General features: G+C 60.0%; 204 protein-coding genes, 2 tRNA genes and 1 riboswitch (1 of these 207 only partly in view). Of the genes, 103 read left to right on the top strand and 103 right to left on the bottom strand.

Translation table 11 applies throughout. The features are described from left to right. Positions 1-17 precede the first annotated feature (17 nt). Positions 18-434: a malonate transporter subunit MadL gene (gene madL / locus J4D25_RS23595; protein WP_057712937.1), complete on the top strand. Its 417-nt coding sequence runs from the start codon at positions 18-20 to the stop codon at positions 432-434. 1 nt (position 435) lies between these two features. Then, the gene (madM, locus tag J4D25_RS23590; protein ID WP_057712938.1) at positions 436-1,200 is read left to right on the top strand and encodes a malonate transporter subunit MadM; all 765 of its coding nucleotides are present in this window, start codon (positions 436-438) and stop codon (positions 1,198-1,200) included. A gap of 111 nt (positions 1,201-1,311) precedes the next feature. Here madM and J4D25_RS23585 read toward each other — a convergent pair whose 3' ends face one another. Then, positions 1,312-2,226 (bottom strand): LysR substrate-binding domain-containing protein, encoded by a 915-nt coding sequence (locus tag J4D25_RS23585; protein WP_057712939.1) that lies wholly within the window; start codon positions 2,224-2,226, stop codon positions 1,312-1,314. A gap of 131 nt (positions 2,227-2,357) precedes the next feature. Between J4D25_RS23585 and J4D25_RS23580 the strand changes: the two genes are divergently transcribed. Beyond that, the gene (locus J4D25_RS23580) at positions 2,358-2,975 is read left to right on the top strand and encodes a hemolysin III family protein (RefSeq protein ID WP_057712940.1); all 618 of its coding nucleotides are present in this window, start codon (positions 2,358-2,360) and stop codon (positions 2,973-2,975) included. On the opposite strand, the gene J4D25_RS23575 is transcribed toward J4D25_RS23580, so the two are convergent. Next, a complete protein-coding gene (locus J4D25_RS23575) occupies positions 2,972-3,889 on the bottom strand; it encodes a LysR family transcriptional regulator (RefSeq protein WP_057712941.1) in 918 nt (305 codons plus the stop codon). The two genes, J4D25_RS23580 and J4D25_RS23575, sit on opposite strands and share 4 nt — an antisense overlap. 109 nt (positions 3,890-3,998) lie before the next feature. On the opposite strand from J4D25_RS23575, the gene J4D25_RS23570 reads away from it, so the two are divergent. The 3 genes from J4D25_RS23570 to J4D25_RS23560 are packed head-to-tail and all read left to right on the top strand — an operon-like array spanning position 3,999 to position 6,550. Further along, complete coding sequence (locus tag J4D25_RS23570) at positions 3,999-5,240, top strand: D-amino acid dehydrogenase (RefSeq protein ID WP_057712942.1); 1,242 nt, start codon at positions 3,999-4,001, stop codon at positions 5,238-5,240. 27 nt (positions 5,241-5,267) lie between these two features. Next, complete coding sequence (locus J4D25_RS23565; RefSeq protein WP_057712943.1) at positions 5,268-5,618, top strand: RidA family protein; 351 nt, start codon at positions 5,268-5,270, stop codon at positions 5,616-5,618. A gap of 29 nt (positions 5,619-5,647) precedes the next feature. Beyond that, entirely contained in the window at positions 5,648-6,550 is a 903-nt protein-coding gene (locus tag J4D25_RS23560; protein ID WP_057712944.1) for a transporter substrate-binding domain-containing protein, read from the top strand. 1 nt (position 6,551) lies between these two features. On the opposite strand, the gene J4D25_RS23555 is transcribed toward J4D25_RS23560, so the two are convergent. Beyond that, positions 6,552-7,271, bottom strand: coding sequence for a 16S rRNA (uracil(1498)-N(3))-methyltransferase (locus J4D25_RS23555; RefSeq protein WP_057712945.1), 720 nt, complete (start codon positions 7,269-7,271; stop codon positions 6,552-6,554). A gap of 149 nt (positions 7,272-7,420) precedes the next feature. Next, a complete protein-coding gene (locus tag J4D25_RS23550; protein WP_057712946.1) occupies positions 7,421-8,827 on the bottom strand; it encodes an adenosylmethionine--8-amino-7-oxononanoate transaminase in 1,407 nt (468 codons plus the stop codon). A 223-nt stretch (positions 8,828-9,050) separates the two neighbouring features. On the opposite strand from J4D25_RS23550, the gene J4D25_RS23545 reads away from it, so the two are divergent. From J4D25_RS23545 to J4D25_RS23535, 3 genes are all read left to right on the top strand, one after another. Beyond that, positions 9,051-10,799 (top strand): flavin monoamine oxidase family protein, encoded by a 1,749-nt coding sequence (locus J4D25_RS23545; protein WP_057712947.1) that lies wholly within the window; start codon positions 9,051-9,053, stop codon positions 10,797-10,799. A 512-nt stretch (positions 10,800-11,311) separates the two neighbouring features. Beyond that, complete coding sequence (locus tag J4D25_RS23540) at positions 11,312-11,863, top strand: cytochrome b (protein ID WP_057712948.1); 552 nt, start codon at positions 11,312-11,314, stop codon at positions 11,861-11,863. Between the two features lie 32 nt (positions 11,864-11,895). Next, entirely contained in the window at positions 11,896-12,483 is a 588-nt protein-coding gene (locus tag J4D25_RS23535) for a YceI family protein (protein WP_057712949.1), read from the top strand. 178 nt (positions 12,484-12,661) lie between these two features. Here J4D25_RS23535 and J4D25_RS23530 read toward each other — a convergent pair whose 3' ends face one another. The 4 genes from J4D25_RS23530 to ahcY form a co-directional block, all read right to left on the bottom strand. After that, complete coding sequence (locus J4D25_RS23530; protein ID WP_057712950.1) at positions 12,662-14,530, bottom strand: DEAD/DEAH box helicase; 1,869 nt, start codon at positions 14,528-14,530, stop codon at positions 12,662-12,664. A 222-nt stretch (positions 14,531-14,752) separates the two neighbouring features. Further along, entirely contained in the window at positions 14,753-15,568 is an 816-nt protein-coding gene (locus J4D25_RS23525) for an ABC transporter substrate-binding protein (protein ID WP_057712951.1), read from the bottom strand. Positions 15,569-15,761: 193 nt separating this feature from the next. Further along, entirely contained in the window at positions 15,762-16,607 is an 846-nt protein-coding gene (gene metF / locus J4D25_RS23520) for a methylenetetrahydrofolate reductase [NAD(P)H] (RefSeq protein WP_057712952.1), read from the bottom strand. Positions 16,608-16,765: 158 nt separating this feature from the next. Beyond that, positions 16,766-18,175 (bottom strand): adenosylhomocysteinase, encoded by a 1,410-nt coding sequence (gene ahcY / locus J4D25_RS23515; protein WP_057712953.1) that lies wholly within the window; start codon positions 18,173-18,175, stop codon positions 16,766-16,768. 23 nt (positions 18,176-18,198) lie between these two features. Then, a riboswitch (S-adenosyl-L-homocysteine riboswitch) is annotated at positions 18,199-18,301 on the bottom strand. A 197-nt stretch (positions 18,302-18,498) separates the two neighbouring features. Here ahcY and J4D25_RS23510 point away from each other — a divergent pair. After that, positions 18,499-18,900: an acyl-CoA thioesterase gene (locus J4D25_RS23510; protein ID WP_008019918.1), complete on the top strand. Its 402-nt coding sequence runs from the start codon at positions 18,499-18,501 to the stop codon at positions 18,898-18,900. Positions 18,901-19,054: 154 nt separating this feature from the next. Further along, positions 19,055-19,951, top strand: coding sequence for a formate/nitrite transporter family protein (locus tag J4D25_RS23505; RefSeq protein WP_057712954.1), 897 nt, complete (start codon positions 19,055-19,057; stop codon positions 19,949-19,951). Positions 19,952-19,954: 3 nt separating this feature from the next. Here J4D25_RS23505 and J4D25_RS23500 read toward each other — a convergent pair whose 3' ends face one another. Next, the gene (locus J4D25_RS23500) at positions 19,955-21,124 is read right to left on the bottom strand and encodes an MFS transporter (RefSeq protein ID WP_057712955.1); all 1,170 of its coding nucleotides are present in this window, start codon (positions 21,122-21,124) and stop codon (positions 19,955-19,957) included. 317 nt (positions 21,125-21,441) lie between these two features. On the opposite strand from J4D25_RS23500, the gene J4D25_RS23495 reads away from it, so the two are divergent. Both J4D25_RS23495 and J4D25_RS23490 read left to right on the top strand, forming a co-directional pair. Next, on the top strand, positions 21,442-22,275 hold the full coding sequence (locus J4D25_RS23495) for an EamA family transporter (protein ID WP_057712956.1): 834 nt from the start codon (positions 21,442-21,444) through the stop codon (positions 22,273-22,275). 31 nt (positions 22,276-22,306) lie between these two features. Next, on the top strand, positions 22,307-22,690 hold the full coding sequence (locus J4D25_RS23490) for an MAPEG family protein (RefSeq protein ID WP_057712957.1): 384 nt from the start codon (positions 22,307-22,309) through the stop codon (positions 22,688-22,690). A 116-nt stretch (positions 22,691-22,806) separates the two neighbouring features. On the opposite strand, the gene J4D25_RS23485 is transcribed toward J4D25_RS23490, so the two are convergent. Further along, positions 22,807-23,991 (bottom strand): murein transglycosylase A, encoded by a 1,185-nt coding sequence (locus tag J4D25_RS23485; RefSeq protein WP_057712958.1) that lies wholly within the window; start codon positions 23,989-23,991, stop codon positions 22,807-22,809. A 128-nt stretch (positions 23,992-24,119) separates the two neighbouring features. Here J4D25_RS23485 and J4D25_RS23480 point away from each other — a divergent pair, with 128 nt between their 5' ends. Then, positions 24,120-24,569 (top strand): cytochrome c, encoded by a 450-nt coding sequence (locus J4D25_RS23480; RefSeq protein WP_057712959.1) that lies wholly within the window; start codon positions 24,120-24,122, stop codon positions 24,567-24,569. Between the two features lie 168 nt (positions 24,570-24,737). Here the strand turns inward: J4D25_RS23480 and J4D25_RS23475 are convergent, their stop codons facing one another. The 4 genes from J4D25_RS23475 to J4D25_RS23460 form a co-directional block, all read right to left on the bottom strand. Further along, entirely contained in the window at positions 24,738-25,133 is a 396-nt protein-coding gene (locus J4D25_RS23475) for a DUF1090 domain-containing protein (RefSeq protein ID WP_057712960.1), read from the bottom strand. Between the two features lie 95 nt (positions 25,134-25,228). After that, complete coding sequence (ligB, locus tag J4D25_RS23470; RefSeq protein ID WP_057712961.1) at positions 25,229-26,908, bottom strand: NAD-dependent DNA ligase LigB; 1,680 nt, start codon at positions 26,906-26,908, stop codon at positions 25,229-25,231. A 281-nt stretch (positions 26,909-27,189) separates the two neighbouring features. Continuing rightward, the gene (gene metK / locus J4D25_RS23465) at positions 27,190-28,380 is read right to left on the bottom strand and encodes a methionine adenosyltransferase (protein WP_008050251.1); all 1,191 of its coding nucleotides are present in this window, start codon (positions 28,378-28,380) and stop codon (positions 27,190-27,192) included. Between the two features lie 18 nt (positions 28,381-28,398). Then, a complete protein-coding gene (locus J4D25_RS23460) occupies positions 28,399-29,394 on the bottom strand; it encodes a metalloregulator ArsR/SmtB family transcription factor (RefSeq protein ID WP_057712962.1) in 996 nt (331 codons plus the stop codon). A 261-nt stretch (positions 29,395-29,655) separates the two neighbouring features. Here J4D25_RS23460 and tkt point away from each other — a divergent pair, with 261 nt between their 5' ends. From tkt to fba, 6 genes are all read left to right on the top strand, one after another. After that, positions 29,656-31,653 (top strand): transketolase, encoded by a 1,998-nt coding sequence (gene tkt, locus J4D25_RS23455; RefSeq protein WP_057712963.1) that lies wholly within the window; start codon positions 29,656-29,658, stop codon positions 31,651-31,653. Positions 31,654-31,840: 187 nt separating this feature from the next. Then, the gene (epd, locus tag J4D25_RS23450; RefSeq protein ID WP_057716543.1) at positions 31,841-32,893 is read left to right on the top strand and encodes an erythrose-4-phosphate dehydrogenase; all 1,053 of its coding nucleotides are present in this window, start codon (positions 31,841-31,843) and stop codon (positions 32,891-32,893) included. A 12-nt stretch (positions 32,894-32,905) separates the two neighbouring features. Further along, entirely contained in the window at positions 32,906-34,069 is a 1,164-nt protein-coding gene (locus J4D25_RS23445; protein ID WP_057712964.1) for a phosphoglycerate kinase, read from the top strand. A gap of 35 nt (positions 34,070-34,104) precedes the next feature. Continuing rightward, complete coding sequence (locus J4D25_RS23440) at positions 34,105-34,326, top strand: hypothetical protein (protein ID WP_057712965.1); 222 nt, start codon at positions 34,105-34,107, stop codon at positions 34,324-34,326. Between the two features lie 56 nt (positions 34,327-34,382). After that, on the top strand, positions 34,383-34,712 hold the full coding sequence (locus J4D25_RS23435) for an MliC family protein (RefSeq protein ID WP_057712966.1): 330 nt from the start codon (positions 34,383-34,385) through the stop codon (positions 34,710-34,712). Between the two features lie 220 nt (positions 34,713-34,932). Beyond that, positions 34,933-35,997 carry a class II fructose-bisphosphate aldolase gene (gene fba, locus J4D25_RS23430; RefSeq protein ID WP_007981624.1) on the top strand — a complete coding sequence of 355 codons (1,065 nt, stop codon included), beginning with the start codon at positions 34,933-34,935 and terminating at the stop codon, positions 35,995-35,997. Positions 35,998-36,190: 193 nt separating this feature from the next. On the opposite strand, the gene J4D25_RS23425 is transcribed toward fba, so the two are convergent. Further along, positions 36,191-36,859 carry a polysaccharide lyase family 7 protein gene (locus tag J4D25_RS23425; RefSeq protein ID WP_057712967.1) on the bottom strand — a complete coding sequence of 223 codons (669 nt, stop codon included), beginning with the start codon at positions 36,857-36,859 and terminating at the stop codon, positions 36,191-36,193. A 323-nt stretch (positions 36,860-37,182) separates the two neighbouring features. Here J4D25_RS23425 and J4D25_RS23420 point away from each other — a divergent pair, with 323 nt between their 5' ends. Genes J4D25_RS23420 through J4D25_RS23410 form a run of 3 tightly spaced genes read left to right on the top strand, consistent with a single transcriptional unit; the run spans position 37,183 to position 40,174 of the window. Further along, entirely contained in the window at positions 37,183-39,306 is a 2,124-nt protein-coding gene (locus tag J4D25_RS23420; RefSeq protein WP_057712968.1) for a bifunctional diguanylate cyclase/phosphodiesterase, read from the top strand. A 45-nt stretch (positions 39,307-39,351) separates the two neighbouring features. Beyond that, positions 39,352-39,840: a YgjP-like metallopeptidase domain-containing protein gene (locus tag J4D25_RS23415; RefSeq protein WP_057712969.1), complete on the top strand. Its 489-nt coding sequence runs from the start codon at positions 39,352-39,354 to the stop codon at positions 39,838-39,840. 37 nt (positions 39,841-39,877) lie between these two features. Further along, positions 39,878-40,174 (top strand): helix-turn-helix domain-containing protein, encoded by a 297-nt coding sequence (locus tag J4D25_RS23410; RefSeq protein WP_007894945.1) that lies wholly within the window; start codon positions 39,878-39,880, stop codon positions 40,172-40,174. A gap of 108 nt (positions 40,175-40,282) precedes the next feature. On the opposite strand, the gene J4D25_RS23405 is transcribed toward J4D25_RS23410, so the two are convergent. Next, positions 40,283-40,735: a GNAT family N-acetyltransferase gene (locus J4D25_RS23405; protein ID WP_057712970.1), complete on the bottom strand. Its 453-nt coding sequence runs from the start codon at positions 40,733-40,735 to the stop codon at positions 40,283-40,285. A gap of 258 nt (positions 40,736-40,993) precedes the next feature. Here J4D25_RS23405 and J4D25_RS23400 point away from each other — a divergent pair, with 258 nt between their 5' ends. Beyond that, positions 40,994-41,731: an ABC transporter substrate-binding protein gene (locus J4D25_RS23400; RefSeq protein WP_057712971.1), complete on the top strand. Its 738-nt coding sequence runs from the start codon at positions 40,994-40,996 to the stop codon at positions 41,729-41,731. A 156-nt stretch (positions 41,732-41,887) separates the two neighbouring features. Here the strand turns inward: J4D25_RS23400 and yccS are convergent, their stop codons facing one another. The 9 genes from yccS to betI form a co-directional block, all read right to left on the bottom strand. Beyond that, positions 41,888-44,071, bottom strand: a complete 2,184-nt coding sequence (gene yccS / locus J4D25_RS23395; protein WP_057712972.1) for a YccS family putative transporter — start codon at positions 44,069-44,071, stop codon at positions 41,888-41,890. Positions 44,072-44,299: 228 nt separating this feature from the next. After that, complete coding sequence (locus J4D25_RS23390) at positions 44,300-45,478, bottom strand: NAD(P)/FAD-dependent oxidoreductase (RefSeq protein ID WP_057712973.1); 1,179 nt, start codon at positions 45,476-45,478, stop codon at positions 44,300-44,302. 150 nt (positions 45,479-45,628) lie between these two features. Further along, positions 45,629-46,966 (bottom strand): ATP-dependent RNA helicase DbpA, encoded by a 1,338-nt coding sequence (gene dbpA, locus J4D25_RS23385; RefSeq protein ID WP_235863953.1) that lies wholly within the window; start codon positions 46,964-46,966, stop codon positions 45,629-45,631. A 105-nt stretch (positions 46,967-47,071) separates the two neighbouring features. Next, on the bottom strand, positions 47,072-48,499 hold the full coding sequence (gene mdtD / locus J4D25_RS23380; protein ID WP_057712975.1) for a multidrug transporter subunit MdtD: 1,428 nt from the start codon (positions 48,497-48,499) through the stop codon (positions 47,072-47,074). Between the two features lie 169 nt (positions 48,500-48,668). Then, positions 48,669-50,006 carry a TldD/PmbA family protein gene (locus J4D25_RS23375; protein WP_057712976.1) on the bottom strand — a complete coding sequence of 446 codons (1,338 nt, stop codon included), beginning with the start codon at positions 50,004-50,006 and terminating at the stop codon, positions 48,669-48,671. Continuing rightward, positions 50,006-51,448: a TldD/PmbA family protein gene (locus tag J4D25_RS23370; RefSeq protein ID WP_057712977.1), complete on the bottom strand. Its 1,443-nt coding sequence runs from the start codon at positions 51,446-51,448 to the stop codon at positions 50,006-50,008. The genes J4D25_RS23375 and J4D25_RS23370 overlap by 1 nt, the downstream gene beginning before the upstream one ends. A gap of 284 nt (positions 51,449-51,732) precedes the next feature. After that, entirely contained in the window at positions 51,733-53,433 is a 1,701-nt protein-coding gene (betA, locus tag J4D25_RS23365) for a choline dehydrogenase (protein ID WP_057712978.1), read from the bottom strand. A 204-nt stretch (positions 53,434-53,637) separates the two neighbouring features. Continuing rightward, entirely contained in the window at positions 53,638-55,110 is a 1,473-nt protein-coding gene (gene betB, locus J4D25_RS23360; RefSeq protein ID WP_057712979.1) for a betaine-aldehyde dehydrogenase, read from the bottom strand. A 62-nt stretch (positions 55,111-55,172) separates the two neighbouring features. Beyond that, the gene (gene betI / locus J4D25_RS23355) at positions 55,173-55,766 is read right to left on the bottom strand and encodes a transcriptional regulator BetI (protein WP_007985937.1); all 594 of its coding nucleotides are present in this window, start codon (positions 55,764-55,766) and stop codon (positions 55,173-55,175) included. A 381-nt stretch (positions 55,767-56,147) separates the two neighbouring features. Here betI and J4D25_RS23350 point away from each other — a divergent pair, with 381 nt between their 5' ends. Next, on the top strand, positions 56,148-58,088 hold the full coding sequence (locus J4D25_RS23350; protein ID WP_241781147.1) for a BCCT family transporter: 1,941 nt from the start codon (positions 56,148-56,150) through the stop codon (positions 58,086-58,088). Positions 58,089-58,297: 209 nt separating this feature from the next. On the opposite strand, the gene choV is transcribed toward J4D25_RS23350, so the two are convergent. The 3 genes from choV to J4D25_RS23335 form a co-directional block, all read right to left on the bottom strand. Continuing rightward, positions 58,298-59,476 (bottom strand): choline ABC transporter ATP-binding protein, encoded by a 1,179-nt coding sequence (gene choV, locus J4D25_RS23345; protein WP_047534342.1) that lies wholly within the window; start codon positions 59,474-59,476, stop codon positions 58,298-58,300. Then, a complete protein-coding gene (gene choW / locus J4D25_RS23340) occupies positions 59,473-60,318 on the bottom strand; it encodes a choline ABC transporter permease subunit (RefSeq protein WP_057716544.1) in 846 nt (281 codons plus the stop codon). Before choW ends, choV begins: the two co-directional genes overlap by 4 nt. Positions 60,319-60,384: 66 nt before the next feature. Further along, positions 60,385-61,332, bottom strand: coding sequence for a choline ABC transporter substrate-binding protein (locus J4D25_RS23335; protein ID WP_057712981.1), 948 nt, complete (start codon positions 61,330-61,332; stop codon positions 60,385-60,387). A 435-nt stretch (positions 61,333-61,767) separates the two neighbouring features. Between J4D25_RS23335 and J4D25_RS23330 the strand changes: the two genes are divergently transcribed. After that, positions 61,768-63,144, top strand: a complete 1,377-nt coding sequence (locus tag J4D25_RS23330; RefSeq protein ID WP_057712982.1) for an L-serine ammonia-lyase — start codon at positions 61,768-61,770, stop codon at positions 63,142-63,144. A 539-nt stretch (positions 63,145-63,683) separates the two neighbouring features. Then, positions 63,684-64,787: a GlxA family transcriptional regulator gene (locus J4D25_RS23325; protein WP_007975492.1), complete on the top strand. Its 1,104-nt coding sequence runs from the start codon at positions 63,684-63,686 to the stop codon at positions 64,785-64,787. An 84-nt stretch (positions 64,788-64,871) separates the two neighbouring features. On the opposite strand, the gene J4D25_RS23320 is transcribed toward J4D25_RS23325, so the two are convergent. From J4D25_RS23320 to J4D25_RS23295, 6 genes are all read right to left on the bottom strand, one after another. After that, a complete protein-coding gene (locus J4D25_RS23320; RefSeq protein ID WP_007995656.1) occupies positions 64,872-65,138 on the bottom strand; it encodes a hypothetical protein in 267 nt (88 codons plus the stop codon). A 394-nt stretch (positions 65,139-65,532) separates the two neighbouring features. Continuing rightward, a complete protein-coding gene (locus J4D25_RS23315) occupies positions 65,533-66,696 on the bottom strand; it encodes a gamma-butyrobetaine dioxygenase (protein WP_057712983.1) in 1,164 nt (387 codons plus the stop codon). A gap of 13 nt (positions 66,697-66,709) precedes the next feature. Then, entirely contained in the window at positions 66,710-67,186 is a 477-nt protein-coding gene (locus tag J4D25_RS23310) for a thioesterase family protein (protein WP_057712984.1), read from the bottom strand. Between the two features lie 154 nt (positions 67,187-67,340). Continuing rightward, positions 67,341-68,306 (bottom strand): L-carnitine dehydrogenase, encoded by a 966-nt coding sequence (locus tag J4D25_RS23305; RefSeq protein WP_057712985.1) that lies wholly within the window; start codon positions 68,304-68,306, stop codon positions 67,341-67,343. Between the two features lie 144 nt (positions 68,307-68,450). After that, a complete protein-coding gene (locus J4D25_RS23300; protein ID WP_057712986.1) occupies positions 68,451-69,338 on the bottom strand; it encodes a 3-keto-5-aminohexanoate cleavage protein in 888 nt (295 codons plus the stop codon). Positions 69,339-69,434: 96 nt separating this feature from the next. Continuing rightward, a complete protein-coding gene (locus tag J4D25_RS23295) occupies positions 69,435-70,379 on the bottom strand; it encodes a choline ABC transporter substrate-binding protein (RefSeq protein WP_057712987.1) in 945 nt (314 codons plus the stop codon). A gap of 208 nt (positions 70,380-70,587) precedes the next feature. On the opposite strand from J4D25_RS23295, the gene J4D25_RS23290 reads away from it, so the two are divergent. Continuing rightward, on the top strand, positions 70,588-71,532 hold the full coding sequence (locus J4D25_RS23290) for a GlxA family transcriptional regulator (protein ID WP_057712988.1): 945 nt from the start codon (positions 70,588-70,590) through the stop codon (positions 71,530-71,532). A gap of 129 nt (positions 71,533-71,661) precedes the next feature. On the opposite strand, the gene J4D25_RS23285 is transcribed toward J4D25_RS23290, so the two are convergent. Then, entirely contained in the window at positions 71,662-72,078 is a 417-nt protein-coding gene (locus J4D25_RS23285) for a DUF3010 family protein (RefSeq protein WP_057716545.1), read from the bottom strand. A gap of 61 nt (positions 72,079-72,139) precedes the next feature. Further along, positions 72,140-72,541, bottom strand: coding sequence for a lysozyme inhibitor LprI family protein (locus tag J4D25_RS23280; RefSeq protein ID WP_057712989.1), 402 nt, complete (start codon positions 72,539-72,541; stop codon positions 72,140-72,142). A 236-nt stretch (positions 72,542-72,777) separates the two neighbouring features. Here J4D25_RS23280 and J4D25_RS23275 point away from each other — a divergent pair, with 236 nt between their 5' ends. The 8 genes from J4D25_RS23275 (at position 72,778) to J4D25_RS23240 (ending at position 82,714) form a co-directional block, all read left to right on the top strand. Continuing rightward, positions 72,778-73,755, top strand: coding sequence for a dipeptidase (locus J4D25_RS23275; RefSeq protein ID WP_032829497.1), 978 nt, complete (start codon positions 72,778-72,780; stop codon positions 73,753-73,755). A gap of 78 nt (positions 73,756-73,833) precedes the next feature. Further along, on the top strand, positions 73,834-74,364 hold the full coding sequence (locus J4D25_RS23270; RefSeq protein ID WP_008048169.1) for a DUF5943 domain-containing protein: 531 nt from the start codon (positions 73,834-73,836) through the stop codon (positions 74,362-74,364). A 15-nt stretch (positions 74,365-74,379) separates the two neighbouring features. Beyond that, positions 74,380-76,440 carry a dimethylglycine demethylation protein DgcA gene (gene dgcA, locus J4D25_RS23265; protein WP_057712990.1) on the top strand — a complete coding sequence of 687 codons (2,061 nt, stop codon included), beginning with the start codon at positions 74,380-74,382 and terminating at the stop codon, positions 76,438-76,440. A 174-nt stretch (positions 76,441-76,614) separates the two neighbouring features. Next, positions 76,615-78,564: a dimethylglycine demethylation protein DgcB gene (gene dgcB / locus J4D25_RS23260; protein ID WP_057712991.1), complete on the top strand. Its 1,950-nt coding sequence runs from the start codon at positions 76,615-76,617 to the stop codon at positions 78,562-78,564. Then, complete coding sequence (locus J4D25_RS23255; protein ID WP_057712992.1) at positions 78,564-79,784, top strand: electron transfer flavoprotein subunit alpha/FixB family protein; 1,221 nt, start codon at positions 78,564-78,566, stop codon at positions 79,782-79,784. Before dgcB ends, J4D25_RS23255 begins: the two co-directional genes overlap by 1 nt. Positions 79,785-79,799: 15 nt before the next feature. Continuing rightward, a complete protein-coding gene (locus J4D25_RS23250; protein WP_057712993.1) occupies positions 79,800-80,570 on the top strand; it encodes an electron transfer flavoprotein subunit beta in 771 nt (256 codons plus the stop codon). 193 nt (positions 80,571-80,763) lie between these two features. Continuing rightward, positions 80,764-81,330: a GNAT family N-acetyltransferase gene (locus J4D25_RS23245; protein WP_057712994.1), complete on the top strand. Its 567-nt coding sequence runs from the start codon at positions 80,764-80,766 to the stop codon at positions 81,328-81,330. A gap of 178 nt (positions 81,331-81,508) precedes the next feature. Next, entirely contained in the window at positions 81,509-82,714 is a 1,206-nt protein-coding gene (locus J4D25_RS23240) for a retropepsin-like aspartic protease (protein WP_241781124.1), read from the top strand. A gap of 807 nt (positions 82,715-83,521) precedes the next feature. Here the strand turns inward: J4D25_RS23240 and gbcA are convergent. After that, positions 83,522-84,817, bottom strand: coding sequence for a glycine-betaine demethylase subunit GbcA (gene gbcA / locus J4D25_RS23235; RefSeq protein ID WP_057712996.1), 1,296 nt, complete (start codon positions 84,815-84,817; stop codon positions 83,522-83,524). Positions 84,818-85,099: 282 nt separating this feature from the next. Between gbcA and gbcB the strand changes: the two genes are divergently transcribed. Next, on the top strand, positions 85,100-86,200 hold the full coding sequence (gene gbcB, locus J4D25_RS23230) for a glycine-betaine demethylase subunit GbcB (RefSeq protein WP_057716546.1): 1,101 nt from the start codon (positions 85,100-85,102) through the stop codon (positions 86,198-86,200). Positions 86,201-86,329: 129 nt separating this feature from the next. Here gbcB and J4D25_RS23225 read toward each other — a convergent pair whose 3' ends face one another. Both J4D25_RS23225 and J4D25_RS23220 read right to left on the bottom strand, forming a co-directional pair. Then, positions 86,330-87,154 (bottom strand): NAD(P)-dependent oxidoreductase, encoded by an 825-nt coding sequence (locus tag J4D25_RS23225; RefSeq protein WP_057712997.1) that lies wholly within the window; start codon positions 87,152-87,154, stop codon positions 86,330-86,332. 193 nt (positions 87,155-87,347) lie between these two features. Beyond that, on the bottom strand, positions 87,348-88,388 hold the full coding sequence (locus J4D25_RS23220; protein WP_057712998.1) for a low specificity L-threonine aldolase: 1,041 nt from the start codon (positions 88,386-88,388) through the stop codon (positions 87,348-87,350). 156 nt (positions 88,389-88,544) lie between these two features. Between J4D25_RS23220 and J4D25_RS23215 the strand changes: the two genes are divergently transcribed. From J4D25_RS23215 to fdhA, 8 genes are all read left to right on the top strand, one after another. Then, positions 88,545-89,261: a TraX family protein gene (locus tag J4D25_RS23215; RefSeq protein ID WP_057716547.1), complete on the top strand. Its 717-nt coding sequence runs from the start codon at positions 88,545-88,547 to the stop codon at positions 89,259-89,261. Between the two features lie 314 nt (positions 89,262-89,575). Then, positions 89,576-90,829, top strand: a complete 1,254-nt coding sequence (glyA, locus tag J4D25_RS23210) for a serine hydroxymethyltransferase (protein WP_057712999.1) — start codon at positions 89,576-89,578, stop codon at positions 90,827-90,829. 23 nt (positions 90,830-90,852) lie between these two features. Continuing rightward, positions 90,853-92,103, top strand: coding sequence for a sarcosine oxidase subunit beta (locus tag J4D25_RS23205; RefSeq protein WP_007907561.1), 1,251 nt, complete (start codon positions 90,853-90,855; stop codon positions 92,101-92,103). A 14-nt stretch (positions 92,104-92,117) separates the two neighbouring features. Then, positions 92,118-92,447, top strand: a complete 330-nt coding sequence (locus J4D25_RS23200) for a sarcosine oxidase subunit delta (RefSeq protein WP_057713000.1) — start codon at positions 92,118-92,120, stop codon at positions 92,445-92,447. Further along, positions 92,444-95,461 carry a sarcosine oxidase subunit alpha gene (locus J4D25_RS23195; protein ID WP_057713001.1) on the top strand — a complete coding sequence of 1,006 codons (3,018 nt, stop codon included), beginning with the start codon at positions 92,444-92,446 and terminating at the stop codon, positions 95,459-95,461. Before J4D25_RS23200 ends, J4D25_RS23195 begins: the two co-directional genes overlap by 4 nt. Before the next feature lie 156 nt (positions 95,462-95,617). Further along, positions 95,618-96,250, top strand: coding sequence for a sarcosine oxidase subunit gamma (locus J4D25_RS23190; RefSeq protein WP_007994422.1), 633 nt, complete (start codon positions 95,618-95,620; stop codon positions 96,248-96,250). A gap of 156 nt (positions 96,251-96,406) precedes the next feature. Continuing rightward, complete coding sequence (gene purU, locus J4D25_RS23185) at positions 96,407-97,264, top strand: formyltetrahydrofolate deformylase (RefSeq protein WP_007981374.1); 858 nt, start codon at positions 96,407-96,409, stop codon at positions 97,262-97,264. A 175-nt stretch (positions 97,265-97,439) separates the two neighbouring features. Continuing rightward, complete coding sequence (gene fdhA / locus J4D25_RS23180; RefSeq protein WP_057713002.1) at positions 97,440-98,639, top strand: formaldehyde dehydrogenase, glutathione-independent; 1,200 nt, start codon at positions 97,440-97,442, stop codon at positions 98,637-98,639. A 34-nt stretch (positions 98,640-98,673) separates the two neighbouring features. Here the strand turns inward: fdhA and J4D25_RS23175 are convergent, their stop codons facing one another. Further along, positions 98,674-99,687, bottom strand: a complete 1,014-nt coding sequence (locus J4D25_RS23175; protein ID WP_079246703.1) for an RHS repeat-associated core domain-containing protein — start codon at positions 99,685-99,687, stop codon at positions 98,674-98,676. Between the two features lie 224 nt (positions 99,688-99,911). Between J4D25_RS23175 and J4D25_RS23170 the strand changes: the two genes are divergently transcribed. Then, on the top strand, positions 99,912-100,466 hold the full coding sequence (locus J4D25_RS23170; protein WP_057713004.1) for a DUF2780 domain-containing protein: 555 nt from the start codon (positions 99,912-99,914) through the stop codon (positions 100,464-100,466). A 1-nt stretch (position 100,467) separates the two neighbouring features. Here the strand turns inward: J4D25_RS23170 and J4D25_RS23165 are convergent, their stop codons facing one another. Next, on the bottom strand, positions 100,468-101,355 hold the full coding sequence (locus tag J4D25_RS23165) for an acyltransferase (RefSeq protein ID WP_057713005.1): 888 nt from the start codon (positions 101,353-101,355) through the stop codon (positions 100,468-100,470). A gap of 313 nt (positions 101,356-101,668) precedes the next feature. Between J4D25_RS23165 and J4D25_RS23160 the strand changes: the two genes are divergently transcribed. Further along, positions 101,669-102,175, top strand: coding sequence for an ATP-dependent zinc protease (locus J4D25_RS23160; RefSeq protein ID WP_057713006.1), 507 nt, complete (start codon positions 101,669-101,671; stop codon positions 102,173-102,175). Positions 102,176-102,202: 27 nt separating this feature from the next. On the opposite strand, the gene J4D25_RS23155 is transcribed toward J4D25_RS23160, so the two are convergent. Beyond that, positions 102,203-103,195, bottom strand: a complete 993-nt coding sequence (locus J4D25_RS23155) for an RHS repeat-associated core domain-containing protein (RefSeq protein ID WP_079246704.1) — start codon at positions 103,193-103,195, stop codon at positions 102,203-102,205. 180 nt (positions 103,196-103,375) lie between these two features. On the opposite strand from J4D25_RS23155, the gene creB reads away from it, so the two are divergent. From creB to creD, 3 genes are all read left to right on the top strand, one after another. After that, positions 103,376-104,056 carry a two-component system response regulator CreB gene (gene creB / locus J4D25_RS23150; protein ID WP_057713008.1) on the top strand — a complete coding sequence of 227 codons (681 nt, stop codon included), beginning with the start codon at positions 103,376-103,378 and terminating at the stop codon, positions 104,054-104,056. Then, positions 104,056-105,474, top strand: a complete 1,419-nt coding sequence (gene creC / locus J4D25_RS23145) for a two-component system sensor histidine kinase CreC (RefSeq protein ID WP_057713009.1) — start codon at positions 104,056-104,058, stop codon at positions 105,472-105,474. Before creB ends, creC begins: the two co-directional genes overlap by 1 nt. Positions 105,475-105,590: 116 nt before the next feature. Continuing rightward, positions 105,591-106,961: a cell envelope integrity protein CreD gene (gene creD / locus J4D25_RS23140; protein WP_057713010.1), complete on the top strand. Its 1,371-nt coding sequence runs from the start codon at positions 105,591-105,593 to the stop codon at positions 106,959-106,961. Positions 106,962-107,142: 181 nt separating this feature from the next. Here creD and J4D25_RS23135 read toward each other — a convergent pair whose 3' ends face one another. The 8 genes from J4D25_RS23135 to J4D25_RS23100 all read right to left on the bottom strand — a co-directional run bounded on the left by J4D25_RS23135 (position 107,143) and on the right by J4D25_RS23100 (position 116,412). Beyond that, on the bottom strand, positions 107,143-107,772 hold the full coding sequence (locus tag J4D25_RS23135; RefSeq protein WP_057716548.1) for a glutathione S-transferase family protein: 630 nt from the start codon (positions 107,770-107,772) through the stop codon (positions 107,143-107,145). A 192-nt stretch (positions 107,773-107,964) separates the two neighbouring features. After that, positions 107,965-108,144, bottom strand: a complete 180-nt coding sequence (locus J4D25_RS23130; protein WP_057713012.1) for a hypothetical protein — start codon at positions 108,142-108,144, stop codon at positions 107,965-107,967. After that, a complete protein-coding gene (locus tag J4D25_RS23125) occupies positions 108,141-109,271 on the bottom strand; it encodes a PepSY domain-containing protein (protein WP_057716549.1) in 1,131 nt (376 codons plus the stop codon). The genes J4D25_RS23130 and J4D25_RS23125 overlap by 4 nt, the downstream gene beginning before the upstream one ends. Before the next feature lie 72 nt (positions 109,272-109,343). After that, entirely contained in the window at positions 109,344-111,779 is a 2,436-nt protein-coding gene (locus J4D25_RS23120) for a TonB-dependent siderophore receptor (RefSeq protein WP_057713013.1), read from the bottom strand. Between the two features lie 272 nt (positions 111,780-112,051). Continuing rightward, the gene (locus J4D25_RS23115; RefSeq protein WP_057713014.1) at positions 112,052-113,026 is read right to left on the bottom strand and encodes a FecR domain-containing protein; all 975 of its coding nucleotides are present in this window, start codon (positions 113,024-113,026) and stop codon (positions 112,052-112,054) included. Further along, complete coding sequence (locus J4D25_RS23110) at positions 113,023-113,541, bottom strand: RNA polymerase sigma factor (RefSeq protein WP_057713015.1); 519 nt, start codon at positions 113,539-113,541, stop codon at positions 113,023-113,025. The genes J4D25_RS23115 and J4D25_RS23110 overlap by 4 nt, the downstream gene beginning before the upstream one ends. Before the next feature lie 226 nt (positions 113,542-113,767). Next, positions 113,768-114,475, bottom strand: a complete 708-nt coding sequence (locus J4D25_RS23105) for a PolC-type DNA polymerase III (protein WP_057713016.1) — start codon at positions 114,473-114,475, stop codon at positions 113,768-113,770. After that, positions 114,472-116,412, bottom strand: coding sequence for a putative nucleotidyltransferase substrate binding domain-containing protein (locus tag J4D25_RS23100; RefSeq protein ID WP_057713017.1), 1,941 nt, complete (start codon positions 116,410-116,412; stop codon positions 114,472-114,474). Before J4D25_RS23100 ends, J4D25_RS23105 begins: the two co-directional genes overlap by 4 nt. Before the next feature lie 253 nt (positions 116,413-116,665). Here J4D25_RS23100 and J4D25_RS23095 point away from each other — a divergent pair, with 253 nt between their 5' ends. After that, positions 116,666-117,112 carry a response regulator gene (locus tag J4D25_RS23095; protein WP_057713018.1) on the top strand — a complete coding sequence of 149 codons (447 nt, stop codon included), beginning with the start codon at positions 116,666-116,668 and terminating at the stop codon, positions 117,110-117,112. 110 nt (positions 117,113-117,222) lie between these two features. On the opposite strand, the gene J4D25_RS23090 is transcribed toward J4D25_RS23095, so the two are convergent. Next, positions 117,223-119,400 (bottom strand): malate synthase G, encoded by a 2,178-nt coding sequence (locus J4D25_RS23090; RefSeq protein ID WP_057713019.1) that lies wholly within the window; start codon positions 119,398-119,400, stop codon positions 117,223-117,225. Between the two features lie 579 nt (positions 119,401-119,979). Here J4D25_RS23090 and J4D25_RS23085 point away from each other — a divergent pair. Then, on the top strand, positions 119,980-120,498 hold the full coding sequence (locus J4D25_RS23085; RefSeq protein WP_057713020.1) for a glycine cleavage system protein R: 519 nt from the start codon (positions 119,980-119,982) through the stop codon (positions 120,496-120,498). 215 nt (positions 120,499-120,713) lie between these two features. On the opposite strand, the gene rarD is transcribed toward J4D25_RS23085, so the two are convergent. The 5 genes from rarD to J4D25_RS23060 form a co-directional block, all read right to left on the bottom strand. Further along, on the bottom strand, positions 120,714-121,601 hold the full coding sequence (rarD, locus tag J4D25_RS23080) for an EamA family transporter RarD (RefSeq protein ID WP_057713021.1): 888 nt from the start codon (positions 121,599-121,601) through the stop codon (positions 120,714-120,716). A gap of 217 nt (positions 121,602-121,818) precedes the next feature. After that, positions 121,819-122,793, bottom strand: coding sequence for a serine/threonine protein kinase (locus tag J4D25_RS23075; RefSeq protein ID WP_057713022.1), 975 nt, complete (start codon positions 122,791-122,793; stop codon positions 121,819-121,821). Between the two features lie 185 nt (positions 122,794-122,978). Then, a complete protein-coding gene (locus tag J4D25_RS23070; protein ID WP_057713023.1) occupies positions 122,979-124,880 on the bottom strand; it encodes a PhoX family phosphatase in 1,902 nt (633 codons plus the stop codon). A gap of 67 nt (positions 124,881-124,947) precedes the next feature. Further along, the gene (locus J4D25_RS23065; RefSeq protein ID WP_057713024.1) at positions 124,948-125,712 is read right to left on the bottom strand and encodes a TOBE domain-containing protein; all 765 of its coding nucleotides are present in this window, start codon (positions 125,710-125,712) and stop codon (positions 124,948-124,950) included. A 63-nt stretch (positions 125,713-125,775) separates the two neighbouring features. Beyond that, a complete protein-coding gene (locus J4D25_RS23060) occupies positions 125,776-126,516 on the bottom strand; it encodes a ComF family protein (protein WP_057713025.1) in 741 nt (246 codons plus the stop codon). A gap of 93 nt (positions 126,517-126,609) precedes the next feature. Here J4D25_RS23060 and bioB point away from each other — a divergent pair, with 93 nt between their 5' ends. From bioB to J4D25_RS23010, 10 genes are all read left to right on the top strand, one after another. After that, a complete protein-coding gene (bioB, locus tag J4D25_RS23055) occupies positions 126,610-127,665 on the top strand; it encodes a biotin synthase BioB (RefSeq protein WP_057713026.1) in 1,056 nt (351 codons plus the stop codon). A 174-nt stretch (positions 127,666-127,839) separates the two neighbouring features. Next, positions 127,840-129,018 carry an 8-amino-7-oxononanoate synthase gene (gene bioF, locus J4D25_RS23050; RefSeq protein WP_057713027.1) on the top strand — a complete coding sequence of 393 codons (1,179 nt, stop codon included), beginning with the start codon at positions 127,840-127,842 and terminating at the stop codon, positions 129,016-129,018. Next, the gene (locus tag J4D25_RS23045; protein WP_057713028.1) at positions 129,011-129,742 is read left to right on the top strand and encodes an alpha/beta fold hydrolase; all 732 of its coding nucleotides are present in this window, start codon (positions 129,011-129,013) and stop codon (positions 129,740-129,742) included. The genes bioF and J4D25_RS23045 overlap by 8 nt, the downstream gene beginning before the upstream one ends. Continuing rightward, positions 129,735-130,547, top strand: a complete 813-nt coding sequence (gene bioC / locus J4D25_RS23040; RefSeq protein ID WP_057713029.1) for a malonyl-ACP O-methyltransferase BioC — start codon at positions 129,735-129,737, stop codon at positions 130,545-130,547. Before J4D25_RS23045 ends, bioC begins: the two co-directional genes overlap by 8 nt. Then, positions 130,544-131,224, top strand: a complete 681-nt coding sequence (bioD, locus tag J4D25_RS23035) for a dethiobiotin synthase (protein ID WP_057713030.1) — start codon at positions 130,544-130,546, stop codon at positions 131,222-131,224. The genes bioC and bioD overlap by 4 nt, the downstream gene beginning before the upstream one ends. A gap of 123 nt (positions 131,225-131,347) precedes the next feature. Further along, a complete protein-coding gene (locus J4D25_RS23030) occupies positions 131,348-131,644 on the top strand; it encodes a hypothetical protein (RefSeq protein ID WP_057713031.1) in 297 nt (98 codons plus the stop codon). Positions 131,645-131,920: 276 nt separating this feature from the next. Continuing rightward, positions 131,921-133,726, top strand: coding sequence for a phenylacyl-CoA dehydrogenase (locus J4D25_RS23025; RefSeq protein ID WP_057713032.1), 1,806 nt, complete (start codon positions 131,921-131,923; stop codon positions 133,724-133,726). A 195-nt stretch (positions 133,727-133,921) separates the two neighbouring features. Then, a complete protein-coding gene (locus J4D25_RS23020) occupies positions 133,922-135,214 on the top strand; it encodes a GGDEF domain-containing protein (RefSeq protein ID WP_057713033.1) in 1,293 nt (430 codons plus the stop codon). An 85-nt stretch (positions 135,215-135,299) separates the two neighbouring features. Beyond that, a complete protein-coding gene (locus J4D25_RS23015; protein WP_057713034.1) occupies positions 135,300-137,096 on the top strand; it encodes an acyl-CoA dehydrogenase C-terminal domain-containing protein in 1,797 nt (598 codons plus the stop codon). A 263-nt stretch (positions 137,097-137,359) separates the two neighbouring features. Further along, positions 137,360-139,138, top strand: a complete 1,779-nt coding sequence (locus J4D25_RS23010; RefSeq protein ID WP_057713035.1) for an acyl-CoA dehydrogenase C-terminal domain-containing protein — start codon at positions 137,360-137,362, stop codon at positions 139,136-139,138. Positions 139,139-139,365: 227 nt separating this feature from the next. On the opposite strand, the gene J4D25_RS23005 is transcribed toward J4D25_RS23010, so the two are convergent. Continuing rightward, positions 139,366-140,295 carry a LysR family transcriptional regulator gene (locus J4D25_RS23005; RefSeq protein ID WP_057713036.1) on the bottom strand — a complete coding sequence of 310 codons (930 nt, stop codon included), beginning with the start codon at positions 140,293-140,295 and terminating at the stop codon, positions 139,366-139,368. A gap of 169 nt (positions 140,296-140,464) precedes the next feature. Here J4D25_RS23005 and J4D25_RS23000 point away from each other — a divergent pair, with 169 nt between their 5' ends. The 4 genes from J4D25_RS23000 (at position 140,465) to J4D25_RS22985 (ending at position 142,911) form a co-directional block, all read left to right on the top strand. Beyond that, a complete protein-coding gene (locus J4D25_RS23000) occupies positions 140,465-141,748 on the top strand; it encodes an aspartate aminotransferase family protein (RefSeq protein ID WP_057713037.1) in 1,284 nt (427 codons plus the stop codon). Between the two features lie 251 nt (positions 141,749-141,999). Then, positions 142,000-142,356, top strand: a complete 357-nt coding sequence (locus tag J4D25_RS22995) for a type II toxin-antitoxin system RelE/ParE family toxin (RefSeq protein ID WP_057713038.1) — start codon at positions 142,000-142,002, stop codon at positions 142,354-142,356. Beyond that, positions 142,349-142,669: a DNA-binding transcriptional regulator gene (locus J4D25_RS22990; RefSeq protein WP_046039442.1), complete on the top strand. Its 321-nt coding sequence runs from the start codon at positions 142,349-142,351 to the stop codon at positions 142,667-142,669. Before J4D25_RS22995 ends, J4D25_RS22990 begins: the two co-directional genes overlap by 8 nt. An 83-nt stretch (positions 142,670-142,752) precedes the next feature. Continuing rightward, entirely contained in the window at positions 142,753-142,911 is a 159-nt protein-coding gene (locus tag J4D25_RS22985; RefSeq protein WP_003228885.1) for a YqaE/Pmp3 family membrane protein, read from the top strand. Positions 142,912-142,988: 77 nt separating this feature from the next. Here J4D25_RS22985 and J4D25_RS22980 read toward each other — a convergent pair whose 3' ends face one another. The 12 genes from J4D25_RS22980 to J4D25_RS22925 all read right to left on the bottom strand — a co-directional run bounded on the left by J4D25_RS22980 (position 142,989) and on the right by J4D25_RS22925 (position 155,301). Further along, positions 142,989-143,615 (bottom strand): integrase core domain-containing protein, encoded by a 627-nt coding sequence (locus tag J4D25_RS22980; RefSeq protein ID WP_207253309.1) that lies wholly within the window; start codon positions 143,613-143,615, stop codon positions 142,989-142,991. A gap of 354 nt (positions 143,616-143,969) precedes the next feature. Beyond that, positions 143,970-144,188 (bottom strand): transposase, encoded by a 219-nt coding sequence (locus J4D25_RS22975; protein WP_207253308.1) that lies wholly within the window; start codon positions 144,186-144,188, stop codon positions 143,970-143,972. Between the two features lie 160 nt (positions 144,189-144,348). Beyond that, entirely contained in the window at positions 144,349-146,175 is a 1,827-nt protein-coding gene (locus J4D25_RS22970) for a S9 family peptidase (RefSeq protein ID WP_057713041.1), read from the bottom strand. Next, complete coding sequence (gene pqqE, locus J4D25_RS22965) at positions 146,141-147,313, bottom strand: pyrroloquinoline quinone biosynthesis protein PqqE (protein WP_057713042.1); 1,173 nt, start codon at positions 147,311-147,313, stop codon at positions 146,141-146,143. The genes J4D25_RS22970 and pqqE overlap by 35 nt, the downstream gene beginning before the upstream one ends. Further along, on the bottom strand, positions 147,285-147,560 hold the full coding sequence (pqqD, locus tag J4D25_RS22960; RefSeq protein ID WP_015097086.1) for a pyrroloquinoline quinone biosynthesis peptide chaperone PqqD: 276 nt from the start codon (positions 147,558-147,560) through the stop codon (positions 147,285-147,287). The genes pqqE and pqqD overlap by 29 nt, the downstream gene beginning before the upstream one ends. After that, the gene (gene pqqC, locus J4D25_RS22955; protein ID WP_007993179.1) at positions 147,557-148,309 is read right to left on the bottom strand and encodes a pyrroloquinoline-quinone synthase PqqC; all 753 of its coding nucleotides are present in this window, start codon (positions 148,307-148,309) and stop codon (positions 147,557-147,559) included. Before pqqC ends, pqqD begins: the two co-directional genes overlap by 4 nt. A 124-nt stretch (positions 148,310-148,433) precedes the next feature. Continuing rightward, the gene (pqqB, locus tag J4D25_RS22950; RefSeq protein WP_057713043.1) at positions 148,434-149,345 is read right to left on the bottom strand and encodes a pyrroloquinoline quinone biosynthesis protein PqqB; all 912 of its coding nucleotides are present in this window, start codon (positions 149,343-149,345) and stop codon (positions 148,434-148,436) included. An 81-nt stretch (positions 149,346-149,426) separates the two neighbouring features. Continuing rightward, positions 149,427-149,501 (bottom strand): pyrroloquinoline quinone precursor peptide PqqA, encoded by a 75-nt coding sequence (gene pqqA, locus J4D25_RS22945; RefSeq protein ID WP_003444522.1) that lies wholly within the window; start codon positions 149,499-149,501, stop codon positions 149,427-149,429. Between the two features lie 158 nt (positions 149,502-149,659). Next, a complete protein-coding gene (pqqF, locus tag J4D25_RS22940) occupies positions 149,660-152,089 on the bottom strand; it encodes a pyrroloquinoline quinone biosynthesis protein PqqF (RefSeq protein WP_057713044.1) in 2,430 nt (809 codons plus the stop codon). A 38-nt stretch (positions 152,090-152,127) separates the two neighbouring features. Next, entirely contained in the window at positions 152,128-152,922 is a 795-nt protein-coding gene (locus tag J4D25_RS22935) for a carbon-nitrogen hydrolase family protein (protein WP_057713045.1), read from the bottom strand. 12 nt (positions 152,923-152,934) lie between these two features. After that, the gene (locus J4D25_RS22930) at positions 152,935-154,617 is read right to left on the bottom strand and encodes an NAD(P)/FAD-dependent oxidoreductase (protein ID WP_057713046.1); all 1,683 of its coding nucleotides are present in this window, start codon (positions 154,615-154,617) and stop codon (positions 152,935-152,937) included. A 222-nt stretch (positions 154,618-154,839) separates the two neighbouring features. Next, positions 154,840-155,301: an Lrp/AsnC family transcriptional regulator gene (locus J4D25_RS22925; RefSeq protein WP_046039454.1), complete on the bottom strand. Its 462-nt coding sequence runs from the start codon at positions 155,299-155,301 to the stop codon at positions 154,840-154,842. A 185-nt stretch (positions 155,302-155,486) separates the two neighbouring features. Here J4D25_RS22925 and J4D25_RS22920 point away from each other — a divergent pair, with 185 nt between their 5' ends. Together J4D25_RS22920 and J4D25_RS22915 are read left to right on the top strand one after the other, a co-directional pair. Then, entirely contained in the window at positions 155,487-157,841 is a 2,355-nt protein-coding gene (locus J4D25_RS22920; protein WP_057713047.1) for a glucose/quinate/shikimate family membrane-bound PQQ-dependent dehydrogenase, read from the top strand. Between the two features lie 181 nt (positions 157,842-158,022). After that, positions 158,023-158,703: a hypothetical protein gene (locus J4D25_RS22915; protein WP_057716550.1), complete on the top strand. Its 681-nt coding sequence runs from the start codon at positions 158,023-158,025 to the stop codon at positions 158,701-158,703. 15 nt (positions 158,704-158,718) lie between these two features. Here J4D25_RS22915 and J4D25_RS22910 read toward each other — a convergent pair whose 3' ends face one another. The 4 genes from J4D25_RS22910 to J4D25_RS22895 all read right to left on the bottom strand — a co-directional run bounded on the left by J4D25_RS22910 (position 158,719) and on the right by J4D25_RS22895 (position 160,630). Next, entirely contained in the window at positions 158,719-159,147 is a 429-nt protein-coding gene (locus tag J4D25_RS22910; RefSeq protein WP_057713048.1) for a hypothetical protein, read from the bottom strand. Then, positions 159,137-159,739, bottom strand: coding sequence for a nucleotidyltransferase domain-containing protein (locus J4D25_RS22905; protein ID WP_057713049.1), 603 nt, complete (start codon positions 159,737-159,739; stop codon positions 159,137-159,139). The genes J4D25_RS22910 and J4D25_RS22905 overlap by 11 nt, the downstream gene beginning before the upstream one ends. A gap of 68 nt (positions 159,740-159,807) precedes the next feature. Further along, positions 159,808-160,128: a DUF3077 domain-containing protein gene (locus tag J4D25_RS22900; RefSeq protein ID WP_057713050.1), complete on the bottom strand. Its 321-nt coding sequence runs from the start codon at positions 160,126-160,128 to the stop codon at positions 159,808-159,810. A 397-nt stretch (positions 160,129-160,525) separates the two neighbouring features. Continuing rightward, positions 160,526-160,630 (bottom strand) — tRNA-Ile (locus J4D25_RS22895). Between the two features lie 97 nt (positions 160,631-160,727). On the opposite strand from J4D25_RS22895, the gene J4D25_RS22890 reads away from it, so the two are divergent. The 10 genes from J4D25_RS22890 to J4D25_RS22845 all read left to right on the top strand — a co-directional run bounded on the left by J4D25_RS22890 (position 160,728) and on the right by J4D25_RS22845 (position 167,717). Beyond that, positions 160,728-162,041 carry an integrase family protein gene (locus J4D25_RS22890; protein WP_057713051.1) on the top strand — a complete coding sequence of 438 codons (1,314 nt, stop codon included), beginning with the start codon at positions 160,728-160,730 and terminating at the stop codon, positions 162,039-162,041. A 26-nt stretch (positions 162,042-162,067) separates the two neighbouring features. Continuing rightward, entirely contained in the window at positions 162,068-162,466 is a 399-nt protein-coding gene (locus J4D25_RS22885; RefSeq protein ID WP_131726843.1) for a hypothetical protein, read from the top strand. Between the two features lie 99 nt (positions 162,467-162,565). Continuing rightward, positions 162,566-162,793, top strand: a complete 228-nt coding sequence (locus J4D25_RS22880; RefSeq protein WP_079246707.1) for a helix-turn-helix domain-containing protein — start codon at positions 162,566-162,568, stop codon at positions 162,791-162,793. 333 nt (positions 162,794-163,126) lie between these two features. Next, positions 163,127-163,711: a hypothetical protein gene (locus tag J4D25_RS22875; protein WP_057713054.1), complete on the top strand. Its 585-nt coding sequence runs from the start codon at positions 163,127-163,129 to the stop codon at positions 163,709-163,711. 56 nt (positions 163,712-163,767) lie between these two features. Next, positions 163,768-164,322, top strand: coding sequence for a hypothetical protein (locus J4D25_RS22870; protein WP_057713055.1), 555 nt, complete (start codon positions 163,768-163,770; stop codon positions 164,320-164,322). A 126-nt stretch (positions 164,323-164,448) separates the two neighbouring features. Further along, positions 164,449-165,669, top strand: a complete 1,221-nt coding sequence (locus J4D25_RS22865) for a tyrosine-type recombinase/integrase (RefSeq protein WP_057713056.1) — start codon at positions 164,449-164,451, stop codon at positions 165,667-165,669. A gap of 575 nt (positions 165,670-166,244) precedes the next feature. Further along, complete coding sequence (locus tag J4D25_RS22860) at positions 166,245-166,571, top strand: hypothetical protein (RefSeq protein WP_131726844.1); 327 nt, start codon at positions 166,245-166,247, stop codon at positions 166,569-166,571. A gap of 179 nt (positions 166,572-166,750) precedes the next feature. Further along, complete coding sequence (locus J4D25_RS22855) at positions 166,751-167,158, top strand: hypothetical protein (protein ID WP_057713057.1); 408 nt, start codon at positions 166,751-166,753, stop codon at positions 167,156-167,158. Beyond that, complete coding sequence (locus J4D25_RS22850; protein WP_157858917.1) at positions 167,155-167,313, top strand: hypothetical protein; 159 nt, start codon at positions 167,155-167,157, stop codon at positions 167,311-167,313. Before J4D25_RS22855 ends, J4D25_RS22850 begins: the two co-directional genes overlap by 4 nt. Then, positions 167,310-167,717 (top strand): hypothetical protein, encoded by a 408-nt coding sequence (locus J4D25_RS22845; RefSeq protein WP_131726845.1) that lies wholly within the window; start codon positions 167,310-167,312, stop codon positions 167,715-167,717. Before J4D25_RS22850 ends, J4D25_RS22845 begins: the two co-directional genes overlap by 4 nt. A gap of 166 nt (positions 167,718-167,883) precedes the next feature. Here the strand turns inward: J4D25_RS22845 and J4D25_RS22840 are convergent, their stop codons facing one another. The 7 genes from J4D25_RS22840 to rpsU all read right to left on the bottom strand — a co-directional run bounded on the left by J4D25_RS22840 (position 167,884) and on the right by rpsU (position 178,714). Then, a complete protein-coding gene (locus J4D25_RS22840) occupies positions 167,884-168,612 on the bottom strand; it encodes a hypothetical protein (protein WP_057713059.1) in 729 nt (242 codons plus the stop codon). Beyond that, positions 168,612-169,730: an ATP/GTP-binding protein gene (locus tag J4D25_RS22835; protein ID WP_057713060.1), complete on the bottom strand. Its 1,119-nt coding sequence runs from the start codon at positions 169,728-169,730 to the stop codon at positions 168,612-168,614. The genes J4D25_RS22840 and J4D25_RS22835 overlap by 1 nt, the downstream gene beginning before the upstream one ends. Positions 169,731-170,173: 443 nt before the next feature. Beyond that, positions 170,174-170,250 (bottom strand) — tRNA-Ile (locus J4D25_RS22830). A gap of 15 nt (positions 170,251-170,265) precedes the next feature. After that, positions 170,266-174,012, bottom strand: a complete 3,747-nt coding sequence (locus tag J4D25_RS22825; RefSeq protein ID WP_057713061.1) for a bifunctional diguanylate cyclase/phosphodiesterase — start codon at positions 174,010-174,012, stop codon at positions 170,266-170,268. Between the two features lie 122 nt (positions 174,013-174,134). Further along, the gene (gene rpoD / locus J4D25_RS22820) at positions 174,135-175,982 is read right to left on the bottom strand and encodes an RNA polymerase sigma factor RpoD (protein WP_057713062.1); all 1,848 of its coding nucleotides are present in this window, start codon (positions 175,980-175,982) and stop codon (positions 174,135-174,137) included. Between the two features lie 67 nt (positions 175,983-176,049). Further along, on the bottom strand, positions 176,050-178,017 hold the full coding sequence (gene dnaG / locus J4D25_RS22815) for a DNA primase (RefSeq protein ID WP_008051597.1): 1,968 nt from the start codon (positions 178,015-178,017) through the stop codon (positions 176,050-176,052). A 481-nt stretch (positions 178,018-178,498) separates the two neighbouring features. After that, positions 178,499-178,714 carry a 30S ribosomal protein S21 gene (gene rpsU / locus J4D25_RS22810; protein WP_002551877.1) on the bottom strand — a complete coding sequence of 72 codons (216 nt, stop codon included), beginning with the start codon at positions 178,712-178,714 and terminating at the stop codon, positions 178,499-178,501. 199 nt (positions 178,715-178,913) lie between these two features. Here rpsU and tsaD point away from each other — a divergent pair, with 199 nt between their 5' ends. Continuing rightward, the gene (gene tsaD, locus J4D25_RS22805) at positions 178,914-179,939 is read left to right on the top strand and encodes a tRNA (adenosine(37)-N6)-threonylcarbamoyltransferase complex transferase subunit TsaD (protein WP_057713063.1); all 1,026 of its coding nucleotides are present in this window, start codon (positions 178,914-178,916) and stop codon (positions 179,937-179,939) included. A gap of 23 nt (positions 179,940-179,962) precedes the next feature. Here tsaD and plsY read toward each other — a convergent pair whose 3' ends face one another. Continuing rightward, on the bottom strand, positions 179,963-180,532 hold the full coding sequence (plsY, locus tag J4D25_RS22800; RefSeq protein ID WP_057713064.1) for a glycerol-3-phosphate 1-O-acyltransferase PlsY: 570 nt from the start codon (positions 180,530-180,532) through the stop codon (positions 179,963-179,965). Positions 180,533-180,606: 74 nt separating this feature from the next. Between plsY and folB the strand changes: the two genes are divergently transcribed. After that, positions 180,607-180,963 (top strand): dihydroneopterin aldolase, encoded by a 357-nt coding sequence (gene folB / locus J4D25_RS22795; protein ID WP_008051601.1) that lies wholly within the window; start codon positions 180,607-180,609, stop codon positions 180,961-180,963. After that, a complete protein-coding gene (gene folK, locus J4D25_RS22790) occupies positions 180,954-181,472 on the top strand; it encodes a 2-amino-4-hydroxy-6-hydroxymethyldihydropteridine diphosphokinase (protein WP_057713065.1) in 519 nt (172 codons plus the stop codon). Before folB ends, folK begins: the two co-directional genes overlap by 10 nt. 81 nt (positions 181,473-181,553) lie before the next feature. Here folK and J4D25_RS22785 read toward each other — a convergent pair whose 3' ends face one another. From J4D25_RS22785 to J4D25_RS22735, 11 genes are all read right to left on the bottom strand, one after another. Continuing rightward, on the bottom strand, positions 181,554-182,783 hold the full coding sequence (locus J4D25_RS22785) for a multifunctional CCA addition/repair protein (protein ID WP_057713066.1): 1,230 nt from the start codon (positions 182,781-182,783) through the stop codon (positions 181,554-181,556). Positions 182,784-182,846: 63 nt separating this feature from the next. After that, a complete protein-coding gene (locus tag J4D25_RS22780; RefSeq protein ID WP_057713067.1) occupies positions 182,847-184,409 on the bottom strand; it encodes a SpoVR family protein in 1,563 nt (520 codons plus the stop codon). Then, entirely contained in the window at positions 184,406-185,677 is a 1,272-nt protein-coding gene (locus J4D25_RS22775; RefSeq protein ID WP_057713068.1) for a YeaH/YhbH family protein, read from the bottom strand. The genes J4D25_RS22780 and J4D25_RS22775 overlap by 4 nt, the downstream gene beginning before the upstream one ends. A gap of 204 nt (positions 185,678-185,881) precedes the next feature. After that, on the bottom strand, positions 185,882-187,804 hold the full coding sequence (locus tag J4D25_RS22770; protein WP_057713069.1) for a PrkA family serine protein kinase: 1,923 nt from the start codon (positions 187,802-187,804) through the stop codon (positions 185,882-185,884). Positions 187,805-188,101: 297 nt separating this feature from the next. Further along, positions 188,102-188,431 carry a thiosulfate sulfurtransferase GlpE gene (gene glpE, locus J4D25_RS22765; RefSeq protein ID WP_057713070.1) on the bottom strand — a complete coding sequence of 110 codons (330 nt, stop codon included), beginning with the start codon at positions 188,429-188,431 and terminating at the stop codon, positions 188,102-188,104. A 33-nt stretch (positions 188,432-188,464) separates the two neighbouring features. After that, positions 188,465-189,346: a symmetrical bis(5'-nucleosyl)-tetraphosphatase gene (locus J4D25_RS22760; RefSeq protein WP_057713071.1), complete on the bottom strand. Its 882-nt coding sequence runs from the start codon at positions 189,344-189,346 to the stop codon at positions 188,465-188,467. Continuing rightward, positions 189,346-189,726 (bottom strand): Co2+/Mg2+ efflux protein ApaG, encoded by a 381-nt coding sequence (gene apaG, locus J4D25_RS22755; protein WP_007980214.1) that lies wholly within the window; start codon positions 189,724-189,726, stop codon positions 189,346-189,348. The genes J4D25_RS22760 and apaG overlap by 1 nt, the downstream gene beginning before the upstream one ends. A gap of 115 nt (positions 189,727-189,841) precedes the next feature. Beyond that, positions 189,842-190,651 carry a 16S rRNA (adenine(1518)-N(6)/adenine(1519)-N(6))-dimethyltransferase RsmA gene (gene rsmA, locus J4D25_RS22750; RefSeq protein WP_057713072.1) on the bottom strand — a complete coding sequence of 270 codons (810 nt, stop codon included), beginning with the start codon at positions 190,649-190,651 and terminating at the stop codon, positions 189,842-189,844. After that, positions 190,648-191,637, bottom strand: a complete 990-nt coding sequence (gene pdxA, locus J4D25_RS22745) for a 4-hydroxythreonine-4-phosphate dehydrogenase PdxA (protein ID WP_057713073.1) — start codon at positions 191,635-191,637, stop codon at positions 190,648-190,650. The genes rsmA and pdxA overlap by 4 nt, the downstream gene beginning before the upstream one ends. Continuing rightward, a complete protein-coding gene (surA, locus tag J4D25_RS22740) occupies positions 191,634-192,950 on the bottom strand; it encodes a peptidylprolyl isomerase SurA (protein WP_157858918.1) in 1,317 nt (438 codons plus the stop codon). The genes pdxA and surA overlap by 4 nt, the downstream gene beginning before the upstream one ends. Continuing rightward, entirely contained in the window at positions 192,931-195,729 is a 2,799-nt protein-coding gene (locus J4D25_RS22735) for an LPS-assembly protein LptD (protein WP_057713074.1), read from the bottom strand. Before J4D25_RS22735 ends, surA begins: the two co-directional genes overlap by 20 nt. A gap of 130 nt (positions 195,730-195,859) precedes the next feature. On the opposite strand from J4D25_RS22735, the gene J4D25_RS22730 reads away from it, so the two are divergent. From J4D25_RS22730 to J4D25_RS22720, 3 genes are read left to right on the top strand one after another with little or no spacing between them, the layout of a single operon-like run. Further along, positions 195,860-196,879: an aminoglycoside phosphotransferase family protein gene (locus J4D25_RS22730; RefSeq protein ID WP_057713075.1), complete on the top strand. Its 1,020-nt coding sequence runs from the start codon at positions 195,860-195,862 to the stop codon at positions 196,877-196,879. Continuing rightward, complete coding sequence (gene murU / locus J4D25_RS22725; RefSeq protein ID WP_057713076.1) at positions 196,876-197,547, top strand: N-acetylmuramate alpha-1-phosphate uridylyltransferase MurU; 672 nt, start codon at positions 196,876-196,878, stop codon at positions 197,545-197,547. Before J4D25_RS22730 ends, murU begins: the two co-directional genes overlap by 4 nt. Before the next feature lies 1 nt (position 197,548). Beyond that, positions 197,549-198,316 (top strand): TerB family tellurite resistance protein, encoded by a 768-nt coding sequence (locus J4D25_RS22720; RefSeq protein ID WP_057713077.1) that lies wholly within the window; start codon positions 197,549-197,551, stop codon positions 198,314-198,316. A gap of 137 nt (positions 198,317-198,453) precedes the next feature. On the opposite strand, the gene J4D25_RS22715 is transcribed toward J4D25_RS22720, so the two are convergent. Further along, a complete protein-coding gene (locus J4D25_RS22715) occupies positions 198,454-199,443 on the bottom strand; it encodes an alpha/beta hydrolase family protein (RefSeq protein WP_057713078.1) in 990 nt (329 codons plus the stop codon). A 73-nt stretch (positions 199,444-199,516) separates the two neighbouring features. Between J4D25_RS22715 and J4D25_RS22710 the strand changes: the two genes are divergently transcribed. The 10 genes from J4D25_RS22710 to trpE all read left to right on the top strand — a co-directional run bounded on the left by J4D25_RS22710 (position 199,517) and on the right by trpE (position 212,076). Further along, a complete protein-coding gene (locus tag J4D25_RS22710) occupies positions 199,517-201,913 on the top strand; it encodes a PAS domain S-box protein (protein WP_057713079.1) in 2,397 nt (798 codons plus the stop codon). Between the two features lie 92 nt (positions 201,914-202,005). Continuing rightward, on the top strand, positions 202,006-202,659 hold the full coding sequence (locus J4D25_RS22705; protein ID WP_191622237.1) for a response regulator transcription factor: 654 nt from the start codon (positions 202,006-202,008) through the stop codon (positions 202,657-202,659). 358 nt (positions 202,660-203,017) lie between these two features. Beyond that, complete coding sequence (locus J4D25_RS22700) at positions 203,018-204,142, top strand: ABC transporter ATP-binding protein (protein WP_046039490.1); 1,125 nt, start codon at positions 203,018-203,020, stop codon at positions 204,140-204,142. Positions 204,143-204,190: 48 nt separating this feature from the next. After that, positions 204,191-205,234, top strand: coding sequence for an ABC transporter substrate-binding protein (locus tag J4D25_RS22695; RefSeq protein WP_057713080.1), 1,044 nt, complete (start codon positions 204,191-204,193; stop codon positions 205,232-205,234). 214 nt (positions 205,235-205,448) lie between these two features. Next, positions 205,449-206,696, top strand: coding sequence for an ABC transporter permease (locus J4D25_RS22690; RefSeq protein ID WP_007980201.1), 1,248 nt, complete (start codon positions 205,449-205,451; stop codon positions 206,694-206,696). 12 nt (positions 206,697-206,708) lie between these two features. Further along, positions 206,709-207,533, top strand: a complete 825-nt coding sequence (locus J4D25_RS22685; protein WP_007980200.1) for an ABC transporter permease — start codon at positions 206,709-206,711, stop codon at positions 207,531-207,533. 238 nt (positions 207,534-207,771) lie between these two features. Next, on the top strand, positions 207,772-208,920 hold the full coding sequence (locus J4D25_RS22680; RefSeq protein WP_057713081.1) for an iron-containing alcohol dehydrogenase: 1,149 nt from the start codon (positions 207,772-207,774) through the stop codon (positions 208,918-208,920). Positions 208,921-209,035: 115 nt separating this feature from the next. After that, a complete protein-coding gene (gene rpe, locus J4D25_RS22675) occupies positions 209,036-209,710 on the top strand; it encodes a ribulose-phosphate 3-epimerase (protein ID WP_007980198.1) in 675 nt (224 codons plus the stop codon). Next, positions 209,707-210,525, top strand: a complete 819-nt coding sequence (locus tag J4D25_RS22670) for a phosphoglycolate phosphatase (protein ID WP_057713082.1) — start codon at positions 209,707-209,709, stop codon at positions 210,523-210,525. The genes rpe and J4D25_RS22670 overlap by 4 nt, the downstream gene beginning before the upstream one ends. Before the next feature lie 69 nt (positions 210,526-210,594). Further along, positions 210,595-212,076 carry an anthranilate synthase component I gene (gene trpE / locus J4D25_RS22665; RefSeq protein ID WP_057713083.1) on the top strand — a complete coding sequence of 494 codons (1,482 nt, stop codon included), beginning with the start codon at positions 210,595-210,597 and terminating at the stop codon, positions 212,074-212,076. 164 nt (positions 212,077-212,240) lie between these two features. Here trpE and estP read toward each other — a convergent pair whose 3' ends face one another. Continuing rightward, positions 212,241-214,151 carry an esterase EstP gene (gene estP, locus J4D25_RS22660; protein WP_057713084.1) on the bottom strand — a complete coding sequence of 637 codons (1,911 nt, stop codon included), beginning with the start codon at positions 214,149-214,151 and terminating at the stop codon, positions 212,241-212,243. Between the two features lie 408 nt (positions 214,152-214,559). Here estP and J4D25_RS22655 point away from each other — a divergent pair, with 408 nt between their 5' ends. The 4 genes from J4D25_RS22655 (at position 214,560) to J4D25_RS22640 (ending at position 217,890) form a co-directional block, all read left to right on the top strand. After that, complete coding sequence (locus tag J4D25_RS22655) at positions 214,560-215,153, top strand: aminodeoxychorismate/anthranilate synthase component II (RefSeq protein ID WP_007906885.1); 594 nt, start codon at positions 214,560-214,562, stop codon at positions 215,151-215,153. 9 nt (positions 215,154-215,162) lie between these two features. Further along, positions 215,163-216,212: an anthranilate phosphoribosyltransferase gene (gene trpD / locus J4D25_RS22650; protein ID WP_057713085.1), complete on the top strand. Its 1,050-nt coding sequence runs from the start codon at positions 215,163-215,165 to the stop codon at positions 216,210-216,212. Next, the gene (gene trpC / locus J4D25_RS22645) at positions 216,209-217,045 is read left to right on the top strand and encodes an indole-3-glycerol phosphate synthase TrpC (protein WP_057713086.1); all 837 of its coding nucleotides are present in this window, start codon (positions 216,209-216,211) and stop codon (positions 217,043-217,045) included. Before trpD ends, trpC begins: the two co-directional genes overlap by 4 nt. Before the next feature lie 143 nt (positions 217,046-217,188). Beyond that, entirely contained in the window at positions 217,189-217,890 is a 702-nt protein-coding gene (locus tag J4D25_RS22640; protein WP_057713087.1) for a lipoate--protein ligase family protein, read from the top strand. Positions 217,891-217,900: 10 nt separating this feature from the next. On the opposite strand, the gene crp is transcribed toward J4D25_RS22640, so the two are convergent. Then, complete coding sequence (gene crp / locus J4D25_RS22635; RefSeq protein ID WP_057713088.1) at positions 217,901-218,545, bottom strand: cAMP-activated global transcriptional regulator CRP; 645 nt, start codon at positions 218,543-218,545, stop codon at positions 217,901-217,903. Positions 218,546-218,792: 247 nt separating this feature from the next. On the opposite strand from crp, the gene J4D25_RS22630 reads away from it, so the two are divergent. Together J4D25_RS22630 and speD are read left to right on the top strand one after the other, a co-directional pair. After that, complete coding sequence (locus J4D25_RS22630) at positions 218,793-219,215, top strand: OsmC family protein (RefSeq protein WP_008061600.1); 423 nt, start codon at positions 218,793-218,795, stop codon at positions 219,213-219,215. A gap of 239 nt (positions 219,216-219,454) precedes the next feature. After that, on the top strand, positions 219,455-220,246 hold the full coding sequence (gene speD / locus J4D25_RS22625; RefSeq protein ID WP_057713089.1) for an adenosylmethionine decarboxylase: 792 nt from the start codon (positions 219,455-219,457) through the stop codon (positions 220,244-220,246). 178 nt (positions 220,247-220,424) lie between these two features. Here speD and coq7 read toward each other — a convergent pair whose 3' ends face one another. The 6 genes from coq7 to hemJ form a co-directional block, all read right to left on the bottom strand. Beyond that, positions 220,425-221,072 carry a 2-polyprenyl-3-methyl-6-methoxy-1,4-benzoquinone monooxygenase gene (gene coq7 / locus J4D25_RS22620; protein WP_008051652.1) on the bottom strand — a complete coding sequence of 216 codons (648 nt, stop codon included), beginning with the start codon at positions 221,070-221,072 and terminating at the stop codon, positions 220,425-220,427. A 210-nt stretch (positions 221,073-221,282) separates the two neighbouring features. Further along, positions 221,283-221,621, bottom strand: coding sequence for a histidine triad nucleotide-binding protein (locus J4D25_RS22615; RefSeq protein WP_057713090.1), 339 nt, complete (start codon positions 221,619-221,621; stop codon positions 221,283-221,285). Positions 221,622-221,701: 80 nt separating this feature from the next. After that, positions 221,702-222,490, bottom strand: coding sequence for an SDR family oxidoreductase (locus J4D25_RS22610; RefSeq protein WP_032829767.1), 789 nt, complete (start codon positions 222,488-222,490; stop codon positions 221,702-221,704). Between the two features lie 61 nt (positions 222,491-222,551). Next, entirely contained in the window at positions 222,552-223,517 is a 966-nt protein-coding gene (locus J4D25_RS22605) for a DUF805 domain-containing protein (protein ID WP_057713091.1), read from the bottom strand. 93 nt (positions 223,518-223,610) lie between these two features. Next, complete coding sequence (locus J4D25_RS22600) at positions 223,611-224,579, bottom strand: nitronate monooxygenase family protein (protein WP_057713092.1); 969 nt, start codon at positions 224,577-224,579, stop codon at positions 223,611-223,613. 33 nt (positions 224,580-224,612) lie between these two features. Continuing rightward, the gene (gene hemJ, locus J4D25_RS22595) at positions 224,613-225,041 is read right to left on the bottom strand and encodes a protoporphyrinogen oxidase HemJ (protein WP_046039521.1); all 429 of its coding nucleotides are present in this window, start codon (positions 225,039-225,041) and stop codon (positions 224,613-224,615) included. Between the two features lie 135 nt (positions 225,042-225,176). On the opposite strand from hemJ, the gene argC reads away from it, so the two are divergent. Then, positions 225,177-226,211, top strand: coding sequence for an N-acetyl-gamma-glutamyl-phosphate reductase (gene argC / locus J4D25_RS22590; protein ID WP_007980174.1), 1,035 nt, complete (start codon positions 225,177-225,179; stop codon positions 226,209-226,211). A 166-nt stretch (positions 226,212-226,377) separates the two neighbouring features. Then, complete coding sequence (gene erpA, locus J4D25_RS22585; protein WP_007906865.1) at positions 226,378-226,728, top strand: iron-sulfur cluster insertion protein ErpA; 351 nt, start codon at positions 226,378-226,380, stop codon at positions 226,726-226,728. A 68-nt stretch (positions 226,729-226,796) separates the two neighbouring features. Here the strand turns inward: erpA and J4D25_RS22580 are convergent, their stop codons facing one another. Both J4D25_RS22580 and J4D25_RS22575 read right to left on the bottom strand, forming a co-directional pair. Further along, complete coding sequence (locus J4D25_RS22580) at positions 226,797-227,888, bottom strand: anhydro-N-acetylmuramic acid kinase (RefSeq protein WP_057713093.1); 1,092 nt, start codon at positions 227,886-227,888, stop codon at positions 226,797-226,799. Positions 227,889-227,891: 3 nt separating this feature from the next. Then, positions 227,892-229,316 carry a peptidoglycan DD-metalloendopeptidase family protein gene (locus J4D25_RS22575; RefSeq protein ID WP_057713094.1) on the bottom strand — a complete coding sequence of 475 codons (1,425 nt, stop codon included), beginning with the start codon at positions 229,314-229,316 and terminating at the stop codon, positions 227,892-227,894. Between the two features lie 211 nt (positions 229,317-229,527). Between J4D25_RS22575 and tyrS the strand changes: the two genes are divergently transcribed. Then, positions 229,528-230,686, top strand: partial view of a tyrosine--tRNA ligase gene (tyrS, locus tag J4D25_RS22570; RefSeq protein ID WP_057713095.1) — the 5' portion only. The gene runs 41 nt beyond the window's last position; 1,159 of the gene's 1,200 nt are visible here — the first part of the coding sequence; the start codon lies at positions 229,528-229,530; its stop codon lies off the right edge, out of view.

The following is a 230,686-nucleotide window of genomic DNA, read 5'->3' as shown; positions in this document are numbered from 1 at the left end:
CTTTGAGGACTACAGCAATGATTATTTACGGTGTGGCGCTGTTGGCGATCTGTACGCTGGCAGGGGTGATCATGGGGGACATGCTCGGGGTGTTGCTGGGTGTGAAGTCAAACGTCGGCGGTGTCGGGATCGCGATGATCCTGCTGATTTGCGCACGGTTGTGGATGCACAAGCGTGGCGGCATGACCAAGGATTGCGAGATGGGCGTCGGCTTCTGGGGCGCGATGTACATCCCGGTGGTGGTGGCGATGGCGGCGCAACAAAACGTGGTCACGGCGCTGCATGGTGGTCCGGTGGCGGTGTTGGCAGCGATCGGTTCGGTGGTGATCTGCGGCTGCACCATTGCCCTGATCAGCCGGACCCATAGAGGCGAACCCTTGCCCGATGAACCGGTGGATGTAACGCCGGTTGGCGCACCGGCAGGAGGTCGCTGATATGTGGGAACTCATCAAGAACGGTCTGGAACACAACGGTCTGGTCACCGCATTCGCCTTTGTCGGCGTGATCATGTGGGTGTCAGTAGTGATCTCCAAACGCCTGACCTTCGGGCGTATCCACGGCTCGGCGATTGCCATCGTCATCGGCCTGGTGCTGGCCTGGGTCGGCGGCACGATGACCGGCGGGCAAAAAGGCCTGGCGGACCTGACCCTGTTTTCCGGCATCGGGCTGATGGGCGGCGCCATGCTGCGGGACTTCGCCATCGTCGCCACGGCCTTCGAGGTGCAGGCCACTGAAGCGAAAAAAGCCGGCTTGATCGGCGTGATCGCGCTGCTGTTGGGCACGGTGCTGCCGTTTATTGTCGGCGCGTGCATGGCCTGGGCATTCGGTTACCGCGATGCGGTGAGCATGACCACTATTGGCGCCGGTGCGGTGACTTACATTGTCGGGCCGGTGACCGGCGCGGCCATTGGCGCCAGTTCCGATGTGGTGGCGCTGTCGATTGCCACCGGTCTGATCAAGGCGATTCTGGTGATGGTCGGCACGCCGATGGCAGCGCGCTGGATGGGCCTGGACAATCCGCGCTCGGCGATGGTGTTCGGTGGGCTGGCCGGGACGGTCAGTGGCGTGACTGCCGGTTTGGCGGCGACGGATCGGCGCCTGGTGCCTTATGGCGCGCTGACCGCGACCTTCCACACCGGGCTTGGGTGCTTGCTGGGGCCTTCGTTGTTGTACTTCATTGTTCGCGGGATTGTCGGGTAGTCCGCTGCATCGTCATTGAATGTTCAGACGTCATCGCGAGCAAGTTCGCTCCCACAGGGAATAGCATTCCTATGTGGGAGCGAGCTTGCTCGCGATGGGGTCGATAAGGTCTCAAGCCTGCCGATTGGCATACATCCGACACTCCGCCAGCAACGCCAGCAGATTCGGATCACGCTCCTTGGCTTTCAGGAACACCACGCCAATGTGCTGCTGCAACCGGTACTTTTCCTGCAACGGGATCAGCTTCACCCGGTTCTCGTACACCGCCGCAATCCGCCCCGGCAGCAACGCATAACCCACGCCCGAACTGACCATGCTCAGCAGGGTGAAGATGTCGTTGACCTGCATCGCCACCTTCGGTTCGAACCCTGCCTGCTCGAATACCCGCTTGCCGTCCTGATGGGTGGCGAAGCCCTGGGTCAGGGTGATGAAGGTTTCGTCGCGGACCTCGGCCAGGTCGACTTCGGTTCGCTGGGCAAACTTCGAGTCGGCGGGGGTGGCGAGGAAGATGTCGTCGGAAAACAGCGGGATCTGCTCGCAATCCGGGTCGTTGACACTGTCGTCCAGCGACACCAGGGCCGCATCGACTTCCATGTTCTTGAGCTTGTAGAGCAGGTCGATGTTGGAGCCCAGAATCAGGTCGATGTTGAGCTCGCTGCGGCGGATCTTCAAACCCATGATCAGTTGCGGCACGGTCTTGACCGTCAGTGAATACAGCGAGCCCAGCTTGAAACGTTCGGCGGAGAACCCGGCGGCTTCGCGGGTCAGGCGCACGCTTTCGACGACATCCTGAATCAGCTTCTGCGCCCGCTCTTCCAGCACATAGGCGCTTTCCAGCGGCGTCAGGCTGCGGCCCTCGTGCTTGAACAGGGGGCAGCGCAGGGCGCTTTCCAGGGAATGGATCGCCCGATGCACGCTGACGTTACTGGTCTGCAATTCGGCAGCGGCCCGCGCCAGGTTGCCGGTGCGCATGAAAGCCAAGAACACCTCGAGTTTTTTCAGGGTCAACTCTTCATCGATCAGCATGGGGCGGACTCTTTTTGGAATGACTCGATTGTGCCCAATTACTCCGGGCCCGTCGTACAGAAACATTGCGCTTTTACGCTTCAAGCCTGAGCCTTGCGCTTTGCGGTAACGAATTTCGAGGTGAGCAACGCATGTATCACGGGGAAAGACTGAACGCCTGGACGCATCTTGTTGGGGCCGTGGCGGCGTTTATCGGCGGGGTGTGGCTGATTGTGCTGGCCAGTCTCGACGGCAGTCCGTGGAAGATTGTCAGCATGGCGATCTACGCCTTTACCCTGATGGTGCTTTACAGCGCGTCGACCGTGTACCACAGCGTGCGTGGGCGCAAGAAAGCGATCATGCAGAAGGTCGATCACTTTTCGATCTACCTGTTGATCGCCGGCAGCTACACGCCGTTCTGCCTGGTGACCCTGCGCGGGCCGTGGGGCTGGACGTTGTTCGGGATTGTCTGGGGACTGGCGCTGATCGGCATCCTGCAAGAGATAAAGCCGCGTTCGGAAGCGCGGATTCTGTCGATCGTGATTTATGCGGTGATGGGCTGGATTGTACTGGTGGCGGTCAAGCCGCTGCTCGCGGCGCTGGGCGGCGCCGGGTTTGCGTGGCTGGCATCGGGCGGGGTGTTGTACACCGTGGGGATTATCTTTTTTGCCCTCGATCATCGCCTGCGCCATGCCCACGGGATCTGGCATCTGTTCGTGATCGCCGGGAGTTTGCTGCACTTTGTGGCGATTTTGTTTTATGTCCTTTAAGGCTGCACCGGGACCAGGCGATCCAACTGCTCCCGGGCTCGACGGCTGAATACCTGCAACAGATTGTTCAAGGTGTGGGGCGGTGGTTCGGCGGCGCGGGTCACTGCGTACAGGGTGATGGGTAACGGCGGTGCCAGAGGGCGGATCGTTGTGGTGGCGGGAGAGGCGCCAAGGGCGGTGAACGGATCGATCACCGCCAGGCCCGCGCCAGATTCCACCATCGCCCGTGCCAATGAGTAGGTTTGCACGGCGATGCGTACCCGGGGCGGCGGTTCTACCGCTTCCAGGTAACTGTCGAGCCGCGCGGCCAGCGGATCGGCGCTGGATAAACCGATCAGCGGCGCATCCGCCAACGCCATCAGTGGCAACGGTTTACCCACCTCTTCCTGAGGCCAGTAACCACTCGGCGCCAGCGCCACCAGCACGCCGGACGCCAGCGCCTGGGCCTTGAGCCCCGGGTGATCCGGGCGTTGCAGGGTCAGGGCGACATCCACTTCGCGCATCAACAGGTTCTGCACCAGTTCGCGACTGTGGGCGCTGGAGAGTTCGCAAACGATGTCCGGGTAACGCCCGGTCCATTCGTGAATGGCCGGTGGCAGCAATGACAGGGCCAGCGCCGGGGTGGCACCGATGCGCAGGCTGTGGCCAGGTTCGCGGCGCAGGCTCTGCGCCAGGCGCCGCACGCCTTGCAGGCTTTCGCTGACCTTGTCCACTTCGCGCTCCAGCTCCAGCGCTTCCGGGGTCGCTTGCAACTTGCCGCGCACCCGCAGGAACAACGAGAAGCCCAATTGTTGCTCGGCGTGTTGCAACACCTTGCTCACCGCCGGCTGCGAGACATGCAGCAATTGCGCGGCGGCGCTGATTGAGCCGGTCTGGCGGATGGCCTGGAAAATCTCGATATGGCGAAGGCGCATGGCAAGTCCATAACCTTTGTTTATGGGTTTGCCATCTTTATGCATTGTTCAACGTCTGTCACCTGGCTCTAACCTCGGTGTCGTCTTCACTACGGTTTTAAGGACGGACATGGCTCAGCGTGTGTGCATCATCGGTGGCGGCGTGATTGGCCTGGCAACGGCCTATGCGCTGGTGCGCGACGGCTTCGAGGTGACGGTGGTCGAGGCACGGGACTCGCTGGGCAGCGAAACCAGCTTCGCCAACGGCGGCCAGTTGTCCTATCGCTATGTCGCGCCGCTGGCCGACGCCGGTGTGCCTTTGCAGGCCATCGGCTGGATGCTGCGCGGCGATTCACCGCTGAAGTTGCGCCCGCGCTTCGACCCGGCCCAGTGGCGCTGGATGGCATCGTTCCTCGGCGCCTGCCGCCGCTCGGTCAACCGCGAGAACGCCGCGCACTTGCTGCGCCTGGCGTTGTTCAGCCAGGACACATTGAAGTCCTGGCGCGAGGATGATGGACTGGCGGGATTCCAGTGGCGGCGCAATGGCAAACTGGTGACTTTCCGCCAGAACAGCAGCTTCGAGCATGCGCGCCAAGGCCTGGCCGACCCGCAGCAACAGCAAGTGTTGTCGCCGGCCGAATGCGCGCAACTGGAACCGGCGCTGATCGATGCGCCCTTTGTCGGGGCAATCTACACCCCGGACGAAGAGGTCGGCGACTGCCACGGCTTCTGCCAGCAACTGGCCGCGCGGCTGCAAGCATCCGGCCGTTGCGAGTTTCGTCTCGGGCAAGCGGTGACCGGCATTCGCCACAGCAACGGTAGTGTCAACGCCATCGAACTGGGCGGGCAATTGCTGTCGGTCGATCAACTGGTGATCGCTGCCGGTCACCGCAGTCCGTTGTTGGCGCTACCCGGGCTGCAACTGCCGCTTTATCCGCTCAAGGGCTACAGTCTGACCGTGCCGATCGGCGCCGGTCACCGGGCACCGGACGTGAGCATCACCGACTACGACCGCAAGATCGTCTACGCCCGCATCGGTAAGCAATTGCGAGTGGCGGCGATGGTCGACATCGTCGGCTTCGACCCTGCTTTGGACCCCAAGCGTCTGGCGCTGATCAAGCGTCAGGCCCGTGACACCTTTCCAAATGCCGGCGCCTATGACGAAGCCGTCGAGTGGGCCGGCATGCGCCCGGCCACCCCCAGCGGCGTGCCGTTGCTGGGCGCGACGGCGTATCGCAACCTGTGGCTCAACCTCGGCCACGGCGCGCTGGGTTTCACCCTGGCATGCGGCAGCGGGCGCTTGCTCAGCGAGCTGATCGGCGAGCGCCGGCTTTCCATTGACCTTCAGGGTTTCAGCCACCGGGCTGCCTGAATACTGATTTCTGAAAAGGACACTGCAATGACCATTACCCGACTGCACAGCAACCCGCGCCTGTCTGGCGCCGTGACCTTTGGCGACCTGGTGTTTCTCTCCGGGCAGGTGCCGGGCGATGCCCTGGATGCCACCGGCCAGACCCGCGAAGTGCTGGCGAAAATCGATACCTTGCTGGCCGAGGCGGGCAGCGACAAGGATCATCTGCTCAGCGCGACCATTTACCTGAAGAACATCACCGAGGATTTCGCCGCGATGAATGAGGTCTGGTCGGCCTGGCTATCGCCGGGGCAGGCACCGAGCCGCACCACCGTGCAGGCCGAACTGGCCCGCCCGCAGGTGCTGGTGGAAATCACCGTCATCGCTGCACGCGTCTGATAAACCAACACCCACAACGGAGAATAACAATGCAAAAAAACACGTTGCTCGCTTGTACGCTTGGCCTGTTGCTCGGCAGTCAGGTTCAGGCCAATGAAGCGCCGCTGACCGGCACCCTGAGCAAGATCGCCAGCGCCAACAGCATCACCCTGGGCTATCGCGATGCTTCGGTGCCGTTCTCCTACGTGGGTGATCACAGCGGCAAGCCGATGGGTTACTCGGTGGATCTGGCGGGCAAGATCGTCGAGCGCATCCAGCAGCAACTGGCGCTGCCGGACCTGAAGGTGAAGTACAACCTGGTGACCTCGCAGACCCGCATTCCACTGGTGCAGAACGGCACCGTGGACCTGGAGTGCGGCTCCACCGGCGTGACCGCCGAACGGCAGAAGCAGGTGGCGTTCTCCTATGGCTTCATCTATGTCAAAGGCCAGTTGCTGACCGCGAAGGACAGCGGGATCAAGAATTTCGCTGACCTGCGCGGCAAGAACGTGGTGACTACCGCCGGCACCACCAACGAGCGCTTCCTGAAAAGCTACAACGTCGATCACAAGATCGACATGTTCGTGATCAGCGCCAAGGACCACGGCGAAGCCTTCCAGATGCTGCAGTCGGGCCGGGCGGCGGCGTTCTACATGGACGACGCGCTGCTCTACGGTGAGCGCGCCAAGGCCAATGACCCGCACAAGTGGGTGGTGGTCGGGGAGGAGCAATCGCGGGAGATCTACAGCTGCATGGTGCGCAAGGACGATCCGCAGTTCCTGGCGCTGGTCAACGGCGCGTTGGCGGATCTGTACAGCTCGGGCGAGATCAATGGCATCTACAAACGCTGGTTCGAGCAGCCGATCCCGCCGAAGGGTTTGAACCTTGAGTTCCCGATGACCAGCGAACTCAAGGCGATCATTGCCAAACCGGTGAGTGATCCGGTGCAGTAGCCTAGAAATCACCCCAGAGTTGCTGGGCCACCGCCAGTGCAACAACCGGCGCGGTTTCGGTACGCAGCACCCGTGGACCGAGGCGGGCGGCGTGGAAGCCGCCGGCCTTGGCCTGATCGACTTCGGCATCGGACAAACCACCCTCCGGACCGATCAGGAATGCCAGATTTGAAGGTTTGGCGTGGCTCACCAACGGTTCTGCCACCGGGTGCAGCACCAGTTTCAACTCGGCTTGTGCCTGCTTCAACCAGTCAGTCAGCAACAGCGGCGGATGAATCACCGGCACCCTTGAACGCCCGCACTGTTCGCTTGCGCTGATCGCCACCTGGCGCCAGTGCAGCAGGCGTTTGTCGGCGCGCTCGTCCTTGAGTCGGACTTCGCAGCGCTCTGTGAAGATCGGGGTGATTTCAGTGACGCCCAGTTCCGTGGCTTTCTGGATCGCCCAGTCCATGCGTTCACCCCGGGACAGGCCCTGGCCGAGATGGATTTGCAGCGGTGACTCGATCTGCCCGGCGAAGCATTCATCGACCTGCACCACGACGCGCTTTTTGCCGACGTCGACCAGCCTGGCGCGAAACTCCTGGCCCGAACCGTCGAACAACTGCAACGCATCGCCCTCGGCCATGCGCAGCACTCGGCTGATGTAGTGGGCCTGGGCTTCGGGCAACTCGTGCTCGCCGATGCTCAGGGGGGCGTCGATGAAGAAGCGGGACAGTCTCATGCTGGGTCTCTGAAAAAGGGTGTTGGTCATGGAACGGTGGGGACTTCTGTGGGAGCGAGCTTGCTCGCGATGACGATCTGACATTCACCATTGATGGTGGCTGGAAGACCGCTATCGCGAGCAAGCTCGCTCCCACATTGACCGCATCATCAGCCCGGATCACGGAACCCCGGGTGGAAGTCCTTCGGCACCGCCACGCTGACGCTGTCACGGGTCGCGATGTCGATCCCTTCGCTGGCCACTTCGGCAAGGAAGTCGATCTGCTCCGGGGTGATCACATACGGCGGCAGGAAATACACCACGCTGCCCAATGGACGCAGTAAGGCACCGCGCTCCAGGGCGTGCTGGAACACCTTCAAACCACGGCGTTCCTGCCACGGCCAAGCCTCTTTGCTGGCCTTGTCCTTGACCATCTCGATGGCCAGCACCATGCCCGTCTGGCGCACTTCGGACACGTTCGGGTGGTCGACCAGATGCGCCGTCGACGTAGCCATGCGCTGCGCCAGGGCCTTGTTGTTCTCGATGACGTTGTCTTCTTCGAAGATGTCCAGGGTCGCCAGGGCCGCCGCGCACGCCAGCGGGTTGCCGGTGTAGCTGTGGGAGTGCAGGAAGGCGCGCAGGGTCGGGTAGTCGTCGTAGAAGGCGCTGTAGACCTCGTCGGTGGTCATGCACGCCGCCAGCGGCAGATAGCCGCCGGTCAGGGCTTTGGAAAGGCACAGGAAATCAGGGCGGATGCCAGCCTGTTCGCAGGCGAACATCGTCCCGGTGCGGCCGAAGCCGACGGCGATTTCGTCGTGGATCAGGTGCACGCCGTAGCGGTCGCAGGCTTCTCGCAGCAATTTGAGGTACACCGGGTGGTACATGCGCATGCCACCGGCGCCCTGGATCAGCGGCTCGACGATCACCGCCGCGACCGTGTCGTGGTTTTCGGCCAGGGTCTGCTCCATGGCGGCGAACATGTTGCGCGAGTGTTCTTCCCAGCTCATGCCTTCGGGGCGCAGGTAGCAATCCGGGCTCGGCACCTTGATGGTGTCCATCAACAGCGCTTTGTAGGTCTCGGTGAACAGCGGCACGTCACCCACCGACATCGCCGCCATGGTTTCGCCGTGGTAGCTGTTGGTCAGGGTGACGAAGCGCTTCTTGTTCGGCTGACCGCGATTGAGCCAGTAGTGAAAGCTCATTTTCAGCGCGACTTCGATGCAGGACGAGCCGTTATCGGCGTAGAAGCACCGGGTCAGGCCTTCCGGCGTCATCTTCACCAGGCGCTCGGACAACTCGATCACCGGTTGATGACTGAAGCCGGCCAGGATCACATGTTCGAGCTGGTCGACCTGGTCCTTGATGCGCTGGTTGATCCGCGGGTTGGCGTGTCCGAACACATTGACCCACCAGGAGCTGACCGCATCGAGGTAGCGTTTGCCTTCGAAGTCTTCCAGCCACACGCCTTCCCCGCGCTTGATCGGGATCAGCGGCAGTTGCTCGTGATCTTTCATCTGGGTGCAGGGATGCCACAGCACGGCGAGATCGCGTTGCATCCACTGATTATTCAGGCCCATTTTCACTCTCCTGGAGGCGGTCCGTTACCTGCGCGGACAAACAATCGCGCAAGCCTATGCAATGCGTGCCGCGGGGACAACCCATTGTGTCGAATGAGCTACTTTGTACAGGCCGATAGACGTTGCTGGCGGGCGTCTGAAGGCTGACGTATCCTTCGCGGCTCTTGAGCCGTCTGGCTCGCAAAAACTACTGTTTTCCTCGTGTGATTCCGGAGTTCGCTGAATGTCTGTCGGTTGGCTGCGCGCCTGTGCGCTGGTGATGTTGGGGCTGTTCAGCGTGTCTGCGCTGGCCAAGGATAAAACCGCGATCGTGATCGGCGGCGGCCTGTCGGGCCTGACTGCCGCGTACGAGCTGCAGAACAAGGGCTGGCAGGTCACGCTGCTGGAAGCCAAGTCGAGCCTGGGCGGCCGTTCCGGCATGGCCACCAGCGAATGGATCGGCAATGACAAGGCCCAGCCGGTGCTGAACAAGTACGTCTCGAACTTCAAGCTGAGCACCACGCCGGCCCCTGAATTCGTGCGGACCCCAAGCTACCTGATCGATGGGGAGTATTTCTCCGCCGCCGATCTGGCGACCAAGCAGCCAGCCACCGCCGAGGCGCTCAAGCGTTTCGACAAGACCGTGGACGATCTGGCGCGCTCGATCGACGACCCGCTGAACCCGGCCGCCAACAACACCCTGCACGCGCTGGATCAGATCAACGTGTCGAGCTGGCTCGACAAGCAGAACCTGCCGGCCACCGCCCGCCAGTTGATCAACCAGCAGATCCGTACCCGCTACGACGAACCTTCGCGCTTGTCGCTGCTGTACTTCGCGCAGCAGAGCCGCGTCTACCGTGGCGTCTCCGATCGTGATCTGCGTGCTTCGCGCCTGGTTGGTGGCAGCCCGGTGCTGGCCCAGGCCTTCGTCAAGCAGCTGAAAACCATTAAGACCGCTTCCCCGGTCTCGGCCATCAGCCAGGACAAGGACGGCGTCACCGTCAAGGTCGGCAGCGTCGGCTACCAGGCCGACTACGTGGTGCTGGCTGTGCCGTTGCGCGCCCTGAACAAGATCCAGATGACCCCGGCGCTGGACGCACAGCACCTGGCGGCGATCAAGGGCACCAACTACGGTTGGCGCGACCAGATCATGCTCAAGTTCAAGACGCCGGTGTGGGAAAGCAAGGCGCGTATGTCCGGCGAGATCTACAGCAACACCGGCCTGGGGATGTTGTGGGTCGAGCCTGCCCTGAAGGGCGGTGCCAACGTGGTGATCAACCTGTCCGGCGACAACGCCCGCGTCATGCAGGCGTTCGGCGACAAGCAGATGGCCGATCAGGTACTGATTCGCCTGCACGCTTTTTATCCACAGGCCCGTGGTTCGTTCACCGGTTATGAAATCCGTCGCTACAGCACCGACCCGTCGACTGGCGGTGCCTACCTGGCCTTCGGCCCGGGCCAGATCAGCAAGTTCTGGCGCCTGTGGGAGCGCCCGATTCAGCGCGTAGCCTTCGCTGGCGAACACACCGACACCCTGTACCCGGGCACCCTGGAAGGCGCGCTGCGTACTGGCCAGCGTGCGGCCAGCCAGGTTGAAGACCTGGCGGCAGGCAAGTCGTTCGAACCGGCGAAAGTGGGTCCGGCCGCCGCAGCGGCGGGCGCTGGTGCGGTGGTGGCGAAGAAAGGCAATTTCTTCAGCAACCTGTTCGGCGGCTCGGATGACGAGAAGAAACCAGAGCCAGTCAAGGCACCTGAGCCGGTAGCACCGGCAACTCCGGCACCTGCTCCAGCACCGGTTGCTGCACCGGCACCGGTCGAACCACCGAAGCCTGCGGCACCGGTGAAAACCGAGCCTGCGAAGAAGGCACCGGCCAAGGCCCCAGCCAAGACCGAAACGAAAAAGGCCCCGGCCAAGGCTCCGGTTAAGAAAGCCGAGACGGCGAAGAAGCCAGCGGCCAAACCTGCGACGGACACTGTGACCAAGGCTCAGTAACGTTCAGGTGTAAAAAAGCGCGGCCCCAGGGTCGCGCTTTTTTTTGCCATCAAATATCAACCATCCGGTTTGGCTGTGCGGTCCTACATGCTGCTGCGATGCATCAGAAGCTTCTCACAAAAGATTCGGAGCTAAATGACAAGCGGCAGCCATCAGGTGTCTGGATCGGGGAGGGCGGAGCCTGCCAGGACGGCACCGGTCAAAAATGTTGAATCGGAGAGCAGTGGGGCCACTGACACCAAGGCTCAGCAACGCTCAGGCGAAAAAAACGCGGCTCAAGGGCCGCGTTTTTTTTGCCTGGAGAAAAACCTGGACCAGAATCGAATAAACCTTTTGATACAGGTGTTCTCCGGTTTGTATTCACTTTTTCTCACAATTTCGCGTTTAATCTTTCCTTAACTCGCAGGCTTCAGACTCTTGATCGCATTTTTCGATATTTCAAAGCAAATTTTTCCGCTTTAATTCGATAGATAACTCGATAGTCTTGGGCCAGCACTTACAGGATCTAGGCAATGCAGCTACGTAACTCTACCTCCCGCTATGGCTGGGTCAGTATCGTCATTCACTGGGTTGTGGCACTGGCGGTCTTCGGTCTGTTCGCGCTTGGGCTGTGGATGGTCGGGCTCGACTACTACAGCACCTGGCGCAAAGACGCGCCGGACCTGCACAAGAGTATCGGCCTGGTGTTGCTGGGTGTGATGCTGCTGCGGGTGCTGTGGCGCTTCATCAGCCCACCGCCGCCAACCCTGGCCAGCTACAGCCGCATGACGCGCTTGGGCGCCCATTTCGGCCATGGCTTTCTGTACCTCAGTCTGTTCGCTGTGATGATTGCCGGTTACCTGATTTCCACCGCCGAAGGTGTCGGTATCCCGGTGTTTGGCTTGTTTGAAGTCCCTGCGCTGGTATCCGGACTGCCGGACCAGGCAGATACCGCTGGCGTGATTCACCTCTACCTGGCGTGGGTGCTGGTAATTTTTTCCGGCCTCCATGCGTTGGCAGCATTGAAGCACCACTTTATCGACCGTGATGTGACCCTCAAGCGAATGCTGGGTCGCAAAGCCTGAAGTTCAACCTCGACTCCAAAGGAAAACAAAGCATGTTGAAAAAGACTCTGGCCGCTCTGGCAATCAGTTCCGCCCTGTTGTCCGCCGGTAACGCCATGGCCGCTGACTACGTGGTCGACAAAGAAGGCCAGCACGCCTTCGTTGACTTCAAGATCAGCCACCTGGGCTACAGCTTCATCACCGGTACTTTCAAGGACATCGACGGCAAGTTCAGCTTCGACGCTGCCAAGCCTGAAGACAGCAAGATCGAGTTCAACGTGAACACCGCCAGCGTTTTCACCAACAACGCCGAGCGTGACAAGCACATCTCCAGCAAAGACTTCCTGAACGCCAGCAAAGCCACGTTCGTTTCCACCAGCGTCAAACCCACCGGCAAAAACGCCGCTGGCAAGGACACTGCCGATGTAGCTGGCGACCTGACTATCCTCGGTGTAACCAAACCAATCGTGGTCAAGGCTACTTTCCTGGGTGAAGGCAAGGATCCATGGGGCGGCTACCGTGCAGGCTTCGAGGGTACTTTCAGCCTCAAGCGTTCCGACTTCGGCAAGCAGAAAGACCTGGGCCCATCGTCCGATGCGGTTGAGATGTACGTGACCTTTGAAGGTGTAAAAGCGAAGTAATGCTGAGACTGTAGGAGCGAGCCTGCTCGCGATAGACCTGAGAGCGCCGCGGAGCATCAGGCTTCCAGCGTTATCGTTGACGAACATCGCGAGCAAGCTCGCTCCCACAGGTTTTTGCACTGATCAAAAAAATGCCCCGGCTCTTTCGAACCGGGGCATTTTTCATTGCAGCGATAACTCAGCGATTGCGGGTCAGCAGCGCTGGCTTCTCACCACGAGGACGGCTTGGCAGTTGATCCAGCTGCTCAGGTGTCGGGAAGCGATCCGCCTTCGACTCCTTGTGCATGATCTTCGGCGCCGGGCCGCGCGGGTTCTGTACGGCAGGTTCCGAACGTGGCTGGTCGTCACGGGCCGGCCGGCGATTGCGCGAATCTTCGCGACGGGCCTGGCCGTCGCGCGGTGCGCCACTGCGAGGGCCGTTACGCTTGGCTGGCGGGGTGCCGGTGCTGGCGCCATCGCTGTTGCGCGGACCGCTCTGGCGACCTTGTGGCTTGCCGGAACGTGGAGCGCCCGAACCTGCCGCGGTGCCTTGCGCCGGAGCACCCGGGCGACGGCCACGGCCTTGCGTAGGCTTCTGTTGCGGCACGTAGTCGACGCGGTTGCCGAAGTTATCGATATCGTCGTCCAGGAACTCGTCCGGGGCGCGGTCAGCGGCGGCACGAGGAGGCTGCGACGGACGCTGTTCGCGAGCCGGAGTGCCTTCACGTGGTTTCTGCTGACGGGCCGGGCGCTCGCCGCGTTCGCCGGCCGGTTTTTCCTTGCCCTTGTCCTTGCCTTTGTCCTTGCGACCACCGCCGCCACCGCTGCCGTTCGGACCGTCGCCGCGCGGGCCACGTGGATTGCGCGGGTTGCGCATGTCCGGACGCTCGCGCACTTCAGGCTTTTCCGCCTCGATGGTGCTTGCATCGAAGCCCATCAGGTCGCCGTCGGCGATTTTCTGCTTGGTCATGCGTTCGATGCTTTTCAGCAGTTTTTCTTCGTCCGGGGCTACCAGCGAAATCGCCTCGCCCGAACGACCGGCACGGCCGGTACGGCCGATACGGTGTACGTAGTCTTCATCGACATTCGGCAGTTCGAAGTTGACCACATGTGGCAACTGGTCGATGTCCAGGCCGCGGGCGGCGATGTCGGTGGCCACCAGGATGCGCACAGTGCCGGCCTTGAAGTCGGCCAGGGCTTTGGTGCGGGCGTTTTGGCTCTTGTTGCCGTGGATCGCGACGGCGCTCAGGCCGTGCTTGTCCAGGTACTCGGCCAGGCGGTTGGCACCGTGCTTGGTGCGGGTGAACACCAGTACCTGTTCCCAGGCGCCAGCGGTGATCAGGTGGGCCAGCAGAGCGCGCTTGTGGCTGGCCGGCAGGCGGAATACGCGCTGTTCGATACGCTCGACCGTGGTGTTTGGCGGCGTGACTTCGATGCGTTCCGGGTTGTGCAGCAGCTTGCCGGCGAGGTCGGTGATGTCCTTGGAGAAGGTCGCCGAGAACAGCAGGTTCTGGCGTTTGGCCGGCAGACGGGCCAAGACCTTTTTCACGTCATGGACGAAGCCCATGTCGAGCATGCGGTCGGCTTCGTCCAGCACGAGGATTTCCACGTGGGACAGATCGACGCTGCCTTGGCCGGCCAGGTCGAGCAGGCGGCCAGGGCAGGCCACCAGCACGTCTACGCCGCGGGACATGGCCTGAACCTGCGGGTTCATGCCGACACCGCCGAAGATGCAGGCGCTGACGAACTTCAGGTCACGGGCATAGACCTTGAAGCTTTCATGCACTTGCGCGGCGAGTTCGCGAGTCGGGGTCAGGACCAGTACGCGCGGTTGGCGCGGGCCGTGACGCTGGGACTTGTCCGGATGACCGTTGGGGAACAACCGCTCCAGGATCGGAAGGGCGAAACCGCCGGTTTTACCAGTACCTGTCTGTGCCGCGACCATCAGGTCGCGACCTTGCAACACGGCGGGAATGGCCCGCTGTTGCACCGGAGTAGGCTCGGTATAGCCCGCCGCCTCGATGGCGCGGACTAAAGCCTCGGAGAGACCGAGGGAAGCAAAGGACATGAGTAATCCTGTTCTAGTTAGGGCTTGGCCCAATGGGAGTCTTGCCTGGCGCGAATGGCGTTTAAGAGGACGCAATCCCGTCCGGTCCTGCTGGGTTTCGAAGGCTCGTCTGCAAGCGCTCGCGCGGGCTGAAAGCTGCGCAGTAGCGGGGTTGAGATGCCTTTAACGATTCCGAGCGTCCGGGCGTGAGCCTGGCGGGAAGGCCGGAGTATAACAGAGCTATCACTGCGCGCCGCTTTCCTGCTGCTCAACGGTTTTTTCCGTGGCGGCCGTGGCCTTTTCAGACTTCACGCTGGCTGCCGGTTCCGCGCCGTAGCGGGCGCTCAGTTCAGCGTAGGCGGGCTCGCGTTTGAAGCGCTTGAGTTCGGCGCCGAAACGCTGCACCAGCAGATCCATGCCCGCATTGCGCCGCACCGCGAGAAACTGGCTTTGCTGGCTGATGACCGTGGGGTTTTCGGTGATCTTGTCGCGGATGCCCAGTTCGTCGAGCAAATGCTGGCCGACCCGGCGGTCGGTGATCAGCAGGTCAATTCGCCCGCGTACCAGTTTGCCGAAGTTGGCTTCATGGGTGGGGGCCGGCTCGCGGGTGAACTGCGTCGAATCGCTGAAGTCCTTGCTGTACAGGTAACCCGGCGAGGTGCCGATGGTCAGGCCGCGCAAGTCTTCGAGGCTGCGAAACGGGTGGGGCCGGTCATTGGCGTAGAACATCACGAACTGGACTTCCGAGAGCGGTTCGCTGGGGTAGAGCAGCGTCGCTTCGCGTTCGTCGCTGTGAAAGATGTCCAGGGCGCCGTCGGCCTGGCCTGTTTCAAGCATCGACAAGCAGCGTTTCCATGGCAGGAATTGCCACTCCACTTCGATGCCCAGGCGCTTGAAGACAATGGCGGTGGTTTCGTAGTCCAGGCCCAGGGATTTGCCGTTGTCTTCGTACACATAGGGCGCCCAAGGCTCCGTGACAATGCGCAGCTTCTCGCCCCGGGCGGCGAAGCTCAGGCAAGTGAAGACAAGCACGGCGATTAACTGCGTGATCAAAGGCATAGGCTGAGATTACGACGAGAAACCGGAAAGAGCCAGAAACTGACCGCAGATGCTCTAACTCCGTGGATTGCCGCACATTAATAGTGCGTTGAAAGCAAAAAGATCGCAGCCTGCGACAGCGCCTACGGGATTTGACATTCCGTTGTAGGCGCTGCCGCAGGCTGCGATCTTTTAATCGTGCTTCAACGACTTTTTAACGCGGCAACTTCAGGTTGTTCCACACCGCCAGGCTCGCTTCAGCCTGGTTCAGCGTGTAGAAGTGCAGCCCTGGAGCGCCACCCTGCAGCAGTTGTTCGCACATCTCGGTGATGACCTGTTCGCCAAAGCGCTGAATGCTCTGGGTGTCGTCGCCATAGGCTTCCAGTTGCTTGCGGATCCAGCGCGGGATTTCCGCACCGCAGGCATCGGAGAAGCGCGCCAGCTTGCTGTAGTTGGTGATCGGCATGATGCCCGGCACGATCGGGATGTTCACGCCCAGCGCCCGCACGCGTTCGACGAAGTAGAAATAGCAGTCGGCGTTGAAGAAGTACTGGGTGATCGCACTGTCGGCGCCAGCGTTGGCCTTGCGCACGAAGTTGGCCACATCGTCTTCGAAATTGCGCGCTTGCGGATGCATTTCCGGGTAAGCGGCGACTTCGATGTGGAAATGATCACCGGTTTCTTCACGAATGAATTCAACCAGGTCATTGGCGTGGCGCAACTCACCGCTGGCCATGCCCATGCCCGAAGGCAGGTCACCGCGCAGGGCGACGATACGCTTGATGCCGGCAGCCTTGTACTGGGCCAGCAGGCCGCGCAAGTCGTCCTTGCTATCGCCCACGCAGGACAGGTGCGGAGCGGCAGGGATTTTGACTTCGCTTTCGAGCTGCAGCACGGTGTTCAGCGTGCGATCGCGGGTCGAACCGCCGGCGCCGTAGGTGCAGGAGAAGAAATCGGGGTTGTAGATGGCCAGCTGGCGAGCAGTGGCGAGCAGCTTTTCATGCCCAGCATCGGTCTTCGTAGGGAAGAACTCGAAGCTGTAGCGACGTTCTTGGGACATGGTCATATCCTTGGAAACTCATAAGGCGGACGCTGGCCCCCTGTAGGAGCGAGCTTGCTCGCGAAAAACATCAAGGCAACGCGTTCATCCAGACAGCACGCGTTATCGTTGACGTCCATCGCGAGCGAGCTCGCTCCTACACAGGAAAAGCCGGTCTATCAGTAGCGGTAGGCGTGCGGCTTGAACGGACCTTCAACGGTCACGCCGATGTAGTCGGCCTGGGTCTTGGTCAGTTGAGTCACTACGCCGCCGAAGCCACGGACCATTTCCAGGGCCACTTCTTCGTCGAGTTTTTTCGGCAGTACTTCAACGGTCAGGCGCTCGGCTTTCTGGGCTGGCGACAGGTCGGCGTACTTCTGGCCGAACAGGAAGATCTGGGCCAGAACCTGGTTGGCGAACGAACCGTCCATGATGCGGCTCGGGTGGCCGGTGGCGTTACCCAGGTTAACCAGACGGCCTTCGGCCAGCAGGATCAGGTAGTCGTCGTTCTGTGGGTCGAAATCGCCAGCGCCGGTACGGTGGATCTTGTGTACCTGCGGCTTCACTTCTTCCCATGCCCAGTTCTTGCGCATGAAAGCGGTGTCGATTTCGTTGTCGAAGTGGCCGATGTTGCAGACAACGGCACGCTTCTTCAGGGCCTTGAGCATGTTCGAGTCGCAAACATTGACGTTACCGGTGGTGGTCACGATCAGGTCGATCTTGCCCAGCAATGCCTTGTCGATGCTTGCTTCAGTTCCGTTGTTGATACCGTCGATGAACGGCGAAACCACTTCGAAACCGTCCATGCAGGCTTGCATGGCGCAGATCGGGTCGACTTCGGAAACCTTGACGATCATGCCTTCCTGACGCAGGGACTGGGCCGAACCCTTGCCCACGTCGCCGTAGCCGATGACCAGCGCTTGCTTGCCGGACAGAAGGTGGTCGGTGCCGCGCTTGATCGCATCGTTCAGGCTGTGACGGCAGCCGTACTTGTTGTCGTTCTTGCTCTTGGTCACCGAGTCGTTGACGTTGATGGCCGGGATTCTCAGCTCGCCCTTGGCCAGCATGTCCAGCAGGCGGTGAACGCCGGTGGTGGTTTCTTCGGTCACGCCGTGGACGCGGTCCAGAACCTGTGGGTACTTCTTGTGCAGCAGCTCGGTCAGGTCACCGCCGTCGTCGAGGATCATGTTGGCATCCCAAGGCGCGCCATCTTTGAGGATGGTCTGCTCCAGGCACCACTCGTACTCTTGTTCGGTTTCACCTTTCCAGGCGAAAACCGGGATGCCGGCAGCGGCGATGGCAGCAGCAGCCTGGTCCTGAGTCGAGAAAATGTTGCAGGACGACCAGCGTACTTCGGCACCCAGGGCAACCAGGGTTTCGATCAGCACGGCAGTCTGAATGGTCATGTGGATGCAGCCGAGGATCTTCGCGCCCTTGAGCGGTTGCTCGGCGGAATACTTGTTGCGCAGACCCATCAGGGCTGGCATTTCGGATTCGGCGATGATGGTTTCGCGACGGCCCCAGGCAGCCAGGGACATGTCGGCAACTTTGTAATCGTTAAAATCTGCAGGCGTGATAACAGCGCTCATGAAGAGCCTCCATTCGTAATGTATGCGAATGGGCGCCGTTGTGCGTTTAGTGTCCAGCCAGTGAAGGCCAGGCAACGCCCCATCCGAGCCTGACAGGTCAAACCTGCTGCAGCGCCCCTCGGACAGGTGGCGGGAAACGGTAGCAATTGAAGATGACCGTTTTGAAACGGTGGCGATTATAGCGGGCTATGCCGATCTTCCAAAGCGTTTCTGTCGGTCAATGTCCGAACGGTAATCGAGACCATAGACGATGCTCAATAGAGCTCTAGGTCGGGCTCTGCCATGATGGTCGGCATCATTCGGCAAGACGCTCAGGAGTGAACATGAATTTCCACACCCGCAAATGGGTAAAACCCGAAGACCTCAACCCTAACGGCACGCTGTTCGGCGGTAGCCTGCTGCGCTGGATCGACGAAGAGGCGGCGATCTACGCCATCGTTCAGTTGGGCAACCAGCGTGTGGTCACCAAGTACATTTCAGAAATCAATTTCGTCAGCGCCTCGCGCCAGGGCGACATCATCGAACTGGGCATCACGGCGACCGAGTTCGGCCGCACTTCGATCACCCTGACGTGCGAGGTGCGCAACAAGATCACCCGCAAGAGCATCCTCACCGTTGAAAAAATGGTGTTCGTGAACCTCGGTGAAGACGGCTTGCCGGCGCCTCACGGCCGGACCGAGATCAAGTACGTCAAGGACCAGTTCAAGGACGACGCCAGCGTGTAGGAGCGAGCCTGCTCGCGATGGTCGTTAACGATAACACTGGGTACCTGACACCCAGTGGTGCTCTCAAGTCCATCGCGAGCAGGCTCGCTCCTACAGAACGGAATCCCCGCTGCACAGGTCATAGCTGAATAGCCCGCCACCGGTTGCGCATCCCATGAACTCGGCACAAGACGGCAAGACCCCGAACCTTTCGGCGCAAGAAGAACACGAAGTCGAAAAGAGCCAGCCACCCCGTGCCGCGGTGCTGCACGAGATCATCCGTACCCAGGGCGACCAGGAACTGGAGCGCAGCATTGCCGCGTTGTGGTGGTCGGCGCTCGCGGCGGGGTTGACCATGGGGCTGTCGCTGATGGGCATGGGCTTGCTCAATTCACGTCTTCCGGATGGCGAAGGATTCAAGGTGATCGCGAGTTTCGGTTATTGCGCCGGTTTCCTCGCGGTGATCCTCGCTCGCCAGCAACTGTTCACCGAAAACACCCTGACCGCCGTGTTGCCGGTAATGACCAAACCGACGCTGGCCAACTTCGGCCGGCTGCTACGGCTGTGGACGGTGGTGCTGGTCGGCAACCTCTGTGGCACCTTGCTGGTGGCGTACGTGATGCTGGAACTGCCGATTTTCGACAGCAAGACCGATGTCGCCTTCCTCGATATCGGCCGCAAGGTCATGGAAAACCACGCCAGCCAGATGTTCGCCAAGGGCATCATTTCCGGATGGATGATCGCCACCATGGTCTGGATGATCCCGTCCATGGAGAGCGCCAAGATGTGGATCATCATCCTCATCACCTACCTCATGGCGCTGGGGGATTTCACCCACATCGTGGTCGGTTCGCTGGAGGTTTCGTATCTGGTATTTGCCGGCGAGTTGCCGTGGAGTGATTTCTGGCTGGTGTTCGCCGGGCCGACGCTGGCGGGGAACATCATCGGTGGCAGTTTTATTTTCGCGCTGATCAGCCATGCGCAGATTCGCAGCGAAAGCGGGCCGCCGAAAAAATCTACGGATCAGAGCGAAGCGCCCGATCCGCAGAAAATCAAAAAACCATCAAGCTGATCCTCAGCCCACCGCATCAAGCGCAGCCGCACCGCGACGCTGGCGATAGATGAAAAACAGTGCGGTCAGCACGGTCAGTCCGCTGACCAGTGCACCGGTCCAGGGCAAGTCCGCCAGATCGGCACCGCTGGCCACAACCAGCCCGCCAATCCATGCCCCGGCGGCGTTGCCGAGGTTGAAGGCGCTCTGGTTCAAGGTCGAACCCAGGTTTGGTGCCTCAAAGGCCTGATCGATGATCAGCAGTTGCAGGATCGGGCACAAGGCAAAGGCAAACGTCCCCCACAACACCAGTGTGATGGCCGCCGGGATGACCGAGTGACTGGTTTGCGTGAATGCCGCCAGTACCACCAGCACCGCCAGCGCCATGCCCACCAGCGAAGGCAGCAAGCGGCTGTCCGCCAGACGACCACCGAGCATGCTGCCGGCGGTCAAGCCCACACCGAACAACAGCAGCATGATGGTGACGCCGTGGGGGCTGACACCGGTGATGTCCTGCAGGATCGGCGCAATGTAAGTGAACACACTGAACAGGCTGGTCGAGGCCAGTACACTCATGCCCAGGGCCAGCAGTACGTTGGCCTTGCCCAGTACCTTGAACTCGCTGGCCAGGTTGGCTTTATCCATCGCGATGTTTTTCGGCAGCCAGACCCATTGCGCAATCGCCGCCAGCACCCCGATCACCGACACAGCCCAGAAGGTCGAGCGCCAGCCTGCGTATTGCCCGAGTGCGGTACCCAGTGGCACGCCGAGCACGTTGGCCAGGGTCAGGCCGGTGAACATCATGGCAATCGCCTGAGCCCTTTTGTTGGGGGCCACCAGCCCGGCGGCCACCACCGAACCAATGCCGAAAAATGCGCCGTGGCACAGTGCCGTGATCACGCGCGCGGCCATCAGCGTGGCGTAGTTTGGCGCCAGCGCGCAGAGCATGTTGCCGAGGATGAACATCAGCGTCATGCCCAACAACGTGGCCTTGCGCGGCATGTTGGCGGTGCCGACCGCGAGGATCGGTGCACCGAACACCACGCCCAGGGCGTAGCCGGTGATCAGTAATCCGGCGTCGGGAATGCTCACGCCGAGGTCGCGGGCGACATCGGGCAAAAGACCCATGATGACGAATTCGGTGGTGCCGATGCCGAAGGCGGCAACGGCGAGGGCAAGCAAAGCGAGTGGCATGCGCAAGGTCTCTGTCGGTAGTCTTGACGCTGTGATCAGGCATACGCAGGCCGACGACCGTTCTCGACGAGAGCGGGCCGGGCAGGATTTTTATTGGAATTAGTTTGTGCGCAACTGAGTGCGGCGTGGTCGCTTGCAGTATAAACAGACAGTGAAATATGGCGAATCAATTCTCTACCCGGCCCCTGTAGGAGCGAGCTCGCTCGCGATGAACGTGAACGAAGACGTGTATTCACCGGTTGGCTGCGGTGCCCTCACATTTTTCGCGAGCAAGCTCGCTCCTACGGGGATCGTGGAGACAACAAAAGGAGTAGGCCGTGCTTGCGACGGCGTTGGTGTTGGTGGCGGCGCTGTTGCATGCGGCGTGGAATACCCTGATCAAGTTCAGTGCGGAGCGGCTGTTGGTAGTGGCCTGCATGGACAGCGTGGCGCTGCTCTTTGTCGTGCTGATGCTGCCGTTCCTGAGCGTGCCGCCACTGGAGATCTGGCCGTGGATCCTGGCGTCGGCGGCGTTCGAGTTGCTCTATCGCTATTTGCTGATCCAGGCCTATCGGGTCGGCGACCTCGGGCTGGTCTATCCATTGATGCGCGGCCTGTCACCGTTGGTGGTGCTGGCGCTGACGCTGATCTTTGCCGGGGAAGTGCTGACCCATCAGCAGATTTTCGGAATCCTGTTGATCCCGTTCGGCATGCTGTGCCTGCTCTGGCAGGGCGGCGGTGGTGCGCGTTTGCCCTGGTCGATGTTGCCGGTGGTGGCGCTGATCGGCCTGTGCATCGGTTGCTACACCTACATTGACGGGCAGGCATTGCGGCGCTGGTCCCATCCACTGGACTATCTGGTCTGGGTCACCTTGCTCAGTGCCTGGCCGTTTCCGCTGTTGGCGTTGGTGCGCAAACGACCCGCGTTCATGTTGTTCTGGCGCGAGCAGTGGCGACTGGGCCTGGCCGTCGGGTTCTGCGTGTTGTTCAGCTACGCTCTGGTGCTGTGGGCGATGCAGCTGGGCTCGATTGCAGAAGCGGCGGCGTTGCGCGAGATCAGCGTAATTCTGGTAGTGCTGTTTGGCATGCGTTACCTGAAAGAGCCTTTTGGCGGGCCGCGCCTCTTGGCCTGTGGGCTGGTGCTGATCGGTATATTGGTCATGAAATTTTGACTGTTCTGAAACGTGAAGAAGGGACTGCTTTATGACGGTTGCTCTGTGGTGCATTTTGATCGCGATTTTCCTGCCGTATGTGTGTGTGGGCGTGGCCAAGATCAGTGGCGGGTTCAGGTTGAGAGACAACCATGATCCCCGGGACTTTCTCGATTCGCTGGAAGGCTTGGGCAGGCGCGCGAATGCGGCGCAACTGAACAGTTTTGAAGTGACCCCGGCGTTCGCTGCGGCGGTGATCGTGGCGCATCTGGCCGGTAATGCCGAACTGGTGACGATCAATGTGCTGGCCGTGCTGTTCATTACCAGCCGGCTGCTCTACATCATTTGCTATCTGGCGGACTGGGCGACGCTGCGGTCGTTGATGTGGTTCGTGGGGATGGGGTTGATCGTGAGTTTCTTTGTGGTGTCAGCCTGACAGATCTTCAGGGTTTTTGCCGGCCTCATCGCGAGCAAGCTCGCTCCCACAGGAGTGTGCGTTCCAGTGTAGGAGCGGGCCTGCTCGCGAAAGCTATCTAACGGTCAACACTCGCCTCAGGGCTTGGTCTTCTCGGCATCCGCCACCTGCGGCACTTGCGGCAACGTCGCGCCTTTGGGCCAGAGCATCCAGATCTGCCCCTGCTGTTTCATGTCCCCGGCCAGTTGCCCGGCCGCATCCCCGGTGCCCCAGAACAGATCCGCCCGAACCTCGCCGGCAATGGCGCCGCCGGTGTCCTGTGCTGCCACGGGGCGAACCAGGGCCGTGCCGTCCGGTCTGGTGGTGGACAGCCACAACAGGCTGCCCAGCGGAATCACCTTGCGATCCACCGCCGCGCTGTAACCGGCGGTCAACGGTACGTTCAGCGAGCCGCGCGGACCTTCGTTGCTGTCCGGGTTGCGGGTGAAGAACACATAACTGGGGTTGCTGCCGAGCAGTTCGGGAATCCGCGATGGATTGGCCTTGGCCCAGGTGCTGATGGCGCCCATGGTCACGTCTTCTTTTTTCAATTCGCCCTGTTCCACCAGCCAGCGGCCGATCGGTCGATACGGGTGGCCGTTCTGATCGGCGTAGGCAATGCGCAACTGGCGACCATTGTCGAGCTGGATACGACCCGAACCCTGGATTTGCAGGAACTGCAGGTTCATCGGATCGGTCAGCCAGGCCACGACCGGCGCATTGACCCCTTTGCTTTCGATGGCTGCCGCATCGTCGTATGGCTTGAGCACGCGACCTTCGAGTCGACCGCGCAGGCGTTTGCCCTTGAGTTCCGGGTAAATGCTGTCGAGGGCGACGATGATCATGTCCTCGGGGACGCCATAGACCGGGACATTGGCAGCGCCGGTCTGGGTCAGGCTCCCGGGATAGACCGGTTCGTAGTAGCCGGTTATCAGGCCGTTGGGGTTGTCGTTGGCGGCGCGCAGGCCATAGACATCGAGGTTCTGTTTGAGAAAGCCGCGAATGTCGCTGGCGGTTTGCGGCACGTTGACAGCCGCTGCGCACGTGCCACCCCAGACCGGATCGGCCTTGAGTCGGGTACAGGCGCTGCGCCAGGAACCGAAACCGGCGACCAGGTCGCTGTCGGACACCGCCGGCAGCGCTTCCCATGTGGCGCTGGAGTAGGTGGCCAGGGCGTGGGTTTTCGGTTGTTGGTTGTCGCCACCGGTGCAGCCTGCGAGCAGGGCCACCATCGGCAGGGTCCAGGCCAGGCGGTGACGCCACGCGTTGAAACGGCTGTTCATGGAGTGATTCCTTTGCCGGTTGCCTGAGCGCTCCATGCGCTCAAGCAACCCTTATTGATAATAGGGCTATTGGTCTTTGCCGATGACGCGAGGATACTGGCCGCCGTTTCCCGTGACCTGAAGCCACCATGACTCTTAAAAGACTTTCTGTTGTATTGCTGGCCTGCCTGACGCTGTCCGCTTGTGGCGGTATCGACCCCAACTCGCCGCTCGGCCAGCGCAAGGCCATTTTCAAGCAGATGCTCAAGACTGGCGAAGACCTGGGCGGCATGTTGCGTGGGCGCATTGCCTTCGATGGCCCGAAGTTCGCCGAAGGTGCGGTGAAACTCGATGCGTTGTCCCGTGAGCCGTGGCAGCATTTTCCGCAAGTGCGCGAGGAGGATCACACCAGCGCCAAGAGCGATGTCTGGGAGCAACAGACACGCTTTCAGGCAATGGCCCGCGACCTTGAAAGCGCCACCGGTGAATTGGTGATCGCCAGCCAGGTCCAACCCTACAAGGCCAGCAACCTGGGGCCGGCGGTACAGAAAGTCGAAGATGCTTGCAGTGCTTGTCATAAGGCGTTTCGGGATCATTGATTCGGCGCTACGCATGACCTGTGGCGAGGGGGCTTGCCCCCGTTCGACGGCGTAGCCGTCGTTTGTTTGAACTGTCAGGTATATCTGACTGAGTTCGGTTCAGCGATTTTGGGACTGCTTCGCAGTCCAACGGGGGCAAGCCCCCCTCGCCACAAAAAAACTGCTGCGTTACTTATCCAACTCATCGAGTGCGTTCTGCAATTCCTTGCGGGCATCGGCGAGTTTGTCTTTGCGCTTGTTGATCTTGTCGGGATCGCCTTTGCTCATGGCCTTGTCGAGGTCTGCCTGACGCTTGCTGACTTCGTGCTTGGCGTCGAGCACCTTGTTTTCCCGTTCCTTCTTCAGCGAGGCGTCGGTGCAGTTCGCTTCGACTTCGCTCAAGGCCTTTTCCAGGCCTGCCTGCTGGTCGGCGTTGCCGTGGACCTTGGCCAATTCGATCTGGTTGACGATGCCTTGCTTCTTGGCGGCGCAACCGGTCAGCCCCGGCGCTTCCTCATCCGCCATCAACGGGGTGGCCAGCACGCTGCAAAGGGTCAACAGGGCGAGCGGTGAAAGAAATTTCATAAAAGCTCCATGTAGGAAAGCAAGCAGACCACTGTGGCAATGGCTGTTGGAGCCCAGCGGTCCCTTGTGGTTCCCGCTGGGCGCAGGGCCGACAACTAAAAGCCGTCAATCCCCGCATCACGTAACGTTTCACTCAAGCCCAGTACCTGCGGATCGCGGAAAAAAGCGCTCAGTTGCGCCGCGCGCCCTGGCCCGATATCGGCCTCGGCCCGCCATTGTTCGATGTCTCGCTGCGCCAGTACCAGCCATGAATCGCCGAGATGCGCCTGACCTGTCGGCGGTAATCCCAAGGCTTTCAGCCAGTGCGCGAACGGGCGTTGCCGGGCTCGGTTGAAGCTGTCTGCAAGACGAGCCGCGCTGCGCTCGCCGAAACCGTCAATGGTAGCAAGCTCTTGGGCATCGAGGGTCAACCAATCCAACAGACCGTTCAGCCGACCTGTTGCAAGAAGTTTTTCCCAGGTGCCCGGACCCACATTGGGCAGCGCCAGGCCTTGTTTGCTGCTGAGCCAGGTCAGGCGCGCAAGAAACTGGCTCTCACAGCCCGGAGTCGGTTGCCAGCAACTCAATGAATGAAAGTCCTCTGCCCGCGGCGCGTTCAATTCGGCGCGTTCGCTGCTGCGCAATACAACCCTATCGAGCCTGGGAATGGTCAGCCCGGCCAGGCTGATGGCGACCTGGTCACCCGGGCGGATGTCCAGCGTCTGCCAGCGTTGCAACGAACCGACGCTGACGTGCTTGATCTGCCGGTCATCGAGCTTTACCGGGGTCAGTTCAAGAACCGGAGTGATCCGCCCGGTCCGGCCGATTTTGAAGTGAACCTGGCGGACTTCGGCCAGTGCCTGGGCGAAGGGGTATTTCCAGGCGATGGCCCAGTAGGGTGACCTGGCCTGCCAGCGTTCGGCGGCTGGGCGCTGATTCTGGCGCAGGACGATGCCGTCGCTGGCAAAGGGCAAGGGGGAACGATACCAGTGCTCGCGCCAGCGTTCGGCATCAATGACGGAGGCGATGGGCTGGCTGTATGCAGTGGTACTCGGGAAGCCCAGCGCAGTCAGCACCGCGGCACGCTCGGGTACGCTCGCCGGTCCTTGGGGCCAGTCCCAGACAAACAGGTCGATGCCGGCGGCCTGTTCGGCGCTCAAGACCTTGCGTGCCATCAGACCGGCCACCGAGCCACGAGCATTGAGGCTACCGGCCCGGGCCTGCACGTGATCGGTCAGGCGCCAATACAGTTCGCCTTGCACGATCAAGTCCCGGGCCTGAGATAGCCGTTGCGGGATGGCCGGAATCTGCCGCGCAGGAACCGTCCAGTCCTGGCCGCTTTCGCCGTCGCCGCGGCTGATTGCCTGGGCCAACAGGCCGCTGCGATAAACCAGGGTCACCGCCACGCCATCGATTTTAGGCTGGACCCAGACGTCGACCCGGTCACGCAGCCATTTTTCCACGGCGGGCTGATCGTGCAGTTTGTCCAGGCCGGTGTGGGCGATGGGGTGGGGCAGCGTGCCGCGCGCAGTGCGCAAGGGGGCTGCGGGCGGGCTCAGGTTAAAGCAGTGGCGCCATTGGGTGAGTCGCGCGCGGGACTGGTCGTAGAGTTCATCGGCGACCAGTGAGCGGCCCTGGCGGTGATAGCTGTCGTCCCAGAGGTCGATTTGTTGTTGCAGTTTGCCGACTTCGTTCCGGGCGCGTTCTGGTGGCCAGTCCGGGCACTCGGCGGCGCTGGCGGTCAGGTAGGCAAAGGTCAGTAGAGCGGCGAAAAACAGGCGCAGGTCGGGAAGCATCTTGAGCGTCCTTGCTCGGTGAGGTGCGTGAAGGCTAGGTCAGTATCAGTTGGCGCAGCGAGGGGGTGTTTTGCCGGGTATTTCTGGTGGTTGTGCTGGCCTCATCGCGAGCAAGCTCGCTCCCACAGGGAATTGCGTTTGCCCATGGATCTTTGTCACACCAAAGATCAACTCTGGGAGCGAGCCTGCTCGCGAAGGCGGCCACGCGGTCTCAAGCGCAAGGCAATAAAAAACCCCGCAGGGCGCGAACCGTGCGGGGCTTCGGGTGTTGCGGGGGAATCTTACAGGCCGGCAGCAGAACGCAGGGCGTCGGCGCGGTCGGTTTTTTCCCAGGTGAACGTGGTGAAGGTGTCGTCACCAACGGTCTTGGTCGCCGGGGTGCGACCGAAGTGGCCGTACGCAGCGGTTTCCTGATACATCGGGTGCAGCAGGTCGAGCATGGTGGTGATCGCGTATGGACGCAGGTCGAACACTTCGCGGACCAGTTTGACGATCTTGTCATCGCTGATCTTGCCGGTACCGAAGGTATTCAGCGAGATCGAAGTCGGCTGGGCAACGCCGATGGCGTAGGACACCTGAATCTCGCAACGCTCGGCCAGGCCGGCGGCAACGATGTTCTTGGCCACGTAACGACCGGCGTAGGCCGCCGAACGGTCAACCTTCGATGGATCTTTACCGGAGAACGCGCCACCGCCGTGACGGGCCATGCCGCCGTAGCTGTCGACGATGATCTTGCGACCGGTCAGACCGCAGTCACCCACTGGGCCGCCGATGATGAACTGGCCGGTCGGGTTGATGTGGAACTGGGTGTCCTTGCTCAGCAGTTCGGCAGGCAGCACGTGCTTGACGATCAGCTCCATCACGCCTTCGCGCAGGTCGTTGTACGACACTTCCGGGTTGTGCTGGGTCGACAGAACGACGGCATCGATACCGACAACCTTGCCGTTTTCGTAACGGCAGGTCACTTGCGACTTGGCGTCCGGGCGCAGCCAAGGCAGCAGGCCGGATTTACGGGCTTCGGCCTGGCGCTGTACCAGCTGGTGCGAGAAGGTGATCGGTGCAGGCATCAGCACGTCGGTTTCATTGCTGGCGTAGCCGAACATCAGGCCCTGGTCGCCGGCGCCCTGATCTTCAGGCTTGGCACGGTCGACACCCTGGTTGATGTCAGGGGACTGCTTGCCGATGATGTTCATCACGCCGCAGGTCGCGCCGTCGAAGCCGACGTCGGAGCTGGTGTAGCCGATGTTGGTGATCACGTCACGAACGATCTGCTCCAGGTCAACCCAGGCGGAAGTGGTGACTTCGCCTGCGATGATCGCCACGCCCGTTTTCACCAGAGTCTCGCACGCCACACGGGCGAACTTGTCTTCAGCAATGATGGCGTCCAGCACCGCATCAGAAATCTGGTCGGCGATTTTGTCCGGATGCCCTTCAGACACGGACTCGGAGGTGAAAAGGGAGTATTCGCTCATCTCGATGTTTTCCTGAAATTACCGATGGTGAGTGTCGCCAGCCGGTCGCTGAAAATGGCGGACCTGGATCTGGAAACCATTACGTAAGCCTACATAGAGGCTTTCCCCGGGAACGAGTCCCGCAGCGGTGGCCCAACGGGCCAGATCGTCCTGTTCAAACCCCAGCCAGAGATCACCGCAGGCCTCCTTGGCCCAACTCTGGTTGTGGCTACATAACTCTGTCACTAACAGGCTACCGCCTGGTTGCAGCAAATGGGCCATGTGCTTGAGCGCATCGGCCGGTGCGGCAAAATGGTGCAGCACCATGTTCAGTACCACGCAATCGGCCTTGAGGCTGACGCCGTTCAATGCATCGGCCAGTTGCAGGCTAACGTTAGTCAGCTTGTCGCGTTCGCAGACCTGGCGCGCCAGTTCAAGCATCGCGCTGCTGTTATCCAGCGCCGTGACTTGCGCGAAGCGGCGCGCCAGGTCCGGCAGGAATGCGCCATCGCCGGGGCCGACTTCAATGGCCGTGGCGTCTTTGTCGAAGCTCAGCTTGTCGAGCAGGGCCACCACGCTTTCGCGGTATTGCGGCAGGCCGGCGATCAAGTCTTGCTGGGCGCGAAACTTCTCCGCAACCCTTGAGAAAAAATCCTGGCTGGCCGCCGCACGTTGCCCATGGACCTGGGTGATGCGCGACTGTACGTCGGTCGGCAGCGTCAGGTTGTCCACTTCTTCGAGCAATGCTGCGTGCAGTTTGCCGCCCAGCAGTTCGGTGTGGGGCAGCGCGCGACGGTAGAAAATCGCGTTGCCTTCGCGGCGCGTTGCCACCAGGTCGGCCTGTGCCAGTACCTTGAGGTGGTGGCTCATGCCTGACTGGCCGATGCCGAAGATCTGCGCCAGTTCCAGTACGCCGAACGAGTCATTGGCCAGTGCGCGCAAGACATTCAACCGCAGGGGATCGCCGCCAGCCTTGCACAAGGCCGCCAGCTCATCGCAATCGTCATGTTGAATGGAGGGCACGCGTAAATTCATAAGGCCGGCAGTCTAGTCACGGGTCGAAGGTATCGCAAGAGCAATATCAAAAAGTTTTGATATTGCTCGATAGATGGCACTTCTCGACGTTAGCTTTTGTCAACAATCGGACGGCGGAAAGGTTTCACCAGGCGAATACGTCGTTATCCATTGGAAAAACGCCTTCAGATGACTATCTGTCATTGCCCCGAGGCGGCCCGGTGAGGGAAAATGCTCGCCTTTTTTCCGTTTCGTTTTAATCAAGCCCCCAGGAGAACAGCGATGCCTAGCCGTCGTGAGCGTGCCAACGCCATTCGTGCCCTCAGCATGGATGCCGTGCAAAAAGCCAACAGCGGCCATCCCGGTGCCCCTATGGGTATGGCAGATATCGCCGAAGTACTTTGGCGCGACTACCTCAAGCACAACCCGAGCAATCCATCGTTTGCCGACCGTGACCGCTTCGTGCTGTCCAACGGCCACGGCTCGATGCTGATCTACTCGCTGCTGCACCTGACCGGCTACGACCTGTCGATCGATGACCTCAAGCAGTTCCGTCAACTGCACAGCCGCACCCCGGGCCACCCGGAACTCGGCTACACCCCGGGCGTAGAAACCACCACCGGTCCACTGGGCCAGGGCCTGGCCAACGCCGTGGGTTTTGCCCTGGCTGAAAAAGTCATGGCTGCGCAGTTCAACCGTCCTGGCCACAACATCGTCGATCACCACACCTATGTGTTCCTGGGTGATGGCTGCATGATGGAAGGCATTTCCCACGAAGTCGCTTCCCTGGCCGGTACCCTGGGCCTGGGCAAGCTGATCGCCTTCTACGATGACAACGGCATCTCCATCGATGGCGAAGTCGAAGGCTGGTTCACCGACGACACCCCGAAGCGTTTTGAGTCCTACAACTGGCAAGTGATCCGCAATGTCGACGGTCACGACCCGGAAGAGATCAAGACGGCGATCGACACTGCACGTAAAAGCGAGCAGCCAACCCTGATCTGCTGCAAGACCACCATCGGTTTCGGTTCTCCGAACAAGCAAGGCAAGGAAGATTGCCATGGCGCCCCGCTGGGTGACGCGGAAATCGCCCTGACCCGTGCGGCGCTGAAATGGAATCACGGTCCGTTCGAAATCCCGGCCGATATCTATGCCGAGTGGGACGCCAAGGAAGCCGGTCGCGCTGTTGAAGCCGAGTGGGACCAGCGTTTCTCTGCTTACTCCGCCGCGTTCCCGACTGAAGCCAACGAACTGGTGCGTCGTCTGAGCGGTGACCTGCCAGCTGACTTCAGCGAAAAAGCCTCGGCCTATATCGCCGAAGTGGCGGCCAAGGGCGAAACCATCGCCAGCCGTAAAGCCAGTCAGAACGCCCTGAATGCGTTCGGCCCGTTGCTGCCTGAGTTCCTCGGCGGTTCGGCTGACCTGGCCGGTTCCAACCTGACCCTGTGGAAAGGTTGCAAAGGTGTTACCGCCGAAGATGCCAGCGGCAACTACATGTACTACGGCGTGCGTGAATTCGGCATGACCGCGATCATGAACGGCGTTGCCCTGCACGGCGGCCTGGTGCCTTACGGCGCGACCTTCCTGATGTTCATGGAATACGCGCGTAACGCGGTGCGCATGTCGGCCCTGATGAAGCAGCGGGTGATCCACGTCTACACCCACGACTCCATCGGTCTGGGCGAAGACGGCCCGACTCACCAGCCAATCGAGCAACTGGCCAGCCTGCGCTGCACGCCGAACCTCGATACCTGGCGCCCAGCCGACGCCGTTGAGTCGGCGGTGAGCTGGAAGTGCGCATTGGAGCGCAAGGACGGTCCTTCGGCCCTGATCTTCTCGCGTCAGAACCTGCAGCACCAAACCCGCAATGCGATTCAGATCGAAGAGATCGCGCGTGGCGGTTACGTGTTGAAGGACTGCGCAGGCGAGCCTGAGCTGATCCTGATCGCCACCGGCTCGGAAGTCGGCCTGGCCGTTCAGGCTTTCGACAAACTGACCGAGCAGGGCCGCAAGGTGCGTGTGGTTTCCATGCCGTGCACCAGCGTGTTCGATGCCCAGGACGCCGGCTACAAGCAATCGGTACTGCCGTTGCAGGTCAGCGCCCGTATCGCCATCGAAGCTTCCCACGCGGACTACTGGTACAAGTACGTGGGCCTGGAAGGCCGCGTGATCGGCATGACCACCTACGGCGAGTCGGCGCCTGCGCCGGCCTTGTTCGAAGAGTTCGGCTTCACCCTGGAGAACATCCTGGGTCAGGCTGAAGAGCTGCTGGAAGACTAAGCACAACGCGGTGGTTTCTGACCACCGCGTACCCTGTAGGAGCGAGCCTGCTCGCGATGGTCGTTAACGATAACGCTGGATGCCTGAATGCCCGCGTTGTCTGGGCCACCATCGCGAGCAAGCTCGCTCCTACAAGGGTTGCGATGCACACAAGAATTTCGTCTGGCTGCGTATTATCGAGAACCCCATGCCTCAACCGCGTCCCTACAAAGTTGCACTCAACGGCTACGGCCGGATTGGTCGTTGCGTCTTGCGTGCGTTGTTCGAGCGAGGCGAAAAGGCCGGGTTCGAGATTGTCGCGATCAACGATCTGGCGGACATGGCCAGTATCGAATACCTGACACGCTTTGACTCCACCCATGGCCGGTTCCCCGGTGAAGTGAAGGTCGAAGGCGATTGTCTGCATATAAATGGCGACTGCGTGAAGGTCCTGCGCAGTGCCACCCCCGAAGGCATCGATTGGGCGTCCCTGGGCGTCGATCTGGTGCTGGAGTGCTCCGGCGCTTATCACACTCGCGAAGACGGCCAGCGTTTCCTCGACGCCGGCGCCCCGCGTGTGTTGTTTTCCCAGCCGATGGCCAGCGAGACGGACGTTGACGCGACCATCGTCTACGGCGTGAACCAGGACTGCCTGACCGGCGACGAATTGCTGGTGTCCAACGCGTCCTGCACCACCAACTGCGGCGTGCCGCTGTTGCGCCTGCTGAATCAGGCCATTGGCCTGGACTACGTGTCGATCACCACCATTCACTCGGCGATGAACGATCAGCCGGTCATCGATGCCTATCACCACGAAGACCTGCGTCGTACCCGTTCGGCGTTCCAGTCGGTGATTCCGGTGTCCACCGGTCTGGCGCGAGGTATCGAACGCCTGCTGCCGGAACTTGCCGGACGAATTCAGGCCAAAGCCGTGCGGGTGCCGACGGTCAACGTGTCCTGCCTCGATATCACGATGCAGACCGCCACCGCGACCGACGCCACCGAGGTCAACCGGATCCTGCGCGAAGCCGCCACCAGCGGCCCGCTCAAAGGCCTGCTGGCCTACACCGAGCTACCCCACGCAAGCTGTGATTTCAACCATGACCCACATTCGGCGATCGTCGATGCCAGTCAGACCCGCGTTTCCGGCCCTCGGCTGGTGAACATCCTGGCCTGGTTCGACAATGAATGGGGTTTTGCCAACCGAATGCTGGACGTTGCAGAACACTATCTGCAAACAGCAACTTCAAAAAAACCGTAGGAAGTGCGACCCATGACCGTGTTGAAGATGTCCGACCTCGATCTGCAAGGTAAGCGCGTATTGATCCGCGAAGACCTCAACGTTCCAGTCAAGGACGGTGTTGTCACCAGCGATGCGCGTATCCTGGCCTCGCTGCCGACCATCAAGCTGGCCCTGGAAAAAGGCGCGGCCGTGATGGTCTGCTCGCACCTTGGCCGTCCGACCGAAGGCGAGTTCTCGGCCGAGAACAGCCTCAAGCCAGTCGCCGACTACCTGAGCCGTGCTCTGGGTCGTGAGGTGCCGTTGGTGGCCGATTACCTGGGCGGTGTTGATGTGAAAGCGGGCGACATCGTGCTGTTCGAAAACGTGCGCTTCAACAAAGGCGAGAAAAAGAACGCTGACGAACTGGCCCAGCAATACGCCGCCCTGTGCGACGTGTTCGTGATGGACGCCTTCGGCACCGCTCACCGTGCCGAGGGTTCGACCCACGGCGTGGCCAAGTTCGCCAAAGTCGCTGCTGCCGGCCCGCTGCTGGCCGCTGAACTGGACGCTCTGGGCAAAGCCCTGGGTGCCCCGGCCCAGCCGATGGCGGCTATTGTTGCCGGCTCCAAGGTGTCGACCAAACTCGACGTGCTGAACAGCCTGAGCCAGATCTGCAACCAGTTGATCGTTGGTGGCGGCATCGCCAACACCTTCCTGGCCGCTGCCGGTCACCCGGTCGGTAAATCCCTGTATGAGCCGGACCTGCTGGACACCGCTCGCGCCATCGCCGCCAAGGTCAGCGTACCGCTGCCAGTGGACGTAGTGGTTGCCAAGGAATTCGCGGAAAGCGCCGCTGCGACCGTCAAGCTGATCGCTGATGTCGCTGCCGACGACATGATCCTGGACATCGGTCCGCAGACCGCGGCGAATTTCGCCGAGCTGCTGAAGTCGTCCAAGACTATCCTGTGGAACGGTCCGGTCGGCGTGTTCGAATTCGATCAGTTCGGTAATGGCACCAAGGTGCTGGCCCAGGCCATCGCGGACAGCGCGGCGTTCTCCATTGCCGGCGGTGGCGACACCCTGGCGGCCATCGACAAGTATGGCGTGGCAGAGCAGATCTCCTACATTTCTACCGGTGGCGGTGCGTTCCTCGAATTCGTCGAAGGCAAGGTCCTGCCAGCCGTGGAAGTCCTGGAAAGCCGGGCCAAGGCCTGAGGGTCGCCCGTTTGACCTGGCAAGGGAGTGTTGACATGGTCAAGACGTTAGCGCTGTTGATCGTCGCGGGTTCACTGGCGGCTTGCGGGAGCAGCCCGAAAGCCACGCCGGAACCCGAGGCGCCTGCGTCGCGCAACGGCTGTTATCAGGCCGACTGGCAGGCGGAAACCAACCCGGTGCTCAACAAGCGCTCCGGGCCCGAGGGCCTGGACAAATACGAGACCCGGGCACCCGTCAAGGAACATGGCTGCCCTTGACGGGTCTGACTCTTTACTCAGGGCTGATGGCGTGCGCCGTCAGTCGAGGGACATGGATGAAAGGATTTATCGCCGTTACGGCGCTGGCGCTTTTGGCTGGTTGTGCTCAGTTGAACCTGTTCCAGTCGTCCGCACCTGTGGATAACTGGACCACCTGGACTTGCGACAGCCAGGCCAAAGTGCTGTGGCGCTACACCGACGACAGCCTTAGGGAAGTCGACGTGCGTCTGGGCGGTGCCGATCAGGTCTACCGCTTGAAACAGGAGCCGGGTGCATCGGGTTCGCTGTACAGCAATGACATGCTGGCGTTTCACATAAAAGGTGAGGAAGGCCTGGTTTACTGGGTCGCCACCAATGATTTGATTGGGCGTGGCTGTCACCTGTAGGAGCGAGCCTGCTCGCGATGGTCGTTAACGATGACGCGGGGTACTTGAATGCCCGCGTTGTCTGGGCCTCCATCGCGAGCAGGCTCGCTCCTACAGGAGGCGTGCGTAACACCGAATTCGCAGCCCGGGCTCAACCCCTGATCTGCAATAACTTGAATAGCCGCCGCCGCTACGGCAGGCTGGCACGATTAACGACCCTCAACCGGGAGAGATATACACAATGGCACTTATCAGCATGCGCCAGATGCTGGACCACGCAGCCGAGTTCGGCTACGGCGTTCCAGCCTTCAACGTCAACAACCTTGAGCAGATGCGCGCCATCATGGAAGCCGCTGACAAGACTGACTCCCCGGTGATCGTCCAGGCTTCGGCCGGTGCTCGCAAATACGCCGGTGCACCGTTCCTGCGTCACCTGATCCTGGCAGCCATCGAAGAATTCCCGCACATCCCGGTGTGCATGCACCAGGACCACGGCACCAGCCCTGACGTCTGCCAGCGCTCCATCCAGCTGGGCTTCAGCTCGGTGATGATGGACGGCTCCCTGGGTGAAGACGGCAAGACCCCGACCGACTACGACTACAACGTGCGTGTGACCCAACAAACCGTAGCCATGGCTCACGCCTGTGGCGTTTCGGTAGAAGGCGAGCTGGGCTGCCTGGGTTCGCTGGAAACCGGCATGGCCGGTGAAGAAGACGGCATCGGCGCCGAAGGCGTCCTGGATCACAGCCAGATGCTGACCGACCCGGAAGAAGCCGCTGACTTCGTAAAACGCACTCAGGTTGATGCCCTGGCCATCGCCATCGGCACCAGCCACGGCGCCTACAAGTTCACCAAGCCGCCTACCGGCGACGTGCTGGCGATCGACCGCATCAAAGAAATCCACAAGCGCATTCCGAACACTCACCTGGTGATGCACGGTTCGTCTTCGGTTCCGCAAGAGTGGCTGGCGATCATCAACCAGTACGGCGGCGACATCAAGGAAACCTACGGTGTACCGGTTGAAGAAATCGTCGAAGGCATCAAGCACGGCGTGCGCAAGGTCAACATCGACACCGACCTGCGCCTGGCGTCCACTGGCGCAATGCGTCGCCTGATGGCCACCAACCCGAGCGAGTTCGACCCACGTAAATTCTTCGGCGCCACCGTCACCGCCATGCGTGACGTGTGTATCGCTCGCTACGAAGCCTTCGGTACTGCCGGCAACGCTTCGAAGATCAAGGCGATCTCGCTGGAAGGCATGTATCAGCGTTACCTGAAAGGTGAGTTGAACGCCAAGGTCAACTAAGCCTGAGCGTTAAACTGCCTTGATGAAAAACCCGCCGAGAGGCGGGTTTTTTGTGGGCGATGATCCAGGATCGACGCGGTCAGTGTGGGAGCGGGCTTGCTCGCGAAAGCGGTGTGTCATTCAACATTAATGTCGTCTGACATTACGCCTTCGCGAGCAAGCCCGCTCCCACAAGATCAACAGTGCCTCGATATCAATTGTTGTGATCGATATCCAGCTTGCTGAAGGTCACTTTGCCGCCTTCAGTGGTGTACCCGGTGTTGTCCTGTACATAGACCCCGGCCTTGAAATACAGCGGTTTGTCACGCCAGGTCGTGCTGATTTGCGTATCCCATTGATAACCTGCCGCACTGATGCCCAAGGCGCCACCGGGGCTGAGGTGAATGAGGTAGTTGAACTCCTGGTCGAGTTTCACCCCCGTCGCAACGATGATCACCCGGCCTGTATCGTCATCGGGATGCATCCGGACCTTGGCGACGATATTGCCGGTGCCTGTGCTGGTTTTGTATTGGTATTCAACCTTCACCAGAGGTTTCTGGCTTTGATAGGCATGGATCTGGCCGATGACGACTTTCCCGGAACTCGGTACCTGGTTCACTGCCAGAGTGGCATACAACAAATTGTCGGCTTCCGGGTAATACCAGTTTTTCAACGTACCGTTGCTGTAGGTTTCACGCAATTCGGTACGTGGATAAATTGCGTTTTCGGTACGGGAGCCGGTCACGGGCGTCCAGAAAAACAATGTGCCTGTGTCTGAATGGAAGTATTGATCCTTGAAACCGTCCACCAGCTTGGCGGTTTCGACGGTGTACGGCGGGCTGCCAACGGGGACGCTGAGGTTCCAGGTTGCAAGATCGATCATGTCGGTTCTTCCACTTGATTCATGCTGCACGGACGTGCCAGAAGCTCTAGCCCGCACCTTCGGGGGCGGCCTTTATAAGCGTAGCGGGAGATTTTGTTAATGCCCGTCTGACGGGTGGCTGACGTCAACATCCTGTCGAAGCGACATCTTTCCCGGTTTCCATCGCCTGAACCATCGACCGTTAGTCGGTAAAAAGACACTATGATTAAATGATGGCTTACTGACACCTTCTGCTTTTGCAGAACCGGGTCTAGAGTGAAGACGCAGTATTTGTCCGGTTTTCACGAGAAACCGGCCTGACACCCCGCAATTAGAGAAGCAGCATGGAATGCGCGCAACCCACGCCAGTAGAAGGCAGCTCAACCCTTTTAGTCGTCGACGATTACCCCGAAAACCTGATCAGCATGCGCGCGTTGTTACAGCGCCAGGGCTGGCGGGTCATTACTGCCACCTCGGGTTTCGAGGCCCTCGGCTTGTTACTTGAACACGATATCGACCTGGTGCTGCTGGACGTGCAGATGCCGGACATGGACGGTTATGAAGTGGCGCGCCTGATGCGCGGTAGCCAGCGGACCCGTCTGACGCCGATCATTTTCCTGACCGCCAACGAACAGTCCCAGGATGCCGTGATCAAGGGCTATGCCAGTGGTGCGGTGGATTATCTGTTCAAGCCGTTCGACCCACAGGTCTTTACGCCCAAGGTCCAGGCGTTGCTCGAGCACCAGCGTAACCGCCGGGCCTTGCAGCGCCTGAGTCATGATCTGGAAGCGGCTCGTGCCTTTAATGCGTCGGTGCTGGAAAACGCAGCCGAAGGCATTCTGGTATTGGGTGAGGACGGTCTGATTCGTTTTGCCAATCCGGCGATTTCACGGTTGCTCAATGCCCCGGTGCAGGAACTGCAAGGCAAGGAGTTTCTGGACTACCTGCAAAAACCGCATATCCCGATCTGGGCCGACTCCGAGTTGCTGGCCGGATACAAACGAGGCGAAACCTTGCGCCTGCACGATGCCCTGCTACGTACGGCACCCGGGCAGCAAGTGCCGGTGGCCTTGTCCTGCGCGCCATTGCCCGCCGAGCAACATGCGATGGTCGTGACCGTGCTGGACATGTCGGTGGTGCGCCATCTGCATCAGCAACTGGAGTTTCAGGCGGTCACCGATCCGCTGAGCGGATTGCTCAACCGCCGGGGTTTCTACCAGACCGTAGAGAACCTGCTGTTGCGCGGTGAGCGTTCCGACAGCTCCTGGGTCCTGATGTATCTGGACCTCGACGGCTTCAAGCGAGTCAATGATTCGCTCGGGCACGATGCCGGCGATCGGGTGCTGCGCTGGGTCTCCGAACAGTTGAAGGCTTGCCTGCGGCCCTTCGACATTCTGGCGCGGATGGGCGGCGACGAGTTCACCGCGCTGCTGGATCTGGAGTTCCCCGAGCAGGCGGCGAAGATTGCCGAGAAGCTCATCGAGCGAGTGTCGATCTGTCAGCAGATCGACGGCCTCGATATCGCTCTGGGTGCCAGCATCGGCATTGCCACGTTCCCTGATTGTGGCGCCAATCTCGACGGGATGATGCGGGCGGCCGACATTGCCATGTACGAAGCCAAGCGTGCCGGCCGCCAGCAATATCGCTTCTACGATCATGAAATGAACGGCCGGGCGCGCACGCGGCTGATGCTGGAAGAAAGTGTGCGCACGGCCATCGAGAAGCGGGATTTCAATCTGGTGTATCAGCCTCAGGTTGCGATTGCCGACGGGCGGATTCGTGGCTTCGAGGCCTTGTTGCGCTGGCAGCATCCGAGCGTTGGCGATGTCCCCCCGGGGCTGTTTTTGCCATTGCTGGAGGAGGCGCGGTTGATCAGTCGCCTTGGCAGCTGGATTTACCATCGCGGCGCCGGGCAACGCAAAGCCTGGGAGTCCCTGTTTGCCGAGGACCTGGTGCTCGGCGTCAGCTTGAGCAGTACGCAGTTCGGCATGCCCAACCTGGTCACCGAGTTGCGCCAGGTGCTGGAGCGCCATGGCCTGCAACCGCGTCACCTGGAAGTCGAGGTCACGGAAGAGGCCTTGATGCGCAACCCTGAAGAAACCCGCAAGCAATTGCGTCTGCTGCACAACCTGGGCGTACGCGTGGCATTGGATGACTTCGGGGTCGGACCCTGCTCCCTGACGCACTTGCGCGACCTGGCGCTGGATACTCTGAAGATCGACCGCCATTTGATCGCCCGGTTGCCGGATTCGGCAAGGGATGCGGCGCTGGTGCGCAGTGTGATCGACCTGTGCAAGCAGTTCGGAATATTGGTGATTGCCGAAGGGGTGGAAACCGTCGCTCAGTATGAATGGCTGCAAGCCAACAGCTGTGAGTATGTGCAAGGTTTTCTGGTGGCCCGGCCGATGATGGCCGAAGACACCGGGGTCTTTGTCCAGCCGTTTGACTGGAGCGCGCTGCCCCGCTGAATTCGCTACACTGGCGACCTTTTAGTGACCTGTATTGCCGCCCCGATGACCGTGTTGAAATATCTCCAGGCCTATCCCGCCACCTTGCAGGACCAGGTACGCCAGCTGATCGCCGACGGTCGGCTGGGCGATTACCTGAACCAGCGTTACCCGCAAAAGCACGGGGTGCAGAGCGACAAGGCGCTGTACACCTATGCTCTGGACCTCAAGCAGGAGTACTTGCGTAACGCTCCGGCCATCGACAAGGTGCTGTTCGACAACCGTCTGGACCTGACCCACCGTGCCCTTGGCCTGCACACCACGATTTCACGGGTGCAGGGTGGCAAGCTCAAGGCCAAGAAGGAAATCCGCATCGCTTCGCTGTTCAAGGAAGCGCCTTGCGAGTTCCTGAAAATGATCGTGGTGCATGAGCTGGCGCACTTCAAGGAATCGGACCACAACAAGGCATTCTACAAACTGTGCGAACACATGCTGCCGGGTTATCACCAGGTGGAATTTGATGTGCGGGTGTACCTGACGTGGCGGGATCTGTAGGAGCTGCCGCAGGCTGCGACCTTTTAAGGAGCATTGGATGGACGTGAGCAAGACCAAGAGCAGCTTCTATCGCCGGTTGTACGTGGCGTACCTGATCGACAGCGGGCTGGCCAGCAGCGTCCCGGCGCTGACCGAAGTCACCGGCATGCCCAGGCGCACGGCACAGGACACCATCGCGGCTTTGGCGGATCTGGATATTGTGTGTGAGTTCGAGCAGGAAGAGGGCGCGCGCAACCATGCGGGGCGCTATCGGATTCGCGAGTGGGGTGCGATCGATCGCGGGTGGATCGAGCGTAACCTGCGGCAGATCAAGGCGGTGCTGGAGTATCCCTGAGATTTGCGGCGCCTGAGCTGACGCCATCGCGAGCAGGCTCGCTCCCACATCTGATCTGAGTTGTGAACCCAATCCAGTGTGGGAGCGAGCTTGCTCGCGATAAGGCCTTCAAGGGCGACGCATCCCGATGTGTGGAATGCCATCCTCGACATATTCCTCTCCCGCCACGACAAACCCGTACCGCCCGTAATACCCCTGCAAATGCGCCTGGGCCGAGAGGTAGACCGGCAGACCGGGCCAGTATTTTTCGATCTGTTTGAGTGCCTGTTCCATCAGCTCATGCCCCAGCCCGGCACCGCGTGCCTGGGGTGCAATGATCACCCGTCCGATCACCACGTCGCCGCCCTGTGATTGCGGGTCAAGCAGCCGCAGGTAAGCCACCAGCCGGTTACCGTCCCAGGCCATCACGTGGAGGGTGTCACCTTCCAGATCCTGGCCATCGATATCCTGGTAAACGCATTTCTGTTCAACGACGAACACTTCTGCACGCAGCTGCAAAATGGCGTACAGCTGCTCCTTGCCCAGGTCGCTGTGGTGTTTGCAGATCCAGTCGACTGTCATGTTTTGATTCCCTGAAAACGTCGTTTCGATACTAAGCGCACTCACGCCAGAAGTCTTTATGGCGGAAGAATCTGTGACATAGGCCAAAATGCCATCATTCATTTTTCGCGCGGATGTCTTCTTTGTGTAATCTGGACCGAAGCGCTGTGCTGTGGCTTCGATGAGCGAATGTTGAGTACCCGGGCCTTGCCGGTACAGGGGCCTTGGGGTTTTGGCTGAAAACACGTCGGGCAAGCCGCCCGCTAAGGATTTTCTGGCATGCCGCGATTGCATCGAGCTTTGGCCTTGATTGGATTGCTGTTGCTGGTTCAGGGAGCGGCGGCAGAAAAACTGCGGCTGGTCGCTGATGCCTGGCCCCCCTTTACCGATTCCACGCTCGTCAACGGTGGTCTGGCGACGGATATTGTCAGTACCGCGCTCGCCAGGGCCGGCTATGCCAGTGAATTCGAGCAAGTGCCCTGGGCACGGGCCTTGATGGGATTGGGCGAGGGCCGATACGACGTGTTGGTCAACGCTTGGTACAACGACGAGCGTACAAGACTCGGCCAGTTTTCCGGCGAGTACTTGCTCAATCGCGTCCGTTTTCTCAAGCGCAAAGACGCGCCCGTCGAGTTCAACACCTTGCAGCAATTGCACACGTATCCGATTGCCATCGTGCGCGGTTACGCCTATTTGCCAGAGTTCGACAAGGATGACTCATTGCAGAAAGTCCCTGTGCACAGCTTCGCCATGGCCGTGCGCATGGTCGCGGCCGACCGGGTCAAGCTGACGCTGGAAGATGAGTACGTTGCCCGCTACTACCTGGCCCGCGAGTCACCCAAGGTACGCAACGCCGTGGAATTCCTGCCCAAGGCTTTGAGCGAGAACAGCCTGCACATTCTGGTCAGCCTGAAGAATCCGCAGCATGAGCAGATCGTCGCCGGTTTCGACCGCGAGATCGCGGCCATGAAGGCGGACGGGAGTTATGACAAGTTGATGAAACAGCACGGGATGTGAGTGGGTTGAGCCAGTCTCTGTGTTGTTGCTGATGGCCTCATCGCGAGCAAGCTCGCTCCCACAGTAGATCTTCAGTCGACACAAGTTTTGTGAACACCAGAGCCCCCTGTGGGAGCGAGCTTGCTCGCGATGAGGCCCGCCCAGACACCACAGATCTCAATCCTCACTGGTGTCCTTGATCAGATGCGCCGCCAACGTCCTCAGCGGCCCCAACTGCCGGCAGATCAGCGCCAGTTGCGTCTGCACCAGCCGCTGCCCCTCATCGATTTCATCAGGCATCTGTTCCAGTTCATTGGCCAGTGCTTCTTCTTCATCGCTCTGAATTTCAATCGAAGACTTGCTCGCCAGCCCTTGGGCGATCTCGTCGATGCTGGCGGCCAGTTTCACTCCGGCCCCTTCGATCAAATGTTCACGCACGTCCGTCGGCAGTTGGATTTCCCGGTGCGCGCCCAGGCCCGACAGGTAACTGAGTAGCGTGTGTGACAGCACCAGGAAGCGGAAGCCCACATCCGCCTCCTTTCGGAAATGTCCCGGCTCCATCAGCATGTTGGCCAGAGTGGTCGACAGTGCCGCGTCGGCGTTGTGCGCGTTGCGGCGGGCCAGGCGGTAAGCCAGGTCGTCGCTTTTACCCGCAGCGTATTGCTGCATGATCTGGCGCAGGTAAATGCTGTTGCAGGCCAGGGTGTTGGCCAGCACTTTGTTCAGGCGTCGGCCCTGCCAGTCCGGCAGGAACAGGAACACCGCCAGCCCGGCAATCAGGCTGCCGAGCAAGGTATCGAACAAGCGTGGCAGGAACAGTCCGTAACCGTCACCTACCTGGTTGAAGCAGAACAGCACCATCAGGGTGATTGCCGCCGTCGCCAGGGTGTAGCGGGTGGTGCGGTTGGTAAAGAACACCACCCCGGCGGCGATGGCGAAGCATGACTGGATCAGCGGGTTCGGGAACAGGTCGAACAGCGCCCAGGCCAGTGTCAGGCCAATGGCGGTGCCGATGATCCGTTGACCGAGTTTGCGGCGAGTGGCGCCGTAGTTCGGTTGGCAGACGAACAGCGTAGTGAGGATGATCCAGTAGCCTTGGGACGGGTGAATCAAATGCACCATGGCGTAGCCGATGCTCAAGGCCAGGGGCAATCGCAGGGCATGGCGGAACAGCAGCGAGGTCGGCGTCAGCTGCGTGCGCAAGCGAAGCCACACGTCCTTGAGGCTGCGCGGCGAACGGTCGAGCAGGCTGCTGTCGGTGGCGTCGGCCAGGGCGTCGGGGTTACTGGCATCGCTGAGCAGGCGGTCGAGGGTGCCGAGGTTGGCCGCCAGTGCCCGCAGTGAACGCAGCAAGCCGCGCCAGGCCGGGTTGCTCTGGATGCGCAGGTGTTCGAGAGAGGCATCCAGGTCGCTCAGTGCCTCGGCGAAACTGGCGTCATAGGTGAACGGCTGGCGCATCTGGATCGATTCGGCCAAGGCCCGGCAGGCCTTGCCTTGCTGGCGCAACAGGCGCTGGCAGCGGAACAGTACGTCGCTGTGGAAGAAGGCGTCGGCCAGGGCGTTGTACGGGTAGTGCGACGAACTGGCACGCTCGTGGATGTCCTGGGCGAGGAAGTACAGTTTGAGGTAGCGGCTGACTTTCGACCCCGGGCGCCCGTTGCCGACCCGGTGCAGGATGATCTCCTTGGCGGCGTTGAGTGCCGCCACCACCCGGCCGTTCTGTTGAGCCAACTCCAGGCGCCGCGCCTCCACGTCCATCTGTCGGATCGGCTCGAACAGCGAGGATTTGAGCTTCAGGTAAAAGCCCAGCTCGCGGAACAGCCGCGCCAGGCTCTGCTGCACCGGCTGATTGGAAAACAGCGCCTGCCACAACACCGACAGCAAGCCGTACCAGGCAGCACCGGCCACCAGCAGCATCGGCTCGTGCCAGACGTCGGTGACCGCACCGCCACGCTGGTCCACGCCGATCATGGTGTAGACCGACAGGATCAACGTCGCCGAGGCAATCGCACCATAACGCTCGCCGAGGGCGCCGAGCATGGTCAGGCAGAACGCGGCCAGGGCGAAGGCGATGATAAACAGCGGGGGGTAGGGGAAGAGCAGTTCGACGGAGAGGGCGGCGACCGCGAAACACACCAGCGTCACCGCCAGTGCGTTGAGACGGCCCTGCCAGCTGTCGTCGGTCTCGGCCAGGGCACTGGCGATGATCCCCAGGAACAACGGGATCAGAAGGCCCATTTCATCCTGATACCAACACAGCGCCATGGTGCCGGTCAGGGCAATGAATACCCGCACGCTGTAGCTGAACTTATCCAGCGCCCAAAGGCGACGCAGAGACTGGCGGAACGAAGTCGATGACATGAAATGCGAAGGCCTTCCGAGGCAATGACGCTAAATTGAGCCACTAATGACGCCGACGCAATGGCGTCGATCACATCAGACAGCAAAATCTGTTCCTTGTCAGGCACTTCAAACCACTGTGGGAGCGAGCTTGCTCGCGATGGCAGCCTGTCAGTCAACATCTCTGTTGAATGTTATGGCCTCATCGCGAGCAAGCTCGCTCCCACAGGGGTTGTATTGATTTTTGAATCAGACGTACTGCGCAGCCGCGTAGCCCGATGCCCACGCCCACTGGAAGTTGAACCCGCCCAGATGCCCGGTCACGTCGAGCACTTCGCCGATGAAGTACAGCCCCGGGCTCTTCAGCGATTCCATGGTCTTGGACGACACTTCATTAGTGTTGACGCCGCCCAGGGTCACCTCGGCGGTGCGATAGCCTTCGGTGCCCGCCGGCACGACTTTCCAGCTCGCCAGTTTTTCCGCGATATCGGCCAGTTCCGCGTGGGTGTACTGCTTCATCGGTTTGGAGACGAACCAGTTGTCCGCCAGCAGATTGGCCATCTTCTTGGTGAAGATTTCACCGAGCAGGGTTTTCAGCTCGCTGTTGGGGCGTTCGGCCTGTTGCTGTTGCAGCCAGCTCGGTACGTCGTGATCCGGCAGAAGGTTGATCTCGACGGTATCGCCGGATTCCCAGAACGACGAGATCTGCAAAATCGCCGGGCCGCTGAGGCCGCGGTGGGTGAACAGGATGTTCTCGCGGAAGCTCTGGTCGTTGCAGCTCACCAGGCAATCCACCGACGTACCGGACAACTCGGTGCACAAGGCTTTGAGCTGATCGGTAATGGTGAACGGCACCAGGCCGGCGCGGGTCGGCAGCAGTTCGTGGCCGAACTGCTTGGCCACTTGATAGCCGAAACCGGTGGCGCCCAGGGTCGGGATCGACAGGCCACCGGTGGCGATCACCAGGGATTCGCAGGTGATTTGGTCAAGCGTCGTGTCGAGCAAGTAGCCTTTTTCAAGCCTCTCGATGGTCTGGATCGAGGTGTCCAGGTGCAGGCTGACGCCGACCTGATTGCACTCGTTGAGCAGCATTTCGAGAATGTCACTGGATTTGTTATCGCAGAACAACTGGCCGAGTTTTTTCTCGTGGTACGGCACGCCGTGCTTGGCCACCATGCCGATGAAATCCCACTGGGTATAGCGGGCCAGGGCGGATTTGCAGAAGTGCGCGTTCTGCGAGAGGAAATTGCTCGGTTCAGTGTACATGTTGGTGAAATTGCAGCGGCCACCGCCCGACATCAGGATTTTCTTGCCAGCCTTGTTGGCGTGGTCGAGCAGCAACACCTTGCGCCCGCGCCCGGCGGCGGTCAGTGCACACATCAACCCTGCGGCGCCAGCGCCAATGATCACGACTTCGGTAGAGCGCAAAACGGTGTCCTCACAAAAAACTATTGCGGTCCCTGTAGGAGCGAGCTTGCTCGCGATGGGCGTGAACGATAACGCTGGCAGTCTGGCTCACCGCGGTGAGCTCAGGTTTTTCGCGAGCAGGCTCGCTCCTACAGGGGGAAGTGCGTGTTGTTACAGGATGCGAACGCGCAACGAACGGCCCTTGATCTTGCCGTCGTTCAAACGCTGCAAGGCCTGCTTGGCGACGCCGCGCTCCACGGCCACATAGGCCTGGAAGTCGAAAATCGCGATCTTGCCGACCTGGGCACCGGGGATGCCGGCGTCACCGGTCAGTGCGCCAAGAATGTCGCCCGGACGAACCTTGTCCTTACGGCCGCCAGCGATGCACAGGGTGCTCATCTGCGGCAACAGCGGACCACCACCCTTGGAGGTGAGGTTGTCCACCTGATCCCAGGTCAATGGTGTCTTCTGCAATTGCTCGATAGCCTGGGCGCGCTGTGCTTCGGACGGCGCCACCAGGCTGATCGCGAGGCCTTTCTCACCGGCGCGGCCAGTACGGCCGACGCGGTGAATGTGGATTTCCGAATCACGGGCCAGTTCGACGTTGATCACCATGTCCAGGGAATCGATATCGAGGCCGCGCGCTGCGACGTCGGTTGCCACCAGCACCGAAGTGCTGCGGTTGGCGAACATCGCCAGCACCTGGTCGCGGTCACGTTGTTCCAGATCGCCGTGCAGGCCGACGGCGGAGATGCCCTTGGCGGTCAGGTGATCGACGGTTTCCTGAACTTGCTGCTTGGTGAAGCAGAAGGCCACGCAGGAGGCCGGACGGAAGTGGCCGAGCACCTTGGTCACCGCACTCATGCGGTCATCCGGGGAAATCTCGTAGAAGCGCTGCTCGATCTGCGTGTCGTCGTGGAACGCCTCGGCCTTGACCTGCTGCGGGTTGCGCATGAACTTCGAGGCCAACTGCTTGATGCCTACCGGGTAGGTAGCGGAGAACAGCAAGGTCTGGCGACGTTCCGGAGCCTGCATGATGATTTCTTCGATGGAATCGTAGAAACCCATGTCGAGCATGCGGTCGGCTTCGTCGAGGATCAGGGTGTTCAGGCCGTGGAGCACCAGCGAGCCCTTGCGCAGGTGCTGCTGGATGCGCCCCGGCGTGCCGACGATGATGTGCGCGCCGTGTTCCAGCGAAGCGATCTGCGGGCCGAGGGACACGCCGCCGCACAGGGTCAGGACCTTGATGTTGTCTTCGGCACGGGCCAGGCGGCGGATTTCCTTGGCGACCTGGTCGGCCAGCTCGCGGGTCGGGCACAGGATCAGCGCCTGGCAACCGAAGTAACGCGGATTGATCGGGTTCAGCAGGCCGATGCCGAACGCGGCGGTCTTGCCGCTGCCGGTCTTGGCCTGGGCGATCAGGTCCATCCCCTTGAGGATCACCGGCAAGCTTTGCGCCTGGATCGGCGTCATCTGGGCATAACCGAGGGAGTCGAGGTTAGCCAGCATGGCGGCGGACAGCGGCAAAGTATTAAATTCGGTGGCGATGGTGGTCACGGGACTGGCCTGCAAAACAAAATGTCGCGCAGTGTACCAGCCCGGTGGCCATTCGCCCTAAGGCTCTATGTGTTCTTCCGGACGTTTGACTCGCCGTCCGTCATTCCGTGACAGCTGGGAAAAGATCGTCGCGGCCAGCATTGCCATGATTCCAACCGTCACAAACGTCAGTTGAAAGGCGCCCAAAACCGTGTCCACGCCGTCATTTCCGATCTCGGCCGTGAACCCGCCGAGCAATGCACCGGCGCAGGCTACCCCCAGACTCAGTGACAATTGCGCGACCACCGACAGCAGGCTGTTGCCGCTGCTGGCGCTGGCATCGTCGAGGTCGATCAGGGTCACGGTGTTCATTGCGGTGAACTGCAAGGAGTTGATCGCGCCAAGGATCGCCAGCTGGCACAGCAGCAGCCAGTACGGCGTCTGCTCGCTGACCAGGCCCATGCTCGCCAGCATGATCCCCAGCGCCAGGGTGTTGCCGGTGAGCACGATGCGGTAACCCAGATGTTCGATCAGCGGCCGCGCCACCCACTTGGCGATCATCGCCGCCGCCGCCAGCGGCAGCATGCTCATCCCGGCCTGGGACGGCGAATAGCCCAGCGCCACTTGCAGCAGCAACGGCACCAGAAAGGGCAGGGCGCCGCTGCCGAGGCGGGCGAACAGGTTGCCGAGAATGCCCACGGCAAAGGTCCGGGTCTTGAACAACGACGGCGCGAACAGCGGGTTTTCGATATGCCCGGCACGTAGCCAGTACGCTGCCAGGCACGCCATGCCGCCGAACAGCAGCAACATCACCCGCAGGTGCGGCAGGTGCAGTTCGCCCAGGCCTTCCATGGCGATGGTGATCAGAATCATCGCCGCGCCGAACAGCACGAAGCCCAGGCTATCGAAACGGGTGCGCTCGGTGCCGCGCAGGTCCGGGATGAACTTCCACACGGCGTAGCAACCAACCAGCCCCACCGGCAGGTTGATCAGGAAGATCCAGTGCCATGTCAGGTATTGCACCATCCAGCCGCCCATGGTCGGGCCGATCAACGGGCCGAGCAGCCCGGGAATGGTGATGAAACCCATGATCCGCACCAGCTCCGAGCGCGGGTAGGCGCGCAACACCACCAGCCGCCCGACCGGCAGCATCAACGCGCCGCCCAAGCCCTGGATCACCCGGGAGCCGATCAACTGGGTCAGGCTGGTCGACAATGCGCAGAGCAGCGAGCCGAGGCTGAACAGCAAAATCGCACTGAAGAAGATTTTTCTGGTGCCGAAGCGATCGGCGATCCAGCCGGACGCGGGAATCAGCAAGGCGACCGTGAGCATGTAGGCGATGATCACACCTTGCATGCGCAGCGGATCTTCGGCCAGGTCCCGGGCCATGGCGGGCAGGGCGGTGTTGAGGATCGTCCCGTCGAGGGACTGCATGAAGAAGGCAATGGCGACGACCCAGGGTATCCAGCGGGCAGTCACCGCGTCGAGAGGCGGGCGGTTGGGCATGGGACCTCTTGTGGATGAAGTCAATGCTAAATGATTTGTGATCACAGTCATTGTGGGAGCGAGCTTGCTCGCGATAGCGGTAGATCAGTCGACAATGATGTTGAATGAAATGGCCTCATCGCGAGCAAGCTCGCTCCCACAAGGTTCCCGGTGTTCTGGGAGTTTGTGGTTACAGCGTTAATGTGAGCCGGTTTACGAGCGCCCCCGGCAATAACGCCGACGCCGTCGCCCGCTGGCTGTACGTACTCGCCGACAGCAACAGTTCCCGCTCCTGGGTCAATGCTTCCAGCTGCGAACCGAGCAGGCTGAAGGCGCTGTCATCAAATCGCATGGTGTTGACCGGTGCTTGAATCTCGCCGTTTTCGACCCAGAACGTGGCAAACCGGGTCATGCCGGTCAGGCGGGCGGCCGGTTGATCCGAGAAGTTCAGGTACCACAGGTTGCTGATGTACAACCCGGTGCCCAGTTGCTTGAGGATGTCCGCGTCAGGCAATGCCCCGGCTTTCATGTTCAGCGCGCTCGGTGATTCACCGCCGCTGGCGCCATTGGCGGTCAAGCCGTATTCCGCGGCGCTGCGCGAGCTGACCAGTTGTGCCCCGGCCTTGCCGTCGACGATCAAGCCCAGGTCGCTGCGTGGATAACCTTCATCGGAAAACGCCGGGCTCAGCGAGCCGCTGACTTTTTCATCCAGCGAGACCAGCGGGCTGAACGTGCTGTCGCCACCGTAGAGCTTTTGCAGCGGGCTGCTTTTGCTGGCAATCGACTGTGCAGAGAATCCCCCCCAGCACAGCATGCCCATGATTTCTTCCAGCGCCGCCGGTGCCAGGTAGGCGCGGTATTGGCCGGGCGCCAAAGTGCGCAGTGGCCGGCCCAGAAACTCAAGCTGCTCGCGGGCTTGCTGGAAGCGTTTGGCAAAGCCTTCGCTGTTCCAGTCGTGCCCGGCGTAGCTGGCTTTCACGGCCTGGCCATTCTCGTGGAACAGGCTGAAGTCGAAATTGAAGCTGTTGGCCTGATGCCAGCCGAAGGCACCCGAAGAACTGGCAAAGCCGCGACTGATCGGTCCGGCAGCGTAGAAACCGACAAGATCCAGGCCTTCGGCGGCCTGGGTGATTTGCGCGACCACCTGTTCGGTGTCCGGCAGTGGATGCGACTGCACGTTGTTGCTCTGCCAGCCATTGTGGTTGAGCAGTAAATAAGGATCCGGAGGCAGCAGCGGCAAGGTTTCCCGCAGCTGTTGCAGGCCTTCGGTCAAACGTCGCAGATCAACCTGGGGATCGCCGGCCAGGGTGATGTTCAGATCGGCATGGCGGCCTTCGTTGATCAGCTTCAAGCCGATACTCGCCTGCTGCACCTGACCGGCCTGACGCACCTTGGCGTGGTTGAAACGCACGAAGGCCGACGACTCGGCGGCGTAGCTGAGGGTGAACTGCTCGGGCTCGTGCAGGGCTGCACGCAGGCTGTTGACCAGCGCCTTGAACGACGCGGACTGGCTGTTTGAAGGATTCATCAGGCGTCTCCTCCGAATACATCAACGTTGCTGAACACGCAGGCCGGTGACGCGTGGCCGACGCGGATCACCTGGTTCGGTTCGCCCTTGCCGCAGTTCGGAGTGCCGAGGACCTTGAGGGTACCGGCATCGCCGACGGCGCTGAGGCTTTTCCAGAACTGCGCGGAGATGCCCCTATAGTTGGGATTCTTCACCACGCCCTTGAGTTCGCCGTTTTCGATCAGTTGGCCCCATTCGCAGCCGAACTGGAATTTGTTGCGTGCATCGTCGATCGACCATGAGCGGTTGGTCGACATCAGCACGCCGTGTTCGATGCCAGCGATCAGTTGTTCGATGGACTGATCGCCGGGCTCGATATTGAGGTTGGCCATGCGGTCGATGGGTGGGCGGTTCCAGCCGCAGGCGCGGCTGTTGGCGACGCCGTCCATGCCGGCACGGAATTGCGACAACGCACCACCCAGCGGGCGCAACAACAGGCCTTCGCGGATCAGGAACTGTTTGCTGGCGGGCGTACCGTCGTCGTCATGACCGTAACTGGCGAGCTCCTCGGGGATGTCGGGATCGAAGGTCACGTTGAGCAGGCCGGAACCGTATTGCAGGTGGCCGAAATCGCTGGCTTTGACGAAACTGGTACCGGCGTAATTGCGCTCGTCGCCGAGGATGCGGTCCAGTTCCAGCGGATGGCCGATGGACTCGTGGATTTGCAACATCATCTGGTCGGGCATCAGCAGCAGGTCGCGCTTGCCTTGCGGGGTGTTTGGCGCCAGGAGCAATTGCAGGGCCTGATCGGCCACCTGGGCACCGGCACCGATCAGGCCGCAGCGGCTGATGACGTCCGCGGCGCCTTGCTGGCCGAAGTTCTCGCGGCCAAGGCTGCGGGTCTGGCTGTCGTTGCCGTCGTAGGCCGTGACGTCCAGGCCGGGGTACACAAAGCGTTGGGCCTGGCGCAGTTCGGCACCGGCGCTGTTGAGGTAGATCTGCTCGACGTGGGTGATACCGAGGCTGACCTGCCAGTTCACCAGGCGCTCGTCCTTGGGCACGGCGGCCGACTCGGTGCCAAGCAGTTGGAAGCAGTCGCTCAGGGACGGGAAGGCCTGGTCGAGGTTGGGTGAAAAGTAATCGGCGCGGTCGCTGGAAACAGCCTGCTCGCGCAGGTCCAGCAAGGCGTGGGGCTTGAGTCGACGGGCCTGGAATTCGGCGCGTTCGAGGGCGGCTTGCAGGCCCTGTTGCGACAGGTCGTTGGTGGCTGCATAGGCCTCGACGCCATTGACCCGCACGGTCAGCATCGCCCCTTCGTCGCGGCTCAGGCTCGGTGGTTCGGCGACGTTCTTGCGCACCGACAGGTACTGCCCGGATTCGCGCACATAACGCAGGGAAAAGAATTCAGCACCCGTGCGCAAGGCAGCGAAGCGCTGCTTGAGCTGGGGGTAGAAATCGAACATTCGTGAACCTCCTGGGTATGGAGTGGCGATGGAGCGGTGCTGCGAGGGGAGAGGTGAAACGATTGCGTGGCGCTAGATTAGGCCTGCGAGGGGGGAGGATCAAGGGTGAAACGGTGTAGAGAGGGATTATCGGGTTCGGCCGGAAGATGTGTGTTGGTTGTCAGGGCCCCATCGCGAGCAAGCTCGCTCCCACAGTAGTCCGGGCTGGATCACAAATCTGCAATCCAACCCGAAACCTGTGGGAGCGAGCTTGCTCGCGATTGGCCGTGACGCGGTGTAGCGACTTATGCAGTCTGGCTCACTTCCCGCACCGGCTTGCCCTTCACCGGCGCTTCACCCGCCACATAGTAAGTGGCGGTGCTGCGTGGCAATGGCTTGCGACCACGGATCTTGTCGGCAATTTTCTCGGCCATCATGATCGTCGGTGCATTGAGGTTGCCGGTGGTGATGATCGGCATGATCGACGCATCGACCACACGCAGGCCTTGCATGCCATGCACGCGACCTTCGCTATCGACCACGGCCATTTCGTCGGTGCCCATCTTGCACGAGCAGGACGGGTGGAACGCGGTTTCGGCGTGTTCGCGGATGAACTTGTCCAGTTGCTCGTCGGTTTGCACCTCGATGCCCGGGCTGATCTCGCGACCGCGGAAGGCGTCCAGTGCAGGTTGCTGCATGATTTCCCGGGTCAGGCGGATGCCGTCGCGGAACTCTTGCCAGTCCTGCTCGGTGGCCATGTAGTTGAACAGGATGCTCGGGTGCTGGCGCGGATCCTTGGACTTGGCCTGGATGCGCCCGCGGCTTGGCGAACGCATGGAGCCCATGTGCGCCTGGAAGCCGTGCTCTTTCACACCGTTGCTGCCGTTGTAGTTAATCGCTACCGGCAGGAAGTGGTACTGGATGTTCGGCCATTCGAACTCCGGACGGGTACGGATGAAACCGCCGGCTTCGAACTGGTTGCTGGCGCCGATCCCGGTGCCGTTGAACAGCCACTCGGCACCGATGGCCGGCTGGTTGTACCAGAGCAGCGACGGGTACAGCGAGACCGGTTGGGTGCAAGCGTATTGCAGGTACAGCTCAAGGTGATCCTGCAGGTTTTCACCAACGCCCGGCAGGTCGTGGACCACCGGAATGTCGAGTTTGTTCAGCAGTTCGGCAGGGCCGACGCCGGAGCGTTGAAGGATCTGCGGCGAAGCGATGGCGCCGGAGCACAGCAGCACTTCCTTGCGCGCCTTGACTTCAACGCGCTCCTCGGCGGCGCCGACCAGGTAACGCACGCCGACCGCACGCTTGCCTTCGAACAGGATCTTGTCGGTCAGGGCGTGGGTGACGATGGTCAGGGTCGAACGCTTCTTGGCGACGTCCAGGTAGCCGCGGGCGGTGGAGGCACGACGACCTTTCGGCGTCACGGTGCGGTCCATCGGGCCGAAGCCTTCCTGCTGGTAGCCGTTCAAGTCTTCTGTGCGCGGGTAACCGGCCTGCACGCCGGCTTCAACCATGGCGTGGAACAGCGGGTTGTTGCCGGCTTTCGGCGTGGTCACGCTGACCGGGCCGTCGCCACCGTGGTAGTCGTTAGGGCCGATGTCGCGGGTTTCCGCTTTACGGAAATACGGCAGGCAGTCCAGGTACGACCAGTCCTCAAGGCCTGGCAATTTTGCCCAGCCGTCGTAGTCCATGGCGTTGCCGCGGATGTAGCACATGCCGTTGATCAGCGAGGAACCGCCCAGGCCCTTGCCGCGACCGCACTCCATGCGACGACCGTCCATGTGTGGCTCCGGATCGGTTTCGTAGGCCCAGTTGTAGCGACGGCCTTGCAGCGGGAACGCCAGGGCGGCCGGCATCTGTGTGCGGAAATCGGAACGGTAGTCCGGGCCGCCCGCTTCGAGCAGCAGGACGGTGACGCCTGCGTCTTCGGTCAGACGGGTCGCCAGGGTGTTACCGGCAGAGCCGGCACCGATGATGATGTAGTCGAATTCTTGGGACATTGAATGCACCCTCTTTGAAGTTGGTCAGGTCGCGGTCGCTGGGACACTGCACAACCTGTGGCGAGGGGGCTTGCCCCCGTTCGGCTGCGCAGCAGTCGTAAAATCAGCGACTGCTTTCTATCTGAAGACTTGCGGTGTCTGGAGAGGGGGCTGCTTCGCAGCCCAACGGGGGCAAGCCCCCTCGCCACAGAGACCTCGCAGTACTTAGAACACCGAGACGTAATCGCCCAGCTCGACCTGTACCGATTTGATGCGGGTGAAGTTGTTCAGCGAACTGATGCCGTTCTCACGGCCGACACCCGACTGCTTGTAGCCACCGACCGGCATCTTCGCGTCGGATTCGCCCCAGGCGTTGATCCAGCAGATACCGGCTTCCAGCTGATGAATCACACGGTGGGCGCGGTTCAGGTCCTTGGTGACGATACCGGCGGCCAGGCCGAAGTCGGTGTCGTTGGCGCGGCGGATCACTTCTTCTTCGGTTTCGTAGGAGAGGATCGCCATCACCGGGCCAAAGATTTCTTCACGGACGATGGTCATGTCGTCGGTGCAGTCGGTGAACACGGTCGGCGCCACGAACGCACCCTTGGCGAATTCACCGTCGGTCAGGCGCTCACCGCCGCACAGCAGGCGGGCACCTTCTTCCTTGCCCTTGGCGATGTAGCCCAGCACGCTTTCCATGTGCGCAAAGCTGACCAGCGGACCGAAGTTGGTGTTTTCGTCTTCCGGGTTGCCGATGCGGATGCGCGCAACGCGCTCAGCGATCTTGGCTTCGAAAGCGGCCTTCAGGTGAGCCGGTACGAACACGCGAGTGCCGTTGGTGCAAACCTGGCCGGAGCTGTAGAAGTTGGCCATCATCGCGGTGTCGGCGGCGCGATCGAGGTCGGCGTCGTCGCAGATGATCAGCGGCGACTTGCCACCCAGTTCCATGGTCACGTCCTTGAGCGAAGAGCTCGAAGCGCTGGCCATGACTTTCTTGCCGGTATCGGTGCCGCCGGTGAACGAGACTTTCTCGATGCGCGGGTGTTCGGTCAGCCAGGTGCCGACTTCACGGCCACTGCCGGTCAGGACGTTGAACACGCCGTTTGGCACGCCGGCTTCGGTGTAGATCTCGGCCAGTTTCAGGGTGGTCAGCGAGGTGACTTCGCTTGGCTTGAAGATCATCGCGTTACCGGCCGCCAGGGCTGGTGCGGATTTCCACAGGGCGATCTGGATCGGGTAGTTCCACGCGCCGATACCGGCCACGACGCCCAGCGGCTCGCGACGGGTGTAGACGAACGAAGTGGTGCGCAGCGGAATCTGCTCGCCTTCGATGGCCGGTACCAGGCCTGCGTAGTACTCCAGCACGTCAGCGCCGGTGACGATGTCGACGTAGCGGGTTTCGGAGTAGGCCTTGCCGGTGTCCAGGGTTTCCAGGGCGGCCAGTTCGTCGTTGCGCTCGCGCAGGATTTCCACGGCGCGACGCAGGATGCGCGAACGCTCCATGGCGGTCATGGCGGCCCAGATCTTCTGGCCCTTTTCGGCGCTGACGACGGCGCGTTCGACGTCTTCCTTGGTAGCACGTTGCACTTTTGCGAGGACTTCACCGTTAGCCGGGTTGATGGCTTCGAAAGTGGCGTCGCTGCTGGCGTCGCTGTACGCGCCATCGATGTAGAGTTTTTGCAGTTCGAAACGGGCCATAAAGTCCTCGCAAGAGCATTAAGTGGCTGGCGCGGTTCGGTGGTTGAGCGTTTATGTGTGCTCTAACTCACCCGCTTGGCCAGTTGGGTATCCATGTATTCGTAAGCAATCTGTTGCGCCTGCTCGGTGTCGAAAGCATCTCCCGACAACGCGCCGCGCAACCACAGGCCGTCGATCAACGCTGCCAGGCCTCGGGCGGCACTGCGTGCATCATTGAGCGGCAGCACGCGGCGAAACTGGCAGCACAGGTTGGAATACAGACGGTGATCGTTGATCCGCTGCAACCTGTGCAAAGACGGCTGGTGCATGCTGGTGGCCCAGAAGGCCAGCCAGGTTTTCATTGCCGGGCCATTGACCTGGCTGGCGTCGAAGTTGCCTTCGATGATCACCTGCAGATGAGCCCTCGGGCTGTCATCTGTCAGCGCCTGTCGGCGCAGGGTGACGTTCTCGCTCAGGACGGTCATCAGGTACCCCATGGTGGCGGCGATCAGGCCATTCTTGTCCTGAAAGTAGTGACTGATGATGCCATTCGAGACACCGGCCAAACGGGCGATCAGCGCAATGCTGGCGTCCCCCATTCCGACCTGATCGACGGCCTGCAAAGTGGCTTCGATCAATTGCTGGCGGCGGATGGGTTGCATACCGACCTTGGGCATCTTGCACATCTCCTTAGGCCTTCCCGCAGACGCAGAACGTCCATCGGCTTGAGGGCCAGTCTATTTTGTTTTGATTGAACGTTCAATCAACAAAGAATAAGATCTGCGACAAATCGTCGCTGCTTACAGATTTTTCCTACATGTAAATGGCGGCAAACCGACATCCGAAATAGCTCGAAGCCTATACGCCACGGCGTCTCAAGGGCTTCGGGCTTTTTTCGGGCTGTCTTTATATCACCCGCCGGTCGGCTGCCCACTAACCGATTGGTCGGGTAACTCGTTTGTCTTGCGTTCTTCTCTCGCACTGCCCGGAGCATCTGTGCCATGAGTTCTGCCTCGCTAATAAAGACCCCACCCGAGAAGGTGACGGTCAACGGTTGGGTGTTCTACACCTCTACCGCGTTGATTCTGTTGTTGACCGCCATTCTGATCATCGCCCCGCAAGAGGCCGGCAGAATGCTGGGTACGGCGCAAGCCTGGTTGTCCCGCAGCTTCGGCTGGTACTACATGGTGGTGATCGCCGCCTACCTGATTTTTGTCGTTGGTCTGGCGTTTTCGTCCTACGGCAAATTGAAACTGGGCAGCAAAGACGACACCCCGGACTTCAGCTATGGCGCCTGGGCGGGGATGCTGTTCTCCTCGGGTATCGGTATTTCGCTGCTGTACTTCGGCGCGTCCGAGCCGCTGGACCACTACTTCAACCCGCCGGAAGGCGTGGCTGGCAGCAACCTGGCGGCCCGTCAGGCGGTGCAGTTGACCTTCCTGCACTGGGGCTTGCATGGCTGGGCGATCTACGCGCTGGTCGGCCTGGCCGTGGCGTACTTTGCCTACCGGCACAACCAGCCGCTGGCGTTGCGTTCGGCGTTGTATCCGCTGGTGGGAGAGCGTTGGGTCAAGGGCGCGGCCGGGCACGCGGTGGACGGTTTCGGCATGTTCGTGACCCTGCTGGGGCTGGTGACGAACCTGGGGATCGGTTCGCTGCAAGTGTCGTCGGGTCTGGAAAACCTGTTCGGCATGGAGCACAGCAACACCAACCTGCTGATCGTGATCATCGTGATGAGCACCGTGGCGACCATCGCTGCCGTGTCGGGCGTGGAAAACGGCATCCGCCGTCTGTCCAACCTCAACATCGTGCTGTTCAGCGGCCTGCTGATTTTCGTCCTGTTGTTCGGCCCGACCTTGCACCTGCTCAACGGCTTCGTACAGAACGTCGGTGACTACCTGAACGGCGTGGTGCTGAAGACTTTCGATCTGTATGTGTACGAAGGCGACAGTGAGAAGTCCGACCGCTGGCTGGGCCTGTGGACCCTGTTCTACTGGGCTTGGTGGATTTCCTGGGCGCCATTCGTGGGCATGTTCATCGCGCGTATTTCCCGTGGTCGCACCGTGCGCGAACTGGTAGCCGGCGTGCTGCTGATTCCGCTGGGCTTCACCCTGGCGTGGCTGTCGATCTTCGGTAACTCGGCCCTGGACCTGGTGATGAACCATGGGGCGGTGGAGCTCGGGAAGACGGCGCTGGAACAGCCGTCCATGGCGATCTACCAGTTGCTTGAGCACTACCCGGCGTCGAAGGTGGTGATCGGCGTGTCGATCTTTGTCGGTTTCGTGCTGTTCCTGACCCCGGCGGACTCCGGCGCGGTGATGATGGCCAACCTTTCGTGCAAGGGCGGCAATGTCGACGAAGACGCGCCGCACTGGCTGCGGATCTTCTGGTCGGCGGTGATCACCCTGGTGACCATCGGCCTGCTGTTCGCCGGCAACTTCGAAGCCATGCAAACCATGGTGGTGCTGGCCGGTCTGCCGTTCTCGGTGGTGCTGGTGTTCTTCATGTTCGGCTTGCACAAGGCCATGCGCCAGGACGTGCAGATCGAACAGGAGCAAGCGGAACTGGCGGCACGTGGTCGCCGTGGTTTCAGCGAGCGCTTGACCCAACTGGACCTGCAACCGAGCCAGTCGGTGGTGCAGCGCTTCATGGACAAGCACGTGACTCCGGCGCTGGACGATGCGGCTGTGCAGCTGCGTACGCAAGGCCTGGAAGTGCAGACGCTGCTGGGCAAGTCCAAGCGTTGCATGGGCGTACGGGTCGAGATGGAAGAGGGCAACCCGTTTGTCTACGAAGTCAGCCTGGATGGCTACCTGGCCACGCCAACCGAATCGGCTCAGTCCGATGAGGCGCGTCAGCGTTACTATCGTGCCGAGGTGTATCTGCACAACGGTAGCCAGGACTACGACTTGATGGGCTTCACCCAGGATCAGATCACCCGTGACGTGCTCGATCAGTTTGAAAGCCATCGGCAGCTCCTTGGCCGCGTCTATAGCTGAGTTGTGAAGTGATGCGGTGTTTCTGTCTGAGGCACCGCATCGCATTCTTCGCGAGCAAGCCCGCTCCCACATTGGATTTGTGAACACCGCAGATCAAATGTGGGAGCGGGCTTGCTCGCGAAGGGGCAATCAGCCGCAAAGCTGAATATCCCTATACCCCACAAACAAAAACGCCGCGATACTCTCGCGGCGTTTTTGTGTCTGTTGCCTTACCCCAGGTTCTTGCCGAGCAGTGCGTGATACAGCTCGCTGTCGCCAAGAATCCCCACTACATGGTTGTTATCGTGCAGCACCAGTTTGTTGCCGGTCTGATAACGAATCTGCAGCGCATCGCGCATGCCGATGTTCGAGTCCACCAGGGTTGGTCGACGACCCAGGCCTTCAACAGCCTGACCCGGTACCCAGTTCTGCAGATCCAGAGCAGAACCGTTTTGACGCGCACCTTTGATAGTGTTGCCTTCCGCCAGGTCCAGCCACGAATCGCCGCCCGGATCGAGGCACACCGAACCGTTGATGCGTTTGCAGTTGTCCAGGGTGCGCATCAGGCTGCGGCCGCACAGTACGTTCAGCGGGTTGGTGTGGGCCACGAAGGTCCGCACGTAGTCGTCCGCCGGGTTCAGCACGATCTCTTCCGGCACACTGTACTGGATGATCCGGCCGTCTTTCATGATCGCGATACGGCTGCCCAGTTTCAGGGCTTCATCGAGGTCGTGGCTTACGAATACGATGGTCTTGCTCAGCTTGCGTTGCAGTTCCAACAGCTCGTCTTGCAGACCCTGGCGGATCAGTGGGTCGAGCGCCGAGAACGGTTCGTCCATCAACAGAATGTCGGCGTCCATCGCCAAGGCACGGGCCAGGCCCACGCGTTGTTGCATACCACCGGACAGCTCGTTGGGTTTCTTGTTGCGCCACTGGGTCAGGCCCACCAGCTCTAGCTTGTCGTCCACCAGCTTGCGGCGTTCCTTCTCGGGACGACCCTGCATCTCCAGACCGAAGCTGATGTTCTCGCGAACGGTCAGCCAGGGCATCAGGGCGAACTTCTGGAACACCATCGCAATGCGCTTGGTGCGCATCATTTTCAGTTCTGCCGGGGTGCAGGAGGCAATGTCGATCTGCTTGCCTTCGTGCTCGACGAACAGCTTGCCGCGGCTGACGGTGTTGAGGCCGTTGATGCAACGCAGCAGGCTGGATTTACCGGAGCCGGACAGGCCCATCAGTACGCAGATCTCACCTTTTTCAATGTCCAGGCTGGCTTTTTCAACACCAACAATCTGCCCGGTCTTTTTCAGGATCTCGTTACGGGTCATGCCTTGATCCAGCAGCTTGAGTGCCTCGCGTGGATCCTTGGAGAAGATAACGTCAACGTTATCGAAGCGAATAATGCTCATGCGTCACCCCCTACTTTGGCGTCGGGTTGTTTGCAGATACGGTCGAGCATGATCGCCAGCAGTACGATCGCCAGACCTGCTTCGAAGCCCAGGGCGATATCAGCGGTATTCAGTGCGTTGACCACGGGTTTGCCCAAGCCGTCGGCGCCAACCAGTGCCGCGATCACCACCATCGACAACGACAGCATGATGCACTGGGTGATGCCGGCCGCGATGCTTGGCATGGCATGAGGCAGTTCAATTCGCGAGAGCAGTTGACGGCGCGAGCAGCCAAAGGCCTTGCCGGCGTCCATCAATTCTTCCGGGACATCGCGGATACCCAGGTAGGTCAGGCGGATGGGCGCGGCAATCGCGAACACCACCGTGGAGATCAGACCCGGGACCACACCCAGCCCGAAGAGGGTCAGGGTAGGAATGAGGTACACGAACGTCGGTACGGTCTGCATCAGATCGAGTACCGGACGCATTAAAGTATAGAACATCGGCTTGTGCGCGGCGACGATGCCCAGCGGCACGCCGATGATCACGCAGACCAGGGTGGCGAACAACACCTGGGCGAGGGTTTCCATGGTCTCCTGCCAGTACCCCAGATTGAGGATCAGCAGAAAGGAGGCAACGACAAACGCTGTCAGGCCCCATTTACGTTGAATGAAGTGTGCCAGTAGTGCGATTACGCCGATCAGTACCAGCGGGTTGAACCAGGTCAGCGCAAACGTCACGCCGTGGATCATCGTTTCCAGTGACACGGCGATGGCGTCGAAGGTGTTGGCGCCATGTTGCGTCAACCATTCAACGAAGCCCGCGATGTACTGGCCTAAGGGGATTTTCTGATCAATCAGCATGGTAGTGAACGTCCGCATGCAAGGAAATAAACAGCCCGGACGGCCGAGGCCGCCCGGCATAAGCGATTACTTGGCCAGTTTGGCTTTCACGGCCTCCAGGCCTGGTTTACCGTCAATGGTGGTCACGCCAGCGAGCCAGGTATCGAGCACCTGTGGATTGTTTTTCAGCCAGGCCTTGGCGGCCGCGTCAGGCTTCATCTTGTCGTCCAGGATGTTGCCCATCAGTTCGCTTTCCATGTCGACGGTGAACTCCAGGTTCTTCAACAACTGACCAACGTTGCTGCACTCCTGCGCGTAACCCTTGCGGGTGTTGGTCGCCACGGTGGCGGCACCGAAGTCGGGGCCGAAGAAGTCATCGCCACCGGTCAGGTATTGAATTTTGAAGCGCTTGTTCATCGGGTGCGGCGCCCAGCCGAGGAACACCACGGCGGTGTCGCGTTTCTGTGCGCGGTCGACCTGCGACAGCATGCCTGCTTCGGAGGATTCGACGACTTTGAAACCGGCGGTCTTCAGGCCGAAGGCATCCTTGTCGATCATGCTCTGGATCAGACGGTTACCGTCGTTGCCAGGCTCGATGCCGTAGATTTTGCCGTCGAGCTCTTTCTTGAATTTGGCGATGTCGGCGAAGTCATGCAGGCCCTTGTCGTACAGCGCCTGAGGGACGGCGAGGGTGTACTTGGCTCCCTTGAGGTTGGTGCGTACGGTTTCCACGGTGCCGGCATCGCGGTAGGCCTTGATGTCGTTTTCCATGGTCGGCATCCAGTTGCCCAGAAACACGTCCATGTTCTTGCCGTCGGCCAGGGACTTGTAGGTCACGGGCACGGAAATCATGGTGGTCTTGGTCTTGTAGCCGAGGGCGTTGAGCACGACGCTGGTGGTCGCGGTAGTCGCGGTGATGTCGGTCCAGCCGACATCGGAGAAGTTTACGGTACTGCACTGCGCCGGTTCTGCGGCTTGCGCCAGAACCGGCAGACTAAGCATGGCGGCCAACAACAACGACGGGGAACCTTTCATGGATGGACTCCTTGGTGTTTTTTTTGGCAGTGTTCCGACTGGACCACCGCACTTATAGGTTGCGGTTGGATGGCGTTCTGGAGACAGCTCTACCACGGCGCCTTGCAATCGAGTCGATATGATCATGTACCAGTGAAAATCTGACGCCTACAGGGTGCGTCGTATCCAGTACAGGGATGGTCGCATCCAGTGTCGGTGACGTCGTTTACAGATTTTTTCAGGCCCTTTTTCCCTTCTGAACCGCAAAAAAACAGCGAAAACACGGCGTAAAAGACACGCGGCGCTGGTGGGCATGAGTGCGTCGGTTAGAGACGTCGAACAACACGATAAAAGCTTGATGATGCGGTCATCTCGGCGGATTGCAGCTTGAGCGTAGCAGCTCCGTCACCGTGCGTTTTTGCGTACGCAGTGGGCCCATCCAGGAGTTCGGCAGTAATGGCTATCAGTGTTTTCGACCTGTTCAAAATCGGCATCGGCCCATCCAGTTCGCACACCGTGGGGCCCATGCGGGCGGCGGCGTTGTTTGTGCAGGGCCTGCGCGAGCGTGGGTTGCTTGAGCAGGTGCGGCGTGTCGAAGTCCAGCTGTTCGGCTCGTTGTCGGCCACCGGTATCGGCCACGGCAGCGACAATGCAGTGATCATGGGGCTGATGGGCGAGTGGCCGGATGCGATTGATCCGTCGCAAATCGGCATCTGTATCGCCAACCTGCGCGAGACCGACACGCTGCTGCTCGACGGTCGCTTGCCGGTGCCCTTCATCTGGGGCCGGGACATGCGCCTGATCGACGAGAACCTGCCATTCCATCCCAACGCCATGACCCTGATTGTCGAGGGTGATGACGGCGAGTTGCATCGCGACACCTACTATTCGGTCGGCGGCGGTTTTGTCGTCGATGAAGCGCAGGCCTCCAGCGGTGTCGTCGACCTCGACAGCACGGTGTTGCCTTATGATTTTTCCAGCGCCGCCGAGCTGCTGGAACTGTGTAAAAAACACAACCTGCGCGTGGCTGAGTTAATGATGGCCAACGAGAGGGTGTGGCGCAGCGAGGATGAAATCCGCAGCGGCCTGATGAAGCTCTGGCGCGCCATGCAGGATTGCGTTGAACAGGGCCTCAAACACGAAGGCATCCTGCCCGGAGGGTTGAACGTGCGCCGCCGCGCGGCCAAGCTGCATCGCAGCCTGCAGGAACTGAACAAACCCAACGTGATCGGCTCGACCTTGAGCGCCATGGAATGGGTCAACCTGTTCGCCCTGGCGGTCAACGAAGAAAACGCCGCCGGCGGGCGCATGGTCACGGCACCGACCAACGGCGCGGCGGGGATCATTCCGGCAGTGCTGCACTACTTCATGAAATTCAGCGAGGCCGTGACCGACGCCAATGTCGTCGACTACTTCCTCGGCGCGGCGGCAGTGGGAATCCTGTGCAAGAAGAACGCCTCGATCTCCGGTGCCGAAGTCGGTTGCCAGGGCGAAGTCGGTTCGGCCTGCGCCATGGCGGCGGCGGGGCTGGCGGAAATCCTTGGCGCCACGCCAGAGCAACTGTGCAACGCGGCGGAGATCGGTCTGGAGCACAACCTCGGCCTGACCTGCGACCCGGTGGGTGGGCTGGTCCAGGTGCCGTGCATCGAACGCAACGCAATTGCCGCGGTGAAGGCGATCAACGCTGCGCAAATGGCATTGCGCGGTGATGGCCAGCACTTCATTTCGCTGGATCGGGTGATCCGCACCATGCGCGATACCGGTGCCGACATGCATGACAAATATAAGGAGACATCGCGGGGTGGGTTGGCGGTGAGTGCGGTGGAGTGTTGAGACCGCGTTGACCCTGTGGCGAGGGGGCTTGCCCCCGTTGGGTCGCGAAGCGGCCCTAAAACTTTTACGACTGCTACGCAGCCGAACGGGGGCAAGCCCCCTCGCCACAGTAGACCAGTCAAAACTGCGCGCCAAGTGAACACCCGCTCGAAGTCGCGCCATCTTTTAGTGCGTCGCTTACAGATAAATCGTCTTGCCAGTGGTCGGGGTCATTCAAGGCTTCGACCATTCGTCACCCGTGCTTGCGGTGACACTCCTCTGCGATGCGGCGAAACGCCGTTCCCACAAGTGCTACCGAATTGCTCACAGCTTGTGGGCCAGGGCGCTTGCCAGCCCTGATGGCCATTTAAATCCCCACTCCCTGCGCGTCACATATAGACACATTCCGACGTCGTTTTTAGGAGTTATTGAACGCGCATTCAAATTTAGGCATGGCAATTGCTCTGTCATTACAAAGCCCGTCTCCCACGCGAGAACGATGGCAATAAAAAGAGCCTCCGCCTGAGGCCATCACCCGCTTTGTGTGAGGAGATACCGCGATGACGACGTTCAACTCCGGGGCCCAACCCCAGAACCGTGCGCCTCAATCCATCGGCTTTCTGCTGCTGGACAATTTCACGCTGATTTCTCTGGCCTCCGCAGTGGAACCGCTGCGCATGGCCAACCAGTTGTCCGGTCGCGAGCTTTATCGCTGGACCACCCTCACCGTCGATGGTGGCCAGGTCTGGGCCAGTGACGGCCTGCAAATCACCCCCGACGCTTCCATGCACAAAGCCCCGCCGATGGACACCGTCATCGTGTGCGGCGGCATCGGCATCCAGCGCACCGTTACCCGGGAACACGTGTCATGGCTGCAAAGCCAGGCTCGCCAGTCCCGCCGCCTCGGCGCGGTGTGCACCGGCAGCTGGGCCCTGGCCTGCGCCGGCCTGCTCGATGGTTTTGATTGCAGCGTGCACTGGGAATGCCTGGCGGCGATGCAGGAAGCTTTCCCGCGCGTAGCGATGAGCACCCGCTTGTTCACCCTCGACCGTAACCGCTTCACCAGCTCCGGCGGCACCGCGCCGCTGGACATGATGCTGCACCTGATCAGTCGCGATCACGGACGTGAACTGTCGGCGGCCATTTCGGAAATGTTCGTTTACGAGCGCATCCGCAACGAGCAGGATCACCAGCGTGTACCGCTCAAGCACATGCTCGGCACCAACCAGCCGAAGTTGCAGGAAATCGTCGCGTTGATGGAGGCCAATCTTGAAGAGCCGATCGACCTGGACGAACTGGCGGTGTATGTCGCGGTGTCCCGTCGTCAGCTCGAACGGCTGTTCCAGAAGTACCTGCACTGCTCGCCGTCGCGTTACTACCTCAAGCTGCGCCTGATCCGCGCGCGCCAGCTGCTCAAGCAAACGCCGATGTCGATCATCGAAGTGGCTTCGGTGTGCGGGTTTGTGTCCACGCCGCACTTCTCCAAGTGCTACCGCGAATACTTCGGCATTCCGCCACGTGACGAGCGCGTAGGGTCCAACACCACCCAGCAAGTGGCGATGATGCCGTTGCCTCAAGCGCTGGTGCTGTCGCCGTTGTCCGGGCCGTTGTCGGCGCTGAGCCAGGCGCGTAATGAGTCGACGTTTGCCAGTGTAAGGCTTTAAACCGAGGCGCTCCCTTCGCGAGCAAGCCCGCTCCCACATTGGAATGCATTTCAATGTGGGAGCGGGCTTGCTCGCGAAGGCTGTTTATCGGCCTGTGTGGCTCTGCTGATACTCCGCCAGCGCCGGCAACAACTGCTTGTCGATCGCCTGGCGCACCGCCGGCAGGATGGTCGCGCTGCTGGTGTACATCTGTTTGACCATGGTCCGCAGGGTCATCGCCCGTACATCGTTCAAACCCCGTACCGCACACTCGCAGGCTTGCTCGGCGGTGGCGCCGGTGGGCACCTCGAAGCCCAACGACTTGAGTTGGCCCAACAGGTCTTCCTGGTCTATCAAATCGGCGTGCATCATGACGCAATCCTTCTTCAGGGAACGGTGTCTTGGTTCGATTCTGGTAGGGGTGCCGGGTGTCGGCAAGGGCGAATTGTCGCAATGGCAGCATTGGCTATGAACAGGTCGTTTTCGGGCAACTTGCCGGCCAAAGGAGGGGGCACACTGGACTCAGCTCGCTTCACGAAGGTTTGGTCACCCTCGCACGGCAGCTCCTCAACAGTACCCTCTGCCTCGATCCTGTCACGGCTTGATCGGGGTTTTTTTTTACTTGTGAATCCGGGAAATATTCGGTGTCTGGACTGGCGCCATCGCGGGCAAGCCACGCTCCCACAGGATCGGGGTTACCACAGATTTGGTGAACGACGCCAAACCTGTGGGAGCGTGGCTTGCCCGCGATGAACGATGACGCGGTCTAGCGCTGTAACACGAGGATGCGCGACAACAATTCATCCCGGTCGACATAGCAACCCTGGAAATGCCGCGCCCCAGTGGCGGGATCGAAGGCATTGCGCGCATGCAAGGTGCGGCGGTTGTCGAAGCACCACAGCTCACCGGGATTGAGCCTCTGCATCAGCCTGAAGCGGGGCTCGCGGGTCATCGCGATAAAGCGCCGGTAGGCCTGATACAACTTGGGCATCTGCTCCACCGACGCATCGAACGGACCGCGCAGAAAGTTGGCCATGCGGATTTCCGACACCTGCCCCAACGTATCCAGGGCAATGATCGGTGCCAGGCAGCGGTAGTCGCTGTGACGGTCCTTGTTGCGAAACTCCACGGGGATTTCGCAGAGGCTTTTGAAAGATTCGGGGTCTTCCCGGCGCAAGGCGTCGGCAATGGCAAAGCCGTCGACAAAAATGCTCTCGCCACCCTCGGCGTCATTGACCAGGCAATGCAGGAATTGCAGCCCCGGTTGCAACTCCCGGGTTGGCAAATCGCTGTGCAGCGGCAGGTTGAACGCGGTGTAGGCGTTGCTGTCGGCGTCGGCCTTGGATTGCACGTTGAACAGCACGCCGAAATTGCTCTCGCGGATGAAGGAAATCCGTTGGGCGATCAGCTTCAGAGAGCCGGGTTCGGTGAGCACGCCACGGACTTGGGTCAATCCGACATCCCGTACCGCCAACAACCATTGCAACAAGGCGTCGGAGTCGTTCATCAGCGCCTGATACTCGAATACCGGCAACTGCAAATTACTGTGCCAAAGCCTGGCTTTTGGCTTGCGTGCCTGGCGCTCGGCGCGGGACTCGTCGTCATAGGCGTGGGCGCGCAGCCAGCCGGGGTCGAAGCGGCTGCTGTGGCCGTCCTGCCAATCAACCGACAGGCAACCTTCGGTGTCGATGTGCACTTGGTCAGGGATCAAGTCTTGAGCTGTATCGACGATTTCCAGCACTTGCTCGCGGGTCACGGTGTACACGCACTGGGGGCACGGGCAATTGTCTCTCAGCCATTGATGGTGGAAGGGGCTGACGCGATTGTCGGCCCACTTCACCAGAACACGGTCCGCCAGGGTCTGCACGGCAGTCAGCGCGCTGATCAACGGATAGGTACGAAAGTCGGCAAAGGCAGCGGCGGTGTTCATGGCGATCTCCTTGTTATTTTTTTGGGGGTAATGCGATCACTCGGCCAATGTACTCGGGCGCTGGCAGGTCCGCCTGTTCGGCGACGATGGCTTGCAGCTGGCTCAAGGACTGCTCGCTGAACGGCGCCGAACGCGGCCCGGCGAGGTCCACGTGCAGCAGCATCTGTTCATTGCCAGCCAGTTCCCGGGCATCACCCACCAGATGCAGGCTGTGATAGAGGTGCACGCGCTTGTTGTCGTGGGCGATGATTTGGGTGTGCACTTCGACCTGGGCGTCGAGCTTCACCTCGTGCAGGTAATTGAGGTGCAGTTCGAGGGTGAACAGCGAGTTGCCGCTGGCCTCGCGGCTGTTGCTGTCCAGGCCCAGGCGATCCATCAGGGCATCGGTGGCGTAGCTGAAAATCAGCAGGTAGAAGGCGTCGCGCAGGTGGCCGTTGTAGTCGACCCAGTCGGGGATGATGGTGGTTTGGTAGGTGGTGAGGGTGGGCATGGTTTCTGATCCAATTTGTGTGGTGACCGGACTGCCGCTATCGCGAGCAAGCTCGCTCCCACAGGTGACCGAGTTGTATCAGACACCTGCGATCAAATGTGGGAGCGAGCTTGCTCGCGATGGGGCCAGTGCTGCTGGCCCCAAAGCTAGAGGCTTACTCGCTGAAGGCCATCCCATGCTTCTCTTTGGTGGTCTTCACCGCCTCCAGCACCGCCAGCAAGCAGTCATCACGATAGCGCTCCAGCGCCGAAATGCTGTGTTTACCCAGTTGATCGCTGGTGCCATCGACCACATCATCGATCAGTTTGTCGGTCAGCTCCGGCGCCGGCAGGTAGGTCCACGGCAATTGCAACGCCGGGCCGAACTGCGCCATGAAGTGACGCATGCCGGCATCGCCGCCGGCCAGGGTGTAGGTCAGGAAGGTGCCCATGAACGACCAGCGCAAGCCCGCGCCGAAGCGGATGGCGTCGTCGATTTCGCCGGTGGTCGCCACGCCGTCGTTGACCAGGTGCAGCGCCTCACGCCACAGTGCTTCGAGCAGGCGGTCGGCGATGAAACCCGGCACTTCCTTGCGCACGTGCAACGGGCGCATCCCCAGGGATTCATAGACCTTCATGGCCGCTTGCACCGCTTCAGGGGCGGTGTTTTTACCGCCGACCACTTCCACCAGTGGCAGCAGGTAAACCGGGTTGAACGGGTGACCGACCACACAGCGTTCCGGGTGCGTCGAACTCTCGTAGAACTCGCTCGGCAACAGGCCAGAGGTGCTGGAGCCGATCAACGCATTGGGCTTGGCTGCCGCACTGATTTTGCTGTGCAGGTCCAGTTTCAGCTCCAGCCGTTCTGGGGCGCTCTCCTGGATGAAATCGGCATCGCGCACGCACTCTTCGATGGTTGCGACAAAACGCAGGCGATCCTGCGATGCACCCGGTACCAAACCTTGTTTTTCCAGCGCGCCCCAAGCGTTGGCGACACGCTTGCGCAGGGCCGCTTCGGCACCGGGGGCCGGGTCCCAGGCCACTACATCCAGGCCATGGGCGAGGGCGCGGGATACCCAACCGCTGCCAATGACACCGCTGCCTAACGCTGCGAAGGTTTTGATTTCGGTGATAAAGCTCATGGCGATTTCCTGAATTTGGCTCGGAAAAAAAACTGTGGGAGCGAGCCTGCTCGCGATGGCGGTATTCCTGCCGCAGATGATGCTTCGGATGTACCGACGTCATCGCGAGCAGGCTCGCTCCCACAGGGGGAAAGTGTGTAAGGGTCAACCGCGCTTGGTCAGGCCCATTTTTGCTCGGCCTTCAGCCGGGGTCAGGACGCGGGCGCCGAGACGGCTGAGGATTTCCGAGGCGCGCTCGACCAGTTGGCCGTTGGTCGCCAGTACGCCCTTGTCCAGCCACAGGTTGTCTTCCAGCCCGACTCGCACGTTGCCGCCGAGCAACACTGCTTGTGCCGCCATCGGCATCTGCATGCGACCGATACCGAAACCGGCCCAGACCGCGTCGGCCGGCAGGTTGTCGACCATGGCTTTCATGGTGGTGGTGTCCGCCGGTGCGCCCCAAGGGATGCCCAGGCACAGCTGGAACAACGGGTTGTCGAGCAGGCCTTCCTTGATCATCTGCTTGGCGAACCACAGGTGGCCGGTGTCGAAGATCTCCAGCTCGGCTTTAACGCCCAGTTCCTGGATGCGTTTGGCGCCAGCGCGCAGTTGGGCCGGGGTGGAGACGTAAATGGTGTCGCCGTCGCCGAAGTTCAGGGTGCCGCAGTCGAGGGTGCAGATTTCCGGCAGCAGTTCTTCGACGTGGGCCAGGCGGGTCAGCGGGCCGACCAGGTCGGTATTCGGGCCGAATTCCATCGGGTTCTCGCCAGCGCCGATTTCCAGGTCGCCGCCCATGCCGGCGGTGAGGTTGACGATGATGTCCACGTCCGCCTCGCGGATGCGCTCCATCACTTCGCGATACAGCGCCACGTCACGGCTGAACTTGCCGGTTTGCGGGTCGCGCACATGGCAGTGAACCACAGTGGCACCGGCCTTGGCAGCTTCCACGGCGGCAGCCGCGATTTGTTTCGGGGTGACCGGCACGTGTGGGCTTTTGGCGGTCGTGTCGCCAGCACCGGTGAGTGCGCAGGTGATGATGACGTCGTGGTTCATTTGGCGGTTCCTTACAGGCGAGTTTTTGGTTTTGGCCGGGCGTGGTGATCCCGTTCGCAGCCCGTTGGGGGCTGCGAGCCGGTGGTTCTATCGGGTTTATTTACTGGTCAGTTGCAGGTTTTCAGCCGCCGGTTTGCCATCGAAGGTGGTGACGCCTTCAAGCCAGCGCTTTTTGTCCTGCGGGTGATCCTTGATCCATTGTTTGGCCGACTCGAAAGCGTCCTTGTGATCCAGCAGCGGCTGCATCATCCGACTCTCGTCTTCGGCGGTGAACGTCAGGTTGCTCAGCAGGCGACCGATGTTCGGGCATTGTTCGGCGTATGTCGGTGCGGTGACGGTCCACACGGTGGCCTTGCCTTCGTCCGGCCCAAGGGCGTTTTCACTGCCGGTGAGGTAGGTCATTTTCACGTTGACGTTCATCGGATGCGGCGCCCAGCCGAAGAACACCACGGCTTCGTTGCGACGCACGGCGCGATCCACGGCGGCGAGCATGCCGGCTTCGCTGGATTCGACCAGCTGGAACTTGCCGAGGCCGAACTGGTTCTTGGAGATCATCGCCTTGATCTGGGTGTTGGCGCCCGAGCCAGGCTCGATGCCGTAGATTTTGCCGCCCAGTTCTTTTTCGAATTTGGCGATGTCAGCGAAGGTTTTCAGGCCCTTGTCGGCGAGGTAGGTCGGCACGGCGAGGGTTGCGCGGGCGTCCTGCAGGCTTGGCGCATCAAGCACCTTGACCTGTTTGGCGTCGACGAACGGGGTGATGGTCTGGGTCATCAGCGGGTTCCAGTAGCCGAGGAACAGGTCCAGACGCTGGTCGCGGATCCCGGCGAAGATGATTTGCTGGGAGGCGCTGGTTTGTTTGGTGCTGTAGCCGAGGCCGTCGAGCAATACCTGGGTCATGGCACTGGTGGCGATCACGTCGGTCCAGTTCACTACACCCATGCGCACGTTCTGGCATGCGGCGGGTTCGGCGGCCATGACACTGGCGCTCAGTAACGCGGTACCACTGAGTGCAAGAACACAGCTGCTGATCAGTCGTTTCATCTCAGGTTCCTCGGCAGTTCGTTATTGTGAGTTCCGGTGTCTGATGCGCCGGTGATGCCAAGTTACGCAGCAAAGCACCGATGAAAGCGCACTGCGGCGACCAGCTCTTGCACTGCAGCGACCTGTGCTCTTGAATGCCGCGAGCAACAGGCGTATCAACGTCCTCACGCTCCTCGCCCTCTCGCTACCTGCCAATCGAGTGCGCTCCATGTCCCAGGATTTCTACTTCTTGTTGATGCCGGGTTTCTCGGCCATCGGATTTATCTCGGCCATCGAGCCGTTGCGGGTGGCCAATCGCTTTCGTGGCGAGCTGTATCGCTGGCATGTGCTGAGCGCCGATGGCGGGGCGGTGCTGGCGAGCAACGGCATGTCGGTCAACGCCGATGCGGCGCTGGAACCGTTGAAAAAAGGCGTGACCCTGCTGGTGGTCGCCGGGTTCGAGCCCCTGAAGTTCACCACCCCGGCGCTGGAACACTGGCTGCGCCGCCTGGACCACGAAGGCGTGACTCTCGGCGGCATCGACACCGGCAGCTTCATCCTCGCCGAGGCGGGTTTGCTCGACGGCCATCGCCTGACCCTGCACTGGGAAGCCATCGACGCGTTCAAGGAATCTTATCCACAGCTCAGCGTCACCCAGGAACTGTTCGAGATCGACCGCCGTCGTATCACCTCTGCTGGCGGCACCGCCTCTATTGATTTAATGCTGGATCTGATCGCCCAGGCCCATGGCCCGGAGCTTGCGATCCAGGTCAGCGAGCAATTCGTGCTTGGCCGCATCCGCCCGCGCAAAGACCATCAGCGCATGGAAGTCGCCACCCGTTATGGCATCAGCAACAAGAAGCTGGTTCACGTGATCGGTGAGATGGAGCAGCACAGCGAGCCGCCGCTGAGCACGCTGGAACTGGCGGAATCGATCAAGGTGACGCGGCGGCAGCTGGAGCGCCTGTTTCGCCTGCATCTGAACGACACGCCGAGCAATTTCTATCTGCGGTTAAGGCTGGAAAAGGCCCGGCAGTTGCTACGCCAGACCGACATGAGCGTGCTGGAAGTGAGCATTGCCTGCGGGTTTGAATCGCCGTCGTATTTCACTCGCAGTTATCGGGCGAAGTATGAGCGGTGCCCTCGGGAGGATCGACGCACCGCCAAGGCATAAACCCCCGAGAAACCTGTGGGAGCGAGCTTGCTCGCGATGAGGTCGGCACATTCAACATAGATGTCGACTGCCTTACCGCCATCGCGAGCAAGCTCGCTCCCACAGGTTATTGGTGTTCCGGAAGTTTATTTACTTCTTCACCAATGCCGAACATGCCGCCTTATACGCCTCATGCTGATACTTGTTCAGCGTTCCCGGCAGCTCGAAATTGTGCTTTTTGGCTTGGGCATTGATGGTCTGCGGCGACAGCAAGGTCACCTCGCAATTCTCCAGCAACTGGAAAACTCCCTCGATCTTGAACGTGGTCGGCCCGCCAGCGAACTCGCCTTTCTTGCTGCGTTTCTTGATCGCAATGCGGTCGATGGAATTCTCACGGACAAACGAAGCGACCTGAGCGGCGAATACTTTGACGTTGGCGGCCTCGTCGTCATCGTCCAGGGCAATTTTCTTGGTGGCGAGCGCGACATGGCTCAGCGCCTGACTGTCCAGCGTGGCCACGGCGATGATCGCTTCGCTGCCTTTGATTTCGATGCCGCAGACTTTCATGTTCAATCCCATTAGTGACAGAGGGTGTGCAGCTTACAGCTCAAGCTGGCTGGGGAACGGATCACTCCTGCCCAATCGACTCCAAAAACTCCGACCGCTCGTCGCTCATCCGTGCAATGCAATCGTTCTGGGCAATGGTGAGCGCCTTGCTGCCACTGGTGGCCGGGAAGGCTTCGACGGCGCAGTCTGCGTCGCGGGTCTTCAGCCATTGCTGTTGGGCGGCTTTGATCTTGGCGGTGATGTCGGCCAGTTGCGACGGGTTTTTGCCATACTGCGACTGCATGCGCTCGGTCAGGCCCTGGAGGTTTTCCTTGAGCAGGTCTTCGGCGGAGGTTTTGCTGAAGGCCGAGCACTCGAGGGTCTGGATGTCGTTTTCGACTTTGTCGCAGGGATTGTCGTCGGCCACCTCCGCTGCGTGTACGCCGGTCGCAATCAGTGCCATTGCCAGAATGATCGATTTCATTATCGTCGCCGCTCTTGTCCAGTGAAGCATCCAGTGATGCGGCGAATTCTGGCCCAAGCCAGGGGCCTTGAACAGGTCGATGATTGTGCCTGGCGACGACCCTTTGTCGCGGATTGACGCTTTCGGCAAACCCCCTGTCGTTTTTGCACCCGGCTGCCCCTGCACCGAGGCATATGCTGGCCCCAAAGCGCCGGCACACGATTCGGCGCATGAATCGCTAACAAGGGGACAGCCTGATGAGCCCAGCCGAATTGCACGCCGACAGCATCGTTATCGACGGGCTGATTATCGCCAAGTGGAACCGTGAACTGTTCGAAGACATGCGCAAGGGCGGTCTGACGGCGGCTAACTGCACCGTGTCGGTGTGGGAGGGCTTTCAGGCCACCGTCAACAACATCGCCGCGAGCCAGAAGCTGATTCGCGAGAACAGCGACCTGGTGATCCCGGTGCGCACCACCGCCGACATCCGTAAAGCCAAGGAGCAGGGCAAGACCGGCATCCTGTTCGGCTTCCAGAACGCTCACGCCTTCGAAGACCAGATCGGCTATGTCGAGGTGTTCAAGCAACTGGGCGTCGGCATTGTGCAGATGTGCTACAACACCCAGAACCTGGTGGGCACCGGTTGCTACGAGCGTGACGGCGGCCTGTCGGGTTTCGGTCGCGAAATCGTCGCCGAGATGAACCGCGTTGGTGTGATGTGCGACCTGTCCCACGTCGGTTCCAAGACTTCCGAAGAGGTCATCCTCGAGTCGAAGAAACCGGTCTGCTACTCCCACTGCCTGCCATCGGGGCTCAAAGAGCACCCGCGCAACAAGTCCGATGAAGAACTGAAGTTCATCGCCGACCACGGCGGCTTTGTCGGCGTGACCATGTTCGCGCCGTTCCTGGCCAAGGGCATCGATTCGACCATCGACGACTACGCCGAAGCCATCGAGTACGTGATGAACATCGTCGGCGAAGACGCCATCGGCATCGGCACCGACTTCACCCAGGGCCATGGCCAGGACTTCTTCGAATACCTGACCCACGACAAGGGCTACGCCCGCCGCCTGACCAGCTTCGGCAAGATCATCAACCCGCTGGGCATCCGCACCGTGGGCGAGTTCCCGAATCTGACCGAGACCCTGCTCAAGCGCGGCCACTCCGAGCGCGTGGTACGCAAGATCATGGGCGAGAACTGGGTCAACGTCTTGAAAGATGTCTGGGGCGAATAAGCCGCTGCACCTCTGAATCCTTTCCCCCGGCCGCCCGCGCCGGGGGCAACACCAAAATTTTTCTGGAGTTAAGTTTCCATGGCCAAGATCGCCCCGCAATTGCCAATCGAAGTCGACAGCGAAACCGGTGTCTGGACCTCCGACGCCCTGCCGATGCTGTACGTGCCGCGCCATTTCTTCGTCAACAACCACATGGGCATCGAGGAAGTGCTGGGCGCTGAAGCCTATGCCGAAATCCTCTACAAGGCCGGCTACAAGTCCGCCTGGCACTGGTGTGAAAAAGAAGCCGAATGCCACGGCCTGGAAGGTGTCGCGGTGTTCGAGCACTACATGAAGCGCCTGTCGCAGCGTGGCTGGGGCCTGTTCAAGATCCAGGACATCGACCTCGACAAAGGCACCGCCAGCGTCAAGCTCGAACACTCGGCATTCGTCTACGTGTACGGCAAGGTCGGGCGCAAGGTCGACTACATGTTCACTGGCTGGTTTGCAGGGGCTATGGATCAGATCCTCGCCGCTCGCGGCAGCAAGATCCGCACCGTGGCCGAACAAGTCTACGGTGGCTCCGAAGAGGGCCACGAAGACGGCTTGTTCACCGTCAAGCCGTTGTAAGTCGAGGAACCCGCCATGGCTTTCGAAGCAATGTTCCAGCCGATCCAGATCGGCAAACTGACCATCCGCAACCGCGTGCTCAGCACCGCGCACGCCGAGGTCTATGCCACCGACGGCGGCATGACCACCGACCGGTACGTCAAGTATTACGAAGAGAAAGCCAAGGGCGGTATCGGCCTGGCGATTTGCGGCGGTTCGTCCGTGGTGGCCATCGACAGCCCGCAGGAATGGTGGAGTTCGGTGAACCTGTCCACCGACCGCATCATTCCGCACTTCCAGAATCTTGCCGACGCCATGCACAAGCACGGCGCCAAGATCATGATCCAGATTACCCACATGGGCCGTCGCTCGCGTTGGGACGGTTTCAACTGGCCGACGCTGATGTCGCCGTCAGGCGTGCGCGAGCCGGTGCACCGTGCCACTTGCAAAACCATCGAGCCGGAAGAGATCTGGCGGGTGATCGGCAACTACGCTCAAGCGGCCCGCCGCGCCAAGGCCGGTGGCCTGGACGGTGTCGAACTGTCGGCGGTGCATCAGCACATGATCGACCAGTTCTGGAGCCCACGGGTCAACAAGCGTACCGACGAATGGGGCGGCACCTTCGAAGGCCGCATGAAGTTCGGTCTGGAAGTGCTCAAGGCCGTGCGCGCCGAGGTTGGTGACGATTTCTGCGTGGGCATGCGCATCTGCGGTGACGAGTTCCACCCGGATGGTCTTTCCCACGAAGACATGAAGCAGATCGCCAAGTATTACGACGATACCGGCATGCTCGACTTCATTGGCGTCGTGGGTTCGGGTTGCGACACCCACAACACCCTGGCCAACGTGATTCCGAACATGAGTTATCCGCCGGAGCCGTTCCTGCATCTGGCTGCCGGCATCAAGGAAGTGGTCAAGGTTCCAGTGCTGCACGCGCAGAACATCAAGGACCCTAACCAGGCCACACGTATCCTGGAAGGCGGTTACGTCGACATGGTCGGCATGACCCGCGCGCACATCGCCGACCCGCACCTGATCGCCAAGATCAAAATGGGCCAGATCGACCAGATCAAACAATGCGTCGGTGCCAACTACTGCATCGACCGTCAGTATCAGGGTCTGGATGTGCTGTGCATTCAGAACGCCGCGACTTCTCGTGAATACATGGGCTTGCCGCACATCATCGAAAAAACCACTGGCGTGAAACGCAAGGTGGTGGTGGTCGGCGCCGGTCCCGCCGGGATGGAAGCCGCCCGCGTGGCCGCCGAGCGTGGCCACGACGTGACCCTGTTCGAGAAAAAGGAATTCATCGGCGGGCAGATCACCACCGCATCGAAAGCCCCGCAACGGGACCAGATCGCCGGTATCACCCGCTGGTATCAACTGGAACTGGCGCGGTTGAAAGTCGACCTGCGCCTGGGCACCGCGGCTGACGCGCCAACCATCATGGACCTGCGTCCGGACGTGGTGGTGCTGGCCGTCGGCGGTCATCCGTTCATCGAGCAGAACGAACACTGGGGCGCGGCTGAAGGCCTGGTGGTCAGCAGCTGGGACATCCTCGACGGCAAGGTGGCACCGGGCAAGAACGTGCTGGTCTACGACACCATTTGCGAGTTCACCGGCATGTCGACCGCCGACTTCCTCGCCGACAAGGGCAGTCAGGTCGAGATCGTCACCGACGACATCAAGCCTGGTGTGGCGATTGGCGGTACGTCGTTCCCGACTTACTACCGCAGCATGTACCCGAAAGAAGTGATCATGACCGGCGACATGATGCTGGAGAAGGTCTACCGCGAAGGCGACAAGCTCGTAGCGGTACTGGAAAACGAATACACCGGCGCCAAAGAGGAGCGGGTGGTTGACCAGGTGGTCGTGGAAAACGGCGTGCGTCCGGACGAAGAAATCTACTACGCGCTGAAGGAAGGCTCGCGCAACAAAGGCCAGATCGACGTCGAAGCCTTGTTCGCGATCAAGCCGCAACCTTGCCTGGAACAGAGCGGCGACGGCTACCTTCTGTTCCGCATCGGCGACTGCGTGGCCCAGCGTAACGTGCACGCGGCGATCTACGACGCGCTGCGGCTGTGCAAGGATTTCTAACGGCTTGCACATAACCCTGTGTAGGAGCGAGCTCGCTCGCGATGAATTTGAAGGCGCCGCGTTCTTCCAGACCGCACGCGTCATCGTTAACGCCCATCGCGAGCAAGCTCGCTCCTACAGGGAGTCGAGCAAGGTATCCAGGTAGTTAAGCCCGAGGTCTTTGGGAGCTTCACCATGTTGAACACCCTTCTTCCAATCCTGTTGTTCGCCGCCCTGGGCCTTGGTGTCCTGGGCGCGTTGCGGCGGGTGGCCATGTGGCGCCGGGGCCGAGCCTCCAAGGTCGACCTGATCGGCGGCCTGTTCGCCATGCCCAAGCGCTACATGGTCGACTTGCACCATGTGGTAGCGCGGGACAAATACATTGCCAACACCCACGTCGCCACGGCTGGCGGTGCGGTGGCGTCCATCGTGCTGGCGATTCTGGTGCATGGTTTCGGCCTGCATAACCGCTTCCTCGGCTATGCGTTGCTGCTGATGTCGGCGGTGATGTTCGTTGGTGCGATCTTCGTTTACCTGCGTCGGCGCAATCCGCCGTCGCGCCTGTCGAAAGGCCCGTGGATGCGCCTACCGAAAAGCCTGCTGGCGTTTTCGGCCTCGTTCTTCCTGTTGACCCTGCCGGTGGCGGGCATCCTGCCGGAAAATTTCGGTGGCTGGCTGTTGGCGGCGATTCTCGGGGTTGGCGTGTTGTGGGGCGTGTCGGAACTGTTCTTCGGCATGACCTGGGGCGGGCCGATGAAACACGCCTTTGCCGGTGCCTTGCACCTGGCTTGGCACCGCCGCGCCGAACGCTTTGGTGGTGGTCGTTCCACAGGGTTGAAACCGCTGGATCTTAGCGACTTGACCGCGCCACTGGGTGTGGAAAAACCCAAGGATTTCACCTGGAACCAGTTGCTCGGCTTCGACGCCTGCGTGCAGTGCGGTAAATGCGAAGCAGCGTGCCCGGCCTTCGCCGCCGGTCAGCCGCTGAACCCGAAAAAACTGATTCAGGACATGGTCGTCGGCCTGGCCGGTGGCACCGATGCCAAGTTCGCCGGCAGCCCGTATCCAGGCAAAGCCATTGGCGAACACGCGGGCAATCCGCATCAGCCAATCGTCAACGGTCTGGTAGATGCCGAGACGCTGTGGTCGTGCACCACCTGCCGCGCTTGCGTCGAGGAATGCCCGATGATGATCGAGCACGTCGATGCCATCGTCGACATGCGCCGTCATCTGACCCTGGAAAAAGGCGCGACCCCGAACAAGGGTGCCGAAGTCCTGGAAAACCTGATTGCCACCGACAACCCTGGCGGTTTCGCGCCGGGCGGGCGGATGAACTGGGCAGCGGACCTGAACCTCAACCTGCTCAGCGAAAAGAAATCCACCGACGTGCTGTTCTGGGTCGGCGACGGCGCCTTCGACATGCGTAACCAGCGCACCCTGCGCGCCTTCGTCAAAGTGCTCAAGGCGGCGAAAATCGACTTCGCCGTGCTCGGCCTCGAAGAGCGCGACAGCGGTGACGTGGCCCGGCGCCTGGGCGACGAAGCAACCTTCCAGCTGTTGGCCAAGCGCAACATCCAGACTCTGGCCAAATACAGTTTCAACCGTATCGTCACTTGCGATCCGCACAGTTTCCACGTGCTGAAAAACGAGTACGGCGCCTTCGATGGTAACTACCTGGTGCAGCACCACAGCACCTACATGGCGGAAATCATCGATGCTGGCGCGCTCAATCTTGGCCAGCACAAAGGCGACAGCGTGACCTATCACGATCCGTGCTACCTCGGCCGTTACAACGGCGAATACGAGGCACCGCGCCAGGTTCTGCGCGCGCTCGGGATTGAAGTAAAAGAAATGCAGCGCTCCGGCTTCCGCTCCCGCTGCTGCGGCGGTGGTGGCGGCGCGCCGATCACCGACATTCCCGGCAAGCAGCGCATTCCCGACATGCGCATGGAAGACATCCGCGAAACCGGCGCCGAACTGGTGGCCGTGGGTTGTCCACAGTGCACCGCGATGCTTGAAGGCGTGGTCGAACCACGTCCGCTGATCAAGGACATCGCCGAACTGGTGGCTGATGCGTTGCTCGAAGACGCCGCGCCGGGAAAGCCTTCGGCACCGGCCAAACGTGAACCTGCGGAGGTGCATTGATGAGTGACATTATCCGCCGCGACCCTCGCGCCGAATGGATCGCCCGCAACCGTCTGCACCCGCTGCACGCGGCCATGCAGCCAGCGCAACACAGCTGGATGGGGCCTAACGGCGTCATCCGCAAGAATCCCCATGGTGTCGGTTTCATTGGCCCCAACGGCATCAAGCGCATTGACCGTAGTGGCGCACAGCAGGGCGGGGCGACCAAACGCTCGGCTGCCGTCGAAGTGCAATTGCCGCTGCATCAGGTGGCCGCGCCAGCGTTTTACATCAGCGTGGTGCCGGACATGGTCGGCGGCCGCTTGAGCAGCCACGACCGCGACCTGCTGGGCCTGGCTCATCAACTGGCCGGCAAGGACGGTGCAGTGCTGGCCGTGGTGTTCGGCGAACACAAGGAAAACGCTTTCGCCACGGCGGGCGTCGACCGCCTGCTGGTGCTGGACGGCGAAGAATTCAGCGGTTATGCACCGGAACAACGGGTCCAGGGCCTGCGGGCTGTGGATAACCAGTTCAGCCCGCATCACTGGTTGCTGCCGGATAGCCGCAGTGGCGGTGGCGAACTCGGCCGACGTTTTGCCGCAGCACTGGGCGAGCGCCCGGCCACGCGGGTCTGGCAAGTCAAGGATCAGGAGTGCATCGGCCGCGCCGGTGCCGGCCTGCAAGACCTTGCCCGTCCGCTGGCGCGACTGATTCTGGCGGCTGCCGAGTGCGCCGAGCCGGTCAGCGAAACCCGTCACGAAGCGCTGCCCGTGGAGTTATCCACAACCGTGGCACGCAGCCTGTCGCGGATCGAAGATCTGGGCGCAGTGGCCGTCGATCCGGCGGCCATCCCCATGGCCGAAGCCGAGTTCATTTTCTCCGGCGGCAACGGGGTCAAGGACTGGGGACTTTTCCACAGGACCGCCGAAGCCCTCGGCGCGACCGAAGGTGCATCGCGGGTGGCGGTGGACGACGGCTTCATGGCCCGCGACCGTCAGGTCGGGGCATCCGGCACCTGGGTTACCGCACGGGTCTATGTGGCGGTGGGGATTTCCGGGGCGATCCAGCACCTGCAAGGTATTGGTGCCTGCGACAAGGTGGTGGCGATCAACCTCGACCCTGGCTGCGACATGATCAAACGGGCCGACCTGTCGGTGATTGGCGAAAGTGCCGAGATTCTTCAAGCCTTGATCGATGCGGTAGCGGCTTACCGCAACGACGCCAAGCGCGATGCGGCTTAAGGGAAGGAAAGGGTTATGAGCACGAAAATCATCAGCCTGGTGTCCATCGGCGCCCACCCGACGTCCGGTCGGCCGCGTCGCGCGGAACAGGATGCGCGGGCGGTGGAACTGGGCCTGCAATTGGCTGGGGATAACTTGCAGGTGCTGCATGCCGGCGACATCACCGAGCCTGCATTGCGCGCGTATCTGGGCATGGGCCTGGAACAACTGCACGTGCTGGAACAACCACAAGGCGCCGACGCGCTGCCGGCGCTGACCGATTATCTGCGCGATGCCGGGGCCCAGGTGGTGTTGACCGGCAGTCAGGCGGAAACCGGCGAAGGATCGGGCATGTTGCCGTTCCTCCTCGCTGAAAGCCTGGGCTGGCCGCTGGTGGTGGGGTTGGCGCAAGTCGAGTCCATCGATGGCGGTTCGGCGCTGGTGCTGCAAGCGTTGCCGCGTGGTCAGCGTCGTCGCTTGAAGGTTCGCTTGCCGTTCCTGGCAACTGTGGATAACGCCGCACCCAAGCCTCGCCAGAGCGCCTACGGCCCGGCCCGACGCGGCGTGCTGCAGGCACAGGACGTCGAGGTCATCGACGATGAACTGCTCGCGGTCGCCACCCTGCAGCCGGCCAAGCCACGGCCCAAGCGCCTTAAGGTGATCAAGGCCAAGAGCGGCGCCGATCGCATGAAAGCCGCGACGGCCAAGGCCAGCGGTGGTGGTGGGCAAGTGCTCAAGGGCGTTACGGCGCAAGCGGGGGCAGAAGCGATCCTCAAGCTGCTGATTGAGGAAGGTGTGGTCCGCTAACCCGGTTTCAGCACAGATCTCCTGTAGGAGCGAGCCTGCTCGCGATGGTGGTTAACGATGACGCGGGATGCCTGAATGACTGTGGTGTCCTCAGGTTTTTCGCGAGCAGGCTCGCTCCTACAACTTTGATCTTCGGTGAACGCTAACACTGGTCCCACCGGATGCCTGCATTACCAGAATTCACGGGGAAACAATGACAGTTGAATTTCGTTCGGCAGTCCGCGCGGATGCGCGTGAGATTGCGCGGTTGTTCCAGATTTCATCCGAAGGCGCTTCAGACTACATCTGGAGCCAGATCGCAGAGCCCGGCCAGGATCTGTTGGACGTCGGCACCATTCGGTATGCCCGGGACGACGTGGATTTCTCCTACCAGAACTGCCTGATTGCCGAGGCCGGTGGCCAGGTCATTGGCATGATGCACAGCTACGTGATGCGCCACGATCCACTGGCGGTGCCGACGACCGACCCGGTACTGGCGCCTTACGCCGACATGGAAGTGCCCGACACGCTCTATATCTCCAGCCTTGCCCTGCACGAGGGCTGGCGCAACAGGGGCCTGGGCGTGCAGTTTCTCGCCCATGCTCAAGAACGTGCCGACCAACTGGGGCTCAATGGCCTGAGCCTGATCGACTATGCCGCCAACACTGGCGCCCGGCGCTTTTACGAGCGGCACGGATTCGAGATCATCAAAACCTGCCAGGTCACCCCTCATCCCATGATCCGCGTCACCGGTGACGCCTATCTTATGCACAGGCCCTGAGTCTGCGGGGGTTCTAACCAGCGAAGGTTATCCACAACGCCACGCGCCCTCGTTCCACGTTGACGAGGCCGATGAGCTACAGTTTTCTATGCGCTGATCAAGGGTGCGACACGCTTTAGGGAGTTTTCAGACGTTCAGCGCTGACTCATGAAATCCGGTTTTTATGACTGGCTTGAACATGAAGACTTTCGCTCTTCCGGCGCTTTTTGCATCGACCCTGTGGATATCCACCGGCTTGCTGTCTGCTGTCCCGGCAAACGTGCCCGTGGCTGATCAGGACTTTTATCAATGGCTGGAGACCGGGCAGGGGCGCGACGCGTCCCTGGCGCAGCTACGGCAGCAGTGCGACAAGGTACTGGATGCCGATAAGCACCTCAGCTGTTCAGTGACGGTCCTGGCCAGAATGCTCGAAGCCAAGGCCGCCAACCAAATCCCCGAATACTATCTGGCCATCAAGGGCAAGCATGCCCGGGCGATTGCGGCCGATGCCGACCTGAATGCCCTGTTCTCCATGTTTGGCAGCGAATCACTGGCTATTCTGACGAGGGCTGGCAATTTCTCGGTCAAGGGATCTGCGCGACATGAAGTGCTGCAGCTCCATCCGTATGCCAATGACTTCTACATCGCTGAACAATCGCTGCCATTTATCGAGGTCGGAACGGCCAACGGTGTCTCGGCGCGTTTTGTACTGGACACGGGGGCACCGCAAACCCGGGTCAACATTGAAACTGCGAAACAGATGGGGATCAGGATGTTGCCCGATGCTCATTATCGCTACAGCACATTTTATGGCGAAAGGGGCCTGGCCGCGAGGTTGGGAATTCTCGGGTCATTGAGAGTCGGCACCCGTGAGTTCAGGAACGTCCTGGTCTTTGTCAGCGCCCGGGATAATTTGTTGGGGCTGGATCTGATCAGCAAGCTGGGGCGCTTGAAGATAACCAGGAGAACACTGGAGCTTAATCCGCCACCTGCCCGGCGCTGTGATGCGCCAATTGTCTTGAGCCGCCTGGATCTCAACCAACGGCTGGTAGTTGCCGCACAGCTGGATCGTCGGACAACGCAAGCCATCATCGATACGGGAAATGTCGACTACCTGACGGCCGCGTCGCCCGGCGGGCAGGAGAATGCCGTGCAGGCACTGACACCGGGAAGCTCGAACGTGTACACCGGCGACAAAAAGCACTTTCAGCGTTTCGACGGCGTATTGGTCATGCAAGGCAACATCATGGCAGTCACCTACAAATACTACCCGGGCTTCACAATCCCGCCATCGCTCATGGGCGGGCAATACGTCCCGACGATATTACTCGGATGGCGCGCCTTCAAAGACTTTGAATTGAACCTGGATCTCGATTCAGGCCGCTCGTGCCTCAATAGAGTCTGAACAGCTTCGGCGGTTACCCACAATCCCTGTTGGTGGTTCTGTGGATAACATGTTCGCCCCTCGCTAGACCCCATACAAATCAAGCCTTGCATGGTGTCGATCAAAAAACACCCAGCCTGGTTCGTGGTTTTTCCATGCTTTTTCAAGGGGATATGTGCTGCTGTTGATGCAGATTTGCCCCCAATCTCTGTTGGCGCTTCTGTGGATAAGATGTTTGCTATCGGCTGCAAGCCTTATAAGCAGCGGTGTGTAGGCTTTTGATCATAAAATGATCAAAAGCGCCGTTTGGCGCCGTGAGCCTCCGCGCAAACGCCGAGTTCCTGCGGGTTTTAGCGGTTTTCCACAGCCCCTGCGAAGTTAACCCCAAAGTCTGTTGGCGCTTCTGTGGATAAGGTGTTTGCCATCCTCTGAAAGCCTTGCATTACGTGTCTTTCAGGCTTCTGGTTAAAAAGTGACCAGTGCACCCGTGGAAGCGTGCTTCTGGATAAGTCACGTTTTTTCTTTGGTTTTTGTGGAGAGATTTTGCAGCCTTTCCACAGTTGTCCCCAATAGCTGTGGGTGGAGATGTGGATAACTTGTTTGCGGAAGGCTGGGAGGCGCGCGCAGTATAGCTCTGAACGAAATAGATCATATTTCGTACAGTTCTAAAGATAGAGGAATGTGTAGCGGGGAGAAAACCTGTTGCGAGCAAGCCCCTTGTGGGAGCGAGCTTGCTCGCGATGGTCGTGAACGATGACGCGAAAAGACAGATGACCCGCGGTGCCCCTGGATTTTTCGCGAGCAAGCTCGCTCCTACAGGGGCATGCTTCAGCCTTGAACCGGAACCCCTTTGAGGTAAGGCGCAGGCTCGGCACCCAAGTTGCTCAGCAGGCGCTCGCTGTACCAGTCCACAAAGTTCACCACACCGAACTCATAGGTCTTGGAGTACGGGCCAGGCTGGTACGCGGTGGAGTTGATGCCGCGCTGGTTTTCTTCGGCCAGGCGACGGTCCTGGTCGTTGGTGGCGTCCCAGACCTGGCGCATGCGCTCCACGTCGTAGTCCACGCCTTCGACCGCGTCCTTGTGCACGATCCACTTGGTGGTGACCATGGTTTCCTGGGCGCTGATCGGCCACACGGTGAACACGATGATGTGGTCGCCCATGCAGTGGTTCCAGGAGTGCGGCAGGTGCAGGATGCGCATCGAGCCCAGGTCCGGGTTTTTGATGCGGCCCATCAGCTTGGCGCAGCCCTGTTTGCCGTCCATGGTCATCGACACGGTGCCCTTGAGCAGCGGCATGCGCACGATGCGGTTGCGCAGGCCGAAGCTGGCGTGGGCGTAAGGGATCTTCTCGGCTTCCCAGGCAGCGGCGGAGGCAGCTACGTGGTCCTTGAAGGCCTGGTCGGCGCGCGGGTCGGTGACGTCGTCCCACTCCAGCAGGGTTTTCAGCAGTTCCGGGTGCGACGCGTTGCAGTGGTAGCACTCGCGGTTGTTTTCCAGCACCAGTTTCCAGTTGGCCTTTTCCATCAAGGTGGTTTGCACCGCCACCTTGGTGTTCTCCATGTCGTACGGTTCCATGTAGTGGTTGAGCGTCGACAGGAAGTCATCGATGGCCGGCGGGTTCTCCGCCAGGCTGATGAAGATGTAGCCGCCGGCGGTCTTCACGTTCACCGGCTTGAGGCCGTACTGGTTCATGTCGAAGTCGGCGCCCATTTCGGTGCCGGCGAACAGCAGGCGGCCGTCGAGTTCGTAGGTCCACTGGTGATAGTGGCAAACCAGCTTGGCAACCTTGCCCTTGTCGCTGGTGCACAGGCGCGAGCCACGGTGGCGGCAGACGTTATGGAACGCGTGCACCACGCCTTCGGCGCCACGGATCACGATGATCGGGTTCTTGCCGATCTGCAGGGTCAGGTAGTTGCCCTTGGTAGGGATCTCGCAGGTCATGCCGGCGATCAACCACTCTTTCTGAAAGATTTCCTGCATGTCGATATCAAACAGGCGCTCGTCGGAGTAAAACGGCTGCGGCAGCGAGAACGTGCGCTCGCGCTCTTGCAGCATCTGCGCGGTGGCCTTGCGTGCGGGTTCCAGCGGATCGCCCAGGCTCAGGGTAGTAGTGACGTCCATCGTGTATTTCCTCAAGGCCATCTGCGTGGCCGCGAAAGTGGCTGATCAGGGTTGCTACGCAAGGTGTAAAGAATGTGTCTTGGTATGGGGCGAGTGTGGGGCCGGCGCAGGCCAGAACCTTATCCATGGGCGACATGGTGCAATCTGTTCCCGACGCGCAAGCCCCAGTCGTTGGGGGCTGGTCGCGATAAGCATGTCAATGTCGCAGATAGGTAAATGGGTGATCTGCGCTATACGCAGAATCGCCAACATGAAGGCCGGCAGTCGGCCGTGGAGATCAGCATGTCCAATAGTTTCCTGAATCCGGTAACCACCCAGACCTGGGCCAATGGTCGGCACATCGTCCGTTGCGTCAAAGTCATCCAGGAAACCTGGGATGTGCGCACCTTCTGCTTCATGGCCGATCAGCCGATCATGTTCTTCTTCAAACCGGGGCAGTTTGTCACCCTGGAGCTGGAGATTGAAGGCCAGCCGATCATGCGTTCGTACACCATTTCCAGCTCGCCATCGGTGCCGTACAGCTTTTCGGTGACCATCAAGCGCGTACCGGGCGGCAAGGTCTCCAACTGGCTGCACGACACCCTGCACGAAGGCCAGGAGCTGGCGGTGCACGGCCCGGTCGGGCTGTTCAATGCCATGGACTTCACCGCGCCAAAGGTGCTTTACCTCAGCGGCGGCGTCGGTATCACGCCAGTCATGTCCATGGCGCGCTGGTTCTACGACACCAACGGCAATGTCGACATGGTGTTTATCCACAGCGCCCGTTCGCCCAAGGACATCATTTACCACCGTGAGCTGGAACACATGGCGTCGCGGATCGACAACTTCAGCCTGCACCTGATCTGCGAGAAGCACGGTATGGGTGAGCCCTGGGCCGGTTATCGCGGTTACCTGAACCACAGAATGCTTGAATTGATGGCGCCGGACTTCCTTGAGCGCGAAGTGTTCTGCTGCGGCCCGACACCGTATATGAATGCGGTCAAGCGCTTGCTGGAAGCCGCTGGCTTCGACATGTCGCGTTATCACGAAGAATCCTTCGGTGCGACCCCGCCAGAGGCGCGCGCTGATGCCGTGGAACACGCCGAGCAAGCGGCCGACGCACCGGAAGTCGACGTGGCGGATCTGCACCAGGTGGAGTTCACGGCGTCCGGCAAGAGCATTCGTGTGGCCCCGGGCGAGACCGTGCATGCGGCGGCGGCCAAGGTCGGCCTGATGATTCCGAAAGCGTGCGGCATGGGTATCTGCGGCACCTGCAAGGTGTTGAAGCTGGGTGGTGAAGTGGAAATGGACCACAACGGCGGGATCACCGAGGAAGACGAAGCAGAAGGGTTCATTCTTTCGTGCTGCAGTGTGCCTAAAGGCGATGTGCGCATCGAGTTCTAATGGTTGCGCAATAGTCCCTGTAGGAGCGAGCCTGCTCGCGATGGACGTCAACGATAACGCTGGCAACCTGACCCCCCGCGGTGTTCTCAGGTTCATCGCGAGCAGGCTCGCTCCTACAGGGGAGGGTGTTTAGTCGATAAACAAGTCGGTCATGAGCTTGTCGTTGCTGTCCGGCGCGAATCGATAGTGTTCGAACTCCGTCACACCGCTTTCCCGCAGAATCTCCTCATCAATCAGCAAACGCCCGGTCAGGCTGCGGTTTGCGCTGCTCAGAATCACATGCGCCGCATCCGCCATGATCGCAGGCAGGCGCGCATGCTTGAACGATTCCCTCGACCCCAACTGAAACTCGATGGCAGCGGTGGCGATCATCGTCTGTGGCCATAGCGAGTTGACGCTGATCCCGTAATTCCTGAATTCCTCGCTCATGCCCAGGGTCAGCATGCTCATGCCGTACTTGGTCACGGTATAGGGGCTGTATTGCGCGAACCACTTGGCGGCCAGGTTCAGCGGCGGCGAGAGGTTGAGGATATGGCCGCTGGATTTCTTCAGGTACGGCAACGCAGCCTGGCTGCACAGCAATACGGCGCGGGTGTTGATCTGGTGCATCAGGTCAAAACGCTTGAGTTCGAGGTGTTGAACCCCGGTGAGCTTGATCGCCCCGGCATTGTTGATCAGTGCATCTATGCCACCGAAATGTTCGTTGGCCTGGGCCAGGGCCTGATGCACGGCATCTTCATCGCGCACATCCACTTGCAGGGCCAGTGCCTTGCCGCCTGCGGCTTCGACTTCCTGGGCCACGCTGAAAATCGTGCCCGGCAGCTTGGGGTGGGGGGCGGCGCTTTTGGCGGCGATCACAATGTTGGCCCCGTCGCGTGCGGCGCGCAGCGCGATCTCGCGACCAATGCCGCGGCTGGCGCCGGTGATGAACAGGGTTTTGCCTTGCAATGACATGCGTACGCTCCTGATTATTGTTATTTGAGCAAAGGCTCGACAAACAATGTAGACGAAGTCTTCAGGTGCGGACGTAGAGGTGGGTACCCCCTGTGGGAGCGAGCTTGCTCGCGATAGCGGAGTGTCAGTCGACATCAATGCTGGATGTGCTGACCTCATCGCGAGCAAGCTCGCTCCCACAGGGTTTAGAGTGTTAGTGAGACATCACTTCGCGAATGTCCTTCGCCAATTCACGCACGCGCTCTTGCTCGGTGTCCCACGAGCACATGAAGCGTGCGCCGCCGTTGCCGATGAAGGTGTAGAAACGCCAGCCCTTGGCAGTCAGTGCGGCGATGGCCGGTTCCGACAGTTGCAGGAACACGCCGTTGGCCTGTACCGGGAACATCAGCTCCACGCCGGGGATGTCGCTGACCAGTTCGGCCAACAATTGCGCGCAGTGGTTGGCGTGGTTGGCGTATTTGAGCCAGGCGTCGTTTTCCAGGATCCCGACCCACGGTGCCGACAGGAAGCGCATTTTTGAAGCAAGCTGCCCGGCCTGTTTGCAGCGGTAATCGAAGTCTTCGGCCAGTTTGTGGTTGAAGAACAGAATCGCCTCGCCCACGGCCATGCCGTTTTTCGTGCCGCCGAAGCACAGCACGTCGACGCCGGCCTTCCAGGTCAGGTCAGCCGGGGTGCAGCCGAGGAAGGCGCAGGCGTTGGAGAATCGTGCGCCGTCCATGTGCAGGTTCAGGCCCAGTTCCTTGCAGGTGGCGCTGATGGCGCGGATTTCGTCCGGGGTGTAGACGCTGCCGACTTCGGTGGCCTGGGTCAGGGTCACCACACGGGGTTTCGGGTAGTGGATGTCCTGGCGCTTGAGCGCGACCTCGCGGATCGAGTCCGGGGTCAACTTGCCGTTTTCAGTGCGGGCGATCAGCAGTTTGGAACCGTTGGAGAAGAATTCCGGGGCGCCGCATTCGTCGGTTTCGACGTGGGCGGTTTCCGAGCAGATCACGCTGTGGTAACTCTGGCACAACGACGACAGCGCCAGCGAGTTGGCGGCGGTGCCGTTGAAGGCAAAAAACACTTCGCAGTCGGTTTCGAACAGTTTGCGGAATCCGTCGGAGGCGCGGGCGGTCCACTCGTCGTCGCCGTATGCGCGCTGGTGGCCGTGGTTGGCCTGCTCCATGGCGGCCCAGGCTTCAGGGCAGATGCCGGAATAGTTGTCGCTGGCGAATTGTTGGCTCTTGTCGGTCATGGCCTGCTTCCGTGGTCGAGATGCCTATGGTGAAGCGTCCCGTGGTCAATGAGGGTGCGCACTGTACCCAAGATCGTCAGGTGGAGTGCACAGGATGTCGCTGTCGGGAACATACACAGTCGAAGGGCAATTATGCACGTGACGATGCACAAGGCCATGCACTTAAAGCAGCGCGACGGGGCACTGGATCTGCTCAAGTGGCTGGCGCTTTTAAGCATGGTGCTCGATCACCTGCGATATGTCGGTTATTCCGCCGATCTGTTGTATGTGCCGGGGCGGCTGGCATTCCCTTGGTTCTGCCTGGCGATGGCGGCCAATCTGTCACGAAAGCCTGTTGTGGTGAACGGTGGGCAATGGCGCTATCTGGGTTGGTTGTTGCTGTTTAGCGCGGTGAGTGAAATTCCTTACCGGATGTACATTCACAATCCCGACACCTTGAACGTGCTGCCCACCCTTGCCCTGGGCTTGCTGGTGATTCGTGGCTGGCAGCAGCCGGTGCTTGCGTCGCGCCTGCTGGCCGTCGGCGCGTTGCTGCTGGCAGGGTTTTTCTCCCAGCGATTGATGTTCGGTTTCTTTGGCGTTCTGTTGCCGCTGGCGATGCTGCTGGTATTGCAACGGCCCTGGTATTTCGCGCTGTTGGCGGGGTTGGTATGCCTGGCGGCCAATCAGTGGCAGGTGCTGTATTACGCCACTCGCTTGGGCAATGTCGCGGCGATTCCGGCCATCGTCACGTGCCTGATTGCGCCATGGCTCGGGCTGTTCTTGTTGCGACATGCAAAGGGCGTAAAACCACCACCGATGCGGCGCTGGGCGTATGCGCTCTATCCCTTGCATTTCCTGCTGTTGCTCGCAGTGCGACAGGTTATCGCCTGACCCTGCTTTTGTGGCGAGGGGGCTTGCCCCCGTTGGGCTGCGTAGCGGCCCCAAACGCTTAAGAGGCAGTTTTTCAGATAAACCGCACCTGCTGAAACTGCGACTGCTTCGCAGCCGAACGGGGGCAAGCCCCCTCGCCACAGAGATATCCTCAGGCCAGCCTTTTCTTCCCATGTCGTAAACGCACCTTTGCGTGGCGCCCGTAGGCATTTGACGACTCCAAGCCAGTCATACCATCGCTACCAAAGGGCACTGCCGAAAAGCCAGTGCCTCACCGAGACGAATGGCGCACCGCCGCCGCTGGGAGAGACGCGATGTTCAGCAAGCAAGACCAGATCCAGGGTTACGACGATGCACTGCTGGCGGCGATGAATGCCGAGGAGCAACGCCAGGAAGATCACATCGAGCTGATCGCGTCAGAGAACTACACCAGCAAACGCGTCATGGAAGCGCAAGGCAGTGGCCTGACCAACAAATACGCCGAAGGCTATCCGGGCAAGCGCTACTACGGTGGCTGCGAACACGTCGACAAGGTTGAAGCCCTGGCCATCGAGCGCGCCAAGCAACTGTTCGGCGCCGATTACGCCAACGTCCAGCCGCACTCCGGCTCCTCGGCCAACAGCGCCGTATACCTGGCCCTGCTGCAAGCCGGTGACACCATTCTCGGCATGAGCCTGGCCCACGGCGGTCACCTGACCCACGGCGCCAAAGTGTCGTCCTCGGGCAAGTTGTACAACGCCGTGCAGTACGGCATCGACACCAACACCGGCCTGATCGATTACGACGAAGTCGAGCGTCTGGCCGTCGAGCACAAGCCGAAGATGATCGTCGCCGGCTTCTCGGCTTACTCCAAGACCCTCGACTTCCCGCGCTTCCGCCAGATCGCCGACAAGGTCGGTGCACTGCTGTTCGTCGACATGGCCCACGTGGCCGGTCTGGTTGCCGCTGGTCTGTACCCGAACCCGCTGCCTTACGCCGATGTGGTCACCACCACTACCCACAAGACCCTGCGCGGTCCACGTGGCGGCCTGATCCTGGCCAAGTCCAACGAAGAAATCGAGAAGAAGCTCAACGCAGCAGTTTTCCCCGGTGCCCAGGGCGGCCCGCTGATGCACGTGATCGCCGGTAAGGCGGTGTGCTTCAAGGAAGCGCTGGAGCCTGGCTTCAAGGCTTATCAGCAGCAAGTGATCGACAACGCCCAGGCCATGGCCGGCGTGTTTATCAAACGCGGCTACGATGTAGTGTCCGGCGGTACCGACAACCACCTGTTCCTGGTCAGCCTGATCCGTCAGGGCCTCACCGGCAAAGAGGCGGATGCAGCACTCGGTCGCGCCCACATCACTGTGAACAAGAACGCTGTCCCGAACGATCCACAGTCGCCGTTCGTGACCTCCGGCCTGCGCATCGGCACCCCGGCGGTCACCACTCGCGGCTTCAAGGTGACCCAGTGCGTCACGCTGGCCGGCTGGATCTGCGACATCCTCGACAACCTCGGCGACGCCGATGTCGAGGCCAATGTCGCCGAGCAAGTGGCAGCCCTGTGCGCGGACTTCCCGGTTTATCGCTGAGTGCGGTTTTGGAGTAAATGACTATGCAACGCTACTCGGGCTTCGGCCTCTTCAAACACTCTCTCAGCCATCATGAAAACTGGCAGAAAATGTGGCGCACGCCGACCCCTAAAAAGGTCTACGACGTGGTCATCGTCGGTGGTGGCGGGCATGGTCTGGCCACGGCTTACTACCTGGCCAAGGAACACGGCATCACCAACGTGGCCGTGGTCGAGAAAGGCTGGCTGGGCGGCGGTAACACCGCGCGCAACACCACCATCGTTCGCTCCAACTACCTGTGGGACGAGTCGGCGCACCTGTACGAACACGCGATGAAACTGTGGGAAGGCCTGTCCCAGGACCTCAACTACAACGTGATGTTCTCCCAGCGTGGCGTCTACAACCTGTGCCACACCCTGCAGGACATTCGTGATTCCGAGCGTCGGGTCAGCGCCAACCGCCTCAACGGCGTGGACGGTGAGCTGCTCGATGCCAAACAGGTTGCCGACGAGATCCCGTATCTCGACTGCTCGAAGAACACCCGCTACCCGGTAATGGGCGCCACCGTCCAGCGCCGCGGCGGCGTGGCCCGTCACGATGCCGTGGCCTGGGGCTTTGCCCGGGCCGCCGACGCCCTCGGCGTGGACCTGATCCAGCAGACCGAAGTGATCGGTTTCCGCAAGGAAAACGGCGTGTGCATCGGCGTTGAAACCAACAAGGGCTTCATCGGCGCCAAGCGCGTCGGCGTAGTGACCGCCGGTAACTCCGGGCACATGGCCAAGCTCGCCGGTTTCCGCCTGCCGATCGAATCCCACCCGCTGCAAGCGCTGGTGTCCGAGCCGATCAAGCCGATTATCGACAGCGTGATCATGTCCAACGCCGTACACGGTTACATCAGCCAGTCCGACAAGGGCGACCTGGTGATCGGCGCCGGTATCGACGGCTACAACGGCTACGGCCAGCGTGGTTCGTACCCGGTGATCGAACACACCATCCAGGCCATCGTCGAGATGTTCCCGGTGCTGTCGCGGGTACGCATGAACCGTCAGTGGGGCGGCATCGTCGACACCACGCCGGATGCCTGCCCGATCATTTCGAAAACCCCGGTACCGAACATGTTCTTCAACTGCGGTTGGGGCACCGGCGGCTTCAAGGCAACACCTGGCTCGGGCAACGTATTTGCCGCAAGCCTGGCCAAGGGTGAAATGCACCCACTGGCCGCACCTTTCTCCATCGACCGTTTCCACAGCGGTGCGTTGATCGACGAACACGGCGCTGCAGCAGTCGCCCACTAACAGGAGAAATCCCTATGTTGCATATCTTCTGTCCTCACTGCGGCGAACTGCGCTCCGAAGAGGAATTCCATGCATCCGGCCAGGCGCACATCCCGCGCCCACTGGACCCGAGCAGCTGCACCGACGAGGAGTGGGGCGACTACATGTTCTTCCGCGACAACCCTCGTGGTCTGCACCACGAGCTGTGGGATCACGTCGCCGGTTGCCGTCAGTACTTCAACGTCACCCGCGACACCGTGACCTACGAGATTCTCGAAACCTACAAGATCGGCACCAAGCCACAATTCACCGACAAGACCGATAGCCCGAAAGCGGCCAGCACGGCTCTGGGAGAGAAGGTATGAGCCAGATCAATCGCCTGTCCAATGGCGGACGGATCGACCGCAACAAAGTCTTGACCTTCACCTTCAACGGCCAGAACTACAAAGGCTTCGAAGGCGATTCCCTGGCCGCTGCACTGCTGGCCAACGGCGTCGATATCATCGGTCGCAGCTTCAAGTATTCCCGTCCGCGCGGCATCTTCGCCGCCGGTGCCGAAGAGCCGAACGCGGTACTGCAGATCGGCGCCACCGAAGCCACGCAGATCCCGAACGTGCGTGCTACGCAACAGGCGCTGTATCAAGGCCTGGTCGCCACCAGCACCAACGGCTGGCCGAGCGTGAACAACGACATGATGGGGATTCTCGGCAAGGTCGGCGGCAAGCTGATGCCGCCGGGCTTCTACTACAAAACCTTCATGTACCCGCAATCGTTCTGGATGACTTACGAGAAGTACATCCGCAAGGCTGCCGGCCTGGGCCGCTCGCCGACCGAGAACGATCCGGACACCTACGACTACATGAACCAGCACTGCGACGTGCTGATCGTCGGTGCCGGCCCTGCTGGCCTGGCTGCTGCCCTGGCGGCTGCGCGCAGCGGTGCGCGGGTGATCCTCGCTGATGAACAGGAAGAGTTCGGCGGCAGCCTGCTCGATTCCCGCGAAAGCCTCGACGGCAAGCCTGCGATGGAGTGGGTGGCCAGTGTCATCGACGAGCTGAAGAACACCCCGGACGTGCTGCTGTTGCCGCGCGCCACCGTCAACGGCTACCACGATCACAACTTCCTGACCATTCACGAGCGCCTGACCGATCACCTCGGCGACCGCGCACCGATTGGCCAGGTGCGTCAGCGCATTCACCGGGTCCGCGCCAATCGCGTGGTACTGGCAACCGGCGCTCATGAGCGTCCATTGGTCTACGGCAACAACGACGTGCCGGGCAACATGCTCGCCGGCGCCATCTCGACCTACGTGCGTCGTTACGGCGTGGCACCGGGCAAGAAGCTGGTGCTGTCGACCAACAACGACCACGCCTACCGCGTTGCCCTGGATTGGCTCGATGCCAGCCTGCAAGTGGTGGCCATCGCCGACGCCCGCAGCAATCCGCGTGGTGCGCTGGTGGAAGAAGCCCGCGCCAAAGGCATCCGCATCCTCACCGGCAGTGCCGTGATCGAGGCTCGTGGCAGCAAGCACGTGACCGCTGCCCGTGTGGCCGCCATCGATGTCAAAGCCCACACCGTGACCAGCCCTGGCGAATGGCTCGACTGCGACGTGGTCGCCAGCTCCGGTGGCTACAGCCCGGTGGTTCACTTGGCTTCGCACCTGGGTGGCAAGCCGATCTGGCGCGAAGACATCCTCGGTTTCGTACCGGGCGAAGCACCGCAGAAGCGCGTGTGCGTCGGTGGCATCAACGGCGTCTACGGCCTCGGCGATTCCCTGGCCGACGGTTTTGAAGGTGGCGTTCGCGCTGCTGCCGAAGCTGGCTTCCAGTCGGTTGAAGGTGTGTTGCCAAAAGCCTTGAGCCGTCTCGAAGAGCCGACCCTGGCGCTGTTCCAGGTGCCCCATGAAAAGAATACCGCCCGGGCGCCGAAGCAATTCGTCGACCTGCAAAACGACGTCACCGCCGCCGCCATCGAACTGGCGACCCGCGAGGGCTTCGAGTCGGTCGAGCACGTCAAGCGCTACACCGCGCTGGGCTTCGGCACCGATCAGGGCAAGCTCGGCAACGTCAACGGCCTGGCCATCGCTGCCCGCTCGCTGAACGTGACCATCCCGCAGATGGGCACCACCATGTTCCGTCCGAACTACACGCCGGTGACTTTCGGCGCCGTGGCCGGTCGTCACTGTGGGCACATCTTCGAGCCGGTGCGTTACACCGCACTGCATCAATGGCACCTGAAAAACGGCGCCGAGTTCGAAGACGTCGGCCAGTGGAAGCGTCCTTGGTACTTCCCGAAATCCGGTGAAGACCTGCATGCCGCGGTGAAGCGCGAATGCAAAGCCGTGCGCGACAGCGTCGGCCTGCTCGATGCTTCGACCCTGGGCAAGATCGACATCCAGGGCCCGGATGCGCGTGAGTTCCTCAACCGCGTCTACACCAACGCCTGGACCAAGCTCGATGTGGGCAAGGCCCGTTACGGCCTGATGTGCAAAGAAGACGGCATGGTCTTCGACGACGGCGTGACGGCTTGCCTGGCCGACAACCATTTCGTCATGACCACCACCACCGGCGGCGCGGCTCGTGTGCTGCAGTGGCTGGAGCTGTACCACCAGACCGAATGGCCGGACATGAAGGTGTACTTCACCTCCGTCACCGACCACTGGGCGACCATGACCCTGTCCGGGCCGAACAGCCGCAAGCTGCTCGCTGAAGTCACCGACATCGACCTGAGCAGCGAAGCCTTCCCGTTCATGACCTGGAAAGAAGGTCTGGTCGGTGGTGTGCCGGCGCGGGTGTTCCGGATTTCGTTTACCGGTGAACTGTCGTACGAAGTCAACGTGCAAGCCGACTACGCCATGGGCGCGCTGGAAAAAATCGTCGACGCCGGCAAGAAGTACAACCTGACGCCGTACGGCACAGAAACCATGCACGTACTGCGGGCCGAGAAGGGCTTCATCATCGTCGGTCAGGACACTGACAGCTCGATGACCCCGGACGACCTGAACATGGGCTGGTGTGTCGGTCGCACCAAACCGTTCTCGTGGATCGGCTGGCGTGGCATGAACCGTGAAGACTGCGTGCGTGATCAGCGCAAGCAACTGGTTGGCCTGAAACCGATCGATCCGAACAAATGGCTGCCGGAAGGTGCGCAACTGGTGTTCAACACCAAGCAAGCCATCCCGATGACCATGGTGGGTCACGTGACTTCCAGTTACCTGCACAACTCCCTGGGCTATTCGTTCGCCATGGGCGTAGTCAAGGGCGGCCTGAACCGCATGGGCGAGCGTGTCTTCGCGCCATTGGCGGACGGCAGCGTGATCGAGGCGGAAATCGTTTCTTCGGTGTTCTTCGATCCGAAGGGTGAGCGCCAGAACGTGTAAAGGCTTCGGGTCCTGTCGGGTGTGAGCTGCCGCCATCGCGAGCAAGCTCGCTCCCACAGGAGATCGCCTAACCCCTGTGGGAGCGAGCTTGCTCGCGATGGCGGTAGAACAGCCACCACAAGGGCCAGAACCAACAGAATTCAAAACAGGTGCTTTATGACCGCAGCCAATGTTTACCAACAACGCCCAACCTCCGGGGCCAAGGCCGAGTCGTCGCTGCATCACGCCGACCTCGCCAGCCTGGTGGGCAAGGGTCGCAAGAACGCCGGCGTGACCGTGCGTGAGAAAAAACTCCTCGGCCACCTGACCATCCGCGGCGATGGCCACGATGCCGCGTTTGCCGCGGGCGTGCACAAGGCCCTGGGCATCGAGTTGCCGGGCGCGCTGAGCGTCATCGTCAAAGGCGAAACCAGTTTGCAATGGATGGGGCCGGATGAGTGGCTGCTGATCGTGCCGACCGGTGAAGAACTTGCCGCCGAGCAAAAACTGCGCGCAGCACTGGGCGATTTGCACATTGCAATCGTCAATGTCAGCGGCGGCCAGCAACTCCTCGAACTGAGCGGCCCGAACGTGCGCCAGGTGCTGATGAAGTCCACCAGCTACGACGTGCACCCGAACAACTTCCCGGTGGGCAAAGCCGTCGGCACGGTGTTCGCCAAGTCGCAACTGATGATCCGTCACACCGCCGAAGACACCTGGGAACTGCTGATTCGTCGCAGCTTCTCGGATTACTGGTGGCTGTGGTTGCAGGATGCTTCTGCCGAGTACGGCCTGAGCGTGCAGGCCTGATCACCACCGTCACTGTAGGAGCGAGCCTGCTCGCGATGGACTTGAGAGCGACGCGTTAAATCAGGAAGTACGCGTCATCGTTGACGTCCATCGCGAGCAGGCTCGCTCCTACAGGAAGGCTGTTCCGTTTACAGATATCACAGGAGTCACCGCACCATGAGCCGCGCCCCAGACACATGGATTCTGACCGCCGACTGCCCCAGCGTCCTCGGCACCGTGGACGCGGTGACCCGCTTTCTGTTCGAGCAGGGCTGCTACGTCACCGAGCACCATTCCTTCGATGACCGACTCTCGGGCCGTTTCTTCATTCGTGTGGAATTCCGCCAGCCTGACGGTTTCGACGAGCAGTCCTTCCGCGCGGGCCTCGCCGAGCGCGGTGAAGCCTTCGGCATGATCTTCGAACTGACCGCGCCGAACTACCGGCCGAAAGTGGTGATCATGGTTTCCAAGGCCGATCACTGCCTCAACGATTTGCTCTATCGCCAGCGCATCGGCCAGTTGTCGATGGACGTGGCCGCCGTGGTCTCCAACCACCCGGACCTCAAGCCACTGGCTGACTGGCACCAGATTCCGTACTACCACTTCCCGCTGGATCCGAACGACAAGCCGTCCCAGGAACGTCAGGTTTGGCAGGTCATTGAAGAGTCCGGTGCGGAACTGGTGATCCTTGCGCGCTACATGCAAGTGCTGTCGCCGGAACTGTGCCGCAAGCTCGATGGCAAGGCGATCAACATCCACCACTCCCTGCTGCCCGGTTTCAAGGGCGCCAAGCCCTACCACCAGGCCTACAACAAGGGCGTGAAACTGGTGGGCGCCACCGCGCATTACATCAACAACGACCTGGATGAAGGCCCGATCATTGCCCAGGGTGTGGAGGCGGTGGACCACAGCCATTATCCGGAAGACCTGATCGCCAAGGGGCGGGATATCGAAGGGCTGACACTGGCGCGGGCGGTTGGGTATCACATTGAGAGAAGGGTGTTTTTGAACGCCAATCGTACGGTCGTTCTCTAGATCGCTATCGCGAGCAGGCTCACTCCTACATTGGAATGCGTACCCTCTGTAGGAGCGAGCTTGCTCGCGATGAGGCCCTTACAAGCAACACAAGTAACAGCATCTGTACCCGAGCATTTAACGCGCTGCCTGCCTTGGCAGCGTGGTTCCATAAAAACAACAGCGAGGTGAAAGCATGTCTGGCAATCGTGGTGTGGTGTATCTCGGCGCTGGCAAGGTCGAAGTGCAGAAGATTGATTATCCGAAAATGCAGGACCCGCGTGGCAGGAAAATTAACCACGCCGTCATCCTGCGCGTGGTTTCCACCAATATCTGTGGTTCCGACCAGCACATGGTGCGCGGCCGTACCACCGCTCAAACCGGTCTGGTCCTGGGTCACGAGATCACCGGTGAAGTGATCGAAAAGGGCAGCGACGTCGAGAACCTGCAGATCGGTGACCTGGTGTCTGTTCCGTTCAACGTGGCTTGCGGGCGCTGCCGTTCCTGCAAAGAAATGCACACAGGCGTCTGCCTGAGCGTCAACCCGGCGCGTCCGGGCGGTGCTTATGGTTACGTCGACATGGGCGACTGGACCGGTGGTCAGGCCGAATACGCCATGGTGCCGTACGCCGACTTCAACCTGCTGAAACTACCGGATCGCGACCGGGCGATGGAAAAAATCCGCGACCTGACCTGCCTCTCCGACATCCTGCCGACCGGCTATCACGGTGCCGTGACCGCTGGCGTCGGCCCGGGCAGCACCGTGTACATCGCCGGTGCCGGTCCGGTCGGTTTGGCGGCGGCTGCTTCGGCTCGTCTGTTGGGCGCGGCGGTGGTGATCATCGGTGACGTCAACACCGTGCGCCTGGCCCACGCCAAGGCTCAGGGCTTCGAGATCGCCGACTTGTCCCTGGACACGCCGCTGCACGAACAGATCGCTGCACTGCTGGGCGAGCCGGAAGTGGATTGCGCCATCGACGCCGTTGGTTTCGAAGCCCGTGGCCATGGCCATGACGGCGTGAAACACGAAGCCCCGGCCACCGTGCTCAACTCGCTGATGGGCGTGGTGCGTGTGGCAGGCAAGATCGGCATCCCCGGCCTCTACGTGACCGAAGACCCGGGCGCTGTCGACGCTGCCGCGAAAATGGGCAGCCTGAGCATCCGCTTCGGCCTGGGCTGGGCCAAGTCCCACAGCTTCCACACCGGCCAGACCCCGGTGATGAAGTACAACCGCGCGCTCATGCAAGCGATCATGTGGGACCGCATCAACATCGCCGAAGTGGTGGGCGTTCAGGTGATCAGCCTGGATCAGGCTCCGCAGGGTTATGGCGAGTTTGACGCGGGTGTGCCGAAGAAGTTTGTGATTGATCCGCATAAGATGTTTAGTGCGGCGTAAGGGTTTTTAAGAAAAGGAAAAGGGTGACTTAATGTCACCCTTTTTCGTTGCGAATAATGTCTCTTGTTTGGGCGGATATCTGGGGTCTGGGAGTGGTCCTTAAAGTGTGTTCTAGTTTCAATATTCTCTGGTCTATTACGCCGATTGCAATGAGATTAAGTTCTGATTGATTGACGTTTTTTGAGGCTGTATTCGAGCTGATCAGCTGTTTAATTGCTCTTTGTTCACTTGTTATTAATTCTTGAACGGCCGATTTGAAGGAGGCATCAGCCTGATCGGTTGCTGAAGAGGTGTGAAGGGTAGTTGAACTTGTATCATCGAAGAGATCGTTGATGCTTTTTGATGTACGTTGTTTATCGAGTCGCAGATGCGCTGGGCTCCTTCGAACGGCTGTGATTCGTTCGGTTTTTTTATACGTCCCTACAAGCGAGTCTACCGTCGCAGGTGTATTTCTGGATTTTTTGATCGTCCGAGCCGACTTCCAGAACTTAAGCTTATGAATGGAAAATAAATTAAATGCATGCCCGCTCGGATCGTTTCTGTTTACCGGATCTCCCGCGCAATACCCATACGCATTCAACCCCCCCTCCCCAAAGGGGCTCCAACTATCCGGGATGGTAAACCGCGTCATCACCGGGTTAAACGCCCGATAACCATTCCCCAACAAATAGCACCCCGTCACCGGATCCCGTCTTTCACCATTGAAGCCGAGCAGGCTGAGTAAGCCGTTCCCCGCCGGGCGATGGCCATAAGGTGAGTAGGCGAGGGGATGTGGCCGAACTACATCAAGTACATTCAAAACCGAACGCTGTTGATCAGTGGCAAGCAAATGCGCCGCCACTGCCCCACTCTGACGCTGTTGCTGCGCCAGCAGTTGATCCTCATGCTGCATGATCGAACGCTGCACCGCGTCTTGAATCTCGGTGGCCAGACGATCTTTCAGGTAAAAGCGTCGGGTGGGGGGCTGCGCAGAGGGAGTGCAATCAACCAGACGATCCAGCGGGTCGTAGAGGTAACTGCAGAGCAGCGTTTCTCGATTGGGGAGCATGGCCGGTTCCTGAATGAGTTTGTCGATCCAGGGTTTTACTGTGGTGCATTCGAACAGAGCCGCCTACTAGCAGATCTGATAGTACCGCAGGCTCCAGGGCTGCTTTGTGACGAGCGGATGGTAAATGGATGGAAACCTGAGGAACATGCCCGCGTCTGCCCGGTCAAATCGGCAGCTTTGCGCCCGTAAGCCGGGCGTTTTTCATGAAACAAGAGGATGTCTGAATGAAGATTTCACGCGGTTTTGCACTGGCATCACTCCTGACCCTGACAGCCAGCCCGGTCTTCGCACAGTTCAATCTGGGTGATGCGGTCAATGCCATTGCCGGCATGAAGGGCGATGACGCGGCCGCGACTGCTGCACCGACACCGCAGACCGCCAACCTGCTGAGCACCCTCAGTGAATTGGACATCACCCCAGAGCAAGCCGTTGGCGGCGCCGGGGCGATGCTGGGGCTGGCGAAGAACCAGTTGAGCTCGACCGACTACTCGGAACTGGCCAAAAGCGTGCCAGGCATCGACATGCTCTCGGGCGGCGGGGAGTTGGGTGCACTCGCCGGTCTGCTCGGCTCCAGCGGCAAAGCTGCAGGGCTGGACAACGCCTTGGGCAACGTCAAGGACACCAACGACCTGAACAACGCCTTCAGCGCCCTGGGTATGGACAGCGGCATGATCGGCCAGTTTGCCCCGGTGCTCCTGCAATACTTCGGTCAGCAGGGCGTCGGCGGTTCGCTGCTGAGCAGCCTGGGCAGCATCTGGGGCACCGGCACCGGTAGCTGATTCAGCGGCGCCCGGCGCGTAATGCGTCGATGCGCCGGTCCTTCTCGATCCAGAGCTGGTTGACCCAGTTCTGGACCTTCTCGCGAAACGCAGGGTCGTTTTCGTAATCGCCCTGCCACAGTGCCGGGTCGAGTTCGCGAGTCTTGATGTCGATGATGACCCGCGGAACGTTGCCGCTGATCAAGTCCCAGAACCCCGGAATCGTCTGCTGCGGGTAAACCACTGTCACATCGAGAATCGCGTCGAGCTGCTCACCCATCGCCGCCAGCACAAAGGCCACCCCGCCGGCCTTGGGCTTGAGCAGGTGATTGAACGGCGACTGTTGCTGGTCACATTTAGCCGCCGTGAAGCGGGTGCCTTCGAGGTAGTTGACCACCGTCACTGGCTGGCGCTTGAACAATTCACAGGCCTGTCTGGTGATTTCCAGATCCTTGCCGGCCAGTTCCGGGTATTTGGCCAGGAACGCCTTGCTGTAGCGCTTCATGAACGGGTAATCCAGCGCCCACCACGCCAGGCCCAGGAAGGGCACCCAGATCAGCTCTTTCTTGAGGAAGAATTTGAAGAACGGCGTGCGCCGGTTCAGCGTCTGGATCAGCGCCGGGATGTCGACCCAGGATTGATGGTTGCTGATCACCAGATATGAAGTGTCGCGACGCAGATCGTCACCGCCACGGATGTCCCATTGGGTAGGGATGCAGACACGGAAGATCAGCTTGTCGATCTCGGACCAGGTCTCGGCGATCCACATCACCGACCATGAGGCGTAATCGCGAAAACGGCCGGGCAGGATCAGTTTGAGCAGGGCAAACACCATCAACGGTCCGATCAGGATCAGGGTGTTGAGCAGGAGCAGCAGGGTCACGAAACAGCCGGTGAGCAGGCGGCGCATAAGTCACTCGTGGAAGCGGTTGGGCGCGCAATGATAAGCAGCTTCGGGCGACAGGCCAAATCGGTGCTGACGAATGTTTCACCATTGGATGGGTAGGCTGGGTTGGAGTATCCGGTCACATTACTGTGGCGATTGTACCGGCCTCTTCGCGGGCAAGCCCGCTCCCACAGTGGATTGGGGGTGTACACAAGATGTGTGAACGACACAAAACCCTGTGGGAGCGTGGCTTGCCCGCGAAGCGATTCCAAGAACGAACGAATTGCCAACTGACGGTCTAAAATTCCGCTGCCCATTGCTCAAGGAAGCCCCATACGTGAAATCGCTCCTCGCACTGCTTTCTCTTCTGGCCCTGCCGGTCATGGCCGCCGAGCCGACCCTCTATGGTCGTTACGAATACATCGCCCTGCCGGAAATCGGCGGGCAGGTCCTCAAGGCGAAAATGGACACCGGTGCCCTGACCGCGTCGCTGTCGGCCAAGGACATCGAAACCTTCAAGCGAGACGGTGAAGACTGGGTGCGTTTCCGCCTCGGCACCAAGGACGCGAACAACAAGGTCTACGAGCACAAGATCGCGCGCATCAGCAAGATCAAGACCCGCTCCGAAGAGGAAGAGGAGGATAGCGACATGAACGCACCCACCAAGCGCCCGGTGGTCGACCTGGAACTGTGCCTGGGCAACGTCAAGCGCACGGTCGAGGTCAACCTGACTGACCGCAGCAGCTTTAATTATCCGCTGCTGATCGGCGCCAAGGCCTTGCGTGAGTTTGGCGCGGCGGTGAATCCGGCTCGGCGGTTTACGGCGGACAAGCCGGATTGTTAGTTGAGCGCTCTCGTTCTGTTGTGAGAGTTATATGGATATTTCTTGATGTTGGTTGCGTATGTGTTTTACGTCTGTGGTGAGTCCGGCAATTTCAGTGTTTATATTGTCGAGCAGGTATAGACGTCTTGCTCTTGTCTGAGGACTGTCGGAGATGATTCTTTTTGATACGCTTTCTCTTGCGGATAAAAGATTGGCCAATTTTTCTTTGGGGTCTTTTATATACGTGACAGGAATTTTATTTGCCAGAGTTTCATTGGGCTTTCGCCTGTAGTTTAAGTCCATTTCGGCAAGGGATAAAGTATTCACATCAAAGTCCTTGGCGTTTTTCAAGGAATTGCCTTGATGGCTTTTCGGTACCGGGGGGGGTGTTATTAGGTTATTAGTTTTGACGACTCCGGATGCAGGCATTGCGACTTTATATTTGCTTGGGGTTCTCATTCCAGTAAGGTTTTTAAAGCCTTTCCAAAAGCTCCTAAGTAGTGAACTAGCGTGCCCCTCCACCTCGATTCTGTTTATTGGGTCCCCCAAGCAATAAGCATAAGCATTCAACCCACCCTCCCCAAACGGACTCCAACTATCCGGGCTATTAAACCGCATAAACACCGGATTGAACTGCCGATACCCATTGCCCAAATGATAATGCCCGGTCACCGGGTCCCGCCGTTCGCCATTGAAGCCGAGCAGGCTGAGCAAACCGTTTTCCGCCGGACGATGGCCGTAAGGTGTGTAGGCGAGGGGATTAGGTTGAGTGGTGTCCAGGGCATTGAGTATCGAGCGTTGTTGGTCGGTAGCCAGCAGGGTGGTGCCTACTTTGGCGTCGAGGCGACTTTGCTGGGCCAGCAACTGGTCGTCGTGCTGAAGGATGCTCCACCGAGCGGCGCCCTGAATCTCAGTGGTCAGTCGGCTTTTGCAATGAAAACGCTGGATGGCGGGTTGCAGAAGTACTGTGCAGCCATTTTGGCGATCCAGTGGATCGTAGTGATAGCGACACAGTACAGTGTCACGGGATGTGTTAGACATGGGTTGAACTCCGTTCAAGGTCCGGATCGCATAAACTTAAGCATCGGAGTTTTTTCAGAAGCTGCCTACTAGCAGAACTGCTAGGTACTACAGACCCTGAGCGACAATCAGCTCAGCCTGATTGACGCCGATTCCCCCTTGAGTCACCGTTCGCCCACATCACTGCCGGGCTCGGACGCCATGCCTCATATCCTGATTGTCGAAGACGAAGCGGCCATTGCCGACACCCTGGTTTTCGCCCTGCAAGGCGAGGGCTTCACCACCACATGGCTGAGCCTAGGCGCGGCGGCGCTGGAGCACCAGCGCCAGACCCCAGCGGATCTGATCATTCTCGATATCGGCCTGCCGGACATCAGCGGCTTCGAAACCTGCAAGCAACTGCGGCGCTTCAGCGAAGTGCCGGTGATGTTCCTCAGCGCCCGGGATGGCGAAATCGATCGCGTCGTGGGCCTGGAAATCGGCGCCGACGATTACGTGGTCAAACCTTTCAGTCCTCGGGAGGTGGCGGCGCGGGTCCGGGTGATTCTCAAGCGCATGGCGCCCCGCACGGTCAGCGAACCGTCGGCGACGCTGTTTCGCATCGATAGTGAACGTGTGCAAATCAGTTATCGCGGTCAACTGCTGACCTTGACCCGCCATGAATACCGTCTGCTGCAATGCCTGCTGGAGCATCCCGAGCGAGTCTTCAGCCGCGAACAGTTGCTCGATGCCCTGGGCGTGGCCGCCGACGCCGGTTACGAGCGCAGCATCGACAGCCACATCAAGAGCGTGCGCGCCAAGTTGCGATTGGTGAAGGCTGACGCCGAACCGATCCAGACCCACCGCGGCCTCGGCTACAGCTACAACCCGGGACAAAGCTGATGCCGCTGGGAATCCGGATTTTCCTGGTCTACGCACTATTCATCGGCCTGACCGGCTACTTTGTGCTCAACACGGTCATGCAGGAGATCCGCCCCGGCGTGCGCCAGTCCACTGAAGAAACCCTGGTCGATACTGCCAACCTGATGGCCGAGATCCTGCGCGACGACTTCAAGGCCGGCAGCCTCAACCAGAACCGCTGGCCGGAACTGCTCAAGGCCTATGGTGAGCGACAGCCCGGAGCGAAAATCTGGGGCTTGCCAAAGAATCAGGTCAACCACCGCATCTACGTCACCGACGCCAAGGGCTTCGTCGTGCTGGACTCCAGCGGGACGGCGGTGGGGCAGGATTACTCGCGCTGGAACGACGTCTACCTGACCCTGCGTGGCGAATACGGTGCACGCTCCACGCGCAATGACCCGAACGATCCGGGGTCTTCGGTGATGCACGTCGGCGCGCCGATTCGCGACAACGGCCAGATCATCGGCGTGGTCACTGTGGCCAAGCCCAACAGTTCTTTGCAGCCTTATGTGGATCGCACGGAACGCCGGTTGCTGGCGTACGGCGCCGGGCTGATCGGCCTCGGTCTGCTGTTCGGTGCGTTGTTGTCCTGGTGGCTGAGCCGCGCCCTGCGAAGATTGACGGCGTACGCTCAAGGCGTCAGTGAAGGCCGGCGGGTTGAAGTGCCGCATTATCGCGGCGGTGAGCTGGAGCAATTGGCCACGGCAGTGGAGCAGATGCGCACGCAGCTTGAAGGCAAGGCCTACGTCGAACGTTACGTGCACACCTTGACCCATGAGTTGAAGAGTCCGTTGGCGGCGATTCGTGGCGCGGCGGAACTGTTGCAGGGCGAAATGCCTCTGGCACAGCGGCAACGTTTCGTCGGCAATATCGACAGTGAAAGTGCGCGCATGCAGCAGTTGATCGAGCGGCTTTTGAACCTGGCGCAGGTCGAGCAACGCCAAGGGCTGGAACAGCGGGTGGCGGTGCCATTGGCGGCTTTGGTGGATGGCCTGCTGAACGCGCAATCTGCGCGAATCGCAGGTAAGCAGTTGCGCGTAGAGCAAACGATTTCATCGGACCTGATGCTGATCGGCGAGCCATTTCTGCTGCGTCAGGCGTTGGGTAATCTGCTGGACAATGCGCTGGATTTCACCCCTGTTGAAGGTGTGCTGCGATTCACCGCCGAACGGACAGGCGAGCAGGTCGAGTTCAAGCTTTTCAATCAGGCAGAGTCGATTCCCGACTACGCGCTGCCGCGTTTGAGCGAGCGTTTTTACTCGTTGCCGCGTCCCGACAGTGGGCGCAAAAGCACCGGGCTCGGGCTCAACTTTGTCGAGGAAGTGGTCAAGCTGCATGGCGGTACGATGAGTATTGGTAATGTCGACGGCGGTGTGGAGGTGAAGTTACACCTGCCTTAAGACCGAGTTACGGCCAATCGCGAGCAGGCTGAATCTCCACACAATCTCCACATTCCCCCCATGGCCCCACCACATACCGAATCCAGACTCTCCCCATCCAAAACAGGGAGAGTCCCATGAACCGTAGCCTGACCCTAAAACTCGGGGCAATTGCCCTGTTGATTCTGTTGTTGCTGATTCCACTGCTGATGATCAACGGCGTGATCCAGGAGCGCCAGCAACTGCGCGACGGTGTGCTCGAAGACATTGCCCGCAGCTCCAGTTACAGCCAGCAATTGAGCGGCCCGCTGATGGTGGTGCCGTATCGTAAAGTCGTGCGCACCTGGAAGACCCACGAAAAAACCAACGAGCGTTATCAGGAGATCGGTGAAGAGCGCGGTCGTTTGTATTTTCTGCCGGAGCGCTTCGAACTCGACGCAGACGTTCAGACCGAACTGCGTTCCCGAGGTATTTACCAGGCACGGTTGTTCCATGCAGACAACCGCATCAGCGGCCACTTTTCCCTGCCGGTTCAACTGGGCATCAAGGAAGATTTCGCCGATTACCGGTTCGACCAGCCGTTCCTCGCTGTTGGCATCAGCGACATTCGTGGTATCGAAAACGCTTTGAAGCTTGAACTCAACGGCCAGAACCTGGACTTCATTCCGGGCAGCCAAGTGAGCTGGCTGGGTGAAGGCGTCCACGTGACCCTGCCGGCGTTGGAGACAAAGCAGGCCACGGAGTTGGCCTTCGGTTTTGACCTGAAGCTGCAAGGCACCGGCCAGTTACAAATCCTGCCGGTGGGCAAGACCAGCAAAGTTTCGCTGAGTGCCAACTGGCCGCATCCAAGCTTCATCGGCAACTACCTGCCTGCCCAGCGCGAGATCACTGATCAAGGTTTTACCGCCCATTGGCAGACCTCGTTTTTCTCCACCAACCTGCAAGAAACGCTGAACAGCTGCGTGTCCCGCGGTGGCTGTGAGGCGTTGTTCGGTCGCAGCTTCGGCGTGAGCTTCATCGAACCCGTGGACCAGTACCTGAAAAGCGACCGGGCGATCAAATATGCGCTGCTGTTCATCGTCCTGACCTTTGCCGGTTTCTTCCTGTTCGAAGTGCTGAAAAGCCTAGCGGTGCACCCGGTGCAATATGCGTTGGTAGGTGTGGCGCTGGCGTTCTTCTACCTGTTGTTGCTGTCGTTGTCCGAGCACATCGGCTTTGCTCTGGCGTACCTGTTGTCCGCCAGCGGTTGTGTGTTGTTGATCGGGTTCTACGTTTGCCACGTGTTGCGCAGCGTGCGCCACGGCTTGAGTTTTTCTGTGGGATTGGCGGCGTTGTATGGGCTGCTCTACGGGCTGTTGAGTGCAGAGGATTACGCGCTGTTGATGGGCTCGCTGCTGCTGTTCGGTTTGCTGGGCGTGTTTATGGTGCTGACGCGCAAGCTGGATTGGTATGGGGTTGGGCAGAAAACGGGGAAACCGCTGAACTTCGATATTGGAGCGGTGCAATGAGCCGGTCGGTGGGGTTGCGGGAAGATCAGCGGGAGGGGAGGGTGTTGGCGACGCTGATTGCCGAGTTGTTTGCGTTAGATCCGTTGTGGTGCCATCGCGAGCAGGCTCGCTCCCACATGGGACCGCAGTCAAAGGTGGGAGCGAGCCTGCTCGCGAAGAGGTCAGTACAGCCGGCGAAGTTCTAAACCTTCGGCATCGTTGCAATCATCGAAGGCCGCTGGCTCACCTCGAAATACCACGCCGCAAGTTGCGGATTCGCTGTGCGCCAGTCCAGATCCGGATGGCGCAGGTCCAGGTAACCCAGTGCACAGGCTACGCTGATCGCCGCCACGTCGAAGTGGCAGGTCAATTCGGCAATCGCGTCCTTTTCCAGCAAGGCCAGGGCGCGACGAATCTTGTCGCGCTGGCCGTCGAGCCATTCGTCCCAGTGTTTCTCCGGGGCGCGCAGGGCGACTTCGTAGCGCACCAGCACGGCCGCGTCCATGATCCCGTCGGCCAGCGAAGCGAGGGTCAGGCGTCGCCAGCGGGCCGAACCTTCGCGGGGGATCAGCGGGTTACCGACGTGCTGGTGGTCGAGGTAGTCGAGGATGACCCGGCTGTCATGGATGATGTTGCCATCGGCCAGGCGCAGGGCCGGGATTTTGCTCAGGGGGTTGTCATCGATCAGGGTCAGGTCCGGGTTGACCGGGGTCAGAACGCTGGTCTGTAACGCCACGCGGTTCTGTTGTCCGGTTTCGTGCAGCAGCACCATGACTTTGCGAACGAAGGGGGAAAGCGGGTTGTGGTACAGGGTCATGCTCGGGGCGGACATGGCAGCGTCTCGGTCGGTGGCAGTGTCGGGCAGCATAGCGCGTTGGTCTGATTGCTCAAGCATCATGGCTTGGCCCCTTGTGGGAGCGAGCTTGCTCGCGATGGTCGTCAACGATGACGTTGGAAGACTGACACCCCGGGGAGTTCTCGGGTGCATCGCGAGCAAGCTCGCTCCTACAGGGGGGATGTCCCTTCAGGGGCGTTGCAGGAGGCCCCGCAGGGCAACAGCGGCGGGGATGCCCAAGCCTAGCCAGCTCAGCGAATCCCACACACCATCCCCGAGCAACGCGGCAAACAACCCTGCCGCGCTGAACAAGGCGATGACGATTGGAGTGCTAAACACTTTCCAGAAGTTCGACTGCCGGGGCTTCATGCCACGCTCTCAGCTTTTTCCAGCACAGGCCTGGCAGCCTTGCGCCGCACCACCCACAGGTAGACCCCGCTGCCGAGCACGATGATGGTCAGCACATCGAGGGTCGCCCAGAGTATCTGCATCGGCATGCCGCCGTAGTCACCAAAGTGCAGCGGTTGTGACATGCCCATGACGTCCATGTACCACGGGCGTTCGACCACTGCGGTGACTTGCAGGGTGCTGGCATCGATCAGAACCGGCGTCAGCAGGTGCGAGGTCAGGTGCGTGCTGCCCTTCATGAACACTGCGTAATGATGCTCACTGGAAAAGCGTGTGCCGGGGAAGGCGATGAAGTCCGGCTGCATGCCCGGTGCGACTTCTTTGGCGATGTCGAGCAAACGGTTGGCCGGCGCCAGTTGAGTCAGCGGGGGTGCATCGCGATACGGCGCGATCATCGCGGCCAGTGTGTCGTTGCGCCATGCGGCAATCAGTAGGTCTGCGCAGGCACTGACGACGCCGGTTACGCCGACCACCAGCGCCCAGGTCAACGTCACGACGCCGATCAGGTTATGCAGGTCGAGCCAGCGCAGGCGAGTGGATTTGTCCTGGCGCACGGTGGCGAATTTCAAGCGGCGCATGAACGGCAAGTACAGCACCGTGCCGGAAACGATCGCTGCCACGAACGCAATTCCCATGAACGCCAGCAGCAACTTGCCCGGCAAGCCGGCGAACATGTCCACGTGCAGGCGCAACATGACCATCATGAAGCCGCCGTTGGCCGATGGCGTTTCCAGCGCTTCGCCAGTACGGGCGTCGAGCATGAAGGTGTGGGACGAGTTCGGCTCGGTGCCTGCGGTCGCGGCCATGATGGTCAGCACTGCGTTGGGCTCATCGTCCTCGAAGCCGAAGTACTGCATGACTTCACCGGGACGATGTTTCTCGGCCGCGTCCACCAACTGCTGCAAATTCAGGTGCGGGGTGTCCGCCGACATTACCTTCACTTCAGGCGCATCGCCCAGCAAGTGGTCGATCTCGTGGTGAAAGATCAACGGCAGGCCGGTCAGTGCCAGCATCAGCAGAAACGCGGTGCAGATCAGGCTGGACCAGGTGTGGACGAAGGACCAGCGGCGAATTGTTTTACTTTTCATTTCATAGCCTTCAGAAAAACCAAAGCCGCCCACGAAGGACGGCCTGGTCATTGGGCGTGTCAGCTCAAAGCGTTACCACTTGTAGGTTGCACTGGCGACGACACTGCGCTGGTCGCCGTAGTAGCAGTAGTAGCTGTCGCAAGTCGAGATGTAGTCCTTGTCGAGCAGGTTGGTTGCGTTGACGGCCAGCGAAGCGCCTTTGAGGCTGTTGTCCAGGCGACCGAGGTCGTAGTGAACCACGGCGTCGAACACTGTGTAGGCGTCGGCCTTACCCAGCCAGGTGTTGGCCTGGTCGCCATAGGTATTGCCGGTGTAGCGCGCGCCGGCGCCGATGCCGAAGCCATCCAGCACGCCGTTGTGCCAGGTGTAGTCGCCCCACACCGACGCTTGCTGGTTAGGCATCAGTTGCAGGCGATTGCCCTTGTAGATGCCCTCTTGCACTTCGGATTTGGCCAGGGTGTAGGCAGCGGTGACCTTGAGGTTTTCGGTCACGTCGGAAACGGCTTCCAGCTCCAGGCCTTTGACTTTCACTTCGCCGGTCTGGCTGGTGACTGTCACGTTGCCCACGTTGTTGGTGACGGAAACGTTTTTCTGGGTCAGGTCATACACAGCCGCGGTCAGCAGGGTGTTGCTGCCCGGTGGCTGGTACTTGATCCCCAGTTCCCATTGTTTGCCTTCGGTCGGCTTGAACGACTCGGTCGGCGAGGCGACGGCATTGCTGGTCGGTTGGAACGATTCGGCGTAGGACAGGTAAGGCACGAAGCCCGAGTCGAACACGTAGCTGATCGCCGCGTTGCCGCTGAAGTTCTTGTCGCGTTCGGTGTTGGTGGCATCGCCCTTGTTGAAGAACGTGGTACCGGTGTGGACCCAGTCTTCACGACCGCCGAGGGTCAGGCGCCATTGGCCGAGGGCCATCTGGTCCTGGATGTACAGGCCGGTCTGCTGGGTCTTCTGTTCGTAGTCATAGAAGGCTGTGGAGCGTGCCGGACGCTCGATCGGCAAGCCATAGACCGGGTCGTTGACGTTAATGCCCGGCGCGGTGCCGAAGATCGAGAGGTAGTTGGTGGTGTTGCGCTGATGGTCCAGACCGATCAGCAAGGTGTGACTGACGTCGCCGGTGACGAAGTCGCCCTGGAAGTTGTTGTCCACGGCGAATTGGGCGATGTCTTCGTCGACATTGGTGGTGCCACGGCCGGTATTGCCTTGATCGTCGACGACAGACCCGTAAGAGGGGCCGTAGCTATTGACGGTCACGGCCTGGAACGACAGCTCCGACTTGGTGTAGCGCAGGTTCTGGCGGAACTGCCAGACATCGTTCATGCGGTGTTCGAAGGCATAACCCAGTGCGTAGTAGGTGCGGTCGTAGAAGTCGTAGTTCGGGTCACCCAGGTTCTTGTGGTGGGAGATATCGCCGAACGGCATGTCGATCTTGGTGCCCTGGATCGGATAGAACTGACTGGTGATACCGGTATCGTCACGGGTGAACTGCGTGAGCAGGGTGAATTTGGTGTCTTCGTCGATGTTCCAGGTCAGGCTGGGGGCAATGTTGTAGCGCTTGTCATCGATGTGGTCGATGGGCGTGCCGCCGTCGCGCAGCACGCCGCTGAGGCTGTAAAGGAACTGGCCTTCGTCATCGATCTTGCCGGTGCTGGCGAAGTTGATCTGGCGATGATTGTCGCTGCCGTATTGCAGCTGGATCTCGCTGCTGGCTTCAGCGCTTGGGCGACGGCTGACCATGTCCAGCAGGCCGCCCGGCGGGGTCTGGCCGTACACGGAGGAGGCCGGGCCGCGCAGCAGCGCCAGGCGGTCGAGGTTCCAGGTTTCCTGTTTCGGGTTGGAGTACACACCTTTTGGCAGTGGCAGGCCGTCGAGGAATTGAGTCGGCTCGAAACCGCGCACGCGCAACCAGTCGGCGCGGGTGTCGCTGCCGAAGCTGCTGGAGGTGATGCCCGGCAAGTAGCGCACGGCATCGTCGAGGGTGTGCGCGTTGCGGTCGTCCATCTGCTCGCGAGTGACGACCGAAATCGAACGCGGTGCCTCGACCAGCGCGGTGTCGGTCTTGGTGCCGGCGGCGGTGCGCTTGGCCAGGTAGCCCTGTGCCGGGCCCCAGGCGCTTTCAGTGTCTTGCACACCAATCACGCTGGTTACCGGCAGGTCCATCACACCCTCGGGCACGGCCACCAGGCTATAGGTGCCCGCACTGCTCTGTTCCAGTTGCAGCCCGGTGCCACGCAGGGCTTCGCGCAGGGCGCCGGCTGCGTCGAACTGGCCTTTGACCGGCGCCGAGGTCTTGCCCGCCGCCAGGGATGGATTCAACGACAGGGCCAGACCGGCCTGGCTGGCAATCTGGTTCAGGGTGTTGACCAGTGGAGCGGTCGGCAGGTTGTAGGCGCGGACACTGGACGCCTGTTCAGCGGCGACCAGTTGGCTGCTGGCCAAAGGGGTGCAAAGGGCAATGGCAACCGCCAGCAAACTGCGGCGTAACAGGGAGTCTAGCGAACGAGGCATACAGCGGCTCCTGAATGGAAACATTTCTCAATTGCCTGTGTGCCGTACGAAAATCAAAAAGTGATAGGGCTGGATGAAAATAATTTCGATTCAGTTATTCAATAAACATCGAGGAGCTTCAGGCATGCGCATTTTGTGGCGAGGGGGCTTGCCCCCGTTCGGCTGCGTAGCAGTCGTGACGTCAGCGAACACAGTCAGTCAGAAAAATGCAGGGGGCCGCTTCGCGACCCAACGGGGGCAAGCCCCCTCGCCACAGGGTTCTGTGTGCGGATTCAGGGCTTGGTATCGGCCTTGGCCACGACCTTCACCCACCACTGCGTGTGCTGTTCGATCTGCACCGGCAGGGTCGGCAGCAGGGCGTTGAGTGCCAGGTCGGTGTCGCGCAGCGGGAAACTGCCGGTGATGCGCAGGTCGGCCACTTCCGGCGCGACCCCGACGTAACCGTTTCGATAGCGGCCGATTTCATGCACCAGGTCTTCCAGCCGTGTGTTGTCCACCACCAGCATGCCGCGAGTCCAGGCATCCGCACCTAGGTTGACGGCCAGAACCGGGCCCAGGCCGTTGTTGCGGATCAGTACCTGCTGGCCTTCGCGCAGAATCTTTTCGTCAGGGTTGGACTCAGGGTGAACCGCCACCGCCGACTGCAATACGCTCAAGCGCGTTCCGTCCTCCTCGCGCTTGACCAGAAACCGCGTACCCAGCGCACGCATGCTGCCTTCGCGGGTTTCGACGATGAACGGCCGGGGATCGCCATGGCCGGTTTCAACCAGGATTTCGCCTTCCTGAAGCACGATGCGCCGCTGCTTTTCATCGAAACGCACATCCAGCGCGCTGTGGGTATTGAGATTGATCAGCGTGCCGTCAGCCAGACGCAGGGTGCGCTGCTCGCCAACGGCGGTGCGCTGGTCGGCCAGCCAATAGTCGATCGGCAGGTAACGATCCCCGGCGAACAGGGCCAGGCCGATCACGGCAACGATACTGGCGACACCGTTGCCAAGCTTGCGCACTCGCCGACGAATGCCTTCGCGTGATTGCAGCAAGGCAGTGCGGGCCGGGCCGCTGGCCACGCTGAAACGCTGGTCGAGCATGCCCAACTGGCGCCAGGCGCGGGCATGTTCTTCATGGGCCGCGTGCCACTTGGCGAACTCTTCGCGCTCTACCGGGTTGGCGGAGTCCATGGACAGCTGCCAGGCAATCGCCGCGTCCAGCACGCTGGCCGATACCGGTTTGGAACTGACCGGGTTCATGTCGGCTCACCATACAGCGCGATATAGCACTGGCGAATGCCTTGGGCCAGGTACTGGCGCACCCGCGGCACCGACACACCGAGGCGCTCGGCGATTTCCGCGTGACCGAGGCCGTCGAGGCGGTTATAGAGGAATGCCGCCCGGGCCTTGCTGGAAAGCGTGCCGAGCAAGCGGTCGATGTTTTTCAGGTCTTCGAGGATCATTTGCTGTTCTTCCGCCGACGGTTGTTCGGCTTCGGGAATCAGCATCAACTCGGTGAGGTAGGCCTGTTCCAGCGCGGCGCGACGGAAATAATCGAACAGCAGGCCCTTGGCGATCGCCACCAGGAATGCCCGCGGCTCGCGCGGTGCCTTCAGTTCCTCACGGCCCAGCAAACGCACGAAAGTGTCCTGGCTCAGGTCTTCGGCCCGCTGCGGGCAGGCGACGTTGCGTCGAAGCCAGGCCAATAGCCAACCGCGATGGTCGCGATATAACGCACCGACGAGCTCACTTTGAGGGCTTGGGACTGACGACACGCCGCATCACCGATTGGGAAATATTAACTAACGAGAATTGTTCGCGATTGTGGCAGAGGCGAGGGAGGTAAGCAATTGGCGTTGGTCGGGTGGGGATTTGGCGAAGGCCCCTGTAGGAGCGAGCTTGCTCGCGATGAACTTGAAGGCGACGCATTTTTCCAGACAGCACGCGTCACCGTTCACGACCATCGCGAGCAAGCTCGCTCCTACAGGAGGGGCCTGAAGGTCAGAAGGAAGGCGCCTGCTGCCGGCGCTTCCACTGACTCAAGCGCTGTTGCAAATTCAACGGGCTATGAATCTGCTGCTGCCGCGCACGGCTGAACAGGATCAGTGCCAGTTCGGCGGTGGCCAGGGCGTCGGCGCTGGCGTGATGGCGCTCGAAGACTTCGAGCTTGAACCAGTCGATCCAATCGTCCAGCCCGGCCTCGCGAATGTGCGCCTGGGGGCATAGCAGTGGCGCAATATCTGCCACATCCAGAAAGGCATGCTGCAACTTGTAACCCAGATGATCCTTCAGGGCGCGCGCCAACATGTGCTGGTCGAACGGCGCATGGAAGGCCAGCACCGGGCTGTCGCCGACAAACTCCATGAGTTCGAGCAGCGCCTCGGCCGGATCGCTGCCGGCAGCAATTGCACTGGGGCCCAAGCCGTGAATCAGCACACTGGGGCCGAGTTTGAGTTCGCCGCATTGCAAGGTTCGCTCGAACTGTCGACTGAATTCGATCGCGCCATCCTCGATCACCACCGCGCCGATGGACAGTACCCGGTCCTTGTTCATATTCAGCCCGGTAGTTTCCAGGTCGAGCACTACCCAGCGCTGCTCGCGCAGGCTGCATTCACTCAATCCGGTGACCGTCGGCAGGCGTTGAAGACGTTGTTGCAGGTCTGCGGACAAGCTCGGGCCGGCCGGGCGCAGCCATGAAAACAGGCTCATATCTGATACCGCAAGGTCAGGCTGCTTTGCAGGCGCTGTGCCTGGCGCAGGGACTCACGCAGGATGCGCCGGTCCAGATGATTGAGGCTGTCGGGATCTACCCGATTTGAGTAAGGAAAATTCTCTCGGGTCTGTAGTTGATGTTGCTGCATGCGTGTTTGCTGGATGAAGTGATAGGCCTCTTCGTACGCGGCGCCGTCCAGGGGATCGATGACCTCCTTGTCGACCAACTGGCGAAAACGCTCCAGCGTGTTGTTTGTTTCGATACCGTGGGCCAGGGCCAGCAACCTGGCGCCGTCGACAAAGGGTGTCAGACCCTGAGTCTTCAGGTCCAGGGTGGCCTTCTCGCCATTTTTTCGCGCCAGTACGAACTCGCGGAAACGCCCTACGGGCGGGCGATTGCGCAACGCATTCTCTGCCATCATGCGCTGGAACAAGCGGTTGTCGCCGACCTGGTCGAGAATGCTCCGGCGCAATTGCTCACAACCTTGCTCGCTGCCCCAGACCACGCGCAAATCGAAATAGATGCTCGAACCCAGCAGGTTCTCCGGGGTTGCCTCGCGGATAAACGCCGCAAAGCGCCGCGCCCATTCGGCCCGGGACAGGCACAGCTCAGGATTGCCAGCCATGATATTGCCCTTGCACAAGGTGAAGCCGCACAGCGCCAGGCTCTGGTTGATCTGCTGGGCAATGGGCAGCAGCTTGCCGCGAATCTCGGCGGCATGCGCCGCATCCCTGGCTTCGAACAGAATGCCGTTGTCCTGATCGGTGTGCAGGGTCTGCTCGCGACGGCCTTCGCTGCCGAAACACAGCCAGCTGAACGGCACGCCGGGGTCGCCTTTTTCGGCGAGGGTCAGTTCGATCACTCGGCACACGGTGTGGTCGTTGAGCAAGGTGATGATGTGGGTGATCTGCGTCGAAGACGCGCCGTGGGCCAGCATGCGCTCGACCAGTTGACCGATTTCGCCCCGCAGCGCCATCAGGTTTTCCACTTTCTGGGCATTGCGGATAGTGCGCGCCAGATGCACCAGGTCGACCCGTTGCAGGGAAAACAGATCACGCTCGGAAACCACGCCGCACAAGCGCTGGTCCTTGACCAGGCAGACATGGGCGATGTGCCGCTCGGTCATGGCAATCGCCGCGTCGAATGCACTCTGATCCGGCGACAGGAAGAACGGCGCCCGGGTCATGTACCCTTCGATGGCTTCGTTGAAATCACTGCTGCCGTTAGCCACGGTCTGGCGCAGGTCGCGCAGGGTGAAAATCCCCAGTGGCGCCTTGAGTTCATCGACCACCACGATGCTGCCGACCTGTTGTTCGTGCATCAACGTCACGGCTTCGCGCAATGGCGTCTGCGGGGCGCATGTCACCGGGTGGCGCATGGCCAATTCGCCCAGTCGGGTATTGAGCGAATATTGGGTGCCCAGGGTTTCCACGGCTTTTTGCTGCACTTGCTGGTTGACCTGATCCAGCAGGCTGCTGACGCAGCGCAGGGCGAAGTTGCGGAAGGTGTCCGATAGCGAAAACAGGCGGATGAATGCCGGCTTGTTCAGTTGCAGGCAGAAGGTGTCTTCGCCCGCCAGGTGCTCGGTGCGGGTCGCCCGTTCACCCAGCAACGCCGCGAGAGGGAAACATTCGCCAGTGGTGATCTCGAAGACCGTTTCGGTGCTACCGTTTACCGTATGCGGACGCTCGCCCACGACCCGGCCTTGCTTGACGATATAGAAGTGCTCGACCGGGCCGTCAGCGGGCTTGATGATGCTCTCGCCGGGGGCGTAAAAACGCATCTGACATTGCTCGACCAGATACGCCAGGTGAGCGTGTTCCATCTGATTGAAAGGCGGGAAGCGCTGGAGGAATTGCAACGTGCCCTGGATGTTCTGCAACACCGCGGTTTTCCCTGCCTGTGTGAAGGCGTCCGCTTTACTCATAACCATTACCGCAGTCTTTTTTGAATTGTTGTTGTCGGATGACCCAGACATGGTCGACCCCTGTGGCCGGAGTGCCCATTGGACGTAAGTCTAGGTAGGCGATTGGTATGCTGAAATGTCGGAAGAATCCTACGCAACTGTGCGAAAAACCTCTCTGTCCCCCTATTGGAAAAATATCCGACGAAGCGCACATTTAAGGCCTGCTTAGCGATGTCTCGTCACTGTGCTAGGGAAATGAATTGAACATGTAGAGAAAGCCATGTCCGACCACGATATTTTGAGCGACGCCGAGCGCGAAGCCTTGAGCGCCGTCATGCTGGAACCTGACCTGCCGCCACAACGGGTGCTGATCGTCGATGACGATAAAGACGCCAGGGAACTGCTGTCAGAGATCCTGGCGCTTGACGGTATTCACTGCATGACGGCGGCCAGTGGCGAAGCAGCACTCAAGATGCTGGAGGAGAAACCTTCGATCGGACTGGTGATTACCGACCTGCGCATGGGCCTCATCGACGGCCTGGACCTGATCCGACAGGTGCGCGAGTCGGTACGGGCGGCGTTGCCGATCATCATCGTCTCGGGTGATGCCGACGTGAAAGATGCGATCGCCGCGATGCATTTGAATGTGGTGGACTTTCTGCTCAAGCCGATTGATGCCGGCAAGCTGCTGGAACTGGTCAAGCATGAACTTGGGGTGGAGCCTTAGTTCCAGCCAGTAAACCCTGCGCTATTCGACTGGGGGATCGCGGACAGCCCAAAAAGAAAAAGCCCTGATCTTTCGATCAGGGCTTTTTCATGTCCGGCGCAGACGCTCAGTTACAGGCCATTGGCAGCCTTGAACTCGCGACGACGACGGTGCAGGACCGGCTCGGTGTAGCCGTTCGGCTGCTTCGTGCCTTCGACCACCAGTTCGACCGCCGCCTGGAAGGCGATGTTGCTGTCGAAGTTCGGGGCCAGCGGACGGTAAAGCGCGTCGCCGGCGTTCTGACGGTCAACCACCGGCGCCATGCGCTTGAGGCTTTCCATCACTTGCTCTTCGGTGACGATGCCGTGACGCAGCCAGTTGGCGATGTGCTGGCTGGAAATACGCAGCGTTGCACGGTCTTCCATCAGGCCGACGTCGTTGATATCCGGCACTTTCGAACAGCCGACACCCTGGTCGATCCAGCGCACCACGTAACCGAGAATGCCCTGGCTGTTGTTGTCCAGTTCGTTCTTGATCTGTTCGGCGGTCCACTGCGGGTTCACCGCCAGCGGGATGGTCAGGATGTCGTCTACCGAAGCATGGGCACGTTTGGCCAGTTCGGCCTGACGGGCGAACACGTCAACCTTGTGGTAATGCAGCGCGTGCAGGGCAGCAGCGGTCGGCGAGGGTACCCAGGCGGTGTTGGCACCGGCCATCGGGTGAGCGATTTTCTGTTCGAGCATCGCCGCCATCAGGTCCGGCATGGCCCACATGCCTTTACCGATCTGTGCGCGACCTTGCAGGCCGGTGCTCAGACCGATATCGACGTTGGAGTTCTCGTAGGCGCCGATCCATTTTTCCGCCTTCATGTCCGCCTTGCGCACCATCGGGCCGGCTTCCATGGAGGTGTGGATTTCATCGCCCGTGCGGTCGAGGAAACCGGTGTTGATGAACACCACACGCTCGCTCGCCGCCTTGATGCAGGCCTTGAGGTTGATCGTGGTACGACGCTCCTCGTCCATGATCCCGACTTTGAGGGTGTTGCGCGGCAGGCCCAGCACGTCTTCGATGCGACCGAACAGCTCGTTGGTGAACGCCGCTTCTTCAGGGCCGTGCATCTTCGGCTTCACGATGTAGATCGAACCGGTGCGGGTGTTTTTGCGCGAGGTGTTGCCGTTCAGGTTGTGCATCGATGCCAGGCAAGTCACCAGGCCATCGAGAATGCCTTCAGGCACTTCGTTACCGTCTTTGTCGAGGATCGCATCGATGGTCATCAGGTGACCGACGTTACGCACGAACAGCAACGAACGACCGTGCAGGCTCAGTTCACTGCCATCGATGGCGGTGTAGGTGCGGTCGGCGTTCATGGTGCGGGTAAAGGTCTGACCGCCCTTGGCGACTTCTTCCGACAGATCGCCCTTCATCAGGCCGAGCCAGTTGCGGTAGATCACCACTTTGTCATCGGCATCGACTGCGGCAACCGAGTCTTCGCAGTCCATGATGGTGGTCAGCGCGGCTTCCATCAGGATGTCTTTGACGCCGGCCGCGTCGGTCTGGCCGACCGGGGTGCTGGCGTCGACCTGGATTTCGAAATGCAGGCCGTTGTTTTTCAGCAGGATCGCGGTCGGTGCAGCGGCATCGCCCTGGAAGCCGATCAGTTGCGCATCGTTGCGCAGGCCGGTGTTGCTGCCGCCTTTGAGGGCGACCACCAGTTTGCCGTCGACGATCTTGTAGCCGGTGGAGTCGACGTGGGAGCCGGCTGCCAGTGGCGCCGCTTCATCGAGGAAGGCGCGGGCGAAGGCGATGACCTTGTCGCCGCGAATCTTGTTGTAGCCTTTGCCTTTTTCCGCGCCGTCAGCTTCGCTGATGGCATCGGTGCCGTAGAGCGCGTCGTACAGCGAACCCCAGCGGGCGTTCGAAGCATTGAGAGCGAAGCGGGCGTTCATCACCGGCACCACGAGTTGTGGACCGGCCATGCGGGCGATTTCTTCATCGACGTTTTGCGTCGTTGCCTGGAAATCGGCCGCTTCTGGCAGCAGATAACCGATGTCTTGCAGGAAAGTTTTGTAGGCCACGGCGTCGTGCGCCTGACCTGCACGTTCCTGGTGCCAGGCATCGATACGAGCCTGGAAATCATCGCGTTTGGCGAGTAGGGCTTTGTTCTTCGGTGCCAGGTCATGGATGACCTTGTCGGCACCGGCCCAGAACTTATCGGCGGTGAGGCCGGTACCGGGAATGGCTTCGTTGTTCACGAAGTCGAACAGGACTTTGGCGACCTGCAGGCCACCGACTTGAACGTGTTCAGTCATTGCTTGCCTCACTCTGCTCAGCTATTTCGCTTTTCAGCTCTTCAATTTAACAATGAAGCCTCTGGCCATTTAAACCACAAACCCCTCTACCAGTACATGCCCATGACAGGCGGCTGGGTTGGGACCAATCAACGGCTTGGGGCCTTGCTGACAGGGCTTTCAGGGTTGCGAACGTGCCTGCGGCAGACATCGATCCAACGTTATGTAGTGCGCGCTGCGGCATACTACATGATGAATTGCGGTTGTGAAAATTAGACTAATTACGTCGTTCTGCGACCCCATGACGCATTGCGGTCACGTCGGGGAGCGTGATGTTCTCAAAAAACTATTGGATTGTTCCAGTTAAATATCAAAAGTTGTACACATTATCTTTGGTGCTCTGCTATGGGGTGCCTGTTTTTGTGGCGGGCTTGCCCCCGTTGAGTGGCGAAGCCGCTCCCGTGCATGTACCACGAAAAATTACATCCGCTCATTTTGCGACTGCTGCGCAGCCGAACGGGGGCAAGCCCCCTCGCCACAATGTTCCCCTTGCCTATACTTGGTTCTCTATAACAAAAGTCATGACTGGAGGGCTGCGCCATGGATCACCTCGTACTCACAGTTTTCGCTCCGGACAAGCCCGGGCAAGTCGAGCGCATTGCCCAATGCATTGCCGAGCACGGCGGCAACTGGCTGGAAAGCCGCATGTCGCGCATGGCGGGACAATTCGCCGGGATTCTGCGGGTGGGCGTGCCGGCCGAGGCCTACGATGAATTGGTCGCGGCCCTGCAGGGCCTGTCCGCCCAAGGCATTCGCGTGTTGGTCGCCGAAAGCAGCATCGAACAATCCTGCACCTGGAAGCCGATCGCCATGGAACTGGTGGGAAATGATCGTCCGGGGATCGTGCGTGACATCACACGCTTGTTGAGTGAGCAGGGGGTGAGTCTGGAACGGCTGGTCACCGAAGTGCGCCCGGCCCCGATGAGCAGCGAGCCGTTGTTCCATGCCGAAGCGATTCTTGCCGTCCCGCTGACGCTGTCGCTGGACGTGCTGCAATCGCGCCTGGAAACCCTGGCGGACGATCTGATGGTCGAGTTGGTGCTACGCAGTGATCCCTGATCAGGTTATCCAAGTTAAACGTGCACCGGCCTGTGGATAACCTGTAGAGACACCCCGCCAGGCCACGCCGACCGGGGTTCTTCATGATCTGATCAAAAAACCAGCAGTTTCAGCCACTTGCGCACAATCGGCGGGGATCACGCTGTGGATAACCTTGGGAAGGAATGATGCAGGCCACGGGAGACGTGGCCTGTAGGCTTTTGTGCGTTTTTTGATCAGCTGCGGCGGCGCAAACTTATCCACGCATCGACGCTGTAAACCGCCAGACCGGCCCAGATAAACATGAACGCTACCAAGGTGCTGGACGACAGGTGCTCGCCAAACAGCAGAACGGCTTGCAGCAGAACCAGGGTTGGCGCCAGGTACTGAAGAAACCCCAGTGTCGTGTAGGGCAAATGCCGTGCAGCAGCGTTGAAGCAGACCAGCGGCACCAGCGTGATCGGGCCGGCGGCGACCAACCACCAGGCCTGGGACGTGGTCCAGAATTCGGCCTGGGCGCTGCTGGCCGTCGGATTGAGCAGCAACCAGCCAAGGGCAATCGGCACCAGCATCCAGGTTTCCACCACCAGCCCCGGCAGCGCCTTGACCGGTGCCTGCTTGCGAATCAGGCCATAGAAACCGAAGGTCAGGGCCAGCACCAACGACACCCACGGCAGACTGCCGACTTGCCAGACCTGCTGCGCCACACCCACCGCAGCCAGGCCGACGGCAATCCATTGCATGCGCCGCAGCCGTTCGCCGAGGATCAGCATTCCCAGCAACACGTTCACCAAGGGGTTGATGTAGTAACCGAGACTTGCCTCCAGCATGCGGCCGTTGTTCACCGACCAGACGTAGGTCAGCCAGTTGGCCGCGATCAGCGCGCCGCTCAGGGCCAGGATCGCCAGTCGCTTGGGGTTCTCCCGCAGCTCGCGCCACCAGCCGGGATGCTTCCAGACCATCAGCAACAAGGCGCCGAACAGCGCCGACCACAGCACCCGGTGGATGATGATTTCCACTGCGGGCACGCTGGCGATGGCTTTGAAGTAGAGGGGGAAAAGCCCCCAGATGATATAGGCACTCAGGCCCAGAATGTACCCGCGACGCGGGTTGGCGGCTTGCATGCAGAATCCTTGCTTAGGCAGCTAACAAAGAGGGGATTGTAAGGAGATTTGTCTGCGAATGTCCTGACTGAATAGGTAGGACATTTGTGAACATCGGTATCTGTAGGAGCGAGCCTGCTCGCGATGGACGTCAACGATAACGCGTGCTGTCTGAATAAACGCGTTGCCCTTGCGTTCTTCGCGAGCAGGCTCGCTCCTACAGGGGGGGCAGGGTGGGTTAGAAGAGTTTCAGCGGTTCTTCATTGAGCGCCGCCAACTGCTCGCGCAACGCCAGCACCTGATCCCCCCAATAACGCTCGGTGCCGAACCACGGAAAACTGCGGGGGAAGGCAGGATCGTCCCAGCGGCGGGCGAGCCAGGCGCTGTAATGCAGCAGGCGCAGGGCGCGCAACGGTTCGATCAAGGCCAGTTCACGGGGATCGAAGTCGTGGAATTCGTTGTAGCCGTCCATCAGTTCCGACAACTGGCTCAGGCAATCCTGACGATCGCCGGCGAGCATCATCCAGATGTCCTGCACTGCCGGGCCCATGCGGCAGTCGTCGAGGTCGACGATATGGAACATCTCGTCACGGCACATCATGTTGCCGGGGTGGCAGTCACCGTGCATGCGGATGTTCTGGTGAGGCGTGTTGCTGTAGGCATCTTCCACACGCTTGAGCAGATCGCGGGCCACTGACTCGTAGGCCGGCAGCAGGCTGCGGGGGATGAAGTTGCCGTCGAGCAATGTGGCCAGCGAGTCATGGCCGAAGTTTTTTACCGCCAGCGCTTCACGGTGCTCGAACGGCCGGGTCGAGCCGACCGCATGCAGGCGCCCGAGCAACTGGCCCAGGCGATAGAGTTGGTCGAGGTTGCCCGGCTCCGGTGCTCGACCGCCACGGCGGGGGAACAGGGTGAAACGGAAACCGTTGTGTTCGTGCAGGGTTTCACCGTTGTGGATCAACGGCGCCACGACCGGCACCTCGCAGTCGGCGAGTTCGGCGGTGAACTGGTGCTCTTCCAGAATCGCTTCGTTGCTCCAGCGTTGCGGCCGGTAGAACTTGGCGATCAGCGGCTCGGCGTCTTCGATACCGACCTGATAGACACGGTTCTCGTAGCTGTTGAGCGCCAGGATGCGCGCGTCGCTGAGAAAGCCGATGCTTTCGACGGCATCGAGCACGAGGTCTGGTGTGAGGGTTTCAAACGGGTGGGCCATGCTGACTCCTGCGCGCAGCAGGCTGCTGCGTCCGGCCAGGCATGGTAGCGCAGACGGCGCGGTTTTAGTGGATGTGTGCTGTCTGGGCTGCCGCCATCGCGAGCAAGCTCGCTCCCACAGGTCATGCGCCAGATTTGAAATCGCGCCAATCCTGTGGGAGCGGGCTTGCCCGCGAAGAGGCCGGATCAGGCGCCGACGATCCCGCCATCTTCCCGCGAAATCGCCATCACCGAAGACCGCGGCTTGCCGTTGGGCAGGTGCTCGGGGAAGGTAGAACCGCCGTTTTCACCCGGATGCTGAATCCCGACAAACAGGGTTTTCTGGTCCGGCGAGAAGCTGATCCCCGTCACTTCACAACCTACCGGGCCAACCATGAAGCGACGAATCTCACCGGTTACCGGATCGGCACAGAGCATCTGGTTGTTGCCCATGCCGGCAAAGTCTCCGGCGTTGCTCGAATCGCCGTCGGTGAGAATCCACAAGCGTCCGGCCTTGTCGAAGCCCAGACCGTCCGGGCTGTTGAACATGTTCTGCGGCGTGATGTTCGACGATCCGCCTTTTGGTGTGCCGGCGTGAACCCCCGGATTACCGGCGACGACGAACAGGTCCCAGGCAAAGGTTTTCGAGCCGTGATCGTCACGCTCGGTGTGCCAGCGCAGGATCTGGCCGTAGACGTTCTTCTCACGCGGGTTCGGCCCGCCCGCCGGTTGCCCGTCTTCGCCGCGTTTGGCGTTGTTGGTCAGCGTGCAGTAGACCTGGCCATCCATGGGGCTGACCACGATCCATTCCGGGCGGTCCATGCGCGTGGCTTTCACCACACTGGCGGCGAGACGCGCGTGAATCAAAACTTCGGCCTGATCGGCAAAACCGCTGCTGGCGTCGATGCCGTTTTTGCCGTGGGTCAGTTCGATCCATTCACCCTGGCCTTTCGGGTGATCGACGTTGCCGTCGCCGGCATCGAACCGCGCCACGTACAGGGTGCCGTGGTCGAGAATGTCACGGTTGGCCTTGGGGTTCTTGTGGTCGATCTTGTCGCGGCTGACGAATTTGTAGATGAACTCACCGCGTTCATCGTCGCCCATGTACACCACGGCATGACCGTCGCCGGTTTCGGCCAGTGCGGCGTTTTCGTGCTTGAAGCGGCCCAGGGCCGTGCGTTTGACCGGCGTCGATTTCGGATCGAACGGATCGATCTCCACCACCCAGCCGTGACGGTTGAGCTCGTTGGGGTTCTTCGCCATGTCGAAGCGCTCGTCGTGCTGGTGCCAGTTGATTTCTTTGCTGGTGGCCACCACGCCGTAGCGTTTTTGCGCCGGGTCGAACTTCTGCTCGGCGTTGCTGCTGCCGAAGCAGTCGGTGAAGTTCTCTTCACAGGTCAGATAGGTGCCCCACGGCGTCTTGCCGTTGGCGCAGTTCTGGAAGGTGCCCAGGACGTTCTTGCCGTGCGGATCGGCACTGGTTTTGAGCAGGGCATGTCCGGCGGCCGGGCCGCTCAGGGTGATCGGTGCGTTGCCGTGAATGCGGCGGTTGTAGCGTGAGCCCTGGACGAATTGCCATTGGCCGTTCTTGCGCTGCACTTCAATCACCGACACACCTTCGCAGGCCAGCGCCTTGCGCACTTCTTGCGCCGATTGCGGCATGCCGCCATGGGCGTAGAGGTAGCGGTAGTTGGTGTATTCGTTGTTGATCGCCATCAGCGCCCGGTCTTTTTCGCCCGGAAACTCGAACAGGCTCATGCCGTCGTTGTTGTCGCCGAACTGGACTTCCTGATGTTCGGCGCTGCCGTTGCCGCTCGGGTCGAACGCCGGACCGTCCTTGTGCAGGGGCTGGCCCCAGCTGATCAGCACCGAGGACTTGTAGCCCGGCGGCAGGGTGATGGTGTCGCTGGTGGCGGCGGCAATGCTGTCGAAACCCAGCAACTGGCTGTTGCCGGCGCTGACACTGGCGGCCATCACGCTGCGGCTCAGCAGGTTGCCGCCAAGGAACATCGCCGCGCCGCACAGGGCACCTGCGCTGATGAAGCCGCGACGGCTGAGGCCGACCATGGTTTCGAGGTCGGTGGACTGGTTTTCTTCTAATAGGCTCATTTCAGGCTCCCTGCGGATTTTGCAGACACCTTAATGATGAGTCATGAACCTTTTGTTGCAGTTCTGCTTACAGCGGTGTGCCCAGCAGAACCCTGGACGGCGAAAACTCCACGCGCACCGGTTTGCCGCACGTCAGCCCCGACGCTCGCAGATGACTCGGTTCGGCCAAGGCGCATAGAGTCAGGCCGTTGGGCAGGGTGATGCGCACTTCGCTGGGACCGTCGTCGGCGTCGAGAATTTTTTCGATGATGCCGCTGAGGCAATTGTTTTCAGGCGTTTCGACAGAGTCGATTTGCAGCACGTCGAGCCAGCCAGCCTTGATCAATGCCACGACTTCAGTGCCGATTTGCAGTTCCAGGCGCTCGGTGCTGTCGTGGGTAATTTGCGCGGCGACGATCACGCCTTCGGCGACTTCGAGGCGAATCAGGTCGTTGCGTCCCTGAGGTTCGATCGTAATCACCTTGCCGTGCAACTGATTGCGCGCGCTGGTGCGCAGCATCAGGCGCCCGAGCAGATCCAGATCGCTCGCGTCTTCAGTTGCCTCCAGCACTTGGGCCTGCAAGGCTTGCAGCTTCTGATACAGGCGCAACACCCGCTCACCTTCGTTGGACAGGCGCGCACCGCCGCCGCCCTTGCCGCCGACAATCCGCTCCACCAGCGGCTTCTGCGCCAGGTTGTTCAGCTCATCGATCGCATCCCAGGCAGCCTTGTAGCTCAAGCCCGCGCTTTTGGCCGCGCGGGTGATCGAGCCTTGTTCGGCGATGTGCTGCAGCAGGGCGATGCGCTGCGGACGGCGGACAATGTGCTGGGACAGCAAGGTTGGCAAAGACATGACAAGTCGCTTTGGGTGGTGACGATGGTGAGGACGTTGGTCGCTTGGGCCGCGCGAGTCAAGTCAGGGTGTCTCGCCGGGTTTGGGCGTGCGGGCCAGGCAATAGACGTCGACCCTCGCCGCCCCGGCGTCCATCAACAGGCGAGCCAGGGCCTGGGCCGTGGCACCGGTGGTCAGTACGTCGTCGACCAGAGCCAGGTGTCGGCCTTTGACGACCGCGCCGGGTGCCAGGGCGAAAGCATTGCGCAGGTTCCTTAGGCGGGCTTCGGCGTTCAATGCCTGTTGGGCGTCGGTGTCTTGAGTGCGCAGCAGCAACCGTTCGTCGCAAGGGATATCGAGACTTGCACTCAACCAGTGAGCCAGCATCGCCGCCTGATTGAACCCGCGCTGGCGCAGGCGCCGATTGGCCAGCGGCACCGGGATCAGCGCCTGGGGTCGCAGCAGATCGTCTTCGAAGCGATGTTGCAGGTATTGAGCGAGAAGTTCGGCGAGCAGGCGGCCAAACGGCCACTTGGCGTTGTGTTTGAAGCGGGTGATCAAGCTGTCTACCGGAAAGCTGTAGGTCCAGGGCGCAATCACTTGTTCGAAGGCCGGTGGCTGCTTCAGGCAATGGCCGCAGGTCAGTCCTGCGGCCGGGAGCGGCAGGGCGCAGGTCAGACAGTGATCACCGAGCCAGGGCAACTCGATTTCGCAGGCCGTGCAGACAGGAGGGATGCCGTCGGCCGTTTCATCGCACAAAAGGCATGGTTGTTTGTTTTTTAACCAGATGTAAACCGGTCCTTCGTATCGTGGTTGACAGCGCATCGCTCTTCCTTAAATATGCCGAAACATCTGTGAAGCGGCTGTGAAACTCCATTACCCAGCCGACTGCCAAAGCATAATTCAAAGGAAACGCCCATGAGCGCCAGCACCACTGCCACCCTGCGTCATGACTGGACTTTGGCCGAAGTCAAAGCACTCTTCGTTCAGCCATTCAATGACCTGTTGTTCCAGGCGCAGACGGTGCACCGTGCGCATTTCGACGCCAACCGCGTCCAGGTGTCGACCCTGCTGTCGATCAAGACCGGCGCCTGCCCGGAAGATTGCAAATATTGTCCGCAGTCCGGTCACTACAACACCGGCCTGGAAAAAGAGAAACTGATGGAGGTGCAGAAGGTCCTCGAAGAGGCCGCTCGCGCCAAGGCCATCGGTTCGACCCGCTTCTGCATGGGCGCGGCGTGGAAGCATCCGTCGGCCAAGGACATGCCGTACGTGTTGAAAATGGTCGAAGGCGTGAAAGCCATGGGCCTGGAAACCTGCATGACCCTCGGTCGCCTGGATCAGGAGCAGACCGAAGCGCTGGCCAAGGCCGGCCTCGACTACTACAACCACAACCTCGATACCTCGCCGGAGTTTTACGGCAGCATCATCACCACCCGCACCTACAGCGAACGCCTGCAAACTCTGGCGTACGTGCGTGATTCGGGGATGAAGATCTGCTCAGGCGGCATTCTGGGCATGGGCGAGTCGCTGGACGACCGCGCCAACCTGCTGATCCAGTTGGCCAACCTGCCTGAGCATCCGGAGTCGGTGCCGATCAACATGCTGGTGAAAGTCGCCGGTACGCCGCTGGAAAATGCCGACGACGTCGATCCGTTCGACTTCATCCGCATGCTCGCCGTCGCGCGCATCCTGATGCCGCAATCCCACGTGCGCCTGTCCGCCGGCCGCGAAGCCATGAACGAGCAGATGCAGGCCCTGGCGTTCTTCGCCGGTGCCAACTCGATTTTCTACGGCGAAAAACTGCTGACCACCGCCAACCCGCAGGCCGACAAGGACATGCAACTGTTCTCGCGCCTGGGCATCCTGCCGGAAGCCCGCGAAGAGCACGCCGACGAGGTGCATCAGGCAGCTATCGAGCAGGCGCTGGTGGAGCAGAAGAGCAGCGAGCAGTTTTACAACGCGGCTGTTTGAGTCTTCCACCGACTTCTCTGGCTGGAATGCAAAACACTGTGGGAGCGAGCTTGCTCGCGATTGCGTCAGGTCCGTCGACATCAATGTTGAATGTGACGCCGCCATCGCGAGCAAGCTCGCTCCCACAGGGATCGCATTCATTTTGATTTCTGTGATCTGAACTTCGAGGCCTGCATGTCTTTCGATCTCGCCGCACGCCTTGCCGCCCGTCGTGCCGAAAACCTCTACCGCCAGCGCCCGCTGCTTGAAAGCCCGCAGGGGCCGCAAGTGGTGGTCGATGGCCAGCCGTTGCTGGCGTTCTGTAACAACGACTACCTGGGCCTGGCCAATCATCCGCAAGTGATCGAAGCCTGGCGTGCCGGCGCTTCGAAGTGGGGTGTGGGCGGAGGGGCATCGCATCTGGTCATCGGCCATAGTTCCCCGCACCATGCCCTGGAAGAAGCGTTGGCCGACCTGACCGGTCGCCCGCGGGCGTTGCTGTTCACCACCGGCTACATGGCCAACCTCGGTGCGGTCACGGCATTGGTGGGGAAGGGTGATACGGTGCTCGAAGACCGGCTCAATCATGCGTCGCTGCTCGACGCGGGGCTGTTGTCCGGCGCGCGGTTCAATCGTTATCTGCACAACGACCCGGCGAGCCTGGCCAAGCGCCTGGAAAAAGCCACCGGCAATACACTGGTGGTCACCGACGGCGTGTTCAGCATGGACGGTGATCTTGCCGACTTGCCGGCGCTGGCCCGAGAAGCCAAGGCCAAAGGCGCCTGGTTGATGGTCGACGATGCCCATGGTTTTGGACCGCTGGGTGCCAACGGTGGCGGCATCGTCGAACACTTTGGCTTGAGCCAGGATGACGTTCCGGTGCTGGTCGGCACCCTCGGCAAGGCGTTCGGTACGGCGGGTGCCTTTGTGGCTGGCAGCGAAGAGCTGATCGAAAGCCTGATCCAGTTTGCCCGCCCCTACATCTACACCACCAGCCAGCCCCCCGCGCTGGCCTGCGCCACGTTGAAAAGCCTGGAACTGCTGCGCAGCGAACACTGGCGCCGCGAGCATTTGCAGACGCTGATCCGCCAGTTCCGCAAAGGTGCCGAGCAGATTGGCCTGGAACTCATGGACAGCTTCACGCCGATCCAGCCGATCATGATCGGTGACGCGGGGCGAGCGGTGCGCCTTTCGCAAATGCTGCGTGAACGCGGGTTGATGGTGACCGCGATTCGCCCGCCGACCGTACCCGCCGGCAGTGCCCGGCTGCGGGTCACGTTGACGGCGGCCCACAGTGAGGCTCAGGTACAGCTATTGTTAAACGGACTGGCCGATTGTTTTCAACAACTGAAGCCGGAGCCAAGCCATGCGTGATCGTCTGATTCTGCTGCCCGGCTGGGGCCTTGGCGTTTCACCGCTGGAGCCTCTGGCGGCGGCCTTGCGTGGCCTGGATGAGCACCTGCGCGTCGAGATCGAGCCGTTGCCGGAGCTGGCGTCGAGCGATCTTGAAGAGTGGCTCGATGAGCTTGATTCGACCTTGCCGCAAGACGTGTGGCTGGGCGGTTGGTCATTGGGCGGCATGCTCGCCTGCGAATTGGCGGCCCGGCGTGGCGATCGCTGCTGTGGTGTGTTCACCCTGGCCAGCAACGTTTCTTTTGTCGCTCATGATCAATGGACAAGCGCCATGTCCGGGGAAACCTTCGATGCGTTTCTGGCGGGATGTGAAGCCGATCCGCGCGCGACCTTGAAACGCTTTTCACTGCTTTGTGCCCAAGGCGCCGAAGACCCACGCGGATTGTCGCGGTTGTTGCTCGGCGGCGCCCCGAACACCGCTGCGCCGGTGTTGCTGAGTGGTCTGCAAGTGCTCGCGCAACTGGATACACGACAGGCGCTGCATTCGTTCCGCGGTCCGCAATTGCATCTGTTCGCCGGCCTCGACGGGCTGGTGCCGGTGGAAGCGGCGGGCGAGTTGTTGGCATTGCTGCCGGATGTCGAAATCGGTCTGATTGAACAGGCCAGCCACGTGTTTCTCCTGGAGGATCCCCACGGTGTGGCGGGGGCGATCCAGGCCTTTTTGCATGAGTCCGGCGATGACTGATTTATCCCTTCCCAACCTGCCCGGCGCCTTGCCCGACAAGCGCCAGGTAGCAGCCTCATTCTCCCGTGCGGCAGCAAGCTACGACAGCGTGGCCGAGTTGCAGCGTGATGTGGGCAGCCAATTGCTCGGGCGCTTGCCGCAGGACTTCGTACCGCAGCGCTGGCTGGACCTGGGCTGTGGCACCGGGCATTTCAGTCGTGCCCTGGGTGAGCGATTTCCGGGCAGCCACGGGGTGGCGCTGGACATTGCCGAGGGCATGCTCAACCACGCCCGGCCATTGGGGGGTGCCACATACTTCGTGGCCGGCGATGCCGAGCGACTGCCACTGCAGGATTCGTCTTGCGACCTGATCTTCTCCAGCCTGGCGGTGCAGTGGTGCGCGGACTTCGACTCGGTGCTCAGTGAAGCCTTTCGAGTACTGAAACCGGGCGGTATTTTCGCGTTTGCTAGTCTGTGTGTAGGGACGTTGTTTGAATTGCGCGACAGCTGGCGCGAAGTCGACGGTATGGTGCACGTCAACCGCTTCCGGGAGTTTGGTGTTTATCAACAACTGTGTGCGGCCAGCGGCTTGAGGGCGGTCAGTCTGCAAAACCTTGCGCACGTGCTGTATTACCCGGATGTGCGCAGCCTGACCCATGAACTCAAGGCGTTGGGTGCGCACAATCTCAATCCCGGGCGGCCGGGTGGCTTGACCGGCCGGGCGCGGATTTTGGGTTTGATCGAGGCTTACGAACAGTTTCGTCAGGCCCAGGGACTGCCGGCGACTTATCAAGTGGTGTACGCCGTTTTGGAGAAACCCTTATGAGCGCAGCCTATTTCATCGCCGGCACGGATACCGATGTCGGTAAAACCACGGTCGCTGCGGGGCTCCTGCATGCGGCGCGTTCGGCGGGTTTGAGCACGGCGGCGGGCAAGCCGGTCGCGTCCGGTTGCGATGTGACACCTAAAGGCCTGCGCAACGCCGATGCGCTGGCCTTGCTGGCGCAGTGTTCGCTGCCGCTGACCTACGCACAGGTCAATCCGATGGCCTTCGAACCGGCCATTGCCCCGCATCTGGCGGCGCGAGAGGCGGGCGTGGCGCTGACGGTGCAGTCGTTGCTGGCGCCGATGCGGCAGATTCTGGGCATGCAGGCGGACTTTACCCTGATCGAAGGCGCTGGTGGCTGGCGCGTACCCCTGGCGGATCAGGACAACCTGTCGGACCTGGCCATCGCATTGAAGCTGCCGGTGATCCTGGTGGTCGGTGTACGCCTGGGGTGTATCAGCCATGCCCTGTTGACCGCCGAAGCGATTGCCCGGGACGGTTTGCAACTGGCGGGGTGGGTGGCCAACATCATCGAACCGAAGACCTCGCGGCTGGAAGAAAACCTGGCTACCCTGGCCGAGCGCCTCCCGGCACCGTGCCTGGGGCGTGTGCCTAAACTCAAGGCCGTTACGGCCGAGGCAGTGGCCGAGCACTTGCAACTGGACCTGTTGGACTGAGGCGAGTGGCTTGCGGGCTTTGCCTATGACAAGGCACTGTGCCATTAGTGTTTTTGTCGAGTGTTTTGCCGGCCACTCTGCTTCAATGGCCACTGTTGATCCTTTGAAAGGACGAGTTCTCCCATGGAAATCTCAGGAAGCCCCGCTTTTTATGCCGGTCTGAGCACCCTTCAGGCAGGGCAGAACCGTGTCGATCAAGCCGCCGGGCAGATCGCCAACACGACGATCGAGCGCTCGGTCACCAGCCAGTCCTCCGAGGCGCAGGTCGATCGTCTGCGATCGGTTGATCGCAGCCGGCAATCGGACCTGGCCAGCAATGTGGTCGAAATGGCCCAAGGCAAATTTCAGGTCGAACTGGGCGCCAAAGTCGCCAAGGCATCCGACGAAGTGCTCGGAACGCTGATCGATACTTTCGCCTGATCCTCATTGAATCCGTCTCTCCAACGCCGCGACTGTTCGCGGCGTTTTTCTGCGTAAGTCCTTCTCACTCAACTAATCTTTTCTGCATGGTGGCTCGCTCGGTCAATGTCCGTCGTGCGGTTGCGCGCAGATGTGCCTGATCTTCGGTGACGGACGGAAAAAGATCGACGCTTGACAAGATTTGGGCGTAAACGTATGTTTCAAACAACTGTTTGATCGCAACAACAAATCAATGCGGTCGTTCATTCCCGGTTACATCAGCAGAGGTTTATCGCTATGCCTGACTACAAGGCCCCCTTGCGTGATATTCGCTTCGTTCGTGACGAGCTGCTCGGCTACGAAGCGCACTATCAGAGCCTTCCGGCTTGTGCCGACGCAACTCCGGACATGGTTGACGCCATTCTTGAGGAAGGCGCCAAGTTTTGTGAGCAGGTACTGGCTCCGCTGAACCGCGTGGGCGATCTCGAAGGCTGCACCTGGAGCGAGTCCGGCGTTAAGACCCCGACTGGTTTCAAGGAAGCCTACAAGCAATTCGTCGAAGGTGGCTGGCCAAGCCTGGCTCACGACGTAGAGCACGGTGGCCAAGGCCTGCCGGAGTCCCTGGGTCTGGCCATCAGCGAAATGGTTGGCGAGTCCAACTGGTCGTGGGGCATGTACCCAGGCCTGTCGCACGGTGCGATGAACACCATCTCCGAGCACGGCACCCCTGAGCAGCAAGAGGCTTACCTGACCAAGCTGGTTTCCGGCGAGTGGACCGGCACCATGTGCCTGACCGAGCCGCACTGCGGCACCGACCTTGGCATGCTGCGCACCAAGGCCGAGCCTCAGGCCGACGGTTCCTACAAGGTTTCCGGCACCAAGATCTTCATCTCGGCCGGTGAACACGACATGGCCGACAACATCGTCCACATCGTGCTGGCTCGCCTGCCGGATGCACCGGCTGGCACCAAAGGCATCTCGCTGTTCATCGTTCCGAAATTCATGCCGAACGAAGACGGTTCGATCGGTGCGCGCAACGCCGTGTCCTGTGGTTCCCTGGAACACAAAATGGGCATCCACGGCAACGCTACCTGCGTAATGAACTTCGACGGCGCTACCGGTTTCCTGATTGGCCCGGCGAACAAAGGCCTGAACTGCATGTTCACCTTCATGAACACCGCACGTCTGGGTACCGCGCTGCAAGGCCTGGCCCACGCTGAAGTCGGTTTCCAGGGTGGCCTGAAATACGCTCGCGACCGTCTGCAGATGCGCTCGCTGACGGGTCCCAAAGCGCCGGACAAAGCCGCTGACCCGATCATCGTGCACCCTGACGTACGCCGCATGCTGTTGACCATGAAGGCATTCGCCGAAGGCAACCGCGCGATGGTTTACTTCACCGCCAAGCAGGTCGACATCGTCAAGTACGGCGTGGACGAAGAAGAGAAGAAGAAAGCCGACGCACTGTTGGCGTTCATGACTCCAATCGCCAAAGCCTTCATGACCGAAGTCGGTTTCGAATCGGCCAACCACGGCGTGCAGATCTACGGCGGCCACGGCTTCATCGCCGAGTGGGGCATGGAGCAGAACGTCCGCGACAGCCGTATCTCGATGCTGTACGAAGGCACCACCGGTATCCAGGCACTCGACCTGCTGGGCCGTAAAGTGCTGATGACCCAGGGCGAGGCTCTGAAAGGCTTCACCAAGATCGTCCACAAGTTCTGCCAGACCAACGAAGGCAACGAAGCGGTTCAAGAGTTCGTCGCTCCGCTGGCCGCATTGAACAAGGAATGGGGCGAGCTGACCATGAAGGTCGGTATGGCCGCCATGAAAGATCGCGAAGAAGTCGGCGCGGCCTCCGTGGACTACCTGATGTACTCCGGTTACGCCTGCCTGGCCTACTTCTGGGCCGACATGGCGCGCCTGGCTGCCGAGAAACTGGCTGCCGGCACTTCCGAAGAGGCGTTCTACACCGCCAAGCTGCAGACTGCGCGCTTCTACTTCCAGCGCATCCTGCCGCGTACCCGCACTCACGTCGTAACCATGCTGTCGGGCGCCAACAACCTGATGGATATGAAAGAAGAGAACTTCGACCTGGGCTACTAAGCCTTAGCGAAGTACTTCAAAAAGCCGCTGCTCCTTCGGGAACAGCGGCTTTTTTGCTTTAAAGGTTGGCGGTGGAAAATGTTTGCAACGCCCTTTGAAAAATACCTCAGTAATTCACTCAGTAACTCGGGCTTCCTGCCGTTACAGTAGTTGGCACATTGCCATCTATTGATTTGACGGGTCGGAGCTTTACCCTTGCCGCGCTCATCTGCTGTACGTTTCAGTCATTTCCTGCCGTCATTGCTGCTGTTGGTGGCGGGGCTTGCGGCTGCTTACATCAAGGATCTGAACGTCTTCTTCACGTCGCTGTTCAACGTGCTGCCCACCCTGGTGTTGTTGCTCGGTGGCGCCTATTGCGCGGTGTACCGACGCCAGCGTGAACTGTTTCTGATGGTCACGGTGTACATCGCCTACTTCCTGCTCGACACCCAGACCGACTATTACCGCGACAACGGCAAGGTGCGTGACGACGCCGCGGTGGTCTTTCATTTGTGTTGCCTGCTGCTGCCGCTGCTGTTTGGCGTGTTCGCGGCGTGGCAGGAACGCACCCATCTGTTCCAGGACATGGTGGCGCGCTTCGCGGTCTTGCTGGCGGTCGGCAGCGTGGCGCTGGGGCTTGAGCAAAGTTATCCACACGCGCTGCTGATCTGGCTGTCGGAGATTCGCTGGCCTGCCTTGCATGGCGCCTGGATGAGCCTGATCCAGTTGTCCTATCCGGTGTTCATCGCTGCGTTCCTGTTGCTGGCCTGGCAATACTGGCGCAACCCGCGACCGCTGCATGCCGCGCAATGGGTGGGGCTGCTCGGGTTGTTCTGGATGTTGCCGAAAACCTTCATCCTGCCGTTCACGCTGAACATCATGTGCAGCCAGGTGATGCTGATGATCGCAGCCGCCGTTGCCCACGAGGCCTATCAAATGGCGTTCCGCGACGAACTGACCGGGCTGCCGGGCCGTCGCGCGTTGAATGAACGCATGCAACGGTTGGGGCGCAACTACGTGTTGGCCATGAGCGACGTCGACCACTTCAAGAAATTCAACGACACCCACGGCCACGACGTCGGCGACCAGGTGCTGCGACTGGTGGCCAGCAAGCTGTCGAAAATCGGCGGTGGCGGTAAGGCGTATCGCTATGGCGGCGAGGAATTTGCCCTAGTGTTTGCAGGCAAGACCCTCGAAGAGTGCATGCCGCACCTGGAAGTCATCCGCGAGTCCATCGCCACTTACAACATTCAGCTGCGCAATCAGGAAAACCGCCCGCAGGACGATAGTCAGGGGCGCCAGCGGCGTGCCGGTTCCGGTGCGTCGAGTGTGTCGGTGACGGTCAGTATCGGTGTTGCCGAACGGATCGAACAACGCACCCCCGAAGAAGTGCTCAAGTCCGCTGACCAGGCGCTCTACAGCGCCAAGGGCGCCGGGCGCAACTGCGTGATGGCGTTCGGGCAGAACCGCCGTGGCGCCGTGCGCATGGACGCCGCTACGGTTGAGTGATGATGGCGCATTCAGCGAGCGCAAAGTGATTGTGAGGCGTGGTCGGCAGCAGTAGGTTGGAGAAATCTGCCGACGGAGAATGACCATGCCCGAGTACAAAGCTCCCTTGCGCGACATGCGCTTTCTGATCGACCACGTCTTCGACTTTCACAGCAACTACGCCGCGCTGGGGGCCACCGATGCCAGCCCGGACATGGTCAATGCGATCCTCGAAGAAGGGGCGAAGTTCTGCGAAAACGTACTGTCGCCGCTGAACCGCAGTGGCGATGAAGAAGGCTGCCATTTCGACAATGGCGTGGTCACGACGCCCGCGGGCTTCAAGCAGGCATTCGCCCAATATGTCGAGGGCGGCTGGCATGGCCTGGCGGCGGATCCGGTTTACGGCGGTCAAGGGTTGCCGATCTCTCTGGGCCTGGTGATCAGCGAGATGGTGGCTTCCAGCAACACCTCATGGGGCATGTACCCCGGTCTGACCCACGGTGCGATGTCGGCGATCCATGCCCATGGTACCGAGGCGCAAAAGAAGACCTATTTGAAGAAGCTCACCGCTGGCCAATGGACCGGCACCATGTGCCTGACCGAAGCCCATTGCGGCACCGACCTGGGCATCATCAAGACCCGCGCCGTGCCTGCGGCCGATGGCAGCTACGCGATCTCCGGCAGCAAGATCTTCATCTCCGCCGGCGAGCACGACATGAGCGCCAACATCATTCACCTGGTGCTGGCCAAATTGCCGGACGCACCGGCCGGAACCAAGGGCATTTCACTGTTCATCGTGCCCAAGTACCTGCCTGATGCGACGGGGGAAGCGGGTGAGCGCAACGGCGTGTCTTGCGGCTCGATCGAACACAAAATGGGCATCAAGGCTTCGGCTACCTGCGTGCTGAACTTCGACGAGGCCAAGGGCTTCCTGATCGGCGAGCCGAACAAGGGCCTCAACTGCATGTTCACCATGATGAACCACGCGCGACTGGGCACCGGCATGCAAGGGCTGTGTCTGGGGGAGGCGAGCTTCCAGGGCGCGATCAAATACGCCAACGACCGTTTGCAGATGCGCTCGCTGACCGGCCCGAAAGCGCCGGAAAAGGTCGCCGACCCGATCATCGTGCACCCTGATGTGCGGCGGATGTTGTTGACCATGAAAGCCTTCAACGAGGGCAACCGCGCGCTGACCTACTTCACCGCACAGTTGCTCGACGTTGCACACCTGAGCCCGGACGAAACGGCGCGCCGGGATGCCGAAGACTTGCTGGCGTTCCTCACGCCAATCTGCAAAGCCTTCATGACCGACACCGGGCTGGAGGTGACCAACCATGGCATGCAGGTGTTTGGCGGCCACGGCTTCATTCGCGAATGGGGTATGGAGCAACTGGTCCGTGACTGCCGGATCGCGCCGATCTATGAGGGCACCAACGGCATTCAGGCGCTGGACCTGCTCGGGCGCAAGGTACTCGGCAGTCAGGGCAAGCTGCTGCGCGGCTTCACCAAAATCGTCCACAAGTTCTGCGCGGCGAACGCCGAACATCCACAACTGGCCGGGTATGTGGCGCAGCTCAATCAACTGAACCAGCAGTGGGGTGAATTGACCACCAGGGTCGGTATGGCGGCGATGAAAAACCCGGACGAAGTCGGTGCTGCGTCGGTGGATTACCTGATGTACAGCGGTTACATCATCCTCGGCTACCTGTGGTTGCGCATGGCACTGGTGGCTCAGGCGCAGCTCGATGCGGGCAGCGGTGATGGTGACTTTTGCCGGGCCAAACTGGCGACCAACGAGTTTTACTTCAAGCGTCTGTTGCCACGCACTGCCGCTCATCGGGCGGCCGTCGAAGCAGGTAGCGATTGCCTGATGCAACTGCCGGCGGAGCTATTTGCGCTCTGACACCTACCCTGTAGGAGCGAGCTTGCTCGCGATGGTCGTGAACGATAACGCGTAAAACCAGATGCCCAGTGGCGCCTTGGGGTTTTTCGCGAGCGAGCTCGCTCCTACAGTTTCATCCGTTCACTCCCGCCTACGGCAATGACTAAAAATAACAAAATGGTCATGAGTTGACCCTATGTGTCGCAAAAGTTGTTGAGGTACACTCCGACCCAACGAAAACACTCTTCCTGTGAATCACCTGTATAGATCTTGCGAGGTTTGCCATGGCTGACTACAAAGCGCCCCTGCGCGATATGCGCTTCGTCCTCAATGAAGTGTTCGAGGTCGCCAAACTCTGGGCTGAACTGCCTGCACTGGCCGAAACCGTCGATGCAGAAACCGTCGAAGCCATCCTGGAAGAAGCCGGCAAAGTCACCAGCAAAAGCATCGCACCGCTGAGCCGTGCCGCTGACGAAGAAGGTTGCCATTGGGCGGACGGTGCCGTCACCACGCCGGCAGGTTTCCCGCAGGCCTATCAGACCTACGCGGAAGGCGGCTGGGTCGGTGTCGGTGGTGATCCGTCCTATGGCGGCATGGGCATGCCCAAAGCCGTTTCGGCCCAGGTCGAGGAAATGGTCAACTCCGCCAGCCTGTCGTTCGGCCTGTACCCGATGCTGACCGCCGGTGCTTGCCTGTCGATCAACGCCCACGCCAGCGAAGAACTGAAAGCCGCGTACCTGCCGAACATGTACGCCGGCGTCTGGGCCGGTTCCATGTGCCTGACCGAACCCCACGCCGGTACCGACCTGGGGATCATCCGCACCAAGGCCGAGCCTCAGGCCGACGGTTCCTACAAGGTCAGCGGCACCAAGATCTTCATCACCGGTGGCGAACACGACCTGACCGAAAACATCATCCACCTGGTGCTGGCCAAGCTGCCGGATGCACCGGCGGGGCCGAAAGGCATTTCGCTGTTCCTGGTGCCGAAGTTCATGGTCAATGCCGATGGCAGCCTGGGTGCGCGCAACCCGGCCAACTGCGGTTCGATCGAGCACAAGATGGGCATCCAGGCGTCCGCCACCTGCGTGATGAACTTTGATGAAGCCGTGGGTTACCTGGTCGGCGAGCCGAACAAAGGCCTGGCGGCGATGTTCACCATGATGAACTACGAGCGTCTGGGCGTTGGTATCCAGGGCCTGGCCACGGGCGAGCGCTCGTACCAGAACGCCGTGGAATACGCCCGCGACCGTCTGCAAAGCCGTTCGCCGACCGGCGCGCAGAACAAGGACAAAGTGGCTGACCCGATCATCGTCCACCCGGACGTGCGGCGCATGCTGCTGACCATGAAAGCCTCGAACGAAGGGGGGCGTGCGTTCTCCACCTACGTGGCGATGCAACTGGACACCGCCAAGTTCAGCGAAGACGCCGCCACCCGCAAGCGCGCGGAAGACCTGGTGGCGTTGCTGACCCCCGTGGCCAAGGCGTTCCTGACCGACCTCGGCCTGGAAACCACCGTACACGGCCAGCAGATCTTCGGCGGCCACGGTTACATCCGTGAGTGGGGCCAGGAGCAACTGGTGCGTGACGTGCGCATCACCCAGATCTACGAAGGCACCAACGGCATCCAGGCGCTGGACCTGGTTGGGCGCAAGATTGTCGGCAGCGGCGGGGCGTTCTACAACCTGTTCGCCGACGAGATTCGCCACTTCACAGCGACCGCCAGCGCGGACCTCGCGGAGTTCACCAAGCCGCTGAACGACGCCGTGACTTCCCTCGATGAACTGACTGCGTGGTTGCTGGACCGGGCGAAGAGCAATCCGAACGAAATCGGCGCGGCGTCGGTCGAGTATCTGCAGGTGTTCGGCTACGTGGCCTACGCCTACATGTGGGCCCTGATGGCCAAGGCGGCATTCGGCAAGGAAGCGCAAGACGATTTCTACGCCAGCAAACTGGGCACGGCGCGCTTCTATTTTGCCCGCCTGCTGCCGCGCATTCACTCGTTGAGCGCGTCGGTGAAGGCCGGTAGCGAATCGTTGTTCCTGCTGGATGCGGGACAATTCTGATGAAGTAACGTTATGTAAGCATTCTCTTACATAACGTGCTGCTGTTCTCCCATAGATGCAAATTGGATCCAGAGCTAATCTACTTCTCATGGACGTAGCGCAGGAAGCGCAAAGCAACAACAGGGACACGTAGGATTCTGCCAGGACGGCGGAGTGAAATGGATGTCAGGGAAACAGTCTGCAAAGCCCCGCTTCGGCGGGGTTTTCTTTTGCCTGAAGAAAAGTTTTCAGCTTGGCCCATCCAGAGCCTGCGCGCTGTTCAAGCGCCCGTCCGGGCCATTTATCACTTCTTCCAGCAATGTCCGCAGCAATGCCAGCGAGGCCTGCTGCCGTTGCACATCCCGACACACCAAACCGACTTTCAGCGGCACTCGCGGTTCGCTCAAGGGTTTCCACAGCAGTTCGTGGTTGCCATGGGTCTTTTGCGAACGACCGGGCAGTACCGTCGCCAGGCGCGTGTGGGGCAGGCTGTCGAGGATGCCAGCCATGTTGTTCAATTCGGCTTGCACCTGTGGGCGACGTCCGAGGCTTGTCAGCTGTGCCTGCCAGATCTGCCTGATCTGAAACTCTTCGCCCAGCAGCAGCATCGGCAGTTCGGCAGCCTGACTCATGGACACTTTCTTGAATTCACGCAGCGGATGCTCTGCCGGGATGACCAGGGTCAGTTCGTCTTCGTACAGCATCACGCCATGCAAGCCAGGCTGGCGGGGTGGCAGGTAGCTGATGCCGATATCCAGAGAACCGTTGAGCAGTCGCCGCTCGATTTCCAGGCCGGTCAGTTCGTAGATCTGCACCACCAGATGCGGCTGCGCCTTGCGCACCCGCTCGAGCATCTGCGGAACGAGGCTGGTGTGCACGGTCTGCAATACACCGATGGCCAGGGTGCGCAGCGCCTGACCCTTGAAGTTGCCGAGCGCTTCCCGTGCCCGTTGCAGGCCATCGAGCAAAGGCAGGGCGTGGTTGTACAGCGTATGGGCTGCGAGGGTCGGCAACAGGCGTTTGCTGCTGCGCTCGAACAGGCTCACATCGAGGTTTTGCTCGAGGTGGCGGATTTGCTGGGACAGCGCCGGCTGGGAGATGGACAGGCGCTCGGCGGCCCGGCCCACGTGGCCTTCTTCATAGACCGCGACGAAATAACGCAGTTGCTTGAAATCCATAAGTATTACTTATCGAAAATGCTGGGAAATCGAAATGGCTGAACGCCTCGCCTGAGCCTAGTCTAACCGCATTCACAGGGCTTACAGGGCCACAGAGCGCGATGAATACCCTTTGCTTCGATGGTATTTACATAGGTAAGGCAAAAAACCTCAAAAGGTTTTTTTTCAGATGAATCTGTTCAGTCTGCGCCGCAGTCCTCCCAGTCTTGATGATCTGGTCATGGACGCCTCCCTGCCATCCCAAGGCGTTAACCTTTCCAGCGAGTACTTGATGCCCAGTGTCGAGCGGCCAAAACAGGTGTTTGTGCGTGGCCAGGGTTCATGGTTGTGGGACAGCGATGATCGTGCGTACCTGGATTTTTCCCAGGGCGGCGGGGCCAACAGCCTCGGTCATAGCCCTTCGGTACTGGTCAATGCAATCACAGCCCAGGCTCAGTCGCTGATCAACCCGGGTTTTGGCCTGCATAACCGCGGCATGCTCAGCCTTGCCGAACATTTGTGTGCCAGCACCGGCAGTGATCAGGCCTACCTGCTCAATACCGGCAGCGAAGCCTGCGAGGCGGCGATCAAACTGGCGCGTAAATGGGGTCAACGGCATCGCGGCGGTGCGTCGCGAATCATTGTGGCCAACAACGGTTGCCACGGCCGGAGCCTGGCGACGATTTCGGCGTCGGACAGTTCGACATTGGCCAACCGGTTCGAGCCGCAATTGCCAGGCTTCAGTCGTGTTCCGTTCAATGACCTGCCAGCGTTGCATGCGGCCGTGGATGAACGGACCGTAGCGATCATGCTCGAGCCGATCCAGAGCGAAGCCGGCGTGGTCCCGGCCACCGTGCACTATCTCAAGGGCGTTGAACGCCTGTGCCGTGAACTCGGCATTTTGCTGATCTTCGACGAAGTGCAAACCGGCATCGGCCGTTGTGGCTCCTTGCTCGCGGAACAGTCCTGCGGCGTCACGGCGGATATCGTAGTGCTCGGCAAAGGCTTGGGCGGCGGCGTGCCATTGGCCGCGCTGCTGGCGCGGGGCAAGGCTTGCTGTTTCGACATTGGCGAGTTGGCGGGTACTCATCACGGTAATGCGTTGATGACCGCGGCGGGGCTTTCGGTGCTCGATACCGTGCAGGACAAGGCTTTCCTCAAGCACGTCGCAGAGGCCGGTCAACACCTGCGTGAAGGGTTAGGGCGTTTGGCCCATCGTTACGGTCACGGCGAGTTGCGCGGACAAGGGTTGCTTTGGGGGCTGACGCTGTCGGACGACTCCGCTGACGCGGTGGTCAAGGCCGCGCTGTACGAAGGCTTGCTGCTCAATGCCCCGCAAGCCGACTGCCTGCGCTTTACCCCTGCGCTAAATGTCAGCAACGCCAACATCGATGAAATGCTCCTGCGCCTGGCGCGCGCCTTCTCCCGAGTGCGCACCGCACAATTGCAGTGCCGCAAAGGGATTGCCGTCTGATCAGGCGCGCCCTGTACACATTCCAGAACCGTCTCGCGGTAATACGCACGCCCCACGCCCGATACTTTTGGCGTGGGGCGTTTTTTTGTGGCCGGTTTTTTCCAAAGGCAGTTTCGGCTTGAGCGGTTAACACATTAATGGCTTTCTAGCGTGCATCGGCAGGGAGTGCCGGTGCCAGCGAAACGGTGTTGCTGTCGCGTTGGTTTTGATTCCTATACCACTGAGTGGTATGTTTTATGGAAGGGATGCCCATGTCACCAAGGCTGTTCAAGACAAAGCGCTTCGCAATGCAGGCTGCCAAGGCCTGGATCGGTGATGACGAGCTCAGGGAGGCATTCACCGAAATGCTCAATGGTCAGGCTGACAATTTGGGTGGCGGGGTCTGGAAGAAGCGCTTGAATGCCAACCGCCATCGCTCGATTATCCTGGCCAGGGGCGGTGCTCATTGGGTCTATCAGTTTCTGTACGCAAAAAAAGATCAGAGCAATATCAGTCCCAGGCATTTGCTCGACTTGCGAGAGTTGGCCAAGACATATGGTGGACTGACCGAAATGGAAATTCAGCAATTGCTGGATGCAAAGGAGTTTGTGGAGATACTAAATGAGTAAAAAATTCAAAAGTGAGCTATCGGAGTCGATCCACGAATCGGCCAGTGCCTTGTACGCCATAGGTGCAATCAGTAAGGCGACCATGCGTGAGTTCGATGAGTCCTGTCTTGCAAGAGTGCCGGATGCGATTCCCGCGCAGGAGATCAAGGCACTGCGCGAGCGCAACAATGTCAGCCAACCGGTGTTCGCGCGCTACCTGAACACCAGTGCTTCCACGGTCAAGCAATGGGAAGCAGGGGATAAGCACCCCAGTGGCATGGCGTTGAAGTTGCTGAGTATCGTGCGCAAACACGGTCTGGAGATACTGGCCTGAGGAATCGGGCTGAACCCTGACAAACGGCACAGGTCGATTAGCTGTAGGGCTCGACGAGTCCACCCCCAATCAGGAGCTGTCCCATGGACTTTATTCGCATCATCATCGCCATCCTGTTGCCGCCACTGGGTGTGTTTCTGCAAGTAGGATTCGGCGGGGCGTTCTGGCTGAATATTCTGCTGACGTTGTGCGGTTACATTCCGGGGATCGTGCATGCGGTGTACATCATCGCCAAGCGCTGAATTTTTGCGGCGTTAGATCGATCGCTTTCGCGGGCAAGCTGAACTGGTCAAGTAATCCCGGACACCGGTTACGGTGTTTATGCCGCTTTTTGCTCCATGGCTATTGGCGACAGATAGTTGTTGTAGCTGTGGAGCCTGGTGCGGTTGTAGTACATGAAGAAGCGCACCATATCGGTTTTGGCTTCCTCGATCTTGCTGTAGCCACTACGAGGCACCCATTCTGATTTCAGCGTGCCGAAAAATCGCTCTGTTGGAGCGTTGTCCCAGCACTGCCCGCGATGGCTCATGCTTTGCAATATGTCACGACGCTTCAGTTCTTCCTGAAACTTGCGGCTGGTGTACTGACAGCCCTGATCCGAGTGAAACATCAGTCCCGCAGGGCACGTTCGAACCTCTTGTCCGCCAATGTCGTACGGCCTTGGCTGACCAAGTTGGCGTGAAAATGCCCAATCCGATGACGCCGCGCGAGCGAAACAAATCGATGACGATGGCCAGAATGAACGCAGCGCGCCTCGGCCAACCATCAGCTGGTCACCGCGCACTTCACCGACCACCAGACCTGATCGACCTGCAGCCCGGTTTTGAAGCTTGCGCTTCGAGAACCGTACTTGGGCGGGCGACACGAACCGCTTGCCACCTCCCTTGGATGCTGAATGGTGCGGCTCGGCGTTGTTGTTACTGACAATGTTGGGCGCTCCGCTCATGGCAAGCGATCGGACAAAGGCCGTCTTCGCGATTCGCGATGTTTTGCGGACTCCCTGCCAGGTTCTGCTGATGCATGAGAGCTCTGGACGCCCTGGGCTTCGGCGCTTTCGCTGTGCAGTTCAACCAACTTTGAGCTTGAGCTTCGCGCGCGCTGATCCCGCGGTTTGGCTCGCCGTCTGAAGCCACTCCGTAAAAAGCTGCTGCGCTTCACATCGAAAACACGACACACGACACTGTCGGGAACGACTCTCTTATGGTTCCGCAATCATCGAAAACGATCGGGATCCGACATCAGAGAGCGGTAGCCTTTTTTAAGATCTCGGCTTCCATTTCCATGCGCTTTGATCTTGGCCTTAGTTTCCTGGGTCTGGCCGCTGATCTTCGGTAATCGCCTTGGTGCCTTTGACTGGCTGCCCCTCGCGCTCCTTGCGAACCTGATCGACCCAACGCCGTAAAGCGGTGGGCCCGATATCCAGCGATGCACAAACGTCTGGAACCGGGCAGTTATCATCAAGCACCATGCTGGCAGCATGCAGCTTGAACTCGCGTGAATAGACCTTTCTTTCGTTCATGGAACCTCCAAGTTGGCGAAATCATATCGCCCTTAAGAGGTGTCCGGAATTATTAGGCCAGTTCAAGCCCGCTCCCACAGGATTTGTGCACGCAGCAGAACCTGTGGGAGCGGGCTTGCCCGCGAAGGGGACGCTACCGTTTCGGCAATGAACGCAGGCTTCAGTCCACTGAATCCATCACCCGCCGATAAAACAACCACTCCTGCTCCAGCGCATGGGCCTGGTTACCGGCCTTGCGAAAGCCATGGCGTTCATCGGCGTAGTAATGCGCTTCGACCAGGATGCCTTTGTCCTGCAGTGCCGTGACCATGTCGCGGGTCTGTTGCGGGACGACCACGGCATCCAGTTCTCCTTGAAAGAAGATCATCGGCACGCGGATGTTGCCGGCATGCAGCAGCGGCGTGCGGGCAGCGTAGCGTTCGGCATCCAGTTGCGGATCGCCGATCAGCCAATCCAGATAGTCGCTTTCGAATTTGTGGGTCGCGCGCCCCAGCGCCACCGGGTCGCTGACCCCATACAGGCTAGCGCCGGCGCGGAACACGTTGTGAAAGGCCAAGGCGCAAAGGCTGGTGTAGCCGCCAGCGCTGCCGCCGCGAATGAACGCCTGGTCGCCGTCGATCAAGCCTCGCTGCTTGAGGTAACTGACCACGGCGCAGGCATCTTGCACATCAACATCACCCCAGCCCAGGTGCAGTGCCTGGCGATAGGCCCGGCCATAACCGCTGCTGCCGCGATAGTTGAGATCAGCCACGGCGAAGCCCCGCTGTGCCCAGTACTGGATACGCGGATCGAGCATCGGGTAACACGCCGAAGTCGGACCGCCATGGACGAACACCACCAATGGCGGTTTCGCCTCGCCGGTCATCGCCGGGTAGAAGAAACCGTGTGCTTCGCCTGAGCCACTTGGGTAGCGCAAGGTTTGCGGGCGGCTGATCTGTTCGGGAGCAAGCGGTGCGATGCCGCCGGCCAGCACTTGCACTTGCCGGCTCTGACGGTCGATGGCGATGACGGCGGTTGAACTGACGGGCGACGCAGCGATGCAATAGATGAACTGCTCATCCACGGCGAGATGGCGGAAGCGGCTGTAGTCGCCGGTAAAGTCTGCGCTGGCGTCGCCGCCTATACCCAGTCGGCCAAACCCGCCCTCGGTCCAACTGGCCAGATAACTGTTGTCGCTCAGCGGCAACCAGGTGCTGCCGCCGAGTTGCCAGGGCGCGGGGCCATGGTCGGCGCTGGCACTTGGCAATGGGTTCAGGCCTTTTTCAGATTCTTTCCAAGGCTGCCAGTAACCCGCGCGATCCGTCAGGCAATACAGGCGACCGCCGGCATCAAACCGCGGTTGTTGCACAGACTCTTGAGTGCCTTCGCCCGCCACACAACGGGGCTCGGCAAAGCCGCCGTTGGCGAGGCGCTCGGCAACCATCAAACGGGTCGCTGTCCATGGCTGATCCGGGCGACTCCACTCGATCCAGGCCAGGCGCCGCGCATCCGGGCTCAGCGTCGGTGCCGCGTAGAAATCAGCACCCTCGGCCAGCAAGTGACGTGCGCCATCCAACAGATCGATCGCCACCAATCGGTGTTGATCGCGGTGCTCCTCGACCGCCAGCACTTGCCCGTTGGCGAACTGTAAATCGCCATAACGGCACGCCCCGGACGTCAGCCTTTCGGGCGCTTCGTCTTGCAGTGATTGCCGATACAACTGCTGGTCGGCCTCATTGACGAAAACGATTCCATCGTCCGCCAGACAAAACGCTCCACCGCCATATTCGTACACCCGACTACGCACGCTGAACCCCGGTGGCGTCAGGCATTTCGCTGCGCCGTCACGCCAATGCCAGATCCGGCACGCAGCGTCTTCGGGGCGGTATTCGTTCCAGAACAGGCCCTGTCGACCGACCTGCAGTTCGGCAAAGTCGATACCGGCGGCCACGGCTTTGGCAGCGCTGAAAGGTTCAGCTTTTGGCGATGAGGCGTGAGTTTCGTTCATTGCGAAAGGCCAGTTGGTCGATGGTCTGGGTCGCGTGCCCGGCTTCTTCGCGAGCCTTGAGGATCACGCCGTGTTGTGGCGACTTGCTGCATACCGGGTCGGCGTTGCTTGCATCACCGGTGAGCATGAACGCCTGGCAGCGGCAGCCGCCGAAGTCTTTTTCTTTCTCGTCACAGGAGCGGCACGGCTCGGGCATCCAGTCGTACCCGCGAAAGCGGTTGAAGCCGAACGAGTCGTACCAGATGTGCTGCATGCTGTGGTCGCGCACGTTGGGAAACTGCACCGGCATCTGTCGGGCACCGTGACAGGGCAGGGCGGTTCCGTCTGGCGTGACCGTCAGGAAAATACTGCCCCAGCCGTTCATGCAGGCTTTCGGGCGTTCTTCGTAATAGTCCGGCGTGACGAAAATCAGCTTGCACGGATGCCCTTCGGCTTCCAGTTTTGCGCGGTATTCGTTGGTGATGCGTTCGGCGCGCACCAGTTGCTCCTTGGTCGGCAAAAGCCCAACGCGATTGAGTTGCGCCCAGCCGTAGAACTGGCAGGTGGCGAGCTCGACGAAGTCCGCTTCCAGTGCGATGCACAACTCGATGATGCGGTCGATCTGGTCGATATTGTGCCGATGGGTGACGAAGTTCAGCACCATCGGATAACCGTGGGCCTTCACCGCCCGGGCCATTTCCAGTTTCTGCGCGAAGGCCTTTTTCGAGCCGGCCAGCAGATTGTTCACCTGCTCGTCACTGGCCTGGAAGCTGATCTGGATGTGATCCAGGCCGGCCTTCTTGAAGTCGCTGATTTTCTGTTCGGTCAGGCCGATGCCGGAGGTGATCAGGTTGGTATAGAAACCCAGCTTGCGCGCTTCAACGATCAGCTCTGCGAGGTCCTGACGCACCAGCGGTTCGCCACCGGAAAAGCCAAGCTGCGCGGCGCCCATTTCCCGCGCTTCACGAAACACCTTGATCCACTGCTCGGTGCTCAGCTCTTTGCCTTGCTCGGCGAAATCCAGCGGATTGGAGCAGTACGGGCATTGCAGCGGGCAGCGATAGGTCAGCTCGGCGAGCAGCCACAGCGGCAAGCCGACCTCGGGTTTGGTCGGTACTTGCCTTGATGAATCAGGCAAGTTCGATCCAGTGCTGCGCACGGGCAACCTCCATGAATTGCTCGATGTCGTCTCCGAGTTCGGGCACGCCGGGAAACTGTTGGTCGAGCTCATTGATGATGGCCGCGACATCCCGTTCACCATCAATCAAACCGCCGATCAGCGCGGCACTTTCGTTGAGCTTGATCATGCCTTCCGGGTACAGCAGCACGTGGCCTTTTTGCGCCGGTTCGTACTGGAAGCGGTAGCCGGGGCGCCAGGTCGGGGTCTTGCTGCGATCGAAACTCATAAGGTGATTCCTTTGTGCCAGACCCGTTCCCCGGTCACGCTGTGATACGGCGGGCGTTTCAGTTCGTAGGCCATGCTCATGGCATCAAGCATGCTCCAAAGAATGTCCAGTTTGAACTGGAGAATTTCCAGCATGCGCTCCTGGCCTTCACGGGTGGTGTAGTGCTGCAACGTGATCGCCAGACCATGCTCGACATCACGCCGTGCCTGGCCCAGGCGCGTGCGGAAATACTCGTAGCCGGCCGGGTCGATCCATGGGTAGTGCTGGGGCCAACTGTCCAGGCGCGATTGGTGGATCTGCGGGGCGAACAGTTCGGTCAGCGAGCTGCTCGCGGCTTCCTGCCAACTGGCACGGCGGGCGAAATTGACATAGGCGTCCACGGCGAAGCGCACGCCGGGCAGTACCAGCTCCTGGGAACGCAGTTGGTCCGGGTCGAGGCCCACGGCCTGGCCCAGGCGCAGCCAGGCTTCGATGCCGCCGTCTTCACCGGGCGCACCGTCGTGGTCCAGCAGGCGTTGAATCCACTCGCGGCGGATCTCGCGGTCCGGGCAGTTAGCCAGAATGGCCGCGTCCTTCAGGGGGATGTTCACCTGATAGTAGAAACGGTTGGCGACCCAGCCCTGTATCTGTTCGCGGGTGGCCCGGCCTTCGTACATCGCCACGTGATAGGGGTGATGGATGTGGTAGTAGGCGCCCTTGGCGCGCAGGGCCGCTTCGAATTCTGCGGGGGACATCGGGGTGTCAGTCATTGCGGTTCTCCGGGGAACAACCAGGATATGTGTTGCTGCTGCCGGCCTCATCGCGAGCAAGCTCGCTCCCACAGGGGAATGCGGTCAACTGTGGGAGCGAGCTTGCTCGCGATAGGGGCATCCGCTACAGCACAATACTCATGCCGTCATACGCCACTTCAACCTGACGCCGATCCAGTTCCGCGCGTTCTGGCGAGTCTTCATCGAGAATCGGGTTGGTGTTGTTGATGTGGATAAGTACTTTGCGCTGGTTGGGCAATTGCTCAAGCACTTCGAGCATGCCATCGGGGCCGCTCTGCGCCAGGTGTCCCATCTCGCGACCGGTGCGGGTGCCGACGCCGCGACGCTGCATTTCATCGTCATCCCACAACGTTCCATCGACCAGCAGGCAATCGCTGCCGGCCATGATTTCCAGAAGCCCTGCATCCACCTTGCCCAGGCCCGGTGCGTAGAACAGTTTGCCGCCGGTGTTGAGGTCTTCGACGATCAGGCCGATGTTGTCGCCCGGATGGGGGTCGAAGCGGTGTGGTGAGTACGGCGGCGCGGCACTGCGCAACGGCAGCGGGGTGAAGCGCAGGTTCGGGCATGCCGGTACGCTGAAGCTCTGGTCGAGTTCGATGCGATTCCAGGTCAGCCCGCCATTCCAGTGGTTGAGCATGGTGAACAGCGGAAATCCGGTGCTCAGGTCTTCATGGACCATGTCGGTGCACCAGACCTGATGCGGGCACCCTTCGCGCAACATGAGCAGGCCGGTGGTGTGGTCGATCTGGCTGTCCATCAGGATGATTGCGCCGATCCCGGTATCGCGAAGGGCGCGGCCCGGCTGCATCGGGGCGAAGCCCTGGAGTTGGGCGCGGATGTCCGGGGAAGTATTGCACAGCACCCAGCTCACGCCGTCATCGGAAATCGCGATGGACGATTGCGTCCGCGCCTTGGCCCGCAGGCTGCCGTCGCGAAAGCCCGCGCAGTTCACGCAGTTGCAGTTCCACTGGGGGAAGCCGCCGCCGGCAGCGGAACCTAGAATCTGGACAAACATGGACGCTCCATCATTTCAACGCTGAAAATAAAACGCCTCGGATAACCGAGGCGTTGTGCTGCATCTCTGCCAAAGCTGAGATTAGCGGCTTGCGAAGTACATGGTGACTTCAAAGCCAATACGCAGGTCGGTGTAAGCCGGTTTGGTCCAGGCCATAAATTGAACTCCTTCAGGTAGGGTAGGACAGCGCTATCTATAGGTATAGTCCACCTCAAATCAGAGAGGTTCCAGATAGTTAGGTTGCTATGTTACTCAAAATTTCAAAGAAATTGCCCGTGAAACTTTGAGAAAGCTCCTTGCAGCCCCGGTAATGATCATTTTGCCGCTTGCCATGGCGCGCCTGGGGTAACGCTGTTGGCAAGGCACAGCCAGCCACCTTCGGCCTGATTCAGGCGTTGGGCCGCAGCCAGTAGAACGGTCCGGTCAATGCGCACAATCGCCTCGGGCAAGTGCGTCAGATAATCCGACGAGCGGCCGGCCAGTTTGCCTTGCCAGAGCAATTCGGCCGCTTGAGCCGTGGTGAGCGCAGCGCTGCAAAACTGATCCGCCAGGGCCTGGCGTTGAGCATTGAAGGTGGTGTCGTCGAGTGCGTTGATCAGTTCCGGCAATCGATTCAGGAATTGCTCGATGTGTTGCAGCAGCTCCACAGGTGCAACGCTTGGCGATTGCACGCCGAACAGCATCCCGGTTTGCCCGTGAATCTGCCGCAGGGCGCTGAACACCGCATAGCCGAGTTGCAACTCCACCCGCAGGCGTTGGTAGAACGGTGTCTGGCAGATATGCGCGAGCAAACGCCACGCGGCTTCGTCGGCCATTTCCGGGGTGGCTGCAGGACAGAACAGCAGCAACGCGTGCTCGCTGGAGGCGGTATCGACAGTGCTCCACAGATGCCGTGCAAGGATCGAAGAGGGCGGCGTCAGTTGATTGTCCGGCGTGCCGGGTATGCGGCTCAAGGCCAGGCCCATGGCCGCTTGAGTCTGAGCCGATAACCCGATGGCCAGCCCATCCCATCGCGCACTCGACCAGAGAGGCTGCACGTCATCCGAGTTCGCGGACTGCCCGAGGCAGTATTCGGGTAATGCCTTGAGCAGTTGTCGAATCGGTATTGGCGCAACGCTCGTCGATTCGGCTTGTGAGACAGCGGCGTCAGGTTTTGTCAGTTCTTTCAGCGCATGCTCCAGGACGCTGGGCATCGGTTCCTGCAGCCCGTTCAGTTTGAGCAGCCATTCGTTGCCCGATGCACTGAAGGAAAATTCCACACCGGCCTGGTGCGCGTCTTCGCGCAACGGTTGCAGGTAGTTTTCCAGCCGTGATTGAAGGTGGCTACCGGGAGCCGAGTCCAGACGCCAGCGCAGATAAATCGCGCCTTCAGCACCGTTGTCCGGCCATGCCTGGCTGAATTGCATCGGCGAACGTTCACGACGGCTGCGCGAACGGTCCTGGGCAAAAGTGCGCAGGCCTCGGTGGGCGCTGGTCTGGCCGCGAATCAATCCGGCGTTGGCTGCCGGTGCTTCGGAGCACAAGAACGGGTTGGGTGCCGGCAATTGCCATGGGCCGCTGAAGTTATCCACAGCGCCGATTTGTTGAAGGATTTGCTTGAGGGCGGTAACACCCGGCTCGGATAACCCGACTTCGCGTTGTTCGCTGTCCAGTCGGGCCAGTTGCAAGGCGCCGCTGACTTGCTGCTGGCGCTGGAGCAGGGTGGCGTACTCTTCACGCAATTGGTTCCAGTCTTGCGCGGCAAAGAAACCGAGCCAGTCCATCAAGCGTTCGCGGATGCCTGTTGCCGAGTTTGCGGTGGGCAGGGTGAATTCGATATGCAGCAAGGCTTGCCCGGCGAACTGGTACAGCGGCTGGGCTTTGAGGTGATCGGCCAGCCCGCGCTCGCGCAGGTCCGCCATTAAGCCACCGGGTTTTGCCAGGTTCAGCCAGTGGCACAGGAACGCCAACGCATCGGCAGAGAAATCGGGTAGCACTTCAAGGGCAAACAGCAGATCCAGGCGTCGCTCGCCAGTCTGTTGATAACTGTTGGTTGAGGCGTCCATCAGCGGTACTGGGGGCAGTTGAGTGGCTGTCTGGCCTTTGGCAATGACACTGCCAAAGGCTTCGGCCATTGCCTTCAACTCAACGAGACTCTGTGGCCCGGCCAGGCTCAAGGTCATTTGCCCGGTCTGGTAAAACCGCTGATAAAAATCCTGCAGCGCCTGCTGAAACTCGGGTTGTTGCAGCGGCAGACTGTCGCGATTGCCGGCATGAAAACCCCGTAGTGGATGAGCCTCGGCCAGGCCATTGAACAGCGCAAATTGCTGCTGCGCCTTGGCATCCTGCGACCAGGCGACAAACTCTGCCTGCAGCACTTCCCGTTCCCGCTGCTGGTCGTCCGGATTCATACGTGGATGGGCGAGCATGTCTGACAGACGCTCCAGCCCACCGGCAAACGCCTGGGGTGGCAGTTCGAAAAAGTAGTCCGTGGTGCGTTCGCCGGTCCGCGCGTTTACCTGGCCGCCATGACTCTGGACGTAGGCCATCAACCCTTGCCCGGCGGGAAAACGCTCAGTGCCCAGAAACAGCAGATGCTCAAGAAAGTGCGCCAGGCCGGGCCACGCCAGCGGCACATCATGGCTGCCCGCGGCGACCCGCAACGCTGCTGCGCAACGCTTTAAATCCGGGGCATGACGCAGCGTCACCCGTAGACCATTGGCCAGGGTTTCAGTGTGGGGGTGAGGGTGATTCAGCGCGGGCATGGGCACTTCCAGAACAGTGAAGTGCCAATGCTAGCGGATTAGGACTTGTTCAGCTCGCCGTAAAGCTCGGGGCGGCGATCGAGGAGGTAGCGATTGGCGGCACGGGAATCGACCATCAACTGTCGATCCAGCTCACCGACAATCAGCGATTCATCCAGTCCCGCCTGAGCGATGCGGCTGCCATCCGGCGCAGCGATGCTGCTCTGGCCGCAGTAGTGGATGTCGCCTTCGTGCCCACAGTAATTGGCATAAGCCACGTAGCACTGGTTTTCGAAGGCGCGGGCGCGCACGGTGACATCGGCGACGAAATCGAACGGAATCATGTTCGCAGTCGGCACCAGGATCAGCTCGGCACCGGCCAGGGCCAGGCGTCGGGCGTTCTCCGGAAATTCCAGGTCGTAGCAGATCAAGAAACCGAGCTTCCAGCCGTTGAGCTCAACGATGGGAAACTCGTCGGAACCTGCGCTGAACATCGAGTGATCCAGATCGCCGAACAGATGGGTTTTGCGGTAGTTGCAGACGCGCTCGCCGTCAGAGTCGATCAACTGCACGGCGTTGTAGATTTGTCCGTCCTCGGTGCGCTCGGGATAGCCATACAAAATGGCGATCCCGGCAGCCTTGGCAATGCGCGCAACCTGCTGCGCCGACTCACCGTTGTACACCTCCGCCAGCACGCTGACGGCATCGACGCCGATGTTGTAGCCAGTCAGGAACATCTCCGGCAGCACCAGCAGATCGGCGCCTTTTGCCTCCAGCGCAAGCTGCTGCAAGCGTTGCAGGTTGCCGGCGACATCCAGGGGCAGCGGCGGACATTGGTAAAGGGCTACGCGCATTTCGGATTCCTCTTACTCGGGCAGGGCGATCGGTCCGATCTCGTTGAACACATCTCCTGGACCCGGATTCTCGGCGTGAGTTGCACCGCCGAAATGTTTCATGATGCCCCACACCGCGTTGAGCGAGGTCTGTACCGCACCCTCAACCCAGGCCGGTGTCCACGAAACGTCGTCACCGGCGATGAAGATCCCGCGCTGTTCGGCTGGCATGTCGTCCTGCATGAAGTGGGCGTACATGCGTTGGTTGTAGCGGTAGTGGCCGGGCAGGGCGCCTTTGAACGCGCCGAGGAAATGCGGGTCGGCTTCCCACGAAACGGTGATCGGGTCGCCGATGATCCGCGCGGCGATGTCGACTTTCGGGTAGATCTTTTTCAGTGCATCCAGCGCCAGTTTCACGCGTTTTTCCACCGGTTGGGGCAGCATTTTCAGCGCGTCGCTCATCCACGAGTACGAGAGGCAGATCACCCCCGGCTTGTCGTCGCCGTTGTCGAACAGATAAGTGCCACGGGTCAAGCGGTCGGTGAGGGTCATGCTCATCAGGTCGCGGCCGGTTTCCGGATCCTTGTCCTTCCAGAACGGGCGGTCGACCATCACGAAAGTCTTCGACGACTGCATGTAGCGGGTGCGGTCCAAAGCCATCCACATCTTTTGCGAGAACAGGGTTTCGTCGCATTCGATCTGGGTGGTCAGCAGCCAGCTCTGGCAGGTGGTCAGCACGGCCGCGTATTCGCGGGTGTCACCCCAGTTGTCGGTGACGGCGAAACGGCCGCCCGGCGCGTGGGCAATCTTCTTCACGCCGGTACGCGGTGCGCCGTTGTGCAGCGAGCTGAGGCTGGTGCCGGCCGGCCAATGCGCGCAACGCTCCGGCACATGGCGCCAGATGCCTTGTGGCACCTGTTCCACGCCGCCGACCACCAGGTGCTGGTGGTCGTCGCAGTTGGTCATCACCACGCGGAAGATTTCCAGCATCGAGTTCGGGAAGTCCGAATCCCAGCCGCCGGTGCCGAAACCGACTTGGCCGAACACTTCACGGTGATGGAACGAGAGCTTGGCGAACGCCTTGGACGTGGCGACGAAGTCGTAGAAGGTGCGGTCGTCCCACAGCGGCACCAAGGTGTTCCACAGCTCCTTGAGGCGCGGGACGTCGCGGTCGCGAATGGCTTGCTGGATATCGGAGAACTGCGAGCCGGCTTCCAGAGCATCGGCCCAGGCGTCAGCCACTTCCTGGAACAGTGCAGGAAGGTCCGACAGCTTCTGTGCGTAATGGGTCTGACCTTCGAGGTCGATCACCGTGCTGCCCGACGCGGGCGTTAGCGGGTTGGGGAAAGGTTTGGTTTCCAGACCCAGTTTGTCGACGTAGTGATAGAACGCGGTTGACGACACCGGGAAGCGCATCCCGCCCAGTTCGGCAACGATGCCTTCGGCGCCATTGAATGCCTGGGAGCGCAGGCGGCCACCCATTTTCGAAGCTTCGTAGACGACCGGTTTCAGGCCCAGCTTCATCAACTCATACGCCGCCACCAGGCCGGCGATCCCGCCGCCGACAATCGCCACTTCGGCACCGTGATTGTGCTCGGGAATACTGCCCAGCCCGGCCGGGTGTTCGATCCAGTCGTCGAAGGCGAAAGGAAAGTCCGGGCCAAAAATGGTGACTGGTTTCTTACCGTCTGCAGGATGGCGATTGTTCTTGTTCATGGCTGACCTTGCTGGCGACCCGACGCGCAATGCGCATCTGAGTATAGGAAAAGATGCCAGCCATTCTAGAGAGCACGGAACACGTTAATAAGACGCAAAGTGTTGTCATTTTGCTATTGGTTTGATCAGTGTGACGATCTATCAATACATACTGACCACTGTGGGAGCGGGCTTGCCCGCGAAGAGGCCAGCTCTGGCACCCAAAAAACTACAGGCAGAAACTCAAACCGGCTGCCCCCGATCAATCTTGCTGCTCAAGATGATCGAAGTCGTGGTCTTCTCCACCCCATCCACACTGCCAATCTGGTCCAGCAACTGATCCAGCTGCTCCGGCGAATCGGTGCGCAACCACGCCACATAATCAAATTCGCCACTCACCGCACACAACTGCTGCACCTGCGCCATCGCGCTCAGGCGCCGCAGCACCTCCTTGCCGGAGCGTGGTTGCACGGTGATCCCCACATACGCCTGCAACCCGCCATCCACCACCCGCTGCCCGAGGCGCACGCCGTAGCCGGTGATCACCTTGGCCTTTTCCAGCCGCGCCAGGCGCGAAGTCACAGTGGTGCGGGCAATGCCCAATTGCCGGGCGAGCATGGCCACGCTCTCGCGGGCGTTGATCTGCAGGGCGGCAATCAGTTGGCGGTCGATTTCATCGAGAACAGGCGTGCGAGTGTCAGGCAAAGGGTTATCTCCAGCGGCATGGATCAGTGCGCAAGCATGTTACAGGCAGTTTCTGCAGGACGCTCGCGACGGAGATTTGATCTAGCCTCAATACCGTTCATGACATTTTTGCCTGCGACAAATTGCCATAAGTAACTAGGTAGTACATTATTCCGCCCTTGTCACAAATGGGGAAAATTTCCGACATGAACAATTCTGGGGCTGCCGCCGGCAGTAAATGGTTGCTGGCGGGGCTGGGTGTGCTGATTGCACTGATCGGGCTCGGCCTGGCCGGTGGCGGTGGCTATCTGATCGCGCTGGGTGGCAGTTGGTATTTCCTGCTGATGGGGCTGGCGATGCTGGCGTCCGGGTTGATGATTGCCCGGCGCAAGCCGCTCGGCGCCTGGCTGTATGGTGTGGCGTTGGTCCTCACTGCGATTTGGGCCGTTTGGGATGCGGGCCTCGAATACTGGCCGCTGGTCTCACGGATACTGACCTTTGCCGTGATCGGTCTGGTTGTGGCGCTGATCTATCCGACCCTGGTCCGTGCTTCGGGCGCGACCGGCGGGCGTGGCGCTTATGGTCTGGCTGGCATTTTGGGTGTCGCAGTCGTTGCGACGATGGCCTACATGTTCGTGCCGACCCACGTGGTCAAGGCCACCACCGAACCTGCGGTAACGCCGGTCACTCCGGGCACCGAACAGAAAGACTGGGCGCACTGGGGCAACACTACCGCCGGTAATCGCTTTGCGGCCCTGGACCAGATCAACAAGGGCAACATCGACAAATTGCAGGTCGCCTGGACCTTCCGCACCGGCGATATTCCGCAAAGCACCGGTGCCGGCGCCGAAGACCAGAACACTCCACTGCAAATCGGTGACACCGTCTACACCTGCACCGCCTACGGCAAAGTCTTCGCCCTGGATGCCGACACCGGCGCCCAGCGCTGGAAGTTCGACCCGCAAGGCACTGCGCCCAATTGGCAGCGTTGCCGTGGCCTGGGTTACTCCGAAACCCCGGTGTCTTCGGACAATCAGCCAACCGCCTGTACGAAACGTCTGTTTCTGCCGACCGGCGACGCGCGTCTGATCGCCATTAACGCCGACACCGGCAAGCCCTGCGAAGAGTTCGGCAACAAAGGCACCGTTGACCTGACCACTGACATGGGCGAAGTAAAGCCCGGTTACTACCAGCAAACCTCGACCCCATTGGTCGCTGGGGACGTGGTGATCGTCGGTGGTCGCGTGGCCGATAACTACTCCACCGGCGAACCACCGGGTGTAGTCCGCGCCTACGACGTACGTAGTGGTGAACTGGTATGGGCATGGGACCCGGGCAACCCGAACACCACCAAACGCCCACCTGCTGGCGAGACCTACACCCGTGGCACGCCGAACGTGTGGTCGGCCATGTCCTACGACGCCAAGCTCGGTCTGGTGTACCTGCCGACTGGCAACGCGACGCCAGACTTCTTCGGCGGCCAACGTACCGAGTTCGACGACAAGTGGAGCTCGTCCATCGTCGCTATCGATGTGAAGACCGGCCAGGTACGCTGGCACTTCCAGACCACTCACCACGACCTGTGGGACTTCGACCTGCCGGCACAGCCACTGCTGTACGACGTGCCGGACGACAAGGGCGGCACCCAGCCAGCCCTGGCGCAAGTCACCAAGCAGGGCGAGATCTTCCTGCTAAATCGCGAAACCGGCGTGCCTATCGCCCGCGTCGAAGAGCGCCCGGTGCCGCAAGGCAAGGTTCCCGGCGAACGCTACTCGCCAACCCAGCCGTTCTCGGTGGACATGCCGTCAATCGGCAACAAGACCCTGACCGAATCCGACATGTGGGGCGCCACGCCGTTTGACCAGTTGATGTGCCGCATCCAGTTCAAAGGCATGCGCCATGAAGGCGTCTACACCCCGCCGGGCATGGACCGGGCCCTGCAATTCCCGGGCTCGCTGGGCGGCATGAACTGGGGCAGCGTCTCGGTTGATCCGAACACCCACTACATGTTCATCAACGACATGCGCCTGGGCCTGGCCAACTACATGATCCCGCGCGACAAGATCGGCGCCGGGGCCAGTGGAATTGAAATGGGCGTGGTACCGCAGGAAGGCACACCGTTCGGCGCCATGCGCGAGCGCTTCCTCTCGGCGGTCGGCATTCCGTGCCAGAAACCACCGTTCGGCACCATGTCGGCCATCGACCTCAAGACCCACAAGCTGGTGTGGCAAGTCCCGGTCGGCACCGTGCAAGACACCGGCCCGCTTGGCATCCGCATGCACCTGCCGATCCCTATCGGCATGCCGACCCTCGGCGCATCGCTGGCCACCCAGTCGGGCCTGCTGTTCTTCGCTGGCACCCAGGACTTCTACCTGCGCGCCTTCGACACCGGCAACGGCAACGAAATCTGGAAATCGCGTTTGCCAGTGGGCAGCCAGTCCGGGCCGATGACTTACGTATCGCCGAAAACCGGCAGGCAGTACATCCTGCTGACGGTGGGCGGTGCGCGTCAGTCGACGGATCGTGGGGATTATGTGATTGCCTATGCTTTGCCCAAATAAGGTGATGTAGGAGCGAGCTTGCTCGCGAAGGTCGTGAACGATAACGCTTGCTGTCTGGATGGACGCGGTGCTTTCAAGTCCATCGCGAGCAGGCTCGCTCCCACATTGCGCGGGGCATCAGGATGGACAGCGACCGTCACTCGTAGTCGAATGCGAGAACGAAGGTTCCGAGGCAATGGATATGACGAGGAAGATGCCCCCCGCAGTACGCGATCATGCCCTGCAGATCGCCCACCACGAAATGGGCCACTACGTCGTGGCCCGCGCCCTGGGGTTTGAAACGGGCGGCGTGACCCTGACGGTGACTATGGATCTGCGGCACCAGGGAGGGGCCTGCATTACGCTGGTGCGCCCGATTTCGTCGATGGAAGCCATGAAGGAACATCTGGAAGCCCGGATGATGGTGCTCCTGGCTGGCGCAATGGCGCAGACACTCCCTTCAAAACCTTCAGCCGCCAAACGCGTCGACAAGCCCATAGCCACTGCCATCCTCAAAGGCGAGCAGGGGGCTGAACAGGATTACGCAAAAATCAGGGAGCTTCAGCATCTGCTGCGCAATATCACTTGCCCCGATACCGATCCCACGTCGTCTGAGCAGATAGCGGCGGAGCTTAAAGCGATGACAGATCGGGTTTGGATTCGGACTCAAGGAATTATCGAAGATCAGGCCGGGACGATTGCCGAATTGGCGGCGACATTGGTCGACGGCATGGTGCTCGTTGAGCAATGGGGGCGGGGGGCGGATACGTATGAGGTGGTGTTGACGGGGCAGATGCTGGAGCGACTGCGGGTGGTGCAGGCCATCCCTTCGTTGCGTGTTTGGACTGACAGTTGCAGTGATGCCGTTCAGCACTGGAAATAACGAAGGGTCGAAGCGTTACTTGCTCGCGAGCATAGCGTCTTGCACCAATGGCAACAGTGCATCAGTTGCCGCCAACAGTTCGGCAAGAAGGGTTTCGTCCACATCCATATAACCTTCGTACTCAGCCAGATTGCGGCGCTCGTGACAAAGTGCGAACAGGCGTACCTGGATTTTGTTCAGACCGAGAGTATGTACAAGGCACTGAAATACCAGATAGCGGCGGTCGGAGCGAAAACCCTGCAGACGCATGGCCGTCAGTGCCAGGGCATGTGCGGCGTTGTAGGCGAGGTCGAAGCGACTGGCGAAGGACAGGGCCGAACTGTGGGCATCCTTCAAGCGGTCCGTGGCCGATCTCAGCAGCCCTTCACATTCCTTGCGATCTGGCGGTTCGGCTTTGAGGCCGCCGCTACGCACCAGGTTTTCCAGATTTTCGTTACTGCCCATCGGCTACCTCTGCTGGATTGTGGCCAATCAAATCAATTTTGTCCTGTTGTTCAACCCGCACTACAAAGCTGTTGCCGGCCGCCTTCTTGGTTTGCCAGTCGACCAGTGTGTAGAGCGTTGGGTTAATGGTGCGGCCAAGCTGTTCCTCTACGGGCAGTACCCGTTCCATCAAGTCGCTGTAACTGAGATTTTCACCAATCAGCATCAGGTCAATGTCACTGCCTGCGTGCTCGTTACCCTTGGCAATGGAGCCATAGATGAACGCCCATACCAACTGATCATTCAGCGGAGTCAAGGCCGCACGCAGCTGCTCTGCAATGCCAAAAGTCTTACGCACTATCCCAAGCAGTTCTGCATAGATGGGGCACTCAGGGTTGGCTTGGTAGTGCGTCTGATTACCCCGTCGACTCATGGTGAGAATGCCTGCGCTATGCAGACGCTCCAGCTCACGCATCAGGCTGCCCTTGCCGACCTGTGCCCAGCGGGATATTTCATTGGCATAGAAGCTCTGATCCGGTTTGCCATACAACATGCCCAGCACTTTTTGCTGGGTGGCAGTAAAGAGAGCATCGCTTAGCGGGATGGCAGGCATGGTCGGTTCTATAAGTCCCAAAAAGGGAACGATAGGTCCCTTTTTGGGAATTATCAACTTTGCCGTGATTATGTGTTTTTCGATGGGTCTGCTTCCTTTCTCATTTGAACAGGCCGGCGCGTCAGCACCTTTACCACATCATCAATCACCGCTTTGCTCATCGTCGTCAGGTAATGCGCGGCCCAGGCGTGGCGGTCGGAGTCTTGGGAGTAGGCGGCGTCCACGATGAGGGACTTGGCGAGGAACAGCAGGTCGGAGGCTTGGGCCAGAGCGTCGGCGATGGGGACGTTGCGGCAGACGTGGAACAGAGGTTGATCCGAGAGGTACAGGAAGGGTGTGAAGCCGGCGGTTTTCAGGTCTGAGGGTGCGGGTGAATCTGCTTCAGTCATGGTTTTACTCCTGGGTTCTAGGAGCCGCCACAATCGTTTCCAAGCGAATGGGTGACGGCTGTACGCAGGTTGGAAAACCGGGAACCTAGGAACCGGCACGCCCGAAGGCGTCCCACGCACAGCCGTCATAACTCAGGATCACACAATACAAGCAATCGTGATGAGGGCGCTGTTGCGGCTAGAGTTCGGCGGGTTTCCAAGCCCGATCGCTGAATGGTCAGCGACGTCCGGAGACTATCCCGTCGAAGAAAAGGGCAACAAGGCGGCAAAGTGCCCAAATAGAAGATTCGGAGTTTGCCTACAAGGTCTGCGGGCGTCATCCGATAAAGCGAGAGCTTAAGTAAACAAAACTAAACGCCAGGCACGAAAAAGCCGCGCATTGCGCGGCTTTCTTGTTTGGTGGGCCCACACGGACTTGAACCGTGGACCAAAGGATTATGAGTCCTGCCAAGTGGCTATCCCAAAATATCCCGAAACGTTGATAGAATATGGCTTTAGGCCCAGTAATCGCTTGGCTTCGCCATTCGCCTTTGTTGATCTGTTTACCGATCTATCCTGGCCGGATGCTTACAAAGTGCTTACAAAGATTCGGGGGTGTTATGGGGCAGAAGAAGCGATTCGGGCTGACGGTCAAGCGTATCAATGACCTGATGCCGCCAGCCGCTGTCGGTGGTCAGGATTTCTACTGGAGCGCCGATCAGGCAGGGTTGGCTGTCCGCGTGACTGCGGGCAAGAAGGCGTTCATCTGGCAGGGCCGCTACTTGGGCAAGGTTGTTCGGATCACCATTGGTGATTGGCCGGGTAAGAGCATCGGCGATGCCGAGAAGGTGGCGCGCACGTTCCAGGCCGAGCTGGATCAAGGCCGCGATCCCCGGCAACTGAAGAAAGACAACGAGGCTGCTGCCGCTGCTGCGGTTGAGCAAGCCCGCCTTGAGATTGTCACGCTGGCCGATGGTTGGGCCGACTACCTTGCCGACCGCCGTTCGCACTGGGGCGATGCTCATTACCAAGACCATGTGAATCTGGCCAAGGCCGGTGGCGAAAAGCGCAAGCGCGGTGCTGGCGAAACGGTCGCCGGTCCGCTGCATTCTCTGATGGGGCTGCCGTTGTCGGCGTTGAGTGGCGAAGCGCTGGAGCGTTGGGCGGCACAGGAAGGCGCAATAAGGCCAACTCGCGCAAGGTTGGCCATGCGTTGCCTTAAGGCATTCCTGCGCTGGGCCGCTGATGAGCCAAAGTATCGGGCCGTGGTGGCTGGCGATCAGGCCATCACCAAGCGCGCCAAGGATCGATTAGGGCGTGCCGAGGCAAAGCAGGGTTGTCTGCTAAAGGAGCAACTACCAGCGTGGTTTGCTGCCGTGCGTGGCATCGACAACCCCGTTATCAGTGCCTACCTGCAAACGCTGCTGCTCATTGGTTCGCGTCCAGGTGAACTGCTCGCCTTGAAGTGGTCAGACATTGATTGGAAGTGGCACAGCCTGACCATTCGCGACAAGGATGCCAGCAAGGGTGGCCGTGACGGCACCCGGACAATTCCGATGACACCCTATGTCGAACGCCTGCTGAGTGATCTGCCACGGCGCAATCAATGGGTATTTTCAAGCCCAGCCAGCGCGACCGGGCGCATATCCGAAGCCAACCACGCGCTTGACCGAGCCTGTGCTGTTGCCGGTGTGTCGGTAACACCGCATGACCTGCGCCGTTCGTTCGTGAGCCTGTCTGAGTGGCTGGAGCTGCCGTCAGGCGTCATTGCACAGATCGGTGGCCACAAGCCTAGTGCGACTCAGGAACGGCACTACAAGGTGCGTCCGCTGGACCTGCTGCGCCTTCATCACGAGCGCTTCGAAACATGGTTACTGGAGCAGGCCGAGGTATCGGTCCCTGTCACTGACGGCCCGCGTCTGAGGGTTGTGTAATGAATGATGAGTGCGGATTCATTACCGTGAAGCTGAAGGTTGCGCGTGCCGGAATTGCTGAGTTTAAGCTACCGCTTGAAGCTGACGGAACGCTGCACCCGAGTCTTGAGCCATTCCGGTCAATCGAAAGTCTGAATGAGCTGTGGGACAGATTTGATGGGCAGTTGATCGACAAGGTAGTCAACAGCCCGGACGACAGTGATTCCATGCAGACGTTGCTGAGTTTATTGGTGGACGATCGTGTCGGGCCTGGCTTGCTGTCTGCATTGCGCGAGTTTCGTCGTAGGCAGAGGCTGAAGCTCATGAAGCGACTCGAGGACCATGGCGAAGTAAACGGGGGGCAGGGGAGCGTCGATGATCGAGACCCTGAAACTGTTGTTAGAACTCTTAATCGTAAGAAGGAGCGGCTGAAGAAGGGGCTTTAGTGGACAGTCACTCGCGGGAGTGGGTGTCCGTGACTTCAACACAACCATGTGAATAATTAGAAACCGATGGCAGCAGAATTAACTATCGGGAACCTGACCATGAATACATTTCAAACATTGGACTCAATCGACCGTCCAACCATGACTACGGCTGAGGCTGCGCACTTTCTCAACCGTAAGCCTCAGACTCTGCGCAACTGGGCAATTCAAAACACCGGACCAATCAAGTGCAGGCGCATCGCGGGTCAATTGGCATGGCCGACTGCAGAGATACGCGCCTTGTTTGACGAAATGCGCCCCAACGCCGAGCAAAACGAACAAGCATAAAAAAGCCGGACGTTATGGCGTCCGGCGGTGCTGGTTACTGCTGCAATCAGTAACGAGCGCGCTGATTGTCACATTCAGTCCGGCCCCCGACAAACGGTTGAGGGCTACACAATGAATTTATACGACGAATCGTCGATACCGCGTGAACCGTCCGGCGGCGGTCCCGCGCCTGCCAGCAAGATTTCCCGCTACCCCGCATTGGGTGATAAACCAGGGCAAAGCACCGGGTGTCTACTCCAACTCGCCAATGGCGACATTTTGCTCACCGCTGCTCATCCGCATAGCACGTTTATTCTCCACGCTGCCCAGCAGCTCCTGAACAGGGGGTGAGCTATGGCCGGTGACTGGATAAAGATGCGCGTTGACTTAGATACAGATCCGGCGGTTATCAGCATTAGCGCTGATCTGAACGTTACTGAATGCACCGTAGTTGGAATGCTTCATCGCCTGTGGGCATGGGCTGATGCGCAGTCACGCAATGGTCACGTTGCTGGTGTGACAAAAAAATGGATTGACCGTTACGTGTGTCACGACGGTGTTGCTGATGCGTTGGAAAAAGTTGGTTGGCTGCTAGAAGAAAACGGCGGAATTACCTTTCCTAATTTTGATCGGCATAACGGTCAGTCGGCCAAGAAGCGCGCAATAGACGCTCGCAGGCAGCGCGAACACCGCGATAATAAGTCACGTAATACGTCACGCAATGAGCGTGACAAAAGCGTGACCAGAAAAGAGAAGAGTAGAGAAGAAAAAAGCTTTAGCGCGTCGCCTCTAAGTTCTTCTCTAGGACTGCAGATTGAGGGGGCGCAAGAGCGTGCAGGGCTATCTGTCAATGCTGTCCGGGTTGCCCTAATTCCCAGCAATAAGCTCAAAAACGATGGGGCGACTGCTGGGGTAAAAAGCAGGTTGACCAGTGAGTAGTTGTCTTGAGAGCACCGCCAGTGCCTACCTGCAAGGCGCGGTCGATGGGGGTGTGTATGGCGAATAATCGTGACTGGGCACTGACGATCGTTGGCGACCTGCTGGACGGATTCGACGCAGATCCTGACGCGTCGGTACTTGGCCTGCTGACACTCGGTTACGGCCAGCCGGTGCCGGTATTGCTGCAAACACAGTGGTCCGATTTTGACCTACAGGCCGGTGTCTGGTGGGTCGGTGACGAGCCGTTACCTCTGACAGCGCCTTTCGTGGAGCTGCTGACGCGCTATCGGCGTTGCTGTGCTGGCCGGGGTGATCGCTTGTTCATTGGGTGCAAGGGTAGAGCGCTGGGCAAGACTGAAGCGAACGCCAGGGTGCACGAGCTGACGCGTGAATTCTTCAATCTGGACGATCTGTTGGACTTGTTTCCTGACATGGGCGCGGCGCAATGGGCGCAGTGCTTGCGCGAGTACGTCGAGCTGGGTGGAACGGCTGAACAAGTCGAGGCGCTGGGGCGTGAATTCAACAGGCGTCGGTGCAGCCTGCTGGAAGCATGGCACGGTGATGTGCTGTGTGTCGCGGAAGTGATGTCGGCGCGGAGCTTTACGCGCTGATTGAGGCCGGAAGGTTTCTTCACCGTCTTCACCGGCAGGCCGAAGGTTATCGAGTAGGTGTGAGCGTGCGGCATAGCCCTGATCGGGCTGGCTGTTGGGTTGGTCAGTCAGGTGGCGAGGTATGCGATGGGTGAGACGCGGTATATCGAATTCAGTGATGCGGCGATCAGGGCTGAGGCCAAAGATGAAGACGTCCGCGACCTTCGTGACCAGCGCTACTCGGATTTGAGGTTTCGTTTTCTCAAAGATCGGCGCCGGGGTGTGTGGTACACAGTGCATGCAGGCACGTGGCAGAAGGCGGCGGAGTGGCCGAACTGCGGCTGCAAGGAGATGGAGTCGCGGATGTCGTCGCTGATGTTACTGCGGGCTGGCGGTGTTCAACCTGACGCCAGGCTGCGCGCTCTGTATACGGTGGCTGACGTGGTGTCGTGGTATCTGGAGCGACATTTGAACACGGCCACGGTATCGAGGGCGCGCAAGGCCAGTTGCCGGTCGCTGGCCAAGAATTGGCTTCTCCCACGGCTGGTGGGTATGCCGGTGGATCAGTTGAACACGGCCACACTTGACCGGCTATTGATTCAACCGATGCAAGCGTTGGTAGCCCCGGCCACGGTGTGCAATGCCTATCGGGTGTTGAACGCGGCGTTTCGCACGTCCAAGCGTCTGGGGCTGCTAAACGTCAATCCTCTGGCTGATGTCAGGTTCACCGATTTCGGGCTGGGCCGCATACGGCCGAAGGGGGCACGGTTGTTTCCACGTGACGTTGGTTGGCTGATGGATCTGTTGGCGCAGCGCCTGCTGAAGTCGCCGGGGCCTTGTCTGTTGGCGCTGCTGATGCTCTGTCACGGTACGCGGATCGGCGAGACGCGGCAGGCGCGCTGGGACCACTTCGACTTGGATGCTGGCTGGTGGGTGATTCCGGCTGAGCTGACCAAGACGCGAACGCGGCTTGAGCTGCCGCTGACACCTGCTGTAGTGGCTGTGCTGCGTTGGTACAGGGATCAGCTATACAGCAAGCCGAGCGTGTATCTGTTTCCAGGTGGTCATGGTCACGCGCTGACGGGGCCGGGGGCATCGTTGGCGATTGCCAGTCTGAGCGCCGGTGCCTGGTCAAGCCACGATCTGCGCAAGCTGGCACGGGCTGGATGGCAGCATCTGAACGTCAATTATGTGATTGCCGAGCAGTTGCTGAACCATGCGATGCCGGGCCTGACCGAAACCTATGTGCAGGGTGATCTGTCGGTGCTGAAGCGGCAGGCGCTGGAGGACTGGCACGGTGTCGGTGTGGCAGGCGTTGAAGGGTTGGATTTGGCGCGGCGCTTCGGCTTGTTTTTTGATTTGCTCTAATTTTCCCGAGACTGCTAAAGCGCGTGCTAGATAGTCTGCGCGCCCATAGCCGCGTTTGCCCGGTAAAAGTGCGTATTTTTATGGGTAAAACGGGGCCGTTGGAAAAAAGAATAGCTGCGAGATGTTTTCGGGGTAAGGCGTGAAAGCTGGGATTTAGAGCGGTTACGGGGTGTTGGCTGGATTTAGCTTATCAGTCTGAGGTGTTCGAATGTCAAATCCACTGTGACGCGCTCTAGTACGTGCCTTTGCGGGAAGTGCGTGAATCTGGCGGGTATGGGATCGGTAGCAGTTGGCATGAGCAGGGCGCTTTAAAAAAATTTACCAGCTCGCATAACGCTAGGTAAATCAGTGTGTTGCAAAGGGATTAGAGCGGAAAAGTCGAGGGTAAGATGCCCGCAAATTTCTGGTGCGTCGACTTGGCAAGGCACCTTCAACCTGGTGCTGATGGTCATTGGTCGGGGCGGCAGGCGCGGTAATTTGGAAGATGATCCAGGTCAAGCAGGTCGTCGTGGCCGCCGTCAAAATGTAGAGGCTGGGTCAGTCGATCCGGAATCAATACGCGGTGCGGAGCCGATATGCACAAAGTTATGCCGTTACTGCTAGCGCTGGCATTGATGTCCACGACAGGCTGCGTCGAGCTTGTTGATGCCCGTCGTGATTATTTGCAATGGGTCGACTCGCTCGATCTGCCGCGACAAGCAACACCTGTGCAGCAACAACAAGTAGCGCCTATGCAGCAGCAAATGCAGATGCAGCAGTACGGCCAGCCGGTATACCGCGCACAGGATTGCATCGGCGCGGTGGTCAATGGTGTGTGTCATGGCAGTACCGGCGCGGCGCAACCGATGGCGACCTGCTACGGCCAGATGCTCAATGGACAATGCATCGGACCCCAGTTCTAACACCAGTGAGGGCGCGACGATGCAGTCGACCAGTATTTATCGGGTGGTGATAGCGACACGATCACGCAGTCAGTGCAGCGGCTCAAGGCCACGGGCCTGACCCAAGTTGAAGTGGCATCGGCGCTGGCCAAGGGCATTGCGACGGTAAATCGGCATTGGAATCGAGGGGAGGTCGAAGCATGAAACCCAGTATCTCGACCCATTTTGAGAACATGCAGGCGCCGTTGACCAATGTGCAGTGGTCATGGGGAGCGCAGCGGCCAGATGGTAAGGTGATTTTGCGGGCATGGCAGGACCGGCGCCGGGTGATCGACGGCAAGACATACCGCCAGTTGCTTAATCCTGACTGGCAGTCAAACTCCGCTGGCTTTGCTGAGCGCGCCCGCCATATCGAGTTGCTACGCGCAGGGGCGCCGGGTTACATGGTGATCCTGACGGCGGTTGATACCACGGCGCGACCACGGCGAATTCAGACTTATAACAGCACTGTTGTCGTGCCCATTGGAGAGCTTGTCGAGATTGATGGGCAGATATGGGGTGAGTGTCTGAGGCCGGTTCCGGTTGAATTTCTGGAGATTCCAGCATGAGGTTTTTACAAGGCTTGGTGCTGTCGCTGTTGGCGGTGGTGCTGCTGTTGACGGCATTGGCGCTGGTCTACCCGGCGCTTGATTCGGTGGGAAAGGTGATGACGGCGTGGGAGATTGCCCAAGCCCTTGATGCCCCGCGGAAGGCCAAGCCATGAGCAAGCCACGGATTACAGAGCACTACGCAAAGCTTGGCGCGAAGATGGGCGGCGTGTATGGCTGGGGTGCGGTGCGAGAGGATGAACGCACCGTGTTTCTGTCGGTTTGGATGAACGAAGGCAAGACCATCGGCGGCAAGTCCTATTACATGGTGCTGCGCGGCAACCCGGTCAAGATCACCAACGGTCTACGCGAGCGAGTTCGCCACCTTGATCTGATTCGCCAAGGCGCAGCCTGTTACCTGACGCTGTGCCGACCAGTGAACGAGAACGCAGACGAAAAACGCATCAAGACATTCGACGGCGCCTACCTGTGGCGGGCAGGCGAACTGAAAGAGCATGACGGTGATCTGTACGTTGAGGAACTTGAGCGCATACCGACGAAGGTGATGCAGATGACGTAAGAGAAGCCCCGAAAGGGGGCTTTGTCGTTAGCGGGCTTGCCCCTTCACGCGCTTGAGCGATTCCAGGCATTGTGGCAAATGGAACATGAACCGGCCAGCAACGGAAATGGTGAGAGGTATAGTAAATATATCATCTTTAAATTTGCAGGCTTTACGGTTCTGCAAATCACTGAGGATTTTTTAAAATGTCCAGTCCAAAATAATCGGCGAGAAATATTGGGAAAGCGCTAAGTACGGGTAAAGGGTCGCGAGGTGCGTCATTGATTAATTGTGATGAGGCAATCGATACTTGGTCGCTAACAAATTCTAGAGTGTTTTCTTTGATTGCTAGTAGATTGGCCTTTCGAATGTTTGCTTCAATCAAGCGTTGCCAACCTTGCTTGTCGATTTTTCTTGCATCTTGATAAGCTCGGCTGCCTCGAGCAGCAGAGAGGCCCTTATAAATCCCACCTGAACAGTTAGATATTGCTACTGTTCGCTCTAGATACTCGTCAATGTTGTCAATGTCTCTGATGGCCTCAATCATGGGGTAACTTATGAATAATTTGCCGTCTTCTGTCTCGTTGTTAAAACGACGCAGCATGTTAAGCAAGTTTTGTCCGGTAAACTTGTCGTCTTTCGGCTCGAAATCAAAAAATAGATAAATCTGTCCAATTTGATCGCGCCTTAGATTTTTTATATTCTCATCTTTGTTGGCGCTTGGGTTTAGCTCTTTAATAAGCTCAAACAGATCTAGGTCTTCGTCATCCGCAATCTCAGCGTAGAGCTCGTAGAGGTCATTTTCAAAGCTCGCTAAGAGCCTGCTTTCTTCTCCGTGAAAGAAGGCGCGCTCTAAGCTTTTAAAGTAAAGTTTTTCAACTTTTTCGCCTTCGAATACAAATAAAGTCCGCTCCATTAACTGGACAGTCCTTTGTAAATTTTTTCCAAGTTATGAGCTTTGCGAAGATCTTTTTCCGTTAATGCGGTGAGGGGGGAAATTGTCTTATCCAAAACGAAATAGCAGTCAGGTCGTAGAAGATCATTACTCATGACTCCAGTGTTATGCGTAGTCATTATAGTTTGTGCTTGCAATGCAATGACTTTTTCGACAATGGTCGACGCCAAGGCGTGATGATAGAAGGCATCGAACTCGTCTATATATGCGAATGTTACTGCTCCGTTCTTTAGTCGGAGCCACCAGAAATAGAAAATCCCGAGAGATAATGTTCCTGTTGACGCTACTGAGCCAAACTCAAGTTTTATTTCGCCGAAATCAAAAAAAATCGATTTGCCGTTACTGTTGTTGGTGTCGGCACCAACTACAAGTGAACACTCTATTCCTGCATCGTTAAGGAATTTTTCAAAATCCTTTATAGAGTCGCTTTCGATTATGCTTTGCGATAGTCGCTTAACGCCAATATCTTTTCCTACGTATTCGCCCTTGTTGGTGGCATTTAACGAGCGGAAGAAAACCATTCCCTCAATAAAATCGAGTAGTTTTGAGAAGACACTGTTTGTGGGTGTTTCATCTAGTATTGAGTTGTTTTTTACATATTTAAGTAGCGATATCTCTGAGTCGCCAACGTCTCTCTTCAGATGCTCTGCACCCTTTAGTTCGATATCTGCTAATGTTGATTCTCGGCGATCTATATGAAGAATGTCACTTTTGTTTATCGAGAGATGCTCGTAAACAAGCTTGTTCCAGGATTTTTTCCCGTAGCTATATACTATTTCGGTGCCGTCTATGCAGAACTCAAAGATAAACTCTGCAATGGATGCGGCTGAGCTACCGTTGATATAGTTATTGTCCAGTGAGGAGAAAAAACTGGGAGAGTCAGTTAGATGTAAAGCCGGATCGACCATTGCAAGACCGAGATTGGTCTTGCCCCCACCATTAGGCCCATAAATCATGGCATGTCTTACGATGCCGTTACTGACTGCGTTCTCATTAAACTCGTACTGTTGGCTAGTTAGATCAAAACATAGCCAATCTGAGAAGTTTCGATAATTTTTGACAGAAAATTTTCGTAGCATCGGGGAGGCCCCTACTGATTGACAGGGGGAGCTTAGCAGTTTTTTTTGTTGCCGTAAAAAAACTACGGCTGGGACCTATGCGGTGGGAGGCCCTCATTTCTGTGTTGCTACGTTGCTCCTCGACTCCCCATTTTTTACATTTTCTCGAGATGCAGAGCCGTTAACCCCGCTCCTTTTCGACAAAAGGGTCAGGTTAAATGTGTCGGTGCGGCGATGAGAGGGGGTACCGGGGAGCGCTAAAGGCAGGAGCGCCACCCGTTCGCTGCTATGGGCAATATTTGCCGACAAAATGTGTTCGTCGAGAAGTCGTGAATGGTCGTACAAGACCATCTGACTAGGTCTTTGAGATGGGATTTTCACTCTGGATGCTTACAAAGTGCTTACAAAGAAACCAGAAACAGAAAAGGCCAACCGCAGGGGTTGGCCTAATCTGTTGATTCTATTGGTGGGCCCACACGGACTTGAACCGTGGACCAAAGGATTATGAGTCCTCTGCTCTAACCAACTGAGCTATAGGCCCTCAGTAGGTCGCGGATTATAGCGACGGTTTTGCGACTGTGCTATCCGAAAAAGCCTTTACTGCTGTACGAAGAAACGTTGCGGCAAATTCGTCGGGGGGTAGGGGCAGGCTGACGATGTAGCCCTGGATTTGTTCACAGCCTTCGGCGGCGAGGAATTGCTGTTGCGCGTGGGTCTCGACTCCTTCGGCAATCACGGTGAACTGCATGCTGCGTCCGAGGGCGATGATGGCGCGGACGATCGCCGCGTCGTGGGGATCGTCCGGCAGGCCGCGGACGAAGGACTGGTCGATCTTGAGGATGTCCAGCGGCAGGCGCTTGAGGTAACTCAAGGACGAGTAGCCGGTGCCGAAGTCATCGATGGCCAGTTGCACGCCCAGTTGTTTGAGTTGATGCAATACCGCCAGCGCTTCCTCTGCCTGGCTCATGATGAAGTTTTCGGTGATTTCCAGTTGCAGGAAACCGGGGTTGAGACCGTTGTCCTTGAGCAACTGTTCGATGCGGCCCAGCAAGTTGGGTTGGCGCAGTTGGGCGCCGGCCAGGTTGACCGACAGCGGGCCGGGATTTTCGTACAGCCGGTGCCATTCGGCCATCTGCCGGCAGGCGGTTTCCAGGACCCAGTCGCCGATTTGCAGGATCATGCCGTTTTCTTCGGCCAGCGGGATGAAGTGTTCCCGCGGCACGTCGCCAAAGGTCGGATGGTGCCAGCGGATCAGGGCTTCGGCGCCGACCAGGCTGTAGTCTTCGAGGCTGATTTTCGGTTGGTAGCACAGGCGCAACTCGTTGCGCTCGATGGCACGGCGCAGTTCGTGTTCCAGCGCCACGCGTTCGCTGGCCTGGGCGGTTAGGTCGCGGGTGTAGCTTTCGACACGGTTGCGGCCCTTGGCCTTGGAGCGGTACATCGCGGCGTCGGCGTTCTTGATCAGTGTGGCAACGTCGCAGCCATCCTTCGGATAGAGGCTGGTGCCGATGCTGGCGCTGATGAAAAACTCGTGTTCACCGGCCTGGAACGGCGCGGCGAAACAGTTGAGCAGTTTGGTGGCGATGTGGTCGGCATCGCTGGATTGTTGCAGGCCCGGCAGCAGGATAATGAATTCGTCACCCCCCAGGCGCGCCACGGTATCGATGTCACGCAACTGCTCCTTGAGGCGCACGGCAATGCCTTTGAGCAGCAGGTCGCCGACCGGGTGGCCGAGGCTGTCGTTGATGTGTTTGAAGCGGTCGAGGTCGAGGAACAGCACCGCGCCCTGGCCGCCGTTTTCCTGCTGGCTGTTGAGCGCCGTCAGCAGGCGGCTTTCGAACAGCGTACGGTTCGGCAGGCCGGTCAGCGGGTCGTGGTGTGCCTGGTAGTCGAGTTTGGCCTGGGCGTGCTTGAGGCTGGAAATGTCGGCGAACACCGCGACAAAGTGGGTGATGAAGTTCTCCCGGTTGCGCACGGCACTGATGGTCAGCCAGCTTGGATACAGCTCGCCATTCTTGCGTCGGTTGGAAATCTCGCCTTGCCAGTGGCCTTCGGCGGTCAATTGATGCCACATGGCCGCGTAGAACGCGCTGTCATGCAGGCCCGAGGCGAGCAGGCGTGGCGTGTGGCCCAGGGCTTCGTTTTCGCTGTAACCGGTGATTTCGGTGAAAGCACGGTTGACCGCGCTGATGTGCTGTTGGGTATCGGTGATCAACACGCCTTCGGCGGTGCTTTCGAACACGGTGGCGGCCTGTTGCAGTTTTTCCTGCATCAGGTGCCGCTCGGTGATGTCCCGGGCGATGGTCAGCATGCAGTCGTCATCGCCAATCGGCAGTGGACGGCTGGATACTTCACAGAGTCGGATCTGCCCGTCGCTGCGGCGGATATGGCAGCTGAAGTCGCGGACAAAGCCATCGCGGCGCAGCAGATCGAGCATTTGCTTGCGTTCATTGAGGTTGACCCAGATCCCCAGGTCCAGCGCCGAACGATCCACCGACATGGCGCTGTTGAACCCGGTGATGCGGCTAAAACCGTCGTTGACCTCCAACAGCAAGCCATCGCTTTGCCGTGACAGCAGCAAACCGTCGGGGGAGGCGTGGAAGGCCTTGGCGAACTTTTCTTCGGATGTTTGCAGCTGTTGCTGGGTTTCCTTGAGTTGGGTGATGTCCCGCACCACGACCACCAGCGCCGGTGTCATGTCGAGGTCGAACGGCTCGGCGGAGATCAGGCCGGTAAACACATGGCCGTTGCTGCGGCGAAAGGGCATTTCCAGGTTGCGGATGCTGCCGGCCTGCAAGCGTTGCAGCAGGCCCGGCCCGACACCGGGAATCCCCCAGATGTTCAGGTTGGTGGCGGTCTGGCCAATGACGTCCTCGGCCTTGAGGCCGATTTGCTCCTCGAACGCATCGTTGACCTCCAGCAGGCAACCGTCGCTCAGGCGCGCGATCACCAGAATGTCCGGACATTGCTGGAACACGGAGGCAAATTTCTGTTCCGACAGGCGCAGTGCTTCTTCAGTGCGCTTGGCGTCGGTGATATCGATCATCAAGCCGCGCAGCACCGGCTCATGCCCGTGCTCGATCAGGCTGACGATATCTCGCACCCACAGGCAGCGGCCGTCGGCGGTGATCACCCGGTAATCGAGGCGGTGATCGCGCCCGGCCAGTACTTCGTGATCGCAGAAGGTCTGGGCTCGGGTCAGGTCGGCGGGGTGAATGATGTTGCGCCAGAAGCCTGGAATCAGCCAATGGGACAGGGGATAACCGAGAAGGTCTTCGGCGTGGGGCGATACATAGCTGTAGGTGAAGTCCGTGACTTTTGCTTCCCAGGCGATGGCCGACAGGCTCTCCACCAGGCCGCGATAGTGGTATTCGCTGCTGCGCAGTTCCTGTTCAAGGTCGACCCGGCGGGCGATTTCCGAGCTCAAGCGGCGGTTGATGCGGATAACCACCGCCAGCACGGTAGTCAGCAGCAGCAATCCGGGCAGGCCGTACACCAGCAAGTCACTCCAGAAAGTTCGATGATCGAGGACGTTACCGACCCAATGCTCCTGAATGGCGCTGATTTCAGCCGGGCTCATGTCCGCCAGGACTTTGTCGAGAATGCCGACCAGCATTTTGTTGTTGCGGGGTACACCCATGGCCAGTTGATAGCGATAGGGTGTTTCACCGCTGACATACAACCCATCGAGCTTGAGTTGGCGCAGGCTCCAGACGCTGGAAGCCAGATCGCCTACCACTGCGTCTACTTCGTCGATGGCCAGCGCCTGCAGCGCCGAACTGACGTTGGGCATCGCCACAAGGTTCAAGTCGGGATGGTGGGTGCGCAGCAGTTCGTGGGGGGCGTAGTTTTCCACCACGGCGATTTTCAGGCCGTACAGGTCTTTCAGGTTATGTGGTTGAGGACCCCCGACATGGGCCAGGATGACAATCGGAAAATCCAGATAGGGGCGGGTGAACGACAGGTAATTCTGGCGTTCCGGGGTCGACATGATTCCCGGCAGCAGGTCCAGCTTGCCCTTCTTAGCCTGTTCCAGGACGGCGGTCCAGCTCACCGGCTCGATGGGCGTGAGCCGGGTTGCCAGCCTTTTGCGGATGACCTCAATGTAATCCGCGGCAAGGCCCTGGTAGCGGCCCTCATCGTCACGAAACTCGAAGGGCGGCCATGACGCATCGACACCCAGGCGCAATTCCGGGTGAGCCGCCAGCCAGCTACGTTCTTCGTCAGTGAGAGTCAGCGCGCCAGCCGTTGCGGTCCAGGTCATCAGCGACAGCAAAAAAAGCACGGTCGGCAGTCTGGGCATAACGGTCTCGTTATGGCTCGGGGGAATGTTTCGAGTGTAGACGGCTACAGGGCGGAGGGGGGAAGCAGGGGGATTTAATCTGTACAAAGCAAAACCCCCGGCCTGGGCCGGGGGTTCTGTGATCACTCGTCGAGGAAGGAGCGCAGATGCTCGCTTCTCGTCGGGTGGCGCAGCTTGCGCAGCGCCTTGGCTTCGATCTGACGAATCCGCTCACGGGTCACGTCGAACTGCTTACCAACCTCCTCAAGGGTGTGGTCGGTATTCATGTCGATACCGAAACGCATGCGCAATACCTTGGCTTCACGGGCAGTGAGGCCGGACAGTACTTCGCGAGTCGCTTCTTTAAGGCTCTCAACGGTTGCAACATCGATTGGCGACTGCATGGTCGAGTCTTCGATGAAGTCGCCCAGATGGGAGTCTTCGTCATCACCGATCGGGGTTTCCATGGAGATCGGCTCTTTAGCGATCTTCAATACCTTGCGGATCTTGTCCTCAGGCATTTCCATGCGTTCGCCCAGCTCTTCCGGGGTCGGTTCGCGACCCATTTCCTGCAACATCTGGCGGGAAATGCGGTTGAGCTTGTTGATCGTCTCGATCATGTGCACCGGAATACGGATGGTGCGGGCCTGGTCGGCGATCGAGCGAGTGATCGCCTGACGGATCCACCAGGTGGCATAAGTCGAGAATTTGTAGCCGCGACGGTATTCGAACTTGTCTACCGCTTTCATCAAGCCGATGTTGCCTTCCTGGATCAGATCGAGGAATTGCAGGCCACGGTTGGTGTACTTCTTGGCGATGGAGATCACCAGACGCAAGTTGGCTTCAACCATCTCTTTCTTCGCGCGGCGGGCCTTGGCCTCACCGATCGACATGCGACGGTTGATGTCCTTGATCTCGGCGATGGTCAAACCGGTTTCGGTTTCCAGCGCGGTCAGCTTCTGCTGGCAACGGATGATGTCCGGCTGCAGACGACCAATGGCTTCAGCGTATTTGCCTTTGCCTTTGGCCAGGGCATCACTCCAGCTTTCGTCGACTTCGTTGCCCGGGAACTGGCGCAGGAAGTCGGCACGCGGCATGCGCGCATCACGAACGCAGAGCTGCATGATTGCGCGCTCTTGCTGACGCAGGCGATCCAGGGCACTGCGAACACGCTCGACCAGGCCTTCGAATTGCTTCGGCACCAGTTTGATCGGCATGAACAGCTCGGCCAGGGCCAACAGCTCGGCAATCGCTGCCTTGTTGTTGCGACCGTGCTTTTTCAGCGCCTTGCGGGTGATTTCCATCTGATCGGCCACAGCGCCAAAACGCTGTGCAGCGATGATCGGATCCGGACCGCTTTCGGCTTCTTCCTCGTCATCGGAGGCTTCACCCTCTTCGTCGTCGGAATCGTCATCCGCCTTGACGGCTTTCGCGTCAATCGGCGGCGGCACTTCTGCCGCAGGCGGCGCGATGCCGTCGTCCGGGTCGATATAACCGCTCAGAACGTCGGACAGGCGACCACCTTCGGTGGTGACGCGGGTGTACTCGGAGAGAATATGATCAACCGTGCCAGGGAAGTGCGCGATTGCGCTCATCACCTCACGGATGCCCTCTTCAATACGCTTGGCGATTTCGATTTCGCCTTCACGCGTGAGGAGCTCAACCGTACCCATTTCGCGCATGTACATGCGCACCGGGTCGGTAGTGCGACCAATGTCGGTCTCGACCGCAGCCAACGCTGCAGCGGCCTCTTCGGCTGCGGCTTCGTCGGTATCGGCGTCGGCCAGCATAAGGGAATCCTTATCTGGCGCAACCTCGAATACGTTGATCCCCATGTCATTGATCATGCGGATGATGTCTTCCACCTGTTCCGGATCTGAAATATCCTCCGGCAGGTGGTCGTTGACCTCCGCGTAAGTCAGGTAGCCCTGCTCACGACCAAGTGTGATCAACTCTTTGATACGAGACTGCTGTTGCGCTTTTCCGGACATAACACCCTATCCACTGAAGGTCTTGGCGGGCAAAAAACAAGCCGAGGATTATACCTGAGCTATGACCTCACGCGCCAGTTGAGGTCGGGTTTGATGCGGAAACATTGCGACTCAAGAGGTCGCGCAGTTGATTTTTCTCTTCGCTGGTCAATTCGCTTTGACGCGCTTTTCGCAGAAGTTGTTCCAGGTTTCGCTCGCGTTGGCGGGCTGACAAGCTAGTAATGGTGTCGAAAAACTGTTGTTCAAGGTTATCTCCATCAATCAGCCATTCCTTTTCCGCCAAGGCCTTGAGCAAGCGGCCTTGTTCTGTGCCGTGCCAACGCGCAATCAGTTGAATTGAGTTTAGCTTGGGATTCTTCTGTACAGCTTCGAGCAGCGCCACCAGCAATTGCGTGTTGGTGTGATCCTCGGCGGCGAAGTGCCCGGCATCCTCGACTTTTTCGGCCAGTTGCGGGTGATGCAGCAACGTGCGCAAGGCGGCGAGGGTTGGCGGTTCTACGGCGGCGGGCACCCGTGGCGCGCGGGGTTGATCACGATCACCGCCCCGTTTGCCATTCTTGTCCCACGGTTTCTTGTCCCATTTCTTGCCTCCTGCACCGGGTTTCTTCGGCGTCCATTCCTGCTGCGGCACATACATTTCCTGTGCCTGCGGCTGATGATAGTCGCTGTAATCGGGCATCGCGTCGTAATCGATGCCCGGGTCGTAGGCCGGCGGTGCTTCTTGCGGGGCGCTTTGTGCCAGCTGACTGACCGCTTCACCGCTCAGGCCGGTGATTTCGCTCAGGCGCTGACGCATCAGGGTGCGCAGGTTGGCGCCCGGGACTTTGTCGATCAACGGCGCGGCGAGGGTGGCCATATGGGCCTTGCCCTCAAGCGAGCGCGGGTCGGCTTCTTCCGTCAGTTGCTGGAAGAAGTAATCGGCCAGTGGCTGCGCGTGCTGGTTGATCCGTGCGCGAAAGGCGTCGGTGCCTTCGGAGCGGACCAGAGTGTCCGGGTCCTCGCCTTCGGGCAGGAACAAAAAGCGTGCGCGACGACCGTCCTGCAGGCTCGAAAGTGTCGCCTCCAGCGCCCGCCATGCCGCATTGCGGCCGGCCTGGTCGCCGTCGAAGCAGAACAGCACGCTGGGCACGACGCGAAACAGCCGCTTGAGGTGTTCCTCGCTGGTGGCGGTGCCCAGGGTCGCGACGGCATTGCGCAGGCCTTGCTGGGCCAGGGCAATGACGTCCATGTAGCCCTCGACGACGATGATCTCGTCGAGGTTGCGGTTGGTCTTGCGCGCTTCATACAGGCCGTAGAGTTCCTGGCCTTTATGGAAAACCGGGGTTTCCGGGGAGTTCAGGTATTTCGGCTTGTCGTCGCCCAATACCCGGCCGCCGAAGGCGATGACGCGCCCGCGACTGTCGCGGATCGGAAACATCACGCGGTCGCGGAAGCGGTCGTAGCGTTTACCGCTTTCGGCGTTTTCGATCAGCAGGCCGGCATCGATCATGGCTTTTTGTTGCAGGGTATCGCTGCTCAAATGCTTGAACAGGTTGTCCCAGCCAGGCGGAGCAAAGCCCAGGCCGAAGTCCCGGGCGATTTCGCCGGTCAGCCCGCGACCTTTCAGGTATTCCACGGCGGCCTTGCGCGATGGGTGGCTTTTGAGGGCCTGGCGATAAAAGTCGGCAGCGGCGCTCAGTAGCGGATACAGCGGCGAATCGGTCGGCTGTCGCGGTTTGTGCGGCCGGCCGCTTTCTTCGCGGGGGATTTCCATGCCGGCGGCTTTGGCCAGTTCTTCGACAGCCTGGACGAAGTCCAGGTTGTCGTGGTCCATGATGAAGCCGAGGGCGTTGCCGCCGGCGCCGCAGCCGAAGCAGTAATAGAACTGCTTGTCGGGGCTGACGCTGAACGACGGAGTCTTTTCCTTGTGGAATGGGCAGCAGGCAGTGTGATTTTTGCCGGCCTTTTTCAATTGCAGGCGCGAGCTGACCACATCGACGATGTCGGTGCGGTTCAGAAGGTCGTCAATGAAGCTCTGGGGAATTAGCCCGGCCATGGCGTTCTCGTCATCTGCGCTGAAAAGGAACCCGAAACGTACGGCGACCGAACGCGGTCATTGTTTGAGGCGCGCAAAGTGTGCGGCTCGACCAGTGTCGTCTGCGTAATCGCTGTCGGGAAGTGTATCTGCCGAAAATCCACTGACGTTAATGCCAATCAGTATTCGACTGTTTGAATGTGTTGCGCTGAATCCGCTGTGGCCAATCACAGGCCCCGGATAGCTCATCATCTGGCACGCAAGCAGGTGCCTTGGGCTGATCGTCGTGAGAGGAATCAGTGGGTGTGCTCGTCAGTAGCCTTGAAAGGCTCGTCAGAAAAGACGTGCACCGCTGGCAAAAGAGCCAGGTCTGACGCGGTGAAGCAGATTTGTCTCGGTCGCGTCTGCGGCTTTGACAGTGAAGCATCAAGCGTTTTACGCAAATGCCATAAGCCCGGCTGAGGGCCGGGCTTGGCAGAAGCTTGCTACGATCGTCTGTGTATTAGTACAGACGAACGGCGCGGCGCTGTTCGCGCTGAACTTTCTTGGCGTGACGCTTAACAGCGGCTGCTGCTTTGCGCTTACGCTCAGAAGTTGGCTTCTCGTAAAATTCGCGGCTACGAACTTCAGCCAGTACACCGGCTTTTTCGCAGGAGCGCTTGAAACGACGCAGAGCTACGTCGAAGGGTTCGTTCTCTTTTACTTTGACGGCTGGCATCCAGAGCTACCTTCATTCATTACCGGGGTCAACATCCTCGCGGCAAAAGAGCACTTGAAGACGTCGGTTTTTAAGGGTTGCGGATGTTAACCCCTCATCGCTCGGAATGCAAAGCCTCTGATCGAAAACCGCTGGTCGGGGCATCACGCGACGACTATTATGCGCGCCTTCGAATTCAGCCTAAACAAGGCGCAAACCCATGCTAGTACTGGGATTAGAAACCTCCTGCGACGAAACTGGTGTCGCATTATATGACAGTGAACGCGGCCTGCTGGCCGACGCGTTGTTCAGTCAGATCGACCTGCACCGTGCCTATGGTGGCGTGGTGCCGGAGCTGGCTTCACGCGATCACGTCAAACGCATGCTGCCCTTGATTCGTCAGGTGTTGGCCGAGGCCGACTGCGTGCCGACCGAGATCGATGCGATCGCCTACACCGCGGGTCCTGGCCTGGTGGGTGCCTTGCTGGTAGGGGCTTCCTGTGCTCAGGCGCTGGCCTTTGCCTGGGGTATTCCGGCCCTTGGCGTGCATCACATGGAAGGCCATTTGCTGGCGCCGATGCTGGAGTCGCAACCGCCGGAATTTCCGTTCGTCGCTTTGTTGGTGTCGGGTGGTCACACGCAACTGGTTCAGGTCGACGGAATCGGTCAGTACACGCTTCTGGGCGAGACCCTGGATGACGCCGCCGGCGAGGCCTTCGACAAGACGGCCAAGATGATGGGGCTCAATTATCCGGGCGGACCGGAGATCGCTCGCCTTGCAGAACAAGGCGTTGCAGGGCGTTTCGTCTTCCCGCGGCCGATGTGCGACCGTCCGGGCCTGGATTTCAGCTTCAGTGGCCTGAAAACCTTTGCGCTGAACACCTGGCAACAGTGCGTCAACGCCGGGGACGACGGAGAGCAAGCCCGTTGCGACATCGCGCTGGCATTCCAGCAGGCCGTGGTGGAGACTTTGACCATCAAGTGCAAGCGTGCCCTGAAGGCCGCTGGCATGAAGCGCCTGGTGATTGCCGGGGGCGTCAGTGCCAACAAGGCGTTGCGCACTTCCCTGGAGAAAATGCTCGGCGACATGAAGGGCGATGTATTTTATGCCCGTGCGCAGTTTTGCACCGATAACGGCGCGATGATTGCCTTTGCCGGCTGCCAGCGCTTGCAGGCCGGTCAGCAGGAAAGCCTGGCGATCAGCGTGCAGGCGCGTTGGCCGATGGAGCAGTTGACCGCATTGTGATGAGCGGTGCTCATGTCCGGCGGCTAGAAATGCCGTTCGCGCCCGGCAAACAGGTCGCGTAGATTGCCGCGATGTCGCCAGACGATCAGCCCGGTGAGCGTGCTCATGGGCAGCAGGGCGGCCGGTTCTTGCCAGGCCAGCAACGGCAAGGTCAGCGGTGTGGCGATGAGGGCGGCCAGGGAGCTGGTACGGGTCAGGTAGAACGTCAAGAGCCAGGTGCAGACCGCCAGAAGGGCAGCGGGCGGGTACAGTCCCAGCAACATGCCGGCAGCGGTGGCGACGCCCTTGCCGCCGCGAAAGCGAAAGTACAACGGAAACAGATGGCCGATGACGGCATAGACGCCGATCCAGGCCTGTTCCTGCTGCGAAAGACCCGCAAGGCGCGCAATCAGTACCGGCAGCAGGCCTTTGCAAAGGTCCCCGAGCAAGGTCAGGATGGCGAGCTTCTTGCCGGCCAGGCGCAACATGTTGGTGGCACCGGCATTGCCCGAGCCACTCATTCGCGGATCGGGGTTACCGGTCATGCGGCTGAGCAAAATGGCAAAGGACAGAGAGCCGAGCAGGTAGGCGAGGATCGCCAATAACCAAAACATGCTAACTATTCCGGGCGAGGAAGCCCTGATTCTAACGGCGCATTGCGCCCTTGTCGTGTAGCGGAGAGAAGTGCTTGGACAGAGTGTTTATCGAGGGCCTGGAAGTCGACACGGTGATTGGTGCCTACGACTGGGAGCGAGGCATCCGACAGTGCTTGCGTCTTGACCTGAGCTTCGCCTGGGATAATCGCCCGGCCGCAGCCGGTGATGACCTGACCCTGGCGCTCGACTACGCCAGTGTTTCCTCGCGCATCCAGGCGTTTGCCGAGCAGGCGCAATTCCAGTTGGTGGAAACCTTTGCCGAGCGCCTGGTTGAAGTGCTGATGAGCGAATTCAAGATCACCTGGATGCGCCTTAAGTTGACCAAGCCCGGGGCCGTCCCGGCTGCCACCGGCGGTGTGGGCGTGGAGATCGAGCGCGGATGTCGCTGACTCAGGTGTACCTCGGGCTCGGTAGCAATATCGAGCGTGAAACCCATTTGCGGGCGGGACTCGATGCTCTGGCGGCATTCCTTGTCGATATCCGCTGTTCGGCGGTGTTCGAAAGCCAGCCGGTGGGCATCAAGAGCGGGCCGTTCTTCAATTTCGTGGTGTCGGCGTATACCGATCTGCCGCTGATGGAACTTGATCGTCGATTGAAGTTCATTGAGGCGGATAACGGTCGTTACGCACCGGATCGCCGAGGTTTGCCGCTGGATATCGACGTATTGTTGTTCGGTGACCTGGTGGGCAATTTCGATGGCTTGATCTTGCCGCGGGCAGAAATTCTGAAAAATGCGTTCGTTCTGTGGCCGTTGTCGTTGATAGCGCCGGATCGCGTGCACCCGGGCGCAGGCAAGAGTTTTGCGACTTTGTGGGCTGAAGCGCAGATCGATCAGGTGTTGGCGCCAGTAGCGTTCGAATGGTGCGGTGAACAGCTGACACCTTCAGATTTGTTGTGACCTAACTGACGTCTTCGCGAGCAGGCTCGTTCCTACAGGGGTGGCGTAAGCCTGTGGGAGCGAGCCTGCTCGCGAAGCTTTTCAGGTCGACGCGGCCTCTTTGTAGGCTTTCAAGGCTTTTAGCCGCTCGCGCTTGATCTCCTCCCCCAGCTCCGGCCCCTTGAAGCCTTTCTCCAGCAACGGCTGAACCGCCACGCTACGCGCCGCAGTTGCAGCGCCGCGCAAGTAATCCGCCTGTGGGTAACTTCTTTCTTCCAGCCCTTTGCGCCCACGCGCATCCATCTCGCATGCGGCGATGAACTCCTCGAACCGCTGTGGCCGACGGTAAATGTCGAAGCTTTGCAATAATTCCAGCAATGTCGATGGCTTCAGCTCAAGGGCGCGATGCCCATGGGTGTGGTACTCGCCCACCAGCAGCGCCAGTTCCTGGCAGTCCCTCGGCACCTTGAAGCGTTCATTGACCGCTTTGATCAGCTTCAGGCCCTTGAACTCGTGGGCAATGTGTCGCGGCCATTCATCCTCTGGCGTCAGTCCCTTGCCCAGGTCGTGCAGCAGGCACGCCCAGCGCACGGTGAGTGGTTGTTTGTGTAGTGCGGCTTGCTGCAACACGCTCAGGGTATGTGCGCCTGTATCGATTTCCGGGTGATGGGCGGGTGGTTGCGGTATGCCAAACAGCGCGTCGACCTCGGGCATCAGAACCTTGAGTGCGCCGCATGCGCGCAGAACCTCAACAAATACCTGTGGTTGATCCTCCAACAGGGCGCGGGAAATTTCCTTCCAGCTGCGCTCAGGGGTCAGCGCTTCAAGTTCACCTGACTCGCTGAGTTGGTGCATCAGCGCCAGGGTTTCCGGGGCAACGGTAAAACCCAGCGTCGCGTAGCGCGCTGCGAAGCGGGCAACACGCAGGACCCGGAGTGGATCTTCGGCAAATGCCGGGGAAACATGGCGAAGCAGGCGCGCTTCAAGATCGCGCTGGCCGTGGTACGGGTCGGTCAGGTTCTGCTGATCGTCCTCGGCCATGGCATTGATGGTCAGGTCGCGGCGGATCAGGTCTTCTTCGAGGGTGACTTCAGGGCTGGCGTGAAAAGTGAACCCGCCGTAACCGCGTCCGCTTTTGCGCTCGGTGCGGGCGAGGGCGTATTCCTCACCGCTTTTGGGGTGAAGGAACACCGGGAAGTCCGCGCCCACCGGGCGAAAGCCCTTGGCGAGCATTTCTTCGGTGGTAGCGCCGACCACAACCCAGTCGATATCGGTAACCGGTTTGCCCAGCAGGCGATCACGTACCGCACCGCCGACTTTATAAATACGCATAAAAAACCTCCGTTAGCTCGACAGGATAACCGTTGCATCGAGCTTTCGGAGGCACAAACCGGATCAAAGATGGATGACGGCCAGGTCCAGGCGGCCGTAATCACCTTCGCTGTGCTCGCTTCTGGGCGGCACATGGTGGGTTTTCATGACCTGATCGCCTTGCAGGGTTTCCAGGTGAATGTCGAAGCCCCAGAGGCGGTGCAGGTGTTTGAGCACTTCTTCGGTCGAGTCCCCCAGCGGTTTGCGGTCGTGCTGCTGGTGACGCAGGGTCAGGGAGCGGTCACCTCGACGGTCGATGCTGTAGATCTGCACGTTGGGCTCGCGATTGCCCAGGTTGTACTGTGCCGCGAGGGTTTCCCTGATGATGCGGTAGCCACCTTCGTCGTGAATGGCGGGCACCAGCAGGTCGTCCTTCTGGTCGTCATCGAGAATGCTGAACAGCTTCAGGTCGCGGATCACCTTGGGCGACAGGTACTGCAGGATGAAGCTCTCATCCTTGAAGCTGCTCATGGCGAACTTGATGGCTGCCAGCCAGTCGGTACCGGCAATGTCAGGGAACCAGCGGCGATCTTCTTCCGTAGGCTCTTCGCACATGCGGCGGATGTCGCGGTACATGGCAAACCCCAGGGCGTAGGGGTTGATGCCACTGTAGTAGGGGCTATCGAAGCCAGGCTGGAATACCACGCTGGTGTGGGACGTCAGGAACTCCATCATGAAGCCGTCGGTGACCAGGCCTTCGTCGTACAGGTCGTTCATCAGTGTGTAGTGCCAGAACGTGGCCCAACCCTCGTTCATGACCTGGGTCTGACGCTGTGGATAAAAATACTGGGCGATCTTGCGCACGATACGCACGATTTCCCGCTGCCATGGCTCCAGCAGCGGCGCATGTTTTTCGATGAAGTACAGGATGTTTTCCTGGGGTTCGGCGGGGAAGCGTGCGTTGTCCTTGTCGCTGTACTTGTCCGCGCCCTTGGGAATGGTGCGCCACAGATCGTTGATCTGTTTCTGTAAATGCTCTTCCCGGTCCTTTTGCCGGCGACGTTCTTCCTCCGCGGAGATCGGATAAGGGCGTTTGTAACGATCGACACCATAGTTCATCAGCGCATGGCAGGAGTCGAGCAGATCCTCGACCGCGTCGATACCGTGGCGTTCTTCGCACTGCATGATGTACTGCTTGGCAAACACCAGGTAATCGATGATCGAACTGGCGTCAGTCCAGGTGCGGAACAGGTAATTGCCTTTGAAAAAGCTGTTGTGCCCGTAGCAGGCATGGGCCACCACCAGCGCCTGCATGCAGATGGTGTTTTCTTCCATCAGGTAGGCGATGCATGGGTCGGAGTTGATCACGATCTCGTACGCCAGCCCCATCTGGCCGCGGGTGTAGGACTTTTCGGTGCTGAGGAAGTGCTTGCCATAGGACCAGTGGTGATAACCCAGCGGCATACCGACCGAGGCGTAGGCGTCCATCATCTGTTCGGCGGTGATCACTTCGATCTGGTTGGGATACGTATCGAGTGCGTAACCGGCCGCAATACGACTGATTTCGCGGTCGTAGGCCTGGATCAGCTCGAACGTCCATTCGGAGCCGGTGGAAATGGGTTGGCGTTTCTGCTCTTTGGCGGTCATGTCACTAACCTGCGCTGGAAGAGTTCACGGAAGACCGGATAGATATCCCCGGCCGAGACCAGTTGTTGCTGGGCAAATGTATCGGAAAAGGCTTCGGCGATGCGCTCGTACTCGAACCACAGGGCCTGGTGTTCGCGCGGGGTGATCTCAACGTAAGTGTAGTACTGCACGAATGGCATGATCTGGTTGATCAGGATGTCGCGGCAGATCGGAGAGTCGTCGTTCCAGTTGTCACCGTCTGAGGCCTGGGCGGCGTAGATGTTCCACTCGTTGCTCGGATAACGCTCGGCCATGATCTCCTGCATCAGTTTCAAGGCGCTGGAGACGATGGTGCCGCCGGTTTCCCGGGAGTAGAAAAACTCCTCTTCATCCACTTCGCGGGCGCTGGTGTGGTGGCGGATGAACACGACGTCGATCTTGTCGTAGTTACGTTTGAGAAACAGGTACAGCAGAATGAAGAAGCGCTTGGCGATGTCCTTGGTCGCCTGGGTCATCGAGCCGGACACGTCCATCAGGCAGAACATCACGGCCTTGGAACTGGGGTTGGGCTGTTTGATGAGCAGGTTGTACTTGAGGTCGAAGGTGTCGAGAAACGGTATACGGTGAATGCGTGCGCTGAGTTTTTCGATTTCTGCTTCGATTTCCTGGATATCGCCGAAGTTGTCCGGTTCTTCTTGCTTGAGTCGCAGAAGTTCTTCCTTGGCTTCACGCAGTTTTGCGCGGCTGCTGCCGGACAGGGCGATGCGCCGGGCGTGGGCTGAGCGCAGGGTGCGGATGATGTTGATCCGCGACGGGTTGCCCTCGTTGCTGATCCCGGCGCGCACGGTCTTGAAGGTGTCGGTGCCGGTCAGGTTGCGTTTGACCAGGTTGGGCAGCTCGAGGTCCTCGAACATGAACTCGAGGAACTCTTCCTGGGTAATCTGGAAGACGAATTCGTCCATCCCCTCGCCGGAATTGCCCGCCTTGCCGGGGCCTCGACCGCCACCGCCTCCCGGTGGCCGGGCGATATGTTCGCCGCTGGTGAACTCCTTGTTGCCCGGGTGCACGACCGTCTGCTTGCCACCGCGACCGTGATGAAGCACCGGCTCGTCGATGTCGCGGCCGGGAATGCTGATTTGTTCGCCGTGTTCCATATCGGTAATGGAGCGCCGGCTGACCGCCTCTTCGACAGCCTTCTTGATGTGATCACGGTAGCGCCGCAGAAAACGCTGGCGGTTCACCGTGCTCTTGTTCTTGCCATTGAGACGTCGGTCGATCACATAGCTCATGACTGCTCCTTAGAAGCTGTCCTGAAAGGGGCGAGCGGTTATGCAGCATCGGACCGGTGCCAAGGGATGTTCACGCTCCCCCAAGCGCTTTTGGATGCTGCCTGTACCTCGCTACCGACTTTCGAACACCTTCCAGAGGTCTGTGTAACAGAAAACGCGTACACAGGCCTCTGGCTGACGACAACCGGTCTGACCGGCAGCGGGTTACTGTGATTTTCTGACCCGCAGGTACCACTCGGACAGCAGTCGTACCTGTTTGTCGGTGTAGCCCCGCTCGACCATCCGTGTGACGAAGTCGTTGTGTTTCTGTTGGTCCTCTTTGCTGGCCTTGGCATTGAAGCTGATGACCGGCAGCAGGTCCTCGGTGTTGGAGAACATTTTCTTCTCGATGACCACCCGCAGTTTTTCGTAGCTGAGCCAGGTCGGGTTCTTGCCGTTGTTGTTGGCCCGGGCGCGCAGTACGAAGTTGACGATTTCGTTGCGGAAATCCTTCGGATTGCTGATGCCGGCCGGTTTTTCGATTTTCTCCAGTTCTTCGTTCAACGCTACGCGGTTGAGGATCTCGCCGGTTTCCGGGTCGCGGTATTCCTGGTCCTGGATCCAGAAGTCGGCGTACAGCACATAACGATCGAAGATGTTCTGGCCGTACTCGCTGTAGGACTCGAGGTAGGCGGTCTGGATCTCCTTGCCGATGAATTCGATGTAGCGCGGTGCCAGGTACTCCTTGAGGAAGCGCAGATAGCGTTCGCGGGTCTCGGCCTGGAACTGTTCCTGCTCGATCTGTTGTTCAAGCACGTAGAGCAGGTGCACCGGGTTGGCGGCAATTTCGTGCGGGTCGAAGTTGAACACTTTCGACAGGATCTTGAACGCGAAGCGGGTCGACAGACCGTTCATGCCTTCGTCGACGCCCGCATTGTCGCGGTATTCCTGGATCGACTTGGCTTTCGGATCGGTGTCCTTGAGGTTCTCGCCGTCGTACACGCGCATCTTCGAGTAGATGTTGGAGTTTTCCGGCTCCTTGAGGCGCGAGAGCACGGTGAACTGGGCCAGCATCTTCAGGGTATCCGGCGCGCAATGGGCCTTGGCCAGCGAACTGTTGAACAGCAGCTTGTCGTAGATCTTCACTTCGTCACTGACCCGCAGGCAGTACGGCACTTTGACGATGTAGATCCGGTCGATGAAGGCTTCGTTGTTCTTGTTGTTGCGGAAGGTGTGCCACTCCGATTCGTTGGAGTGCGCCAGCAGGATCCCGGTGAACGGAATCGCGCCGAGGCCTTCGGTACTGTTGTAGTTGCCTTCCTGGGTGGCGGTCAGCAGTGGGTGCAGCACCTTGATCGGTGCCTTGAACATTTCGACGAATTCCATCAGGCCCTGGTTGGCCCGGCACAGGGCGCCCGAGTAGCTGTAGGCGTCGGCGTCGTTTTGCGGGAACTCCTCCAGTTTGCGGATATCGACCTTGCCCACCAGCGCCGAGATGTCCTGGTTGTTTTCGTCGCCAGGTTCGGTCTTGGCCACAGCGACCTGGTTGAGGATCGACGGGTAGAGTTTGACCACGCGGAACTGACTGATGTCGCCACCGAATTCGGCCAGGCGTTTGGTCGCCCATGGCGACATGATGGTGTTGAGGTAGCGCCGTGGAATGCCAAAGTCTTCCTCGAGGATCGCGCCATCTTCGGTGGCGTTGAAAAGACCCAGGGGCGACTCGAAAACCGGCGAGCCCTTGATTGCATAGAAGGGCACTTTTTCTATCAGTTGCTTGAGCTTCTCGGCCAGGGACGATTTACCGCCACCGACAGGGCCGAGCAGGTACAGGATCTGTTTCTTCTCTTCCAGGCCCTGAGCGGCATGGCGGAAATACGACACGATCTGGTCGATGCATTCTTCCATCCCGTGGAAGTCTTCAAAGGCCGGATAGCGGCGGATGACCTTGTTGGAGAAGATGCGCGACAGTCTCGAGTTGGTCGAGGTGTCGAGCAGTTCCGGTTCACCGATGGCCAGCAATAGACGCTCGGCGGCGGAGGCGTAGGCGCTGCGGTCCTGTTTGCACAGCTCAAGATACTCTTGCAGAGAGAGTTCTTCCTGGCGTGTGGACTCGAAGCGTTGTTGGAAGTGGCTAAAGATACTCATGACGTCACCTCGCTCGATACGTGGAGCCGACGCCGGATCACTCAGTCGATGCTGGCAGCAACCGAACAGGCGATTGCTGTTTACCCCCCAGAACTCTCCCGGAGCTGACTACTCCGAAAGCTACTCCCGATGACCCGTGCGCCGGTGTACCGGCTCTCCCCTGTTTTGGATGGCCTGGGCTTAAGGATAGTTGGGAATTCGGGAGGTAAAGGCGAGATACGTAATTAGTTGTGGCAGACCGTTCGTCTGCCACCGCGCTAGCCCGCGGGAGCCGGGGCCTGCAACGTTACAAAAAAATTATTCAGTGGTGCCTTGCGCCGTTTCCGCAGGATACGTCGTACGCCACAACTCGAATCCGCCATCCATGCTGTAGACGTCGGAGAAGCCCTGGCTGACCAGGTAAGCGGCCGCGCCCTGGCTGGAATTGCCGTGATAGCAGACCACCACGGTCGGTGCATCGAGGTCGGCACCCTGGATGAAAGCGTGCAGGGAATGGTTGTCCAGATGCTTGGAACCTGCGATGTGCAGGGCGGCAAAAGTGGCCGGGTCGCGGACGTCGACCACCACTGCGCCTTGTTCGCGCAGGGCCTGGGCCTGTTCCGGGGGAATACGTTTGAATTCGCTCATGGCGGGCTCCTGTGGCTCGGCTGAATGGGCAGTCTAGCGCGGGGCGCTGGCTGGCGATGTTTGGGGAATGGATGAGGCGACTGGCGGTACGGCATGACCGTGTTCATCGCATTTGCAGGACAGGCGCTCAAAGCTGTCGACGTTCATCAGGGTCAGGGCGCCGCCCCAGACACAGCCTGTATCGAGCGCCGAAACACCCGGCTCTTCGACGTTGCCTTCCAGCGCTGCCCAGTGACCGAAAATGATTTTCAGATTCTTGGTCTTGCGTTCCTTGTGCTGGAACCAGGGTTTGTAGCCAGGTGGTGCGGTATCGAGGCCTTCCTTGCTCTTGAGGTCGAGTTTGCCTTCGGCGGTGCAGAAACGCATGCGGGTGAAATAGTTGGTGATCACCCGCAGGCGCGTCACGCCTTTGAGGTCGTTGTCCCATTTCGCCGGATCGTTGCCGTACATGCCATCGAGGTAGGGCGGCAACAGGTTGTCGTCACGCAAGGCAGCCTCGACTTCGGCGGCACACTTCAAGGCCTTGCGCAGCGACCACTGCGGTGGAATGCCGGCATGGACCAGTGCAAGGTTGCGCTGTTCGTCGTAGTGCATGAGTTTTTGCTGGCGCAGCCATTCGAGCAGTTCAGCGCTATCGGGCGCTTCAATGATCTCGCGCAGGGTGTCGGCCTTCTTCAGGCGTTCGATATTGCGTCCGGCCGCCAGCAAGTGCAGGTCATGGTTGCCGAGCACGCACACCAGCGATTCGCGAATGCTGTAGAGGAAGCGCAAGGTTTCCAGCGACTGCGGGCCGCGGTTGACCAGGTCGCCCACCAGCCACAGACGATCGCGTTTCGGGTCGAACGCCACTTGTTTGAGCAGGCATTGCAGGGCCTGAAGACAGCCTTGCAGGTCACCGACAGCGTACGTTGCCATCAGTGCAGGGCTCCGGGCACCGCCAGGCGGAAGGGCGCGATGATGGCATCGAAATGTTTACCGTCGTCGGACAGCATCTGATAGGTGCCTTGCATGGTGCCGACCTTGGTGGTCATGACCGTGCCGCTGCTGTAGGTGTGGCTCTTGCCGGGGTCGATCAACGGTTGCTGGCCGACTACGCCTGCACCGCGCACTTCTTCGACATGCCCGTCACCATCGGTGATGACCCAGTGCCGTGAAAGCAGTTTGGCGGGCATTTCACCGTTGTTTTGCACGGTGATGGTGTAGGCGAAGGCAAAGCGGTCGTGCTCGGGTTGCGATTGTTCTGCCAGATAGCGGGTGACGACGCTGACGTCGACCTGATAGCGAGGATCGGACATGCAAAGGGCCTTAAAAACGAAGCGGGACGCGGGGCGTAGCTGTTGGGGTTCAGTCTAGGCCAAGTATCGGGTAGTAGACCAGAGTGGCGTCCTACCCGATAGCGCTCATCGCCTGTCAGTCAGCGGTAGGCTTTTGTTCGCTGAGCTTGTCGGCCAGGCGCACGAACGCGGCCAGGTCGAGTTGCTCGGGACGCAGGCTGCCATCGACGCCGGCTGCTTCGATTTCGGCATTGCTCAGCAGCAGCTTGAGAGTGTTGCGCAGGGTTTTGCGGCGCTGGTTGAAAGCTTCGCGCACGACGCGTTCCAGCAGGCGGTGATCCTTGGCCGGGTGTGGCAGTACCGCGTGGGGTACCAGGCGCACGATGGCCGAATCGACTTTCGGCGGCGGGTTGAACGCGCCCGGGCCGACATTGAACAGGTGCTCGACCCGGCAGTGGTACTGAACCATGATCGACAAGCGACCCCAGTCGCCACCACCAGGGCCGGCAGCCAGGCGCTCGACCACTTCCTTTTGCAGCATGAAGTGCATGTCGCGAATCAGGTGCGAGTTGTGCAGCAGGTGAAAAATCAGCGGTGTGGAGATGTTGTACGGCAGGTTGCCGACCACGCGCAGGCTGCCAGGCGCGGCATTCAGGCTATTGAAGTCGAACTTCAGCGCATCGCCCTGATGCAGGTTGAAGTTGCTCTTGCCGGCAAACTGCTGGTTGAGAATCGGGATCAGGTCCTTGTCCAGCTCCACCACGTCGAGTTGCGCGCCGCTGCTGAGCAGGCCTTGGGTCAGTGCGCCCTGGCCCGGGCCGATTTCCAGCAGGCGGTCTTCTGCCTTGGCATGAATGGAGCGCAGGATGCGGTCGATAACGCCGGCATCGTGCAGGAAGTTCTGGCCAAAGCGTTTGCGCGCCTTGTGTTGGTATTGCTCGGTCATAAACGGGTCTCGGCCATCTGGTAGGCGGTTTCCAGGGCGACTTGCAGGCTGCCGGTGTCGATCTTGCCACTGCCGGCCAGGTCCAGGGCGGTGCCGTGGTCGACCGATGTGCGGATGATCGGCAAGCCGAGGGTCACGTTGACTGCCGCGCCGAAGCCTTTGTACTTCAGCACCGGCAGGCCCTGGTCGTGGTACATCGCCAGCACCGCATCGCAGTGCTCCAGATATTTGGGGGTAAACAGAGTGTCGGCGGGCAGGGGGCCTTGAAGGTCCATGCCCTCGCCGCGCAGGCGCTCTAATGTGGGTTCGATGATATCGATTTCTTCATGGCCCAGGTGTCCGCCTTCGCCGGCATGGGGGTTGAGCCCGCAAACCAGGATGCGTGGCCGGGCGATGCCGAACTTGTTTTGCAGGTCGGCGTGCAGGATTCGCGTGACGCGCTCCAGACGCTCCGGCGTGATTGCATCGGCAATCTCGCGAAGGGGCAGGTGAGTGGTCACCAGGGCTACGCGCAAGCCGCGCGTGGCCAGCATCATCACCACTTGCGCGGTGTGGGTCAGGTCGGCGAGGAATTCCGTGTGCCCGGAAAAGGCGATGCCGGATTCGTTGATCACGCCTTTGTGCACCGGCGCGGTAATCATGCCGGCGAAATCTCCGCTCAGGCAGCCTTGGCCGGCGCGGGTCAGGGTTTCCAGTACGAAGGCAGCGTTGGCCTTGTCCAGTTGCCCGGCGACGACCTTGGCGTTGAGCGGTGTATCCCAGACATACAGGCTGTTGGCTGGCGCGGGTACATCCGGCCAGCTGTCCGGTGTGACCGGCAGCAAATCGACAGCCACGCCCAGTTGCGCGGCCCGCTCAATGAGCAGGTCGCGGCTGGTAATGGCAATCAGGGGGTGAGGCTGGGCTTGCGAGGCGAGCAGCAGGCACAGGTCGGGACCTATGCCGGCCGGTTCGCCGGGTGTCAGCGCGAAACGTTGGGGTTTCACTGCGCTGCCTGGTCGGCGCCAGGGAGTTTGATTTCCACGTACGCTTCGTCACGGATCTGACGCAGCCAGGTTTGCAGCTCTTCGTCGTATTTGCGGTTACGCAAAACGGTCATTGCTTGCTGCTCGCGAGCCTGTGTGGTGCTGTCGGTGGCGCGACGGCCAAGGACTTCCAGGACATGCCAGCCGTATTGAGTCTGGAACGGCTTGGACAGCTGACCTTGCGGGGTACTGGCCATCACTTCGCGGAACTCGGGCACCAGTGCGTTCGGGTCGATCCAGTTCAGATCGCCGCCGTTGAGGGCGGAACCCGGGTCTTCCGAGTAGCTTTTCGCCAGCTCGCCGAAGTCTTCGCCAGCCTCGATACGGCTGTAGAGCGAGTCAGCCAGGGCCTTGGTTTTTGCTTCGTCGCGGATCGGGCTCGGTTTGACCAGGATGTGGCGCACATGCACTTCATCGCGCATCTGGGTCTGGCCGCCACGCTTTTCGAGGATCTTCAGGATGATGAAGCCGCCCGGGGTGCGCATTGGCTGGGTGACATCGCCCACCGGCATGGTGCTCAGCAGGCGATCGAACGGCGGCGGCAATTGAGCGGCTTTACGCCAGCCCATGTCACCACCTTCCAGTGCGGTTTCGCTGGCGGACTTGGCGATCGCCAACTGACTGAAGTCAGCGCCTTGTTTGAGCTGCTGGTAAATCGCATCGGCCTGCTTGGCTGCACTCTGAATCGCGTCGGAGTTGGCGCTTTCCGGCGTAGGAATCAGGATGTTGGCCAGGTGGAACTCTTCAGACAGTTGCATTTTGCCCAGGTCCGACGCCAGGAAGTTCTTCACTTCCTGCTCGGAGACCTGAATGCGTTCGGCAACCCGACGCTGGCGTACACGGCTGATGACCATTTCGCGGCGAATCTGCTCACGTGCGTCGTCGTAGGACAGGCCGTCGCGAGTCAGGGCGGCGCGGAACTGCTCGACCGACATGTTGTTGCGCTGGGCAATGGTGCCGACAGCCTGGTTCAACTCTTCATCGGTAATGCGGATGCCGGAACGCTCGCCGATCTGCAATTGCAGGTTTTCGACGATCAGGCGCTCAAGTACCTGCTGCTCCAGCACGCTGGCCGGCGGCACGGCAGAGCCACGCTTGGCAATGGTTTGCTGAACTTCATGAACGCGTTGGTCCAGTTGGCTCTGCATGACCACGTCGTTGTCGACGATGGCCACCACTTTATCGATGGACTGTACGGCGGCGTTCGCCGCCGTACTCAGGAACAGCGCGCCCAGCATCAGCGGGCGCAGACAATCAGAAAGCTTGGTCTTCACGTTCACGATAACCTTGAATGCCTTTGTCGAGGAAGCTCTCTACCTTGGCGCCAGTCAGGCCGCCGAGTCCCTTCAGAACAATTTGGAGGAAGACGCCATGGTCGCCTTTTTCGTTTTGCGGTGCTTCCTGACTGAACTCGTCATAGGAAACAAAGTAACGGTTGATCAGGCGCAGTTTCCAGCAGCAGTTGTCGTACTCGAAGCCACCGAAGGCTTCCAGGGTACGGTTGCGGTTGTAGTCATACTGCCAACGGCTGATGGCGTTCCATTGCGGCACGATCGGCCAGATCACCGAGAAGTCGTGCTGTTCGATCTTGTAGTAATCCTTCACGTAGCCAGGCTGGCCGGGGACGCCGTAATCACCCCCACCCACGGTCCACTTACCAGTGTTCTGGTCATAACGGACCTGGTCATTGCGATAGCGATAGCCGGCGTTGATGACCTTGTTCGGGTTGTCTTCAGGCTGATAGTGAAACATCGCGCTGCCCGAGCGAGGGCTGCGGCTGTCAGGGTCCCAGTTGTAGTCGGCGGTGGTACGCCAATCTCGGTTCCAGCGATATTCGTACTCCAGGGCGTAAGGCGAAACGTTTGCTTGGGTATCCTTGCGGGTTTTTGCATCGATACCCGGCAATTGAACTTCGCGGTCCTTGAAATAAAAGGCCTGGCCGACGCTGATACGTTGGCGTTCAAAGCCATTGTCTTCGATCCAGCGGCTGGTCACACCCAGGGACAGTTTGTTCTCGTCGCCAACACGGTCGGAGCCGGAGAAACGGTTGTCACGGAACAGCGACGAGTAGTTGAAGGTGTATTCGCTGGTATCAAATACCGGGATATCTTCTTGGTCGACCTCAGGCACGTACAGGTAGAACAGGCGCGGCTCGAGGGTCTGGCGGTAGTTTTTGCCGAAATACTGGGTATTGCGATCGAAGTACAGGCCGCTGTCGATGCTGGCGATCGGTACGCCGCGGTTCTGATTGCTGTCGAATGTTCCCTGGAGCCTGTCCTGTTCTGCGTTCTGACTGGCAATCTGAGCTTTGCCAGTGTTGTCCAGGTCCAGTTGGTACTGGGTGTACTGGTACTTGAGCTTCGGTGTCAGGAAGCCGTACGTCGCGTTCATCGGCAAGCTGACGGCGGGCGCGAGATTCAGGCGGTCACCAGTGGCGCGTGCCAGGCCTACAACGTTGGTGTCCAGTCGTGGGGTTACATTACCGTCTTCATCGGAGTAATTGCCCTTCTGCAGATCTCGGTCAAACCGCACGATTTCGGTGTTGTACGAAAAATTCAGACCGTTCGGATGATACGGCAGCGCACCATCAAAGGTGATCTCTGGCAAGCGGTCATACGGCGTAATGTTCGATACGGTCGCCAGTTGATAAGCCTGAGCGTTCACGCGAGCCACATAGTCGTCGCCACGATAGCTGACGGAACCTTGCTGGTTTACGAAGTCAGCACTTTTCACGCCAATCTGGTCGGTCTGCAGATCCTGGAAGTAATACGGATCGCTGATTTTGGTGTAGTCGACTTGCGTGAGTACTCGCGAGTCGAGACCACCCTTGTGCTGCCAGTTGTACATGTAGCGGGTTTTTTCGGCGTCGCTCTGCTTGTCGCGTTCGTCGCTTTCGTCGTTGAGGTACGCCGCGCCGAACTGGCCTTCGCTGGACTTGGTCAGGTAGCGGAATTCGCCTTCCATCAACAAGCCGTGCTTTTCCATGTAGCGTGGGTACAACGTGGCATCGTAGTTCGGCGCCAGGTTGAAGTAGTACGGGGTGACCAGCATGAAGCCGGTATCGCTGCCGGTGCCGATGGTCGGCGGCAGGAAGCCCGACTGGCGACGGTCGTCGATCGGGAAGTAGATGTACGGCGTGTACAGGACCGGAATGTCCTTGACTCGCAGCGTCACGTTGGTCGCCGTACCGAAACCGGTGGCCGGGTTCAGGGTGATGTTGTTGCCCTTGAGCTGCCAGGCGTTGCTGTTCGGTTCGCACGTGGTGTACGTACCATCCTTGAGGCGGATGATCGCGTTCTCGGCACGTTTGGCGTACAGCGCATTACCGCGGATGCGGGATTTGTGCATCACGTATTCGGCGTTGTCGACCTTGGCTTCACCGGTGTCGAGCTGCACGTCGGCGTGGTCGCCGACGATCAGGGCACCGTTGTCGCGAATGCGCACGTTGCCGTTCAGTTCGCCACGGCTTTCGGCCTGATACAGGTTGGCTTCGTCGGCTTCGACCTGCATGCTGCCCTGACGCATGACAACGTCGCCGGCCAGGGTCGCAACTTGCTCATCCTGCTTATAGCGGGAGGCTTTTGCGCCGATAAAGGTTGGAGCGTCACTTTTATCCGTCTTGTCATCCATGCCAGGACGAATCGGTTCGATATAGGAACCGGAGCAATAAGGACCGGTTTCGGCCAATTGTGCGGCGGTAAGCTGCTCGCGGGGAACCCAGTCGAGGTGACTGTAGTCTGCGCTACGTGACTTCAGGCCACGGCCTTTGGATTCGGTGACCAGCACCGGCTTGGCGCCGGCGTCTTCGCTGGAACCGTTTTCGGCCGGGGCTTCGCCGGTGGCGGAAACTGCGCTGCCGTCATGGACGGGACGCGGTGGCAATGCAGCCGCCGGCGTCTTTGGCGCACAGTCCCAGGAACCCGAAGCAGAGACTGAGCAGTCAAACTGTTCCGCGGCGACCACGTAGGAAGTGGCAAGGGGTTGCAGCGCCAGCAAACTGCCGGTAACCAACAACGGAAATTTTTTACGAAACGCGGGGGATTTCAATGCCATCTTATTAGTCCGGGCTTCCTGCGTGCCATCTGCCCGCGGTGTGGGCCGCACGCCTCTCGATGGTCTGAAAAAGATGCTGGATAATAAAGCATGACCCGCTTGACGGCTAGCGCCGTCGGAGACCCTTGCAATGCCTGATCAAGATGTACGCTTGCAACACCTGAAAGTTTGGCTCGATGAACAATTGGCGACCCTTTTTGCCGAGCAGGGCTGGGGCGTCGTACCCCCGGCCACGTTGACTGCGGCCAGCAGCGACGCGAGTTTTCGGCGGTATTTCCGCTGGGAAGGCGGTGACAAAAGTTTCATCGTGATGGACGCGCCGCCGCCCCAGGAAAACTGCAAACCCTTCGTGGATATCGCCTTTTTGCTGGCGAAATCCGGAATAAATGTGCCGAAAATTTATGCCGAAGACCTCGAGCGCGGCTTTCTTTTACTCAATGACCTGGGCAACAAGACCTATCTGGACGTGATCGACAGCGAAAACGCCGACGATTTGTTCAAGGATGCCCTGCAAGCGTTGCTGGCTTTCCAGCAGCTGCCGATGGTTGCGCCTCTGCCGAGCTATGACGTGGCCTTGCTTCGTCGCGAGCTGGAGCTGTTCCCCGAGTGGTACGTGAAGCGCGAGTTGGGCATCGAACTGGACGCGGCGCAGCAAGTGCTCTGGCAGCAGGTCAGCGAACTGTTGATCGACAGCGCCCTGGCACAGCCAAAAGTCCTGGTGCATCGCGACTACATGCCGCGCAACCTGATGCTCAGCGAGCCCAATCCCGGTGTGCTGGACTTCCAGGATGCGGTGTATGGCCCGGTGACCTACGACGTGACCTGCCTGTTCAAGGACGCATTCCTCAGCTGGCCCGAGGAGCGCGTGCACGGCTGGCTCGAAAGCTACTGGCAGCAAGCGGGTGCCCTCGGGATTCCGGTTCAGCCCGACTTCGAGGACTTCCTGCGTGCCAGCGACTTGATGGGCGTGCAACGTCACCTGAAAGTCATCGGCATTTTCGCGCGCATCTGCCATCGCGACGGCAAACCGCGTTACCTGGGTGATGTGCCACGTTTCTTTGCGTACATAGACGCGGTGATTGCGCGCCGCCCTGAACTGGCCGAGCTGGATGTATTGCTGGCCAGTCTGCGTGCCGGAGTGAAAGCATGAAGGCAATGATTCTGGCCGCGGGCAAAGGCGAGCGCATGCGCCCGCTGACCCTGACTACGCCAAAACCGCTGGTTCGTGCAGGCGGCGTGCCGCTGATCGAGTATCACCTGCGAGCGCTGGCCGCTGCCGGCTTCACCGACATTGTGATCAATCACGCCTGGCTCGGTCAGCAGATCGAAGACTATCTGGGCGATGGTTCGCGTTATGGCGTGAGCATTCAGTACTCGGCCGAAGGTGAACCCCTGGAAACCGGCGGCGGAATTTTCCGCGCGTTGCCATTGTTGGGGGATGAAGCGTTTGTCGTGGTCAACGGCGACATCTGGACCGATTACGACTTCAGCGTGCTGCATCAGCCCATCAACGGCCTGGCGCACCTGGTGCTGGTCAGCAACCCGCCCCATCATCCGGCCGGGGACTTTGGCCTGGTAGAAACGCGGGTGCTCGACGGTCAACCAGGGGCTGGCACCTTGACCTACAGCGGTATCGCCGTGTTGCATCCGCAGTTGTTCGACGGTTGCACCGAGGGGGCCTTCAAGCTCGCTCCACTGTTGCGCAAGGCCATGGCTGACGGGCAGGTGACCGGCGAGCAATTGAGGGGGCACTGGGTCGATGTCGGCACTCACGAGCGTTTGGCCGAAGTTGAAACATTAATAGAAGCGAGCCGCTGAGATGCTGTGGCCAGGGACTCTGATCGGAGCCGGAGCAGGCTTTGCCATAGCCAGCATTCCGGGGGCCATGCTCGGCGCGTTGTTGGGGCAGGCGCTGGACCGGCGCTTGCACCTGCAGAGTTGGGGGCATTTGCTGGAAAAGCTTGGTGGTCGTCCGGTGCTGCGCAACGATGAATTGCTCTTCGTGCTACTGGGACGTCTGGCGAAGTGCGACGGGCGGGTGGTGGATGGCCACATCCAGCAGGCCCGGGCGGAAATGCGCTCGCTGGAAATGTCCGAACCGGCCCAGCGTCGGGCGATTGCCGCGTTCAATCGTGGAAAATCGGGCAATGACCGCCTGCGCGGTTATCTGCGTCGCCTGAGTGCCCAGCCCCATGCGGCGGAAGGTGTGTTGCGCGCCTGCTGGCGAATGGTCTGGGCCGATGGTCGTGCCGGCAGCAGTGAACGTCAATTGATCGGCCAATGGGGCAAATGGCTGGGCTGGACCCCCCATCAGGTGCAGGCGTTGGCCCACGACTATGAGCCGCAGAAACGGCCATTGGGCAACAGTGTGCCAAGTTATCAGGACGCGTTGAGGCTTTTGGGGGTGTCGGCCACCACTGAACCGGCGCAGATCAAGCGTGCATACCGGCGCCTGCTCAGTCGCCATCATCCGGACAAGATTGCCGGCAGTGGTGCGACGGCGACGCAGGTGCGTGAGGCCACCGAGCGAACGCGTGAACTGCATAACGCCTATACGCTGATTCGGGAGCGGCGGGATTTTCGCTAGCCCGGAAAACTCGCTTCGCCAGTGATACCGCTATCGCGAGCAAGCTCGCTCCCACAGGTTTATGTCGTCCGCAATTTTGTGATCGGCATAAAACCTGTGGGAGCGTGGCTTGCCCGCGATGAAGGCGCCTCGGTCTGTCAGCCCGCGGGGTTCTGCGGATTCAACCAACCCCGCACCCGACGGAACAATTGCTCCTGTTCGGCTTTGGTATCCGGCAACGCCTTGAGCGCGACCTGGCTGAATGCCGACGTTTTCACCCGTTTGTTGGCCTGCAGTCGGGCTAGCGCCGCATTGCGATCCAGCGGCTTGTCCATGTAGAAGATGTCGGCGGTCGGCAGTTTCAGATTCGGCGCCAGCTCATCCAGCTCGGGTTTCGCTTGAGCAGGTGTCTGCGCTGCGACCATGAGGAAGCGCTCGACTTGCGAAGGCTGCTTCTCGCTTAAATAGCGCGCCGCCCAATAAGCGCCGGTGCCATGCCCCAACACCACGATACTGCGGGCGCTTTGCTGTTCGGCGAATGCAATCGCGGCGTCGATCCGGGCGAAGATGCGCTCGGCATCTGCCTTGGACTGTTCTTCGGTGGTTTCGGTGACGGCCTTGTCGGCTACATCGGCCTCGCCTCCGGCCACCTGTTCGATAGGGGCTGCGGTGGTCGAGTCTTTACTGCCGGTTTCGGCGGGCTTGGTAGCCGGCGCTGCTTCCACGGTTCGTGGCGCAATGGCGTCGCTTTGCAGGTCCGGCAAGGTGATACTCAGGCTGCTCCACTCGGCATCCGGTAATTTGCGCCGCAAAGGGCCGATCGCTTGCGGCCAGTCAACGGTTTCACCGGCGCCCGGGATGATAATCACCGCGCCTTTAGGTTCGGCGGTATTGGCCGGTTTCCACAAGGCCAGAAAGGTGTCGGAGCCTGCTTGCAGTTGTTGCTGTTCCTGAGCCGGGATTTTTCGCTCAAGTGCAGTCGCTTCTTCCTGACTACGCTCAGGCAGCGGCTGACGTTCGAGTGATTTTTCTTCGGCGGTTTTTTCCTCCGCGGCGGGCGCCGGGTCGGCCGCCTTGACGGAAAAAGCGCAAGGCAGGATCAGCGACAGGCACAATGCTGGCAGTGCCAGGCGGTAGACAGAGGGCATCGGGTATTCCAGGCCAGAAGTTGTTCCGGCAGCCTAATGGGTTGGTCAGTATTTGTCAGTGTGTGAGAGTTCAATGATGCTTTTTCGCTGCCTGTGGGTTATCGGCTGTTTGTGGTTTCCCTTGATGGGCTGGGCGGCCGCCGCGCCCCCGGCGCCCGCTGCCCAACTGTCCCCTGACCAACGGCACTGGCTGGCGCAGCAGGGCGAGTTGCGGGTCGGCGTGGTGTTGCAGGCGCCCTATGCGCAATACGATCGCCGCTTGCAGCGCCTGTCCGGGGTGAACGTCGAGTTGATGAAGTGGCTCGCAAAAAACCTCAATGTCGAACTGAGCTGGCGCAATTTTCCCGATCTTGAGCAATTGGAAACCGCGGCCCGCGAGGGCGAAATCGACATCGCTCCGGGGGTGACCCAGACCCCTGGCGGGCTGCGCCTCTGGCAGTTTTCCGACCCCTACATGCGGGTGCCGCAATTGGTGGTCAGCGATCAGAAAAGCGCTGGCGCGGTCGAGCTGGAAAAACTCGACAGCCAGACCCGCGTCGCCGTGCGCATGCCCAGTGCCATCGCCGATTACCTGCGCAGCAACTACCCGCACCTGAATCTGCAAGGCGTACCGATGGAGCGCCAGGCATTGCAATTATTGGCGGGCCAGCAGGCGGCTTATGCGGTGGTCGATGAGGCGCAACTGGGACGCTTGTCGGTCGAACCGGAGTTCGCCGGATTGGTGGTGGTGGGGGATGTCGGTCTGCCGCAGTTGCTGCGGGTGGCCACGCGCCGTGACAAACCGGAACTGGCGGGTATTGTCGAAAGTGCATTGCGGGCGATCCCGGCCAAGGATCTGGAGCAACTGCACAATCAATGGCTGCAGCCCAAGTATCCGCGGCTCACCGAGTCGCCGGGGTTTTGGCAGAACCTCTGCCTGCTGCTGGCCGTGCTGGCGATGAGTTGCATGGCCATCGTGGTCTGGCAGCGTCGCCAGCAGCACAACCTGGAGCAGCGCCTGTTGGCCGCGCAGGAAGACATTGCCTTGCGCGCCGCCAGCGAAGAGGCCTTGCGGCTCACCCAGTTTTCCATCGACCAGAGCACCGTCGGCATCCTCTGGGTCAACTGGGACAGCCATGTGCGCTACGCCAACCGCGCGGCGGAAAGCATGCTGGGCTATCCGGCCGGAGGGATCATCGATCGGCCCCTGATCGATTTCGAGCCTGGCCTGCACATGGACCGTTGGCTGAACCTGTGGAAGCGCGCCCGGGCCAGTGAGGAGGGCCCGCAAAGTTTCGAATCCAATTGCGTGCGGGCCGATGGCAGCATCCTGCCGGCCGATGTCTCGTTGAGTTTCCTGCGCTTTCGCGATGGCGAATACCTGGTGGTTTACCTCAACGATGTCACCGAGCGGCGCCGCGCCCTGGCGGCCTTGCAGGAAAGCGAGGCGCGGCTGCAAGGCATCGCCGCCAACGTTCCGGGACTGGTTTTCCGGCTGGAGCGGGCGCCAGTAACCGGTCAGATCGACTTTGCCTACATCAGCGAAGGCAGCGAAAGCCTGGTGGGTTACTCGCCGGCCACGCTGGCGCATCGCGATAAAGGCCTGCGCAGCCTCGTGCATCCGGATGACAAGGTCAGCTATCACCAGACCCAGGATCATGCGCTGGATACCGACAGCGACTGGTCGTGGCAGGGGCGAATCCTCACGCGTCAGGGCGAGCAGCGTTGGGCGGAAATCAAGGCCATCACCCGCCGGCTGGAAGACGGCGCCTATGTTTGGGACGGGATCGTCTGGGACATCAGCGAGAGCAAGCGCATCGAAATTGAACTGGCCAGCTCCCGGGAACAACTGCGTGAGTTGTCCGCGCACCTAGAAAGCGTGCGCGAAGAAGAAAAAGCGCGCATTGCCCGGGAAGTTCACGACGAATTGGGGCAGATGCTCACCGTGTTGAAGCTGGAAACGTCCATGTGCGAACTGGCGTACGCCCAGCTCGACCCTGGCCTTAACGAGCGCTTGAACAGCATGAAGCGCTTGATCGCTCAATTGTTTCAGCTGGTCCGTGATGTGGCCACGGCATTGCGACCGCCGATTCTCGACGCAGGTATCGCCTCGGCCATTGAATGGCAGGCCCGCCGGTTCGAGGCGCGCACGCAGATCCCGTGTCTGGTGCAGGTGCCGGACAATTTGCCAGTGCTCAGCGATGCGAAGGCAATCGGCCTGTTTCGAATCCTTCAGGAGGCGCTGACCAATGTCATGCGGCACGCCCAGGCGCATACTGTTGAACTGACACTGACCCTTGAAGGCAACGAATTGTGTCTGACGGTCAGCGATGATGGCGTAGGATTTGTCGCCGCGCCTGGCAGGCCAACGTCCTTTGGGATCGTCGGCATGCGTGAGCGGGTGTTGATCCTGGGCGGCGAGTTGTCGCTGGAGAGTGAGCCGGGTGAGGGGACGACGTTAGAAGTGCGAGTACCTCTGGACGAAGCCTGAAGAATTTGTGGTGTCTGTGCTGACGCCTTCGCGAGCAAGCTCGCTCCCACAGGGGAAACGTATTCCAAATGTGGGAGCGAGCCTGCTCGCGAATGATCTTGAACCTGGAGAAGAACGTGATCCGTGTACTGGTAGCCGAAGACCACACCATTGTCCGCGAAGGCATCAAGCAGTTGATCGGCCTGGCCAAGGACTTGCTGGTGGTGGGGGAGGCGAGCAATGGCGAGCAGTTGCTCGACACCTTGCGTAATGTGCCTTGCGAAGTGGTGTTGCTGGACATCTCCATGCCGGGCGTCAACGGCCTGGAAGCGATTCCGCGGATTCGCGCCCTGAACAATCCGCCGGCGATCCTGGTGCTGTCGATGCACGATGAAGCGCAAATGGCCGCCCGGGCGCTGAAGGTCGGGGCTGCCGGTTATGCGACCAAGGACAGCGATCCGGCACTGTTGCTGACGGCCATTCGCAAAGTGGCGTCAGGCGGGCGTTACATCGACCCGGAACTGGCCGACCGCATGGTTTTCGAGGTCGGTCTTACCGACTCGCGTCCATTGCACTCGTTGCTCTCCGAGCGCGAATTTTCCGTGTTCGAACGCCTGGCCCAAGGCGCCAACGTGAACGACATCGCCCAGCAACTGGCGTTGAGCAGCAAGACCATCAGCACCCACAAGGCGCGGCTGATGCAGAAGCTCAACATCACCTCGCTGGCGGAACTGGTGAAGTACGCGATGGAACACAAGCTCCTCTAAAGCACATCGCTGTACCTGTGGGAGCGAGCTTGCTCGCGATAGCGGCGGGTCATTCAGCATCGATGTTGAATGTGATGCTGCCATCGCGAGCAAGCTCGCTCCCACAGGGATCTCCATCAAGTATCCGATTACCGGCATATCCAAAAGCGACATGTTTTTGCAGCGGCTTTGCCGATTCTTGCGGCTTGCAGCTTGAAGCGTGCTGCTGCCCTATCCATCCCCGCCATCCTTGTAGGGAAATCCCTACCCCCAACCTTCCATCCGGCTGAGGCGAATCTCTCTTGCGCCCCGATTTGCGCGGTCCCCAGCGTCCACTAGGCTTAACCCCACAGCAGTCATCAATAACAAAGGTGTGGGTATGAGCCAGGTCGATTCAAGCGCAGGGGCCAATGATGTTCTGGTCAGCTTTCGTGGAGTGCAGAAGAGCTACGACGGCGAGAACCTGATCGTCAAGGACCTCAACCTGGATATTCGCAAGGGCGAATTCCTCACATTGCTCGGGCCGTCCGGCTCCGGCAAGACCACCAGCCTGATGATGCTCGCCGGCTTCGAAACGCCGACCGCGGGCGAAATCCTGTTGGCCGGGCGCGCCATCAACAACGTGCCGCCGCACAAGCGTGACATCGGCATGGTGTTCCAGAACTACGCGCTGTTCCCGCACATGACGGTGGCCGAGAACCTGGCGTTCCCGCTGACCGTGCGTGGCATGAACAAGAGCGACGTCAGTGCACGGGTCAAGCGCGTGCTGAGCATGGTCCAGCTCGATGCCTTCGCCCAGCGCTACCCGGCGCAGCTCTCCGGTGGTCAGCAACAGCGTGTGGCATTGGCCCGTGCGCTGGTGTTCGAGCCGCAACTGGTGCTGATGGACGAACCCCTCGGCGCACTCGACAAGCAGCTGCGTGAACACATGCAGATGGAGATCAAGCACCTGCACCAGCGCCTGGGCGTGACTGTGGTCTACGTGACCCACGATCAGGGCGAAGCCTTGACCATGTCCGACCGCGTGGCGGTGTTCCATCAGGGCGAAATCCAGCAGATCGCTCCGCCGCGCACCCTCTACGAAGAGCCGAAAAACACCTTCGTCGCCAACTTCATCGGCGAGAACAACCGCCTCAATGGCCGCCTGCACAGCCAAACCGGCGACCGTTGCATTGTGGAACTCGGGCGCGGCGAGAAAGTGGAAGCCTTGGCGGTCAATGTTGGCCAGACCGGCGAGCCGGTGACCCTGTCCATTCGTCCGGAGCGAGTGAGCCTCAACGGCTCCAGCGACCAATGCGTCAACCGCTTCTCCGGGCGAGTCGAGGAATTCATCTATCTGGGCGACCACGTCCGGGTTCGCATGGAAGTCTGCGGCAAGACCGACTTCTTCGTGAAACAGCCAATTGCCGAGCTTGATCCCTCGCTCGCCGTCGGCGATGTGGTACCGCTTGGCTGGCAGGTCGAGCACGTTCGCGCGCTCGATCCACTTTTAGAGGCGCATTGATCGCCCCGGCAACACCAACACCAACCCTGCACGTGGAGAGAACAATAAATGTTGAGATCCCTGAAATTCACCGCTTTGGCACTGGGCATGATGGGCGCGGCACACGCAATGGCGGCCGGCCCGGATCTGACCGTGGTGTCCTTTGGCGGTGCGAACAAGGCGGCTCAGGTCAAAGCCTTCTACGCACCTTGGGAAGCGGCAGGCAACGGCAAGATCGTGGCCGGCGAGTACAACGGCGAAATGGCCAAGGTCAAGGCCATGGTCGACACCAAGAGCGTGTCCTGGGATCTGGTAGAGGTTGAATCGCCGGAACTGTCCCGTGGTTGCGACGAAGACATGTTCGAGCAACTGGACCCGGCGCTGTTCGGCAAGACCGAAGACTACGTCAAGGGCGCCATCCAGCCTTGCGGCGTGGGTTTCTTCGTGTGGTCGACCGTGCTGGCCTACAACGCCGACAAACTGAAATCCGCACCGACCAGCTGGGTGGACTTCTGGGACACCAAGCAGTTCCCGGGCAAGCGTGGCCTGCGTAAGGGCGCCAAGTACACCCTGGAATTCGCACTGATGGCCGACGGCGTTGCGCCGAAAGACGTCTACAAAGTGCTGGCTGGCAAGGACGGTCAGGACCGCGCGTTCAAGAAGCTCGATGAGCTCAAGCCGAACATCCAGTGGTGGGAAGCTGGCGCACAACCGCCGCAATACCTCGCTTCCGGTGACGTGGTCATGAGTTCGGCCTACAACGGTCGTATCGCTGCCGTGCAGAAAGAAAGCAACCTGAAAGTCGTTTGGAACGGCGGCATCTACGACTTTGACGCATGGGCCATTCCAAAAGGTCTGGATGCCAAACGTGCCGAAGCGGCGAAGAAATTCATCGCCTTCTCGGTACAGCCACAGCAGCAGAAGACCTACTCGGAAAACATCGCCTACGGCCCGGCCAACACCCAAGCCGTGCCGCTGCTGGCCAAGGATGTTCTGAAAGACATGCCGACCACCCCGGAAAACATTGCCAACCAGGTGCAGATCGACGTCAGCTTCTGGGCTGACAACGGCGAGCAACTGGAGCAGCGCTTCAATTCCTGGGCTGCGAAATAAGCAGAGGGCTCGCCCTCCTGTGAGGGCGAGCTTTTGTGGCGAGGGAGCTTGCCCCCGTTCGGCTGCGTAGCAGTCGTAAAACCATTGCATGCGGTGCATCTGATGCATCGGGAATGCAGGTTTCGGGGTCGCTACGCGACCCAACGGGGGCAAGCCCCCCCGCCACAAGTTCGCTCCCACATTAACGATTGATCAAAGATTTGCGGAGTACGTCATGGCTATCGCCGTTCCCCTGAACGAGGGCACCAGCCCCACCTTGAAGCAGCGGCTCAAGCACGCCGAGCGGGTCAACCGCTGGAAGGCCCAGGCGTTGATCGCGCCGCTGGTGCTGTTTCTGTTGCTGGTGTTCCTGGTGCCGATCGTGGCGCTGCTCTACAAAAGCGTTGGCAACCCGGAAGTGGTCGGCGGCATGCCGCGCACCGTGACTGCCATCGCCAGTTGGGACGGCCGTGGCCTGCCCGCTGAACCGGTTTACAAAGCAGCGGCCGAAGACCTCGCCGAGGCTCGCAAGAATCAGACCCTGGGCGATCTGTCCAAGCGCCTGAACATGGAACTGGCCGGCTATCGCAGCCTGCTGACCAAAACGGCCCGCGCCTTGCCGCTTGCCACTGAACCGGCCTCCTATAAAGAAGCGCTGGAAGGCCTCGATGAGCGTTGGGGCGACCCGGCCTACTGGCAAGCGGTGCGCCGCAACACCAGCAGCATCACCCCGTATTACCTGCTGGCGGCTGTCGATCACCGCATCGACGACCTCGGCGAAATCGCCCCGGCCACCCCGGACCAGGCGATCTACCTCGACATCTTCGCCCGCACCTTCTGGATGGGCCTGATCATCACCGTGATCTGCCTGGTGCTGGCGTATCCTCTGGCTTACCTGCTGGCGAACCTGCCATCGCGCCAGAGCAACCTGCTGATGATTCTGGTGCTGTTGCCGTTCTGGACCTCGATCCTGGTACGAGTCGCGGCGTGGATCGTGTTGCTGCAATCGGGTGGCCTGATCAACAGCGGCCTGATGGCCATGGGCATCATCGATAAGCCGATCGAGTTGGTGTTCAACCGCGTCGGTGTCTACATCTCGATGGTGCACATCCTGCTGCCGTTCATGATCCTGCCGATCTACAGCGTGATGAAAGGCATCTCGCCGACCTACATGCGCGCCGCGATTTCCCTCGGCTGCCATCCGTTTGCCAGCTTCTGGCGGGTGTACTTCCCGCAGACCTATGCCGGTGTCGGCGCCGGTTGCCTGTTGGTGTTCATCCTCGCCATCGGCTACTACATCACCCCGGCATTGCTGGGCAGCCCGAACGACCAAATGGTCAGCTACTTTGTCGCCTTCTACACCAACACCAGCATCAACTGGGGCATGGCGACCGCACTTGGTGGGCTGCTGTTGCTCGCGACGGTCGTGCTTTATCTGATTTACAGCTGGCTGGTAGGCGCAAGCCGCCTGCGCCTGAGCTAAGGGGAGAACGAAATGCTGAGTCCTTATATGTCGCCCATCGAACGGGTGTGGTTCTACAGCTTGCGGATTCTCTGCGGCTTGATTCTGTTGTTCCTGATCCTGCCGGTGCTGGTGATCATTCCGCTGTCGTTCAACTCCGGCAGTTTCCTGGTGTACCCGCTGCAAGGCTTCTCATTGCAGTGGTATCACGATTTCTTCGCCTCGGCGGAATGGATGCGCGCCCTGAAGAACAGCATCATCGTCGCCCCGGCGGCTACGGTGCTGGCCATGGTCTTCGGTACGCTGGCGGCCATCGGCCTGACCCGTGGCGACTTTCCCGGCAAGGCGCTGGTGATGGCGCTGGTGATTTCACCGATGGTGGTGCCGGTGGTGATCATCGGTGTGGCCAGTTATCTGTTCTTTGCTCCGTTGGGATTGGGTAACAGCTTCTTCTCGCTGATCGTGGTGCATGCGGTGTTGGGTGTGCCGTTCGTGATCATTACCGTGTCGGCGACCTTGCAGGGGTTCAACCACAACCTGGTACGGGCTGCTGCGAGCCTGGGCGCTTCGCCGCTGACCACGTTCCGCCGGGTGACCTTGCCACTGATTGCGCCGGGCGTGATCTCCGGGGCGCTGTTTGCCTTTGCGACTTCGTTCGATGAAGTGGTGGTGACGCTGTTCCTCGCCGGCCCAGAGCAAGCGACCCTGCCACGGCAGATGTTCAGCGGCATCCGCGAAAACCTCAGCCCGACCATCGCCGCGGCAGCGACGCTGCTGATTGCCTTCTCGGTGATCCTGTTGCTGACCCTGGAATGGTTGCGTGGGCGTAGCGAGAAACTGCGAACTGCGCAGGTCTGAAGCCACACATCGATCCACTGCAACTTGTAGGAGCGAGCTTGCTCGCGATGGTCGCCAACGATAACGCGGGCCTTCTGAATGCCCGCGTCGCTCTCAGGTTCATCGCGAGCAGGCTCGCTCCTACAGGTGTTTTGTGTGGTTTCGGGACTCTCCGGTCATTCATGACCTGAATACCAGCCAACTCCAAATCCCCAGCTACTATTGTGCCCAGCTCCCCTATCTATAAGAGGCTGCGCACATGAGTCTTTCCTCTTTCAAAATCGCTCACAAACTGATCACCGGCGCAGGTGCCATCGAGCAGCTGGCCGCTGAGCTGACACGCCTGGACATCGACAATCCGCTGATCGTCACCGACGTCGCCCTGGTCAAGTCCGGCACGGTAGAACTGGCACTGGCGCAGTTGGGTGGCCGCTCCTACGAAATCTTCGACCGTGTGCTGCCGGACCCGGAAATCGCCATCGTCGAAGATTGCATGCAGGTTTACCGCGACGGCGGGCATGATGGGCTGATCGGCCTGGGCGGCGGGAGTGCCATCGACATTGCCAAGAGCGTGGCAGCCTACGCCGGGTACCACGGTGCGCTGGAGGATCTGTTCGGTATCGATCAGGTCCCGCGCAAAGGCCCGCCGCTGATTGCCATCCCGACCACAGCCGGCACCGGCTCGGAAGTGACCAACGTCGCTATCCTTTCCGACAAGGTCGCGCAACTGAAGAAAGGCATTGTCAGCGACTACCTGTTGCCGGACGTGGCGCTGGTCAGCCCGCAAATGACCCTGACCTGTCCACGCAGCGTCACGGCGGCCAGCGGTGTCGATGCACTGGTGCACGCTATCGAGTCTTATCTGTCGGTCAACGCCTCGCCGATTACCGATTCCCTGGCTATCGGCGCCATCAAGCTGATCGCCAAGGCTTTGCCCAAGGCCTACGCCAACCCGTCGAACCTGCAAGCCCGGGAAGACATGGCCACTGCCAGCCTGATGGCCGGCATGGCGTTCGGCAACGCCGGCGTTGGCGCGGTGCATGCGCTGGCGTATCCGCTGGGCGGGCGCTTCAACATTGCCCATGGGGTCAGCAATGCCTTGCTACTGCCCTATGTCATGACCTGGAACAAGATGGCCTGCATCGAACGCATGCAGGATATCGCAGAGGCCATGGGCGTGAAGACCGCTCATTTGAGTCTCAACGAAGCGGCCGACAAGGCCGTGCAAGCCATGACCGAACTGTGTGCCGCCGTGGAAATTCCCCAGGGCCTGCGCAGTTTCGGTGTGCCCGAGGACGCCATCCCGTCCATGGCCGTGGAAGCAGCGGGGATCGAGCGCTTGATGCGCAACAATCCGCGCAAGTTGAGTGCCGTCGATATCGAAAAGATCTATCGCGCGGCGTACTAGAGCCATTGCCGTTGATGGATGATGGCAAGGTCCAATCATCGCGCTCACGGTGCGCGCGTCAAAGCATGAGGTATACAATGCGCGCCATCGTGATTCTGCTCAGTAAAGGTGCGTCATGCAGCCCTTCGTAATTGCTCCGTCGATTCTCTCCGCCGACTTCGCCCGCCTGGGTGAAGAAGTGGACAACGTCCTGGCCGCCGGCGCCGATTTCGTGCACTTCGATGTCATGGACAATCACTACGTGCCAAACCTGACCATCGGCCCGATGGTTTGCTCGGCACTGCGTAAGTACGGCGTGACCGCGCCGATCGACGCGCACCTGATGGTCAGCCCGGTGGACCGCATCGTGGGCGACTTCATCGAAGCCGGCGCGACTTACATCACCTTCCACCCGGAAGCCACCCAACACGTCGACCGTTCCCTGCAACTGATCCGCGAAGGCGGCTGCAAGTCGGGCCTGGTGTTCAACCCGGCAACCCCGCTGGACGTGCTCAAGTACGTGATGGACAAGGTCGACATGATCCTGCTGATGAGCGTCAACCCGGGCTTCGGCGGGCAGAAGTTCATCCCTGGCACCCTCGACAAATTGCGCGAAGCGCGGGCGCTGATCGATGCTTCGGGCCGTGACATTCGCCTGGAAATCGACGGCGGCGTGAACGTGAACAACATTCGCGAAATCGCTGCGGCTGGCGCTGATACCTTCGTCGCCGGCTCGGCCATCTTCAATGCGCCGAACTATCAGGAAGTCATCGACAAGATGCGTTCCGAACTGGCGCTGGCTCGCCCATGAGTGGTTTTGAGCAGCTGTTCCCGGGGCAACTGCCGCGGCTGGTGATGTTCGATCTGGACGGTACGTTGATCGACTCGGTCCCGGACCTGGCAGTGGCTGTGGACAAGATGCTGCTCAAACTCGGTCGCCAATCCGCCGGTCTGGAAGCAGTGCGCGAATGGGTCGGCAATGGCGCGCCGGTGCTGGTGCGTCGGGCGCTGGCTGGCGGTCTTGATCATGCTGCGGTCGATAACGACGAGGCCGAACGGGCGCTGGAGTATTTCATGCAGGCTTATGGCGAGAGCCATGAGTTGACCGTGGTTTACCCCGGCGTTCGCGACACCCTCAAATGGCTGCAGAAGCAGGGCGTCGAGATGGCGCTGATCACCAACAAGCCGGAGCGTTTCGTCGCGCCGCTGCTGGATCAGATGAAAATCGGTCGTTATTTCCGCTGGATCATCGGCGGTGACACCCTGCCACAGAAAAAACCCGATCCGGCCGCGCTGTTCTTCGTGATGAAAATGGCCAATATTCCGGCTTCTCAGTCGTTGTTCGTTGGCGATTCGCGCAGCGATGTGCTGGCGGCGAAAGCGGCGGGAGTCAAGTGCGTAGCCCTGAGCTACGGCTATAACCACGGCCGACCGATCGCGGAAGAATCGCCGGCGCTGGTGATCGACGACCTGCGCAAACTAATTCCCGGTTGCCTGGATCCGGCCGCTGAGATAACGTTGGCCGACGCTGTCAAACCCCCTTCTGGAAACGCCATCGTGGTGGTCACTCGCAAACTCTGGATGAAAGTCATCAAGGCCCTGGCCCGCTGGCGTTGGCGCGCCTGACTTGATCCTGGCCGGTTTCCGGCGCGTTTGCATACCTGACTGTTCGATCCTCAAGCCACGAGGCACCTCATGATCCGCGAAGAATTCCTGCGTTTGGCCGCTGCCGGCTACAACCGCATCCCGCTTGCCTGCGAAACCCTGGCCGACTTCGACACACCGCTGTCGATCTACCTGAAGCTGGCCGACGAGCCCAATTCCTACTTGCTGGAGTCCGTACAGGGCGGCGAGAAGTGGGGCCGGTACTCGATCATCGGCCTGCCGTGCCGTACCGTGCTGCGGGTTCACGATCATCACGTCAGCGTGACCGTCGATGGCGTCGAGACCGAAAGCCACGATGTGGAAGACCCGCTGGCCTTCGTCGAAACCTTCAAGGCTCGCTACAACGTGCCGACCATTGCCGGCCTGCCGCGTTTCAACGGCGGCCTGGTGGGTTACTTCGGCTATGACTGCGTGCGTTATGTGGAAAAGCGCTTGGGCAAGTGCCCGAACCCGGACCCGCTGGGCGTACCGGACATTCTGCTGATGGTGTCCGACGCCGTGGTGGTGTTCGACAACCTGGCCGGCAAGATGCACGCCATCGTCCTGGCCGACCCGTCCCAGGATGACGCCTTCGAGCAAGGTCAGGCACGCCTGGAAGAGTTGCTGGAAAGACTCCGTCAACCAATCACCCCACGCCGTGGCCTGGACTTCAGCAAGCAACAATCGGCTGACCCGGTGTTCCGCTCCAGTTTCACCCAGGACGATTACGAAAAAGCCGTCGACACCATCAAGGAATACATCCTGGCCGGCGACTGCATGCAGGTCGTGCCGTCCCAGCGCATGTCGATCGATTTCAAGGCGGCGCCGATCGATCTGTATCGCGCGCTACGCTGCTTCAACCCGACGCCTTACATGTACTTCTTCAACTTCGGCGACTTCCACGTCGTCGGCAGTTCGCCGGAAGTACTGGTACGGGTCGAAGACAACCTGATCACCGTGCGCCCGATTGCCGGCACCCGTCCACGGGGAGCCAATGAAGAGGCAGACCTGGCGCTGGAAGAAGACCTGCTGTCGGACGACAAGGAAATCGCCGAACACTTGATGCTGATCGACCTCGGTCGTAACGACACCGGTCGCGTATCGGAAATCGGCTCGGTGAAGCTCACCGAGAAGATGGTCATCGAGCGTTATTCCAACGTGATGCACATTGTGTCCAACGTCACCGGGCAATTGAAGTCCGGGCTGACGGCGATGGATGCACTGCGGGCGATTCTGCCGGCAGGCACCTTGTCCGGTGCGCCGAAGATTCGCGCGATGGAAATCATCGACGAACTGGAGCCGGTCAAGCGTGGCGTCTACGGTGGTGCGGTCGGTTACTTTGCCTGGAACGGCAACATGGACACCGCCATTGCGATCCGCACGGCGGTGATCAAGAACGGCGAGCTGCATGTACAGGCCGGTGGCGGCATCGTCGCCGACTCGGTGCCGGCGCTGGAATGGGAAGAAACCCTGAACAAGCGCCGCGCGATGTTCCGCGCCGTTGCCCTGGCCGAACAAACCCCGAATACCTGACTCCACGCAAAACCTACTGTAGGAGCTAGCTTGCTAGCGAAGGAGTGTCAGCAACACAGTGTCGACTGACACACCTTCGCTAGCAAGCTAGCTCCTACAGGGGATTTGCGGACACCAAAAAAACGCGGGCCTGTGAGGGCGCCGCGTTTTTTATTGCCTGCACATCAGAAGTCCAGCGCAACACCTACGTTGATGCCTTGTTGGGTGAAGTCGTCGTCCTTGCGAATGTTATAGCTGGCGCGCAGTGCCAGGTCCTTGGTGAGGTTGTGGCTCACCCCCAGGTTCACACGTTGCAAGTGACTTTGCGGGGTGTAGCCTTCCAGCGTGAACTGGTTGTTCGGCAGGCTGTTGAGGTTGATGTCCACGTCCTGGGTGTCGTCGTTGTACTCACGCTCGATTGCCGCTTCGCCGAACACCTGGGTTTGCGGGGTGATCTGGTATTTGCCCTGCAGGCCAGCGCCCAGGCGCCGGGAAATACGCTCCTGATCGGCAAAGGTCAGTGCCGTGGAATTGTTGCCGTCCTCCGAGTAACCATCGACTTGTACCTTGGAGAAGTCGGCGCTGACAAACGGCGACAGGTGCCAGGGGCTGCTGGCTTGTTGCGCAATGTCGTAACCCACGCGTGCGCTGAAGGCTTCGACGTAGCCGCTGGTATCGCCTTTTTCGCCGCGTTCGTTGACGCCCAGCTGGAATTTACGCTTGAGGCTGTCGTAATCCAGATGCCCGGCCGTCAACGCCGCGTCAGCCCACACACGGTTTTGCTGGTACTGGGCGAATGCCGTGCCCAGGTAAGTGTTGAGCTTGTAGTCGGAGTCGTTGTTGCCGGCTTCGAGTTCCTGGTTATAGAAACCGGCGACCAGACCAACACGCCAGGCATCGTCGAGACGATAGCTGCCACCGATGTTCAGGTTGGCGCCGTTGCCGTCGGCGCTTGCCACGCTGTCCTGACCGTCAAAGTCCTGATGCTGTCCGCCGCCGGAAACAATGGCTCGCCATTGGCCGACACCTTGCCAGTTTTCCCAATCGGCCAGCCACTGGTTGCGCAATTCATCCTGATGCGCGCGCACGGTGCCCTGGGCCATTTCCGGCAACAGGGTCAGCTCCCACGGCGCCGCCAGCAGGGAGTACGCGTAATCGGCGATCAGGCGCTGCCCGGCTTCGGTGGGGTGCACCGAGTCGTTGTAGATCAGCTTGGTCGGGTCCGGCGTGGCGCTGTTGATGCCGTAGCGGGCGTTCTCGGTGCAACCGCTGCCGCTGAAGCAGGTGGTGATGAGGTTCTGGTCGGTGGCCAGGCCAAACTGTGCCGGGTTGGCGAACGTCTCTTTGAGCAATACCGGAATGTTCAGCGGGATGACTTCTGCATTGATGTTTTGCAGTCGGCTTACCAGTTCAGTGTTGAACTGGGCGCTGAGCTGGGACGTGAACGCTTGCAGCGGGGTGCCGTTGAATGCGGGGGTAAAGCCGATATCGGGTAGCAACCAGACCATGACGTATCTGGCGCCGGCGGTTTGCAGCGTCTGCACGCTGTCGGCCAGGCGGTCGGCGGCGGCACTGGCCTGTGGCAGGCTGGTGACGCGTCCTTGCAAGAAGTCGTTACCGCCACCTGACAGGTAATACAGTGCGTTCGGGTCGGCACGGAAGTTATTGGATGGAAGATAGCCGGCCCGGGTGCGTTCGCCGGTGGCGGAGGTGCTGGTAATCGAATCAAGAATCTGGTCGGTACGGTAGCCGCCTACAGCCCAGTTGTTACCATCGGGCTGGCCGTTGTTGGCGCGTACCGCCGAAGATGATGAAGCGGTCTGGTCCGCCGAGAACCCCAGTTTTCCGCCCAGAATCTGTGTGGAGTTGAGCGAGCGGACTTCGCCGCTGCCATCCAGGTACACCGGCCCGGTCCGGTTGGTGAAGCGCTGCGTCGCCCCGGCAGGCCCGCCCGTGTCGGCAAAGGTCCCTGCATCGTTGAGGCTGTCCCCGAAGACAACGAAATTTGTATAAGGATTAGGTGCGGCGTTCGCCTGGGCGCATGCGATCGCGAGCAAGCATCCTGCGAGCGGTACAAACAACGTCTGTTTGATCATGAGCAAGTCCGTTTATTTATTGTTTTAGTGAACGAAACGACAGTACCAAAAACTTCCGGCCTTTTGCCATCTGTCGCGAAGCCTTTGATAGTTTCGCGGGCAGCACCCCCGGTGATATTGCGCGCTCTGCCCAGCTAAGTTACTGTGCCGGGACGTACGAACGAGACCTTCCCCGTGTTGATCATCAGTAAACTCCTGGATCAAGTCATCAAGGCACACGCCCGCTGGCGTTGGCGCGCCTGAATTCTTTTGCCGGCTTCGCCGGACCTGTACCGCTTTGCCTTCTTTACCTGTTTGAAATGCCGCTTTGCTGGCGCTACACCGGCACCTGACAAAGTGCAGCGCTCTGCGGGTAAATCATTCGAAGGCCATCTTTAAAGTCAGTGAATTCAAGAGGTTCTTAACGCCATGTTGCTGATGATCGATAACTACGACTCCTTTACCTACAACGTTGTGCAGTACCTGGGCGAGCTCGGCTCCCAGGTTAAAGTCGTGCGCAACGATGAACTGACCATCGCTGAAATCGAAGCCCTCAACCCTGAACGCATCGTTGTGTCCCCCGGTCCTTGCACCCCGACCGAAGCCGGCATCTCGATTGAAGCGATCAAGCATTTCGCCGGCAAGCTACCGATTCTTGGCGTCTGCCTCGGCCACCAATCCATCGGCCAGGCTTTTGGCGGTGATGTGGTGCGCGCCCGCCAAGTGATGCATGGTAAGACTAGCCCGGTATTTCACGAGGACAAGGGTGTATTCGAAGGCCTGAATCGTCCGCTGACGGTGACCCGCTATCATTCATTGATCGTCAAGCGCGAAACCCTGCCCGATTGCCTGGAGCTGACCGCGTGGACCCAGCTCGAAGACGGCTCGGTCGACGAGATCATGGGCCTGCGTCACAAGACTCTGAACATCGAAGGCGTGCAGTTCCACCCTGAGTCGATCCTCACCGAACAGGGCCACGAACTGTTCGCCAACTTCCTCAAACAAACCGGCGGCACGCGCTAAGGACTTTTCATGAACATCAAGACAGCCCTGAGCCGTATCGTCGATCACCTCGACCTCAGCACCGATGAAATGCGCGATGTCATGCGCGAGATCATGACCGGGCAATGCTCGGATGCGCAGATTGGCGCGTTCATGATGGCCATGCGCATGAAGAGCGAAAGCATCGACGAAATCGTCGGTGCCGTGTCGGTGATGCGCGAACTGGCGGACAAGGTCGAACTCAAGACCCTCGACGGTGTGGTCGATGTGGTGGGCACCGGCGGTGACGGCGCCAATATCTTCAACGTGTCGACCGCTTCCGCTTTCGTGGTTTCGGCGGCCGGTTGTACGGTCGCCAAACACGGCAACCGTGCAGTCTCGGGCAAGAGCGGCAGTGCCGACCTGCTGGAGGCGGCCGGTATCTATCTGAACCTGACGCCGGTGCAGGTGGCGCGCTGCATTGACAATGTTGGTATTGGTTTCATGTTTGCCCAGACTCACCACAGCGCGATGAAATACGCCGCCGGCCCGCGTCGGGATCTGGGTCTGCGTACTTTGTTCAACATGCTCGGCCCGCTTACGAATCCGGCCGGTGTGAAGCATCAGGTGGTCGGCGTATTTACCCAGGCCTTGTGCCGGCCGCTGGCGGAAGTGTTGCAGCGCCTGGGCAGCAAGCATGTGCTGGTGGTGCATTCGAAGGATGGCCTGGACGAATTCAGCCTGGCCGCGCCGACCTTTGTCGCTGAACTGAAGGACGGCCAGGTCACCGAGTATTGGGTCGAACCGGAAGACCTGGGCATGAAGAGCCAGAGCCTGCATGGTCTGGCCGTGGAAAGCCCGGCGGCTTCCCTGGAACTGATTCGCGATGCCCTGGGCAAGCGCAAGACCGAGAACGGTCAGAAAGCGGCCGAGATGATCGTGCTCAATGCCGGTGCCGCACTGTATGCGGCCGACCTTGCCAGCAGCCTGAAAGAAGGCGTTGCCTTGGCGCACGATGCGCTGCACACCGGCCTCGCTCGAGAAAAGCTTGAGGAACTGGGTGCATTTACCGCGGTATTCAAAGTGGAGAATGAGGGATGAGTGTACCGACGGTTCTGGAAAAGATTCTGGCGCGCAAGGTTGAGGAAGTCGCCGAGCGTAGCGCTCGCGTCAGCCTTGCCGAGCTGGAAAACCTGGCCAAGGCGGCCGATGCACCCCGCGGTTTTGCCAAGGCGTTGCTGGAGCAGGCCAAGAAGAAACAGCCAGCGGTGATTGCTGAAATCAAAAAGGCTTCACCGAGCAAAGGCGTGATTCGCGAGAACTTCGTTCCTGCTGACATTGCCAAGAGTTACGAGAAGGGCGGGGCGACCTGTCTTTCCGTGCTGACCGACATCGATTACTTCCAGGGCGCCGATGCGTACCTGCAACAGGCACGTGCCGCGTGCAACCTGCCGGTGATCCGCAAGGACTTCATGATCGATCCGTACCAGATCGTCGAAGCCCGGGCCCTGGGGGCCGATTGCGTGCTTTTGATCGTTTCCGCGCTGGATGACGTGAAAATGGCCGAGCTGGCAGCCGTGGCCAAAAGCGTCAATCTCGATGTGCTGGTGGAAGTCCACGACGGCGACGAATTGGAGCGGGCCTTGAAAACCCTCGATACTCCGCTGGTTGGCGTGAACAACCGTAACCTGCACACCTTCGATGTCAGTCTGGAAACCACTCTCGACCTGTTGCCGCGTATCCCGCGTGATCGTCTGGTGATCACCGAGAGCGGCATTCTCAACCGCGCCGATGTCGAACTGATGGAAATCAGTGACGTCTACGCGTTCCTAGTCGGCGAAGCGTTCATGCGCGCCGAAAGTCCGGGTACCGAGTTGCAGCGTCTGTTCTTCCCTGAGCGCGGTATTCCCGTCAGCGGCTCAACCCTAGACTAAAAAGCATCGCGAGCAAGCTCGCTCCCACAGGGTTTGATGGTGGCCACAAAATCTATGAGCTGCCGGGATCAAATGTGGGAGCGAGCTTGCTCGCGATAGCGGCATAAGAAGCACCACAGACTTTATGTCCTACGGAATACCTTATGACCTCACCTATTTCCCTGACCATCGAAGCTGGCCTGAAAGCCGAACAGGATCTGTTGGCCTCGGTATGCGCCGGTGACGCGGAGTTCGGCGTGCTGTTCTGGCAGCCGAGCGATCGGGCGCTGGTCATGCCGCGCCGTTTGAACCGCCTGCCCGGTTTCGAGGCTGCATGTGAAGTGTCGGCGGCGGCAGGTTGGCCGGTGTTGTTGCGTGAAACCGGTGGCGAGCCGGTGCCGCAATCGGCCTCGACCATCAACATCGCACTGGTTTACGCGCCGCCGCGTAGCGAAGGGGATCTGAATCGCATCGAAACCGGTTACCACCGTTTGTGCGATCCGATTTGTCAGTTGCTGGATGAGTTGGGTGGTACTTCGTCCCTGGGTGAAATCGAAGGCGCTTTCTGTGACGGTCGCTTCAACGTCAACCTCGATGGGCGCAAAATGGTCGGAACCGCCCAGCGCTGGCGCCAGAGTCAGGGTGGGCAGCGTCCGGTAGGACTGGTGCACGGAGCGATGCTGATCGATAACGAGCGAGCGTCAATGGTCGCCGCGGTCAATCGTTTCAACGAGGCCTGCGATCTGGAGCAACGGGTACGCGCCGAAAGCCACATCGCGCTGCATGAGAAGTTCGCGGCACGCAATGCACTGGCACGTCTGGACGAACTCTACCGGTTGATGTTGGCGCAGATGTTCAGCGGCTAGGTTTTCGAGCTTATCGCGTACCGAAGACCACCATGGTCTTGCCTTTGACGTCCACCAGGTTGCGTTCTTCAAGATCCTTGAGCACGCGACCGACCATCTCCCGCGAACAACCGACAATCCGCCCGATTTCCTGACGGGTCACCTTGATTTGCATGCCGTCGGGGTGCGTCATGGCGTCTGGCTGTTTGCACAGCTCCAGCAGACAGCGGGCGACTCGACCGGTTACATCAAAGAATGCCAGGTCACCGACCTTGCGCGTAGTGTTGCGCAGGCGCTGTGCGATTTGTCCGCTGAGGACGTAAAGAATATCCGGATCCTGCAGGGACAACTCGCGGAACTTCGCGTAGCTGATTTCTGCGACTTCGCATTCAACCTTGGCCCGCACCCAGGCGCTGCGCTCCTGCTCCAGGCCGGCCTGCTCAAACAGACCCAACTCGCCGAAAAAGTCCCCGGGGTTCAGGTAGGAAATGATCATTTCCCGGCCGTCGTCATCTTCGATCAGGATGGTGACTGAGCCTTTGATGATGAAGAACAGCGTTTCCGAGCGGTCGCCGGCACAAATGATGTTGCTCTTGGCCTGATAACGGCGGCGCTGGCAATGCATCAACAGCTTGTCGAGGTTCTTGATCTTGGGGTTGGGGGCAATAGCAACCATGGTTGTATCCCGAAAAGACTGCACGGAGTGTTTGGATTTTTGTAGGAGCTGGCGAAGTCTGCGATCTTTCTAGTCGCTTCATAGCTGGCCATGCGCCAGCGAATTGGCGTCAGCTTAACAGACACTTCCTGCAATATTCGAGCATTTACCTACAAGGCGGTGGGATATGTCCTAGGACGCCGGGCGCTGTCAATCACGGGGCCTGTGCTAAGCTGGCGACCCTTTTTTATACAGTGGAGTCTTGGCGATGAAGGCACGCATCCAATGGGCTGGCGAAGCCATGTTCCTCGGCGAATCCGGTAGCGGTCATGTCGTGGTCATGGACGGTCCGCCCGATGCCGGCGGACGTAACCTGGGTGTCCGGCCGATGGAAATGTTGCTGCTGGGTGTCGGCGGTTGCAGCAATTTCGATGTGGTCAGCATCCTCAAGAAGTCCCGCCAGGCGGTCGAAAGCTGTGAGGCCTTCCTCGAAGCCGAGCGCGCGACCGAAGATCCAAAGGTGTTCACCAAGATCCACATGCATTTCGTGGTCAAGGGCCGCGGGCTGAAAGAAGCCCAGGTCAAACGTGCCATCGAGTTGTCTGCCGAGAAGTATTGCTCGGCCTCGATCATGCTCGGCGCGGCCGGTGTCGAGATTACTCACGACTACGAAATCATCGAGCTCGGTTGAATCGACATTCAACTATCATAAAAGCAGTGCAGACTCTGGCGATCCCAAGCTGACGTCTGCATAATGCGCCACTTTTTTCAGGGTAGTGGCCCGTCAGCCGACAGGCCTCGCACCCGAACAGACAACCAAAATCGCCATCGCGAAGAGGTGTTAACCGTCCTACGCAGGTGCGTTGTTCGCAACTGACGGGCATGCTTGATCACGCGGCCGGGCCGCAAGCACATAGAGAGTTTTTAACGGTGAAAAGCAAACTCAAGCTCCACGGGTTCAATAACCTGACAAAGACCTTGAGCTTCAACATCTATGACATCTGCTACGCGGAAACTCCGCAAGACCAGCAGGCTTACGTCGAGTACATCAATAAAGAGTACAACGCGAAACGCCTGACGCAGATCCTCACGGAAGTTGTCGATATCATTGGTGCCAACATCCTGAACATTGCCAGTCAGGACTATGAGCCACAGGGCGCCAGCGTCACGATTCTGATTTCTGAAGAACCGGTGACCCCGACCGATAGCCAGATCGAAGAGTCCCCGGGCCCGTTGCCCGAAATCATCCTGGCCCACCTCGACAAGAGCCACATCACGGTGCACACGTACCCGGAAATCCATCCGGACGACGGCATTGCAACCTTCCGTGTGGACATCGACGTGTCGACTTGCGGGGTCATTTCACCGCTTAAAGCGCTCAACTTCCTGATTCACCAGTTCGATTCGGACATCGTGACCGTGGATTACCGTGTGCGCGGCTTCACCCGTGACGTTGAAGGCAAAAAACACTTCATCGACCACGAGATCAATTCGATCCAGAACTACCTCTCCGATGACACTTACGACGCGTACCAGATGACCGACGTGAACGTGTACCAGGAAAACCTGTTCCACACCAAGATGCTGCTGAAGAACTTCGAACTGGATAACTACCTGTTCGGCGACGCCACCAGCAACCTGTCCTCTGAGCAGCGCGCCCAGGTGACCGAGCGGGTGAAACACGAAATGCTCGAAATCTTCTACGCGCGCAATATGGCGTAAGATTTTCGGACACAAAAAAGGCGACTCCCTCACGGCAGTCGCCTTTTTTATTCTGGTGCTGGCCCTTGTAGGAGCGAGCTTGCTCGCGATGGACGTTAACGATAACGCGTGTTTTCTGGATAAACGCGTTGCCCTCAGGTTTATCGCGAGCAAGCTCGCTCCTACAAAAAATCTGAAATCAGATCCGATAAGTACTCTTGGTCATCACCTTGGCCATCAGGCTCATCCCGAACTTGACCGGTGCCGGAAAGCGGAACCCGCCAGCATCCAGCGCACTTTCGGCATGCTGTTCTTCATCGATGCGCATCTGCTCAAGAATCGCCCGGGATTTTTCATCCTCGGCCGGCAATTGCTCCAGATGTTCGTTCAGGTGTTTGCACACCTGGTCTTCCGTTGCCGCAACGAACCCCAGGCTGACTTTGTCGCTGATCAGGCCGGCCACTGCGCCAATCCCGAACGACATGCCATAAAACAGCGGGTTGAGGATACTGGTGTGGCTACCCAGTTGATGGATGCGTTGTTCGCACCAGACCAGGTGATCGATTTCTTCTTCGGCGGCATGCTCCATCGCAGCGCGCACTTGCGGCAGCTTGGCGGTCAGCGCCTGTCCCTGGTACAGCGCCTGGGCGCAGACTTCGCCGGTGTGGTTGATGCGCATCAGGCCGGCAACGTGGCGCGTGTCTTCGTCGCTCATTTTCGCATCCGGCTGCACGATGGCGGGCGACGGACGGTACGGCTGGCCGCTGAAGGGCAGCAGTGTGCGCATCGCGGCATCGGCTTGCAGCAGAAGGCGGTCAATTGGCGAGTAGTGACGTTGGGTTGTCATGCTGACCTCCGGGGGAATTTCGGCGGCCAGTTTAACCCAATCGGCCGGGGAAGGTTTGCGCTGGGTCATTGTGATGCAGAGACTGTGACAGTGTTGTGATGCCTGTTGTGGGAGCGGGCTTGCTCGCGAAGAGGGTCTGACATTCAGCATCCATGCTGGCTGATACTTCGTCTTCGCGAGCAATCCCGCTCCCACAGGGGGAAGCAGTAATCAGCCCGGCGGCCAGTGCATCTGGCGCTGACCCAGTACGTGCATATGTATGTGATAGACAGTTTGCCCACCCAGTTCATTGCAGTTCATGACGACGCGGAAGCCGTCTTCGCAACCCAGTTCCTTTGCCAGGCGCTGGGCGGTGAACAGGATGTGCCCCGCCAATGTCTTGTCGTCCTCGGTCAGGTCGTTCAGGGTGCGAACGGGTTTTTTCGGGACCACCAGGAAATGTACCGGTGCCTGTGGGGCAATGTCGTGGAAGGCCAGAACCTGGTCGTCCTCGTAAATGATCTTCGCCGGGATTTCCCGGTTGATGATCTTGGTGAACAGAGTATCCACAGCTGTTTTCTCCGTTGTTTGGGCTGGCCTGAGTGTACTCATGGCGTATGCCTGCGCCCAGCCTTTTACCTTGGGTTGGATCAGCGCGGGCAGTAGGCCTTGTTGACCATGCCGGCGATTGTGCGAGTCAGCCACCGCGAGCCAAGCCGCGGCAGGAAGGCGAACCAGCGGTTGCGCCGCCCGGGAATGATGATCGCCTTGTTCTTTTCCAGTGCGCGCACGGTGTAGAGCGCCACTTCCTCGGGGCTCATCAGCAGTTTGCTGTTGGTCAGCTTTTCGCTGTCGAGTTGTGCGGTACGGAAAAACGCCGTGCGGGTCGGCCCGGGGCAGAGCACCGAAACCTTGATCGCACATTTTTTCAGTTCGACGCGCAATCCTTCGGAAAAGTGCAGCACATACGCCTTGCTGGCGTAATAGGTGCTCATCCACGGCCCCGGCTGAAACGCCGCCACAGAGGCCACATTCAGAATCTGCCCGCCGCCTTGCAGGGCCATGCTGTTGCCGATGGCATGGCACAGGCGGGTGAGGGCGAGGATGTTCACTTCGATCAGGTCTTGCTCGGTCATCCAGTCCTGGGCCAGAAACGGGCCGCATGTGCCGATACCGGCGCAGTTGACCAGCAGATCGATTTGCCGGTCGCCTTCTTCCAGCTCCAGCAGGAATCCGGACAGGCGCAGCGGCTCGCCCAGGTCGCAGGCACGGAACAGCACTTCCACGCCGAACCGTTGGGTCAGTTCAATCGCAATACTTTCCAGCTGATCACGTTGTCGGGCCACCAGAATCAGGCTGCGGCCGCGCCGGGCCAGCGCTTCGGCCATTGCCAGGCCGATGCCGCTGGAGGCGCCAGTGATCAGAGCGTAACGGGTCATGCAGTTCTCCATCGCAACAGCTCCGCGCCGCGACGCAGGTGTCAGGGGCCAGGAGCGCTGTTCATTCTTTCGCAGAGTCTACAGGGGGCTGGGCCTCTTCGGCTGCATCGTCGGAGGAATTTGGCACCGGTTCGACCTCGACTTCGATTTCATCGGTGGTGACCGAACTGCTGTCGTAGCTGCTCTGGGCGGCGCTTTTGTATTCTTCCCGTATCGCCGTGAGGCCACCGGCCAGCGAGCCGAACAGAACTAGCGCGATAACGATCAGCCACAGCGAAGACAGTACCTTGACTGCGGTACTGTTCGGCGGAGGCGGCGGGCCGTAGCGGTTAGCGGTGTCGTTGCCCGGCACAACCATGATCACGAACGGAAAGAAACTGCCAACGAACGGCACCAGGTTCAGCAGCCACAGCCAGCCGGACCAGCCGACATCGTGCAAACGTTGAACGGTGATCTGGATGCTGACGAATACAAATCCGATGAACAGGATAAAGGCCAGCAAGCTGCCCAATATCAGGCCGGCGGTCGAATCCGCGCCGATGATAGCCAGGGCGACCAAGGCAAACACCCCGCACAGGGCCAGGAGCACAGTTGACAGCACCAGCGTCCAGGCGAGGTAGCGCAAGCGGCCGATACGGCCATCGAAACTGAAGGGTTTGAGCGTGGCGAATTCCGCTACGGCTTCGCCGACGGGCGCGCGCGGCGGTGCGTAAGGGGACTGCGGATCTGCAAAAGGCGCCTGGCTGCCGGCCGGAGCATGGTCATGAACGTCGGCGAGGTTCAGCTCGATCGGCGTTTCGGCTTCGATACGGGCGTCGATACCGGTTTTGCTCAGCGCCTGGAGATAGGTCTGGGCATCGGAGTGCGACAGGTTGCGTTTGAGCGCTACCGGACGCCCGGTGAACAGGCGCTCAATGGCCGTGACATCGCTTTTGAACAAATCGGCGAGATTGAGCTTTGCCGTGGTGATGTCGACACCGGGCAGCAAGGCACCCTCGAATACGATTTTGAAATGATTTTCGCCCATGTGCGAAGCATCCTTGTCGCGAGAGGTTGAAAGAACAATGTTGTGCCCGGACGAGTGTAAGTCCAGCCGGGCAAGACTGGCCAAGGTTTGCTGTCAGCGCGGCCAGCGTTTTGGCAACTGGGCGGCATGCTCCAGGGCCAGGCGGTACTCCGCGTCGAGGCGCGCAATCAACTGCTCGACACTCGGCAAGTCTTCGATTTCTCCCACGCCCTGGCCTGCAGACCAAACGGTCTTCCAGGCTTTGGCCTCATCGCTCACGGGTTTGAGCTTGGAACCGAAGTTGATCTCGCCCTTGCCTTGCAAGGCGGCCATGTCGAAACCGGCGGCCTCCAGGCTCTGGCGCATGAAGCTCGCGGGGACACCCGACACGGCTGGAGTATGGATGATGTCTGCCGCTTTGGATGTCAGCAGCATTTCTTTGTAGGCGTCGGGCGCGTGACTTTCGGTCGTGCCGATAAATCGTGTACCAAAGTAGGCCAGATCCGCGCCGAGCAATTGAGCTGCAAGAATTTCGTGGCCGTGGTTCAAACAGCCGGCCAGTAACAGGGTCTTGTCGAAAAACTGGCGGATTTCGGCAATCAGTGAGAACGGGCTCCAGGTCCCCGCGTGTCCACCGGCGCCGGCAGCCACGGCGATCAAGCCATCCACGCCTGCTTCGGCCGCTTTCTCGGCATGACGACGAGTGGTCACATCATGGAACACCAGGCCGCCGTAGCTGTGCACCGCGTCGACCAGTTCTTTCACGGCGCCCAGGCTGGTGATCACGATCGGCACTTTGTGCTCGACGCAGATCTGCAGATCCGCCTGTAAACGAGGATTGCTGTTGTGGACGATCAGGTTCACGGCATAAGGCGCGGGATTCTCCATTGTCGCCAGCCCGGCTTCGATTTCTTCCAGCCATGCCTTGAAACCGCTGCTTTCGCGCTGGTTCAGCGCCGGGAAGCTGCCGACCACGCCCTGGCGACAACAGGCGAGTACCAATTGCGGATTGGAAATCAGGAACATCGGCGCCGCCATCACGGGCAGACGCAAACGTTCTTCGAGCAGAGCGGGCAGCGACATTGGAAGTACCCCGGTAAGTTGTGCCTGGTGGATTTAGAACGGCCGAACGACGACCAGAATTACGATAGCCAGCAATATCAGAACCGGCACTTCATTGAACCAGCGATAAAAGACATGGCTGCGGGTGTTCTCGCCACGGGCAAAACGTTTTACCTGGGCGCCGCACATGTGGTGGTAGCCGATCAGCAACACGACCAGGGTCAGTTTGGCGTGTATCCAGCCACCCTGGCTGAAGATGCCTGGATTGAGGTAGATGAGCCAGCCGCCGAAGATCAGCGTGGCGATCATCGCCGGGCCCATGATGCCCCGGTACAGCTTGCGCTCCATGACGCTGAAGCGTTCCTTGCTGATCGTGTCCTCACTTTGTGCGTGATAAACGAACAGTCGTGGCAGGTAAAACAGGCCGGCAAACCAGCATACGACGCTGACGATATGAAACGCTTTGAGCCACAGATAGAGCATTTTTGGTTATTCCCCAATTCACGGTAGTGGGAATAGTAGGGGGTTGAGCGTCCGCACGTCACCTTGACGGTTGTCGCAGGGGCGCGCGGCCCCTATTATCGACGGCTTTCCAGTGGGTTCGTTGAGGGCAGGTTTATGGTCAAGGTCGGTATCGTCGGCGGCACGGGTTACACCGGTGTCGAACTGCTGCGTCTGTTGGCGCAACATCCGCAAGCTGAGGTGGTTGTCATCACTTCCCGATCCGAGGCTGGCCTGGCCGTGGCCGACATGTATCCGAACCTGCGAGGCCATTACGACGGCCTGGCGTTCAGCGTTCCGGACATCAAGACCCTGGGTGCCTGCGATGTGGTGTTCTTCGCCACACCGCACGGTGTTGCCCATGCCTTGGCGGGCGAGTTGCTGGCGGCCGGGACCAAGGTCATCGACCTGTCGGCGGACTTCCGTCTGCAAGATGCGGATGAATGGGCCAAGTGGTACGGCCAGCCGCACGGTGCACCGGAGTTGCTGGACGAGGCGGTCTACGGCTTGCCGGAAGTCAATCGCGAACAGATCAAGAAAGCGCGCCTGATTGCCGTGCCGGGCTGCTATCCAACTGCAACGCAATTGGGTTTCCTGCCATTGCTCGAAGCCGGCCTGGCCGATGCCGCGCATCTGATTGCTGACTGCAAGTCCGGCGTCAGCGGTGCCGGTCGTGGCGCTTCCGTAGGTTCGTTGTACTCCGAGACGTCGGAAAGCATGAAGGCTTATGCGGTCAAAGGTCACCGTCACTTGCCGGAGATTCGCCAGGGGCTGCGTCGCGCAGCAGGCAAGGACGTCGGCCTGACCTTCGTTCCGCACCTGACGCCGATGATTCGTGGCATTCACTCCACACTCTACGCAACTGTTGTTGATCGCTCGGTGGACCTGCAGGCGCTGTTTGAAAAGCGCTACGCCAACGAACCGTTCGTCGATGTGATGCCGGCCGGCAGCCATCCGGAGACGCGTAGCGTACGGGGTGCCAACGTCTGCCGCATTGCCGTGCATCGCCCTCAGGACGGTGATCTGGTGGTGGTGCTGTCGGTGATCGACAACCTGGTCAAAGGTGCTTCGGGTCAGGCCGTGCAGAACATGAACATTCTGTTCGGGCTGGATGAGCGTCTGGGCCTGTCCCACGCCGGCATGCTGCCGTAAGCGTTATCGCGTACAGCAAAAGGCCCGTCTGACGGGCCTTTTTGCATTCCGGGCCGGCGACTGGATTGGTTGATATACCATAACAATAGTTGACCGCTTTTCTAGGAGAAGCGGATAATGCGCGTCATCACGCAATATGACGGCGTAACGCCGGGAGATAGTCAGCATGAGCGTCGAATCCTTCACCCCCACGGCTTTGCAATTCACCCACGGTGCCGCGCACAAGGTGAAGAGCCTGGTCGATGAAGAGGGGAATGATCGCTTGAAGCTGCGCGTATTCGTTACGGGCGGCGGTTGTTCAGGTTTTCAGTACGGCTTCACCTTCGATGAAGAAGTGGCCGATGACGACACCATCGTCGAGCGCGAAGGTGTGAGTCTGGTTGTCGATCCGATGAGCTTCCAGTACCTGGCAGGTGCCGAGGTGGACTACCAGGAAGGTCTGGAAGGGTCGCGTTTCGTCATCAAGAACCCGAATGCGACCACCACTTGTGGCTGCGGTTCTTCGTTCTCGATCTGATCGGCGCACCTGTTTCACAGAACGCCGCACGGCCTCAGGGCCTTGCGGCGTTTTGCTGTGTGGAGGGTTTATGCGGGGTAGATGGCGCCGAGGACCCGTAATCCACGGGCGCCGGTAACGCTTGGGCGATTGGCGGCGATGCCTTCGAGGCAGCAGTGAGCGAGCCAGGCAAACGCCATGGCTTCGACCCAGTCAGGATCGACGCCATATGCTGATGTGCTGCTGACTTTCGCCTTCGGCAGCAGACTGGCCAGGCGATTCATCAGTGCGGCGTTATGCGCGCCACCGCCGCAGACCAGCACTTCTTGAGTCTCTTTCTGGGCGCCTTGCAGCGATTCGATGATGGTCAGTGCGGTCAGCTCAAGCAGCGTTGCCTGTACGTCTTCGGCAGCGAAGGTCGGCAGCTGCGCCAGGTGCTGCATCAACCATGGCAGGTTGAAGACTTCCCGGCCGGTACTCTTTGGGCCTTGGGTGACGAAGAAGGGGTCGCTGAGCAGGGCCTTCAACAGATCGGGTTCAACCTTGCCGCTGGCGGCCCATTGGCCGTCACGGTCATAGGTGTCGCCGCGCTGCTGATGAATCCAGGCATCCAGCAGCACATTCCCTGGGCCGCAGTCGAAACCGGCCACCGGTTTGCCGGGCTCGATCAGGCTGAGGTTGCTGAAACCGCCGATGTTCAGTACGGCACGGTTGCCGGCCCGCTCTTCGAACAAGGCTTCATGAAAGGCTGGAACCAGCGGAGCGCCTTGACCGCCGGCGGCTACGTCGCGGCTGCGGAAGTCGCTGACCACGGTGATACCCGTCAGCTCGGTCAGCAGCGCCGGGTTGCCGATTTGCACCGTGAAACCGCGCGCTGGTTCATGGCGAATGGTCTGGCCATGGCTGCCAATCGCGCGGATGTCGTCAGGGATGAGGTGCTGTTGAGCTAGGAGGGTATTGATGCCCTGTGCCGCGAGCTTTACCCAGTTTTGCTGGGCGATGGCGGAACGGGCAATCTCGTCCGGACCGCTGGCGCACAAGCCAAGCAGCTCTGTACGCAGGGAATCGGGCATGGGGATGTAGTGCGTGGCGATCAGCCTGATCGCCGGGGTCTGCTCGATCAGCGCGATGTCCAGGCCATCAAGGCTGGTCCCGGACATCACACCTATATAAAGCGCCATGACTTAACGCTTGGCCGAAGCCAGCTGAGTGGCTTTTTCCTGGTCCATGCGCGCCATCAGCGGTTGGCTCTGTGCCAGGAAGCGTGCGCGCTCGGCTTTGGAGATCGGATCGGCCATCGCGACTTTCTGGCCCAGCGGGTCGACGTGCACGCCATTCACCTGGAACTCGTAATGCAGGTGCGGACCGGTGGAGAGACCGGTGGTGCCGATATAGCCAATCACCTGGCCCTGTTTCACCGTGCCGCCTGTCTTCACGCCTTTGGCGAAGCCTTGCATGTGGCCGTAGAGCGTGGTGTAGGTGTTGCCGTGCTGGAGGATCACGGTATTGCCGTAGCCACCACGGCGGCCGGCCAGCAACACCTTGCCATCACCGGCAGCCTTGATCGGCGTGCCACGCGGTGCTGCGTAGTCGACGCCTTTGTGGGCGCGGATCTTGTTCAGGATCGGGTGTTTGCGGCCCATGGAAAATTTCGAGCTGATGCGGGCGAAGTCCACCGGTGTGCGGATGAACGCCTTGCGCATGCTGTTGCCGTCAGCGGTGTAGTAACTGCTGTTGCCTTGTTTGTTGGTGTAACGCACGGCGGTGTAGGTCTTGCCGCGGTTGGTGAAGCGCGCCGACAGGATCGGGCCAGTGCCGACGGCCTTGCCGTTGACCACTTTTTGCTCGTAGATCACGTCGAACTCGTCGCCCTGGCGAATATCCTGGGCGAAGTCCACGTCGTAGCCAAACACACTGGCCATGTCCATGGTGAGGCTGTGAGACAGGCCGGCGCGGGCTGCGGACTGCGACAGCGAGCTGTTGATCACGCCATGAACGTAAGCCGAGCGCACGGTTGGTTTTGCGGTAATGCGGTTGAAGGTATAGCCCTTGTCGTTCTTGGTCAGGCTGATGCTTTCGAGGTCGTTGAGCTTGCTGTGCAGGTTGGTCAACTGACCGTCAGGACTCAGTTCGAATTCGAGTTTTTGCCCGTGCTTGAGCTGGCTGAACTGCTTGGCCTGCTTGTCGCTGGCCAGCACGTCGTGCACCGAGGTGGCCGGGAGGCCGACTTTCTCGAACAGCGTAGAGAGGGTGTCACCCTTGGTGACGATCACTTCCCTGTGGCTTGCCGTCTTCTTTTCTTCGACGACCGGCACCGGTGCAGGTTCGGCTTGAGCGGTTTCCTGGGTGTCTTCGGCGCTGTTGTCGATCTGCGCGAAGGGGGAGGTTGCTGGTTCATTTGTGGCTTGAACGGCGTCAGCAGCGTCTTGTTCTTGTGTCAGTTGTTCAGCAGGGCTTTCCAGTTCAAGACTCAGGGTTGTCTTTTTGGCTTCGACATCGCTGGAAGGGAATACCAGGAGCGCCAGACTGAGAAGGGCGGCGATGCCACTTGCAGCAAGCAAGTGGGTCTTCGGGTAAAGCGGCGGCGCTTTAGACGATTCTGTGGTCATAAGTGGTTTTGACTTTGAAAAAGATGAATTGGAAAAGATGAATGACATGATGAAGATGAAATAACTGTATAAAATATAACCAAATCATCTCTGAAGCAAGTCCGTAGGCACTCTGTCTGCGGATTGGCGTCCGTGCGCCGGGCAAACCTTGTATTTGACGCGCGATCTTGTATGGTTGGTTCCCTTTGAATCTGAGCCTTGCGGGTCTGTTATGAAGTCGGTTGAAGAGCAGCTAGCGCTGATCAAACGTGGTGCGGAAGAACTGTTGGTCGAGTCCGAGCTGATTGAAAAGCTCAAGCGTGGCCAGCCGCTACGTATTAAGGCGGGCTTCGATCCAACGGCTCCGGATCTGCACTTGGGTCACACCGTGCTTATTAATAAGCTGCGCCAGTTCCAGGAGCTGGGGCATCAGGTGATCTTCCTGATTGGTGACTTCACCGGAATGATCGGCGACCCGAGCGGCAAGAGTGCCACGCGTCCACCGCTCACTCGCGAGCAAGTCCTCGAGAATGCCGAGACCTACAAGACTCAGGTCTTCAAGATTCTGGATCCGGCAAAAACCGAAGTGGCATTCAACTCCACCTGGATGGATCAGATGGGGCCGGCCGACTTCATTCGCCTGACTTCGCAATACACCGTGGCTCGTATGCTCGAGCGCGATGACTTCGACAAGCGCTACACAACCAATCAGCCAATCGCCATTCATGAGTTCCTTTATCCGCTGGTTCAGGGTTATGACTCTGTAGCTCTGCGCGCAGACGTGGAGCTCGGCGGCACCGATCAGAAGTTCAACTTGCTGATGGGGCGTGAGCTGCAGCGTGGTTATGGTCAGGAAGCCCAGTGCATTTTGACCATGCCGCTGCTTGAAGGTCTGGATGGTGTGAAGAAGATGTCCAAGTCCTTGGGTAACTACGTCGGCATCCAGGAGGCGCCAGGTGTGATGTATGGCAAGCTGGTTTCCATTCCGGATGCGCTGATGTGGCGTTACTTCGAGTTGCTCAGCTTCCGCTCCATGGATGAGATCAATGCGTTCCGCGCTGATGTCGAGGCGGGTGCCAATCCGCGCGATATCAAGATCAAGTTGGCTGAGGAGATCGTTGCGCGCTTCCATGGTGAGGAGGCTGCGGCCAATGCTCATCGTGCCGCCGGTAACCGTATGAAGGATGGCGAGTTGCCGGATGATCTGCCGGAAATCGAATTGACTGCTGCCGAAGACATGCCGATCGCTGCTGTCCTTAATAAAGCGGGGTTGGTTAAGAACTCGGCGGTGGCGCGAGATCTCCTGGGTTCCGGTGGTGTACGTATAGATGGTGAGGTTGTCGATCGCGCCTTTATATACGCACTGGGCGCGACCCATGTTTGCCAGGCCG

It is taken from the genome of Pseudomonas sp. GW456-L13 (assembly GCF_017350115.1).
GTDB classification, from domain to species: Bacteria; Pseudomonadota; Gammaproteobacteria; order Pseudomonadales; family Pseudomonadaceae; genus Aquipseudomonas; species Aquipseudomonas jessenii.
This window is presented reverse-complemented; position numbering and strand designations above follow the sequence as displayed.

Coding starts and splice junctions, on each gene's coding strand:
- madL (WP_057712937.1), top strand. CDS start 18: ATGATTATTTACGGTGTGGCGCTGTTGGCGATCTGTACGCTGGCAGGG.
- madM (WP_057712938.1), top strand. CDS start 436: ATGTGGGAACTCATCAAGAACGGTCTGGAACACAACGGTCTGGTCACC.
- J4D25_RS23585 (WP_057712939.1), bottom strand. CDS start 2,226: ATGCTGATCGATGAAGAGTTGACCCTGAAAAAACTCGAGGTGTTCTTG.
- J4D25_RS23580 (WP_057712940.1), top strand. CDS start 2,358: ATGTATCACGGGGAAAGACTGAACGCCTGGACGCATCTTGTTGGGGCC.
- J4D25_RS23575 (WP_057712941.1), bottom strand. CDS start 3,889: ATGCGCCTTCGCCATATCGAGATTTTCCAGGCCATCCGCCAGACCGGC.
- J4D25_RS23570 (WP_057712942.1), top strand. CDS start 3,999: ATGGCTCAGCGTGTGTGCATCATCGGTGGCGGCGTGATTGGCCTGGCA.
- J4D25_RS23565 (WP_057712943.1), top strand. CDS start 5,268: ATGACCATTACCCGACTGCACAGCAACCCGCGCCTGTCTGGCGCCGTG.
- J4D25_RS23560 (WP_057712944.1), top strand. CDS start 5,648: ATGCAAAAAAACACGTTGCTCGCTTGTACGCTTGGCCTGTTGCTCGGC.
- J4D25_RS23555 (WP_057712945.1), bottom strand. CDS start 7,271: ATGAGACTGTCCCGCTTCTTCATCGACGCCCCCCTGAGCATCGGCGAG.
- J4D25_RS23550 (WP_057712946.1), bottom strand. CDS start 8,827: ATGGGCCTGAATAATCAGTGGATGCAACGCGATCTCGCCGTGCTGTGG.
- J4D25_RS23545 (WP_057712947.1), top strand. CDS start 9,051: ATGTCTGTCGGTTGGCTGCGCGCCTGTGCGCTGGTGATGTTGGGGCTG.
- J4D25_RS23540 (WP_057712948.1), top strand. CDS start 11,312: ATGCAGCTACGTAACTCTACCTCCCGCTATGGCTGGGTCAGTATCGTC.
- J4D25_RS23535 (WP_057712949.1), top strand. CDS start 11,896: ATGTTGAAAAAGACTCTGGCCGCTCTGGCAATCAGTTCCGCCCTGTTG.
- J4D25_RS23530 (WP_057712950.1), bottom strand. CDS start 14,530: ATGTCCTTTGCTTCCCTCGGTCTCTCCGAGGCTTTAGTCCGCGCCATC.
- J4D25_RS23525 (WP_057712951.1), bottom strand. CDS start 15,568: ATGCCTTTGATCACGCAGTTAATCGCCGTGCTTGTCTTCACTTGCCTG.
- metF (WP_057712952.1), bottom strand. CDS start 16,607: ATGTCCCAAGAACGTCGCTACAGCTTCGAGTTCTTCCCTACGAAGACC.
- ahcY (WP_057712953.1), bottom strand. CDS start 18,175: ATGAGCGCTGTTATCACGCCTGCAGATTTTAACGATTACAAAGTTGCC.
- J4D25_RS23510 (WP_008019918.1), top strand. CDS start 18,499: ATGAATTTCCACACCCGCAAATGGGTAAAACCCGAAGACCTCAACCCT.
- J4D25_RS23505 (WP_057712954.1), top strand. CDS start 19,055: ATGAACTCGGCACAAGACGGCAAGACCCCGAACCTTTCGGCGCAAGAA.
- J4D25_RS23500 (WP_057712955.1), bottom strand. CDS start 21,124: ATGCCACTCGCTTTGCTTGCCCTCGCCGTTGCCGCCTTCGGCATCGGC.
- J4D25_RS23490 (WP_057712957.1), top strand. CDS start 22,307: ATGACGGTTGCTCTGTGGTGCATTTTGATCGCGATTTTCCTGCCGTAT.
- J4D25_RS23485 (WP_057712958.1), bottom strand. CDS start 23,991: ATGAACAGCCGTTTCAACGCGTGGCGTCACCGCCTGGCCTGGACCCTG.
- J4D25_RS23480 (WP_057712959.1), top strand. CDS start 24,120: ATGACTCTTAAAAGACTTTCTGTTGTATTGCTGGCCTGCCTGACGCTG.
- J4D25_RS23475 (WP_057712960.1), bottom strand. CDS start 25,133: ATGAAATTTCTTTCACCGCTCGCCCTGTTGACCCTTTGCAGCGTGCTG.
- ligB (WP_057712961.1), bottom strand. CDS start 26,908: ATGCTTCCCGACCTGCGCCTGTTTTTCGCCGCTCTACTGACCTTTGCC.
- metK (WP_008050251.1), bottom strand. CDS start 28,380: ATGAGCGAATACTCCCTTTTCACCTCCGAGTCCGTGTCTGAAGGGCAT.
- J4D25_RS23460 (WP_057712962.1), bottom strand. CDS start 29,394: ATGAATTTACGCGTGCCCTCCATTCAACATGACGATTGCGATGAGCTG.
- tkt (WP_057712963.1), top strand. CDS start 29,656: ATGCCTAGCCGTCGTGAGCGTGCCAACGCCATTCGTGCCCTCAGCATG.
- epd (WP_057716543.1), top strand. CDS start 31,841: ATGCCTCAACCGCGTCCCTACAAAGTTGCACTCAACGGCTACGGCCGG.
- J4D25_RS23445 (WP_057712964.1), top strand. CDS start 32,906: ATGACCGTGTTGAAGATGTCCGACCTCGATCTGCAAGGTAAGCGCGTA.
- J4D25_RS23440 (WP_057712965.1), top strand. CDS start 34,105: ATGGTCAAGACGTTAGCGCTGTTGATCGTCGCGGGTTCACTGGCGGCT.
- J4D25_RS23435 (WP_057712966.1), top strand. CDS start 34,383: ATGAAAGGATTTATCGCCGTTACGGCGCTGGCGCTTTTGGCTGGTTGT.
- fba (WP_007981624.1), top strand. CDS start 34,933: ATGGCACTTATCAGCATGCGCCAGATGCTGGACCACGCAGCCGAGTTC.
- J4D25_RS23425 (WP_057712967.1), bottom strand. CDS start 36,859: ATGATCGATCTTGCAACCTGGAACCTCAGCGTCCCCGTTGGCAGCCCG.
- J4D25_RS23420 (WP_057712968.1), top strand. CDS start 37,183: ATGGAATGCGCGCAACCCACGCCAGTAGAAGGCAGCTCAACCCTTTTA.
- J4D25_RS23415 (WP_057712969.1), top strand. CDS start 39,352: ATGACCGTGTTGAAATATCTCCAGGCCTATCCCGCCACCTTGCAGGAC.
- J4D25_RS23410 (WP_007894945.1), top strand. CDS start 39,878: ATGGACGTGAGCAAGACCAAGAGCAGCTTCTATCGCCGGTTGTACGTG.
- J4D25_RS23405 (WP_057712970.1), bottom strand. CDS start 40,735: ATGACAGTCGACTGGATCTGCAAACACCACAGCGACCTGGGCAAGGAG.
- J4D25_RS23400 (WP_057712971.1), top strand. CDS start 40,994: ATGCCGCGATTGCATCGAGCTTTGGCCTTGATTGGATTGCTGTTGCTG.
- yccS (WP_057712972.1), bottom strand. CDS start 44,071: ATGTCATCGACTTCGTTCCGCCAGTCTCTGCGTCGCCTTTGGGCGCTG.
- dbpA (WP_235863953.1), bottom strand. CDS start 46,966: ATGCTGGCTAACCTCGACTCCCTCGGTTATGCCCAGATGACGCCGATC.
- mdtD (WP_057712975.1), bottom strand. CDS start 48,499: ATGCCCAACCGCCCGCCTCTCGACGCGGTGACTGCCCGCTGGATACCC.
- J4D25_RS23375 (WP_057712976.1), bottom strand. CDS start 50,006: ATGAATCCTTCAAACAGCCAGTCCGCGTCGTTCAAGGCGCTGGTCAAC.
- J4D25_RS23370 (WP_057712977.1), bottom strand. CDS start 51,448: ATGTTCGATTTCTACCCCCAGCTCAAGCAGCGCTTCGCTGCCTTGCGC.
- betA (WP_057712978.1), bottom strand. CDS start 53,433: ATGTCCCAAGAATTCGACTACATCATCATCGGTGCCGGCTCTGCCGGT.
- betB (WP_057712979.1), bottom strand. CDS start 55,110: ATGGCCCGTTTCGAACTGCAAAAACTCTACATCGATGGCGCGTACAGC.
- betI (WP_007985937.1), bottom strand. CDS start 55,766: ATGCCCAAGGTCGGTATGCAACCCATCCGCCGCCAGCAATTGATCGAA.
- choV (WP_047534342.1), bottom strand. CDS start 59,476: ATGAGCATTATTCGCTTCGATAACGTTGACGTTATCTTCTCCAAGGAT.
- choW (WP_057716544.1), bottom strand. CDS start 60,318: ATGCTGATTGATCAGAAAATCCCCTTAGGCCAGTACATCGCGGGCTTC.
- J4D25_RS23335 (WP_057712981.1), bottom strand. CDS start 61,332: ATGAAAGGTTCCCCGTCGTTGTTGTTGGCCGCCATGCTTAGTCTGCCG.
- J4D25_RS23330 (WP_057712982.1), top strand. CDS start 61,768: ATGGCTATCAGTGTTTTCGACCTGTTCAAAATCGGCATCGGCCCATCC.
- J4D25_RS23325 (WP_007975492.1), top strand. CDS start 63,684: ATGACGACGTTCAACTCCGGGGCCCAACCCCAGAACCGTGCGCCTCAA.
- J4D25_RS23320 (WP_007995656.1), bottom strand. CDS start 65,138: ATGATGCACGCCGATTTGATAGACCAGGAAGACCTGTTGGGCCAACTC.
- J4D25_RS23315 (WP_057712983.1), bottom strand. CDS start 66,696: ATGAACACCGCCGCTGCCTTTGCCGACTTTCGTACCTATCCGTTGATC.
- J4D25_RS23310 (WP_057712984.1), bottom strand. CDS start 67,186: ATGCCCACCCTCACCACCTACCAAACCACCATCATCCCCGACTGGGTC.
- J4D25_RS23305 (WP_057712985.1), bottom strand. CDS start 68,306: ATGAGCTTTATCACCGAAATCAAAACCTTCGCAGCGTTAGGCAGCGGT.
- J4D25_RS23300 (WP_057712986.1), bottom strand. CDS start 69,338: ATGAACCACGACGTCATCATCACCTGCGCACTCACCGGTGCTGGCGAC.
- J4D25_RS23295 (WP_057712987.1), bottom strand. CDS start 70,379: ATGAAACGACTGATCAGCAGCTGTGTTCTTGCACTCAGTGGTACCGCG.
- J4D25_RS23290 (WP_057712988.1), top strand. CDS start 70,588: ATGTCCCAGGATTTCTACTTCTTGTTGATGCCGGGTTTCTCGGCCATC.
- J4D25_RS23285 (WP_057716545.1), bottom strand. CDS start 72,078: ATGAAAGTCTGCGGCATCGAAATCAAAGGCAGCGAAGCGATCATCGCC.
- J4D25_RS23280 (WP_057712989.1), bottom strand. CDS start 72,541: ATGAAATCGATCATTCTGGCAATGGCACTGATTGCGACCGGCGTACAC.
- J4D25_RS23275 (WP_032829497.1), top strand. CDS start 72,778: ATGAGCCCAGCCGAATTGCACGCCGACAGCATCGTTATCGACGGGCTG.
- J4D25_RS23270 (WP_008048169.1), top strand. CDS start 73,834: ATGGCCAAGATCGCCCCGCAATTGCCAATCGAAGTCGACAGCGAAACC.
- dgcA (WP_057712990.1), top strand. CDS start 74,380: ATGGCTTTCGAAGCAATGTTCCAGCCGATCCAGATCGGCAAACTGACC.
- dgcB (WP_057712991.1), top strand. CDS start 76,615: ATGTTGAACACCCTTCTTCCAATCCTGTTGTTCGCCGCCCTGGGCCTT.
- J4D25_RS23255 (WP_057712992.1), top strand. CDS start 78,564: ATGAGTGACATTATCCGCCGCGACCCTCGCGCCGAATGGATCGCCCGC.
- J4D25_RS23250 (WP_057712993.1), top strand. CDS start 79,800: ATGAGCACGAAAATCATCAGCCTGGTGTCCATCGGCGCCCACCCGACG.
- J4D25_RS23245 (WP_057712994.1), top strand. CDS start 80,764: ATGACAGTTGAATTTCGTTCGGCAGTCCGCGCGGATGCGCGTGAGATT.
- J4D25_RS23240 (WP_241781124.1), top strand. CDS start 81,509: ATGAAGACTTTCGCTCTTCCGGCGCTTTTTGCATCGACCCTGTGGATA.
- gbcA (WP_057712996.1), bottom strand. CDS start 84,817: ATGGACGTCACTACTACCCTGAGCCTGGGCGATCCGCTGGAACCCGCA.
- gbcB (WP_057716546.1), top strand. CDS start 85,100: ATGTCCAATAGTTTCCTGAATCCGGTAACCACCCAGACCTGGGCCAAT.
- J4D25_RS23225 (WP_057712997.1), bottom strand. CDS start 87,154: ATGTCATTGCAAGGCAAAACCCTGTTCATCACCGGCGCCAGCCGCGGC.
- J4D25_RS23220 (WP_057712998.1), bottom strand. CDS start 88,388: ATGACCGACAAGAGCCAACAATTCGCCAGCGACAACTATTCCGGCATC.
- J4D25_RS23215 (WP_057716547.1), top strand. CDS start 88,545: ATGCACTTAAAGCAGCGCGACGGGGCACTGGATCTGCTCAAGTGGCTG.
- glyA (WP_057712999.1), top strand. CDS start 89,576: ATGTTCAGCAAGCAAGACCAGATCCAGGGTTACGACGATGCACTGCTG.
- J4D25_RS23205 (WP_007907561.1), top strand. CDS start 90,853: ATGCAACGCTACTCGGGCTTCGGCCTCTTCAAACACTCTCTCAGCCAT.
- J4D25_RS23200 (WP_057713000.1), top strand. CDS start 92,118: ATGTTGCATATCTTCTGTCCTCACTGCGGCGAACTGCGCTCCGAAGAG.
- J4D25_RS23195 (WP_057713001.1), top strand. CDS start 92,444: ATGAGCCAGATCAATCGCCTGTCCAATGGCGGACGGATCGACCGCAAC.
- J4D25_RS23190 (WP_007994422.1), top strand. CDS start 95,618: ATGACCGCAGCCAATGTTTACCAACAACGCCCAACCTCCGGGGCCAAG.
- purU (WP_007981374.1), top strand. CDS start 96,407: ATGAGCCGCGCCCCAGACACATGGATTCTGACCGCCGACTGCCCCAGC.
- fdhA (WP_057713002.1), top strand. CDS start 97,440: ATGTCTGGCAATCGTGGTGTGGTGTATCTCGGCGCTGGCAAGGTCGAA.
- J4D25_RS23175 (WP_079246703.1), bottom strand. CDS start 99,687: ATGCTCCCCAATCGAGAAACGCTGCTCTGCAGTTACCTCTACGACCCG.
- J4D25_RS23170 (WP_057713004.1), top strand. CDS start 99,912: ATGAAGATTTCACGCGGTTTTGCACTGGCATCACTCCTGACCCTGACA.
- J4D25_RS23165 (WP_057713005.1), bottom strand. CDS start 101,355: ATGCGCCGCCTGCTCACCGGCTGTTTCGTGACCCTGCTGCTCCTGCTC.
- J4D25_RS23155 (WP_079246704.1), bottom strand. CDS start 103,195: ATGTCTAACACATCCCGTGACACTGTACTGTGTCGCTATCACTACGAT.
- creB (WP_057713008.1), top strand. CDS start 103,376: ATGCCTCATATCCTGATTGTCGAAGACGAAGCGGCCATTGCCGACACC.
- creC (WP_057713009.1), top strand. CDS start 104,056: ATGCCGCTGGGAATCCGGATTTTCCTGGTCTACGCACTATTCATCGGC.
- creD (WP_057713010.1), top strand. CDS start 105,591: ATGAACCGTAGCCTGACCCTAAAACTCGGGGCAATTGCCCTGTTGATT.
- J4D25_RS23135 (WP_057716548.1), bottom strand. CDS start 107,772: ATGTCCGCCCCGAGCATGACCCTGTACCACAACCCGCTTTCCCCCTTC.
- J4D25_RS23130 (WP_057713012.1), bottom strand. CDS start 108,144: ATGAAGCCCCGGCAGTCGAACTTCTGGAAAGTGTTTAGCACTCCAATC.
- J4D25_RS23125 (WP_057716549.1), bottom strand. CDS start 109,271: ATGAAAAGTAAAACAATTCGCCGCTGGTCCTTCGTCCACACCTGGTCC.
- J4D25_RS23120 (WP_057713013.1), bottom strand. CDS start 111,779: ATGCCTCGTTCGCTAGACTCCCTGTTACGCCGCAGTTTGCTGGCGGTT.
- J4D25_RS23115 (WP_057713014.1), bottom strand. CDS start 113,026: ATGAACCCGGTCAGTTCCAAACCGGTATCGGCCAGCGTGCTGGACGCG.
- J4D25_RS23105 (WP_057713016.1), bottom strand. CDS start 114,475: ATGAGCCTGTTTTCATGGCTGCGCCCGGCCGGCCCGAGCTTGTCCGCA.
- J4D25_RS23100 (WP_057713017.1), bottom strand. CDS start 116,412: ATGGTTATGAGTAAAGCGGACGCCTTCACACAGGCAGGGAAAACCGCG.
- J4D25_RS23095 (WP_057713018.1), top strand. CDS start 116,666: ATGTCCGACCACGATATTTTGAGCGACGCCGAGCGCGAAGCCTTGAGC.
- J4D25_RS23090 (WP_057713019.1), bottom strand. CDS start 119,400: ATGACTGAACACGTTCAAGTCGGTGGCCTGCAGGTCGCCAAAGTCCTG.
- J4D25_RS23085 (WP_057713020.1), top strand. CDS start 119,980: ATGGATCACCTCGTACTCACAGTTTTCGCTCCGGACAAGCCCGGGCAA.
- rarD (WP_057713021.1), bottom strand. CDS start 121,601: ATGCAAGCCGCCAACCCGCGTCGCGGGTACATTCTGGGCCTGAGTGCC.
- J4D25_RS23075 (WP_057713022.1), bottom strand. CDS start 122,793: ATGGCCCACCCGTTTGAAACCCTCACACCAGACCTCGTGCTCGATGCC.
- J4D25_RS23070 (WP_057713023.1), bottom strand. CDS start 124,880: ATGAGCCTATTAGAAGAAAACCAGTCCACCGACCTCGAAACCATGGTC.
- J4D25_RS23065 (WP_057713024.1), bottom strand. CDS start 125,712: ATGTCTTTGCCAACCTTGCTGTCCCAGCACATTGTCCGCCGTCCGCAG.
- J4D25_RS23060 (WP_057713025.1), bottom strand. CDS start 126,516: ATGCGCTGTCAACCACGATACGAAGGACCGGTTTACATCTGGTTAAAA.
- bioB (WP_057713026.1), top strand. CDS start 126,610: ATGAGCGCCAGCACCACTGCCACCCTGCGTCATGACTGGACTTTGGCC.
- bioF (WP_057713027.1), top strand. CDS start 127,840: ATGTCTTTCGATCTCGCCGCACGCCTTGCCGCCCGTCGTGCCGAAAAC.
- J4D25_RS23045 (WP_057713028.1), top strand. CDS start 129,011: ATGCGTGATCGTCTGATTCTGCTGCCCGGCTGGGGCCTTGGCGTTTCA.
- bioC (WP_057713029.1), top strand. CDS start 129,735: ATGACTGATTTATCCCTTCCCAACCTGCCCGGCGCCTTGCCCGACAAG.
- bioD (WP_057713030.1), top strand. CDS start 130,544: ATGAGCGCAGCCTATTTCATCGCCGGCACGGATACCGATGTCGGTAAA.
- J4D25_RS23030 (WP_057713031.1), top strand. CDS start 131,348: ATGGAAATCTCAGGAAGCCCCGCTTTTTATGCCGGTCTGAGCACCCTT.
- J4D25_RS23025 (WP_057713032.1), top strand. CDS start 131,921: ATGCCTGACTACAAGGCCCCCTTGCGTGATATTCGCTTCGTTCGTGAC.
- J4D25_RS23015 (WP_057713034.1), top strand. CDS start 135,300: ATGCCCGAGTACAAAGCTCCCTTGCGCGACATGCGCTTTCTGATCGAC.
- J4D25_RS23010 (WP_057713035.1), top strand. CDS start 137,360: ATGGCTGACTACAAAGCGCCCCTGCGCGATATGCGCTTCGTCCTCAAT.
- J4D25_RS23005 (WP_057713036.1), bottom strand. CDS start 140,295: ATGGATTTCAAGCAACTGCGTTATTTCGTCGCGGTCTATGAAGAAGGC.
- J4D25_RS23000 (WP_057713037.1), top strand. CDS start 140,465: ATGAATCTGTTCAGTCTGCGCCGCAGTCCTCCCAGTCTTGATGATCTG.
- J4D25_RS22995 (WP_057713038.1), top strand. CDS start 142,000: ATGTCACCAAGGCTGTTCAAGACAAAGCGCTTCGCAATGCAGGCTGCC.
- J4D25_RS22990 (WP_046039442.1), top strand. CDS start 142,349: ATGAGTAAAAAATTCAAAAGTGAGCTATCGGAGTCGATCCACGAATCG.
- J4D25_RS22985 (WP_003228885.1), top strand. CDS start 142,753: ATGGACTTTATTCGCATCATCATCGCCATCCTGTTGCCGCCACTGGGT.
- J4D25_RS22980 (WP_207253309.1), bottom strand. CDS start 143,615: ATGAGCGGAGCGCCCAACATTGTCAGTAACAACAACGCCGAGCCGCAC.
- J4D25_RS22975 (WP_207253308.1), bottom strand. CDS start 144,188: ATGAACGAAAGAAAGGTCTATTCACGCGAGTTCAAGCTGCATGCTGCC.
- J4D25_RS22970 (WP_057713041.1), bottom strand. CDS start 146,175: ATGAACGAAACTCACGCCTCATCGCCAAAAGCTGAACCTTTCAGCGCT.
- pqqD (WP_015097086.1), bottom strand. CDS start 147,560: ATGAGTTTCGATCGCAGCAAGACCCCGACCTGGCGCCCCGGCTACCGC.
- pqqC (WP_007993179.1), bottom strand. CDS start 148,309: ATGACTGACACCCCGATGTCCCCCGCAGAATTCGAAGCGGCCCTGCGC.
- pqqB (WP_057713043.1), bottom strand. CDS start 149,345: ATGTTTGTCCAGATTCTAGGTTCCGCTGCCGGCGGCGGCTTCCCCCAG.
- pqqF (WP_057713044.1), bottom strand. CDS start 152,089: ATGCCCGCGCTGAATCACCCTCACCCCCACACTGAAACCCTGGCCAAT.
- J4D25_RS22935 (WP_057713045.1), bottom strand. CDS start 152,922: ATGCGCGTAGCCCTTTACCAATGTCCGCCGCTGCCCCTGGATGTCGCC.
- J4D25_RS22930 (WP_057713046.1), bottom strand. CDS start 154,617: ATGAACAAGAACAATCGCCATCCTGCAGACGGTAAGAAACCAGTCACC.
- J4D25_RS22920 (WP_057713047.1), top strand. CDS start 155,487: ATGAACAATTCTGGGGCTGCCGCCGGCAGTAAATGGTTGCTGGCGGGG.
- J4D25_RS22915 (WP_057716550.1), top strand. CDS start 158,023: ATGACGAGGAAGATGCCCCCCGCAGTACGCGATCATGCCCTGCAGATC.
- J4D25_RS22910 (WP_057713048.1), bottom strand. CDS start 159,147: ATGGGCAGTAACGAAAATCTGGAAAACCTGGTGCGTAGCGGCGGCCTC.
- J4D25_RS22905 (WP_057713049.1), bottom strand. CDS start 159,739: ATGCCTGCCATCCCGCTAAGCGATGCTCTCTTTACTGCCACCCAGCAA.
- J4D25_RS22900 (WP_057713050.1), bottom strand. CDS start 160,128: ATGACTGAAGCAGATTCACCCGCACCCTCAGACCTGAAAACCGCCGGC.
- J4D25_RS22890 (WP_057713051.1), top strand. CDS start 160,728: ATGGGGCAGAAGAAGCGATTCGGGCTGACGGTCAAGCGTATCAATGAC.
- J4D25_RS22880 (WP_079246707.1), top strand. CDS start 162,566: ATGAATACATTTCAAACATTGGACTCAATCGACCGTCCAACCATGACT.
- J4D25_RS22875 (WP_057713054.1), top strand. CDS start 163,127: ATGGCCGGTGACTGGATAAAGATGCGCGTTGACTTAGATACAGATCCG.
- J4D25_RS22870 (WP_057713055.1), top strand. CDS start 163,768: ATGGCGAATAATCGTGACTGGGCACTGACGATCGTTGGCGACCTGCTG.
- J4D25_RS22865 (WP_057713056.1), top strand. CDS start 164,449: ATGGGTGAGACGCGGTATATCGAATTCAGTGATGCGGCGATCAGGGCT.
- J4D25_RS22860 (WP_131726844.1), top strand. CDS start 166,245: ATGCACAAAGTTATGCCGTTACTGCTAGCGCTGGCATTGATGTCCACG.
- J4D25_RS22855 (WP_057713057.1), top strand. CDS start 166,751: ATGAAACCCAGTATCTCGACCCATTTTGAGAACATGCAGGCGCCGTTG.
- J4D25_RS22850 (WP_157858917.1), top strand. CDS start 167,155: ATGAGGTTTTTACAAGGCTTGGTGCTGTCGCTGTTGGCGGTGGTGCTG.
- J4D25_RS22845 (WP_131726845.1), top strand. CDS start 167,310: ATGAGCAAGCCACGGATTACAGAGCACTACGCAAAGCTTGGCGCGAAG.
- J4D25_RS22840 (WP_057713059.1), bottom strand. CDS start 168,612: ATGGAGCGGACTTTATTTGTATTCGAAGGCGAAAAAGTTGAAAAACTT.
- J4D25_RS22835 (WP_057713060.1), bottom strand. CDS start 169,730: ATGCTACGAAAATTTTCTGTCAAAAATTATCGAAACTTCTCAGATTGG.
- J4D25_RS22825 (WP_057713061.1), bottom strand. CDS start 174,012: ATGCCCAGACTGCCGACCGTGCTTTTTTTGCTGTCGCTGATGACCTGG.
- rpoD (WP_057713062.1), bottom strand. CDS start 175,982: ATGTCCGGAAAAGCGCAACAGCAGTCTCGTATCAAAGAGTTGATCACA.
- dnaG (WP_008051597.1), bottom strand. CDS start 178,017: ATGGCCGGGCTAATTCCCCAGAGCTTCATTGACGACCTTCTGAACCGC.
- rpsU (WP_002551877.1), bottom strand. CDS start 178,714: ATGCCAGCCGTCAAAGTAAAAGAGAACGAACCCTTCGACGTAGCTCTG.
- tsaD (WP_057713063.1), top strand. CDS start 178,914: ATGCTAGTACTGGGATTAGAAACCTCCTGCGACGAAACTGGTGTCGCA.
- plsY (WP_057713064.1), bottom strand. CDS start 180,532: ATGTTTTGGTTATTGGCGATCCTCGCCTACCTGCTCGGCTCTCTGTCC.
- folK (WP_057713065.1), top strand. CDS start 180,954: ATGTCGCTGACTCAGGTGTACCTCGGGCTCGGTAGCAATATCGAGCGT.
- J4D25_RS22785 (WP_057713066.1), bottom strand. CDS start 182,783: ATGCGTATTTATAAAGTCGGCGGTGCGGTACGTGATCGCCTGCTGGGC.
- J4D25_RS22780 (WP_057713067.1), bottom strand. CDS start 184,409: ATGACCGCCAAAGAGCAGAAACGCCAACCCATTTCCACCGGCTCCGAA.
- J4D25_RS22775 (WP_057713068.1), bottom strand. CDS start 185,677: ATGAGCTATGTGATCGACCGACGTCTCAATGGCAAGAACAAGAGCACG.
- J4D25_RS22770 (WP_057713069.1), bottom strand. CDS start 187,804: ATGAGTATCTTTAGCCACTTCCAACAACGCTTCGAGTCCACACGCCAG.
- glpE (WP_057713070.1), bottom strand. CDS start 188,431: ATGAGCGAATTCAAACGTATTCCCCCGGAACAGGCCCAGGCCCTGCGC.
- J4D25_RS22760 (WP_057713071.1), bottom strand. CDS start 189,346: ATGGCAACGTACGCTGTCGGTGACCTGCAAGGCTGTCTTCAGGCCCTG.
- apaG (WP_007980214.1), bottom strand. CDS start 189,726: ATGTCCGATCCTCGCTATCAGGTCGACGTCAGCGTCGTCACCCGCTAT.
- rsmA (WP_057713072.1), bottom strand. CDS start 190,651: ATGACCGAGCAATACCAACACAAGGCGCGCAAACGCTTTGGCCAGAAC.
- J4D25_RS22735 (WP_057713074.1), bottom strand. CDS start 195,729: ATGGCATTGAAATCCCCCGCGTTTCGTAAAAAATTTCCGTTGTTGGTT.
- J4D25_RS22730 (WP_057713075.1), top strand. CDS start 195,860: ATGCCTGATCAAGATGTACGCTTGCAACACCTGAAAGTTTGGCTCGAT.
- murU (WP_057713076.1), top strand. CDS start 196,876: ATGAAGGCAATGATTCTGGCCGCGGGCAAAGGCGAGCGCATGCGCCCG.
- J4D25_RS22720 (WP_057713077.1), top strand. CDS start 197,549: ATGCTGTGGCCAGGGACTCTGATCGGAGCCGGAGCAGGCTTTGCCATA.
- J4D25_RS22715 (WP_057713078.1), bottom strand. CDS start 199,443: ATGCCCTCTGTCTACCGCCTGGCACTGCCAGCATTGTGCCTGTCGCTG.
- J4D25_RS22710 (WP_057713079.1), top strand. CDS start 199,517: ATGATGCTTTTTCGCTGCCTGTGGGTTATCGGCTGTTTGTGGTTTCCC.
- J4D25_RS22705 (WP_191622237.1), top strand. CDS start 202,006: ATGATCTTGAACCTGGAGAAGAACGTGATCCGTGTACTGGTAGCCGAA.
- J4D25_RS22700 (WP_046039490.1), top strand. CDS start 203,018: ATGAGCCAGGTCGATTCAAGCGCAGGGGCCAATGATGTTCTGGTCAGC.
- J4D25_RS22695 (WP_057713080.1), top strand. CDS start 204,191: ATGTTGAGATCCCTGAAATTCACCGCTTTGGCACTGGGCATGATGGGC.
- J4D25_RS22690 (WP_007980201.1), top strand. CDS start 205,449: ATGGCTATCGCCGTTCCCCTGAACGAGGGCACCAGCCCCACCTTGAAG.
- J4D25_RS22685 (WP_007980200.1), top strand. CDS start 206,709: ATGCTGAGTCCTTATATGTCGCCCATCGAACGGGTGTGGTTCTACAGC.
- J4D25_RS22680 (WP_057713081.1), top strand. CDS start 207,772: ATGAGTCTTTCCTCTTTCAAAATCGCTCACAAACTGATCACCGGCGCA.
- rpe (WP_007980198.1), top strand. CDS start 209,036: ATGCAGCCCTTCGTAATTGCTCCGTCGATTCTCTCCGCCGACTTCGCC.
- J4D25_RS22670 (WP_057713082.1), top strand. CDS start 209,707: ATGAGTGGTTTTGAGCAGCTGTTCCCGGGGCAACTGCCGCGGCTGGTG.
- trpE (WP_057713083.1), top strand. CDS start 210,595: ATGATCCGCGAAGAATTCCTGCGTTTGGCCGCTGCCGGCTACAACCGC.
- estP (WP_057713084.1), bottom strand. CDS start 214,151: ATGATCAAACAGACGTTGTTTGTACCGCTCGCAGGATGCTTGCTCGCG.
- J4D25_RS22655 (WP_007906885.1), top strand. CDS start 214,560: ATGTTGCTGATGATCGATAACTACGACTCCTTTACCTACAACGTTGTG.
- trpD (WP_057713085.1), top strand. CDS start 215,163: ATGAACATCAAGACAGCCCTGAGCCGTATCGTCGATCACCTCGACCTC.
- trpC (WP_057713086.1), top strand. CDS start 216,209: ATGAGTGTACCGACGGTTCTGGAAAAGATTCTGGCGCGCAAGGTTGAG.
- J4D25_RS22640 (WP_057713087.1), top strand. CDS start 217,189: ATGACCTCACCTATTTCCCTGACCATCGAAGCTGGCCTGAAAGCCGAA.
- crp (WP_057713088.1), bottom strand. CDS start 218,545: ATGGTTGCTATTGCCCCCAACCCCAAGATCAAGAACCTCGACAAGCTG.
- J4D25_RS22630 (WP_008061600.1), top strand. CDS start 218,793: ATGAAGGCACGCATCCAATGGGCTGGCGAAGCCATGTTCCTCGGCGAA.
- coq7 (WP_008051652.1), bottom strand. CDS start 221,072: ATGACAACCCAACGTCACTACTCGCCAATTGACCGCCTTCTGCTGCAA.
- J4D25_RS22610 (WP_032829767.1), bottom strand. CDS start 222,490: ATGACCCGTTACGCTCTGATCACTGGCGCCTCCAGCGGCATCGGCCTG.
- J4D25_RS22605 (WP_057713091.1), bottom strand. CDS start 223,517: ATGGGCGAAAATCATTTCAAAATCGTATTCGAGGGTGCCTTGCTGCCC.
- J4D25_RS22600 (WP_057713092.1), bottom strand. CDS start 224,579: ATGTCGCTGCCCGCTCTGCTCGAAGAACGTTTGCGTCTGCCCGTGATG.
- hemJ (WP_046039521.1), bottom strand. CDS start 225,041: ATGCTCTATCTGTGGCTCAAAGCGTTTCATATCGTCAGCGTCGTATGC.
- argC (WP_007980174.1), top strand. CDS start 225,177: ATGGTCAAGGTCGGTATCGTCGGCGGCACGGGTTACACCGGTGTCGAA.
- erpA (WP_007906865.1), top strand. CDS start 226,378: ATGAGCGTCGAATCCTTCACCCCCACGGCTTTGCAATTCACCCACGGT.
- J4D25_RS22580 (WP_057713093.1), bottom strand. CDS start 227,888: ATGGCGCTTTATATAGGTGTGATGTCCGGGACCAGCCTTGATGGCCTG.
- J4D25_RS22575 (WP_057713094.1), bottom strand. CDS start 229,316: ATGACCACAGAATCGTCTAAAGCGCCGCCGCTTTACCCGAAGACCCAC.